Source organism: Vibrio sp. T13N (genome assembly GCF_032970445.1).
Lineage (GTDB): Bacteria > Pseudomonadota > Gammaproteobacteria > Enterobacterales > Vibrionaceae > Vibrio > Vibrio diabolicus.
In genome coordinates, this window is the sequence record NZ_JAWJYE010000002.1 from 230685 (window position 1) to 461370 (window position 230686).

A 230686-nucleotide genomic window follows, 5' to 3' on the forward strand; every position below is an offset into this window, starting at 1 on the left:
ACCACGAAGACATCATTAAGAAAATCAACTCCGCCGTATTCCCTGGCCTACAAGGCGGACCACTGATGCACGTTATCGCAGCAAAAGCGGTTGCATTTGGAGAAGCGCTTGGCCCTGAATTTAAAACTTATATTGATTCGGTGATCAATAACGCAAAAGTCCTAGCGGAAGTATTGCAAACTCGCGGTTGCGACATCGTAACTGGTGGCACAGACACGCACCTAATGCTGGTTGACCTTCGCCCTAAAGGCTTGAAAGGCAACAAAGCAGAAGAAGCTCTAGAACGTGCTGGGATCACATGTAACAAAAATGGCATCCCATTCGATACAGAGAAGCCTATGATTACATCGGGCATCCGTTTAGGAACGCCTGCGGGTACAAGCCGCGGCTTTGGCGCTGAAGAATTCAAACTCATCGGTAATTGGATAGGTGACGTGCTGGATGGTTTGGTGAACAACCCAGAAGGTGACGCAGACGTTGAAAAACGCGTTCGCAAAGAAGTAAAAGAACTTTGCAGTCGCTTCCCTCTTTACCAATAAACGATTTTTTAAAAATCACAATAATTCCTGACAAGTTATTTGGAGATTAAGCAATGGACAAAACACTGAAGTTTACAGATAGCCACGAGTGGGTACGTGACAACGGTGACGGCACAGTAACACTTGGTATTTCTGAGCATGCGCAAGAAATGTTGGGTGACGTAGTATTCGTTGACCTACCAGACGTAGAAGACGAAGTAGAAGCAGGTGAAAGCTTCTCTTTGGTTGAGTCTGTAAAAGCAGCGTCAGATATCTACTCTCCTGTTACCGGTGAAATCGTAGAAATCAACGAAGAACTAGAAGACAGCCCAGAGCTAATCAACGAAGAACCGTACGAAGGTGGTTGGATTGTGAAAGTGAAGCTTTCAAACCCATCTGAGTTGGATGACTTAAAAGACGCGGAAGAATACCTAAACTCTATCGAAGAAGAGTAATTAGGATGTGACGAAAGCTGTTCCCTAGCCTGTTTAGAGAGCAGCTTTTTTTCTAGGTTCGGACGTATAATTAAATGTGTCACTAACGACCATTTCCGTTACCCGAGCCAAGGAGTAGGTAAAGGACAATGACTGAATTACTTCAAAGCCTCAGCACACAAAATGAGTTCGTTGGACGCCACAACGGACCAAGCAAATCAGACCAACAAAAAATGTTGGATGCCATCAACGCGGTAAGCCTTGACGCCCTCATCGAAGAAACCGTGCCTGCACAAATTCGCCTAGAACAACCAATGACGTTGGCAGAAGCGAAAAGCGAAGCAGACATGCTAGTGACGATGAAGCAGTTTGCTAAACAAAACCAAATTAAACGTACATTCATTGGCCAGGGCTACTACAACACGTTTACTCCAAACGTCATTCTACGTAACGTGCTAGAAAACCCTGGCTGGTATACCGCTTACACACCTTACCAACCTGAAATTTCTCAAGGTCGCTTGGAAGCCCTTTTAAACTTCCAACAAATGATCATCGACCTAACTGGTATGGAAATCGCGAACGCCTCATTGCTAGACGAAGCAACAGCGGCAGCAGAAGCAATGACTCTGTGTAAGCGCGCAGGTAAGAGCAAGAGCAACGTATTCTTTGTGGCTGACGATGTTCACCCACAAACGCTAGAAGTAGTAAAAACTCGTGCAAAATTCATCGGCTTTGAAGTTCTGGTTGGTTCGCTAGAATCCCTACCAGAGCAAGACGTGTTCGGCGCATTAGTTCAATACCCAAGCACAACAGGTGAAGTTCGTGACCTGACGGAGATCATCTCAAAAGCGCAAGCAAACAAAACGCTTGTCACTGTTGCGACTGACCTGCTTGCTTCTACCCTATTGAAACCTGCTGGTGAAATGGGCGCAGACGTAGCAATTGGCTCTGCACAACGTTTCGGCGTTCCTATGGGTTACGGCGGTCCACACGCGGCATTCATGGCAACGCGTGACAAACACAAGCGTACCATGCCAGGTCGTGTTATCGGTGTTTCTATCGATACCAATGGTAACCAAGCACTGCGCATGGCAATGCAAACTCGTGAGCAGCATATCCGCCGCGAAAAAGCGACATCGAACATCTGTACCGCTCAAGCATTGCTAGCGAACATGGCGTCTTTCTACGCGGTTTACCACGGCGCAGAAGGTCTACGCACTATTGCTCGCCGTACACACCATATGACTGCGATTATCGCCGCTGGCCTAACCAAAGGCGGCTTTGAACTTGCTCATAACAGCTTCTTCGATACCATCACCATCAACACAGGTTCAAAAACAGAAGAGCTTTACGCAAAAGCACTTTCAGCAGACATTAACCTACGTCTACTACCTGGCAAGCTAGGTATTAGCTGTGACGAAACAACCACGGTCGCTGATGTAGAAGCACTATTTGCAGTCTTTGGTGTAAAAGAAGACGTAGCAGCACTATCGACGGAAATCGCAGGCAACGAGTTTGCGGCAATTCCAGAAGCGCTACGCCGCACAACAGAATACCTGACTCACCCTGTATTCAATACGCACCATAGCGAAACGCAAATGATGCGTTACCTGAAACAGCTAGAGAATAAAGACTTCTCGCTAACGCACGGCATGATCCCACTAGGCAGCTGTACGATGAAGCTGAACGCAGCAGCAGAGATGATCCCAATCACTTGGCCTGAGTTTGGTTCTATCCACCCATTCGCGCCAGCAGAACAAGCAGCCGGTTACGCAGCACTAGCAAAAGATCTGAAAGAGAAGCTATGTGAAATCACAGGCTACGACGCATTCTCACTGCAACCAAACTCTGGTGCATCAGGTGAGTATGCAGGTCTTATCGCGATTCAGCGCTACCACGAAAGCCGTGGCGAAGGTCACCGCAACGTATGTTTGATCCCAAGCTCTGCGCACGGTACTAACCCTGCGACAGCATCTATGGTGTCAATGAAAGTTGTCGTGGTTAAGTGTGATGAAGAAGGCAACATCGACATCGACGACCTAGCAGCGAAAATCGAGAAGCACAAAGACAACCTATCAAGCATTATGATCACTTACCCTTCTACGCACGGCGTTTACGAAGAGAAAGTGAAAGAAGTGTGTGAAATGGTTCATGCCGCTGGCGGTCAGGTTTACCTAGACGGCGCTAATATGAACGCACAGGTTGGTCTAACATCACCAGGCTTCATCGGTTCAGACGTTTCTCACCTAAACCTACACAAAACCTTCTGTATCCCACATGGTGGTGGCGGTCCGGGTATGGGTCCTATCGGTGTGAAATCTCACCTGGCGCCTTTCCTACCAGGCCATATTGAAGACGGCGTAGAAGGCGAAGATTTTGCAGTATCAGCAGCAGATATGGGTAGCGCTTCTATCCTACCGATCTCTTGGGCTTACATCGCAATGATGGGCGAAGCAGGCCTAACAGATGCAACAAAAGTAGCAATTCTGAACGCAAACTACGTGATGGAAACACTTCGCCAACACTACCCTGTTCTTTACCGTGGCAAAAATGGTCGTGTAGCGCACGAATGTATTATCGACATTCGTCCACTGAAAGAAGAAACAGGCATCAGCGAAGAAGACATTGCGAAGCGTCTAATGGACTACGGTTTCCACGCACCAACTATGTCATTCCCTGTAGCGGGCACGCTAATGGTTGAGCCAACGGAATCGGAAGATCTAGAAGAGCTGGACCGCTTCTGTGATGCGATGATCGCTATCCGCGAAGAAATGGAAAAAGTGAAAAACGGTGAATGGCCACTAGAGAACAACCCTCTCGTTAATGCGCCACACACGCAAGTTGACCTTTCTGCTGAAGAGTGGGACCGTCCTTACTCTCGCGAGCTTGGCTGCTTCCCTTCTAAAGCGACCAAATCTTGGAAGTACTGGCCAACAGTAAACCGCGTAGATAACGTATACGGCGACCGTAACCTAATCTGCTCGTGCCCAAGCATCGATAACTACGAAGATTAATTTTTGGCAGCATCTAAATAGACAAAGGCGAACCGTTTGGTTCGCCTTTTTGTTTTTGGTGTGCCGCCCTAACATTTGTTGATACATCAAGAAGGAATGATGGCTAGTTATTGTTTGCACAAAAGTGATTTAGAAATATTGTGACTTCTGAGAACCTTTGAATTAGCACTAATATCTCAGAACCTTAAAAGCTGGTTGGAAACTCCTCATGAACACTATGTTATGCAGGTGCTGTGTAGTTTCTCAGTTCAGTTGCACTAAGTCCCATTTATTACCATAGAGATCTTGGAACACCACCACTGTCCCGTATTCTTCCACACGAGGCTCTTCATTAAATACAACACCATTTTTCTTCATCAACTCATAGTCACGCCAGAAATCATTAGTTTGCAGGAACAAGAAAACACGACCACCTGTTTGATTTCCTACTGCATGCGTTTGCTCCGGGGTACTCGCTTGAGCTAAAAGTAGGTTTGTACCATTGGAGTTTGGAGGAGAAACTTGAACCCAGCGTTTACCACCTCCTAGGTTGGTATCTTCAACCAGAGTGAATTGAAGTTTTTGAGTATAAAATTCGATAGCATCGTCGTAATTTTCAACGACTAGAGCAATGTTTCCGATTTGCTGCTGAACAGTTTTGGACATGATGATTTCCGCTGTGTCAAAGCGCTAATTGTACGCTAATTTGAGACTTTTCTAGAAAGCACGTAACGCCTTGCAAAAGTGTAAGGCACACAATATGAATGTTTACGCATAGCATCAAATAGACATCCTTTTTCGCTTTCTTCGTTCACTCCTTTATCTAACTTTATTGAGTGCATGTCGAAAATCTTCAATCTTTTGCTAAGAGCGTTTCTTATTATGTGAAAAACAGAGGAGAATGACCATGAAAAAACGACTCAACTATATTGAAGTAGCGCCAAAGGCAATAGAAATCCTATACGCTCAGGAAGCTTACTTCCATGAACAATTTAGCCAATCAGAAACCATGAACATGATCATATGGGAACTGGTTAAGTTACGCATATCGCAAATCAATCAATGTGCATTTTGTATCGACATGCATAGTAAAGATGCGCTTAAGTTAGGTGAAAAGCCGGAACGCATATGGGGGCTTAGTGCGTGGAAAGATATGCCATTCTACAGCGATGCAGAACACGTTGCACTAGGCTGGGCTGAATTACTAACTGCTGGCCTACCAGTAGATGATGATACCTATCAGCTGACCTTGAATACCTTCGGAGAAGAGGCTATGGTCAATCTAACAATTGCGATCAACGCGATCAATAGTTGGAACCGAATAGTTAAGGCATTTAAGCCAAAGGTTGGAGACTATAAGCCTAGATAATTCTATCTGACAGTTTTTACTTATAAGTCACTGCTTATTCCTCAGCTTAATATGATGAAAAGTTCATGTGTATCACTTTCTCATTTAAGTTGAGGTTAAATAGGATGATTCATTTGAACTTAGAATTTGATATTTTAAAACCTCAAAGGGCTTTAGCTGGCTATGTTCAAGCCATTTGGTCAGCATCCGTCAAACCTGATACGACGCAAACCGTACGTAAACAATTACTCAGTGATGCTGGTACAGGTGTGGTATTCATTTTACAGAATGAAGTACAAATGGATGGTGAATGGCATGCGCCGGGGGTTGTCCTACTACCTGTGAGCATTCTGGCACATCAAGTCTGCCTACCGCCAGGTGCGGTGATGACTGGCGTACGCTTTCATCCTGCAGTTGGTTATCAACTATTTGGTAAACGCCTAGAACAGCTATTGCGGATTCAAGATGTTCACCCTTTGGCTTCTTCTGCGCTAGCAACATTTGAGTCTCTGCAAACAGCGCGTTCGTCATCTGCAAGGATTTCTACGTTATATCGCTGGGTTCAAACACTGATTGAGGAATATGAACCGCAGTACGTCGGCCACATTATTGACCAACCTACAGGGACCATCAGTCAGCGCCAGAGAGAGCGCAATTTTCAGAAATGGTTGGGGATTACTCCTAAACATTACCAACGCATTAAACGAGTGAAGCACACTTTAGAGCAACTCCGAGCGCAACCCGATCTTACTTTATCGGAGTTGGCGCTGGAGCAAGGTTTTTCCGATCAAGCACACATGACTAGAGAGTGTAAGCAGATTGCGCGCATGACACCGAAGCAGTATGTCCGAAAGAGAAATCTCTAAACCCTATGAGCTTTCTACATCAAACCCAGTTGATTCAGAATCAACCAAGCACTTGTTATGAAGTTCGATCATATATCACCTACTTTTCAGATCGCTCATTCCAGCTTGATGTGAATTTGTTAGCTCGCTTTTGATGCCGCGTGCTGTTCTACCATAAACGCGATCACTTCTTCGTTTAAGCAGGATTTGCTGATGTATTGGCGCTGTTTACCAAGGTGAAGGATAAAGCCCAAATCAGTTTGTTCGAGTTGGTCGATATCATTGATAGTTAGGTAGAGTCGGTAATCATGCTGTTCAACACGGCCACAGTATTCAGTGCCTCGGTCAGTCAAGATTCTCAGCACTAGCATAGGTCGAACCCCAACGTTGAAGTATTCTCTCTGAGTGCTTTTCTAAGGTTGTTAGGAATTTTCTTACTGGCTCTAGAGCGTTTGAACTTCCTGTTTCATTAAGTGTAAAATTAGTAACGCGCCAACGAGCGGCCTGAGTCGTTTTTGCTCCTCTTATCCAACGTAACTTTTCTTTTACTCGCCAAGCTTTCGCTGTCTCCAGTTCATACTGCTCTAGTTCAACTAAAGCTTGTACTTGCTTATCTGTCATCGGACTCTCAGCATTCTTTAAAACCGCCCAGCGAAGAGCTTTTGGCATGTCATTGTTTTCCGAACGTCATCAACAGCTCGTGTATATAACTGCACAACATGGAACCAGTCGACAGTAACATTCGCTTTCGGAAACTCATCTTTGACAACAATCAAAAAGGAAAGAGACATATCGCAAACCACCTCAAGGACTTGCTCACTTCCTGCACCAGGATTCTCAATATAGGTTTTAAACTCTGTGACTGTTTTCTTTCCTTTCCCTGGTGTAGCAAATACAACGGGGAAGGTTTTACGAGCCATATCGATTAAAACCGTGACGGAATTATGTCCACGCTTTGAAGCCGTTTCATCAAACCCAAAGGCTTGGAGAGATGAGAGGTCAAGGCGCTATAAAGCTTGCTTCGACCACTAGCCAAAGCCGCTTATCTATCACTTCCATAAACTTGGCGGCAGCGTGAACGGGCACTCCTCTTATGAGAGTTAAAGCCAATTCTTCAAATAACAAGGTAAAGCTACTACCAGGCCTTGCCCAGGCACATCGATGAGCCTTACAGTGAACTCGAGGTATTTTCGCTGTGATATCGCAATGGTGCTGAAAAATGAGATGGCGCCATGTTTTCTCTTTGAAATCATGGGCAGAGCAAGCTATTCCACACTCTGAACATGAATAAAAAGTACCACGTTCTGCTCCGAGTTGTAGATGAAACTCAAAAGGAGAGTGTTCTGTATTCAGGGTTTGGTCGATAAGTTTCCAAAGGGCTTGTAACCCCAAGCCGAGCAGAAGAGTTCAAAGGGGGTCGGGTATTGTAGTAATTGTTACTTTAGAGGTGAGTATTTTAACTCAAATCCACACCAAACGTCGAAGAACCACAAAACTTTAGTACTAGATTCGTATGATCCATATTCGTGAAGATCATAACACTGCGCGTTGTTTTATTGGTTATAAACAACAACCATTTGCGCGTTGGCTATTGTTAACTTGTCTTAATGATAAGAATGCAGAATGAGACAATGAGTATGCAAGCTTACGAAGTGGACGTGGATAAGTACTTTAACGAATAGTTCGCTATTTTTTACCAGAGCGAGTGTGCTTATGTTGAACCCATGAAAGTAATAGACATGTCATTTACATTATTTTTTAAAGTATGCCTAGATATAAGATTTGACATGACTTATTTTGAGAATTTCGGCGGTCCTAGGCTAGAACTTGAGAGCATTAGGACATAGTATCGTCTCACGTGTGGATATGGGTTGACCTATGTACAATATTGGCAAACAAATGACTAAAATACCGGTTTTCCTTATGAGTGCCACAATATTATTGCTCTCAACAGGTTGTAACGCAGATATGTTTAATTTCTTCAAATCAAAAAAGTTTCAATACATACTTAGCTCAGAGATCACTGGTAGCTTATACTTAGACGGGAAAGCGTTTACTAGCGAGGTGGTTTATCTACACACGGCTTTTTCTAAAAACCGTTATATCACCGAGACAATTACGTCAGAAAAGGGGGATTTTCATTTCGAACCCACATACCACTATCAGACGTTTAAAGAACCTGCCCTTCATGAATCCTCTAGCTACATTGGCATTTACATTTTTGTAGATGGCAAAAAATACTACTTACTAGAGGCTCGCTTTTCTGATGTGAAACCCTATGAATTTATTTCAGATAATCTTCTTGATTTAAGTTGTGAGATTAATTCGGACGAATATCATTACTTTTTCAAAAATAAATTTGTTGAGAATGGCCTCGATCTTGAAATTATTAGTAGGTGTGATTTGAAAGGATTTTCTGAAAAAATATTACTAAACAAGGACACGTAATGGCAAAGTTAACACCAAAAATGGCTTCAGAAATAGCGGATATTCCTTACAAAGCTTATGAAAATAATGGCCGTTTTATCATGCCGGGAGAAAACAGTTTTTCAAATCACTTTTCTTTTTCTGAAAATGATGTATTTGATGGTTTTACAGGCGGTGTAGCGGGTTTATCCAATGTACCGGTATTGCGTAAAGTTATCCCTGGCTTGATGAGAACTTCAGAGGCGTTTGCAGTGGTTGGCACTGGTAAAGGTTCAACATTTGAGAATGAAATTGTCATTTCAATTCGAGGAACACAAAATGCTAATGACTGGATCACAAATGCGAATATAGGGGTGAAAGGATCACCAAACGGTTCGCCCGCTCATGCTGGTTTCAACAATTGTTTTCAAAGTATTAGCCCCAAGTTGAAGCAGTATATTATGCAGATATATCCCAAACCAAAACGTATACATTGCGTTGGGCACAGCTTAGGTGGAGCACTCGCATCACTTTGCGCTGATTGGGTGCGTCGTGAGATGAAGATCAGAACCACTTTATACACCTTTGGCGCTCCTAGAGTTGGTCTGGAAGCATACGCACGCTCATCGGAAAAGCTAAACGATGGTGTTTATCGATGTACGCATGGTGCTGATCCTGTACCAAAAGTACCGCTTTGGCCATTTATTCATGCTCCAATCTCGACAGGCGAGTACCGCTTAGATTCTGGCACTGGGTTAAGCATATCAGCCCATTTGATGGCAAGAAACAAAAATCCGGGTTACCTAAACACTGCTTCCTCGGATTCTTGGGGAGCGTTGAAGAGGAAATCGAATGACCACTTATTTACCCCTATCCGTCTAAAGTACGAGCAACGAAATCAAGCTTCTTTTTCGGAATATTGGGCCGATAGAATACAGGGCGCACTTATCACCTATTTGAAAGATGTGGCTCTTTTGTCAACGGTAACGATTCAAGCAGGCGTGATTGCTGGCTTGACCTTTTATGATTGGCTTTCAAGAAAGCTAGAATCCGTAGCAAAATCATCTAAGCGCAATGAAGAGCAACTAAAAGGCTTATTAGGCCATATGCTTGTTTTTGCCGGTCACTATGGGACCATCGTTGAAGACCTATCCGCCCGATTCATTAGATGGGTTTTCGAAAAAACCATTGGACGACTAGTCAGAGTATCTAAACAAGCGATATCGTTGCTAAGTTAGCCTAACAATTGCAATGGCATAGTAAAGTGATTCCTTAGTGAGAGGTGAACTCATCACCTCATAAGTTAACTGGTGACATTGACATAATGCCGCTAAATGGGATTTTTATTAAGCACTTTTAGATGAGACTTTCTAACCAAATCGGGTCGCGATTTATCGATACGAATTTGAAAATGATGAATTTTTCACTATTTTCAAATTCGTGATTAGGAGCCAAAATGTAGGTTTACAGTTTCAACTGTTTTTGGATTTTCGTTGAAAAATCAAATTAAATAATTGATATTAAATAGATTTAATGAAAATCAACTTTTACAAAACCCGTACTGCGTCTCCTTCCAAACTGATGATGCAGGTTCAATTCTCGCTGTACGCTCCATTCTTATAAGCTACTTTTCCTAAAACTTCGAACGCCTCCCATGGGGCTCGAATCGAAATTCCATGTATAGCCCCCTCAAATCGAATAAGTTCCTTCCGCATAGAAATTACCTTTAGACGCATAAGCCCAACACTGGTCACATGAATTTTATTAGGGAAAATCCAGCAAACTAACGAATGTCAAATCTTTGCCGAACCTAATAATCGAGCAAAAGTGCTCTAAAAGTTGGCGTCATCACTTCAGGATCACAATACACTATCTCCTTGTCACTTTTTTGGTTCTAACTCCGCAGCATACTTAGGGAGATTCCTAGTCTCGTCTAGGCTCGCGATGTATGGACTCCCTCCCCCAGGAGGGATCTAGAATTTATGGTTTCAAAGCCTAAATTAAGAAGTCCGTACATGAGAAAGTCTACTACCATCGCCATTGATTTAGCAAATAAGACCACAAGAACGGCTTGGGCGTTGCTTCATTATGGCAGTAAATATCAAGCGCCTCTAACTCACGTGTAGTAAGTCAAATACGTTACTTACATCTTGATATAGCGAAGAGCAGGCTTGAATTCTTTGGATTATTTCCGCGCTCGCGAAATTGCATTAAAGTGCTAATACATCGAGGGTCGAGTTAGCTACTCATTAAAACCCGAATATACGCATGCATCTAATCTATTTTTGCTAAACAAGTTGTAATAACTAGGCAGTCCATATACTGGAATGACGCAGCCCAAAACACCGAGTGTAGCGGTTCATATTTTAAGTCTGAACCAGAGCTACCCCATAGGCATCAAATCCTAAGTTCAAAAAAGCAAACCCTTTGCCTCGCCTCTTCTGTTAATAGGAATTTATTAGTTCGCTTTCGATGCCGCGTGCTGCTCTACCATAAACGCGATCACTTCTTCGTTTAAGCAAGATTTGCTGATGTATTGGCGTTGTTTACCAAGGTGAAGGATAAAGCCCAAATCAGTTTGTTCGAGTTGGTCGATATCATTCCAAGCGAGGCTGCGGTCAACTTTACCACTTTTGTAGCGCACGCCATCTGCATTCACTTCAAAAGCCACTTTACTGCCGCGACTTGAGCTGATGGTTTGACGCCACAGCCACCAAGTTCTTTTGAAGTAAACGCTGCACGCTTCAATCACACTCAATACGATAAAGAACCAACCGACATAACCGTTAGGTAGCAGTTCAAACTCTAACAAGACCACACCAAAGACAAGAAATAGTATCCCTTTTAGATACGCTTGTGGGAACTTCGTTCGCTGGCTAGTTTGATCATAACACTCAGCAAAGAAAGGTTTGTCGAGTATGTATTCTGTAGTGAATTCGAAATCTTTAGACATGTATGGTTACTTCAAGGCTTCTGTAAATGAGTAATCTTGGTTGCACTCTCGCAACGCATGCATTGTAGCGCTTCTCGGGATTTATCTTTAGTCCTTTTAATTCTGTTTTGTAAATCAATGATACCGAAACGCTAGAAGACCTCGGTGCACTCGCCAAGATCAAACAAGGCGAACCATTTGGCTCGCCTTGTTAATTAATGGCCTGTGTTAAGTAATGACCTATGTGACTTCTTGAGTTTTCTACTTTAGAGGGTCGTTGTCTGGCAATGCACTGTGTATCCATACTGCTAGTCGGTGTTTGATGCTTGCGCCGTCTAGCTTACTTTCCGGTAGTGGCGTTATCTGTTTTGCATCGACCAAGAATAGGTAAATCGCTTTTACTCTCAGAGGTTGTGGTGACTGTGGAAGGTCAAAACCTTGTAGTTTCGCCATCTTCCCACCAATCTCTAGTGCCTTCTTGACCAGTTTGTCTTCATTGTGAAGCTTGGAGCTTTTTGACATTGATAAATCCTCTTCTTCGCTTCGGCTAAGAATACATGAAGTGTCACGTATGGCGTGTTAGTAAGCTCGCATATTGATAAGTTTATGCCTTACTACCGAGTGGTCGATTAAAAAACAACCTTTTCGCGGCATGTTTTCTGTGTATGCTTCCGTGCAGAACATCCGAATGGGCTTGGGCGCAGACTCCGAATGATTTATTTAGAACAAAGATCATGCTCACCGTAAACAAGCCATTTCGGTAAATATGCAGTTTCTGGAATTGTCCAGCCATACTTATCGTAGGCCAATGCAGCAAGACCAGTCAGTCTTAGAGAAACATTCCCTTTTGGCGAATAACGAACATCTTCATTCATGTAGAACTGGTAATGCGTCTCTAACGCATCTCTCAGTGCTTCTTGATAATGTGCCTCATCGCCATCGATAATGGCAACAAACACATTCACAAATGGAATAAACAAAGAGTGTACATATGGCACCCTGGTTGATTCTAAATATTGCGGGGAGGATTTCTCCATCACAGTTTGCAATAACTCAGGTAACGCTGATGAATTGCTAAATACACCGCTAACGAACTCGACCAGCGCAACATCGAAAGGATCTTTTAAACGCACTAACGACTCATCCATGATGGTCATCAGCTCTACACAGCGCCAATCTCTCGCTGCCATCGCTAAACAGATTTCATCCAACCAAGCATCCATTGTTCCTCCTGCAACAGAACGGTTACCCACTTCCGAAAAATGTCGGTGCCCAACGGAGAATTCAACAACGTGGTCTGAATGATTGGCCAGCAAGTACACGTTATTCAGTAACTCAAGCGCTCTTTTTATATAAGCTGGCGAGGCCTGATGTTGTCCATATTTTGAAGCAGTGAAGAATGAGTGAAGCGAATGCCAAGCATCGCCTTTCATTCTTTTGAGAGGTTGTTGATAAAAGGACTGCTTTTCATCAAGCATTTTTTCCCAAAAGCTGTAGAAACGTTCGTCTTCTTCACGAAAAATACGCAATTTTCTTTCTTCAGGTATCTCTAAATAGTGATTTTTCATTTGTTCCATCGTTCCCTAGCCTCGCATTATAAGTTGTTCTAATTTTTTGCCGTGATGACATTCATCTTCAAAATCAAGCCGTAAATGATGCCGAAGTGGATTTATGAAATCAATTTATAATCAGTATTTTATATCGAAGGTTAATGCTTAATTGAAATGAATCAAAAAGCCGAAAAACGTTTGAGATATAAGGCTAACGCGTAAGCCACGATGAGCCATAAACAGTGGACGACGAACACTGGCTTTGTAGGGTCACGATAAAAGATACTCACCATTGTGTTCGCCTTTCTTTTTCTGTCGCTTTCGATAATACTCTTGCGCAATATTACTCAGCTGGAAAATTTTATGCCTCAAGCAAACTCTGTGGTCGTGTTAGACTTTGAAACCACAGGTCTCTCTCCTACTTTAGGTGATCGCGCAATAGAAATTGGTGCGGTAAAGTTAGTCGATGGCGAGGTTGTTGATAGTTTTCAGCAACTCATGAATCCCGGTTTCAGAGTGAGCTCTTTCATTGAGAACTATACCGGCATTACCAACAATATGTTACGTTCGGCACCAAGCTGCGAAGAGGTAATGGCGTCATTTAGTGAGTTCATTGCTGGCGAGAACCTTATCGCTCACAACGCGTCTTTCGATAAACGATTTTTAGATGCAGAGCTTGAACGAATCAACTGTGGTTATTCGGGTGAGTTTGCTTGCTCCTTGCTGGTAGCAAGACGGCTCATTCAAGATGCCCCATCACACAAGCTAGTGAACTTGTTCGCTATAAAAATATCGACAACGACGGTGTTTTTCACCGCGCACTAGCCGATGCGCAAATGACAGCCAAGCTTTGGCTGTTAATGGTCGAAGGGATAGAAAACTCAGGCGTCGAAAAACCAAGTTTTCAGTTGATGAAAACGGTTAGTAAAACAGCCAAAGGAAAAGTCGACCTGCTACTCGCTAAAAGCCGTGCTTAACACCCTCCGAACTAAAAGCTGATTCTAGTATCTTAGAAGTTTAAGCAAGTTTCGATATACACATACGATATTGAGCATCCCTGTGAACTTCCTACTCCGAAAACGGTAGTTCACTGGTCTCCCCTACCAAACTGGCTTACTATGCCAGGTACCTAAAACGCTTTGTGAGTCACTCATGAGCAGAAAAAATAACAAAAATCTCAGCATTCTTCTTAAACTCAACACCTTTATTGCGCCTTATAAATGGCGGGTTGCAGCGGCCTTGGTTGCCCTTGTCGCAACAGCAAGTTTAACGTTATCCGTTGGTTATGGAGTACGTATTCTTATCGACCAAGGGTTTGCTCAGCAATCATTGCAAGAGCTTACCAATGCGATTCAGTTTATTGTCGGTGTCACACTGTGTATTGCCATTGGGACGTTCTTTCGCTTCTACCTTGTCTCTTCCGTAGGTGAGCGCGTCAGTGCGGATATTCGCCTTGCGGTGTTTAACCATGTGATTACGCTGCATCCGAGCTATTTTGAGACCAACAGTAGCGGCGATATTATGTCGCGCCTGACTACCGATACCACGTTGCTGCAAAGCATTATTGGTTCATCGTTCTCGATGGCGATGCGTAGCGCTTTGATGTGCTTTGGTGCCATCATTATGTTATTCGCTACCAACGTTAAGCTCACGTTGATCGTACTTGCTTCTGTGCCTTTGGTTCTGGTTCCAATTTTGTTTTATGGACGACGCGTGCGTGCGCTCTCTCGCCAAAGTCAGGACTCAATGGCCGATGTCGGCAGCTACGCAGGTGAAGCGATAGAACATATTAAAACCGTGCAAAGTTTTAGCTCAGAACCGTACGAACGAGCGGCTTTCGCTGTCGAGGTGGAAAAAGCGTATGAAGTGGGCAGACAGAGAGTAAAACAGCGCGCGATCCTAATCTCTGGCGTTATTGTGATTGTGTTCAGCGCGATTGCAGGCATGCTTTGGGTTGGCGGCAGCGATGTGATTCACGGAAAGATGTCTGCGGGAGACCTAGCAGCGTTTGTGTTTTATGCCATTATGGTTGCCTCATCAACTGCAACCATTTCTGAAGTGATGGGTGAACTGCAAAGAGCCGCAGGCGCTACCGAACGGCTGATTGAGATCCTTCAAGTAGACAGCGATATCAAAGCGCCAAGCAACCATTTGCCTATCCGTCCCGACATGCCTGCTGAGGTTAACTTTAAATCGGTGAGTTTCAATTACCCTTCTCGCCCAAATCAACCAGCTATCAAAGAGTTAAATCTAACCGCTGAACAAGGAAAAGTGTTGGCGTTGGTCGGCCCTTCTGGTGCAGGTAAAACAACACTATTCGAACTGCTGCAACGCTTTTATGATCCGCAAAAAGGGCAAGTGTTGTTTGGTGGTGAAGATATTCGACAGTTCGATCCAAACGAGCTTCGACGCCAAATGGCACTCGTACCACAACAGCCAGCGCTGTTTAGCCATGATGTTTTCCATAATATTCGCTACGGTAATCCTGAAGCAACGGATGAACAAGTCGTCGAGGCTGCGAAAAAAGCCCATGCCCATGAGTTTATTGAGAAGCTTCCCGAAGGCTATCACAGCTTTTTAGGCGAGCGCGGCGTTAGGCTATCGGGCGGACAAAAGCAGCGTATTGCGATAGCTCGCGCGATTCTAAAAGATCCAAAAATCTTACTGCTAGACGAAGCTACTAGCGCCCTTGATAGTGAAAGTGAACATCACGTCCAGCAAGCACTTGAAGCTCTAATGAAAGGACGCACAACGCTGATCATTGCTCATCGTCTTTCGACCATCCAACATGCGGATAAAATTGCGGTGCTCGACAATGGCGAGTTAGTCGATGTTGGTAACCACCAATCATTAATGCAAAGCTGTGAGTTGTATCAGCGACTTGTGGCATTGCAATTTAAGCACTTAGAGTAATGCCTAGTTAAGCCCTCAAGAATAAGCAAAAACGGACCAAGTGATTTAATGCCAACAGCTTAACGATGTTTTTGTGTCATTCCAGCGAGCCTTGGCGAGACTAGGAATCTAATAGCAACGTGCTGAGTGGTTAAAGAGACAATTTTGACCATAAAGAGCTAGGATAGAAGATCCTATATCACGCACCTTCGTCGCTGTACAAGATGACGAAATATAAAAAGATGCCACTCGTAGTTAAACGAGCGGCATTAAACCAAGTGGTTCTCCTTTTAATACAGGAACTCAGGTAAGAATCCAGTAACCAGCGTACTCTTCCTTCAACTAGAAACACTCATCCCCACGTACCATATAAAAACCAATCAACTTCATTTGTAACAAGTTAGGTTTCAAAAATAGGAAATCACCACTGTAAAAGTTCACCGCATTTTATCTTGCTGCCTATGGTTACAATGTTTTTGAAATCAAAGCCTTTAAACCAAGTTATAAGTAAGCGGCACCGAGATGAACAGTGAAGCGAAACAACTTTTTTATCATTTATGTCAGCAATACGATGCGCTTTCTCAAGAACTAGAGTCTCGCGCGTTTCCTGAGTTTTCCGAGACCATCACTCATCCGCTTGGACACTGCTTTGTCCGTTGCCCTGTTGGCAGTCAGCGCTTTTCCATTGTTGCAGTCAACTTTGCGCCCTCCGTTCGCGGGCAAGGCGTGCTTACTGCATTTATCGACTACATTAAAAGCAATCCATACCATTACCAAGGCGTTGAAGTCGCTATCATTGAAAACAAAAGCTTAGCAAAACGACTGTTGTCTCTTGGATGGAAGTATAAGTCTCTGTTTGGCAAAATTTTCTTCGCTAGCAAGCCGACCCTAGTGAAGGACTTTCAGTCTGCGTAATAGTTATTACGGCACCGCATCGGTACCCAAAGTAAAAACCATCACTCAAAATCCGTAAGCATATTGAGAAAAGTTTGGCGGTCTTCCGCTGTACTACCTCGATGAGCAGTGTATTCGACGTGCACATTCGGGCTAGCGTTGGGTGATAAATTGATGCCCCACAGCGCGTTAATTTGGTTTGGAATGATGGAGTAACGCACGTCAACAATTCGCATTTCGTTATTCGGGTCTTGCGCTACAAAACCATTTGAAAACCAACGGAAACGTTCGATGTCTTTCGCTTGCTGCGATTGCGGATCGAGCCATGGAAATTGAGTCTTCACATTGAGCTTTGGTGTGGATTCGCCTGGGTAGATTTTTATTGAACGCCCCACTCTTACCGCATCCACATAGTAGTTATCTTCCGTTTCATAAATCACTTTCCAGACCAAAAGATTGCCGAAGGTTGGTTTTGCTTTTAGCTGCACAGCGCTGTGCTGTCGCTCTTGGACGATTTTCCATCCGGCCGCTTCTGCTCTATCTCGTTGAATAACCCCAAGAGTCAGATAAGCCAGAGACCATAGAAATGCGACACGCGCGTAATTTCGATTTCGCTTCAGTGCGGCAAACAAAAGCAGGATCAAAATAGGAAATGTGAAAGCGGGATCGATAACAGAGATCGTATTCCAGGCATAGCGTGTGTTGCTTATCGGCCAAAAAAGCTGAGTCCCATAGCTGGTGCAAGCATCTAACAGCGCATGGGTGCTATAACCAAGGGCACAATAAAACCAACTCTGTCGGAAGTTTAGCCCTCGTCTTTTTGCAAACAACGGATACAACACTAAAGCACAGAGAAAGCTGCCAAAAGGGATAAACAACAATGAATGGGTAAAGTGTCGGTGATATTCCAAAAACAGCAATGGGTCAGTTGATGAACGGATAAGTACGTCCAAATCCGGCGCCATCCCTGAAACCACGCCTAACACGCCAGCAGCCACAATGTGCCGCTTGTTACTTGCAGACTGTGGCAAAGCAGCGCCAAGTAAACCTTGCGTTAACGGGTCCATTATTTACGCCCGCAACGAAAATGTAGCCGAGATAGAAGGCATATGCGCTTCAAAATAGGCTCAAATTTAAAAACCAGAACGCTCTCCGACATAAATTATCCGTATTTAAGTGGATTGGAAGACACACCTTAATGGCGTATTAAAGTGTTCGAAAACAAATACTTTGATTTTAGTGTAAGAAGAAATCGCCCTATTCGCTAGTGAGAAGCGAACCTAAAGCGAGGCTCATGGTGTACGTCAAAAGTCCAAAACTGCGGATTTTACAGATGCAAAAATAAAACAAGGCGAACCGAATGGCTCGCCTTGTTTACTGAACGATTAACGACAAAAACCTTAGTCTTGAGGGTTTTCTTTCGCGTTGATTTCAGCGTAAGTGTGCAGAAGCTCTGTCAGAGTTTTCACCCAAACAAAAACATTCGAAGGTGTATTTTCAAGTAGTTTTTCCACTAGTGCACAGTGTGTTTCTAACGTGATCGCCTCTTCCAAATGGAATGAAATCGCATAGAAATGCCAAAGAACCAGTCGCGTCATTCGCTCGCTATTTTGCTTCGCATTGTCTGAGTCATCAAACGCTTGTTGAATTTCGCTCAGTGCGATTGCTGTCATGCGTAACATGGCATCAAGACGTGCAGACAACATACGGTCTTCGCTAGCCACTTCTTCTTGATCGAAAGTAAACAGCTCATTCATCACGTCTTCTGGCACCATTTTACTGATCATGCGAGCACTAAACTCTTCCAGTTCATGACGAGGCATGGTTACAAGACAATCGAAGGTGTAATCACGAAGCATAAAATCACTCTAGGTTGGAAATCAATTTCAGCCACGCATTCTAAATACTGAAATCTCAATTGCCAGCGTTTATTTCTATTGAGCTACCGAAAAACTACAGAACACCGTTGATCGCGATACCAACACCAATACGCTGCTGATTATGATCATAGTCAATCAAGCTCTTACCATACCCCGTCGAGTACTGTGCGTATCCCTGAAGTTTGCCCCAGATCGGAAATGACACCCCTAATTCGGCAAAGCCTTTATGCGTTTGGAAGTTCTGGCGGCCTAAGAAGGTAAACTCATAACCATTCCATTTGTACGCACTCGATAGCTCAAAGTGCCCCATGTAATCTTCGATATCCGGGTTATCATCACCTTTAGGATCATTCGGAGATGTTTTTTCATCCTCAGGTATACGCCACCACGGTTGCAGAGAAACCGCAAAATTGTCTTTCGCAAAGGTTAAGTTGGCGTAAACACGATTCCAACTGCGCGATAACTCTTGTCTCTGCCCATTCGACTCATGTTCAATACCAAAACCTAACCAAGTCGAACCATCAAGTGGCTTCCAGTCTGTCGGAGTATAATAAAAAAGCTCAGGACGATAATTGGTTTCACGAAATGGACGCGATGCGGCTCCTGTATACACTTGCCAAAATGACTTGAGCGTCATACCAAAGAACAAACCATCCCCATCAAACAACAAATCGTCGTAGTTCATTGGCACTTTAAAACTAATTTGGAACTCCGCTTCTTCCTTACGCAGCTCATCCCCGTACTTAGTGTCCGCATAAGCACGCTTATTTACGCGATCACTGTAAGTGAACGGCAAGATGTAGTTAACACGATGCGCCACCAAACTAAATGGTTCAAAGGCGTTTTCTCGTTCTGACTCCAAACGCTTGTCGACCAAGCTTTCCTGAAGCTCCTCAGGTTCTTCAATTTCTGGATCAGCGGGCACTGTGCTTGTTACTGCATCAAGCTCACACTGCGCGCGAATGCTCTTTATGGTTTCCTCACCTTTGCTTTGCTTAATTTTGTCTAGCAAACATAAATCATAAGCACTGGCTGTTTCTCCCATCGCAACTGGCGCTGCCAATAAGCTCAGTATTGATATCCCTGCCACTTTTGAAGCCATCTGAAACCCTTAATATTCTTTATGTCAAACCAGATAATTTTAATTTTTCTTGGTAAACCGCTTGCCATTCTGGCGTTAAGGCAATGTTAAATGTTCGCTGACTTTACGTCTTGGATAAATACGACAGACCTCAAACATATCCGCCCACTATGAGCAACGCGCCAAAAACGACCAAGAGTTGAGCATCATAAATAAAAACAAAAAAGACTCGTTTGCATGATGCTCATATTCCCTATGCAAAATACTGGCTCGCCACTTTGATTGCAAACCCGGCTATGAATAAACCCAAACCATAAACTAAATGCGCCAATGTGCTAAGAAAACGGGCTTTCCAAGGTGTTGGGGTTTTACTGGCAGCAAAACCAAATCCTAGACAAGGTTGAATGACAAAAAATGGGAAGACCAACGTGACCACACCAGTGACTAAGCCGGGCACTAGACTAGGCTCTACCAACCAATGATGCCCAAAAGCAGCAATGTGAGCCAAAGCGAAAACAACACCAATGGCATAGTGCAAAAACCAACCGAGTGCTTTTTCTCCCGACATCGGGTCTGTTGCCATAATTGGCGCATGCATAAGCTTTCCTTTGGGCATGTACAAAACCCAGCGCGCGACCAATGCATAGTTTAGTGAGGGAATACCAAACACTCTCCTTTGTAGCCAAGCCCATAAATCCATTATCAAAGTCGCACCAATCCCTATTAGCGCCGCTTGTAATCCTATTAAAAACAGCATTTTTCGCTCCTCAAGTTTTTGATTTGTTAAGGTCTTAGTTGCATGCTACAACTTAAAGCCAACTTGAAGTCAATGAGGAATAATATGGATATTGCAGAAGTGGTTAAAAAATCAGGATTGCCGACCTCAACGCTCAGATACTACGAACAGTTGGGGTTAATTCGCTCGATAGGAAGGAGTGGATTGAGACGTCAATATTCACCAGAGGTACTCAATAAACTCAACATCATTAGTTTGGGGCGTATCGCTGGAATATCACTTAACGAAATGGCAGAAATGTTGAATCACTCAGAAGGTTCAAAACCATACATTGATCGTGACTTACTGGCGAAAAAGGCGCTTGAAATTGATGAGCAAATAACACGTTTGAAAGCGGTGCGAGACAGCCTAAACCATGTTGCCACCTGCCCTCATGAGTCACATATGGACTGTTCTTCATTTCAGAAGCTTATGAAGATCGTGAAGCGTTATGTCCCCAAAAAAACGCGATAAAGCACTCTACTTATTCTTGATGTAAAAGGAAGTAACTCGCGGTTGTGAGTTACTTCCTTTCATATTACTTAGCTTGCGCTTTTACGTACTTCTTCACTTTTTTCATCGCCATTTTTTGCTTTAGCGGTGAAAGATAATCAATGAACAAGTTACCAGATAAGTGGTCGATTTCGTGCTGCATCACAATCGCTAAGAACTCATCACTCTCGATTGTAATCGGGTTGCCATCACGGTCTAGTGCAGAAACAACAACTGATGTGTAACGCTCTACATCGGCATAGTATTCGGGAACAGATAGGCACCCTTCTTGACCAAGCGCTTTGTTTTCTCCGCTCACAACTTCTGGGTTGACTAAGATTAAAGGATCATTGCGTTCGTCAGAGATATCGATGACAACAACCGCCTCTTTTCTACCAACTTGGGTTGAAGCTAAACCGATGCCATTGCCCGTTGCATAAAGTGTTTCTAGCATATCGTCGATCAACGTTTGTATTGTCGATACGTCAGTAACTTTTTCTGCTTTTACTTTAAGTCTTGGGTCTGGAATGGAGAGAATTTCGAGGACAGCCATACTTACCTTTCGTTATCTGTAAATCGTAATTTCCGGCGAATTATACACACCTTTGGGCAGACATAAACATGTTGAGTTTTCGTGGAAAGACCGTTTCGTCTAAAACATTCGATTTTGCTTGAGACCAAAGAGGCAAAAAGAAAGAGAAAACAATAACGCCAGCACGATATGGCTGGCGTCTTTTTTACGTATCTATCTTTAAGCGTTCGTTATTTGTGAGTTACGCACTCTTTTGCGCTTTTAGCAAAACCTTAATCGCCATTTTTTCACCACTCTTGAAAATAAAGTACCCGAGACAAACGGTTATTAACGTTAATACAACGATAATAATACTGAACCAGCCTAGTTCCGCTATCAGTTCAAATATAGAGATGCCCAAAAACATTAAGATGAGAGAAAACACCACTAAGCTCGATAAATTCCAAAGCAGGACTGAATACCATCTCGTTGTCGAAGGCATTATATTCCCTGTTTTATAGCCAAAATAATATCCTACACTCATCGCTGGTATTAACGTCCCAAGAAAGCCGACACCGTTCATTTCCATGCCAGAAATGTACTCAATAATAAATAGCAGTATGGCCAAACAAACTGATGCTAAACACAAAAGCGACGTTACAAAGAGCACCGAGGGAGCGTTGTTTTCTGTTGAGTAATTATTTTTCGATTCCACTTTCATTTCCTTCCATTTATTTGAATAAAATAAGCGTGTTAGATCATGCTTCCGCTTGGACAACCTAGAGAAACAACACCGCCATAACTCGTTGTTGGTGTAGCTACCATGACTAAATCAACAGGAAGAAACACAACGTCCGTTGCTAACGACAAAGGGATGTCAATCAATGAAAGTGGGTATAACGCGATGGAAGTAATATCAGATCTTAAATAGCAAGGTTGTCGTGCGACTGATAACGCTGTGCCTGAAAACGGCTTTCCGTATCCGCCACCAGCATGCGCATCTATAGACGAACACCCCACCATTAAAGATGCTGACACCACAAGAAATACAACTTGTAGCTTTTTAAATATATTTATTTTCATTTAACCTAGATTCCAACTAACTATTATTTTTTAAAACTAAACCCTCTCTCAAATTGTATATTCAATGAATTTACTCATATGGGCCTAGTGCAACCATGTTAATACGTTCTATGTATTAGAAACAATTCATTTATTTCCAATAGCACCCGTGAGTTCATGCGACGTGACTAGAATCGCACTTAATTTTTTATGCAAGCACCAAGTTAAGCTCAACCTATTCGCTTTCCCGTTGGAGTCGCGTACCTTTCATCTGATGTAAAAAAGCCGCCAGAACCATTTGGCTCTGGCGACTTTTGTTTTTATCGAAAACTCGATTACTGCTGTAGCTTCGCTTTGGCTTCTACTACTTTGGAGAAGTCTAGGCCTAGCTCTTCCACTGCTTCTTTAATCAGTACAGGGTTTTGCATTACCTGCGCCATTAACGCTTGAAGCTGATCTTGTGGCAGACCTAGTTGGCTGATAGTTGCCATTGCAGCCAGAGGGTTTTGAGTTAACGCCTGAAATAGCTCGTTGATTTGCTCGTCGCTAATATTGTTTTCTTTCAACATCGCAAGAATCGGGTTCATCAAATTACCTTTAAATACTATGTAAAACAGACCCGCAGTTTACCATTGGGTTTTGTTAGTTTGCACGCAGACTTTAACCACCACTCCACCATCGACCAAGTTATGGTCGAATATTGGTGAAGGTTGCGGTAGTGACTCCATCACTTTGCGACGAAAGCACTTTTATATCCGCGTTAAAGTAATATGGATTAAGTGGCATTTTACTCTCAGCTGGTCGCGCGTAGTAAAGCTTGGCGGGCTGTTTTGCCATTTGTTGCGCGTACAAATACCCGACCAACGCATGTTCAAACTGGTGGTAACCATTTCCCCAATGGAACGCTTTGGTTGATTTAGGATTCAGACCAACACCTCCGTATTGATGATCCACCCACACGTCCATAAAAGTGGGTAACGTGTATTGAAGCGTTTCTTTCATCGAACCATCAACAAGAGAAACCGTCATCGCCGCTTGATCGAGTTCTGCCCATTCCCAAGACGAGCTATAGTGCTTGTGCGGTCTTGATTGCCAAGCAGGAATGCTCTCTTGCGTCCATTTACTCTGCCATTCTGGTGAGAAGAGCGCTTTGACTTGCTCAAAGTTTTGCTGGTATTGCCCTTGTTTAAGCGTGTGTTTCATGCCTTTGAAACCAAATTCTGTCCAATTGGAATTCTCCAACAACTGACCAGTGAGATACGTCATCCAATACGCTTTGATGGTGTGTCCAAAATCATTGTGTTTCGCATCTGGCATCATTACCGCTTTGTGGTGTATCGCGCCATAAAAGCGCTGCTCTTTGTCGGAGTGGTAGTTATCCAGCATCACTTGCGTCAGCCATTGCAGATCTTGTTTCCACTTGGCTTGCGCGGCCTCTGGTAAAAGTGGCGCCGTTAACAACAGGTAGCCATTAATTTGGTCAAGTTGAGCGACTAACTCTTGCTGCTTCTCACTTTCTCCATCACCATCTTTCAAAACCCACACCAGACCGCGATCATCGCTTCGTCGGTATTGTTTAAATATAAACGCTTGTTGGTCGATAAGTGCTTGTTCAACCTTTGGATCTTGCGTCAAGTAGTAGTACATCGCCAAGCCCACCAAGGCGTAAGCTTGGTCTTGAGAAGTTCGCTGTTGCCACTCCATCCCCGGTTTTCCACTACGCGTAAAGCTCACAAAGCCGCCGTTTTTCTCATCTTGTAGATGATCAATCAGGTAATAAGCCCCTTTCTTTGCCAGCTCTAATGCTTGTTTGTCACCCGTAAGATGAAAAAGCACGCCATAAGAGTAAGTTTGGCGCGATTTCATGCGTGTGTATTCGCGATCGAAGTGCGGGATAATCCACCCTTTGTTTAATTCTTCACACGGCTTTTGTGGGTCGAGGATGACACCGTTATCACAACGAAATGTCGGAAAATTCCCCGCAGGTTGCCCATGCGCACTTTCCATCATCCAATATGGGGCTAGGCCATTCGTCACATGGTTTAACCAATCATCCCCCGAAGGCAGCTCCACATCAGCAAAGCTGTTCATGCTCGTCGTTGCGAGCAATAAGGTAAGATATTTAAAAGACATAATGCTCAATTAAGTTATTGAATTTTATCCAGTATAAATAACTCCCTTTACGCATATTGTCGTCGTGGTCACAATCGCCTTACGCATTTGTTTGCATTGTTCATCTGTCTGCCTTATTCGATGACTGAGTCGAGAATAAACGCCACTCTGTCTTCGACTGACATTTTGGGCACTTCGATCAATTGATAACCGAACTTGTGGTATGCATCGACCATCTGTTTATGCGTGGCGATCGCTTCAGAAAAATCTTGCTTTCGCTCTTCATCGTTGCTGAATATCGACGACCACGGTGGAAAAATGAACACTTGAGAATGATAACGAAGCGTCTGGCAATGCGTGATGAGCTCATGCGAGATTGGCAATTGTTCCAACTTGCTGTAGCCATATACGTCCACAATACTGCGATCAAAAAACACGTCCCCCTGGCGGACATTGAAAGCTCGGTAATTGCTCACTTCTGCCTTCATCATTTCGTCTCGAAAGGCTTGTTTGTCATTCCAAGGTAATGCTGAACCGTGATTCGTAACCTGCCTTTGTATTACGTGACGACCTGTTTCTGGCGAGCAGATAAAGCCTTGTGTTTTTAGTTGTTCGATTACCGAGGTTTTTCCTGCACCGGGACCACCAGTGAATACGATGAGTTTGTTCAAAATCTTTTCCTTATTTTTTGTTTGAGTGAAGTAATGCGTGTACAGCCAAGAAAATTGGCATGATCGGGCCTTTGAAATTGTAATTTGGCACGCCAGCGTTAAGCGAGATCGGCAGTGGAAAGTTTTGGGATAGAAATGAGCAGTGAAAAATATTGATGAAATGAAAGCTTAAACGGCGTGTTCAGTGTTTATGAAAAACGGAGGAATTTTGAGAGAAACAAACTTGCCCAAAAATTGGGTTGGAAAATGGAGAGATTGGATCATCAGGTTAACGCGTCAATTGGCTTTCTATATCAAGAAGATGGCACCTAAGCCTAAGAACGCAAAGAAACCGACGACATCGGTAACGGTTGTTAATACTACCGAGCCAGCTACGGCGGGGTCAATGTTAAACTTCTTCAACGTGAATGGTATCAGCGTACCCGATGCCGCAGCCGCCAGACTATTGAGAAAAATTGCGCAGCAGATAATAAGCGCCAATGGCCAAGAGTCAAACACCATGTAGACGACACCCGCGATGACTAATCCCATGATCAAGCCATTAATGGTGGCGATTTTTAATTCCTTATTCACCAATAGCTTCAAGTTACTTTGGTGCAAATGGTTGAGTGCGATACCCCGAATGGCCACCGCTAAGGTTTGGCTACCTGCGATGCCGCCCATACTCGCCACCACGGGCATTAAGATCGCAAGCGCAACGACTTGCTCGACCACATTATCAAAAATACCAATGATTGCAGAGGCAACAAAAGCGGTCAGCAAGTTAATCACCAACCAAAGTGCTCTTAGCCTTGTCGCCACAGTTAATGGTGTGAACAAATCTTCTTCACTTCGTACGTTTTCTGCCACTACAGCTTGTAGGCTGAGTTCACGCAAGGTAATCGCGATGGTCGCCATCGACAAAACGCCCATAATTTTTCCACCAGCCATGATAGGAAACCAATGCGCTCCACCATCAATCGAGACCTGTTTACTAACGCTTTGAATCGTTTGGATATCTTCCAGAATTGGCGTGACTACGGTCAAGTCTGTGAGTTTGGTATGATTCTCATGCAGCAACAGGATTTGAGGTTCTATCGTCCCAATAACGCCTCCGACATCGCGCACAATGATCAATCGCACCGGGCTTTGTCCACGTTTTAACAACTCGGTTTTGATGCCTCCTACGCTGTTTTTAGGATTTGCGACTAAAAAATGCGGCTCGGCATATCTCCCCACTTTGTTATCTTCATACGACAGCGCTTGTTGAATGTGCGCGACCGACTCTTCACTTTGGTCGATAAGGTACTCATCCACAAACTCGGTCGGTAGAAAGTCTGCAAAGATGATCAGTTCCGAATCCGTGATGTACGCTAAGCGTTCATGTTGCAGCTCTTTGTTGAGTGATTGATGAATGTGCTTGGCGGTGTCGTATCGCAGCAAATTTAATACCGTCCAGTACTTCTCTGGCGGCACTGCTTCTATCACGCGTTTACGATAAGCAATGTTGACCGACTCCAAAATGTTCGCGATTTGCGCTTCCTGATAGTCTTTCAAAAAACTGAGGTCTTCGGTCGACTCTATCGCTTTAATGATCTCGGCAAGCAAATGAGGCACTTTGCGATTAATTTGTAATTGGCTGGAATCTATCATCATTGTCACCGATTTCCTTGGGCATCACGTTAGTGTCAACACGATGTCTATTACCTAAAGGCATGAGATCCTGATGTTAAAATTCTAGGCAATGGCGCGCACAATTGCGGAATTTATATTTTGCTCGCAGAAAGAGAACGTCTTTGCATAAGGGGATGGTATAAACTTTCAGTGTGCATTAGGCGCATTTGCCTCGTTTGATAATGGAGTAATCAATGGCACCAGTATTTTTTCTGACTCAGCAAGCTGCCTTACCAAGTCGTAAGGTGCTTCGTAAAGTGATTCAGTTTGCGACAGCGCTGGCTCAACCCATCGTGGTATTGGTGGAAGATCACCGCCGGAGTGAAGATCACGCATTCGCGCATTTCCTTAGTTTCAACTCTGACCATATAGAAAAGAGACAAGCTGAGTTTGAAGCTTGGGCATCAAAATTTAAAGACTTCGTTATCGAACTTTGTGAAGAAGAGGAAGTTGAAACGCCAGCACTCTCTTACGAGCATTTCAAAGGGAGTCATTGGATTGTTCAAGTCGCGAAACGGCTTGTCGACCACACAGATTTACTGCTCGTGGGGCATTTTAACAAGCACGACATTCAAACCTTACTCACCGAGCTAGCAAAAAACGATTGCGATTTATTGCTATTAAGTGAGCGTTCATGGCCTTCTCACGCCAACATGCTTTGCGCGATAGATCCGCTTCATCGCGGAGATGCAAAATCGGTCGTAGATAAAGCCATTGTATCGCGAGGCTCAAAACTAGAAAAAACCTTGAGCGGAAAAATGACGTTAGTTTACTGCCGCTACGTTGCGCCTTATCTATCTCGCTATCGTACAGAGATTTTGAGCAACCAAAAAGCAGGCATTACGGACTTTATTACTGCGCAAAAGCTAACTCGCGTACCACTACTGCTGCCAGAAGGAAACCCTGAAACAGCGTTACCAAAAGCAGTTAAACAATCGCAAGCTGCAATTCTGGTTATGGGCGCGTGTAAACGAAGCATGTCATCCCAATTTTGGTCTGGCAGCACTGTAGACACGTTACTTGATCAACCGCCTTGTGACCTACTGTTGGTCAATAGCACGAAGGATTGATCAGACTTCCCCATTCCGCCGCATCTTAAATAATATCACGCGCAGTTATTGGCTCTTCATGGTCTCTAACTGCGCGGCTTCATGTTCTGCGTTCAAGGCTTGTTTCTGCTGCTGTTTTATCTCATCCCAACTGCGTCCCGACTCAATCGCAGATACACGCTGATCGTATTTGTTGCAGGCTCTTTCGAGTACTTTCTCAGGATCTATACCCTTTTCTCTTTCCAACGCTTTTAATACGTTAAGATAGTTCCACAACACATCGCCTAACTCGTCTTCCAAATGACAAAGGCGATCCTCACGAATCTCTTCGCGGACTTCATCAACTTCTTTGCCAATGGCCTCCAGATAAGTCTCTACGCCTTTAAACCAAGTGTTGGTTTGGTCATATTGAGATTTTCTCGTCGCAATTGCATACAGTTCATCAAATTTCTTCATTGCCTCTCCGTAGAACACGTTTTTATTTACGCCTCTTTAGGACGAATAAACTTCCCTTTTGCCGTCACTCTAACTTCATTATTGACCAGTAATTGAGCCACCAGTTGATATATACCGCGGCGTTCACCTTCACAGTGTGCAGTAATCGTGACGTGCTCATCTAGCTCAATAGGTGCATGGTAGCGCACATCCAACTGCGCGGTAAGGGTTTGAATGTCTCTAAATAACAAACAGTGCGTCATTGCACCATCGAGCAGCGAACTCGCAATGCCACCATGCAACAGGTCGGTGTAACCTTGATGACGCGGTAAAACGTGAAACTCTCCGACAACAGAACCATCGGCTAGGCACTGGTAGTTCACAGCCAAAGAGTTCGGATTCGCATCGATTGAAGAACAAACCGCACATTGATAATGAGATTCGTGAGTGGAATGAAAGTGGCTGTTTGCGGACATGTTAAGTACTCAGCTTGTAAAAAGAGTAATTAGCATATGCCAATTATTAAAAAGAAACGGCGAGTAATCTTTGTTTGCACGTTGTAGGGCCAACAACCTCATTATCCATAAAGTTAAATAATCATTTTCATAATTAACGATAATTTCCAGTTTATTTAGAGTGGCGATAAGGTTTGCATCGTGATTACGCAACGTTATGAAAGGCGACTTATGAAGTTTCTCCACACGATGATCCGTGTTGTTGACCTAGACAAATCTATCGAATTTTATACAAAAGTTCTGGGTATGAGCGTTTTGGATCGTTTTGAAAACCAAGAATACCGTTACTCACTGGTGTTTGTTGGTAGCCCTGATCAACCAGATGGCGCGAACATCGAGCTAACTTATAACTGGGATACCGGCAGTTACGACTTAGGTAACGCATTCGGGCACATAGCGCTTGGGTGTGAAGACATTTACGCAGCTTGCGAAAAAATCAAAGCGCTTGGTGGTAACGTCACTCGCGAACCCGGACCAATGAAAGGAGGAAAAACGCACATCGCCTTCATTAAAGATCCCGATGGCTACCCAATCGAACTGATTCAAACTAAACAATAACGAGTTTTCCTATGACAGATGCATTATTTCAACCGATTCAACTTGGCTCTCTCTCATTAAAAAACCGCATCGTTATGCCTCCGATGACGCGCTCTCGAGCCTCTCAACCGGGTAATGTCGCTAACGACATGATGGCGACCTACTACGCTCAACGCGCCGAAGCGGGATTAATCGTTGCAGAAGGCACACAAATTTCACCAATGGGTCAAGGCTATGCGTGGACACCGGGCATTTATAGCCCAGAGCAAATTGCTGGCTGGAAAAAAGTAACTGATGCAGTGCACGAGAAAGGCGGCGTTATCTTCGCGCAATTATGGCACGTTGGTCGTGTGACTCATCCTGACAACATCGGCGGCAAGCAACCTATTTCTTCTTCTGCGCTCAAAGCAGAAAACGTGAAAGTATTTATCGACAATGGCACAGAGGAACCTGGCTTTGTCGACGTGGCTGAGCCACGTGAAATGACCAAACAAGACATCAAGAATGTTATTGAAGAATACCGACAAGCCGCATTAAACGCGATAGAAGCTGGGTTTGATGGTGTCGAACTTCACGCAGCAAATGGCTACTTGGTTAACCAGTTTATCGATTCTGAAGCGAACAACCGCACCGATGAATACGGCGGCTCAATTGAAAACCGTCTGCGTTTTCTTGGTGAAGTGGTCGAAGCAATGACGCAAGCCATTGGCGCAGAGCGTGTTGGTGTTCGCCTTGCACCATTCACTTCGTTAAACGGCACCGTTGATAGCACACCAGTCGACACCTACACCGCTGCTGCTGCGCTGCTTGATAAACTCAATGTGGTTTACATTCACATTGCAGAAGTGGATTGGGACGACGCGCCAGACACTCCGCACGACTTTAAAACCGCAGTTCGTGAGGCGTATAAAGGCACACTGATCTATGCCGGTCGTTACAAGGCAGAAAAGGCGCAACACGCGATTGAGAGTGGTTTAGCCGACATGATCGGTTTTGGTCGTCCGTTTGTTGCAAACCCAGACTTACCAAGCCGCATCAAGCATGGCTATCCACTGGCAGAACATGACCCTGCCACATTGTTCGGCGGCGGTGAAAAAGGCTTAGTGGACTACCCTGCTTATCACGCGGGTTAACCCATCTACGTAAAGCCGATTCGCAACTCGCGACAAACCAATAGCTAACCCAAAAGAACCTTGCTCTTCCCCCTGTAACGCCAAGATGCAGGGTTCTTTTTTAGGCTAAGCCACCAAGAGTTAACGTCTTTGACAAGATGTACAACCTCGGCACGCAGAGCGCGTCGTTTTACTTAGTAAACTGCGTTGTACTTTACAGTAGGCGTTTTTGAGTGCGCGGCGGCCTGAAAACCAATCATCCGGTTTAGTGAGGATTAAGTAGCCGTTAAACCTCTTAACCAACTCGGTTCGATTGTTTTCGATAAATCGGCTATCAAACTCGATTTCGAAGTAATCCAACGCTTCTTCGATACAAGTAAAGCTGGCAATTTTTTCCTGAATCGTATTCTCTGTCATTGTTTCTTTAGCGTTATCATTTTCAATGAAGTCTAAGAGCCTCGCGCTTTACGTTCTTTGATTTAGCGCTTCTTAACATCACTCTTTCTGGGATTTCCATATTGAAATTCAATTTGGGAATTCGTTATTTCCCCCAGCCTTTCATTTTGACAATCAATTTAAGGTACTGATTTAAAGCAATATTATTTCTGGTTCATATTTTGCTCTACTTCGTTAAACGGAATGTTGGAGGGACACAATATGACTTACAGAGCGGAAGTAGACGGATTAAGGGCGATTGCTGTCACGTTAGTGATTTTGTTTCATGCAGGAGTTGAGCAATTCGCTGGTGGCTTTATTGGCGTCGACGTATTTTTTGTTATCAGCGGCTATTTGATCACCACCATCGTGATTAACGATTTGGAAAACCAGAAGTTCAGCCTCGGTGATTTTTATGAGCGACGCATTCGCCGCATACTTCCCCTGCTACTGGTGGTGATTGCCGTCAGCTATTTGATGTCTTGGTGGCTATTTTTGCCACAAGCACACAAAGACGTTGGTCAGTTCGCAGTGTCTTCTATTCTTTCTTCATCCAACATTCTTCTGTATTTAAAAGGCCACAATTACTTCGGTTTAGAAGATCAAGCCAATCCGCTGTTTCACACTTGGAGCTTGGGCGTTGAAGAACAATACTACATTGTCATTCCTTTGCTACTCATGCTACTCGCTCGTGGCAAAAACGCGTTTTTCCTGACTTTTTTTGTCGCGGTATTTGCGCTGAGTTTGATGACTATTGTCTATGCGAGCAACGATCCTGATTTCGCCTTCTACATGATCTTCTCTCGTGCTTGGGAACTGGCAACCGGTTCATTACTCGCATTAGTGATGAGAAAAGTCCAAGTTCAATCTAACGATACTCTAGCAACCATTGGCATCGTTTTGATATTGGCTTCCGCGCTTTTGTTTGAAAAATCGCAAGATGGCGCGGGCATTACGCTGCTGGTGCCGGTCATCGGTAGCGCGTTAGTGATTTTGTTTGCCTCTAAAGACAATGTCTGCGGTAAATTGCTGAGCCTCAAATGGGTCGTGTTTGTCGGCTTAATCAGCTACAGCTTGTACTTGTGGCACATTCCATTATTTGTCTTTTACCGCTACGTGTTGGACGCAACACAAGACGTCAATATCCCACTTTACGTTGTCACTCTGTTTGTACTTTCTTACTTCACTTGGCGCTTTATTGAAAAGCCGTTCCGTAGCCGAAAAGCCATGAGCATGCGCACTGTGTCCGCGGTTATTGTGTTGTTGACGTTGCCCTTGCTAACGTTCGGCGTTATCGGTCATCAAAACGGTGGTTTTCCAGAAAGAAGCGCATTTTTCGAAGCCATGCGCGTTAATAACGGTTACGGTTTAAATTGCAACGGCAACACTGACGTTAACGATGTGTGCTCGTCTGCGCCGCAACCCACCATCGCTGTGTTAGGCAATAGTCACAGCATGGTTTACGTGAAGCGTCTGTCCGAAGTAACACCAACTGGCGTGGTGCAACTTACTCAAGATTCCTGTGCAGTAGGTTATGTCGACATCATCAAAGATGCTGGATCAATTTCTTGCCGACAGTTCTTCAAACAGGCAGTCGATACCATTTTGCGTACCCCTTCTATTCGTCGCGTCGTTATCTCTTCTAATTTCAATAAAGAGCTTTCACAAGCCGATTATGAGGCATCATTAACTGGATTGTTGAATGAACTGGAAGGGAAAGAAGTGGTCGTTTTCGGCCCAACGCCTTCTGCACCTTTTGCGGTAGGAGAATGCCTCTGGAAAGCGCGTTTGTTTGGCGAGACGGAAGAGTCCGCCTGCGATTTTTCTCCTAAACAACATCACCCTCAAAACGTGGCGAAGTTAGTGAACTACTTTGAGCAATTTGAGCATGTTGAGTTTGTCGACTTGACCGATGCCATTTGCAGAAATGGCGTATGTCGAATGAAAGTTGGTGCGAACAACGCCATGTATACCGATGACAGCCATTTATCTTACAAAGGTGCTGAGTTAGTGCTTGGGCATTACCACAACAGTACAAATGAAGCGCAACAGTTCACTTACGACCGGCAATAACCAGAGAATAAACTTTTATGCTTCAGCGCTTATCTCAGGTAAGCGCTGAATATTTTAAAGCGAGAGAAAGCCAGCGTGTTTATTTGAAAATGCGTGGGTCAAACGCGAAATCGAGCTTTTCGGCTTTCTTGATGATCTCTTTCATTTTGGGATGATTTGGGTTCACCACGTAGTTTTTATCACGAGGTGAAATCGTTGAAGGCACTTGCAGTGCGGCAAACTCGGGATGAGGGTCATTGAGAAACTGGTCACCAATGTACTGTGTAGACTCGCTCGCCGGTATTGCTCGCCACGTCACTGGGAGATCTTCTTCATCTAAGGTGGCGATGAGGTATTCTGGCATTTCAATACGATATAAATCGTACAGTTTGGTGATAGCTGGATCGTTATTTACGTGAACAAACACTTCCAACGAGCAAAGGGATTCCGATTCAGAGAAGTAGAGGGCTTCGGTTCCTTTTGAGTTCCATCGCCCTCCAAATAACTTTGCGCCAACGGGGCTAAATGGCGTGTCAGCGAATTTCTTTTGTGTGAGACGATAGAGCTTCATATTACGAGAACACCCCGTGCTCTAAACGGCCGATCAAATCTTTTACGATTTCAAAATCAACCGTAGTCGACACCATATCAAGTGGACGTTTTCCACCTAAGCCGTACACATTTTCTCTCATCCATTTTAACGCGCGTTCTTCGTCGTCAAACAACTCTGTTGCGAGTTTCAATAACATCGCTAATCGATAGATTGCATCACTCTCTTGAGTATTAAAACGCTCATCATTTTTAAGACGACGCTTAATTGTACTAACAGGAATCAGTGTCACATGTTGGAATTCACTTTGAGAAAGCTTTACTCGATCAACAATGTTCCGGTATACCTTGGGCTCAAAGCCTTTGTGAACCGCATCAATACGACCCGTTTCAGCATCTTCAATACCTAACATAAGCCAGAAATTGGCTTTATGAGATTGTTTCGGCTTAAAGCTTTTTAATGCTGCAGTTGCCATATCAAGCTCCTATGGTTCATATGGTCTAGTTATTATGGTTCAAATGAGCTCAATTTTCAATCAAAGTAACAATCAAAGTAAAAAGACAGGTAAAGAAAAAGGCGAGCTTTGCGCCCGCCTCTCTTACTTATTCATCAACTTTGTTTACGCATCTACCGATTTGCATCGTTTCACTTACTACAAGTCAAAACGGTCGGCGTTCATGACTTTCGTCCATGCAGCGATGAAGTCGTGGATGAATTTTTCCTGATTATCATCTTGCGCATACACTTCCGCGTACGAACGTAGAATCGAGTTTGAGCCAAAGACAAGATCCACTCGAGTCGCCGTCCATTTCACTTGGTCTGTTTTACGATCACGAATTTCGTACTGATTAGAACTTACCGGTTGCCACGTATATGACATGTCAGTAAGGTTCACGAAGAAATCATTCGACAAAGTGCCGACTCGGTCAGTAAATACGCCCTCTTTTCCACCGCCGTAGTTACTGCCTAAAACGCGCATACCACCGATAAGTACCGTCATTTCTGGCGCCGTTAGCCCCATAAGCTGAGCACGATCTAATAAAAGCTCTTCCGGCTTAACCGCGTAGTCTTTCTTCAACCAATTTCGGAAACCGTCAGCCACAGGCTCAAGAACTTCGAATGATTCAACATCCGTCATCTCTTGGGTGGCATCACCTCGGCCTGGCGCGAATGGCACAGATACATCATGACCTGCGGCACGCGCAGCCAGTTCAATACCTACGTTACCAGCAAGCACGATAGCATCTGCAACACTACAGCCCTCTTCTGCTGCTATTTTTTCTAGCACAGCAAGAACACGACTTAGACGCTCTGGCTCGTTTCCTTGCCAATCTTTTTGCGGAGACAAACGAATTCTCGCACCATTTGCGCCACCTCGGCGGTCAGAGCCACGGTAAGTACGCGCACTATCCCAAGCCGTGCTTACTAGCTCACTAATGGATAGGCCACTTGCTTCGATTTTTGTTTTCACTAAATCGACATCGTAGTCTGTCTTACCTGCAGGCGTTGGGTCTTGCCAAATAAGATCTTCGCTTGGCACATCAGGTCCGAAATAACATGATTTTGGTCCTAGATCGCGGTGTGTCAACTTAAACCAGGCACGAGCAAAAACATCATCAAAGTACGCTGGGTCATTTTGGAACTTTTCTGCAATCTTGCGATATTCAGGGTCCATTTTGAGCGCCATATCGGCGTCAGTCATGATTGGATTGTAGCGCTTAGAGCCGTCTTCAACATCGACAGGCTTGTCTTCTTCTTCAATGTCGATTGGCTCCCACTGCCACGCACCTGCTGGGCTTTTCTTCAGTTCCCAATCGTACTTAAATAGTAGGTGGAAGTATCCGTAGTCCCATTGTGTAGGGTGTGTCGTCCAAGCACCTTCAATACCGCTCGTTACCGCGTCACGGCCAATGCCACGTGTTTTATGGTTAATCCAGCCAAGACCTTGTTCATGCACGTCTGCGGCTTCGGGCTCTGGACCAAGGTTTGCGGCATCACCATTACCATGACACTTACCGACCGTGTGACCACCCGCTGTGAGCGCGACAGTTTCTTCATCGTTCATTGCCATTCGCGCAAAGGTCACACGCATGTCATGTGCTGTTTTGAGAGGATCTGGGTTCCCGTCCACCCCTTCTGGGTTCACGTAGATGAGCCCCATCATTACTGCGGCAAGTGGATTTTCTAAATCTCGCTCACCAGAGTAGCGGCTGTTATCAGCGTCACTTGTGGCTAACCATTCTTGCTCGGAACCCCAGTAGGTGTCTTTTTCGGGATGCCAAATGTCTTCTCGCCCAAAGCCAAAACCAAAGGTCTTAAAGCCCATGGATTCATACGCCATGTTACCGGCAAGGACAATCAGATCGGCCCAACTTAATTTGTTGCCATATTTTTTCTTGATGGGCCATAAAAGGCGGCGAGCCTTATCGAGGTTTGCGTTATCTGGCCAAGAGTTGAGAGGAGCAAAACGCTGGTTGCCTGTCGCAGCGCCGCCACGTCCATCCGCGATACGATAACTACCCGCTGCGTGCCATGCCATTCGGATCATTAAACCGCCGTAATGTCCCCAGTCGGCAGGCCACCAGTCTTGGCTGTCAGTCATTAAGTCTTTTAAGTCTTTTTTAAGTGCTTCGACATCTAGCTTTTTCAGTTCTTCTTTGTAATTAAAGTCCTGCCCAAATGGGTTGGTTTTGGAGTCGTGTTGATGCAGGATGTCTAAGTTTAAGGCATTCGGCCACCAATCCATCACCGACTTATCTGTAGATGTTTGCCCACCATGCATAACTGGACATTTACCTACCGAACCGCCGTTTGTGTTGCTCATATAATGCTCCTTCGTATCGTGGTTGTGGTAACCACTCTTTGTTATTCAATAAATCGAATATCCACCTCAAACAGCGTAGTTCATACACTGAATTTTTAGTTAACGCCAAGTCAAAATTTCCATATCTCGGCTAATAAATAATTGTTATCAAACATGTACCTATATGCAGAAAATATGGATAGAGATCAGTTTAAGTCCATACCTGAATACTTAATCCCAGACAGCCTCGCCATGTTGTGATCCCAGGTCGCTAAATCATGATGACTAAATTCATTCAGAGCGTGATGACCACACGCCCTTGCCATGACTTGCATGAGCTCGACGGAGGATTCGAAGAAATTTTTCAATTGCTGAGATGATTTTTCGATATCGAGACGCTGCCTCAAATCGGCATTTTGCGTTGCGATCCCCGCAGGGCAATTATTGGTGTTACAAATCCGGGCCGCGACGCAACCGATCGATTGCATCGCACTGTTTGCTATCGCCACGCCGTCTGCCCCAAGTGCCAACGCTTTGACAAAATCCATAGGAACTCGCAACCCACCAGTGATGATTAATGTGACGCGGTCACTTGCGCCTTTTTCATCTAAGTACTTACGCGCACGAGCTAACGCAGGAATGGTTGGCACGCTAATATGATCACGGAACATAGTTGGCGCCGCGCCCGTGCCACCACCGCGACCATCTAAGATGATGTAATCGGCACCCGCATCGAGCGCAAATTGTATGTCTTGCTCAATATGGTTTGCACTGAGTTTAAAGCCAATTGGAATGCCGCCCGTGATGCCACGGACTCTGTCAGCAAACTTTCTGAAATCGTGAGTAGTATGAAGATCTTTAAATGTTGGCGGTGAGATCGCTGGCTGCCCTTCGGGGATACCTCTCACCTGAGAGATCTTACCCACATTTTTATTTGCTGGAAGATGACCTCCCGTGCCTGTTTTGGCGCCCTGCCCACCTTTAAAATGAAAAGCCTGAACATTAAGAAGCTTAGATTCATCGTAACCAAACTTAGCACTGGCAAGCTCATAGAAATACCGCGAATTTGCAGCTTGTTCTTCAGGTAGCATCCCCCCTTCACCGGAGCAAATCCCAGTCCCTGCCAACTCAGCACCTTTTGCTAGCGCAACTTTCGCCTCTTCCGAGAGTGCGCCAAAACTCATGTCCGACACCAACAAAGGAATAGCGAGCTTGAGCGGCTTACGCGCGTTTGGCCCCACAATCAGCTCAGTTGATACGGGAACGTCTTCTAACAACGGTTGTGTCGCCATTTGCGCCACCATGATTTGTATAGCATCCCAATGTGGTAGCAAATGCCTAGGAACCCCCATTGCAGCCATCGGACCATGATGGCCGAGTTTAGAGAGCCCTTCTCTCGCTAATTGGTGGATAAACTCTAGGGTTGGTTCTTCTTGAGTAGCGGACGCAGTCGGTTTGTCACTTTTCTCTCGCGTTTTCTCAGGGCCTTCTTTGCCGACTTGCTCAGCAGAAAAACGCTTATGTGTTCCATCACAAAATGGGGCATTAGAGGTGTGCTTGCACTGGCAGAGATACGCTTCTTCATCTTTTTCCGCAGTAAAGCTCATTGGCTTTAAGCCTGTTCCCGAATGCGACCCATCGCAATAAGGTTGATTTTTAGAACGTCCACATCGGCAAAAGTAATATTCTTGCCCTTCGGTTAGATTCACTTTAATCGGCTTATTATCGGCGATGATTGGCTTGCTCATGTTGCCCCCTATTTATTATTGTTAACCACGCTTTCTCGCTGGCTTGCAATAAGCGTAGAACAGGAGCGGAAAGAGCGTCAGCGAAACCAGTGTAAAATACGCGATTGTCGCTTGCCTCACCTATACTCTTTATGGGTCTCATACACGTGGAGGCTATATGACGATTGCAACCCGATTAGATGAATATTTGACTGAGCATAACATTCACTTTCAAACCGTGAATCACAGCCACAGTCATAGCTCGCTACAAAGTGGTGTTGCCGCAGGTGTGCCTTTAATGAATATCGCAAAAGGCGTCATTCTTGAGGATCATGAAGGGCATCATATGATGGCAGTCTTACCTGCCAACAACAAAATCAGTTTGTCGAGATTAAACGATGAATTTAACGCTACTTTCCACTTGGTGAAAGAGCGTATGGTTTACCGACTCTTCACTGATTGTGAGCACGGCGCGATTCCACCGATTGGTAGTCCTTATCACATGTCGACCGTTTGTGATGAAAGATTAGCAAACTTGGAACATGTCTATCTTGAAGCCGGCGATCATGAAACTCTGATTAAGCTAGATAGAAAGGCATTTAAAGAGCTAATGAACGACTGCAAATACTTAAGATTCAGCAGTGAAGTTCTGCATTAAACTTCCAAAAATCTGTCGACATTTCGTGAAAAAGGCTCTTTCAAAAAGAGCCTTTCTTTCTCTATTGGCAGCGCGTGGTGGAAACTTCCCGACCTTAGGTAATCCGCAATTCAGAACACATAGAAACAAAAAACGCCCGTTTGAGCGGTTTTTAACAATCCAACCACTATCGAACAAAAATCTTTTGTATCGCTTTTATCGCCATAGCTCTGCGACGCATTAATGCCCCCGTCCTTGGTAGCCATTTCGGCGTGTGGAGTACGGTTTTCGCGTGGCTAAAAGTTCTGAATCCTTCCACTCCGTGATAATGACCAATGCCTGATTCACCAACGCCACCGAAAGGCGCATCCTCAGCGCCAACGTGTAATACCGTGTCGTTAATGCCGACGCCGCCACTGTGTGTGTTGCGTACAATATGCCTGATGGTCGATTTGTTGTCCGACATAACATACAGCGCAAGTGGTCGCTGGTGCTGATTAATGTAGTCAATCGCTTCATCTACCGCTTTGTAAGGCTTGATGGGTAGAAATGGCCCAAATATTTCCTCTTGCATGATGCGCATATCTGTCGACACGTCTGTGATCAAATGAGGATACAAAAGCCTTTCCTGTTGAGGTGACGCTTCAACAGTATGGATGCTTGCGCCCTGAGCTTTGGCATCCTCAAGCAGCGCAGTCAAACGATCATACTGTCGTTGATTGATAATATGGGTCAGCTTTTGATTCTTGTTGGATTTCAAATAGAGTTTTTCAAAACGTTTTAAGAACAGCGTAATGAACTCTTCGACGCGTTCTTGTGGTACAAACGCGTAATCTGGCGCCACACAAATCTGGCCAGCATTGATGCATTTACCAAACAAAATCGCATCAACGGTTTTCTTCATGTCTGCATCTTCTGCAATGATCACCGGTGATTTCCCGCCCAGCTCTAACGTCACTGGAGTCAGGTTATCTGCCGCTGCTTTTGCCACAGCGCGACCAACATTTGTCGAGCCTGTAAACAAAAGATGATCGAATGGCAGTTGACTGAAGGATTGGGCAACGTCCGCTTCTCCTTCAAATACTTCGACATATTCAGACAACTCGCGACAAATATTGACGATGACTTTATTGGTTTTGGGCGTAAATTCGCTGAGCTTCATCATCACACGGTTACCTGCGGCCAAAGCAGTAACTAAAGGCGCAAGGCTCAAAATGACAGGAAAATTCCACGGCGAAATGATCCCGACCACGCCGAGTGGCTGATACTGAACAGTCACTTTCGACGGAGCAAGCAACAGACCGGATTCACGCTTACTTGGTTTGCACCACTTTTTTAGCTGCTTGATGGTGTAATTGATGTGCGAGACCGTCGGCAAAACGTCGGTCATGGCGGTATCAAATTCGGAACGATAGCCAAAATCCTCACTCAGCGCTTCCACCAATGCTTGTTTATTCGCGATCAGAGCTTGTTTTAGCAAGACAAGGCGCTGCTTACGTTCATCCAGACTAGGATAAGGTTCGGCGGCATACGCCGCTTTTAAGCGATCAAGGCTTTGTTGTAACGAGCTGTCCACTTCAACCTCTGCGATTGCGTTCATGATGCTTCTCCTAACCTAGTTTCAACCGATGACGCTCCAAATTAACACGAGCGCAACAATGTTACTATTGTAGCGCTCGCGAAATTAGAGTTCGAACTCTGATTAAAATACCAGTGGGTTTGGAGCTAAGTCAGGCGCAACTCATAAATGCCGAGCCGTTGAGAGCGGTCAAGCGTCTCGAACTCGTGATCAACATATTCTTTTAATGTGGCACCAGCACGCTCAGCAATACTGATACTGGCGATGTTGTCTTCCATACAGTGGAATTGGATGAATTGCGCGTGCCCTTTCTGCTTCAAAAAAGGAATCAACACCGCGAGTACTTGGTCGATCACTCGGTGTCCTCGCCCATTGTTGGCAAGCCAATAGCCAATCTCAGTGACGCGTGTGTGCGAATCCACACCTTTAATGCCAATAACACCCGTAAACTGCCCATCAAAATAAATAGCGCACCAGTGGGCATCTAACGCTTTGCTGTTCACGCGCTGAGAGATGTAGTTCACCGCTTCTCTACGGTTGGTCACAAAGTCCGTCCAAGGCAAATAGCCAGAGAGGCTGTTTCGATACGTGTTCACCACTTCCAGTAAAACGGTCGCATGTTTGGTGGTGAGAGGCTCAATTGAGACCCTTTCTGAAACAGAAAAACTGGCCTGCATGCTATTTCCTTGATACGCCTTTGGGCACATGACCTCATCCATCCACTTTATCCCTTTTTTCAGTAAACACTACTCACAAATCCTACCGCCTCATTGCGCTGAGAACAAACTTCCATATTCGTTATGTCAAACGTGCTTAAAAGGATGGCTATCTCGTCTAGTCTGTTTGTTCAATTAACGTAAATGGCGTCAACGACTCCACATCCACGTAATGCCTCCACACATGTTCGTAAAGGTGGTGTTGATTTGCAAACGGAGCTAGTCGTTTTGCTTCTTCAAGCGTACACCAACAATACTCTGTGTGTTCTTCGTTAAGTACAACCGATTGGTTAGGTGGACAAAACATTACGAAGCATGGAATAACCATGATGCGGTTATTTTTTGCTTCGTAGAACTGTTCTAGAAAGTCTGCAGTATGTAACTCAACATCGTCAATTTGCGTCTCTTCTTTCAGTTCTCTGAGAATAGTTTGCCATCCGGTTTCACCGGCCTCTACACCACCAGCAACATGGCACCAATAACCACCTTTAACACGTTTGAGCAACAGCATTTTATCGACGCCATCAATTTTAGAAATGACAACGCCAGAAGTATGCGTCGCTTGTACTGGGATCATGTATACTCCTTAAATATCTAGATATTTCCTAGATGCGCTCCATGCGCGAATGAAAGATAGGGTTGCTTGAGAACCCATAGTCTACTGCTTATTCTCACTCTCGACAGATGTGTTTGAATATCACTGATCATTTTGTGAGCTGAGTATGCTAAAGTGCGATCTGTCGCAACAAATGAGCAGTAAAATGTCTAATTCATTCAACACTCTGGTTCCCATTGGTGTGCGCTTTATGGTGCTCTCCGCATTCGGTTTCGCGCTAATGTCTGCCACAGTAAAGCATGTCAGTCTTCATGGTATCCCTGTATTTGAGATTGTTGCAGCGAGGGCACTCGTCTCACTTGTTATCAGCTATTTAGATGTTAAGCGAAAACGAATTTCTGTATGGGGCAATGATAAGCCATTACTGTTTGCGCGTGGCGCAGTGGGCACAATGGCATTGATGTGCGTATATTATTCAGTGACCACCTTACCTTTGGCAGAAGCGACCATATTCCAATACATTCACCCAATATTTACTGCGCTCCTAGCCGTCTTTTTCTTGAAGGAACGCATTCAACCATCGACGTTCCTTTGTATTGCCTTATGCTTACTCGGCATCTATATAATGGTAAGTCCAGAAGCAGGACAAGAAGCAGAGCGCACTTTACCTATGTTTAGCGTAATGATTGCGATCTTGGGCGCATTTGGTAGCTCAATTGCTTATGTCATTGTTAGAAAACTTAGCCAAACTGAAGATAGTTCAGTGATCATTTTCTATTTCCCTCTGGTTGCTCTACCCGCTTCACTCTTACTGATTGGCGATGATTTTGTTATGCCCGACCTGTATCTGACTTTCATGTTGGTTTTGGTTGGTGTATTCACCCAAGTTGGGCAATTGGGATTAACCAAAGCAATGCAAACTCAGCAAGCGGGCAAAGCGTCTGCTTACTCGTATATTCAGATCGTATTTTCTGTGTTGTTAGGCATCATTTTCTTCGGCGAAATCCCGCTCATCTGGACATACATCGGTGGTGCACTAATTGTAGCGGGCGCACTCATTAACGTATTTGGCCACCATTTGCGATTGCCATTCGTTAAGCGCAGCGCTTAACCCTTCAGCCCCAAAGCGAGATAACACTAAAACGTAAAAAGCCAGAGTCGACTCTGGCTTTCTTTTTATGTTTAACCTGACGTTAAGCGGATAATTTTAATCCAGCGATACCGGCAACAATAAGCAGTAAACTCAGCAATTTTATCAGCGTCGCGGGCTCGTTAAATATGTAGATACTGACGATTGCCGTTCCAATCGCTCCTATACCTACCCAAACGCCGTAAGCGATACCGAGTGGTAGCGTCCTTAATGCAATTCCAAGTAACCAAAAGCTCAACACCATAAACGTAACGGTAAAGCCAGATGCCGCCAATTTGGTAAAACCTTGTGAGTATTTTAGTCCGACAGCCCATGCCACTTCGCATAAGCCAGCAATGAAGAGAATTCCCCAAGCCATGTCATATTTCCCAACGAGATGGGGTCGTCCCCGAGAAAAGATAGAGCGGTGAGGTCGTCCTCACTTCTTTGTGACTCGCTATTATATACAGAAAATTGAACGTAAAAAAATAAGGCCCTGATATTTCAGGGCCTCTTTACATAAAAATCGCTAGGGCTTAGCGATGATGAATACGGTACCATCCGTCAACGTAAAGCTAACCTCACTGGTTTTCTTTCCGATACCGGATAAACTGCACTCGTTATCGTTATCACACGGCGTATTTGAAATAACATTCCACACGCCATTCATCAAGCCAGAACCAGTAATAATCGCCGTCCATGTTTTACCATTGTTGATCGATTGTGTAGTAACTTCATCAGATGGTGGTGGCGCCTCTTCTCCTACATAACTTGCTTCCACATTCAAGTTACTGTAGCTGCTGTAAGCGTACACACCAATGTGCCACGTTCCTTCATTCGGAGAAGTAATACTACATGCTTCATTACTGTTGCCACTGTATGAGCGACAATCGTAGTTGGTTAAACTTGGTTCACTTCCCAGCTTAACATAAAGATCCGCATCGCCGTTTACTCCCGATGTGGTAACAATAAAGTCTGAACTGTTGGTAGGCACATCAATCGTAAAACAATGCCACTCACCAGTAGATGAAGAGTCTATGTTGCTGGAAACACCATTGTTTAGGGCGATAGCCTCACACGTGCTAGATGGTGGCTCGACGACTCCGCCATCAACTGAAACACCGACCTGAGAAAAAGCGTCGGCTACATCATTCGCCGCCACGTTTAAGCTTTGGGCGGCCGCCAATACACCCGCAGCTGCAGAGTCAAACGTTTCGCTTGGCGTCCAGTAGTTCTGGTTAGCGTACGCAAAAACCTCGAACGCCTGTCGCGTTCCCCAATTGTACTCAACCGCCAATAGATAAAACGCTTTGTTAAATACACCACTTGAATAATGCACATCCATGCCACTCACATACTGAGACGCGTGATCAATTGAACGACCATCAAGGGGCGGATTATCCATATAGCGCAACGCCGCATTGGCAGCCTTTCTAATATCGTACCCAACTTTCCAATCGTTAGAACCACGTGAATAGAATTCAGCCGCCTCACCTGCCATATCTGAGAAAGCCTCATTGATTCCGCCAGATTGCTCTGAATAAATCAGATCAGAGTTTTGTTCTGTAAATCCATGGCTAACCTCGTGCGCTGAGACATCTAAACTCACTAAAGGATAGAAATAACTCGCACCGTCGCCAAAAGTCATACTCGAGCCATTCCAAAAGGCGTTTTCATAGCGTTTGCGGTAATGCACTCGCATTTGAAGCTGAAACGTTAAGGGAGCGGTATTTAGCCAATCTTTGTACATGTCGTATACCACTTTGCCAAAGTAATGCGCATCGTTTAACGGGCTGTACGCTCCATTAATTTCTTTAACACTATTGGTTGGACAAACGAACGTATGTGTATTGCCAGACGTCCTACCATTCAAGTTGATGGTTTTGACCACGCCAGAAATGTCCATCAAACACGTATCACCGGATTGCTGGACTAATAGAGACTCAAAGTCCACACCATAATGATAACGACCAATTTTTTGGTTTCCTCCTGGACCATCCGCTTCTACGTGCGCTAACCCCTCATATTGCAGCAAAATGTTTCCTGTTTTAGCATCAACAAGAAAGGTGGGGCGTGTAGGCTTACCTCCATGTTCATTATCAGCAAAAAATTGGACAATATAAGCTAAGTGCGCCACGTCACTTTTATCGACATAAATACGTAAACCTTGGCGCTGATTCTCTATTTGGTATCCGTTTTCACGGTACGGCTTTTGCGTTGAAGACATTACTTGAGAAAGCGACAATCTAGGCACCATGTCATTGATATCTCGGGCAATATCCTTTACGAGAGTGCCGTTGATGTGCTTGATTTGGCCCTGTTTATCACGATGTACGACAATTTGCTTGCCCCAAATCGGGACGCCTTTAAACATCTGCTGATAACGACTATGCGTACCGCCGTTTTTACCTTTGTTGGTTTTCAGCTTTTGTACACGATTTCCATTTTGTAAACCTAACACACGATCTATATTTTGTGTGGCTGCAAGGTTGCGTTTTTCTAAAGCAACAACAAGACCATGGTTTTTCTCTAGCCGTTCGGACTGAGCGGCGGATAAAGATGTTGAAAAAAGAAGTGGTGAAGCAAGCATTGCCGTGACAAATAACCTGCTCTGGTAGTTTGATACTGAACCCATCGGTTAGCCCCCTATTTTGCATCAATAGCAAAGCCAAACTGACCAGTTCTTATTTGTTTGTTTCTCACCCGAAAGTGAAGTCAAACTTATCGTAATCATCCCGCTCATTGATTTTAGCACACACAATCATACAGCTTATGTTTTAGTGCCATTTCATCTATTAAAAGCGACACCGTTTTTTAACAATTTGCATATAACCTTTTGGTGTTGAAAGTGTCGCATTTATTGCACAAATCACACAAAAACTAATTGAACATGTAAAAATGAAAACGTTTGTGTGATTGATATCGCTTAAAACAATTACTGATGACTTTAATATTCAGCCGAATCAATTATAAGGTATGACGTACCCATGAAAACAATCAAAACCTCTATCGCTCTCCTGGTTGGCGCCGCTCTATTATCTGGATGTAATGACGACACTGAATACGTCAATGTTCAGCCTAAAGAAGTAAAAATAGCGACTTACAACCTCTCTTTTGACCGTGCAACTTTTGAAGCTTTAGTGAGTGAAATGCAAATTGAACCAGCGCAGCAAACTGTATTGGTTACCGCCTATTTAGACGGTTCTATCGCCGCTGAAGACAAAACCACTGCGGAAAAAGTCATTCAAATTCGAAACGTTGCTGCGATTATTCAGAAGAATCGCCCTGACGTTCTTATGATGGCGGAATACAACAACGACGGAACAGGCGAAAACAAAGCTGCCCTTGAAGGCTTCCAGAAGAACTACCTGTCTGTCGCGCAAAGCATCAATGGTGCAGGCGGTGAAGCGAACCTTGAACCTATCGAATATCCTTTCGCGGAGTCTTACTCTACCAACACAGGTTTGCTAAGCGAGTTTGACCTCGACAACAATGGAACAGCAGGTCAAATGCCGGGCGATGCATGGGGCTTTGGCATGTACCACGGTCAATATGCCTTTGCCCTAATGTCTAAATACAAGATTGATACGGCAAATACGCGTACGTTCCAAGCGTTTAAATGGAAAGATATGGAAGGTGCGAAGATTCCAACCATTACTATCTGTGACGGCTCACAAAAGATTCCAGATGGCATGAAGTGTGGTGATGAGTGGTACTCTGCAGAAGAATGGGATCAAGTACGCCTATCTTCTAAAAACCACGTAGATGCACCAATTATCATTCCGACTCGCAATGGCGAGGAAGTTGTGCATCTACTGATGTCGCACCCTACTCCACCAGTATTCGACCCAGGTAAAAACAAAGCGCAAAACGCAGCCGAAGTAGAGTTCTGGCATCACTACATTCAAGGTAAAGACTATTTCTACGACGATGCAGGTAAGCAAGGTGGCTTAGCGAGCGGGGCTAAATTCGTAATGATGGGCGATCAAAACCTTGATCCAGTAGCCGGTGACGGTATTAGCTCTGTAATGCAAGAACTGCATAATGATCCATTGGTTAACCAAACCGTGATGAATGGCGAGCTTTATCCGACAAGCTTTGGGGCAGCCGAACACGCTGTTGACCGCAGCTCCACTCACCCATATACGAATCGCATCACTTCGACGTTTGGCTTAGGTGTAGATTATGCCTTGCCTTCTGCAAACCTAAATGTGGTGGACTCTGGTGTATACTGGTCAGCTTCTTATGAAGAAGGTCGTAAGCTATTTAACGATGCGCGTATCGGCAAGTATGGTGATGGCAAAGATGTGTCTTCCGACCATCGCATGATCTGGATTAAAGCACAGTTCTAAACTGTGCCATTTAAATAAAAAAAAACCAACCACAAGGATTCGTGATTGGCTGTATATATTTGTGAACAAAGTGGTTCACTAACAACGTCAGTTGGCTAGGTGACCCTCGGCTTAGAAAGGGTCATTCATACTAAAGCATGAGACGTGCCAACTTTGTAGCGCACAAAAACAGGTTGTTATTTAACCACTTTCATTAAAACTTCACCAATAGCCACTGTTTGCTCACTCAATGAATTGCAATTTGCAAATTATAATTGGCATTTCGCAATAACCCCTACGGTTAACTTTTGTTCTATGGCTTCCTAGCCAAATCACGTGCGAGGATTAATGCGAGTCCGAATACTTGCAAGAAGAGCCCGATATTCTTGTACCAAGCGATCTTTTCATCTTGCTTTGCCATTATCTCATTGAGCTCTACATTCTCAATGTAATAGTCATCAATGCGATCTCTATACGAAGCTTGTGCTTGGTTTATCTTTGACATTAGCTGAGGGAGTTTATCTATTTGTATTTCATCCGATTCGTGATGAGTCCAAGAGGATAAGTGCCCTTCCACTATCTGCTCTATCTCCGAAGGTATCGCTGCGCTCTGACCTATGTGCAAGTGAAGCAGCAACGCCTCTCTTTTTCTTTCTAGAGTTTCAACGCTATTCCACGCGAGTTGGATGGAATACAAGTTTTCCGCCTTTTGCTCTGCGAGTTGCGAATACTGTTTGCCAAGCCTATCAAGGACCAAGCTAGTAAGAACGATCGCGCCAATATTCAGTACTAACCCAATCAGAACGAGTACCCATGGCGGCGGGATATAGCTACGAAGACTTACCATAGCTTATCGTACGGAAGATAAATCATATTCAGCACAACCAGAGAAAGTATCACTAGGAATGTCACCTGCATGCCCCTAACACGCCTTTTTAAGTCCTCTTTCAATATACCTCGAGCATGGATAATCCGACCGATCACGAAAATAATGCCTGTGAGATGTATCCAGGTTGGGTAAGCGCTATTGAATTCTAATAGTGCCATTAGAATCAGAGTAATGGGGATATATTCTGTCGCGTTACTCTGTGCACTACGAGCGATTTGGAGAGCCTCTACTCCTCCGTCAGCATAAGCAACCTGATTTAAGCGACGCTGCTTAATCACTTGAACGGCCAACCAAATAATCAGTATTGCAAGAATGCTAGCGTATAGAGCTGTGATCATATGTCGTCCTTTTTGATCCGGTTTTCATTATATAGCGTGTCACTTGGCTATAAATATAGCGGTATCCTAATGATAATGCGTCAATTAACCTCAAATTATGCTTATAAGAAAACGAGTAAGAGAATACTTTATGGAACTAAAAACGCCCTCGAATAGAGGGCGTGAGAGTGAAATCGTGAATATTCAAGAATGGTGCACTATAAAGGATGATTGGCCAGCTTTTTACGCTTATGCCCTTTGACAATACTTTCAAAGATTGTAAATAACAGCCCCACCCAAATAAAGGCAAAAGTCACTGCTTTAACTTCATCAAACAGTTCACCGAAAAACATCACAGCCAAAACAAATTGCAAGCTTGGTTCAATATATTGCATTAAACCAACTGTCGATAAGTTTGTTATACGTATCGCGATAGAATAAAAAATCAGTGGTAAAAGCGTGATCGGTGCGCTGCCAAAGTACAAAAGCAATGTTGTGATATCTACGCCTGAAGCCAACTCACCCACTGTCCATTGTTTGTAAAACAAATACGCCACGGCAACTGGAGTCAATAGCAGGGCCTCAACAAACAAGGTGGTGCTCCAGTCGTATGCTATCTTCTTCTTGTACAAGCCATACAAAGCAAAGAACAACCCCATCGTTAGTGCGATAACAGGCAACTGGCCATAATGAATCACTTGATACACCACACCAATTGTTGCTAGCACAATTGCGATGAGTTTACCTTTTGAAAGCTTATCTCCAAGAATAAACACGCCTAGCGCCACTGACACTAACGGTCCAATAAAAAAGCCTAAGCTTGCATCAATGACTCGATGGTGAGTCAAAGCCCAAGTGAACGCACTCCATGAAATACACATCAAACTGCTCGCGACAAACGTGTACCACAAAGATTTTTTGTCACACCAGATTTCTTTCCAATTCGGTCCTCGACGGGTTATACCAAGCACAATTAAAAAACCGACCGGAACTGAGCCGATGATTCGCCATGCCAGCAACTCATCCATTGAAGCATTCGGTAAATAACGATAATAAATGGGTAGCAGCCCCCAAATTACAAAGGAGAATGCTGCCATAAAAGTGCCATAACGAGTGTTATTCATAAAACTATCGCTCATCTAAACGAATAAGTCAGCGCAAACAAATCGCGCTATGCATAATAAAAGGAACGCGATATCCCTGTAAGTTTAAGATGCTGAGGGCATTATTGGTTCAACGCTTGTACTACTGCTGTAAACCCACTCACAAAACACAACATAAGTGCTCCAAACCGAATTTTTTCTTTTGGTAACGATTGGGTGGTTTTCATCGCGAGCCAATACCCAAGTGCTGCCGCAGGTAACAGCGGAATAGTAATCACCAAATGGTGTAATGTGAAGAAACCAGCGGGAATTTGAACAACGAGCGAAATGATGGAACTGAAAACAAAAAATGCCGACAGGTTACCACGTAACTGATTCGCTTCTTGATGTTGCAACAACAACGCCATCGGTGGGCCTCCAATCGCCGAACTGGTACCAAACAATCCTGAAAAGAATCCTGCTAATGTCATACGCGATGGTGTGGGTTCAACCCGAAACGGTAAAACACTCACCACAACCGCGAATAACACCAAAAAACCAATCCAAAGTGTAAGGGCTTGAGTCGAGACAAAAAACAGTAGCAAGCCGCCAGCGACCGATCCGGGCACACGCCCAATCAATGCCATTTTTAAACCGCCGATTTCAACACTACTGCGGTGCTTCATCGCATTCATCAACGAAATAAATAACGCGACTAAACAGATTGGTGCAGGCACATACTCCGGCGCCCAAAGAATCAGTAAAGGTGCGGCAACAATTGCCAAGCCAAAGCCTATTGCGGTTTGTACATAAGAGCCAAGAAATATTAGCCCTATCGCAAGCAAGTTTATCGAATCGAATTCCATTTAGATTATTCTTATATTTGACAGCCAAACACGAAACCAAAGCACATTCGCACGGCGAATGCGTCGAGTGTATTGTGATATGAATCTCGCGTAGCATTCATCAAAGTGAACAAAAAGACAATCCATTTGTGCAGTTTGCCGTCACTTCTTTTCGCCTTTCATTCAGCCGATGTACACGTATGCTTATATCTAGGCGAATTCATGCTCGACTGTTCATGCAGCATTTCTTCCACGGAATTAATGACTGCTCAAAAACGGCCGCATTAGATCTTTGCCCCCTCCTCCCGCTCTATGTAGGCGTAGCCGATTCTCACTACGTCGGTATAGCACTTTATGACTCATCGCTTTATACTATTGATCATTTTGTCATTACCGTACTTATTTACACAACAACAAGTGTACGGTCAGTGTTACTTTTTCTACCTTTAACTTGCTGTGAAAATAATATGAGAAAACAAACTGGATTTACTCTAATAGAGTTAGTCGTAGTTATTGTCGTGCTTGGCATTCTTGCTGTCACTGCCGCACCACGCTTTTTAAACCTTCAAAGTGATGCGCGTGAAGCGCGTTTAGAAGGCATGAAGGGCGCAATTGCATCAGCGCTTGGTGTCGGTTATGGGAAAATGGCGATTGCAGGGTTGGAACACTATCCATATATATCAAACAAACACACAGACGCAGGTTCAGGTAAAGGCCCTGAAAATTTGCCTTTCTCAGGCTGTGAGTTGAATGGCTCTCTTAGCTGTACATTTAGGTACGGTTACCCAGATGCAGATGAAACAAGCTTAGCTATATTAGTCTCAGAACTTGAGAATCAGTATGGAGATAGTGACTGGAAAATTGTTCAAACTAATAACATTAAAGTAGTTATTTCAGCAAGAGATGATAAAAATAGCAGTTTAACTCAATGTGGGATTTTATATGGACCACCGCAGGCTCCAAACGAAAGTTACACCTTAAAAATTCTTCCATGCCCACAATAAGATAAGGCTGCCCATCGGCAGCCTTATTTTTAATCTTATCGGGTTTGTTTACGCAAAGTTAAATACGTATTTATCCATCATATTCACCATACGGCCAATCTCTGGCTTGGTAATCGTATCATTTGCGCCAAGAGACAGTGCTTTCGCTCGGTTATCCTCACTCATCAATGATGAGAACATAATGATCGGCATTTCATGAAACGCTTCAGTATCGCGTAGTCTCTTCACTAAGTGCATACCATCCATTCGAGGCATTTCTACGTCCGTAACCACCGCATCTAACAGCTCTTTAACTGGCAAGTTTTCTTCTTTCGCGACCTCGATTAAGCTCATTAATTTCTCATGAGCCTCACCACCGTCTTTACAAGTGATCACATTGTAACCTGAAGACGCTAATGTATCTTGAATCAAAGAGCGAATAAATGCTGAGTCATCCACCACCATGATCGTTTTAGCATTACGCTTACCCACCATTCTCTGGTTTAGATCTACCGACTTATCCCCTTTCACATCGTATTTTTCCATACTCAGCTCTGGGTTAATATCCGCGATGATTTTTTCAAAATCGAGAATCATGATCAGGTTGCCTTCTTTGCGAACAACTGCCACTACACAATCTTGTTCGCCCGCTTCCAAAAACTGACTTGGTGATTCCACATCATTCCAAGAGATACGATGAATACGTGAAATACTATCAATTAGAAAGCCATTGGTCATTTTGTTGAAATCAGTAACGATAACAAACTTACGCTCTAGGTCCTGGCGTGTTGGTACACCTAACCAACCAGCTAAATCTACTAAAGGCGTCAATACATCTCTGGACGAAAACACCCCGATCATGTGAGGTTGTGCGTTTGGATAATCGGTTGTCTCTGGTACGCGAATCACTTCTCGTACTTTCGCAACGTTGATGCCGTAATAACAAGTTTTTGTGCTGCCATCCGGCAATGTTTTTTCTAAATGAAATTCGATGATTTCAAGCTCATTGGTACCACTTTCTGTCAAAATGGTGCTGGTTACGTTACTCATAAAGCCAATTATCCAACCAAAATACGCATCAGAAAAAGTTTGATGCAAACGCCATGAGAAGCCATTCTCAGGCTAAAAATCCAAGCATCCTTTTTAGTCGTTACAACAAAGTTTGTAAACCACCAAAAGGACGGCCAACGCACATTTCCATATCAAACTGTGAAAAAATGTCTCATTTTTGAACAGGATAACATGAGTTAACTTAGTGCGACCTTACCTTCCCACTTTTAGCGGCCATTTCGATGAAAAGTTTAGGGTTAATATTGATGTTTTTCGTTGGCCTACCACTATACCCACACATATGAAATCCCTCGTGTATTGGCGTATTCGACAGTATCTTATTCAATTGTGCTCAGTGAATTTCAATTATAGAAAATGTCATTTTCCTTTCCATCAGAAAGGTTTTTCCTACAATCCCTCTTAATACAATCATATTGCGTTGGGCGGTATGACAGTTCGGATAGTAGTGAGGCTCCATTTGAATAATGTTCTTATCATTGATGACCAACCACTTTACAGCGAAGCACTGACTTCTCTTGTTGAGAGCGTAATCAACACAGCCGAAGTCATTCAGTCGAAAGACAGCGCAGAAGTAATGGACTTAGTTCGAAATACAAAAATTGATTTTATTATTCTAGACGTTGTCCTTGGTGATCGAGATGGTATGCGTTTGGCGAAGAATATTTTAGCAACGGGCTATCAAGGTAAATTACTTTTCATTTCTTCACGCGACTATTCCAGCCTTTCTAAAGCGGCTTACGAGATTGGAGCTCATGGTTTCTTGAATAAAAACGAGACAAAAGAAGCGATTACTGACGCGATTGTGAGCGTCTCACGTGGGTACTCTATGTTTAAGTCTACTCACGCTCCTTCTACTGGTGATGTCACGCTATCCAATCGCGAAGCCATGGTGTTCCACTACTTAGCTCAGGGCTATTCAAATAAACGTATTTCAGAACAACTATCGCTCAGCGCTAAAACCATCAGCACTTACAAAACTCGTATTTTGAAAAAATACCATGCAGATTCATTGATTGAATTACTGCATACGATCCCAAGCGCTGAAAACATTCAATGCGATCGTTAGTTCTTCATATATTTTGCAATGGCATCGGTTAATATCTGATGCATTGCGTCGTGACGATGGCTTTGCTTCATCTGAAGTACAACCTTTGGCCAGCCGTTGGGGTAATAAGATTCAGGAATACGAATAAAACGGTATCCTTCGATTGGCGCCTGATACTCCAGAAAAACCGTCGCCGCCTTTTTTTGTTTGAGCAGCTTTAGCACACTGCTCACGTTATCTAGCGCTGCAATTCGATTGATCACCATACCGTGATTCTCCATTGCTCGTTTTGCAAGCTGCTCTTTCTCTTTCCAACCGATAATTTCAAGCATAATAAATGGTAGTTTGGCAGCCTCTTCAAGAGTGGTGATCCCAAGCTCTTCCGGAACAACAACCACAGCAGGCGCGTAGCCAATAAATTTCTGATGGATAGATTTTGGCAATTCATCATTGAAGTAATGAAGCTGGGCATCCACTTTGCCTAAAAGGATTTCGTCCACCGTATATTCCGTGATGGTTGCGACAGTAATATGAGCTTTAGGAAACAGCGTCATTAAATCCATCGCCAACAAGTGTCCAAATGAGTACTGAGCCGTTTGGGGTAAACAGACCGTTATATCCTTACTGTATTTTTCTGGTTTGAATTCTGATCGAACTAGGCATGTTTCTAAGTTATCTAATGCATCTGCAATTTTGGGTAGCTGACGCATCAGAAAGTTGGTGGGTTCTAAATGATGTGGGTGACGAATGAATAGTTCATCACCAAGTTGGATGCGTAAGCGAGCAAGATATTTACTGATCGACGCCTCACTCTTGCCCAAGGCTTTCGCTACGGGTTTAAGCTGACGATGCTTTTCTAATAGAACCAGTATTTTTAATAGGTTTAGATCAAGGTCTTTGTTCACGATAAAGTACCAGTTGGGTCTTATGATAATCAGCAATCAAAGGAGCATTATGCATTGCTCGACTAATATAAAAGACCAAGGGTACTGCTTGGTCAAATTTATCAAACAGTTATGTCATGGTTATGTATTGTTGTCCTCAAACACGCTGTTTTTTCATTTCATATAACTCTTCATCTGCTCTCACGATCACCTCTTGCAGCGTTTCATCCTCTTCGCGCACAGCAACACCAGTACTAACGCTGATCTCTATATCTAATGTATTTAAACGATTGTGTTTAACAACGCCACGGAGCTTTTTCGCTAACATGGAAGCTTTGCTCATGCTGCATCCGGGCAAAATTACAATAAACTCATCACCACCAGTCCTGACTAAGTAGTCACTGTTCCGAAAAACCTTTCTCATTGAGTCTGCAATAATAACAATGACTTCATCGCCAACATGGTGTCCGTAACGATCATTAATCTTCTTGATACGATTTCCGTCAATCGCAATGATAGAGTATGGTTCAACCTCCATTCGATGTTTAAACCGCTCTTCTTTAAATACTCGCCGATTTAATAATCCGGTCAAGTCATCTTGCGTTACATCACTCAGAGCATTTTCTAATTGAATTTTGCTCTGTTTAGATTCATTGGCTTTTCGATAATAGGCGAACGCTACGACAGAATAGATGACAAGAATAAAGCTGTAGTCCACCACTATTTTACTAAACGGATATTGGTAAATAACAAGATTATTATTGTCGGCAACATAGGATTGAGTGTAAGCAAAATGAGCTAAGGGGTAGCTCGGAAAGTAAATAATTATCTGCTTATTTCCGTTACTAACCTCTACGTCAACGGCTTTGCCTTCATTATAAAGCGATGATAAATACAGTTGTTCCGAAAATTCGCCGACAAGCTTCCCTCTATAGTAGACGGGACTCATGATACTTAATGCCATCTCATCTGAATACGTGGTTTTGAAGGGCTTAGAGATAAGAACTCGGTCGGAGAGCTGCTCTTTCCACGCGGCAAGAATACAAGCGTAATTCACTCTGCACCATTCTATATCAAACGTCTCTTTAGATCCCTCTAGAGCTGGGATTGGTCGTTCTAAGATGAGTTTGTCACTAGTGTAAGAACGAAAGTACAATATGGCGTCTTCTCTATCGTAGACATTGGACAAATGAGCTTCTGCTTGGTGTAGTGCTTTACGAGCAACAGTTTCCACATAATCTAGGTTTTTATACGGCTTTAAAGCATAAATTGCATCTTGAAAACTGAAGTCAGTCAGTACTTCTATTTGTTCGATACTGAAGTTTTCATACTGCGCCAATTGAGCTTCGGTCAACAAGCCTAGCAGAATGACCTTCTGCTTTGTTTTTGCTAAATTGTTAGCGTACGTATTAAACTGCTTCTCCTCATAAGAGATGAGTACAGCACCAATCATGGTCACCGATACAATAAATAACAACATCGCAACCGCAAAAGAAGAAACAAAACTTCTTACATTCATAACACTTTATGTTCCCACTACTTTTGCAAGTTCAATAACATCATTCACATTAAACTTGTCTAGAAATCGACGTTTCTTGGTACTCACGGTTTTATCACTGATAGCCACACAGAWAAGCATTTGATCATCAAAGATCAAACAGTTCAATTTTTTCATATTTTTACTTCAAAATAGTGATTACCTCTAACGGCATGGGCTTATCAATGTAAAAGCCTTGGCAGATGTCTATTCCACATTCGCGCATGGTTTTATAGGTTACTTCGTCTTCGACACCTTCTGCGACAATACGAATATTGAGGCTTTTCGCTAAAGCACAAATAGCGATGACAATGCTTTTCTTTTTCAGGTCTTCACTCGCTCCGTAGACAAAAACGCGGTCAAGTTTGATCTCGTTAAAAGGTAACTTTGCCAACTTTTCAAATGTAGATGAGCCCGTACCAAAATCATCAATTGATACCGTGACACCTTTCATTCTGAGTTTGATGAGGTTTTTGTAGATAGACGTGCTAGCTTGGAAAGCTTCCCGCTCTGTAATCTCAATGGTGATTTGTGACGGGTCGACACCACTCTCCGAGCATTGTTGAATAAAACGATGCGAGAAGTCAGGGTCGTTCAAGTTTTCGTGGTCGACATTAATCGAGACCTTTTGGGTTAATCCCCTATTGTTGATGTCATAGATTGTATTAATCAGCACTGATTGAAAAAGTTCAGAAGACAAATGGCATCGTTTTACGATCGGAAGAAAGTGGTTTGGTAACAACACGCCATAAATAGGATGCACCCAACGCGCTAACGCTTCATAACCTAAAAGCTCACCACTGTGTGCGTCTACCAAAGGTTGGTAATAATTCTTCACTCGCCCTTCACCCAAAGCAAATAAAAACTCTTGGTCTTGCAGTACGATAGGTTGAGCAAACGCTGTTTTTCGCGTTCTTTCATCTTTTATTTGGTTGAGGAGTTTAACCACTTGCATTTCGTCGTACGGCTTAGGCAGTTCTCCTAATATCTCAAAACTAAACCCTTCGCACATTTCTCGTACTGCCGAGATGATGCTCTGCTCCAACAAACTGACTAGCACGACTTGCCCGTGATACTGAATTTGATCGAATACTTCCAAGATGTCGATACCGCCTTTTCCCGGCATCTGGAGATCGCAAAAGATCACATCAAAATATTGCTCTTGTGCACATTGACTAGCAGTGTCCACACAATTGAATGTACTGACTGAAGCGCCACTATGACCCAATATTTGGGTAAGTATCTTGGTTTGTAGAGGATGACCATCAATCACCATCACATTAAGCTGTGTATTCATTTATCTCTATCCAATAGTCTATATTTTCGATCTCCTGCTCGATTGGTTAAATTAATCCTGCCACTCGCTGATCAAAATCGACCAGCATTACTCAGCCTCAATGTAAAACTCAGTCTGCTTGTCTGTTCTCAATAACTGTCACTATCAATGAGTTAAAAAAGAAACTACTGGCAAAAATGTGGCAACGGACAACGCTGTAATACGACTTATCGCACTGAGCATAAAGCCTTACTCGGACTGGGCAGTCAGATTAATTTGTGTCGGCTAAAAGTCAAATTTCGACCAATAGCGAAATGAAATATAAATTACTGATATAAAGATAAAAATTTGAAATAAGTCAGAAAAAACCGACAAAACAATCCACCTTTGACTACACAATATTTGCGCTTAATATCTCACCAAAGTGAATACTTGTTGTAAGTCCGTTGGCGAGCATACTCAACAAATGTTTGCTTGCTCGTTTGTAAACCGTGGCTTTTTGTCTCCATCTTGAATGCTTCGCCTTCATTCCGTGATAAACTAGCTCATTAACACGAAAGAAACGCTCAACTTTGCGGTACAGAGCCACAAAAGTAAGTACGGTTTTAACACACTCTGTCTAAAACTATACTGCTCGAAGCTCAAATTACTACTCGTACGCCCGTTGGAGCAGTAAGAAAATTAAGGTATTAAATTCAAATGGTTAATAACTCAATCCAGTGGTTTCCTGGCCACATGCACAAAGCACGCAAAGAGATCGAAGAAGCAATCCCACAAGTGGATGTGATCATCGAAGTACTGGATGCTCGTATTCCTTTCAGTAGTGAAAACCCTTTGATTTCTCAAATCCGTGGTGACAAGCCGGTCGTTAAAGTCTTGAACAAGCGTGATTTAGCCGATCCTGAGTTAACTCAATTATGGATTGAGCACTTGGAGCAAGAGCAACACGTAAAAGCAATGGCGATCACGACGTCAGAACCGCAAGAAGTGCATCGAATCATGGAGCTTTGCCGTAAACTTGCCCCACACCGTGAAGAGATCGGTAAAAACATTCGTACCATGATCATGGGCATCCCAAACGTTGGGAAATCGACAATCATCAATACTCTAGCTGGTCGAACGATCGCGGTGACAGGTAACCAGCCAGCGGTAACACGTCGTCAACAGCGCATCAACCTGCAAAATGGCATCGTTTTATCCGATACACCAGGGATTCTGTGGCCAAAAGTGGAAAACCCACACAGTGGCTTCCGTTTAGCTGCTACTGGCGCTGTAAAAGATACTGCGATGGAATACGACGAGGTTGCGTTTTACACCATTGAGTACCTAGCAGCCCACTATGCGGACAAGCTTAAAGAACGTTACCAAATCGAAGAGCTTCCTGAATCAGATATCGAGATCATGGAAGAGATTGGTCGTCGCCGTGGCGCACTACGCGCAGGTGGACGTGTGGACTTGCACAAAGTATCAGAGATTTTGTTGCACGAACTTCGCCAAGGCACACTAGGCCAAATTACACTAGAGCGCCCAGAAATGATCACTCAAGAGCTGATTGAAGTCGAGATTGAAACCGCTCGTAAAGAAGAAGAAAAAGCGAAGCGTAAAGAAGAGCGCCGCAAGCGCTACCTACGTAATAAGCGATAAACTGATATTATTTTTTCCCAATCATATTTTAAGGCGCGATTTTCGCGCCTTTTTTGTTATCTAATGCGCCCATTTTTTCACTTTTCAAACTTTATATTCCTCATACAAAACCCAGACATGAAGCACGAAAAAATACCGCAAAATCGCCGTATAAACTTTAAGCACAAACTAGTTTAGACCCCGGGCCCCTATAGAGTTATAGCCACCATCCAACCCTCAAATGTCGAGTTTGCAAGGGTCTGCAAACTTATGCAACCTGGTTAGTGACACTCTCCCCAAAATCCGCAATATGAATAAGTGTCAGCGCTGGCGTTTTTCCATATGAAGAAGAGATTTATTATGAGTGAAACTATACAAAGCAAACCACTTCCTCCCTTTATTGAGGAACGCCTAGATTTTCATATTCAAGATCTAATTGAACCGAACGAGAACAAGAAACACCTTGTTCTTGGTAAACGTCCACCGTGTAATGCCATTGTTATGCAAAGCAATGATTACCTTGCACTGTCTCATAACAAGGAGATTCAAAACGCGCATCGTGATGCGATTTCTCAACACGATGACAACGTCGTGATGTCCGCGATTTTCTTGCAAGATGATGAGTCGAAACCTGCATTTGAAACTCAACTAGCCAGTTTTGTCGGCATGCCTAGCTGTCTGCTTTCTCAATCGGGATGGGCTGCGAATGTCGGTTTATTACAAACTATTTGTGCACCGAACATACCTGTGTATATCGACTTCTTTGCGCATATGTCTTTATGGGAAGGTGCACGTATCGCAGGAGCACAAATTCATCCGTTCATGCATAACAACACCAACCACTTGCGAAAACAGATTTCACGCCATGGTTCGGGGATTATTGTTGTGGATTCGGTTTACAGCACTATCGGAACCATTGCTCCTCTACGTGATATCTACGAAATAGCACAGGAGTTTGACTGCGGCTTAGTTGTGGATGAATCGCACTCGTTAGGTACGCACGGTCCGCAAGGCGCGGGGCTACTGCAAGAGCTGGATTTGACTCATATGGTGGATTTTGTAACCGTAAGTCTTGCAAAGACATTTGCTTATCGTGCTGGCGCAATTTTAGGGGCAGAAAAGCTGGCGAAGACGCTTCCATTTGTCGCGTATCCTGCCATTTTCAGTTCTACCGTGTTACCGCAAGAGATCATTCGGTTAGAAAAAACACTGGACGTCATAAAAAAAGCCGATGACAAGCGGGAGATTTTGTTTAAAAGAGCGAAGTCTCTAGCCGTTGGTTTAAAACGTATTGGGTTTACTATTCGCAGTGAGTCGCAAATTATCGCGCTAGAATGTGGCAACGAAAGAAACACTGAGCGAGTTCGCGACTTTTTAGAAGAAAGAGATGTCTTTGGCGCAGTTTTCTGTCGCCCTGCAACAGGAAGAAACAAGAACATCATTCGTTTTTCTGTCAATGCGGACATGACTGCCGCCGAAGTCGATCACGTTCTTTCCGCCTGCCAAGAAGCGTTTGTTCATCCCGATCTAGAGTTTGTATAAGCTAGAGTGTAGGTAAAAATAAAGAGCTCAGCCGTTTGCTGAGCTCTTTATCCGTATTCGCGTTATGATCAACTCGTCTCGAGATAACACAGTTGCGAGTGATTAAATCCAGTTTGCGATTTTGTCGAATAAGCGATTTTTATCCGCTGGTTTTACGATAAAGTCAGACATGCCAGAAGAGCCTATTTTGTCCAGCGTAACAGGTGAGCTATCCCCAGTATGCGCAATAATAGGTACCGACGCATAGTTTTTATCCGAGCTTCGAATTCGCCTTGAAGCTTCTACACCATCCATGATGGGCATCTCGATATCCATAAGAATGAGGTCAACGTTCTCTTGCTCTAATGTATCCAGTGCTTGCTGCCCGTCTTCTTTCTGAATCACTTCAAAGCCCTGCTTTTCGAGTAACATCGCGGTAAATTTTCGCAAAGATTCGTTATCATCCACGACCATAATTGTCCGCTTATTTGACGTATCCAAAGCCACTGAGGCCGTTGGTGTCGACACATAGCTTGAATCATACAAGAGACGGTCAATGGTTGGCTTAGTATTCAATAACCAGGCTTGAGTCTCGACCCAAATAGGCTCATATGCCGCTTTGCATGCTCTCTGTGTCGGGTGATGCTCAAAAAGATAAACGATACGAGCTTCCGTGAAAGACAGAAGAGATTCTAATCTATCTAATTGGTTTGCTCTTGCATCCAAGCTCTCAAGATCGATAAAAATCAGGTCGAATTCGAACTCATACTCTTTCTTTTTGAGCACTTGATTAACATCTAAGATCGTTGATTCAAAACCCATAAAACGGCTAATGTCCGTCACTTTCGACACAAGAATATCTTGATTAGTCACCGTTAGGATGGTTTTGAGTTTGGTCAAATCGTTTTTAATTTCAGTCACGATATCAGATGTGATCGGCGGGAAAGTTAACGTGAACTGAGACCACTCACCTAGCTGAGACTGGCATTCAATGTTACCTCCAAAAGAACGCATCACTTTTTTACAAAATGGCAAACCCAAACCATAGCTGCCTGACTTACCAGTTGTGTAAAAGTCCTGAAATATATTACGTAGGACATCAGGAGCAATACCTGCACCATTATCGGTTACAACGATTTGGTTTGAGTGCTCCGTACTCGTCATGGAGACATGTATGTGGAAATCTTCAGATGTGCGATGATGGAAGGCGTTCTTGAAAAGGTTATACATAACGTATTTGAGTAAGGTATCGCTACCAAGAAAATCAAACTCACTTCTCGCATCTAGGGATATAGCAAAGCGATCCGTCGCACGCTTATAACTAAAGCTTTCAATCGCTTTTTCAACCACTGAGTGAGCAGAATGCTTTTGGAAACTGGATCGCGAGACACGGTTTTCGTCTATCGATGTCAAAAGTAAATCTATCGTCTCGTTGCCCGACTGGATGATGTTCATCGCATCCTCACTAACTTCGCGCAGCAGGGTGACATCCTCTCCGCTCATCAGATATTGGTCTTTCTCGGCTTCTTTTTTACTGGGTAAGACTGATTGGATAACATCGATTGACGTGCAAAGGCCACTTAAAGGGTTACGCATTTCATGCGCAATTCCGGCCCCGAATGACTTGGCCAACGACACTTTCGCTTCGTGCTCTACTTGGTTCCGAAAGTAGAATAAATTGCCAAATACATAAATAAAGAGAAAGATTGGCACATGCGTCCAGTCCATTGTTAAATCGAGATGAAACCCTTTCGCCACCCAAGCAAAGAACGTCGCTAAACCTATTCCGGCAAAAGTTTGAGCGAACATAACTCTTGTGACATGAACCAATAGAATGTGCAAGAAAATCGCGGACATAAAGGACATGACCCAAACATTGGACCAGTCATTCATCAGTAACATATAGAAAAAGAAAAACGGTAAGCAGATCGTTATCGTCACTTGGTAGTAAATATGGATATATTTTCGCCACGTTGACGACAGGCGATTTCTAAAAATGATGCCAAAGAACAATAGTGAACAAAACAATCTGAGCGGCAAGTTTTCATAAGCCTGTGGGAAAACAAAATCCCAAACAAAGTAGTACAGCGGAAAGCCAAGAAACCCCATCCAACCAACGAGAGTCAGGTTGGGTTCTGCATATTGATAAACCTTACGTATCGAGTCCATATTATCTATTTTGCCTACTCCGCCTGACGTCCCAATAGTGTGATTTGCATTCATTCTTATCGTTTTATTATTAAGTAATTATATATTACTTAACGCTTATAAGCAGCGCGAAATGGCGCAAATATTTCGCGACGCTTGTYTTTAATTTCAATCTTTTAAGATAGAGACACTTGATTTACAACCAAATAAATGAAGTTGCATATAGTTTAGTGTAATTTTGCGATAATCGCGTTGTATCCTAAGGGATGTTAATCTCATATACGTTCGAGACATTTAAACAGCGCCTTTGGATCGAACTTCCAAAGATTTAACGACAGCACTCACTGTGGATGTAACGCGGTGATGAACAATTGGCTTGGGGTGTGTTATGAAACCTTTACAAATAAAAAACGTAATTTTTGATGTGGGAAATGTATTAGTACGCTGGTCTCCGGTAGAGATTGTTCGCTTAACATTTGGTCACGCAGTAGAAGCGGAAAAAATGGCCCAGTTGCTGTTTTCATCACAAATCTGGAAAGACTTAAACAAAGGAATCATTTCCGAAGAGGAAGCCAAACTGTGCTATCAACGTGAGCACAAAGTGACAGCGGAAGAAATGGACCGCTTTTTTTACTACGTAAAACATACACAAATATTACTTTACGGCAGTGTCGAACTGCTAAAAAGAATAAAAAGTGCAGAATATAGCGTTTATGCGCTCACAGACAACGTCAACGAAATTGTTGAGCATCTTCGTGCTACCTATGAATTCTGGCCGCTGTTTGACGGTGCAATCATCTCTTCTGAAGTGCAGTTACTAAAGCCACAAGCTGAGATCTACCACGCCCTACTTTCAACGTATCAGCTTCAGGCTGAGGAAACGGTATTTCTTGATGATATGCCATACAACGTCGAAGGGGCCCGAGCGGTAGGCATGGAAGCCATTCAATTTGAAAATGCTCAGCAATGCGAGTCAGAGCTAAAAGCCATGGGGCTTTGCTTTTAAGTCGCCCACTGAAACACTAAACTTTAGGACAGGCACAAAAAAGAGCAGCGTTGATGCTGCTCTTATTGCTAAGCTAAAACGTCAGACTAGGAGTAAATAACGTTTTCTTCTATCCCACTAACTAATGACTGAGCATTCTTCCAACGGAATACCTTCTCCAATACTTCTGTACCACCTGGCGCACGCCAAGTTCGCTCTTGACATTCTTGACCTCCAATATGGCGGTAGAATTCAATTGCAGAAATGTTTTGCGATACGACTTCTAGATAAAGACCAGTGTCTTTAAAGTACTGTTGCTGCCATTCTGCGACAGCAAGTAATAGCTGTTTGCCAATACCACGACCACGGTAGCTGTCATCAACATGCAGTGCGTCAATAAAGGTTCCACGCTCGAAGTCATGGTTGCCAAACACACAAACGAAGCCGAGCAACAAACCACCCTCTTCCGCCAAGACAATGTGCTGGTTGAATGGTGGGTTGGTCAGACGGGTTTGCCAGATCAGTAGTTTGTCGTCAATCGCCTCTTTATCAAGATAGTTATCACTAAGAATGCCACGGTAATGACGCTTCCAACTATCCGCATGAAGATGCGCAATGCGCTCGTAGTCCTTATATTCCGCTAATCGTAAATCCATTACGTATTCCTATTTTCTTACATTTTTTACTTCTTTATAGAGTCTCGGCATATTCCACCTTTATAACACTTGTTTCTTGGCGGATTTTATACACCTTAAGCCAGAGCTCATTTTTTAATACTACTCATTATTCAATTAAAAGCAAAATATCCCATCAAGTTCCTTAATGTACATCCAAAGGAACAGTCACATTTGTCTAACTTTAATTTGACTTACACGTGTACGCTGATATTCTGGCGAACAGTTGTTAGCTCAAAGTTAGGAATACACCTGTGACTCAAAACAAACCACCCATTATCTGGTTGAATACATTGATATTTTCTTCCAGTTTTGTTCTGACTTTTATTGTAATGCCTTGGTATGCATATCACTTTGGACTGGGTTGGGAGCATCTAGTTTGGGGAGTGATGGCATTCAGTTTTACGAATCTTTCTATTACAGCAGGCTATCACCGACTCTGGAGCCACAAAACATACGAAGCTCATCCAATTTTACGTGCTATTTTTGCGATTGGAGGAGCATTTTCTTTGCAAAATAGTGCATTACACTGGTCTTCTGATCATCGTGTACACCACAAGCATGTCGACAATAACGACAAAGATCCTTACTCAGCGAAACGTGGCTTTTGGTATTCTCATATTGGTTGGATGTTACGCGACTACAACAAATCGCAGGAAAACGAATACACCAACTGCCGCGATTTAAAGCGTGACAAAATCGTCATGTGGCAACATAAGTACTATGTTCCACTTGCTCTACTCACCAATATTGGCTTTCCGGTCGCTCTTGGTATTATCTACGGCGATATTTGGGGTATGTTATTAGTAGTTGGTGCCGCTCGACTCTTTATGAGCCACCACACGACCTTTTTCATTAACTCACTTGCGCATGTTTGGGGAAAACAGACTTTCACGGACAAAAACACCGCTCGCGACAACGGCGTGTTAGCCTTTTTCACATTTGGTGAGGGCTACCACAATTTCCATCATATCTTCGAGAATGACTATCGTAATGGTGTGTATTGGTGGCATTACGACCCGACCAAGTGGTTGATTAAGTCTTGTTCTTGGCTTGGACTCACATCTAAGTTGCGCACAACGCCTACATTTAGAATTGAAAAAGCTCGCGCAACTCAACTCTTGAAGAAAGCAAAAGAAAAACTGGGAGCAAAACCGAATACGCAGACGATTCTCGATCAGTTACAACACGAGTTTGATGCGCTAGTTCATCACATGCAGGAATATTATGAGATGCGAAAGGAAGTACTCGGTGCAAAAACAGCCAGTGTAGTAAAAAAATACGAGTGCTCTGTGACCAAGATAAAGTATCAGCAAATCAAAGCGGAGTTCGAGCGGCAACAACGCAGTTGGAACCTCATGGTGCGCCGATACGCTTAACTTAACCCATCCTTACGATTTAGCTTCGCTTCGGCGAAGCTTTTTTGTTGCAAGGATTATTACCCTCTTCCAACTCACTGAGTTGTTTCTTTTTCTCATTTTGAATCAATTCCCTCACTATTTATTCAAATTTCTGGTCATATTTTCCTTCCTGCAAACAGCTTCAAACCAGCACATAACACTTAGAAAACCAAATTCCAACAATACAATCTAACGAAATTAATTATTAAATTATTATTTGTCTCAGATCATGCAAGCCCCATATTTGTCTCGTGCCACAGTTAAGAATTCTGTAAATTCCTTGTCATAAACTGAAACAGTTTCTTTCTTTTTTTCATAACATTCGGAGATCCCTATGTTAGAGCTCTTAATTGGCTTAGTTGTCACCATTGCTGTGGGTTACTTTATCGTCAAAGGCTATAAAGCAGCGGGCGTGTTACTGACGGCTGGTATTGCTTTACTTCTTATGACTGGCGTATTGGGGCATGACGTGCTGCCCTCAAAAATCACCTCAACCGGTAACATGGTGACAGACGCGCTAGAATACGTGAAATACATGCTACAATACCGCGGCGGCGGCCTTGGTATGCAAATCATGTTGCTATGTGGCTTCGCTTCCTATATGACTCACATCGGCGCGAATAACGTTGTAGTGAAACAGTTCTCTAAACCGCTTTCTGTTATCAAGTCTCCTTATGTCCTTTTGGTAGCGGCTTACATTGTGGCGTGTTTGATGTCTCTTGCAGTAAGTTCTGCAACCGGCCTTGGCGTACTATTAATGGCGACATTATTCCCAATGATGGTCGCGATGGGGATCTCTCGTCCAGCAGCGGTTGCAGTTTGTGCCTCTCCTGCGGCAATCATTCTTTCTCCAACCTCTGGTGATGTGGTGATCGCCGCCGAAAAATCTGGCTTGGCGCTTGATGTATTTGCGGTACAAACAGTGTTGCCTGTTTCTATTTGCGCAATCATCGTGATGGCTGCCGCGGCTTTCTTCTGGAACAAATACTTAGATAAGAAAGAAAATACGCCAATGGAAAAAATTGACGTATCAGAGATCAAAGCCGATGCACCAGCGTTTTATGCGGCACTGCCATTTCTACCTATCATCGGCGTGTTCCTATTCAACGGTCGTACCATTCCAGGACTTAGCCTAGACATTTACACTATTGTGGTCGGTTCGATTTTCCTTGGCGCTCTGATCCATTACGTTGTAAATAAGTTTGATGGTAAGAAATCACTGGAAGATTTAGATTCTTGTTACGCTGGCATGGCTGACGCGTTCAAAGGCGTTGTGATGCTTTTGGTTGCAGCGGGGGTTTTTGCGCAAGGTCTAATGTCTATCGGCGCTATCGATAACCTACTTCACCTTGCAGACAATGCAGGTGCAGGCGGTGTTGCTTTAATGCTTATCCTTACAGCATTGACAGTTGCAGCAGCTATTGCAACGGGGTCTGGTAACGCACCTTTCTATGCATTTGTGGAGTTGGCACCATCTTTGGCTGCGAAAATGGGACTAAACCCAGCGTTCCTAATTATCCCGATGCTTCAAGCATCAAACCTAGGTCGTACTATCTCACCAGTGTCTGGCGTAATCGTTGCGACATCCGGTATGGCGAACATCAGCCCGTTTGAGGTTGTAAAACGAACATCTGTTCCGGTTCTTGCCGGTCTTATCACAGTTATAATTGGTACTATGGTGCTTGTTCCAATGAGTGCCTAACGGCATCGCCAATATCGCTTATCGACAAGGCCCGGCTTCTAGCTGGGCCTTTTTCTTTCATCTCTCCAGTGCCATTATTCATTCTGTATTGCTTTGTAAATGCATTTTAATTGTTACTCAACTCGTGACATATTTCTCGGTTATTACATCGCTTCTTCAGAAGCATTTGCTTAATATCTCAACAGTTTATATAAGAACTGAATACATTAAGAAAATGGGATTTATTATGACTGCATTTATTGTCTTTATCGTTATTGTCCTGCTCGTTGTGGTGTACGCCGTCAGTATCTACAACAAGCTCGTTACTCTACAAAACCGTTTCAAAAACAGCTTCGCTCAAATAGAGGTTCAATTAAAACGTCGATACGATTTGATTCCGAACTTAGTTAATACTGCAAAAGGCTATATGGAACACGAAAAAGAAACATTTGAACGTGTCATCCAAGCTCGTAATCAAGCAATTGCTGGCCTGAAAGCAGCCAGTGACGCACCTGGTAGTGATGCGGCAATTAGCCAACTAAACCAAGCAGAAGGCATGCTGCAAAGTGCGTTGGGCAAACTTAATGTTGTAGTGGAAGCCTACCCTGAGCTTAAAGCGAATGAAACCATGAGTCAGCTTCAAGAAGAATTAACCAGCACTGAGAACAAAGTTGCGTTTGCTCGCCAAGCATTTAATGATGCGGTAACCAGCTACAACACATACAAACAAACGTTCCCGCCAGTGTTGTTTTCCAACGCATTCGGATTCCAAGATGGCAAACTGTTAGAGTTTTCTGACAGTGCTGAAATACAAGCGGCCCCGAAGGTTGAGTTCTAATGGATTTCTTTGACCATCAAGATACCGCGCGTCAACGCACTGGGCTTTTGGTGTTCCTGTTTTCCTTAGCAGTTGTCACCATCACTGGTTTGGTAAGCGTATTATCGATTGGTATCTATTACGGAGTAACAGGCGAACACTTTGATCAAGAAACCGCACTTACCTACGTCTTGTTGTGCTTTGCCGGTGTATTGCTGGTTGTTGCGATAAGTTCAACGGTTCGCTTATCCGCCCTCACCTCCAATGGAGGCCGAGGTGTTGCTGAGAGCATAGGCGGCAAGCTGATTTCCTCAAACACCTTAGATGCAAAACATAGACAACTGCTCAACGTTGTGGAAGAGATGGCAATTGCATCTGGTATTCCGGTTCCTCCCGTCTATGTGATGCAGGAAGAGCGCGGTATCAATGCTTTCGCAGCAGGCATGAGCATTGATGATGCCGTCATCGGCGTCACACAAGGCGCACTGGATAGCTTCACGCGAGATGAACTACAAGGTGTCATTGCTCATGAATTCAGCCATATCTTAAACGGAGATATGCGTTTAAATACACGTCTTATCGGCGTACTGTTTGGCATCACTTGCATTGCAAATTTTGGACACTTGGTCTTAGATAACACTCATCATACGAGCCGCGTATCAAGAAGTTCTTCCGATTCCGATAAAGGCTTTGCGGTTATCATGCTGATTGCGATTATCTGTTTGGTTCTGGGCTGGATTGGCACCTTGTTTGGCTCGATGATCAAAGCTGCAATCTCTCGTCAACGTGAATTTCTCGCTGATGCCAGTGCCGTTCAATTTACTCGAAACGATCAAGGCATTGCTGGTGCACTCAAGAAAATTGGTAGCCATATGGCGGGTTCTTCATTGAATACAAAAGCAAGCGATGAGATGAGCCATATGATGTTTGGTCAAAGCAAACTCTCCGGCTTTTCTGGCCTATTTGCTACTCACCCTCCACTAGAAGAACGGATTCGCCGAATTGAACCTGGTTGGGATGGAAGTTTTTCTCAAAGTTCGCATCGTCCAACGACAAGCTTTGAGAATGATAACGTTAGTGGATTCTCATCAGGGACGTCGACACAACCTGAGAAACCAACCACCGCAGAACTCAGCGAAGTAGGTCAACAACTACTTAACCAACTTCCTTCCGAACTTGTCGACATCGCTCGTGAACCATACAGTGCGCGCTTTATTGCTTTTGCCTTGATATTTGATGGCAGTGAACTCCAGCGAGAGATGATAAAAAGTCATATCCCAAATGTGTCTCAAGCACAATTATTACCATGGCTGGATTATGATTTGCCTCTTCATCTACGCTTTCCATTACTCGAACTCTCCATTCCTGCCTTGAAATCGCTAAGTGAGGGTCAGAAAAACAGACTGTGCCAGGTGCTACGTGAACTCTCTCAAACTGATGACCACTACTCACTCGCAGAATGGTGTGTCATCAACTTATTGGAGAAGCAACTACTCGAATCGTATGGATGTACAAAACAGTTCCAATCTTTAAAGCAATTAAAAGAGAGTGTGTTTTGGCTACTGCGCGAATTGGCTTGGGTTAGTCACTCTCAACCGGAAGACGCTCAACGTGCATTTAGCAGCGCCCTAACCTGTTTGGGCTTTAATGATGCAGAGTTACAACCCGCAAATAAGAACTGGGGCCTAAATCGCGCCGCTTTAGAGCTCCTACTGCAGCTCAAACCGAAAAGTCGTCGCTTGTTCGTAAAAGCGTGTCGATTAGCGATTGAATCGGATGGAAAGGTTACCGTTGCGGAAGGAGAACTCTATAGAGTAATCGCCTGCTTCTTAGAAGTTCCAGAGCCGCCACTAACAGTATCAGTCAATACTGGACAACCCCTACCGAGCCAAACACAACAAGCTAACTGACTTAGCTTTAAACAAAAACGCCAGCAAAAGTGCTGGCGTTTTTTCATTATGTGTTCTTATTTGACGATTTACGCTGACTTAAATCGATCAGGGATCTTAGTAATACTCTCTCGATAACTAAACCATAAGTAGGTCACGGCGAGAGAGAAGAATAAATACGAAAGTGCGAATACGATTGGAGACGTAATTAATTCAGCCGACATTCCCCACATCACACCAACAACCGTTATCGTCAACTTAGAAAGCATGCCGCAAATTAGTAAGAATAAAGCAAGCTGTGGAAAGCGCGAGCTACGGAATGCAAAGAAATAACAGCTCCCTACCGCTAGAGAAGCAATAGATAGACCCAACATAAATGAATGGATGTGGTCTGCAGATGCGACACCAGCAGATACCGAAGCCATGAGTAATAGGAACAGTTTCATAAGTCACCTCACAACAAGTCTAAAAAAGCATCCCTTCATAAATGAAATCTCATTTTTCGCTATATTCTGCTCCTATAATCTGCAATTACAAGTGATTTTTTTGTTCACTTAATGCACAAAAAACCTAATCAGCTCTAGTTATTACAAAAGGTTAACAATTTAAATTTAAGAAACCCTTTACATCCAATACTTACGGCGATAAGACGATATTTCAGTCATTTTTGTTACAGATAGTTAACACGGTAACATTTTGAAATTTTTTATATGAAATGTGAGCTGTGCACCCAACTGCGCACTGAATTCTCTGTTTTGACTAGTTCCTCGTTCCTTACAACAAAAATCATCACTTTTTGATAACACTCCAACCACATACAAAACCATGAATTCACATCCGCTTTTAATGTTTCAAATTATTTTATCAGTAACGGTAAAAAGAGATTCCAATCACATATTTATTGGTTATAATCCGCGCTCATTGCGTTAATCGTTGAAAAACGCAAACTAATTTTGAGAAAAAACATCTTTAAACCAACCCTCTTTGCGGCATTGCCAACAAGAGGAAAAACTGAGAATGAAAATGAGCAAGATTGATAAAGCTATGCGCATCCTGTTAGCAGGGTTCTGTATCAACCTTTGTCTTGGCATCCTGTATGCTTGGAGTGTATTCAACAAGGCACTGGTAACTGAATCAGGCTGGAGTGCTGCAGAAGCTTCTGCACCTTATGCAACTGCAACCATCACTTTCTCTATCTGTCTTCTTGTTGCAGGTATTCTTCAAGACCGCATGGGTCCACGTATGATCCTTATCCTAGGTACTGTTCTTACAGGTCTAGGCATGATCGCGTCTGGCTTTGTTGACACTCCACTCATGCTGAACATTACCTTCGGTGTGATCACAGGTGCAGGTATCGGTTTTGGCTACGCATGCCTATCACCTTCTGCAATGAAATGGTTCCACGCTTCGAAGAAAGGCATGGTTAACGGCATTATTGCGGCTGGTTTCGGTCTAGCGGCTATCTACCTAGCACCAGTAACATCATCATTGATCGACAGCATGGGCATTCAAACGAGCTTTATGGTTCTTGGTGTTGGTATCCTGGCAATTGCAGTTCCTCTTGCAGCAACCATCAATAACCCACCAGCAGACTACACGCCTGCAGAGCCGAAAGTAAAAGAAGGTCAAGCACCTAAAGCGGTTAAAAAGTCAGATGATCTAACTTGGAAAGCAATGCTGAAGACGCCACAGTTCTACTCTCTATGGATCATGTACGCATTCGCAGCTTCTGTTGGTCTAATGATCATCGGTAACATCACGACAATCGCAAGCGTTCAAGCAAACTTACCAAACGCGGTTTACCTAGCGTCCATTCTTGCTGTATTCAACTCTGGCGGTCGTGTTGCTGCGGGTATGCTTGCAGATAAAATCGGCGGTGTTCGTACGCTTCTACTTGCGTTCGTCCTACAAGGCGTAAACATGGTGCTGTTCGCAACGTTCAACTCTGAGTTCACTCTGATCATTGGTACTGCGATCGCAGCGGTCGGTTACGGTACACTTCTAGCGGTATTCCCTACGCTAACGGCCGAGTTCTACGGTTTGAAAAGCTACGGTACTAACTACGGTGTGCTTTACACGGCATGGGGTATCGGTGGTGCAATCGGCGCAGCAGTTGTTGGCTTCTCTATGACGAACGGCGAAGGCTACACCTTGGCTTACACTATTTCTTCAGCAATGATGGCAGTATGTATCGTACTTGCGTTCATCACTAAGCCACTGTCTGAAGCGAAAGTAGCGCAGCTAAAAAACGCATAATTGCGAATTGATTTGATAGCGAAAAGGCTTAACCTATGGGTTAAGCCTTTTTTGTTATCGGTCGTTTATGGAAAGCCCTATCGAACTTGCACCAGACTACTATCTAGAAAACTTCTTTAAGCTGACTCACCACACAGTAACCTGGTACAGCGATTTACTGACCGAGGAAGAACACGCTTGGCTTTGCTCGTTTGATTCCTTGAGCAAACACGCCCAATGCCTATTGGTGCGTTTATACAGCCGAAAAGGGTGTTGGTTTCGAAGTGATAAGCTGAGTTATCAAGAAATACCTTCTATCAATGAAGCACTGGCAGAATTGAGTCAACATGAGTTTGTGGCCCTTTCCCCCACACTCTCTCATCAAGAGTTAGCGTCTAACTTACTGACGAAACCGGAGATCTCTGCACTTTACCCAGAGCTACCGAAGTCATTAAAGAAAGATGCCCTTGTGGAGAGTTTAAGCAACACGGAATTTGATCGTTTTGAGCAGCTTGAGTTTACGATCATCAAACTCAATTCCGCCCACATGATCGACGTTTTACTCACCCTATTTTTTGCCAACACCCATCAAGACTTAAGTCAGTTTGTGCTTGATGACTTAGGTCTACATCAGTTCGAGCAATACCAATTGAGTAAAGTGCGCCGTTTCTTTGATTCACGTGAGCAAATAGACCGCTTAATTGAACTGAGCCAACTGGCCAACCTGTACTGGCAATTTGATCGAAAAGACAAAGCGAACCTCGACTTATTAATTGAGGCAATGCCTCATCCAGTTAGTCACCATTACGTAGATCGTAAACGCAAACACATGTTGAATGACATAGCACGTGATTACGAACGGATTGATGAGCTAGAGACCGCCCTATCACTATTTGGCCAAACTCAACTTGCTCCGAGCCGAGAACGACGCGCACGTATCTATGACAAACTAAACCAAGATGATTCATTTAGTGACACTGTCACAGAGATGCTACAATCGCCAATTGATGTGTCTGAACTCGAAGTCGCACAAAAACTTGAGCAACGGTTGAAGCGAAAACAAGGCGCGAAAGTACCAAGAGTAGCGAAGCCACTCTGCTCCGAATACCATATTGAACTGGATTTATCTCAACAACGAGTCGAGCTTGCCAGCAAAGCGTATTTTGAGTCCTTAGGCTGGAATGTGTTTTACGCTGAAAATGCGTTGCTCAACTCGCTACTGGGGCTTACATTCTGGGATGCGATTTTTGCTCCTATTGAAGGGGCATTCATTAACGCTTATCAACACCGTCCTTTAGATTTATATCACTCGGATTTTGTTACCAAGCGCCAAGCTTTGATAGACACCGCTTTTGCCGAACTAGAAGCGGGCAACACCCAGACGTTATTGACAAAATACGATGAGAAGTTTGGCATTAGTAATCCATTTGTACATTGGAATTTAATAAGTAAAGAGCTACTCGAAACAGCGCTCAACACTATCCCAACCAATATGCTGATGGCGCTGTTCAAAATACAATTGAGCGACCTTAAGCTTTACCGCAATGGGATGCCGGATCTCATTGCTTTTAAAGAAAATGAGTTCGAGTGGATTGAAGTGAAAGGCCCTGGCGATAAACTCCAGGATAACCAATGGCGTTGGATCAAAGAGTTTACTCGCCTTAATGTCCCGTTTGCGGTGTGTTACGTCGCAGCAACTTAACTTACTTTATATTAAGAGCTTGGTGTTTGTTCACTCAAACCGCCCCTCGGTTATCGCCCCTTGCTCTTTTTTCTAAACATTTTTTCGTTTCTTCACGATCGCTTCACGCTTCTTCACACAAAATGCGCTTCTACTCACTAAGTTGACTTGAAGAGGAAAAATAAAATGAACAAAACACTTCTTGCGTTACTTGTTACCTGCTCAGTTTCGGTATCTGCGGCTCCTTATGTAGGTCTCGAATATGGACTAGGCACCACTGACCATGATTTGGAACCTCACTTTTCAACTGACAACGTAACACTCAACCCTGGGCTTGAAGACGGTATTTTCTCAGGTTTTGTCGGTTACGCGTTCGATGACAACTGGGCGCTAGAGTTGGGCTACAGCCAATTTGACCTTGATGATAATCGTTCAAAGAACCTTGGTATCAAACAAATTGATGGCAAAGATTACCATCATGAAATGGATTGGGATGCGTCAATCAAAGCCAAGCAAGTGTCGTTGGCACCTGTGTTTAACTATGCATTAAATGACAAATGGACAACAAAATTCAAAGCGGGTCTAACGTACACGCAATACGACACCAAAGTTTCGAAACACCAAGAATATGAGCTTGTCGCGAATGACGATGTAGAAATGAACAACACGCTTTTCCATAGTGCGGAGAAAAACAACGAGCTAGGCGCAATGTTCTCAGTGGGTGCGGAATACCGAATTTTCCCGCAGTTCATCATTGGTGCAAACGCAAAATATCAACTAGACAGCTACGCAAACACGGCATCCTTTAACGTAGGCACAACTTACTACTTCTAATTTAAGGAGACGATAATGAAAAAAATGATTTTAGCATCCATGTTTGCCCTACTTTCAAGCTCAGCTTTCGCCGCATTTAATGGTCCAGAAGTAAGCGTAATTAATTCGGTGAAAGAGGCGCACAACGCAACCGACGACAGCGCCGTCATGTTAACCGGGCACATTGTTCAATCTCTTGGTAACGAGACTTACTTGTTCAAAGATGAGACTGGTGAAATCGAAGTGGAAATCGACAATGAAGATTGGATGGGGCTAGACGTTGGTCCAAACGATAAAGTGACGATTCGAGGCGAAGTTGACTCAGAGTGGACAACCACGCAGATTGACGTAGAAACCATTCAAAAGCTTTAGTTCGCCTGACACCTCAACACAAACAACACAGCCACATATTGGAGGCTGTGTTGTTTATGGGCCTTGAAACTACTCGTTTAGCTGACCAAGCAAGGACAATCTTGCGGCAAGACTAATCGTATACTCTTAGGCTGAACATCAAACCGTATTGTTCTCGAATGATATGGTTCGCCATCTAAATTGAGCGGAAGTGGATTTGGAAAGTCTATCTCCAACCAGCTTGCTCTTGTGTGTTTTACAAACTCACCTTTCTCGCTAGGATTATTGATCTCTTCGATAACTTTCGGCAGCTCATGAGGTAAGAATGGACGCACCAATGTTAGATCCATCAAGCCATCATTAATCATCGCTTTCGACGCTAACTCTTGCCCACCTCCAGCTAAGCGACCATTGCAAAAAGCGCCAAGCAACATTTCTCCCTGATAAGCCCCGCCTTCAATTGTTATTGTTCCGTCATAAGGTTTAAAGCCGAGCGCTTTTACAACACCAGTTAGTGTATAAGCGCCGCCACCAAGAAAGTTTTTAAGTTCAACAGGCGTTTCTGCCGTAACTTCTGCGCCAAACCCAGCTGTTGCCACGTTAATAAAGTAGCGATCGTTAGCCTTGACACAATCGACCAAAGCAGACTGCCCTTCTACGGCGAGAGATAAAGACGCCTTGATAGAAGCTGGCACTTGAATCGCGGTGGCAAAATCATTTGCGGTACCAAGAGGGATAATGGCTAACTCAGGGCGTTTTTCTTCTTCAATTTGGATAATCGCAGAAGCCGCCTCATTGACGGTCCCATCGCCACCAGCGACAACAATACGTTCAATCCCTTCATCAACCGCTTCTTTCACCAAGCGCGGCATGTCTTGAGATTCCCAAGTCACTCGCACTTGCACATCGACGCCCTTGTCTCTCATTTTCATGATTGCATCTCTTAACTCTGGGTTCCCAGCTTTTTTGCCGTTAAGGATGGCACGTATTGTCTTCTTCATTGCACTTCCTATTGGTTGATGGTTTTCCCTGCTTGTTTAATCTGTGATCGCAACCATTGATGGGCACTGTCGTTTGTCCGACTAGGATGCCATATTGTGCAGAGCTCATAGGTTTGTTCATCAAATGGCATAGATAAAGATTTAACATGATAGGTGTGGTTGAACAAGTTGATCATCGACTCTGGCATTAAACCAATATATTCACTACCGCATATAACAGGTAGCATTTCCAACACGCCAGAAGCTCGATACTTTATCTTTCTTTTGTCCAAGTCGACAATATCATCGGCGTTTAACAAGCTCTTACGACTCTGCCACTGCGAAACCACCACATGTTCTTCTTCAAAAAATTGTTCAGCCGTAATCTCGTTCTTTAAGCGTGGGTGCTCCTCGCTACACACCACCACCAAGCGCTCAGTAAGTACAGTTTCAACTTTTAAAACTGTTCTTGCTCTTGGCGCGATATCAATGATCAAGTCGTAACGTTGCAAACGCAGATCGCTTTCAAAATCTTCCGTAAAGAGTGGATGAACCTCTAAAGCAATATGTGGTGCTAACTCACGGATCTGTTTCATAACTTGAGGGAGCAACTCAAAACTTGCAACAGAGACACAAGCAATGGAAAACACTCGATTCGACACTTTAGGGTCAAATTCGCTAGAAGCCGCCAGAGTTGAAGTAAAGTTTTGCACCGAAGTAAGCAGCGCAGGGTAAATATCCATAGCAAAAGAGGTAGGTTCTACCCCCTTGGTACAGCGATGAAATAAAGGTTCGTCATAAATATAACGAAGGCGTGCCAACGCTTTGCTGACTGCGGGCTGCGTGATACTAAGACGTGTTGCCGCTTTAGATAAGTTCCCCTCTTCATAAATGGCAATAAAGATGGGGATAAGATTAAGATCGGTCGGTTTCATGCTATTAAATTTTTCGAAAATCACTTTTTCTATTTTAATCTAACAGCATGATTGTTAACGTAGCCAAGTACAAGAAATGGGCGGTACGACCTGTTTTAATGAGTTTTAACTCAATTTTGACGTACTCAATTCACCGCATAAGTGAGTAGCTATCGTGCAAGCCAAAGCTTACATTAAGATTTGCCTAAATATGGGGTAAGAAACTCGCTGACTTCCTCGCCGCATAAACCAATTTCTACCTCAATACCGGCTTGTTTTAGAATCTCGATACCTCGACCACTGTTGCGCGGATCTGGATCCAACACGGCTACGACGACTTTGCCAATACCGGATTTTACTAATGTCACCGCGCAAGCTGGCGTGCGACCTACAAACGAACACGGTTCGAGCGTAACGTATGCCGTCACCGATTCTAACGAGCCTTGATATGCATTCAGCGCTTCTACTTCCGCGTGGTTGCCACCAATAGCTTGAGTATGACCTTCTGAAACGATTTGATTGTCTTTAACTAACACGCAGCCAACTGGCGGGTTGGGTTGACATTCAGGAAGCGCATTTTTGGACACTTCCAATGCGCGGCGCATAAACTCTTGGCTCATTTGAACTCTATTCTCTAATAAAAACGAGGCGCTATATTAGCGCCCCGTTTTATTCATTGCCATCTCTTCCAATGACTTTGTCCAGTCCTAGTAACGCTCGCGGTATACGGAATTTAAAACGTTGTTGTTTGGTCTGGATCTTGCGCCACATCGACTTCATTAAATGAGCGCTATTTTCACCATTTTGCATTCGCGACGCACTTTTTTGCCACGATTCACTCGTATCGGCTTTGGTCATTTCCAGCTCTGCCGTATTTAAACGTAATTGTTTGTACAATACGGCCCTTGCTTCAGACCAACGTTTAGCCTTTAACAAACGGTGGAACGTCAACCATGCTGGTGTCGGTCTGTTGCGGTAGTAACGTTTAATGGCTACCAATGAAACAGTCACAAAACCCAACAATACAAGCGTGGAAACAATCCATGCAAAATACGTTTTGATGAAGGATTTCAACGTGTGCTTCGCGGCAAATGTTTTGCCCTCTAACACCACCGTTTCCACTTGCTGAGTCTTACTGTTCCACCAACGGAACTCATAATCTGGCAGGGTTAATTCACCACCTTGTTGAATCACGTACACGCTCTCTTCTGTGCGTGTTGACTGGTAATCACCACGTGTTTGCGTATCTGTAAGACGGTGCGGTTGAGGATACGCTTGGTAACTGGTTGTTGATTCTCCTTTCAACAAGTCTGGTAGCAACACAGATAGCGAATCTTGAGCTGAAATGGTGATTTTACGCGTGATTGCATCCCCAACTTTGAGTGACTCAGTGGAGGTTTCCCACTCTTGCTTTACGTCTACGCGCGTTGCAGAAAACCAAGGCGTATCACCGCTCAACAATCCCGATGGCAAGGCGGTTTTGAACTTAATTGGCTGCGTGTAAAGTGTGCCTGACACCTTCTCGCCGTCCGGCGCCGACACCTGAACGCCCACAGCGACAGGTGGAATCACAAAATCACCAGATGCTTGCGGATACAAAGTCACTTCCCAGCGTTGACGCGACCAAGTTTGTCCGCCCTTGCGCTCCATGAAGTTAGTGGCTAACTGATTACGCTGTTTGGCGATAACATTGGGCATTTCAATACTGGCAATTCGCGTCCCCCCCGTAAACCAGCGCGGCGTTGCCACTTCGATGGTTAAAATGACTTGCTCGTTGACACTAAAACTTGGCGTTTTACGCTTTTCTCCAGCCGTTGGTTGTTGACCAACCCACGCTTGCAACTCAACACCATGATTGCGTTGAAGATCGTAAATATCCTGAGCGAAAACGTGACGACTTACGAACAGACTCAAACAAACCACTAACCATGCCACTATCCGTGCAGGAAGTGTAAAAGAGGTAACGCGATGGGCATTCATCATCATTGAGCAGCCTCCTCTGTATTGTGTTCCGTTGTCGTAGTTGAGCTACCCGTTGTTGGCGAGCGTAATTGAATTTGGAATTTAGCGCGTAAGAAATACTTCGGATCCGCTTCGACTCGCTTTAGCCACTTGTCGGCTAACTCTTGGCTGCCTAAGATGTCGTCTGCGCTTAACGTCTCTTTAATCATCAACTCTGCTGACGTTTGTTCATCCGCTCCTTCTGCGGTTTGAGGGTTGTCGCCTAGCTCGGTTGACGCCTCTTGCTCTGTTCCGGCTTGACTTTCACTCATCTGATTTATCTCATCGACGATGCCAGCAATCACTTTCAAGTTGTGCTCAACATCAGGTCTTAACGACTCGTTCAACGTTGGCTTGCTGGCTAAGGATTTTAACAAGTCGCGAGCAGCCAAATATTCACGCTGACGCGCCAATGCGCTCGCCGCATTGTAAAGACCGTAATCTCGAACCTCTTCGGACGGGTCGTTTTGCATTTCCAAAAACGCACTGTGCGCGAGCTCAAACTCGCTAGCGTAGTAGTACGCCGTGCCTTTGCGTAATGGATCGACAAAGTGTTTCGCTGCTTCTAAATACGCTTGTTGGTTGAACAAGCGCTGTCCTTGTTGGTCTGGCGTCAGCCACAAATCCCACCACCATTGCGCCACTTTGTCGAAGGTCGTCACTTTTTGCACAACTTGTGGCTGTTCGGCTTTAACAGATATATTTTCTGCCATTGCACTGGTCGGCATCAACAGTGTACCGCTCACCATTGCAATCACACACCACTGCACTAACCACCCTTTTCTAAACCACAGCATCATGATCAATGCGATTGGGAACAGCAGTTGATAACCCATGTCTTTCCAAGGCATTGAAGATTCGCCATTAAGCTGCATATTGCGCTCAACGTATCGATTCAGTTGTTCGATATCACTGTTATCGACCGTCACTTCCACCAATCGACCGTTGGTCTGGCTGGCCAGTTTTTGCAGAGAATCCAAATCCATCGGGTTGTTACTCACGATGTCTGTATTCCCCGCAGCAAGAATTAACAGTTGATAAGGTTTGCCTGCAAAATACGCTTGGTATTGCTTAATCGTGGCCGGGGTCACGCCGTCGCTCACCAACAAAACGGTGGAACCTGGTTGACCTTGCAATTGTTGATCAATTAACGGCAAGGCTTTTTCAGCAAGCTTACCTTGCACGGGCATGATTTCTGGCATAATGGCCGCCAAAAATGGGTCAAATACCTTGCTGTCTTGAGTCACAGGCATCGCCACATGAGCACTGCCCGCAAACACGACTAAACCCGTTTTTCCGCCTTTTCGCGCAGCTAATAAATCGCGTATTTTCTGTTTGGAACGCTCAAGGCGGCTTGGTGGGAGATCTTTTTGCAGCATCGAGTCGCTGTTATCAAGCACCACAAGCAGAGAGGCTTTATCTTCGCCAAAGGGAGAAGATTCTCGTTGCCACGTTGGGCCTGCACAAATCACAATGGCGATGAACACAATCAGCATCAAGAGCTTAAGCGGCAGTTGCTTACGCCAACCTCGCTCACCTATCGTCAAAGCATTGCGTAAATGTTCGGGCAGAATATCCTTCCAGCTTGGCTTGCTTTCTTCTCGCCAGCGTAACCACACCAAGAAAAACATGGGGATCAAAGCCAGTAACCACAGTGGTCGAATAAAATGAAACTGCGTAAAGAATTGCGTCCAACTAAGAGAATCAAACATCGCTCTCTCCTAATGATGATCGTGTTGCAGCCCTTCTTTTGAGTGTTGCGACGCTGAACGCGAGCAAATGCATGATGACCACTAACGCCATCAAGTAATGGTGAAGGCTTTGTTTTGGGCGGTATGTGGTGCTTTCGTAAAGTTGAGGTTCCAGTTTGCCAATTTCGTCGTAGGCAGCCGATAGTTCATCACGGTTGAGTGCTTCAAACGCTTCACCGCCGGATTCTTTCGCAATGCGATGAATCGTGTCCATATCCAACGCGGTTTCACCTATCGTTTCCGGATCACCCATCGCAATCACGTGCACTCGCACGCCTTTGGCTTTCGCAACTTTCGCCGCATCAATCGGTTCGACAAAGCTGCCCGTGTCGTTACCATCAGTTAATACAATCGCGACTTTTTCACGGTTTTGCTTTTGTTCTAAAGCACCACGCGACTTATCGCTTTGCTCAAAAACTTTAATCGCTAAGCCAATTGCATCACCAAGATGGGTACTCTGCCCTGCCATCGCCACATCGGTTTGGTTAAGCAGTTCGAGCCACACTTTTTGGTCTGCGGTAAATGGCGTTTGCACAAAAGCGGCATCACCAAAAAGAACCAAGCCTAATCGGTCACCTTTACGAGACTGAACAAACTCCGTCAGCACTTCTTTCGCCGCATCAAGGCGAGAAATTTTTTCGCCCGTACGAGAGGTGAAATCAGGCTCAGCCATGGAACCCGAAAGATCCACCACGACCATCACATCGCGCCCTAAACTCTCGCGAACTTGAGGCTCGCCTAACACGGTGGGTTTTGCCATCGCACACACCACCAAAAGCCATGAGAGAATTAACGTTGCTCGTTGCCACCAGCTTGGGGTTAGCTGGCTTGCACCTTCTGATGGCGTCTCGCCAATCGCTTCCACCAACTGACTAAAAAACGGCACTTTGATCGCCATTTGCTTAGTGCGATATGCAGGCACCAAGTAGTACACCATCAATGGCAGCGGCAAAATCAGAAACCACATTGGGTGAGCAAATTCAAAACCAGACAAACCAGTTAACGATACAAGAAGATCATTCATGTTGACCTCCCTGATTTGCTTTGCGTTTCAATAATGGAGATTTCTTTGCCGCGCTTTTTTGAGCATCACAGCGGTGTTCACTCACCCAGTTTTTCGCACGAGCAATAAGCGTTACTCGCTCTTCGTTGGTTAACGTAACGCTTGGGTCAACAATACTTTGTAGCCAGCGCTTTGAAAGCTCATCGTTAAAGACCACTTGCGAGTTTGCTTGAGAATCTCCGGTTTGCGGATATAGCGCATCGAGCTTGCGCAAAAAGGCGGTATCAAACAATTTCGCGTTACGGCTATCAACATGAATCAACACAATTTTAAGCACAGAGAACAATGCTTTGGGCATGTCTTTGTCGCTCGGTTTGATTTGCGAAATCGCCAGTAGAGCTTCTTTTCGGTAACGATTATGCCACCATTGCCGACCCAAGCGATATGCAACATATACCAATGCAATGAACGCAACCGCCGCTAAAATTTTCCAGCCAATTGTTTGCGGGTACCAACTCACGCTAGATGGCACGGCCACATCATGTAGCTCTCTAAGTATGTAAGTACTCGGAGGCGTAGGAAGACCACTCATTTAACGCCCCCCTACCAGTTTTTGAAATTGTTTAATGTGCTCGCCTGTCGTATCGAGTTCGATGTGCGGAAGGTGTTTCATCGCCATAAGTTGAGAGAGTGATTGTCGCTGTAAGCTAGTTCGAGCCTCAAGCTTTGCGCTCGCGGCTTCTACCTTTGCTTGGCTGTCTAAATTGAGTTGATACTGCCCATCACCAACCACCCATTTCGATTTTGCCAAATCGTCTGGTAGCGCTTGTTCTAATGGGTCACTGACCATCACGGCGAGAACATCGTTGTGCTGTTGTAGCTGTTTAAGGTGATCAAGGTGGTGCTCCTCGCAGTCGCTCCAGTCGCTGATAAAAATCAAAGTGGATTGTTTGAGCTTCATGCGTTTAATGAGCTCAATCCATTGACTGAACGTCACTTTTTCGGAATTGCGGGAGTCCACATTGAGCGATTGATTGGCTTTAGCGAGACGCTTAAGTTGAGCCAGAAGATCGTTTTGCGAACGCTGCGCCTTGCTGTGAAACAACGCCTGTTGGGATGCGATGACAAAACCAACTCGGTCGCCATCTTTTAACACGCGCCACCCGCACATGCCCGCGATTTCTGCCGCGACAACCGATTTCATTACTTGCGTCGAAGCAAAAAACATTGCGCTACGCTGATCGACACACACGATCACGTTGCGATCTTTTTCTTCGGTGTAGCTACGCACATGCGGTTTGCCTGTGCGCATCGTAACTTTCCAATCCAGATTACGAATGTCGTCACCCAATTGGTAATGACGCAGCTCTTCGAAGTTCAATCCACGACCACGAAACAGCGAATTGTGGCGGCCTGAGAGTACGCTACCCGCTTTTAGGTGAGGAAGTAAACTGAATGATTCTGCTTGTGCTTGCAAGCGTACTAAGCGAGCGTAATCGCAGTACAAACGGGGATCCATCCCCTGTGATTTTGGCGCAAGAGTTGGCTTAGCCATAATGCCTCCCGCTTACCCAATTTCTACACAATCTAGCAGCTCTTGCACGACGCGTTGGTGATCGACTCCGTCTGCTAATGCATCGTAGGTCAAAGAAAAACGGTGGCCCAGTACAGACGGAATCATGGCTCGCACATCGTCAGGAGTGACATGGTCACGTCCTTGTATCCACGCATACGCACGAGCGCATTTGTCTAGTGCGATGGAAGCACGAGGACTAGAGCCAATCTCAATCCATTTTGCTAAGTTTGAATCGGCATAACGCTCTGGCTTACGAGTCGCCATCACTAACGCGACAATGTAGTTTTCCACTAGATCTGACACAACAATATCAGGTAGTTGACGACGTGCTTCTAGCACCACATCTGGCTCGATGTGTTTTGGCGTAATAATTTCGCTGCTGGTTTCCGCACCTAATTCTTCACTGCGTACCAAACGAATGATGTCACGTTCGGCTTCATCTTCTGGATAGTCGACAGTAACCTTCATGATAAAACGGTCCATTTGCGCTTCTGGCAGCGGGTACGTGCCCTCTTGCTCTACTGGGTTTTGCGTTGCAAGCACCATAAATAAGTCTGGCAATACGTGAGTTTTATCGCCTACGGTAATTGTGCCTTCGGCCATGGCTTCAAGCAGTGCCGCTTGTACTTTGGCTGGCGCACGGTTGACCTCATCGGCAAGCACTATGCTGTTAAAAATTGGCCCTGGTTGAAAATGAAGTTGCGGCTTGCCATCCAACTCTTGATAAACCTCGGTTCCCGTCACGTCCGATGGCAAAAGGTCCGGCGTAAACTGGATTCGACCAAAACTGGTGTTTAACAAGTTGGCCAACGATTTTACAGAACGTGTTTTTGCCGTTCCCGGCAAACCTTCTAGAAGAATGTGCCCGTTCGTTAATAACCCGATGACTAAAGCTCGAACCACGTGGCTTTGTCCAATGACGCTTTTTTCTGTTTGTTCGATGAGTTCTTTTATCGCTTGTTGTGCGTGGTTCATAGGGTACCTTTTCAGTGGTTTAAGCCGTCTTTTCAATAGTTAAGTATAAGAACAAATGAAATAACTTAAGGTTATATTCACTATGTTATCTTTGCGGTTCTTCAGATTGGAGAAGCTGTTCAAGACCAACCAACATCGGTAATGCGTAATCAAAGAACATTTTGATTCCCGAACACAGATAGTTTAGTCCAGCCTCGCCATTCGGCGTTTTGATCAAACGGTTTTTCGGACACTCGCCCCAGCAATAAGGCAAGTAGGGACACTGCTTACAATACGTCGGCAAAGATTCGCGTTTTGCCATGCCAAAGGTGTATTGTCGTGTAGAGAATGCCATGTCATTCAATGAGTGTTCATGAATGTTGGCGAGTTTGTATTCTGGGTATACATAGTGGTCGCAACTGAACACGTCGCCATTGTGCTCAATCGCCAAGCCTTTGCCACAAAACTCAGCTGTCACGCAAAGCTGAGACGGTTTTCCCATTACTTGCGCTACCGCGGTTTCAAACAGGTTAACCAGTACACGGCCAAGATCGTTATTCACCCACTCTTCAAAGGTCGCCATTAAAAAGCGTCCCCAGTCTTCAGGATCGACCGACCAATCCGTCACAACAGACATTGGATGACCCGGTTTCGCCAGATCACTGCCTTTGGTTGGGATCATCTGTTCGTTCCAAAACTGCGGTGCGGTTGTTTGGAAGTCGTTCGCTTCAACCACCGGTGCAAACTGAATGTATGTCACACCCAATTCTTGGGTTAAAAATCGATACACTTCGAGCGGGTATTTCGCATTGTGTCGATTCACCGTCACCAACGCGTTAAATTTCACGCCATGCGCTTGGAGCTTATCTACCGCTTTCATCACCAGATCAAACGTCGGCTTACCGCTGCGGGTTTTGCGATATTTGTCGTGCAGCTCTCGTGGCCCATCAATCGATAAGCCAACTAGGAAGTTGTGTTCTTTTAAAAACGCACACCACTCATCGTTTAGCAAAATGCCGTTGGTCTGAAGGTCGTTTTCAATGCGAACGCCTTTCGGCTGATGTTTCTTTTGCAGAGCTACGACATTGCGGAAATAGTCCAGCCCAAGCAGCGTTGGCTCCCCACCCTGCCATGAGAATACAATTTCTTCGCCATCCTGACTTTCGATGTAGCTTTTCACGAACGCTTCCAATGTTGCGTCGTCCATTTTTGGCTGCTTTTCTTGGTGCAGTAGATTTTCTTTATGCAGATAAAAGCAGTACTGACAATCGATATTGCATTTTGCTCCGCCTGGCTTTGCCATCACATGGAATCGACGGTTGTACGCACCCGGAACCGTTGCTTTAGACGCCGTTTTAAGAGGAACAATAGGCATAGTAGTAGAATGGCGAGGGGAAATCTTACTCATACGTTTCTCACTATTTAATATACCCAAATAACCTCGTAATCACATTTCAGCAGGAATTGAAGCTATTTGGGTATATAGCGCTCCGAAAAGCGCTATATAATATTAATTACTTAGAAGACTTAGGTACGAACGAACCTGCTTCCATACGAGGTGGGAATTCTTTGAATGTACCCATCACTTCTTTCACTGTATCCATCGCTGGCATCATTAAGAATGAACGCTCGTACATCCAACGAGAGTAACCCATACCTTGGTCACCACGTTCGAATGGGTCGATACTCAAGTCGAAGATCAATGGAACACGAAGTTTAGTGAAAGGCTTACGCCATACATCCATGCCCGTTTCATTCTCTTGAATCATAAAGTGGAACTTGTACTTTCCTTGGCGTAATGCCACAAGATCGCCGTCATCGCTCCAGTAAACGAATTCGTTACGAGCAGATTTGTCTGACTTACCCGTTAGATATGGCAGTTGGTTATAACCATCTAGGTGAACTTTATAGTCCATATCACCAACTTTCTTACCTTTTAGTAATTCATCTTTAACTTTGGTGTCACCCGCTGCAGCAACCAATGTCGGGAAGAAATCCTCTAATGACATCATGCCGTTGAACGTTTTACCTGCTTCGATGTTTCCAGGCCATTTAATCAACATCGGCACACGGAAACTGCCTTCCCAGCCAGTGTTTTTCTCAGAGCGGAATGGTGTCATCCCTGCATCAGGCCACAAATCAACCATAGGGCCGTTGTCAGTGGTGTAAACAATGATTGTATTGTCATCCACACCTAACTCTTTGATCTTGTTAAGTAGTTGACCAATTTGATCATCGTGCTGCTTAACACCATCCGCGTAGAAACCAGCGCCTGTTTTACCTTGGTATTCTTCAGGAACATGCGTGAAGTTGTGCATGCGAGTGGTGTTAAACCAAGTAAAGAACGGCTTATCCGCTTTTACTTGTTTTTCTATGAAGGTTTCCGCAGCATCAAGGAATTCACCGTCAACATTTTCCATACGCTTACGCGTAAGTGGACCGGTATCTTCAATTTTGCCGTCAGCGTAAGAGTGGATTACGCCACGAGGGCCAAATTTCTTCTTGAACTCTGGATCTTTAGGATAATCCACGTTCTCTGGCTCTTCTTCCGCGTTCAAGTGATATAGGTTGCCGAAAAACTCATCAAAACCGTGGTTGGTAGGAAGGTGTTCGTCTCGGTCGCCTAAATGGTTCTTACCAAATTGTCCGGTTGCATAACCCATTTGCTTAAGCACGGTTGCAATCGTTGGATCTTTTTCCGAGATACCTTGCGGAGCGCCTGGTAAGCCCACTTTTGATAGACCAGTACGTTTTGGCATTTGACCAGTAATGAATGCAGAACGGCCTGCTGTCGAACTTTGCTGTGCGTAGAAGTTAGTGAACTTCGCACCTTCTTTAGCAATGCTATCGATGTTCGGCGTATTGTACGCCATCATGCCTTGGTTGTAGGTACTAAGGTTCCAGTAACCAACATCATCACCAAAGATGACAAGAATGTTGGGTTTGTCCGCTGCGTGTGCAACTGCAGATGCAGCGCCTAATGCTAACGTACATGCGTTAAGTACGAGTTTTTTACTGCTCGTTTTGGTCGCATTTTTCATATTATCTCCAAGAGTTCGCTAGTGCGTAAAAATGGTATTCGCTTTTCAATACCATTGTTGATATAAGATAAAGCACTAATTTCAGGCGATAAATGCATTCAGAATTAGTTAACCTATAAATTAAATTTATGAGTAACGTTATGGACTTGAATTTGATCCAAACTTTTCTTGTTGTCGCGGAGTTCCAATCTTATACTAAAGCCGCGGAACAATTGGGGCTGACACAACCCGCTGTGAGCGCTGCAATAAAGCGTTTAGAACAAGTGGTCGATAAGCAATTATTTGTCAAAAAAGGGCGAGGTATCGCACTAACATCTACCGCCTATCAGCTGCTACCGCAATTCCAGCAAGCGGTTAATATTATTGATAATGCGATATCCGATAAGAATCATTTTGAAGTGTGTTGTTCCGAAATTTTATTGCACATTATGGACCCGATAAAGAACACTATTTTTTATGAATCGCCACCCGAAAAGTTCTTATTATTTGAGCTTCTAAGACAACAAAAAGTCGATCTTGTCATTGATACTGTTATCACAAAAGATGCCGCATTTATTATTGAAGATGCCTACGAAGAAGAGGCGGTGATTATCTGTCGTGAGAATCATCCCCGCGTGCAAGGCTCGCTCTCAAAAGAACAGTTTTATGAGGAAACTCACTGTTTGTTTTCAGGGAAATGGAACAACATGAGCGGTTTTGAACAGCTATCCCAAGAAACTATTCAAGAGAGAAAAGTTGATTTGATCACATCTTCGCTTGCTGGTATGGCGTTGTACGTCGCGCAACGCGATTGTTTAGGCTTAGTGTCTCAATCTTTTGCAAACAAATGGAGTAAAGCCCTTAAGCTTCAAGTTCTGCAATGCCCTATTTCTATATGCGCTATCCCTTACAAGTTTGTTTACCATAAGCGAGAGATGAACAACCCTGCTCATATTGCACTACGTGAAAAAATTAAAGCGAACTTAACGGCTGCCCACTACGAGCCAGTTTCCTTATAGGCCTTGTTGATTCGCATTTTCTTTGCCATTCGTTGCTTTAAAAGCTTTTATTAGACGAAAAAAAGAGGCTCATATGAGCCTCTTTTCTATATGGTTGCATCGTATTGCTTACGTAGCACTAGCCTACTTATTTGGGTTCTCTTTTAATTTCTCCATCACTTGATCGAGCGAGAAGCTTGCCGCTTTTTGCCTTGGTGGAAACTCTTTAAACGTTTCGAGGAATCTGCCTACGTAAGCTTGTGCAGGAACCAGCATGTAAGCACGGTCTAGCATCCAATCATAGTAGGTGTTGGAAGTGATATCAGCCACTTCGTAAGGGTCCATACGTAAGTTGAAGATCTTAGGAACTCGAAGTGTGGTGAATGGTTCCGCCCAAATGCGCAGCGTACCTTTTGCTCGTTGCTCCATGAAAACCAGTTTCCACTTGTTATAACGAATTGCGGTTAAGTCTCCATCATCCGAGAAGTAAAAAATCTCTTCACGCGGTGCTTTCTCTTCTTTGCCAGTTAAATATGGCAGGAAGTTGTAACCATCGAGATGCACTTTGAATTTCTTACCATTCGCACTATAGCCTTTGAGTAATTTCTCTTTGATACTGTCATCACCCGCGGCAGCAACGAAAGTTGGCATCCAGTCCATATGGTGCATGATATCATTCGAGACAGAGCCAGCTTTAATTTTACCCGGCCAACGTACCATCGCAGGGACTCGATACGCACCTTCCCAGTTAGTATTTTTCTCTCCACGGAATGGCGTTGTGCCTGCATCTGGCCACGAGTTCATGTGTGGACCATTATCGGTTGAATAAAAGACTATCGTGTTGTCTTTTATGCCCAAATCGTCCACTTTTTTCAGTAGTTTGCCGACATGATTATCATGCTCGACCATGCCATCTGCATACTCACTGATGCCTGTTTTTCCCGAATTCTCTTCTTTCACGTGGGTGCGGAAATGCATACGCGTTGCGTTCCACCAGACGAAGAAAGGTTTTTCAGCTTTGACGGCACGATCCATAAAATCGAGCGCCGCATCCAACGTCTCTTCATCCACGGTTTCCATACGCTTGCGAGTCAGAGGTCCGGTGTCCTCGATTTTGCCGTCAGCGTATGAGCGAATAACGCCTCTAGGACCAAATTTTTTACGAAATTCTGGATCTTTAGGGTAATCGACGTTTTCTGGTTCTTCCTCGGCGTTCAAGTGATAAAGGTTGCCAAAAAATTCATCGAAGCCGTGGTTAGTAGGCAAGTGTTCATCTTTGTCGCCTAAATGATTTTTACCAAATTGACCCGTCATATAGCCCATCGGCTTCAACATTTCGGCAATGGTGGCATCTTCTTCCTTCAAGCCAAGATCTGCGCCAGGAAGCCCTACTTTACTTAAACCCGTTCTAAGGACGGTCTGGCCGGTGATAAAAGTAGAACGGCCCGCAGTACAAGATTGTTCACCGTAATAATCCGTGAACATCATGCCCTCTTTCGCGATGCTGTCTATGTTTGGTGTTTTGTATCCCATCAAGCCGAAGGTGTAAGCACTGAGATTGGATTGGCCAATATCATCACCCCAAATGACGAGAATGTTAGGTTTCTCTGCCGCGATACTGCTACTTGTCGCGCCAATTAAGGCGGCGGCAAGAATCGCTAATCGACGTTTTACGCCATATTTCGCTGTCATATAAACCTCTGTGTGTATTAGAAAAGAGCTTCCTGCAACAGAATGTATAGTCTAGAAATAGTGGATAAGCGAATCTTAGAAATAAGAACTTTAGAGACATTAACAGCTGCTCTATTCCCCAAAATAGCTGATTATTTGCTTTAGAAATTGTGGTAGTACTTATTGATTTGGCGATTTAAATTGGTGCTCTTTCCGTCGTAGAGTTATTTCTTCCATATCAGAATTTTGATATGACTCCGACATATTGCATTACAAATAAAATACAGCATTGATTTCACGTCAACATTAATGATAATGGTTTTTACTATCATTAATAATTAAAATGCCAATATGTTTGAGTCTACCCTTTCGTCTGCTCCTAAGACGGCAGCTTCCGATAACGGTCTCAATAATGAATATGAGCTCGTACTGGATAAGCACAGCCATACTGTGATGATAAATCGTCCGCCAGACAAAAAGTTAGTTCAGCTTACAAGCGTTCAATTCGAGCTGCTCCGTACTCTGACTCATTATCAAGATCAAGTGCTTAGCAAACCTTTCCTTTATGAAACGGTACTGAAGCGCACGTTCTCAGAGCATGACCGCGCACTCGATATGCACATTAGTAGAATAAGAAAACGACTGGCTAGCGAAGGGATTAAAGCGGATCGAATTCAGACCGTTCATCGACAAGGTTATGTATTTAAGCATGCGAAAAAGTAAAGAAATCGCGGCGAATTGCTCCAACTTTTGGTAATTGACCGCTTATTTTGCTTTAATTAATGCAAATTCTAATCACGTAAAATAACTCAATGAATTTGCGCTTAATTTTTATACTTTGCATTGCTACATTGTTTGCTGGCTGTGCAACCTATGCGGGCCTTAACTATGACCAACTGTTTGGTCCACAGCTCGTTCGTGAACGTACGGCGGACGTGGCTACACCTCAAGCAAACTTCTTCCAAAGCGAAGTCAAACCCATTATGGATAACCGCTGTGTCGTCTGTCATGCGTGCTACGATGCACCATGTCAGCTTAAGCTTTCTTCCGTTGAGGGTATTGACCGTGGCGCGAGCAAAGCACTGGTATATGAAGGAACAAGACTTACTGCCGCCGCGCCAACACGCTTATTCGAAGATGCAGAAACAACCCAAGAGTGGCGCGATGCGGGTTTTCATCCGGTACTTAACGAACGTGATCAGAGCATGGCGGCCAACATTGATGCAGGCCTCATTGCACGTTTGCTACAACAAAAAGAACGCCACCCGCTGCCTGATCAAGTCCAGTTAGAAGGTTTTGATTTTTCGATAGACCGAGAACAAACCTGTCCAACAATTGAAGAGTACGAACAGTACGAAAAAGATAACCCAACCTGGGGAATGCCTTTTGGTATGCCAAACCTATCAAACAGTGAATACCACACACTGATGACTTGGCTGGAAAACGGCGCGATAATGAACGTTCACCAACCAATTAGTGAACAAGAGCAAGCTCAAATTGACAAGTATGAGACTTTGCTCAATCGCGCTGATCTAAAAAATCAACTGATGGCTCGCTATATTTACGAGCATTTGTTTTTGTCTCACCTCTACTTTTCAGAACTCACTGAAGATCCTCGATTCTTTACGTTAGTTCGTTCTTCTACTCCACCGGGGCAACCAGTAAAACGTATTTCAACACGTCGCCCGTACGATGATCCCGGGGTTGAGCGCGTGTTTTATCGAATTATTCCAGAACAAGGGACGATTGTAGATAAAACGCACATGCCGTTCGCGTTAAACAAGCAACGTATTGAAAACTGGAACACATGGTTTATCGATGCTGATTACACAGTTAATCAACTACCGAGTTATGAACCTGAAGTTGCTGCAAACCCGATGACATCATTTATCGATCTTCCGGTTAAATCACGCTTCAAGTTTATGTTGGACAATGCGCAAAACACGATCATGGCTTACATTAAAGGGCCTGTTTGTCGTGGCCAACTTGCACTGAATGTTATCAATGATCGCTTTTGGATATTCTTTCTAGATCCAGATAAAGCAGATATCCCTGAAGTAAATGAGTTTTACCGATCTCAGGCTGATAACCTAAGACTGCCAGCAGAGCAGGAAAGCAACACGCTGCCTGTTACCAACTGGGTTAAATACGCGCGTCAGCAAGCTCACTACCTAGAAGCCAAGTCTGAATTTACCAATAACTGGTTTAAGGAAGGCGAAAACCTATCCACCGACGTAATTTGGGACGGTAATGGCACCAACCACAATGCGGCATTAACTATTTTCCGCCACTTTGACAGCGCATCTGTCGTACAAGGGTTAGTTGGCGAGCAGCCGAAAACGGTATGGATTCTTGACTACGCGTTACTAGAACGCATCCACTATTTGCTCGTTGCTGGGTTTGATGTGTATGGCAACTTCGGCCACCAACTCATGACACGAATGTTCATGGACTTCTTGCGTCTGGAAGGCGAAAGTAACTTTATCTCGTTGCTGCCAACCGACATGCGTCATGAACTGCAATCAAGCTGGTATAAAGATCAAAGTCCACAGTTAAGTGACTTTTTACAACGCAACGTGAAGCCATTTAACCAACCAACCAGCGTCGAGTACAAAACTGACGTTCCAAAAACAGAGTTAGTCGAGTTGCTTAGAGAACGAGTCTCAGATGTTCTTCTTCCGCGCTACGAGATTAAAGATACTGAGCTTTCTGCTCAAAGTGAAAAACAGCTCCAACGTATTGGCCAAGTTCGTGGAGAAGGCCTGAAAACCGTTCCGCAAATCACCATGCTTATGGTGAGAAGCCAGTCTGGAAAAGATGAGTTATTCACCCTACTTCACAATAATGCACACACGAATATTTCTAGCTTGTTTGATGAAGAAAGCAACCGCGACTTTGCTAACGATGATATGACCATCGTACGTGGCGTTGTGGGAAGCTACCCAGCGGCATTTTTCTCGATCAACGAAAATCAAGTAAAAGAATTTGTCGATCAATTTAGTGCCATCCAAAATGAATCCGATTACGTTAAGTTGTTGGATAATTTTGCGATTCGCAGAAGCTCAGAAAAATTCTGGCCGTTTAGCGATCGTCTGCACAATTGGTACCGTACAAAACAACCGATCGAATTTGGATTACTTGACTATAATCGTTTTGAGAATCGATGATGATTTAAGGGGGTTCTCATGGGTATCCGAGATAACATTGCCGCTCTTGAACAACAGATTTACGTTGCTTGTTCTGAGGGAGACTACGAAACGGTCAACATGCTTGAGCATCAACTCGAATACTTTCGTGGCAAAGTGGAGCATCCTTTTGATGACGACCCTTATGCCCTAGACACTCGATTCGAGTGGGAAGATGACATGACCGAATAGAAAAAACCTCCGGCTTGCCGGAGGTTTTTGTTTTTGGGATGCAATTGATTTACTTCGCCATCAACTCATCAAGAGCTTGAATTGATTCAGACACTTGAGACGCCAATTGATCTTTAGTCGCCATATAGGTATCTAAAGGTTGAGGCGCAGCTTCAATTGCTTGGCAAGAGTTCATTAATGCCGTAAGCCCTAAACTCCCTGCGCTGCCTTTTAGTTTGTGAGCAAGGTTCTTCACTTCTTTACTGTCATTACCACCAGCAGACGCTTGCAGCTTGCTTAGTACATCGGCACTGGTCGTTCTAAACAGATTAATGATGTGCAACATCTTCTCTCTGCCCAAGATTTTCATATCGGACTCAATCACGCTCGGGTTAATGATGACCACATCTGATTCCTCTGTTTTAGGGACTTGAATAACCTTTGATTGTATCGCTTGTTCTTGAGGCGAAGTTTGATCAAACGGGGTACAGTCGGCATTTTGTGGCAACAATAACGGCTTTCCATCCAGCACGTCCTGAATCAATGCCGCTAGGGCTTCTTTTGCCAATGGTTTAGGTAAATACCCGTCAAAACCTGCAGCTAAATAGCGCTCAACTTCTTCGGCAAAAACGTGTGCAGACACTGCGATCATAGGCGTAGCAGCAAGGGCTTTATTGGCTGGTTTGTTACATTCAATTTGTTTCAAACGTTGGATTAACTCGGTTCCATCACAGTCTGGCAAGTTGATGTCGACTAAAGCGATATCAAAATCCTGCGTGCTGATCAGTTGCTCTGCTTGTGAGCCGTTTTCTGCCATCACGACCTGGTGGCCCATGCTTTCTAAAAAGCCTTCCGCAACCACTCGGTTTACTTCATTGTCTTCTACCAACAAGACTTTCGCTTTCACTTTGCAGCGCGCGGTTGCCACTGCACCGGTTTCAACAGGTTCACTTTCCTCTAATGGAATGGAGAACCCGAATCGACTGCCATGTCCTTCTTCAGAATCGACTTCTAAAATACCGCCCATCGCTTCAATGATTCGTTTACTGATGGCAAGGCCAAGCCCTGTTCCTCCAGTTTGACTCATCCCACCTTCGGCTTGCGTGAAGGCATCAAACAACGTTCTCTGATCTTTTTTGGCAATACCTATCCCGGTGTCTGATACTTCGAATAGGACTTGCGACTCATCCTCTGGGTTGAGGCTAACGTAGATATCAATTTCACCTTCGTCAGTAAATTTAATCGCGTTTCCGACGAGGTTGTTCAGCACCTGACTGATTCTGGTGACATCCCCTTTCCAATAGCGACTTACATCACTTTCGATATGATAGGAAAACAACAGCCTCTTCTCTTGAGCTCGGCTGTTCATTAACTGGAAAGTGTCTTCAACCATTTGGTGTAAATCGAAGCCCATGTGGCGAATCTCTAAATGCCCAGCTTCAATCTTGGAGTAGTCCAGCACATCATTCAGAATCGCGAGCAACGTTTTACCACTGCGGTTGATGATTTCCGCATAACGCTTTTGAATAGGGTTGAGGCCTGAGTCAATCAACAAACGTGCCGTTCCGAGCACTCCATTCATCGGCGTTCTGATCTCATGGCTCATGGTCGCCAAGAATGCTGATTTAGCTCGACTCGCTTGCTCTGCTTGCTTACGAGCTTTCGCGTGATTCAAAACCTCTTCATTCAAACGGCGGTTCGCTTGTTTTAACTGCGAAGTGCGTTGCTCAACGAGCTCTTCCAAATGCTCTTTGTGCTCTTCGAGCTCTCGCTTGGCTTGAGCTTCTCCCTCTGCGACCACTTTTAGCGCTTGAGCTGTATTTCGAGCCGTGATGATAGCTTGCCCCATATGCGCTAGCTCATCTTTGCCTTTTACCTCCAGCTCGACGGCTAAGTTACCCTGCGCCACAGAAAGCAGCGCGGCAGAGTACTCTGCCAATCGCTTAACCACAGAAAGGTATACAACACGCCATAAAATCAGCACCAACACAATCAAACCAACAATTGAAATCACCGTTAGAGACCACTGAGCGAATTTCAGCGTGCTCGTCAATTCATCCACAGCAACGGTTGTCGTTTTGTTTGAATCATCAACCAATTTGTTTACGGTGCCATTCAGCTCCGAAAACAATTCCAGTGTCTTTTGCATCAGTTGTTGAGATTGTTCATTATTCTCATACTGCTGCATCAAAATAGTGAACACGACTTGACGCTTACCGAGCTCCGTTAATAGTTGGCTCATTTGTTTAGAGCGAGTGGGATCTTCCACGGCAAGCACACGGCGCTTCATGATTTTGAGATTACCTTCAAAATCACTTTGCACCTGCTGGATTCGCTCAATATTGGTTAATGTGCGAGCTTCTTCAATTTGATTCAGCATTTTAAAAGCCAATAAGTGCAGCTCATGCAATCGCTCTGTCAGATCTAGATCCACTTCCACCAGCGCATCTAGTGCCTGATAAACTTGCGATTTTTTATTCGATTCTAATAAGTCATAGATGTGTGTGACGTTAGCAACGGCAATGGTGCTCGTGTTCTGAACTTGCGTGCGAGTTAGCTGTTCCAACTCTTCACTCAGTAAGCGCATCTCTTCGACACGAGTATCAATCTCTTTTGCCAGCCACAGCTTTCTTTCAACCGAAACACCAAGTTCTGCCAAGTTGTCGATAACGTTCTGGACGTTACTCTCGAGATCTTCTAGCAATTGAGAATCAAACGACTCACTCCCCAGCTCTTTGATATGAGTAAGCAATGATTCGAGCTGTTCGAAAAGCACACGCCCAGACTCTTTTCTTTCCTGCTCGTTTCTTGCGTTCGATAACAGTTGTACAGACGAAATGATGCGAGTACTCAACTCAGAGACTTGCCTCGCTTCAATCATGGCGGGAATTGCAGAATCCACGACATTTCTTTCCGTCTTGGCAACTAAAGAAAATCCAGACACACCAATAAGTGCCGATAACATAACCAGCATTGCCATCGCAATGAAAGACAACAAGAGTTTACGACCGATGCTTGCGGTTGCTAGCAACATATTTTCATGACCTTAATGTTCGTGTTCAGCGACATATTACGTTATATTTTGCAGTGTTTACTTAATCTATGCCAACGAACTTCATTTCATGGTTAAAAATCAACACGCATTTCGCACAATTTTCAAACATTCTGCAGTCACATTAGCCCTTGTCGCTTCTTTACCAGTGGTTGCAGCAGAAAAAGTATGTGCCATTTACCCTCACCTAAAGGATTCATACTGGTTATCAGTAAACTATGGAATGGTGTCCGAAGCGAAAAAAGAAGGCGTCGAGCTGAGAGTCCTTGAAGCGGGTGGCTACCCAAACAAAACGCGTCAAGAGCAACAACTCGCACTGTGCAGCCAATGGGGAGCAGATGCGATTGTCCTTGGGACCGTGGACCCACAAGCCTATGAACATTCGCTTAAGAATTGGGTCGGAAACATTCCTGTCTTTGCTACTGTGAACCAACTCGATCTGGATGAAGAGCAAAGTGAGCTGTTAAAAGGTACGGTCGGTGTTGACTGGCACTGGATGGGATACGAAGCAGGAAAATATCTCGCTGCTCGCCATCCAAAGGGATCAGGAAAAACAAACATTGCCTTGCTTTTGGGGCCGCGTACTCGTGGAGGTACGAAGCCCGTGACTGCCGGATTTTATGAAGCGATCCAAGGAAGTGATATCAACATCGTTAACTCGTTTTGGGCAGACAACGACAAAGAGTTACAGCGTAACTTGGTTCAACGTGTGATTGATATGGGAAATATAGATTATATCGTTGGCAGCGCGGTTGCGATTGAAGCCGCTATCAGTGAACTGCGTAGCGCAGGCAAAGCTGAGGAGATCGGTTTGGTTTCTGTGTACTTGAGTCATGGTGTTTACCGAGGCCTATTGCGTAACAAAGTGCTCTTCGCACCAACAGATAAAATGGTGCAGCAAGGCCGGCTTTCCGTCATGCAAGCAGCGCATTACTTAAGGGGTGAAGAGTATGACAAACATGCCTCACCAACCATCAAACCACTGACTCCCAAGACGCTTCATGACGATACGATCGAAGAATCGTTATCTCCGTCAGAATATAGGCCGACATTCCGTGTTAAGGCTGTTGATTGAAAGACAAAAAACGTGTTCTATTAAATAACAACAATTTTAAAATCATACAAACGGAAACATCTTGATGCAAAAAACCATTCGTACCATGCCAACCCACAAACATGTGGCTTTGGTTGCCCATGACAACTGCAAACCTGAGCTACTTCGCTGGGTAAAAGAAAACAAAGAAAAACTGCAGAGTCACTTTCTTTACGCGACTGGCACAACCGGACACATGTTGAGCAAAGAAACTGGACTGGCGATTAAGAGCATGATCAGTGGCCCAATGGGCGGTGACCAACAACTTGGCGCGCTCATTTCAGAAGGTAAGATCGACGTTCTCGTTTTCTTCTGGGATCCGCTCAACGCCGTACCTCACGACCCAGACGTTAAAGCGCTTCTTCGTATTGCTAGCGTTTGGAATATTCCTGTGGCAACGAACCGAGCCACCGCTAAGTTCTTGTTTAACTCCCCTCTTCTTGAGCAAGAAGTGGATATTGAAGTACCGGATTACGAAGCGTATCTTGCTGAACGCATGTAAGCTTTGATGCCAACTGAATAACGTAAAGGCGATACTGAGTATCGCCTTTATTATTTCTAAAATTCAGAACTCTGCCTTCAACGCGAAGTGATGATCGGATAATCACCATTGACGAGCTCTTGAACAAATGCGGATCCAGCGCCAGTGTGCGTAATCCAAACCTTCTCTTTCGCACGCGTAATCGCCACGTAAAACAGCCTGCGCTCTTCTGCGTGAGGGAATTTGTCTTTAGACTCGGTCAATGCACCATCAATGTGAATTTGCTTCTTCTTCGCAGGGAACTGCCCCTCATCCACAGAAAGAATAATGACAAAATCAGCCTCTCGCCCTTTACTCGCATGGCAAGTCATAAAACGAATATCGAGATTAGGAAAACGTCGCAACCAATCGTCATACAAGTCGGGCTTATGATAATGATTACGTCCTAACAATAAGACTGACTTGGTTTGCTTGGCTTGTTGATTCAATTGATCCAAGATCTTTTCAACTTGGTTGCTCGGTGCGGTATGCACACTCTTCTGCTTACGTTGCTTGTGGCTATTTAGTGTTTTCGGCAATTGCGATGGGTTTTGCTGAACAAAAGTGTTTGCCACATCACCAATCTGATTGTTGAAACGATAAGTCGTATCTAGATGATGAACGGTAGAGTGAGCAAAGCGCTCTTTAAACCCAGTGATAAGATCGACGTCCGCACCAGCAAACTGATAGATGGCCTGCCAGTCATCACCAACCGCAAACAACGTCGCACCCGCTTGTTTCTGTGTGGATTCACACAGTGCTTCAATCAGTGCTAAACGGTCTGGAGAGATATCTTGGTACTCATCGACCATAATGAAGCGCCATGGGGAGACAAATTTCCCTTTATTTACATAATCTGTTGCACGACTGATCATGGTAGGGAAATCCACTTGATTGCTTTCTTTAAGCATTTTCTGCCACGCCGTAAAACATGGCCAACACAAGGCGAGTTCGCTGTTTAAACGAGTATAGTCTTGGTGATTTACCAACTTTTCTTGCACTTGCTTTTTGGTTAGCCCTACTGCAGCTAAGTGAGACAACTGAGAGTCTAGCCACGCGATCAGTTTTGGGTTTTCTGAGTGACTTCCTAACTCATCGTCCCCTTTTAAATAGGCAATCGGCCATTTGTCTAAATGTTTTTGCCAACGTTTAAAGTTAGTAGGCGTCATCCAATGCTTTTTCAGCCAATCTACACACCATGCTGTTCGCTGGTTGTCATCTAACGCCAACGGACTGATCTCAACAGGCTGTTGCTCAACTTGATTGAGTATATATAAGCCTAGTTGATGGAACGTATTCACACGCACACCGTCTGCGGCCATGCCTACTTTATCCACTAAACGCTCTTTCATTTCAGTCGCGGCATCACGACCGAAAGCCAGCATAAGCAACTCTTCTGCTTGAGCCTGGTGGCTTTGCAACAAGTATGCAACTCGAGCCGTTAAAACACTGGTTTTGCCAGAGCCTGCGCCAGCAAGGACTAAGTTGTGATCATCGTTAAGCAACACCGCATATTGCTGGGATAAGTTTAAAGGCGAAGATTCTATGCGATTAAACAGCACTTCCCAATTCGGACGTTCTTCCTCAAGCCAATCACGATTACGCTCACCAAGCGTCGCAGACGTATCAATAAGCCAAGGTTCTATTTCCGCCATGCGATTCGGCATCCGCATTTTGGCTTCTTCTAGAGTAGTTTTCATTTCGCTTAACTCTTGGTTAAGACTTTCCACCCAGGAGACCACTTGAGAGTGCGATAGATAGGCAGGAAGATGCTTAAGTTTGTAGAGCTCTTCTTCCCACTTAGGTAGATACTCAGCCAGTTTTCGGCACTGAGTATTGTGCCATTCTTGATACTGACGAACAGCTTCAAGAGCAAACTTACGGCATTGTGGCCACGGTAGCCCTTGTACTAGCCAGCTTTGTTGTTTGCCTTCGTGCTCATGAGCAAAAAACTGCAAAGAGCTCCATAACAACCCACGCTTTACGCTAACTTTGCCATTCCAGATCGTAAAAGGAATATGTTCTTCACTGCCTATTGAGCTTAATAAAACACTGTTCTCTTTTATTTCGACGTGATGGTACTCATTTTGAATAAAAAACTGTGCTTTGCTAGTGGCAGTGAGCTGCATGAAACGTGCGCCTTTTAATTTAGAAGTTGTCGATTTATATCATTTTAAGGCGCCAAATTGTAGCAATGGCAAGCACCTAAGTAAGCATCTTCTTTTATTCTTTAATAAAATTCACATTACTGTCGATTTAGTAACCTAAAGCTCATTCTATTTGAAGCTGACTTTACAATTATCGACACATTGCGTGGCTGCTTTAGTATAAGTCAATGACATCCCTGTTGATTTTATCAGCAACAACGAATTTTTCTTAAAGTAAATCATAAACGCGCTATAGTGGGTTTGGTAGTATTCCCCCGTTCTTCATCGGAAACATAAGGCGCATTGTGCAAGCAACTTCTAAATTTCGGCTCTATTGGGCAAACAAGACCATAAATTACAGCGTTCTTATCCTAATCACCTTACTGGGTGTAGTTATCCCGACTTGGTACTTCGAGCAAAACACGCTGATCACGCCGCTAATATTGGGCGTTATTGCTGCTGCTTTGGCAGAGAGTGATGACAGCTTCACTGGGCGCATCAAAGCGCTGATTCTGACCTTTCTCTGTTTTGCGCTCGCCGCTTTCTCAATTGAAATCTTATTCGACACCCCTTGGGCATTTGCATTAGGGTTATTTATCTCAACCTTTGGTTTTATCATTCTTGGAGCGATAGGTCCTAAATATGCGAGCATTGCTTTTGGCTCTTTGCTGATCGCCATTTACACCATGCTTGGCGCACATGAGAGTACTAACATTTGGTTTCAGCCACTGCTGCTTTTAACTGGTGCTGCTTGGTATTACTTCATGTCGATGATTTGGCAGATATTTTGGCCTCTTCAGCCTGTACAACAAAGCTTAGCCAATGTGTTCTTCCAAATGGCAAATTATCTCGATGCGAAAGCCAAGCTTTTTCACCCTGTCACCAACCTAACGCCACAGCCACTTCGGATTGAAGCCGCCAAGTGCAACGCAGCGACGGTGATGGCGCTAAACGCTTGCAAAGCCACATTACTAAACCGCTCGAAACGCGGCCACATTGATGGCCCTAGTGACCGATTCTTAAATATCTACTTCATCGCTCAAGACATCCACGAACGAGTCAGCTCTAGCCATTACCGCTATCAAGATTTAGCAACTGAATTTGAACGTTCTGATGTGCTGTTTCGTTTTAAATATCTTTTGGAATCTCAAGCCCAAGCGTGTCGTGATATTGCATTAGCGATTCAGCTAGGGAATGAATACTCACATACCGATCAGTCCATCTTGGCCTTAGCTGAAGTGCAAAATTCACTTGCTTACTTAGAAGAACAAAAGCAAGGACACTGGAAACGTCTGCTAATGCAGTTAACATATTTATTCAATAACTTAGCGACGGTAGAAAAGCAACTGAATAACATTAACAACCCAGATGTTGAGGGCCTAGAGGAAGATACGCTCGCCGATACTAACCCGCACACATTAAAAGCCATGTGGCAGCGTATATCCGCGAATTTACACAAAGATTCGATGCTGTTTCGACACGCATTGCGTATGTCGATTGCCTTGACGATTGGTTATGGAATCATTCAAGTATTCAATATCGACCGAGGTTACTGGATACTCTTAACCACTCTCTTCGTGTGTCAGCCGAACTACAGTGCAACGCGTCAAAAACTGACTGCGCGAGTCATAGGCACATTAGCTGGTTTGTTAATTGGCGTACCATTACTGACTTTCTTCCCTTCTCAAGAAAGCCAGTTAGTATTCATCGTTATTTCTGGCGTGATGTTTTTCGCCTTTCGGATGAACAATTACGGATACGCAACTGGATTCATCACACTTCTGGTCCTCTTCTTATTCAACCAGTTAGGTGAAGGTTACGCGGTTGTGCTTCCTCGACTAGCTGATACCCTCATCGGGTGTGTGCTTGCTGTAGGAGCCGTGCTGGTTATTTTGCCAGATTGGCAATCGAGAAGGCTGCACAAAGTCATGTCGGATGCGATAGATGCTAACAAACAGTATCTCGATCAGATCATTGGTCAGTATCGAATTGGTAAAAAGGACAACTTGAGCTATCGCATTGCTCGTCGTCAAGCCCATAACAGTGATGCCTCACTTTCTTCTGCCATCAGTACAATGCTTGCGGAACCTGGTAAATATCGTGCTGCCGTTGATGAGAGCTTCCGCTTCTTAACGTTAAATCACGCAATGCTGAACTATATTTCTGCTCTTGGTGCGCACCGAACTCGCATTGAAGATGAGTCAATTCATAAGCTCGTTTTAGATGCACACCGCTGTATTCATCAGCATTTAGACGTCCTCCATAAACAGCTTCACCAGCATTGCGAAGAGTGCGATTTATCTAATATTGACGACGCAGGACTTGAGCAACGCTTGAATGAGTGGCGAGATGAAGATGATAGTTCCGCTCGCATGGTACTGCAGCAACTTCACCTTATCTATCGCATGCTCCCAGAGCTACATTCACTTGCCAGTAAGTTTGCAGTGAGGGTGAACTAGTAACACACGCATATAAAAGGGAAGCGAATTGTCGCTTCCTTTTTTCTTTCTACTTTTCTATCTACCCCAAAGTGGGTAATTATGTACCTTCATAGGAAAAATCTGACGTATCACTTAACACACCTTGACAATGTTCGGACAAAAAGCAATCGATCAAATTCTAATCTATCTAGGTTGAATAAATATGTTGTATCCAAAGGACGAAGAATTTCGGGAAATGAAGGATAAACCGAATTACAGCGAGGGTATTGATATGAACGCACAACAATTTAATGAACTTAAACAAAAGCTCAGTGATTTAACGGCGAGTCAGTTGAAATCATTACAGGGTGAGATAAGCGTAAAGTTAAACAAAACACAAAACCCAGTACTTTCTGTTGAAGAAAGAGAAATGCTTTCTAAACTGTTTGCTTAATCAAATCATTGATATAAAACACTTGAACGTTTTATAAACTCCACCTATGCTCTCATTAGCATAGTATTGGGAGTGGTGATATGCCTGTATCAGGAATTCAATCTGGGCACCAAATTGTTCAGATGTCACAGCAGATGGCTGAAAAAGCCGCGCATGGTATTAATGATAATTTAGGTAAAGTGAAAGAAGAGATCGCTTCTCACAACATCGATTTGGCTAAAGTGGCAGATGTCGCAATAACCGCTTCAACTCCTAGCCTCCCTTCTCAAAAAGTTGAATCACTCATCAACCTTACGCAAGCTGCAGGTTACAACCGAGTGGGTGCGTCCGTCATTGAGAAAAACAATGAAGTCATTGGCAGCTTACTCGATATTCACGTCTAAAACTTCTTAGTTCCGACCTGTCACTACAAATCCGTAACAAGCCCTCTTTTGCTACCTAATGTTGTGCTATTTCGATTCAATAAGTCTCGATAAAAACCAATAACTCCCAATAAAAACGGACGCCTTGTTAAAGCCGCCCGTTTTATGTTGAATCCAAATTTATCCGTTATCAATAACACCGTGATTCAGCAATGACTCTACAATCTCATTGGAGCTAAGACCGTTGAAGTCTATCGATGTACCTAAGTTTTCCACAACAATGGTTTGCTGGACATTTGCATCCGTCGTAATGTTCAGAGAAACATTTTCTGTTGATGCGTCGTAATCGGCTTGAATGTGCGCAAGTAAATCATCAATACCTGCCGTTGGGTCATTCAAATCAGCGATCACGTCTTTGAGGTCAATGGTGTCCTCATTGACGCTAAAGTCAGTGATGGTGTCAATCGCACCATTATCCACCGTGTCTTCTGTCCATTTAAAGATATCGCTACCCGCACCACCAGTCAGAATATCAGAGCCTAGTCCGCCGATAAGCACGTCATCTCCATCTCCTCCTAGGATATAATCATCTCCCGTACCTGCTGCTAAAGTAATGCCTGCATCACTACCAATAAGATAGCTGTCTTCACTTTCAGCAGACTGATCAATATCTTGACTATTTAGCGTAACGTTTAGATTAATATCTAATGGCGTTGAATACGCTTGGTCACCATTTGATGCAGTAGAAACCGCAGTCAATCTAATATCGTAATCTCCCGGGATCGCATTATTGATGTGTAGCGTATCAATTTCATCTTCTGGAACAGTCCATGTTGTACCATCAAAGCTAATATTCGATGTTGTAGCTTCACTCGTGATAGTGGCTCCTCTTGGCACGCCAGTGAGCTCTAAGGCCAGTACTTCATCGACATCGGTCAACGCAGCCATAATACCCACCAGCGCGATGCCTTGACGGCTTGCACTTTGACTCGCACTAATTCTTTGAATGTAACTAAAGTTCTGATCAATGGCCAAGTTTGGTACGTCAGCGACAGGCGTTACGTTGATATCAAACGTTTCTGATGTTTGTAGTGAGGTACCCGTTAAGTTGTCATAGAAGATACCGTTGTCATCAGCGGTAACGGTAAGCGCAATAGAATTGCTGTTCACGTCACTGGCATCAATAAATACACCGACATCCGGATCCGTCGAAGCGAAAAGACTATTAAGCTGAGACAAAGTCCCCATCAGTACAGTTTCACCTGCTAAACCAACGCCTTGAGTAATGCCACTCCCCGCCGGGACAACGACACTTATATCACCCTCATCGATGCTGAGTGACACCGTCATGATTTCATTCTCATGAACACCTGCAAAATCAACATCGGTAATTTCGATACCTGAGATTTTTTGATCCGATGACTCCACAATCGTATTTGTGACCATTGAGCCATCAATCTCCGGAGCATCGTTAATCGCCTGCACTGTCATCACGGCTGAGCCACTGACGGTCCTCGGATCCGAGACGCCATTGGTCATGCCATCATCCGTAATATCGTAATTAAAGCTTACATCCCCGTAAAAATCAGGAGCAGGTTCAAAGCTCCACTCCGTTGAGCTCAGTTGAGTAAGCGTCCCTGCTGCAGGGTCGACAAGCGTAACATTGCTAACGGTTAAATTGTCCGACTCAATATCAACCGCATTAACCAGCAAGTCTGCTGCGGTAACAATAACAGCGCCGCTGTCTTCATCAATACTTGTCAACGTCACTTCCGATGTTGTTGGCGCATCATTCACCTCTGTGACTGCAATTACAAATTGGCTACTATTTGAATTGAGTGTTTCATCGACACCGCTAATCACGATACCTTCGTTGCCTTGGTCATCGACAGTGATATCGACATTGACGTTACCAAAGAAGTTAAGCGCTGGATTAAACTCTACTAAACCATCAGCGATAGCGGCGTTAAGGTCAGATACGGTTCCTTTCAGTTCAATTGAACCCGTGCCGTCTCCAGAAACCGTCAATCCGTAATTGGCAATAATCGATGGATTGAGCACCAAGTAACCGCTATCGACAGCAATATTCAAGACATACTCTGCGGTAGGATCATCAAGTACCGCATCCACATCCGAAATACCAAATGTATCCAGCAGGATAGCGTTGTCTTCTGGTGTTTCAACGTCAATGACATTCGCCAACTCCGGTCGATCATTCACCGCTTCAACATCAACAGCTACGTCAAACTCCTCGGCTGAACCTAAACTTTGGCGACCATCGAGCCCGGTATCAACCGCTTGCACTTTGAAATGCAGTGACCCTCCCCATGAGTTATCGTTTCGATCACCAGAATTAAAGACCACTTGATCCAAATCTTGAGCATCGATTTCTAATACGAAGACGCCATTTCCTTGGTCAGTAAACACCGTTCCATCAGGTAATGAAACACTCGCCCCATCAGGGACATTTGAAATCTCAACTCTCAGCGTCTCTGGATCATTTTCCTGGTAGGTTGCGCCATCTCCGATGGACTCTTTGTTATCAACCACCAACGCATTGACGTTGATAACAATATCTTCTCCCTCATTCCCCGCAGCTGAAGTATCAGGATTCACATCAACATCATCGCCAATAGGATTCACAACCAGCGTAAAGTTATTAGTTCGCTCAGTTGGTACTTGTAACAATTCTTCTTGGATGAACACGGTAATGCCAATCTCTGCCTCACCACTGAAGTTTTTCGGCGGTTTGATTTGGATGTCACTCAAATCAACGGATGTCTGAGTAACGTATTTTAGCTGAATACTCCATTCTCCTCCGCCGTTGTTCTTAACAACATAATCAGAGGAATTGGATTGCACGACAAAGTCATCAGGGATCCCTGTTAACTTGAGTGAAACGAAACTTTCAGAGCCATCATTATCGTTTAAGCTGATCGAAACCCCTGAACCTGATTGATTCAACGAAATTAAGGTATCTTCGTCACCAACCACGGTAATTGGCTGCGTAGGATCGGCACCTGTAATCGTGATATCGTCCACCACTGGCGTAACTTCGAATGTCACATCATCAGTAAAAGTTCTTATGTCGATATTATCGCCAGGGTTATTTAGGATAGACTGATCAAATACAGCCTCGTCCGTGATCTCTCCTTCGATATTAATCTTGACGGTGTTTTGTCCCCCACCTACGGGATAATTTTCTTTCGGCTTAAACAGAACATTATCAAGCGCACCCGCTAAAATCTCTGCTTCATTAAACTCAATACTTGTCCCTAAGCTATTGCCATTTGCGTCAACAAACTCCCCCAGTGTTGTGTCATCGAGCTCTAACTTGATATTCGTTAGCGTTTCCTGACCACCTTGGATATTGTTATAACGGTCAGCAAAATCGACATTTAGATTAAGTTGGATTAAACCATCTTCATAACCCACACCATCCGCCGTTGGTACATCGTTATTTAGGTCATTAACTGGTTGTTTGTTAGCGTCTAAACCGAGAGTACCTGTGATATCCACTGTCACATTTGGTGTAACATCACCATCTAATGGCTGATCACCCGCCGAACTCGGAACATCTGCAATCGGTAAAACCTGAACTGGAATTCGCACGTTGTTTTCTTTTTCGTCGCCAGACTCTGTGTCTTTGGTGACAAACCTTACAGGCAATTCGAAATCACCAGCATAATCTTCTGCCAAGTGCATAGTTAAACCGTCCAAACCTGTGATATTGCCACTAGCATCAATATCTGCTTGGAAAACGTATTTACCATTGACAAAATCGATATCAGTGCCTGTTATCACCAAGCCTGGAGGAATACCGGGTGCGGATGGATCAATAACAACAGTCAAAACATCTTCCACACCATCCGCATTAATCGCATCGACTTTCGACGTCAATTGAGTGCCAAGGTCGATCGCATTATCTTCCGATGCTTCAATTTGGACGTCATCAGCCACCTGAATTTCAGCTGCAACACTTGTTTGCGGCGTGAGAACCGTCGGAAACTCAAGTGTCACGTCAGTTTCTCTTACTACTGTTGCGTCTTTTTCAACGTTATCTTCACCTAAATCGTTGACCTCGGCATAGATGGTTAACCCAATTTGAGATAGACCGCCGTTGTCACCATCATCGCTGTCGTCGTTTGGCGTTAAATCAAGACCCGAAGGCGCTTTAATCGAGAAGTTTTCTTCGTCAATGACTGTCCATCGACCGCCGCCTTCGTTCAATGCACCAACAATGACCAATTGATTGAGAATCTCAGGGTCGACATTGTGGAACTGAACAACAAGCTGAGTCACCACTTCATCTGAAGAGGCGTCAAACTCTTGGTATTTGATGATATTCGCACCAGACTCCCCACCCGTTGAAGTATTGATCGTAAAATCAATGTTCCCTTGACCGTCTGACTTCACGATGTCAGTGACAACGCCAGTGCTTTCAGTAACAAGCAAACGTGTCTGGGCGTCTAGCGATCCTGTTGTATTTTCTGGCTCAACGATTGGATTGACTTGGACATGCACCATGCCATTGATGGTTTTTTCTGCAATTCCCTGTCCTGGATTAGAAGCATCGACATATTCGTGGTCAATCTCTTTTACCGTCACCGTAGTATTTAAATCAAAGTCAGTACTGGAGTCTTGCTCTAATTGCACCTGGATATAACCGCTTTGAGAGATTCGAGCAGAGAAGTCTTGCTCCGACTCGTTCGCTAGTGGCGAAAGTGTTAATGTTCCAGAAACCAATGTTTGTGCTACACCATCGACATAAACCGTGCTGCCTGGAGGAAACCCAGAAATCGTCACATCACTAAAGAACTCGTCTGTATCAGGGCTTTGAGCCAACGTTGGCTTCCAATCAATATTAAAGCGTGTATCTTCATCACCTTCTGATTGAACCGTGTAGTTATCTTGCGCATCAATGACAGGAGCGACAATAATTCGGATCTCACCCGACGAGGTCCGACTGTGACCATCATTCTCTGTGACGATCGTCGTCGCTGTAATATGAATGTTCTCCGTCGATGACGCTTCCGGTTTAATAACAATTCCAGAATTAATATTCGCCGTGGTGATATTGGCTTCATAGATTGGCTGATTTTGCGCGTCATAACCTACAAAAGTCAGATCGACGGATGCACCATCACTATCAAATACCTCAACACCTGCCGGAATATTGGACAGCAGAACCGTAACCGACTCTGAGTGATCATTCGGGTTATCTGGTAACTCGCCAGAGATGACGCTAAAGCCCAACTCTACTTGACCATTCTCATCGATATTAGTCTCAATACCTCTTATATTGCCGTCATTAAACTCATGCCAGATCCCTGATTTATCATTCAGCTCGATAAATGGTATGTCAGCTACGCCTTTCACACCGACGATCACTGTTTTACTACCTAGCGACAAAATATCTTCGGCAACCCCATTAGATAACGATGCCGTGTCTTTTACGATACCTTCAACGTTGAAAGTAAAGTCATCATTGCTGTGCAAGGGAGGAAGCACTTCGACGTTGGCTAACTCAGATTCTGGCACTTCGTAATAGAGTACATTGCCGCTTGAATCGGTCACTTCCACGATTTGGCTTGGGTTTGCTGAATCAAGCCACACTAACGTAACGCCATCAATTGAGAAGTCAGAAATACGCACAAACAGTGCTTCAGAACCATCTAAATCCGCAGACGGCTTCATGGTAATTACTTCACTTAACTGAAGTGGATCATGATCCGTAACAGGATTGACGGTATCTTGAGTTCGAGCGTTATCCTCAAAGACATTGATTCGGTTGACCGTAAAACTACCTGGGTCCGCGATTGGGTTAACATCAATGATGATAGTTTCTGTCTCTGAACGTGCCGTTTCCTTCCCTGATAACGGATTATTGTTTTCTGTCGTAATCGCGGTTACATCAATCTTGATTTCGCCCGAGAAATTATCGATTGGATCAATTTGAACGTCACCAATTCGGCTGGCATCTACGAGATACACACCACCAGTTTTTGGAATCGCGCTACCATCCGAATAGACTAACTCCGCGTTACCTTCTCCTTGTGTAAAGATGAGCTCGTACACTATATTTTCAGGATTACTAGTATCCTGAGTTTCCGCCGTGATATTAAGTGCGACGTTGTTTCCGTCTTCATCGACAGAATAGTTAAACTCGCTGCTCGTCGTCCAAGTCGCAATATCTGCCACACTCTCAACTTGAATATTCAAATTACCATTAATAACGTGGTCAGCTGAGCCATTGTTCAGTATTTCCACACGGATACGAGGATCAATACCTGAAACGTCAGTCGAGGTATGACGATCTGGGACAAAATACAAGTTATCTAAAGAGACCAGCTCGCCACTAAATGATTGCTCGACATTCGAGGCATCGAGAACAACCGTATCACCTACTGGTGCCAATTCAATGAAGTTCCCGCTGCCATCTCGGTAATAGAACGTACCGTTGTGCGTGCTTGCATCTCGAATAGTGATATCACCTAAGCTTTCGTTACGATCGATATCATGCAAATCGATAACCAAATCGACTTTCGCCGGTGTCACATCCAGCGTCGACAAGTTGTCCTGAGTATTTGCAGAGTCAACGCCCACAACGACACCATCACGCCCTTGGTCCTCGAACGCAGTAACGGTAGACGTGTCAATTTGCGCATTACGGTCTCTTATCGAGATATCCACATCGGCATCTGCGATATCGCCATCACCATCGGTTGCAACAACGTTGATGGTGAAATCAATCGAGTCGGTTTCGGTATGGTCAAGATCGTCATTAGGACGGAATGACACACTGCCATCAGTTCGAACAACCAAACGACCGATTTCAGTATCCACTCCGTCAAGAACCTTGTGAACAAATACGACTTGGTCGCTGCCGTTCAAATCGACAGAATCGGAATCAACACCGTTTTGCTTAAAGTAAATGCCTGAATCATCAGCCGAAAATGAAGTTATTTGTGCGCCGTCAGCACCAAGATCGTCATCACCTTCTACAGGGTCTTGGAATAAGTGAACCGTGCGGCTGCCTTGCCCCTCAACACGCGAAATAGATGCATCGTACAAGGTTGGAACATCATCGGTAATCGTCACTGGTAAGTTAATACCGGCCGTATCGCCATCGACATCGGTCGCGAAGACTGGGAGATCAAGTATGAGTGTATCTTCGCCTTGGGTTGAGTGGTCTAGCGCCCCCTCAAGCGTAAACTTGTAAGAGCCGTCAGCGTTCAAAACTAGCGTGAACACTGAGTTACCATCAGGTGTTTGACCTTGATAAGTAAAGTTGTTGTTGCTTACCGCGGTTTGAACTAACGTCACCGCGAGGCCACCTGAAGTTACTCCTGGTATCGGGTTAGAAGTAAGATCCAACTGGTAAGAGACAACGGTATCTGCCCCTTCCACCGTATCGAAATTACCCGTTGCTTCAAGGCTGTCTTTGTTGGTTGCCTGAGAACCATTAGCGAGGTCATCCTCGTCAACAGCCAAAGCATCTGCTGATTTAATTTCAGGAATGTCATCAACGATGGTGATTGGAAGGTTCAGTGATGATGACGTGTCACCATCAAAATCTGTGACTGTAATTGGGATATCAATGACAAGGTTATTTTCACCTTGAACAGCGTCATGGTCGATGGGTCCCAACAGTTCAAATTGGTAACTGTCATTATTCGCATCAAGAGACAGCGTGAAGATCTTAGTCGATGTGCCAGTAATCACCGCTTCGTAACTGGTTACACCACCAACCGAGCTCACCACATTCAACTCAATGCTGCTGCCGTTCGACGTTAAGCCAGACACAACCGTGTTGAGGTCAGAAACTTGGTAGCTGACAATCTCATCCGCACCATCAACGACTTCAAATCCACCAGTTAATAACGTTGAATCGCCACTTGTCGTGTCTGAGCCACCAGCAAGATCATCTTCATCAACGGTTTGTTGGCTAGAGTCTGTCACTTTCACAATCGCTGGAACATCGTCCACCACAGTGATCGGCAAGGTGATGTTATTGGACACATCGCCGTCAAAATCGGTCGCGTTGACTGGGAAGTTGATGACTAACGAGTTTTCATCGTTACCCGCAGGATGATCAAGTGCACCCAACAGTTCAAATTCATAGCTGTCTGCTGAACCATTTAGCGTCAGTTTAAAGACGATATCCGTCGTACCTTGTACGTAAGCTCGGTACTCAATCACACCATTTGAATTTGAAAACTCAACCAATTCAAGCACTTGACTACCTGAGGTAAGGCTGGACACAGGCGACGTTAAGCTATCCAGCTGGAAGCTAACTATAGTATCGGCACCATCGGTAACGTCAAAATTGCCACCAATGATATAAGGTTCTGGCGTGTCGTCCGAACCTTGGCTTGGAATATCATCCTCATCCACAGACAAGGTACTACCAGAGCTAATAGCATCAATGGTTGGCTTGTCATCTACGATGGTCACTGGCAAGGTCGCAGTGATAGTATCGTTGTCGCCATCCGTGATCTTCACAGGTAGATTCAACAAAATCTCATCAGAGTTAACCGCGTGATCTAACTGACCAGATAACTCAAAGTCGTATTTACCATCTTGATGAAGTGTCAACGTGAACACCGTCACTCCACCCGGAGTTTGCCCTACGTAAACAAGTGCGTCAGCAGTTGAGGCACTAGCGTCTTGAGAAAGCGTTACCTCTTCTCCACCCGATTTCAGATTCGGGATAGGATTTGAGCTCAGATCCAATTCGAAAGCATCAATACCATCTGCGCTGGTTACTTCAAATTCACCCGATACCGTTAATGGCTCTTTAGTGCCATCAGAACCAAGAGGTAAGTCATCTTCGTCTACACGTAGACTTTCAATATTGGTAACAACTGGAACATCGTCCACAACGGTAATTGGCAATGTGAAGGCTGGTGAAGTATCACCATCATTATCTGTCGCCGTCACAGGGAGGTTAATAACAATCTCGTTTTGCTGATTACCATCTGGATGATCAAGCGGCTTCTGTAAATCGAACTCGTAGGTGTTGTTCGTTGCATCCAACGTCAGTTCGAAAACCACTTCAGCAGGATTGCCAGCAACACCTTGGTATACGTTCACACCGTTTGCGTTAGAAGACAGAACTAAGGTGATAGCTTCACCATCTGAAGTCAGTGACGCAACAGGCGTGGTCAGGTCACTAAGCTGAATAGAAGCAACTTGGTCAGCACCTTCGGTGATATCAAAAGTACCTGAAATAACAGTATCTTCTGCACTTGCAGCATCAGTACCTGCTGGTAGGTCATCTTCATCAACGGTTTGTTCACTGCCTGCTAGTAAACCATCAATGGTCGGAACATCATCCACAACCGTAATTGGTAAGGTGATGTTGTTCGACACGTCTCCATCAAAGTCAGTCGCGTTTATCGGCAAATTGATGACCAGTTCATTTTGGCCATCAGCATTTGGATGATCGAGAGGAGCAAGCAAATCGAACGTGTAGCTGTCATTAGAGGCATCGAGTGTCACACGGAATACTGGTGTCGTCGTGCCATCAATACGAGCTTCGTAAACTGAAACGCCACCTGCGTTTGATACTTCAACCATAACCAATGATTGACCACCAGAGGTCAGGCCTTGTACTGGCGTGGTTAGGTCAGAAACGCCGTACTCCACAATGCCATCAGAGCCATCAGTCGCGATGAAGTTACCAGCAATGCTGTTCGATTGCGTACCATCAGATCCGACTGTTGGGATATCGTCCTCGTCAACCGTTTGCACACTTGTTGCTTCGATGCCACCAAGCGTCGGTTTGTCATCAACGATCTTGACAGGGATTGTCTCAGCAGAGGTATCGCCATCAAAGTCTGTTGCGATGATTGGGAAGTTCAGTGTCAGCTCGTCACTATTAACAGCATGATCAATTGGACCTTCAAGCGTGAAGTTATAGCTTCCATCAGTATTCACTGTCAGTGTAAAGACCGCTTCACTCCCCGCCGTCGCCTCGTAAGTAAAGCTACCGTCGCCATTTGCGGTTTCAGTCAGCGTGACGGCCACACCTTGTGATGTAAGGCCAGCTACTGGTGTTGCAGAAGCGTCAAGCTGATAACTCACCACTCGGTCCGAGCCTTGTGTGGTGGTAAAGTTGCCATCGATTGAAATCGGGTCAGTTTGGTCTGAGCCAATCGTGCCTAAGTCATCTTCATCAACGGTAATCGCATCAACATCGGTAATGGTCGGTTTATCATCCACGATAGTGACTGGGATCGTTTCTGTGGTGGTATCACCATCAAAATCTGTCGCGATGATTGGGAAGTTCAACGTTAGCTCATCACTGTCTACCGCATGGTCGATTGGACCTTGAAGCGTGAAGTTGTAACTGCCGTCGCTGTTCACCGTCAAGGTAAATACGGCTTCTGATCCTGCGGTAGCGGTATAGGTGAAACTGCCATCCGCATTCGCGCTTTCCGTAATTGTCACCACTACCCCGCGTGAGGTTAAGCCATCAACAGGGTTAGAGGACGCGTCTAACTGATAACGCACAACATGATCAGAACCCATCGTGACAAAGTGACCATCAATCGACACGGACTCGTTTTGATCAGAGCCAATTGTCGCCAAGTCATCTTCATTCACGCTGATCGCATCAACATTAATGATGCTTGGCTGATCATCAACAATAGTGACAGGCAGTATTTTAGTTGAAGTGTCGCCATCAAAGTCTGTTGCGATAATCGGGAAATCGATTTGTAGGCTGTCGCTATTCATCGCATGGTCTAGTGGACCTTGCAGAGTAAAGGTGTAGCTGCCATCTGGCTTCAGCACTAACTCAAATACGGCATTGCCATCTGCTGTGGCAGTGTAAGTAAAGCTACCATCACCGTTTGCCGTCTCAGCAAGCACGACAGGTTCACCATGAGAGGTCAATCCAGCAACTGGATTTGCCGTTGCATCAAGCTGGTATTTAACAACGCTGTCCGAGCCTTCTGTCGTACTAAACGAACCAGACATAAACGCATCATCGTTTTGGTCTGAGCCTATTGTGGCGAGATCATCTTCGTCTACTGTCAGTGGAACAACGTTGTCGATGCTTGGAACGTCATCAGTAATCGTGACTGGAATGGTCGCGGTCGTCGTATCACCATCAAAATCCGTCGCAATGATTTGGAAGTTCAGTACTAACTCATCGCTGTTTAACGCATGGTCGACCGGACCTTCCAGACGGAAGTTGTATGTTCCGTCAGCATTCACATTCATGGTGAAAACAGGATTGCCATCAGCGGTAGCCACGTAAGTAAAGCTGCCATCGGCATTCGCAGTCTCTACCAAAGTAACAGACTCACCTTGAGAAGTTAAACCTGCGACAGGATCAGCCGTTGAATCAAGTTGGTAGCTCACCACACGGTCTGAACCTTGAGTAGTGGTGAACGCGCCTTCAACAAACACAGCGTCAGATTGGTCTGAGCCAATGCCTGATAAATCATCTTCGTCTACAGCCAGCGGCACGACGTTATCGATGACTGGTGCATCATCCGTGATCGTGACTGGAATAGTTGCCGTGGCCGTATCACCATCAAAATCGGTGGCAATAATCGGGAAATCAATGGTTAGGCTGTCGCTGTTGGTCGCATGGTCGATTGGTCCTTGAAGCGTAAAGTCGTACGTACCATCCGTTGCGACGTTTAGGGTAAAAATAGGATTACCATCTGCGGTCGCGACATAGGTAAAGCTGCCGTCACCATTCGCGGTTTCGACCAAGGTAATCGCCTCACCTTGAGACGTCAGGCCCGCAACAGGATCGGCTGTTGAATCCAATTGATAGCTCACCACTCGGTCAGAGCCTTGAGTAGTTGTAAACGCGCCTTCAACAAACAGATCGCCGCCTGGGTCTGAGCCCAAACCGCCAAGGTCATCTTCATCGACACTTAACGCATACACCGCTGTGATGGTCGGTACATCATCAACAATCGTGACTGGAATGGTTTCAGTGACAGTGTCGCCATCAAAGTCGGTTGCTATAATTGGGAAGTTCAGTATCAACTCGTCACTATCAACCGCGTGGTCAATTGGACCTTCAAGCGTGAAGTTGTAAGTACCATCAGTATTCACAGTCAGCGTAAAGATCGCTTCAGAACCCGCTGTCGCTTCATAAGTGAAACTACCATCACCATTTGCGGTTTCTGTTAGCGTGACAGCCACACCTTGCGATGTTAAACCGTCGACCGGTGTTGCAGAAGCATCAAGTTGGTAACTCACCACTCGGTCTGAGCCTTGCGTGGTGGTGAAACTACCATCAATAGAAATTGGATTGCTTTGATCTGAACCGATTGATGCTAGATCATCTTCATCAACCGTAATTGCATCCACGTCAGTAATAACTGGCTTATCGTCCACGATGGTGACAGGGATAGTCGCGTTTGTGGTGTCGCCATCAAAGTCTGTTGCGATGATTGGAAAGTTGAGCGTTAACTCATCGCTATCTACTGCGTGGTCGATTGGCCCTTCAAGCGTGAAGTTATAAGAGCCATCAGTGTTCACTGTCAGTGTAAAGACCGACTCAGTGCCTGCTGTCGCTTGGTAGGTAAAGCTGCCATCACCGTTTACCATTTCAGTTAGCGTGACTGCTACACCTTGTGATGTAAGGCCGTCAACTGGTGTTGCAGAAGCATCGAGCTGATAGCTCACCACTCGGTCCGAGCCTTGTGTGGTGGTGAAGTTGCCATCAATTGAAATCGGATCAGTCTGGTCTGAGCCAATTGTTGCTAAGTCATCTTCATCAACAGTAATCGCATCGACATCGGTAATGGTTGGCTTATCATCCACGATGGTAACAGGCAGTACAATTTGACTTGTGTCACCATCGAAATCAGTAGCAATAACACTAAAATCAAGAGTTAAACTGTCGCTATTTGCCGCATGGTCGATTGGACCTTGCAGCTCAAAACTGTACGAGCCGTCGGTATTCAAAATAAGTGTGAAGACTGCACTGCCATTTGCCGTTGCGCTATAAGTGTAACTGCCGTCTGCATTTTGAGTTTCGGCAATGGAGACGGTTTGACCTTGAGATTGCAGGCCATTTAAAGGATCAGCGTTTACATCCAGCTGATACTGTACAACGCCATCAGAGCCCTGAGTTGTCGTGAACTGGCCTTCAACCAGCGTTGGCTGTGATTGGTCAGAGCCTACCGAACTTAAGTCATCTTCATCGACGGTAAGAGCAACAACGTCGTTAATGGTTGGCACATCATCAGCAATGGTTACCGGTAGAACAAGTGAACTGGTGTCACCGTCAAAGTCCGTTGCGACAATAGTGAAGTCTAGAGTTAAGCTATCGCTACCCACAGCATGATCGATTGGGCCTTCAAGACTAAATGAATAAGAACCATCAGGGTTCACTTGTAAGGTGAAGATAGCGTCCCCTTCTGCCGTTGCAGAATAGGTAAAGCTGCCATCTGAGTTGACAGTTTCCGTCAGAGAGATAGATCGACCCTGTGATTCCAACCCATTGAGTGGATCAGTGCCGCTCTCTAATTGATAACTTACAACACGGTCTGAGCCCTGAGTCGTCGTGAAACTGCCTTGCGCGAGCACAGAGTCGCTTTGATCGGAGCCGATGCTTGATAAATCGTCTTCATCGACGGCTAGCGCATCAACGCCATCAATCGTAGGAACGTCATCTTGAACTTGAATGACAATTTGCGCCGCTTCTGGTGTGTTCGAACCTTGGGTAATCGAGGAGCGATCGCCATCCGCATCTACCGCGTAAACTGGCAGTGAGAAAGTGAGCGCATCATCATTAGCACCCGTATGGTCGAGTTGTTCATACAAGTTGAATTGATATTCGCCCAATGCAGGAGCATCGATCGCCACATCAAATACGGTAATACGCACGCCATCCAGCTCGATGAAACCCTCGTAAGTACGCACGCCGTTACTCTCGGACGCTAATTCTAGTTGAACAACCTGCCCTTGAGATTGGAGTTCTCCACCAACATTAAACTCTGTAGGTTCCAACTCATAATGGTCAATGATGTCACTACCGACCGCTGTCGTGATCGACCCAGAGCCACTTGTTACTACCGCGCCTTCCTGTGAACCTTGGTCAACACCCGCTTCGTCTAAAGACAATCCCGTCACGGTTTCAATCACTGGATTATCGCCATCAAGGATGTTTAACGTAAAGGTGTTGCTTGCCGTATCTTGGTCGAAATCGACGATTGTGGTTGGCAAAGAGAGCTCAATCGTATCTTCACCGTTTGTTTGTTCTAACGGCTTAAATTGCTCAAATTGGTAGGTACCATCAGTGTTAAGACTGATAGTTAAAACGGTTTCATTAGAGCCCGCAATGGACAAGGTGATAGTGCTGCCGTCTTCAGATAGTACCGCCTCTGTCGCCTGATTATCACTCAATAGGCCATCAAATTGACTAAGTCCTTCTTGATTAAATGTGACCGTTGCCAATTGATCACTACCAATATCAACAAAAGTGCCAGTAATCGGAGTAGAAGAAGATTCAACGTTTTCGAAAGTAACGTTTTGCGGCGCCGGATTATCGCCATCAATAACGGTTGTCGTGAAATCGATAGGTGCTTGAATGCTGTTACCACCAATATCTGCGCCTGTAATGTCAAAAGCGATATTGATTTGATCACTGACGATCGATACTTGGCCATCAGAAACAGACGCGACATGGTCAATGCCCTGGCTAATCGTGGTAACGACCTCTAACTCTAAATCACGGCCTAAAGATGTCGCTTCGATCTCTATACGAAGCACTTCGTTACCTTCTTGAGTGCCGATAATGGCATTTTGCGCTTCGTCATAAACGAACGCCACTGGCTGACCAGCAGAGGTAATATCACTATTTAGCTCGGTTAACAGAGACTCTAATGAGGACGTTTCAGGTACAAATGAAGCGGTATCAAGTGCGAGATCCCCTGCTTCAACCAGCACACTAGAAGAAATGGTTTGCGGATAGCTTGATAGAGAAATTGAGCCTTCTGTTACGCTAGATTGCAATGATTGTCCGCCATCGGCAAAAATAGTGACATCTAAATCATCAGCTTCATCGCGTTCTTCTACACCGCTACGAGTCGCTGACGTCTCAAAAAAGGTGGAAGCAAGTACTTCCGGATTATTATATTCAACGGTCACATAGCCAGCATTGGCTGAGCCTTCAGCGCCAGCACCAGCACCAGCAGCCGTTGCTTCCAAAATAGCAGTCGGGTCAGCACCATCTAAAATGGCCTGTTGGATAGCCGCGACATCATTAGCGTCAAAGTTAGCACCTTCGATAGATGTTGGATCGAAAGTAACCTGGCCATTAACTGGAGATTGCAGCAAGGTTTCTGGTTGTTCAAAAGAAGGTTCTGGAAGGCACGCGACACAATTAGCATCAACCAGATACAGCTCATTATGTATCTGTACATCAAGAGAAGCGTTATTTTCAGTAATGATCACTTCGCCAGATATTAACTCATCCCCTGCTTTTATAGACCTGACTTTTCCATCCAGACCTAAAACCAAGACTTCACCTTTGACAGCATTTACAATCGCGTTCTGCGGCACGGTTTGCGTACTCATCTGACCTCCGCTAATGGCCTACGTTTCCCATTAACCTTTTTAGATAGTTTTTAAATGATTTAGTGCGGCATACTGCACACCTTTAGACGATTAGACTAAGTATCAACTCATTAAACAATCGATAAATGGCGCACTAATGAGCAAAGTAAGCAAAACTTACTAGTAGTCACAGAAATGTGACACATGTCCTAACGCCGCAATATCGATTAATTATATGAAATTGATATCTTATTCCGTATAAGTGTAGTCGTTTTAAAAAAGAAGATAGATGAAAACGCTCAGCTAAACGCCAAACTACCGGTTGCAATCAATAATGGAAGAAAAGCAATAAGAATGTTGTATACACCTGAACGTGATGACAACTTAATCAATATTGGTGACGAGAAAAACGTGACGATTAAATATTGAATGACATAAATCGTTGGACAAAATATAACCATGAAAATGTGGCTCACAATATGAATTCCCGAGCACCACGAATTCGGCTTTGTCCTGATATACAGTAAAAAAAATACGAGCAAGCTAATAAGAAAATACATAAACATCACACTTGAAAATAATTATCATTTTCAATCATATGTAAATATTCCCCCACTTTCAATGATGTGAGAGCTATTAATACCATCGTTATTATCAATCAACACAATAAGTAAAATTATCAGTAATTCCCGTCCTAAACGTTTGCGTAATCGCTAACCTTCTCTTAACCTTGATTTGAGGCTTTTATCACGGTTTTTCCATTGATATAGTGCGTCCATACAACAAAAAAAGACCATTCGAGGCATGGAGCTTCCTCATTAATCTCAAGATGAGAAGAATTGGTACCGACAAAATTCGGCAGATTTTAAGAGGGTCAAAAAATGGACATGAATATGGTTGAGATTTTAGGTTATGCAGCTTCAATCATGGTCGCAATTTCGCTAACTATGAAAGATATTGTTAAGCTTCGTATCCTTAACTTTATTGGTTGTGCGCTATTTACTGCTTACGGACTAATGATTGATTCTTGGCCTGTAGTATTAACTAACGGCTTTATTGCTTGCGTTAATATCTACTTCCTAGCAAAAATGCAACAGGAAAAAAAAAGCCTAGAATCTAGAGCCTAAAAAGCAATAGCATTCGAACAATAAAAGCCCGCGAATGATAAGAGCGCGGGCTTTTTGCTTTTAATGCGCTCTCATTTTCTGCACATTCATCAATAGCTCTAGCGAACCCAGTTAAGTGCTAATGTTTCTCGACGAGAGAACATGTCTACATGCGATGAGATTATCGCCTTCACTGTGCTCAGTTTCTCTTCGGAATCCGCCTCACAAATAATGGTCAAGCTAGACTCGCAAAGAGCAAACTCCGCTTTTCCCGTCGGAAATGTCACCAAACCGCTGTTTTCATTCCAAGTAGCAGGAACCTTTCGTCCAAAATGCCGACAAAGTGTCACTAAGTATTTGTCAGCGTGTTCGCTATCTATTCGGGTGCTTTCTTTAATCATGAATTTACTCGTGTTTTGAAGCGCCCCCTCTCGGGAGCCCTATTAGAATTGATAAGCAGCAGAAAGTTTGAAGTTGCGACCCGGCTCGTAGTCATCAAGCGTGAAGCCACGTGCAGTACCCGAACGAGACGCATGAGAGCTGTACAACTCGTCAAATACATTATCAATACCAAAGGTCACCGACAGTCCATCAATATCAGACGGCACCCATTGAGCATATAGATTATGTACATCATAACTTGCTTTCTTTGGCTGACCATCAAAGACGTTGTCTTCCTCTAGAACAAACATTGAGTTCCACCCGAAGATCGTTTCTAAAGCGTCTGACTGGTAATCCAAAGTTAGAGCAATACTATCACCCATATCAATGCTACGCCCATTACCCCCAGCAACAGGGCCACCAGTATTCTTGTTTTTGGTGTCCGACTTAGAGTAAGAAAGTTTGCTGTTAAACTTGTCGTAGCCATAAGAAGCACTTGCCTCAAAGCCTTTAATCTCGACATCACCTAAGTTGTAAATCAGGTAAGTTTGAGTCGCGTTTTGGTACTGGTCTGCAATGTAATCATCAATTTCCGTTTGGAATGCCGTAATATTCGCTCCAAAGAAATGCTTATCAAAGGTTTTATCAAAACGGACACCACCCTGTGTGTTCAACCCCGTTTCTGGCTTTAGTCCATCCTCTAAAAATGCAACGTCTTGGTAAGCAATAAAGGTTTCCATCAGCTCAGGGCCTTTGAATAGAGAGCGTGCGCTCGCAAACAACGTCCAATCCTGAGTGACTGCCCATTCTGCTGCTAGGGCCCAGGTCACATCATCATAGTTACTCGTCGCCGTTTCAGCTTCACGTTTGTAATCATCAAAACGCATACCTGCGGTAACAAAGAAAGCATCAGAGAAGAAGAACTGGTCTTCTACAAACAATGCGGTTGAAATGGCCGATTCATCCATGAACTTACGACTACCGTAGTAACTTGAAGATGTCTTATCCATGTAGTCGAAACCATAGGTGATTCGATTATCAAACTCACCTAACATAACATCCGACTGGAACTTACCATTCAAACCAAAGTTTTGGTTTTTAGCGGTGTTCTTCGATAAACGGTTCGAAGGCCAGCGAGGAGCCATAACGCTCTCATCCCGTTTAATTTCCGTCTCGGTATTATAAAGCGTGACGTTTCCTTGATGTTGTTCGCCTCGCAGCTCGTAACTCAAGGTAACGGTATCTCGGTCATAATCCGTAGGAATAAGTAACGTGCTCGATAAGCCATTGTTCGCACTACCCGACATATCAGGACGCGGACTGTAATCACCACTGTCTCGGTACATGTCATAAGAGAGCTCAAAACGATGGATGTCGTTTAGTTCATACCCCAACTTAGCCAGAATGTTGTAAACATCACCCGCAGCGCCATAGGTTTTGTTGCCGTCACCATCTTCGAAGTCATCACGCGTAACGTAATGACCATAAACCATCGCATCAATGTTTTCGGACAAAAGCCCGTACAGTGTCAACGAGCCTTGTTGGTTGTCGTTGGATGCATAACCGCCATAAACACGAGCACCAAACGTTTCATCGTAACGAAGTAAATCACGAGCGTCTTTCGTTTCAAAATAAACCGAGCCGCCTAAGCCATTTTGAGTCACAGAGTTATTACCTACCTGGATATCGGCAGATTTGAGAATGTCAGGGTTTAGCGTCAAGTTACCAATGTGATGGAACATGCTCGCATGCTGAGAAGCACCATCAAGACGAATGTCCAAATCGGTTTCGCTCAAACCACGAATGGTAATACGTTGATTCACAGAGTGTGTTCCACCAACATCAACACCGGGAATATCGCGCAGTAAATCAGACATATGATCCGCTTGCTTCAGTGACATGTCGTCCGCAAACATCGACTCAGTATTGCTAGAAACTTTTGTTCCCCATACAACGACTTCTTCAAAATGTGACTCGGTATCTTGAGCTAAAACAGGGTTTGATAGCGCCATTCCCACTGCAAGGCAAAGGCTTGAAAGCTTGATAGATGAACAAGCAGGGCTTTCCATAACTTCATTCCTAAATATTAATGATAATAATTCTCAGATATAATAAGCATGAGTTTTATAAATACAAAGGCGATTTGATTATGCGAAATCGCACAAGTGTTATGAGGAAGTGTCAAATGCAGGAAGTCACACCAAAACGAACTAGAATTGCCAAGATCGCTTTAACCCAAAAACTGGAAGCCACAGAAAAGCAGTGGATCGTCACGCAAGGTCAACCTTGTCAAACTCAACTGGCAGAAGGCAAATTCCTATCATATCAGTACAATGATCAAATCTTTATTCATGGTGGACGTTGCCTAGAGCTTGTTGATTCACATATTGTTTCCACTGCACACGCCTCACTGTTGGTCACTATTCTTTTAGAAGGTAAGCTCTCGTTTGGCTATGACGATTTGCAATTTGATTTAGACGCAAGCGACGGCCCTAAAGGTGTCGTGGTGAACCTACTCAAACCTGCAAACTTTCGTCGTTCACTGCTCAAAGATAACGTCATTAATAAGATCAACATATTGGTTAAGCCCCAGTGGCTAGAGGCTCGCCTTGACCAAACCTGTCGTCATCGGTCCTTTTTTAACTCTCATCAGGCGTTTCATCCTCTAGAGCTTAACCAGGCGTTATGCGAACTGACTGAAACGCTGACAAGCCGAGAAACACCACAAGAATTCCAAGATAAGTTGGAAGTTGAAAGCTTGATCTATCAAATTTTGCATCAAGCGACTAAGCAAATCCCCAAAAACTTCAGTGCTAATAAAAATAACCATGAACGGCACACAGATGGTCGAATAGAGGATATTGTTAGCTATATAGAAACTCACCTTGAGCAAGAACTAGGCTTAGAAAAGTTGGCAAGCGTGTTTTCAATGAGCGTTTCAAACCTGCAGCGCCGATTTAAACAATCACTGAATATGACCGTAAATGGTTATATTCGCTTTCGTCGCCTTGAGATTGCGAGGCAACACTTGGAACGTGGCCTAGTGACGATCACGGAAGCGGCTTATGAAGCCGGATACCACCACCCTTCCAACTTCACCTGCGCTTTCAAAAAGGTATTTGGTGTACCACCGCATGAAGTGATAAAAGAGTAAAGAGGCCCCAGGTAACTGACTGTTATTTAGGAGTGTCTTATCCACAACATCGGTATATACTCGCCTTAAACGTTATGGAGGTTGAACATGAATATTGGTGCTGTCGCAAAGCTTACTGGGCTTTCATCTAAGTCGATTCGATTGTATGAAGACAAAGGGATCATATCTCCACCAGCGCGCAGCGACTCTGGCTATCGCGAATATTCAGATAATCATATTCAAGAGCTTAACTTAGTATCACGCGCAAAAAACGCTGGCTTTTCACTGCAAGAATGCAAAGAGTTTGTGCAGCTTGCCCATAATCCCAACCGAAAAAGCAGCGAAGTAAAAGCAAGAACCATGGATAAGCTGAGAGAGGTTGAAGAAAAAATCGCGCACCTTATGGAGATCAAAACGCAACTTGAAGGTTGGGTTTCTTCTTGTCCGGGAGACGCTGAAAGCCGATGCCCAATCATAGACGAGCTCACCAAGTAAACTCGCCTATCTATCCTCATTGAGGAATCGCTTTCATTAAGCCCTGAGGTTGGATTAATGGTAAGTACACATGCGCTTGCCGTTTAATTCGATAATATTAAACGGCGTTTCGTAGATATCCTCTAGCGTAGACGCCTGAATCACCTCCTCCACCGCACCACTTGCCACAACTTTGCCTTGCTTAAGCGCCAATATGACATCCGAGTAGCACGCTGCGAAATTAATATCATGAATTACCACCACCATGGCTTTGTTCATGTCATGAGCTAACCGCTGCACGACTTTCATGATCTGAAGAGAGTGTTTGATATCTAGATTGTTAAGTGGTTCATCAAGAAAAACGTAGTCTGTATCTTGTGCAATCACCATGGCAATAAACGCAAGCTGTCGCTGACCACCACTTAATTCATCCAAATATTTGTCTTGGATACCTTGTAAATCTAAATAGTCGATCGCTTGTTCAATCACCGCATGATCTTCTTTGGTCAGATTTCCTTTGGAGTATGGGAAACGGCCAAAAGAGACCAACTCCTTCACGGTAAATCGCATGGTAATAGAGTTGGCTTGACGAAGTACCGCCAGCTTTTTCGCTAACTCTTTAGTGTCCCATTCCGCAATTTCCTTGCAATCAATGATAACACTACCACCATCCCGCTCCGTTAAGCGCGAAGCCATAGATAACAGCGTGCTCTTTCCCGCGCCATTCGGGCCAATAATTGATGTTACCTTACCCTTTTCAAACTGAGTATTGGCCTCATCAACTACTTTGTTTGAACCGAAGGCCTTCGTTAATTTGTCTATCACTATCATATTTATACAACTTTGTTTTTCAGTAGTAGGTATAAGAAATACGCACCACCAATAAAGTTAATAACGACACTCAACGTCGTCTCAAAACTGAACACGTTCTCGATAATCCATTGCCCAGCCAGTAACGAGCTGATGGAGAGAAACGAACAACCAACCAGTAGCGTTTTGTGTTGGTAACTTCGGAACATTTCTCGGCTTAAGTTGGTCACCAGCAAACCAAAGAACATAATTGGTCCCACTAAAGCCGTAGAAATAGCAATCAGAACCGCCGAGATAATGAATACATTTCGCGTCACCTTAGGTACGTCGACGCCCAAACTTTTCGCATTGTCTTGGTCGAGCCAAAACACATCTAAAGTGCGATGCATACTAAATAGCAACCAACATGCAAACACCAAAGCTGGTGCACTAAAGTAAACCAAATTCACTTTGACATTATTAAAGCTGGCGTAAAGTTTCGATTGAACGATTGCAAACGTATTTGGGTCCATCAACAAAGAGAAAAATGACGCCGCATTGGAAAATAGCTGACCAAAGATCAAGCCGACCAATAGCAACGTAATCAAGTTCTTGCTTCCTTTAGAAAAGTAAAAACCAAACAACAATAACGAAAACGACACCATTACAATTACGGCAATCGCGAAATTGACGTACAAGTTAAGAACTAAAGTACTCAAACCACCAAAAATCAGCACGATCAAAATTTGCGTCAACACATACAACGCATCAAACCCCATGATACTAGGCGTTAAAATTCGGTTGTGAGTAATGGTTTGAAATACAAGTGAAGACTGAGCAATTGCCACACCCGCTAGCACTATCGCCAATACTTTAGGAACTCTACGAGATAAAAAATACTGGTAGTTGTCAGCCGTTAGCCCAATACCAATAAACAAACATGCAAAAAGTACCGCAATGCCACCTAGCAGTAGGATTTTCGTTGAATCACGCATGTTGCTTACCTCGCAACAACATCGCGATGAATACCACGCCACCCAATATGCTGATCACGATAGAGATTGGCATTTCATGAGGGAAGATAATCAAACGACTCACCAAGTCGCAACACAGCACTAAAGTCGCCCCATACATGGCCGTAAGCGGAATGTTCTTTTTGAGGTTATCACCATAAAAGTGACTAACGAGGTTCGGCACAATCAGGCCAAGGAATGGCAGCTGCCCCACAATCATCACGACACTTGCCGACATGATGGACACCAACAGCACGCCAATCGTGACAACCTGCTGATAATTTAACCCCAAGTTAACCGCGAAATCTTTTCCGATACCCACGGCTGAAATCCTTGCGGCAAAAAGATAGCTGAGAATAGCCATTGGTACCGCGATGTACAGTAGCTCAAAGTCACCACGTAAGATGTTGGCAAAATTCGCTACCGTCCACGCGTTTAGACTTTGTAACGCATCGTATTTGTAAGCAATAAATGTAGTCATTGATTGGATGACATTGCCGAAAATAATTCCGACAAGTGGCACAAAGACCACACTCTTAAATTGAATGCGTTGAATAAAGAAAATAAATGCTAGCGTCCCAAATACCGAGATGCCGAATACGAGCCAAAGGTGATTGTCGTTACCAAAGAAAACCACGCTCAGTACGTAGCCCAGCATGGCACATTCGATCGTACCAGTTGTAGAAGGTGCCGCGAATCGGTTCTGGCTGATTTGCTGCATGACAAGACCCGCAATACTCAAGCCAGCACCAGCGAGTAATATGGCAAATAAACGTGGTATACGGCTGGTAAAGAAAAGCTCCAACGCTTTCTCATCACCCGAAAATAACTGTTGGGGCGTCATGTTTGCCACCCCAACAAACAACGAAACCGTGCTTAAAACCACAAGGGTTAGCAATAACTTTTTCAAAGTTAACCTCTGCTATCTTGGATTACAGTTCAATGGTTTGCTTGATCTCACTTACCATTTTTTCTGTTGCAGTCACACCAGACATCGACAAGTACCACGCGTCCACATCTAAATAAGTGATTTTGTGATTCTTATATGCGGCGGTTGCTTTGACTAAGTCGTTATCCATGGACTTACGAATATCGTTATCTGGCGTGCCTTTTAGCGAATTGCGGTCAACTACGAGTATATTTTTCGGGTTAGCTTCACGAATAAATTCATAAGAAATAACATCTCCGTGAGTGCCCGTTTTCACGTGTTCAACCGTTTCCAAGAAACCGAAATCGTTATAAATCACACCAAATCGCGATTGAGATCCAAACGCACTGATGTTGTCACCCATGCTTAAAATCGTTAACGCATCATTGTTATTTGATTGGTTGTAGTCACGGATTGCTTTGAATTGAGCATCTAGCGCTTCAATTTTCTGCTCTACTTTTTCTTCGATATTGAAGATTTTACCAATATTGCGCCACTGTGCTTGCGTACCTTCCCAGTAACCTTGATTCTCTTTCGCAGCAAAAACGACCGTAGGAGCAATTTCACTCAGCTCTTCATATTTCGCAGACGCTCGCGGACCAACCAATATCAAATCTGGTTTTTGCATGTAAATGGTTTCAAAGTCAGGTTCAAACAAACTACCCGCAGAGGTGTAGTTATCTTTGCTGTATTTTGAAAGGTAGCTAGGCAGATTAGAAGAGTTAGAGACTGCAACAGGATCGATACCAAAGTTGTCCAGCGCATCTAGCGGTCCAAAGCCAATCACAACCACGCGCTCTGGTGATTGCTCTAGCTCGGTTTGCCCCATGTAATGGTCAATCACAACCTTAGCAGCGAAAGAAGGAGAAACAGTAAATAGCGACAGCATAGCCGCACCGAGGAATTTTTTCATTTTGTTAAGCCTTAATGAGATCTATTATCATGCGCGTTCGCAATATAACGTTACTCTTTACTGCATTCAACAAAATTTAAGGTACTTTACATTAGTTACGCTTATTCGAGCTCCAACTATATCAAAGACTTATAAAAACCATTCATTGCAATATCTAGGTGTATCATTCATGCGCTTCGATAAATGCTTTGAGTGCAAGCTCATCAATAATCTCCAACCCGTTTTCCGTTTTTGCAATCAATCCCTTTTCAATCAAATCTTTAACTGCACGTCGATAAACACGACCAGAAGTACCAAATCGCTCAGCTTCTTGATTCACTTTGTCAAAGCCACCGAGCAATGTGTTGGTTTGATTACGGACGAAAAGATCATACGCAATATTATAAGTAATGGGATGCAATAACCGATTGGTATAGATATCCATAGAATCTTGATAATCTTCGGCCAACGCTGAAGCAAAGAACACCATCATTTCTGGATGCTTTTGTAGCGCTTCAGTTAGTTTTTGGATGCAGATGACATCAACCTGCATGTGCTCGTCTGCAATCACGTTCCATTGGCAAGGAGTCTGAGTGAAGTACTCCATTTCACCATAGATATGGTAGTCGCAGTTTGCCTCTCCTAATTGAAAGCGTCGCCCATTCGCGGCCAATATACTCATTGAAACTCGACCTACCGGCACAACATATAAGTACTGAAGTTGCTCACCTTGACGGAGAATTTCTTCCCCAGCATCAAAGTAACGCGTACTAATTTGACACTGATAGATCATCTCACGAAAGGCAACGCTCTTTTTTTCAAGGTATGTTTTGAAGCGGCCAGTTGGATACGGGCTGATTTTCATTCTCTGTTCTCTCAGAAAAGTTACTGATAACTATCTCAGATGGATTGTACCCCGTAACACCAAATAAAAAAGCGACAGTGGCCTGTCGCTTTACATTCATTGATTTATAAGAGTTACTGAAGTTAGTACGGACTATCTCTGAGCAATCAGCGCTTCTAACGCCGTCATTGCAGCAAGCTTCTCACCTTGCATCATTACTTTCGCTTCATCAACGTACTGGCCAACCCCTTCTTTCACATTTTGTTGGTACAGAACGACGTTATTTAAGATCGAAGCCACATGAAGACCACGTAATCGGCCAACGGCAAACAAAGCTGAGGTTTCCATATCGGCACCTAAGACGCCCTTCTTGTTCCAGTATTGGCATATCGCATCTTCGTCATCGGTATAGAAACTGTCGTGAGAACGTACCACACCGAAATGATAACGCGCCTCTTGCACCGACAGGTAACGCTCAACTTCTTTTAATAAGGAAAAACTTGCGTACGCCGGATAAGCCGAATCCACATACGCTTTGGATCCGCCTTCATCTCTTACCGCACCTTCGGCAATGATTAGCTCGCCAAGCTGAATGCCTGATTGCATCGCACCTGCCGATCCAACACGTACTACATGAGTTACGCCGCACTGTTTTAGCTCTTCAACTGCGATGATCATCGATGGGGCGCCGATACCTGTGCTGCATACTGAAACAGGCTGGTCTTTGTATTTGCCAGTAAAAACACGGTACTCGCGATTTTCCGAGATCATTTCTGCATCATCCAATAATGCGGCAATACGATTAGCTCGGTCTGGCTCACCACATACAATGACGAGAGAAGCGACTTGTGTTTCATCAACACCAATATGAGGTTGTTTAGCCATTTTTCGTTCCTTATGCTGCAGCTTGAGCTAAGGTTTTATCGCCATTGCGCTTGGCGCTACGGGCCCATTCACGCGTACCATTGGCAGCAATGAACATCAAAATCGCATACTGAACAGACATCGCATAAACACCCTGTGTCGCGTAGATGCCAACACTGATGATGTTAATCACAACCCAAAGAATCCAGTTTTCCACATATTTACGTGTCATCAGAATTTGTGCAACAACAGAAAGTACTGTCATGGTTGCATCCCAAAACGGGAACGCATCAGGTTCAAGTACCGGATCAGCCAAACCTGCACCAAAGAGATTCAAGCTATCAACAGCAATGTTTGCTAATGCAAAGAAAAAAGGGTCGATGTAGATGGTTAACAACGCGATAGACACAACGCTAATAGAAGCAGTGGCGATGAGTTTCTGTTTGTTTAACCAGCGTACTTCCAGCGTTTCACCTTCCGCATTTGGACGAGTCCAAGCATACCAACCGTAAATGTTCGCACAGAAGAAAAACAGTTGAAGAAGTAATAATCCGTATAACTGAATTTGGAAAAAGATAACGGCAAAAAGAGTGACATTCAGCAAACCGAATAAGTAGTTGATGGTTTTTTCTTGGCTAGCAAACCAAATGCAAAGCAATCCAAAAACCGTACCGAAAGCTTCGATCCAACTCATTGCGTAACCGCCGCCAATTGGAATGTTAACCAGGGTGTTGTTTATATCGAGTAAGGCAAGTAGGTCCATGTCGATGTCCTTTATTATTTTGTTTGGGAATATGCCTATATTAGGGCGTGACACCTAACAAAAAGGAGGACATTTGTCCCCCTCTTGATGCACTCGATCATAATTCAGTTCAATATTTGCTTGAAAGCAATAAATGACTCAATTGAACCGCTTGGAAATTAACACGCCTAAGAATCCAAACCTAAATAGCGCTTTTTGAATGCGGAAGCTGATGCAAATAAAGCTGACGCCAAAAGTGTAATAACAAACCCAATTGCGTACTCGAATGCTTCATTCACCAAGAGCTGATAACAGCTCACAAAAAAAATCAGTATGACCGCAATAACATTAACTCGGTGAAACCAAGGATGCTTTACGGAGAACTTAGCGTAACCTTTTGATAACATTTAACTAATCCGCCAGACAACAATTAATATTTTTATTTATAATCAATGGTGATAGTAAGGCTTTATAGTATAAAGAGAAACGACTTTTTTGATTTTTTAGCTCAACATCACAGGTCATCTAGTGCTGCTTGACTTTAATATCTTGACACTTTTTCGTTCAACTAAGGTAGGTTCTAATTGCACGACTTGCGCTTCTGTTGATTTACCATCCAATTTTCGGACAAGCGTTTCCACGGCAGCTTGCCCAAGACGGTATTTAGGCTGGTGAATTGTGGTGAGTGATGGCGACATGAACTTCGCGATATGTATGTCATCGTAACCGATGATTGAAATCTGTTCCGGGACTTTAATATTGAGCTCATTTGCGGCGTTAATCACACCCATCGCCATCATATCATTGGAAACGAAAATCGAGCTGGGTAAGGTGCCTCGCTGCGCCATTTTCATAAATGCTTGATATCCGCCTTCACATTCGAAGTCCGATTCAATGATCCAGTTGGCATTAAATTCCAAGCCTGCTTCGTTCATCGCACGTTTGTAACCTTCGTATCGCATTTGCGCTTGGTGTTTAATCAAAGGGCCAGTGATACATCCTATTTCTGTGTGGCCACAATCAATCAGGTATTTCGCCGCTAGGTAACCGCCACGAAGCGAGTTATCTTGAATTTTATCGCTCGTAAACAGCATCGGCCCCCAATCCATCACCACGACAGGGATATCAGGATAACGCTCAAATACATCGATACGCTCCCCTTCTAGCGAGGAGCACATCAAGATCAAACCATCGACACGCTTTTGCAAAAGCGTATTAATGGACTGGCGCATGCGTTCGTTGTCACCTTCGGTGTTACATAGAATGAGACTATAGCCTTTGTGATAGCAACTGCGTTCGACGCCTTTTACGACTTCGCCAAAGAATGGGTTGGTTGAAGTTGTCACCAGCATACCAATGGTTTTGGTACGATTGACTTTGAGGCTACGCGCCAAAGCTGATGGCGCATAGTAGTTGAGTTCTTTTGCAGCATTATTGACGCGTTCGGAGATCTCTTCACTCACAAAACGCGTCTTGTTAATAACATGGCTCACTGTTGAAGTGGAAACCCCTGCCAGTTTTGCGATGTCTTTCATCGTCGCCATGTTATTACTCCTAATTGATGAGGCGTTTAAGCCCTATTGTGCAGCGAGAAACGCGTCCACCTCTTCGCGAGTTGGGATCGACGTCTGCGCGCCAAAGCGGGTCACAGAAATTGCAGCCGCCGCATGTGCAAACTTAATTGCTGATTCTAAAGGTAAATCCTCTAACAGGCCAGTGACGAATGCTCCATTAAACGTATCCCCTGCTGCGGTGGTATCGGTCGCGTCAACACGGAACCCCGGGATGAGCTCACCTCTACCATTTTGACTTAACCAAACACCTTTCGCACCGAGTGTGATCATGACAATTTCGATACCTTTGCTATGAAGCACATTCGCCGCTTCTTGCGCGCTGTCATTATCCGTTACCGTTACCCCCGTCAACACTTCAGCTTCGGTTTCATTTGGTGTAATGACATCAATACAAGCAAGCAGTTCGTCTGACAGTTCACGAGCAGGGGCAGGGTTTAAAATGACGTTAGTTTTTGCATTTTTCGCCACTCGCGCGGCTTTCTCAATGCCGCACATCGGCGTTTCCAATTGCATCAGCAGGTAATCCGCTTGGCGAATGCGATCTAAATCTGGCTCAATCGCTTCTGCTGTCAATTTGGCATTCGCTTCTGCTGAAATACAAATGCTGTTTTCACCACTATCCGACACTTGAATCATCGCAATGCCAGTTGGGCAGTTTGGTTGCATCTTCACACCAGTGATGTCGATGCCGTCCATATTGAAGTTTTCACGAATATTGATGCCGAACGAGTCATCGCCTACACAAGCAATAAAGCCAATATCAGCCTTGAGTCGAGCTGCAGCAACAGCTTGGTTGGCACCTTTGCCACCTGGGATAACTTGATAGTTGCGACCATGTAGCGTTTCGCCAGGGCGAGGGAAAGAAGGCACTTGAAGAACATGGTCAGCGTTTACACTACCTAACACCACTAACTTATTCATACGGTTATCCTCGGTTCTGAATGAACCCTTTTTTGAAAAACTATTTTGGAAAATACATTAGATGACTTTAACTTCTCTTCCTAACGAAAGAGTCACGATAAAAAGTCAAAGGCATCTATACCCTGCATTTTTAAGTCACTTGGGTATGTTCGCCCTCTCCTCCTAAACGACAGATATAAACGGAGGAGAGAGCAAAAATTAGGACGTTTTATTGAACGTCAAACTTATTTAGTCACTACTTTTAGTGGTACCGGAATGTATTCTTCTACTTTTTCACCTTTCAAGACTTTGTCAGCCGTTTCAACACCTAAAGCACCGATAAGATCTGGCTGCTGCGCGATGGTTGCTGCTAGTTTGCCACGGTTAACTGCCGCAATGCCGTCTTCCGTGCCATCAAAACCAACGATAACGACGTCTTTGCCAGAAGCTTGAACGGCGCGAAGTGCACCTAGCGCCATTTCATCATTCTGTGCGAACACCGCTTGCACATCAGGGTTAGCCGCGAGTAGGTTTTCCATCACGTTTAGGCCTTTAGTACGGTCAAAGTCTGCTGGCTGGCTGGCAAGAAGATCCATATCGCTGCCCTTCACGGCATTCATGAAACCTTCACCACGCTCGCGCGCCGCCGATGTGCCCGCAATACCTTCAAGCTGAATTACTTTTGCTTTTTCGCCAACTTTTTCCATGATGTAGTGGCCTGCCATTTCACCACCGATCACGTTGTCGGACGCGATGTGGCTCACGACTTCACCACGGCTTGCGCCACGGTCTAGTGTCAATACAGGGATCTTAGAACGGTTCGCCATACGAATCGCATTAGACACAGCATCAGAATCCGTTGGGTTGATAAGAATTGCTTTTACACCGCGAATACTTAAATCCTCGATGTTCGACAGTTCTTTGCTCGGGTCATTTTGCGAGTCCAGTACAATTAAGTCGTACCCCAATTCTTTCGCTTTAGCTTCCGCACCGTCTTTCATCGTTACGAAGAACGGGTTGTTTAGCGTCGAAACCACAATCGCCATCGTATCTTGGGCTTGTGCCGCTACTGATACAGTGGAAGAAAGAAGTGCAGCAGAGATAAGAGTTGCAAGTTTTTTCATCGTTCTAGTCCTTTGTGTAGGGTGAGCCAGCACACGCCCACTGGCTCGGTTTGTATTCAGGATTTAATGGTTATGGATTATTTGTTTTTGTTGTCTACCAGTACTGCGAGCAAGATAACCACTGCTTTGGCAATCATTTGGTAGTATGAGGAAACGTCTAGTAGGTTAAGAGCGTTGTTTAAGAAACCGATGATCAGCGCACCAATTAGCGTACCCATGATGCGTCCTTTACCGCCCATCAAGCTGGTACCACCAAGTACAACCGCAGCAATCGCATCTAACTCGTAACCCATACCCGCTGTTGGCTGCGCCGAAGACAGACGAGAAGTCACGATGATGCCTGCAAGCGCTGCCAGCATACCGCAGATTGCGTATACACCAATCTTCACTCGGTCTACATTGATACCAGATAGACGAGTCGCTGATTCGTTGCCACCTAGTGCGTAAACATAGCGACCAAAGCGAGTGTGGTTAAGTAAGTACCAAGCCGCAGCGAACACGACCACCATTAACCAAACAGGTACTGGAATACCTAGCGCGTAGCCGGTACCAAACCATGCAAACGCATCAGCTGTGTCAGTAAAACCTGTCGAGATTGGACGACCTTCGGTGTACACCATAGTCACACCGCGTAGTAACGTCATGGTAACCAGCGTAGCGATAAAGGCCTGTACTTTGCCCTTCGCAATGATGATGCCGCTAATTGCACCTAACGCTGCACCTGCGACTAAAGCGGTCGGAACCGCCACCAGCACCGGGACTTCAAGCGCAATCATGCTTGCCGTAAAGGCACCACATAACGCCAGTACGGAACCAACACTCAAGTCGATGCCTGCTGTTAAAATAACCAGTGTCATACCTACCGCGATAATGGCATTCACTGAGGTTTGACGAAGAATGTTGAGAATGTTGTCGACCGTAAAGAAGTTCGGGTTCAAAAATGACACAACAACAATCAAAAAAATCAGTGCTATCAGTGATTTTTGCTCAATCAACCACTCTTTTGTGAACAACTTCTTGCTGCTAGCTTCGGTTGGTTTGCTCATGGTATTAGTACTCATGCTGCTTCCTCATTGATCTTTTTGCCTACGGCACAGGCGAGTAATTTTTCTTGATCGGCGTCTTTCGCATCGAATTCGCCAGTAATACGACCTTCATGCATAACCAGAATGCGGTCACTCATACCAAGCACTTCTGGCATCTCGGAAGACACCAAGATGATGCTCATGCCTTCGGCTTTGAACTTGTTGATGAGTTGATAAATTTCTTTTTTCGCACCGACATCGACGCCACGTGTTGGCTCATCGAGAATTAAAACTTTAGGTTTGGTCATTAACCCTTTCGCGATCGCCACTTTTTGTTGGTTACCGCCGGATAAGTTACCAATGATTTGGTCGCGCGTAGGGGTTTTGATATTAAATAGCTTGATAAAATCTTCCACGGCAATCACTTCGTCGCTATGTTGGATTTGGAAGCCTTTAGTCAACTGATTGAGAGAACAAAGTGACATGTTCTCCTTAACCGAGAGACCTAACACCAAGCCATCGCCTTTGCGATCTTCAGAGATATAAGCGATGCCATTTGCTAAGCCATCTTGTGGGCTAACCGGGTTAATGGTTTTGTTATCGAGGTTGATAACACCATGCTCACTTGGTAATGCGCCGTAAATGACTTTCATGAGTTCAGTGCGGCCTGCCCCCATCAAACCAGAAATACCCAATATCTCACCGCGTTTCAGCGTGAAGCTCACATTGTGAACGCCAGATCCAGTCAGGCCAATCACTTCAAGGCAAGTTTCGCCATGTCGCACATCAATACGTGGGTATTGCTCTTCTAACTTACGACCAACCATCATTTCAATCAGGCCGTCTTCATCAGTGTCGGACATCTTGCACTCACCGATAAATTTACCGTCACGAAGCACCGTAATATCGTCACAGACTTCAAAGATTTCTTTAAGACGGTGTGAGATATAAACAATACCGCAGCCCTGCTCTCGAAGCTCGTTGATCACTTTAAATAGTGACTCCGTCTCGGTATCAGTCAGCGCGTCAGTTGGCTCATCCATAATGATGACTTTCGATTCAAACGAAAGCGCTTTCGCGATCTCCACCATTTGCTGTTCACCTAGGCTCAAATCACCAAGCAACGTTTTCGATGAGTGCTTTACGTTAAGGCGTTGAAGCAACTTGTCTGCTTCTTCATACATCTTGCCCCACTGAATACGCCCCATCGTGCCGGTAAATTCACGACCTAGATAGATGTTTTCAGCAATCGTTAGTTCAGGGATCAAGTTCAATTCTTGGTGAATGATGCTGATGCCCGCTTCCTGAGAGTCACGCGGCCCTTTAAACGCGGCAGGTTGGCCTTGATATTGGATGCTACCCGCATCCATGTGATAGATGCCAGTCAGCACCTTCATCAATGTTGACTTGCCTGCTCCATTTTCTCCCATGAGCGCCATGACACGGCCTGGGTAAACATTCAGGCTCGCTTTGTCCAGTGCTTTTACGCCCGGGAACGCTTTCTCAATGTCGCTCAGTTGTAGAATGGCTTGAGTCATAATCTGTCCTCAATATCTCTGGCTTAAAAAACCACGCCCGCTTGAAAGATAACGTTCGCGTATGGCGAGCATTCGCCAGTTCGAACGACAGCGCGGCTTTGTGCCGTGCGTGCTTTAAATGCTTCATGTGACACGTAGCTGATCTCGATAGATTTACCCGTTTCTTCGCTCTCTTTGCTCAGTTCGTTAAGCAATGCTTGATGCAAAACAGGGCTTACATCAGAAAACTCTTCCGCAATGATGACCCCTTCGATTTGCGACTCAGATAGAATCACGCGAACAGTATCAAGAAAACTTGGTACGCCATGCGTTAGCGCCAAATCAATTCGCTGTACATGCTCAGGGATTGGCAGGCCAGCGTCACATATCGTGATCTCATCGGTGTGGCCTAGCGTCGCCACCAAGTAAGAAATATCTGAGTTAATTAGGGTACTTTTTTTCATCTCATCGACCTTTCGGTTACACGTTCATACAACCATGAGCGCCTGTTTTAAAGTGTTTTCGTTATTAACAGAAAACTCATCGAAACGTTTCGATGAAATAATAATTCGTTGTGGTAATTTGACCAGAGTGAGATTGATAAGGTGTGAGAATGATCCGTAATTAACGGGTCATCGAATAGTAAAAAGGTACATGAGTCACACTTTACCATCGAAACGTTTCGATGACTGGCTTAATCTACACTTGAAGTGAGGTTTTTAAAGACAGTTGAAAAAGAGATACGTCCCATTACTGAGAAACACTCTAGTTAATGAGATGGAAACCTTACACATCATCACAGTTCTTGGATGGTTGTCTGATTTTGGAGAACGCTCACCTTACAATCTGGTTACAATTTGCAAAACACATCATCCGTTCAGTACCTTATATGGTATGCGACGTTTGTAGGGACACAAACGGAAACACAAAACCATAATGAAGTTAAGCAATCGAGTCATCTTGCTTGTCGCGCCAGTGATCTTATTAAGCGCGCTGGTATCAAGTTACATTATTTACAGCATTCAAAAAGTAACGCTCATCAAGCGAGAAGACAGCTATATCCAATTGCAAATGGAAAAGCTCGCAGGGCAGTTCCGACAAGCCAACATATTCCTCAATAGTTATGCATACACATTAAGCAAAAGTGATGTATTGCAAGACTACTTGGTGAATCATAACAATCCGTATCGTGAGCGCGTGTTATTTAACCGACTCGATGAAACCGCAGATGTGTTAAGCCATGGCTATACAGGCGATGCAAGCATGGCGATTCTCGACGGGAAACAAAACCTTCTTTATTACACAGAAAATAAATACTACGAATCATCAGGTGTAGTCGACCCTAAGGTATTGGATTACATCTCGCGAAGCTTTAGTACGAGAGAAGCGTTTAACCATACTGGCTTTATTTACAATTCCAGCGGACAAAGTATTCTTCTGCAATACGAACTCATCGACAAACGAACAGGGACACAACCTCTAAGTTTTGATCCGCAAAATGTCTTTTTCGTGGTGGTATCGGTATCGCTCGAAGCCTTCAATGAGATCAAGCACGAAATCGAGTTCGACACGCATAGCGTGATAACTTTTGCCGACAAGCCTATTTATCTCGATATTCCTCTCGCTCAGACGATTGAACTATTGCCACACTTTTATGCGGTACTCTCCCCCGCTGAATATTTGATGTGGAATAAAGTCGATAAAGTGTGGCTAGAACTGGCCCTTTCCTTTGGTGTGGCGGCGTTTTGCACCATCACCTTAATTGTTTTGGTTTTGTATCGTTATGTATTACACCCCGTTTCTCGCCTCGATAAACAGCTACAAGAGCTGGAAACAAATCAACGCGGCAACATTGAAAAGCTAGAAACAAACGATGAAATAGGACGCTTATCCTCACGCTTTTTTGATATGTATGAAGAGCTCAACGTCATATATAAGAAGACAAAACGCCTGGCTGAAACGGATCACCTAACGCAACTCGCTAATCGCCATCGTTTCCATGAACTTGCAACTCGTGAACTCGTCTCCCCTTCGCAGCATTTGTGGGTCATTTATGTCGATCTCGATAACTTTAAGTACGTTAATGACAAATACGGGCATGAACTGGGAGACAACTTATTAAAGGTGTTTTCATCACACATCAAAAATGTCTGTCAAAAATTCTCGCACGACTACGATAGTCCCTGTTTTGCAGCAAGATTGTCTGGTGACGAATTTGCTATTTTATTGAGCTCAAATCAGGATGCACAACGCCTACCTGACTTGCTGGCCTCAGAGTTGCTAAAACCGATTAGCAATCTCAGTCCATCTTGGAGTAATTCATTCCCCGTGACTGCGAGCGTAGGTATCGCTCAGTACCCTCAAGACGGTACAGACGTCGCGAAATTACTCTCCAGTGCCGATGCGGCAATGTATCAAGCCAAACGAGCCGGGAAAAACCAGTACGCTTATTACTCAGCTGCTCTCAATGTTGAGTCTCAAAGACGCAGTCAGCTTGAGCGAGCGCTCAGAAAAAGCAACGTGGAAGAAGAGTTCCATCTCGTTTTTCAACCCTATATGAATAATCGGGACAACGAGATTGAAGGACTAGAGGTATTATTGCGCTGGGAAGCGGAAGGCATTGGTCCCGTGCCTCCGAAAGAGTTTATCCCAATCGCGGAACAGGCGGGCTTATTTGATAAAATTGATCGCTGGGTTTTCGCCAATGCAACTGCAGAATATCACCAATTAAGAAATATTTTTGGCAAAGACATTGTCCTTTCGATCAACCTCTCTTCAGCAGAACTTAACTCAATCGAAATGGCGAATTATATTCATGACCAAGCAAGCAAAAACGGTGTGAAACCAGAATGTATTGAGTTAGAGATAACAGAAACCTTTGCCGCAGAACAACAAGGTACAGCATTACTTGATGAGCTGTCGAAGCGTGGCTATCGTCTCGCCATTGATGACTTTGGCTCTGGCTATACATCGCTGACTCAACTTGTTCAATATCCAGTTCAAAAGATCAAGTTTGACCGAGAGTTCCTCGTTACATTGATGAAAACCAACAACGGTCATGTGATCAAACCCATCATCGAGCTATGCCACGCTCAAAATAAAACGGTCACCGCAGAAGGTATTGAGCACAATGTGATGCATGAATGGTTATCGTCCTACCGCTGTGACTATATGCAAGGCTATTTATTTGGTAAGCCAATGAGTAAGGAACAACTGAATTTGTGGTGGCAATCCGCAAATGACGATAGCCGCTTCGATGGTTCCATAGTAGGTTCAATTACTGTTCAAGGGACATCTTATTAAAGATTAAGTACAGAAGCCATGTATGTGGCTGCTGTACTTATATAATATAGAAACAAGACTTTACCCTTAGTTTCAATAACATAAGCAACCACATAAGTTCGTACGTTAATTTTTGGTATTATTATTTTTCGATGAAATCTCTCAGTTATTTAAATATTTAATCAAAACGATAGAATTACTTTTTGGTAAGTTTAGTTCTGTTTTTACTTCTTTAATTGAAGACATAAGGAAATAAGTAAAAGCTGACAAACTTTACTTTTGTACTGCTGATCACCGACTTAAATGATTCGTGTAGAAGCTCATTTGTCGGCTCCACTTAGACTTAGCTTTATCGCTTGTGAACAGGAAATGCCCTTCTTCTCGGTATTTCTCTACCTTCTTATCCATCTTGTTGTTTACCCACTCACTTAAAATGCACTAACACACATAACGAGTTGACGTTACGATTTGTTACGAGTCAAATCACAAATCTAAACGCAGGCTGAATAGACGTACAAAAGACAAACACATTGAAATAAAAAGAGTTTCTAATCTAGAAAAAATAAAACATCGTTTTTATAAATTCGCCATCTCACAAATATCCTTAAACACAGTTTTATTAATTACGCATATCAGATATTATTTATGCCGAAGTTTATCGAAACAATCGATTAACTTCATAATTTATTTGAGTTTCAAACAGTTAGTTTTTAACTTGAAAACTTATCGTTAACCCAATATTAAGTACCTAAGCGTACAATAAGAAACATTGGGAATAGAATTATATTGATGTGCATGTTGTTTTAACGAATGCATGAAGCAATCGGTAAATTTGTAACACCATAGAGTTTTATTTAGCCAAGATGAAAAAGTTAATTTTATTATTTATATGGACATTTCTGTCTGCCTCTCCTTTTGCCTTTGCAAAACAAGCAGATAACGAAGTCAAAAGTCACATACCACAGAATCAAATTGAACAAGTGTTCAAACAAGCAAAGTTAGATGGCGTAGTAGACTTTAAATTGTTTCGTGACGCTTACATCGCGTACAAAAAAACACCCGATAGAAAGAAATCAGTACTAACCATCATCGACTATAGTAAACCATCGACTGAAAAACGCTTTTATGTGGTTGATTTAGATAAAAAGAAGCTTATCTACAATACTTATGTTTCTCACGGTGTGAACAGTGGAAAGAAAACAGCGACGCAGTTTTCAAATGTGGTGAACTCGCGTAAAACATCACTGGGTACGTTTTTGACTGACACCACCTACTACGGCTCAAATGGCTATTCACTTCGACTAGATGGTCTAAGCTCAGGGTTGAACGATAAAGCTCGCGAGCGTTATATCGTTGTGCACGGTGCCGACTATGCTAACCCTTCTTTTATCAAGAAGAATGGTTACCTTGGGCGCAGTTGGGGTTGCCCTGCACTGCCAAAGAAGTTGTCTCGTGAGATCATTGACACCATAAAAGGCGGCAGTGTTATTTATGCAAGCGCATAACACGGGTGCAACTCATGTGGGGAAGAATGCTCTATTTCTTCCCCAACAAATAATCGGATTGACTCAAGCTTCCAGGCCTCATGACTCTCTTTCTTTACCTGTTTCTCCAGTTTTCGCTTGCTTCAACGCTAAAATTATTTAGGTATTAGCTTATACCTAAATAACATCAGAAAACTCTGTTCATCCCTCTTCCATCTCGTTAGTATACGCTGAGTTGGTCAGACACCGATTTTCATTGTTATCATAGTGTCACTAAGATTCCGTAGTCATAGTGATAGTCTATGACGTTATATGTTTAGGGTTACTTCTTGCGTTATCTACACCGTATATTATTGATGCTTTCATTGTCCCTATTTTCAGGGTTCATCGCTGCCTCATATGCGCATACGTATCACCACGCTAAACATTACACCTCTGAACGCTTGCTTAAACTCGTGCAACAAGACGACTTTGAACTAGCACACAGCGAATTCCATACATTTGCCTCTCCAAGTTCTTGGGGCTCAGAAGGTTATTATCTGCACATAAAGCGCGAGTTGTTAGCGCTGGTTTCCTGCCGCCGAACATCCGCCACTGATGGTGTTTTATCATCAGATTTTACTCCTGATTATTTTTTACTTGTTGCTTTCTCTTCCCCACCACTATTGGAATTGGCAAAACAAGCATCTCGCTTACCTCTTGATGGTTATGGCGGGCTGATGAGTAAACGCTCTCTCTATCGACTCTCAGGAAGAAAAGAAGCCAATTTGATGTACGTCTTTACTCATGGTCGCAACGCCTTCCCTGTTGTTTAACTTTTTATGACATACAGAGAACACGGAAATGTAACGATGAGAACCAATACGCTCATTGTTACTAGAACCAATTTGAGGTCCATATAATGACAAAATTCGCTACGACTATCGCACTAGCATTACTATTTGCAACGAGCTCTGCCTTCGCTAACACGGAAGCAAAGCCAGAAGAAATGAGCAATGAGACTCTGCTAGAATGTGCCAATGTTTCTAATGCACGTATTGCGGTTCCTGAACACAGAGCGATGTTCAGACACTACCTAATGTCTGAAAGAAACTATAGTTTCAGCCAGTTATCTTCTGCTGAGCTTGAATTTAAAGCAGCAGATAAGAATGAATCCGAAGTAGAAAATATCTACAAGTCTCAGTGTAAAGAGGTTGGCGAGTACCTATATAGCATTGGCTATTAAACTCGAAACCCTAACGACACTCATAAAGAAAGGCGCATACATTGCGCCTTTCTTTTTACTGATAAAAACCAGCCGATTAGATGTCTAATCTGTATACAAGCTTAAAAGTGCAAATCAAAGTAAACTTACTGAGAAAACTCTGCCACATCCTTGGATTTACAGAACGCTCGACGTGCTTTAACAAACAAGAAACTAAGCACCCCAATCACAAGAGTAATTATTGGGGCCGCCATTAATAGCATTGTGATCGTTTTGCTCATATTCTCTGGTAACAAGGGAAGCAATAAACCAAAACCGCATAATATCAGCGTCCATAAAATCGCACTCAGCCATGCAAAGTAATGGAATTTACTAATACCTTTCACTCGCAACCCCATCATTAATGGCAATAGGGAACGAACAACCGGAATAAACCGCGCACAAAAAAGCGCAATCAATCCATGTTTACTGAGTAATACGTCGACCTGTTCCAAACGCTTTTGAGGAACCGCGCTTACCCAGCCTTGAACCTTAGGTAAGCGATTTAGCCACTTGCCTTGTAAGTAAGCCGACCAACTTCCCAGCCCCGCACTAACAGCTATCACCAACATAATCATAATTGGATCAAGGACGCCAACCGCCGCCAGCGTACCGGATAATACGACGACACTGTCGCATGGGAATGGCGCAGCAGGAATAAAACCACTTTCCAAAAAGATAAGCGCAGCAACAACAAAATAAACCAATCCTGCACCGCCTGGCGCCATTAACGCCGTGAAATCTTGATGCCAAAAGGCACTCAAGACCTGAATTACCGAATCAAACATAAACCGCTCCTAAGCATAACTAACCAAAAATTGTAAAAACATGGAATGTGTTAGCGAGCATGTATAAAGCGGTATATAAGATTCGATTCTTTCCTCGCACCGATTCTGTATTTAGAATGAGTAAAAATACTTTCAACACAACGACCTAAAGCTTCATTGCCGATGCGTTTTAGCAGCCCCATCGAGTGAAATGCCGAACGATATGTCCACCATACTACAGCAAGCGTTTCAAAGCATTCGAGCTCTACATCGTCGTTCGAGCTCGTTTCCTTAGAATGGCTAACCCTCAATATATTCCGGCTGTTTAAACTCGGATAGTCTTGTTGTATTGGAGAGACAGGGTATTCTGAAAAGTGCTTCGACTTAGCGTCAACAGCAATATTCTGGTTATGAAAGGAAAGAATATTTGGGTATGAGTGCGCCAGACTCATGCTCGGAGCCAACAAGCAGAAAAGTAGTCCGAGTAAAACAATCAGAGTCGTACGCACAAAGGTAACCAAAACCAAAATAATAAGTTCTTTTAACCCTGTGCGTAACGATTGGCAATTAGTATTCTTAATCGTTAAGAATACTAATTATTTTTCACCGTAAGGGTAGTTTTCAAACATTTTCGCAATTTCTTCTTCAATCAGAGATTCTCTTTTCTCAGAGCTCATAGACTCAGATAGTTTCCTACTTGAAACACCTTTCCACACAATCTGATTAGCCTTTGCATCAACAAGCTCTACCACCAGTTTGCCATACTTACGTTCTTTGTATCGTTCCGGGCTTGAAGTGATCACGCCAAAGCTATTCCAACCATAACCGAAACTCACCGAAGACCCAGAAGAGACAAGCTCGGACTCTTCGACGATATCATGATGAACGTAAAGGTCCCCACCACTATTCACTTTAATTAGGCCCTTGTCTTCAAGCTGTTCAGCCAATCCTTGTTCAATACGTCGACCATCAATACTCGTAGGGGCTTCTGCTTGGGCACCGAAATCAAACGTTCTGTAAGCTGAAAAATCGGCTTGCTTATCAACATCCGTTGTTACGGTTGTACAAGCAGACACGAGCATCATCACCGCCCCTAATATCAAACCTTTCCACATGTTAAATCTCCTTTGGTTAAGCTGACTGTTTCAGCGGAATTACGCTAGTGCTATACATACGCTTCAGCAGTAAAAAGTAATCATTTCAATATCTAGTCTTGACCATGAAACCTGACTGTTCAATAAACGCGATTAACCTTTACACTGACAATCTTGAATATCATCAATGCCTAAACGCTAGTAGACAGTGTGTTTGCCCCTAATTAGCAGCCATCGATTTTAGAAGCGGAATCTCTGACCCTCCTGAAAAACAGAGACAATGAACACTTTAACACCAAGACGCTACTTTTTTAGGCATCTGACAAACAATTGATGAGAAAAGACTTTTCTTTTTCGTTCAGTGTGGCATATTAGCTGAGTCCTATCGATGCGCGGGCATCGTATAATGGCTATTACCTCAGCCTTCCAAGCTGATGATGCGGGTTCGATTCCCGCTGCCCGCTCCAATCTCTTTTATCTCAATCTACTCAAAAGAATCCGATGGCGGAGCAAATAGACAGCGCCAACGTTGTTTCCACGTTAAATTTGGTCGTGTTACGTCATAAAACATATCTTTCCATTCTGCAAACGTCACACGAATGGGATTAAAGCTGTTTACAGGTTTAGAAATTCCATACCTAACGGTTTCCACTTCTGGTTCAAACGTTCCAAACATCCGATCCCAGATAATCAACACTCCCGCGTAATTTTTGTCGATGTACTGACGGTTTATACCATGATGAACACGATGATGAGATGGCGTGTTAAATACCCACTCTAGCGGTCCAAGCGAGCGAATTGATTGAGTATGAACAAAAAACTGTAAGCCCAGATTAAACAGCACAACGAAGACGACCCACTTAGGATCAAAGCCAATAATCACCAAAGGCAACCAGAAAATCCACATTCCCGCTAACGGATACATCAAGCTTTGACGAAACGCGGTGCTGAAATTCATTCTCTCCGAGCTGTGATGGACCACGTGCGCAGCCCACATCCAACGAATACGGTGGCTAGCTCGATGAAACCAGTAATAGAAAAAGTCTTGCAGGACGACAAGTAACAAAAACGCTGAAACGCTCATTTCGATATCAAACAATCGCCAATCAAACCACCACAAATATAACTGAGCAATCAGTAAACCTGTGAGTATGTCTGTCGCTTGGTGTAAGCCCGCAAGCACAAAATTACATACAACTTCCGGAATATAATACGTCGCGCTTTCGGGCAAACGTCCCCTTCGTTGTCCAAACCAGTACTCTGCAACCATACATAAAAAGAAAACAGGCGCCAAAATCATCAGAAGTAATTCAGGGCGTTCCATCAACTGTGTCCAATCCATTGTGTTTCTACCATTTTGCATAGTGATCTTCAGTAAGACCTATGACTTCTTCTAACTGATGTTTGATACCATTCCCATCAACGATGTAGCCAGAGAAATAGCCGATATATTGACGAAAATTGCTTTTGAGAAACCAAAAGTTTTTCTTTTCTGAACGTCGGTTTAAAGGCGTGAACACTAGGTCAATCCGTTTATCTTCCGACGTTATATACCATCTTTGTCCTTCATCATTTCGTGAAAATTGAAAATGAACAGACTGTAAAAAATGCCGTTCACCATTAATCCAGAATACATTTTCACAGCAGCCCGTTTCATTGACGCCTGCAGCTAAGTTCAGCCCCAATCGTCTGCCGCTTTCAAAGCAATTAATACTCGCCCAGCGCCAGCTTGTCTCCCGTCGCATGTACCCAGCGGAAAAGTCGTAACCAGCAGCCACTTCTGAGAGATCTTGTTCCTTTCCTAATATGAATAAGTTGCCATCTACCGTTAACGCATTATGCTTCTGCGTATAAGTCCAACCCGCATAACCGGTTGGTGTACACAACATTAATGGCAAACTCATACTTTCTGAACGTAAGTAGAGATCAGCATTGACAGATTTCGTCACAAAGTGGACGTGCCAAATACCATTCTGAATAGAAAACTGAATACTTTTGTCAGCAAGATGGGCATGACTAGACCAACTGGAAGGCTGAGTTTGATAATCAATATTAAAAGGCTTTAACCACTGCTGCTCCACTAACTCATTATTTTGAATGTCAAACAGATAGCAAAAACCAGATGCTAAATACCTAATATCCGCAATCGCAACCCCAATCACGTAGTTAGGTGTGACCAAATTAACGAACTGAAACTGCTTATAGTCACAGTAACGGCGCCACTTAGACGCTGGCTTATCCATCTCATCAAGGTAGGTAAACTTATCTAACTGTAAAGATGTGGGAATCCCATCAAGATGGCCAAACACTGGTAGACCGTTTTGCTGCATAAACGAGTCCAGAGTCTTAAGCTCATGCATATTTTTATCTTTTTCGAGTCAACACGCTCAGATGTTAACACTACGTTAACAAAAACAATTTGCGTGACAGCACAACAATATCGACTAATTTGGCTTCGGCTCGCTATATGTGAAACCGATCACTCAACTATCCACTCATGTCACTCACTTAATCTTCCTCATCAATACGACCAGAAGTTGGAAATTGAGCGTTCTCATCCGCAGGAAAGACCATTATAGCCATTGAGAATTGGTCAAAATCACTATTTAATGGGAATAAATTCATATAAACTGATTGCTTATTCATATCAAGGAAGAGATCTATGTCACACATACACGATACTATTGTTGCGTTGCAACACAGTAGCCCGGCTCAAAAAGAGTTTTACCAAGCCGTAGAAGAAGTATTAACTTCTCTCGCTCCAGTCATAGAAAGCAATAATAAATATAAAGAACAAGCGATTATCCAAAGAATCGTAGAACCAGAACGTCAAATCATGTTTCGAGTTCCTTGGGTCGATGACGCAGGGAATGTGCAAGTAAACAAAGGCTACCGCGTCGAGTTTAACTCCGCGTTAGGTCCATACAAAGGCGGACTGAGGTTCCATCATTCAGTGAACGCGAGCATCATAAAGTTCCTCGGCTTTGAACAGATTTTTAAAAACGCGCTTACTGGCCTTCCAATTGGTGGCGGAAAAGGCGGTTCAAATTTCGATCCTAAAGGAAAATCTGACGGTGAAATCATGCGATTTTGCCAATCATTTATGAACGAGTTATACCGCCACATTGGTCCTGTTACCGATGTTCCTGCTGGCGATATCGGCGTCGGTGCGCGTGAAATTGGTTATATGTTTGGTCAATATAAGCGATTGACGGGCCGCTACGAAGGGGTACTTACAGGCAAGAGCCTTCTTTGGGGGGGCTCACTTGTTAGGAAAGAAGCAACGGGATATGGAACCGTATATTTTGCGGAATGCATGCTCAATGACCGTAATGATTCACTCAAAGGCAAAACTTGCCTCGTTTCTGGCGCAGGTAACGTCGCTATCTATGCAATTGAAAAGCTATACCACATGGGAGCAACCCCAGTAACATGCAGCGATTCTAGAGGCACGATCTATCATGAGCACGGTATTGACCTGCAGCTCCTCAAGCAACTTAAAGAAGTGAAAAGAGCAAGTTTAGAAGAGTATTTAGACACTTACCCTGAAGCAGAGTATACGCCGTTGGGTGACTATCCTAATGAAGGGCATGCTGTATGGCGATATCAAGCTGACGCCGCATTCCCTTGCGCGACCCAAAATGAACTAACGTCAAACGATGCTCTTGCTCTTATCGATAATGGGTGTGTTTTGATTAGTGAAGGCGCAAACATGCCAACCACTCGTGATGCGGCCAATATCATCGTGGATTCCGAAATGGCTTATGGGCCAGCGAAAGCAGCCAATGCAGGCGGCGTTGCAACCAGTCAGCTTGAAATGGCACAAAATGCCAGCATGCAAAACTGGACCTTTGAGCAAGTCGATAGCCAGTTACAGACCATCATGAAAAACATCTTTATTAATGCAAACGAAACCAGTCGAGAGTTTGGTCAACCTGGTAATTTAGTTTTAGGCGCAAACATTGCCGGCTTTAGAAGAGTCGCTGATGCGATGATCGAGCAAGGCATCGTTTAGTTCACAATAGCCAGCAGCCTGACTGCTGGCTTAACACTATTCGGCGATACACTGCGCTTTGACAAAGAGCTTCATTTAATCTGCAATAAGCGTCGTCACTTCAGTTTTAACCGAATTGGCGATAAAACAATTCTCATGAGCCATGTGGTGCATTTTTTCTAATTGAGATCGTGTCGGTTGATTATCACCAGCAAATGTTATCTTAGGGTTTAGTGTTACCTTAGACACCCATTCTTTTCCATTTTCACCTTTTTTCAGCTCCCCTACTGCTTCATCTAGGTAGCGATCCACAACGTAACGTCGTTTCGCCGCAATAGAAAGAAAAACAAGCATGTGACAACTGGAAAGTGCCGCAACAAATGCTTCTTCCGGATCAACGTTTTCTTCTACAGATAATGGCAACGGCACTACGTGTGGAGATGGTGACGCAGGGACTTGCAACCCGCCATCAAACTTCCAAATGTGCGCCCGACTATACTGGTTATCACTGAATACTTCGTCAGCTTCGCGATGCCATTCGATTAAAGCGGAATGCTTACTCATTCTAACTCCCTGATTTTCTCATTGACGAATCAACACATCCATTCACGTCATAGTAAACCATAACGAAACGAGGTAAGGAACGCATGAACTCAGAGAGGTTACAAAATTTGTTGAGGATCGACGTTTTTTTTCTGTATGTCATCCAGAAGTCGATTAGCCTGATGGATGTTAACTTGTAATCGGTTGATTAGCATCTGTAACCGCTCAATTTCAGGAGTTTGCTTCGCTTTGAGCGTGTTTTCTAGCGCCTCCGTTTGTCCAGCTAAAATCGGCAAACCAAGGTTCAATGCCATACCTTTTGTTTTATGCAACGTGTCTTCTAGAGACGCGAAATCTTCAGCCATAAAATAATCAATAAGTTCATCAACCGATGATTCAAAATCGACAATAATACCTTTTAGTAGCTCATCTATCGCTTCCGGCGCTTCTTGCAAAGAAATGAGCATCTCTGAACTGGATAACTCTTCTTCTGTCAGCCGTAGCTTCTCTATTGGCTTGCGCTGCAACTGGAGAACGTTGTTGTCATTCGTTAATGGTAAATTCTCTTTTGGTTCGAGCCTCGCAGCAAACTGTTTAAGAGCGTCCGAAAAGCTCTCTTGTTGTAGCGGTTTTGTAAGCACATGATCCGCTCCGGCTTCAATAAAGCTATCATGCGCCTCACGAAAGACATCTGCCGTATACGCAAAGAGTAATGTTTTGATACCTAACTCTTGTCGAATCACACGCGTCACTTCAACACCATTCATCTCAGGCATGTGATTGTCCATCAGAATCAGGTCATATTCGTTATCTCTCGCCTTTTTAACCGCCACCAATCCGTTTTCAGCAACATCCACTTCATGTCCCAACTTTTCGCAAAACCCTTTCGCCACAATGGCGTTCACTCGATTATCTTCAGCAAGCAATATCTGCAAATTGTGTGTTTTCTTGCGAGTTTTTGGAGGCTCTTGTGCCTTTGGAAGTTCGCATTCAACCCAAGGAATGGGCAGTTCGACGATGAATTGACTTCCGACGCCCTCCACACTTTTCAATGTAATCTTGCCATCCATCAAGCCAGTTAATTTTTTAACTATTGCCAAACCAAGCCCTGTGCCTCCAAATTTTCGGGTAGTTGAAGAGTCGGCTTGCTCAAACGAGTTGAAAACATGTTCTTGCTTGTCTAGCGCGATACCAATACCAGTATCACTCACAATCATCACCAAGCAATGATTTACCTTATCAAGTTCCGTTCTGATTAACACATGCCCTTCACTGGTAAACTTCACCGCGTTGCCAGCAAGATTAAACAAAATCTGTCGTAAACGTGCGCAGTCTCCGGTAAATTCAACGTATTCAGGCACTTCATTTTCCACGATCAATTCGATATTTTTTTCATCGATGAGCGGTTTTATTGCGCTACACACAGGAGAAATGACTTGATCTAAATTGAACTTAGCCTGTTCAAATTCCAGTTTGTTTTCTTCAACTTTAGAGAAATCCAAAATATCGTTGAGAATCGTCATCAAGTGTTGGCCAGAATCAAGAATGACTTTCACGTACTCTTTAGTCGTCGGCTCTTTAGTTTCCTCTGCAATCATTTGAGAAAGGCCCAATACACCATTCATCGGCGTTCTTAATTCGTGACTCATTGCGGCGAGAAAACTTGATTTGGCTTTTGCTGCTCGCTCGGCTTTATTTCGCGCCTCCTCGATTTCGAGGTTTAATTGTTTCAAGTTGTACATTCGATATTGCGACTGATACAAGAATGCACTGACTAACAACATCACGGCAATAAAAACAAACAACCAAGTAAAACGCGCTTCACTTTGGGCAATATTGAGCAGCCGATGCTCCGCATCCTCGATAAAAACAAAGTATCCATGATCAAGCAGTTCATTCGTGAGTAGTTCTATCCTTTTATCGCTCGCTTGAAGCCGATCTAAGAAATTGGCTTCACTTTCACTCTCAACTACGTTTTGTGTCAAAAGCAGTTGGTTGAGAAACTCAAAATAGTGATGCCCACTCAACGTCTTTCGGGTATCGGTAGAAATATCTTGCTGATATAAGTTGAATAGCATTAATAACGCGTATTGATTCTCCACCTGAACGCCAATCAACATATCGAGCTTCAGCGTTGTATCAAGCACACGGTTTTTGAATAGATTGAGCGTATCCTCAACTTTTTTATGATTGGGCGTAACAGGGAACCAAACTGACTCCCTTGATGAATTTAGCAAGTTCTCAGCTGCGACTTCTATATCCACTAAAGATGTCGTCAGTTCATAATTCTTCCTATCTTCAACCGCATATCGATTCACGATAACATCGCGCTCTTCAATCAACTTGTGCCCAATATCCGTCAACTCCGCGTGGAATTCTTGTGCACTTTTTGAATTCACATGTGACATGTACGCCAATACACAACACGTCAGCATGGCAATAAAAAAGCAGATATTAACGAGTTTGAATTTACTCATTTTCCAACACCTCTAAAATCACGGGTCTGGGTGCTGTCAAAGACTGTAAGAACGCTTCAATATCAGCGACACTTTCATCGCTCATCGTAATTCCGAGCTGCGTTTTCGCCATAATCTGTATCGCCTCAGATAACTGGTCAACTCGTCCGTTATGAAAATAAGGGCTTGTTAGGGCGACATTACGTAAACTGGCGACTCTAAAATAGAATTGTTCTTCACTTTCCGTCGTAATCAGGTGCCGTCCCGAATCCTCTACTACTGGCTTATCTTTGAAATAGGCGAACCTTTGTATCATCGCTCCGCCAATATTTTTGCCCTGATGACACTGTACGCAACCTGAAGACTGAAATGTTTTCCACCCCCTAATTTGCTGCTCACTGAGGACATGGGTGTAACCCAGTAAGTAGGCATCGAATGGTGCACCTGGAGTTTGGAGCCCTTCGACAAACTCCACAATGGCGGACTTAATATTGTTAATATTAATCGGTAGCTCACCATCACGACTAAATAGCGCTTGATAACGTTCGCTTCCTTTCACGTACTGCTCTATTGTTTGCCAGTTTGAGTCCATTTCTATTGGATTGTGGATTGGCCCATCAATCTGAGCCATCAAGGTGTTTTCGGTACCATCCCATAAAAAACGATAATTTAACGCTGCATTAAACACTGTGATGGAATTTCGAGTTCCATCACCTTTCACCCCTGTAGAAACTGGTGTATTTTCAGCGCCATTGGTTTGCAAGTTGTGGCACGTCGCACAACTGACGCTACCGTTTGAAGATAGCTGAGGATCACGAAAGAGATGCCAGCCAATTCTCGCCAGCTTAATATCTACGACAGGGTCACCTTCTATCGGCTGAACTAACGAAATATCACCTAGCACCTTAGCATTTCTTGCGATTGTTGCTTGGCTCAAAATGAGTGTCACAACAACTAATGTGATTATGCTGAATTGCCTCATCAACTGCATACCTTACACTTGCCATTAGTATGAAGTTAGTTGCATTTTTAGGTTTTTTCCATTAATGGAAAACGGTTACCAGAGCTGCACGTGGAGGGACTTTTATTTAAAGCTCAGATAAGGAGCAAATGACGAAGGCGAGTAACGAAGAATTGACTCGCTTCGTGGAGTTATGTGTGCATATTGAATTCTAGATTTAGCTTATAGAAGCCAGCAACCTTTGAACCCAAGTAATCTCACCATAGGAGATGAGATCGAAGATAGTAAAGAAAATGGCACAGATAATGGCCAGTTTGACCAAGCGTTGAACAATAAACATCATAATTACCCATCATTTTTTCGCAGTTTACTATTACAAAAGAAGTTTAGATACAGAAGAAAAGCACTAGTTACACTAATAGACTGTTTTATAAAAAGATTTATACCTTTACTAGCTGCACGATTAAACCGTAATTTGAATGCGCGGTACGTTATTGAGCATTTTAATTGCAAACACGAAAATCTAGTAATTAGAGCAAACGTTTCACTTACCATATCAGCTCAGCAAATCCTTCATTTTATCTCTATAATTTGAATCTATATCAACAATTTCTGTTAGAACATGTCGTACACTTTCAGTGAATTAACATCTATAACTATTTTTTAATGAAAACACTTCGCTTGTTTAACTTGAATCTTCGCTATAAAACCGCCTTATACTTTTCATTAGGACTGCTGGGCATGGTCATCAGCTTCCTTTTTATTAGCCGTTATTTTTTCCTGTATAGCTTAGATGAGCTCGAAGACATGGAAATTAACCATGCGAATCAGCAAGCACTCGCTGTCATCGACATGATGGTGAGCCAGCAAGAAAGCGCCTCATACGATTGGGCGTACTGGGACGAAACATACGATCTGTTTGTTGATCGTGATATTGCGAAATATACCGAGCGAAACCTTTACACAGAGAGCATTGATGCGTTAAACCTCGATATGATGGCGTTTATCACGACTAATGGGCAAACCCTGCTCTCCTTAACTCGTGAGGATAACCCCGACACTTCTTCAGAACTCACCGCTAAAATGGCGAATCAACCTACTCTTCAAGATTACATCAAGTCCATGAATCACAAGCTTGATATCCATAGAGAGAGCATCTCAGGGTTGTTTAAAATCAACGATACTATTTGGGGTCTTAGCCTCAGCCCAGTTAGAAATAGTGAAGGCGACCGCCCTTCTAACGGATGGATGCTTTGGGGAAGAAACCTATCTTTGCGCTTTCCTGGAGACTTTAAATCCATTTTAACTGCGGAAAACTCATTAGAGACGCAGATGGTAAGTGGATCAGACAGTAGTGAGATGCGGGATATAGAGAAGACCTCGCGGTCAATAACAAAATGGGCCTCACTCTCTGATTTATCTGGTGAACCAATCGCATGGCTAAAAACGAAAACACAGCGAGAGCATTATGCGAAAGGTAATACGCTATTCATGTACCTGTTTGCAACGGTTGGCGTTGTGGCATCAATCATCGCTGCGGGTACCTACATCACGTTTAAAAATAAGGTCGCCACTCGCTTTAATCATTTTGCTGAAGGAATAAGCGAAATCGCCTCTCAATACCAGCTTGAAGGCTTGCATTCTGTAAAAGTAGACGAATTAGAGTTAGCGACAAAACTGGTACAAAAGCTCTCTGAAAATACATCGTTAACCCAACTGCAATTGAAAGACTCGATGGAAAAGTTTGGTGCTCTGTACCATAGCTCCTCACTAGGCATGCTAATTGTTATCGATCGTAAAATAGTCGATGTCAACCAACGAGCGTTAGATCTGTTGAGCTACAGCAAATCGCAATTGATAGATCGTCCTCTAGACACCTTGTGCCCATCGGAGGACGATGAATGTCGAGTTGACGCCATGTTCAGAGAGCTGAAAAACGGTAAAACACAATTCGAAGCGCAGGTGCTCGATAGCAATACAGAAGAAATCGACTGTTTGATAGAAGCCACGCTCATTCAACATCATGGTCAAAGTGCGCTGATGTTGTTGCTTCAGGATATGAGAGAGACAAAACAGCAAGCAGAAATGATCCAAAAGCTCACCGACTTTGATCCGGTATCCGGTTTCTGTAATCGTCCTGTCATTCTCAATGCACTGCACGAGCTCGTAGAGACACGGCCAAACCATTTTTCGTTTGTGTACATTAACAGTAAGACTCTCAAGCAAATTGCAGGGGTATACGGTCACCTCATTTTTGATGAAGTGATTCAATACATCGCATCCGCAATACGCGAGCAATTAGGTGCATTCCAAATAGGCCGAATTAGTGAGCATGAATTTATAATTTTGATTCCAGATATCGAGCACCACCAAAAAGCGATAGATGCTACCAATCGATTACTGAATCATTTGTCACATAAGGTCCAGCTCTCCGGGATCATGATGTCATTAGACAGCAAAGCGGTGATGATGGATCTAAACATTACTCACCAGTCTGTCGAGCATTTGCTGCTTGCAGCACGTTTCTCATCGCAATCCGCTAAGGGTCGTCACTCTCACGAAGTATTAGTCATTGATGAAGAACTATCAGAGCAAGCGGAAACCTCTATGGTGATCAATCGCGATTTAGAAAATGCCATTAGACAAGATGCGATTAAACCTTTTTTCCAGCCTATCGTGGAAGCTAAAACCACTGAAGTCATTAGCTTCGAAGCACTTGCTCGTTGGCAACATCCAACATTAGGGATGATTTCACCAGAAGTATTTATTCCGATGGCAGAACAAGGAAAACTTATCGTCGAATTGGGAGAGTCCATTCTCAAACAATCGTGCGAATTTATCAGTCGGCTCAACGGAGTTCGTCATGCGCAAGGTCTGTCGATGTTAAGCGTGCATGTGAACTTAAGCGCGCAGCACTTTTATCATGCAGGACTGATGCCCTACCTAAAAAAAGTGATGGCTCAATACAACCTCTCTGCGGGCCAGCTTGTGCTTGAAATTACTGAAAGTATGTTGATGGGCGGAGAAGTAGAATCTATCCAAAGCATTCAAGACATCAAGCGACTTGGTGTTGGACTCGCTTTGGATGATTTTGGTACTGGATACGCATCATTCAGTAGCGTATGTAATTTTCCATTGGATATTGTGAAGCTGGATAAATCTTATATCGACGAGATTGAAACCAATGACAGAGCGAAAACACTGGTAAGAAACATTGCCAACATGTCTCAAGAATTAGGGTTAACTATTGTCGCCGAAGGTGTTGAAACCGCGAGCCAAGTACGCAAGCTTAAAGTTTGGAATATTGATGAGTTGCAAGGGTTTTACTTCCACAAACCGATGCCTGCCGAGCAAGCGCTCGTTCAATTTTCTCGCCACGTAAACAGTTAGTCTCTCTCCTCTAAGACACATTAGGAAGGCAAAGTGATTACCGTCACTTTGCCTTTTTGTTGAACCTTTTCACACCAGACGCCCCACGATTAGTGACTACCGATATTCATATGAAGGCCCGTAGCCTCAGATGTGCCATGATAAATGCTGATATGACTAATTCGAGTGATCAATTACTTATTTGCACTAGTATTACTGCGTATATACTTGAATTAGGTTTTCAAAAAGTCCCTGTGACCGCACAAGGAGGACTGCATGAAACGACTATGGATATGGGTCTTACCTTTACTATTGTTTGCTAGTCAAGCACTGGCCAATACTGTCTGGATTGTTCCCGTCAAAGGCGCTATCGGTCCTGCTACCAGCGACTATTTGTCTCGTGAGATAGAAGAAGCGCAACTCAACGGTGTCAGTTTAGTGATCTTAGAGATGGACACTCCTGGCGGCTTAGACAGCGCAATGAGAGATATTATTCACGCGATTACCACCTCCTCCACTCCAGTTGCGACTTGGGTTGGCCCGTCAGGATCTAGAGCGGCTAGCGCAGGGACATACATTTTACTCGCCAGCCACGTTGCCGCAATGGCTGAAGCCACCAACCTTGGCGCTGCAACGCCCGTCGCGTTAGGTGGTGCCCCTCAGCCCCCTTCATCGGATGATGGCAAAGATCAAAACGCGGAAGAAACGTCAGAAGGAACTAACGAAGGTTCAGAGAAAGTTCCCGCGAAAACCGCAATGGAGAAAAAGGTGATTAATGATGCTAGAGCCTATATTAAAGGCTTAGCAAAGCTTCATGGCCGAAATGCAGAGTGGGCAGAGAAAGCAGTGAGCGAAGCTGCGAGTTTGGACGCCACAGAGGCATTGGAATTAAACGTTATTGATTATATCGCCAACTCACCAGAGGATTTAGTCAAAGCCATTGATGGACAAACTGTTAAAGTTAACAATCGTGATGTGACATTGTCACTGGAAAATCCCGTATGGATTGAAAGAACACCCGATTGGCGAGCAGAAATGCTAGCCGTTATCACAAACCCAAACGTCGCCTACATCCTGATGCTCATTGGCATCTACGGTTTGCTTCTTGAGTTTTACAACCCGGGCATTGGCTTACCCGGCGTGTTGGGTGGTATTTGTTTGCTCCTCGCCATGTACGCCTTACAAATGATGCCTGTGAACTACGCTGGGCTTGGTCTGCTGTTACTCGGAATTGCACTGATGATCGCGGAAGCATTCAGTCCGAGCTTTGGAATTTTGGGCTTAGGTGGTGTTGTCGCCTTTGTGCTCGGTTCCATCTTCCTCATGGACAGTGAGTTGCCAGGATTTCAGATCGCCCTTCCTTTAATTTTCGGTATTTCCATCTTTTCTGTCGCGCTGATCGTGTTGACTGTCGGCCTGCTGCTCAAAATACGCCGACGACGTGTGACAACAGGTTTAGAAACTTACCCTGGGAAAATCGCTGTCGTGAGCGATGACTTTATCGATGGCGAAGGGCGCGTTCAACTCGATGGTGCGCTATGGCGAGCCAAAACCAAAGACCATCAACAACTCAAACAAGGTGATCATGTCACCATTGTGAATGTGAAAGGGCTGACCTTAACCGTGATGCCTGATGACCGCCAAAATAAATAGGAGGCGCTTTATGATGCTCTATACCGTTGCGGTGATCGTGGTGCTATTGTTCGCACTTGCGACCCAAATGTTTAAGGTTTTGAGAGAGTATGAACGTGGGGTTGTATTCTTTCTTGGTCGCTTTCAAGAAGTAAAAGGCCCTGGCTTAATCATTCTTATCCCATTTATCCAACAAATGGTACGGGTGGATTTACGTACTGTCGTTTTGGATGTGCCGACACAAGACTTGATAACCAAAGATAACGTGTCTGTGCGCGTCAATGCGGTTGTTTATTTTCGCGTAGTCGATCCTCAAATGGCAATTAACAACATTGAAAGTTACAGCGATGCCACCAGCCAGTTAGCGCAAACCACGCTGCGATCAGTATTAGGCCAGCATGAACTGGATGAATTACTTTCAGAGCGCGAGCGTCTCAATAAGGATTTACAATCCATCCTCGATCAACAGACTGATGACTGGGGCATCAAGATTGCCACGGTTGAAGTCAAACATGTTGATTTAAATGACAGCATGGTCAGAGCGCTAGCGCGTCAGGCTGAGGCAGAACGTAACCGTCGTGCGAAAATCATTCACGCTACCGGTGAGTTAGAAGCTTCTAATAAATTAAAAGAGGCAGCTCAAATGCTCAACGAAGCGCCGAATGCGCTGCAATTGCGTTACATGCAGACACTCACGGAAATCACGACAGACAAAACATCGACTATTATCTTCCCTATGCCGATCAACCTTGTCGAAGCCGTCAGTGATATCGCCGAAGCGGTAAAAAAGAATAACGAGACACAAGACAAATAAAAGCCATACTCAAGGAAGTAAGCTGTTTACACGTTACTTCCTTGCTTTAACTTGCTTGTTTTCGAAGAGCATTTAGTTTCTCTTTTAGTGTTTGGAGCACTCCCGCTTCATTACCGACAAACCTGTGTTAAAACAAGCTCTCCACGCTGTTTCGACATCATCGTCGTATTCAAAATCACACTCTTGAACCGTTTCGATAAGGCTTTCAAACCAAACATCAATATCCTGTGGTTCAATGCCAATATCGGAACTCGCATGCTTCTTACCATATTTTTCCACCATCTTGTGCGCCTCGTTAGAGGTATCGGCCATCATAAAAAACACGATAGATCCTCTAAGCATTCGCACCTGTTGGTGCATGTCGACACCATCAAACTTTTGTCTGAAGCTTGTACTTTTTGACCATAAATTCCTGTAAAACAAGTCGAAAAAGCCTTGGTTCGCGATACAACGTTCATAACTATCGTTGAAAACTTGAATCACGTTCATGTTGCTCTCCATTACTCTCTTAATATGAGTGTAATTTAATAATCATCAAAAGCATCTAAATGATGATGCCTAACCCTATGAAGCACGCCAATTTTCAATAAAAAGTAAAAAGTGATTCAAATAAACGCCCTCTTATCAATGAAAAAATATCCCGTATTATGAATCTATATTCGAGGTACGCATGGTTGTCGATGCTAAGCGCATCCTCATTTGTCACAAAAATAAAAAGGATACAAACGTGTCTCATCAAATCATTACTGATCTAAACAGCCGCTACACTGCTAAAAAATACGACGAAACCAAACGCGTTTCTCAAGAAGATATGGCAATCATCAAAGAAGCACTCCGTCTTTCAGCGTCTTCGATTAACTCGCAACCGTGGAAATTCATCGTGATTGAAAGTGATGAGGCCAAGCAACGTTTCCACGATACGTTTGCAAATATGCACCAGTTTAACCAGCCACACGCTAAAGCCGCGTCACATACGATTCTTTTTGCGTACGATCCAAACTTCACCAAAGAGAAGTTCGCGAAACGTGTGGATGCCGAAGTAACGTCTGGCCACCTACCGGCGGAAATGTACAACAACTTTATGGGCGCCTACGCTTTTGCCGATGCAAATACGGATGAAAATGGCTTTAACGGGAACTGGACAAAAGCACAAGTCTATTTAGCGCTCGGCAATCTACTACACACCTTGGCTCGTCTGGGTATTGACTCAACGCCGATGGAAGGCGTAGATCCAACACTGATTGGAGAAGTATTCAAAGAAGAATTAGAAGGCCATGTCTGTGAAGTTGCACTGGCGATTGGCTACCACAAAGACGGGGAAGATTATAATCATGGTCTACCAAAAGCTCGCCTTGCGATGGATGATGTAATTACGACTCTATAATCGACCGTTTCCTTAGCTTAACTATTTATATCATTGTTTAAAACAAAAAGAGCCGCACTAATATGCGGCTCTTTTTTAGCTTGGCTTCAACTCTACTCTAACTTTATGCCACTTGCTCAGACTTAAAGTTACCAAGCAATGCATCGTAAAGCTCGTTGTCGCTTAACACACCAACTAACTGGTTGTCCTCCACCATAAGCAGAGGCTGATTGCTGCGCTGCTTAAGCTCAATCGCTTCTCGCATACTGATTTCCGGGCTAACCTGAACCAGAGAATTTTCGTTTACCTCATCAAGGTTCGAAGAATCGCTCTTCCATTGAACCAACAACTTATCTGTATCCGCTAAGCTTAAGCCTTTGCTCTCTTGGGTCACCCAAATATCTTTGTCAGGGCAAATCAGTACACGCTCATCTTCACGAACTAAGTCGTCACGCATCAAAGAGCGTCCCTTAAGTACGTTCAATGGATTAGTGTGGGCTACAAAGTCAGCCACATAATCGTTTTCTGGAGCAAGAATGATCTGCTCGGGCTTGCCGTGTTGAATCAGTTTTCCTGATTCCATAATGGCGATGTTATTACCGATTTTTAGCGCTTCATCCAAGTCGTGGCTCACAAAAAGAATGGTTTTGTTTAACTTTTCCTGAAGCAAAATCAATTCATCTTGAAGCTGAGCACGAATCAACGGGTCAAGTGCTGAAAACGGCTCATCCATTAACAAGATATCTGTGTCCATCGCGAACGCTCGCGCTAGGCCAACACGCTGCTGCATACCGCCAGAGAGCTCGTGCGGGAATTTCGTTTCCCACTCAGACAAACCGACCATTTCGAGCTGTTCACGCGCTTTTTTACGGCGCTCTGCTTTGCCAATGCCTTGCATTTCTAGACCAAACGCAACGTTATCTAATACCGTTAACCATGGCATCAATGCAAACTTCTGAAACACCATGGATACGCGGTGAGTACGAAGGTGGCGCAACTTCTGTTCGTCACAGTTAGAGAGCTCAACCATGTCGTCGCCGTCTTTAATTTTCAGAGAGCCACGAGAAATTTCGTTCAACCCGTTAACTGTTCGCAGCAAACTTGATTTACCCGAGCCTGAAAGCCCCATCAAAACACAGATCTCACCCTGTTTCACACTCAGCGAAACATTATCAACCCCAACCACTTGGCCAGTTTCGTCGATGATTTCTTGTCGAGACTTGCCTTGGTCTAGTAGTGCTAACGCTTGTGACTGCTGCTGACCAAAAACCACATCAAGATTTTGAATAGTAATTGCGTCCATGATTAAGCCTCCTTCTGGTTTGGTGCTTTACACAAGCGGTCAAGAATGATGGCGACGAGTACAATCGCTAAACCCGCTTCAAAACCTTGCGAGATGTTTACGGTATTCAGTGCACGTACGACTGGCTTACCAAGTCCATCAGCACCAACAAGAGCCGCAATAACTACCATAGAAAGAGACAACATAATACATTGCGTAACGCCGGCCATTATACTTGGTAATGCCGCAGGTAATTCCACCTTAAACAATAACTTCATGCGGCTTGCACCAAATGCTTTGCCCGCTTCAAGTAACTCCTCCGGCACTTTAATAATACCGAGGTACGTCAATCGAATTGGCGCAGCGATAGCGAAAATGATGGTCGAGATTAGGCCAGGGACAATACCTAAGCCAAACAGAACCAAGGTTGGAATTAGGTAAACGAATGTCGGTACGGTCTGCATCAAATCGAGGATTGGTCGCAACAAAGTGTATAACCAAGGACGGTGTGCCGCCATAATGCCCAACGGCACGCCAATTAATACGGAAATCGTTGTCGCTGCAAACACAAGGACAAAGGTTTCCAGCATTTCTTGCCAGTAACCAAGGTTGAGAATTGCGAGCAAGGCCAACACGATGAATACAACAAGCGGAATGCTGCGGTGTAAGAACCAAGCAATTGCCGCCGTCATAATGATTGGCGCTGCAGGTGGCATCCATTTAAAAATGTCCACCACGAAAAGAATGATCGTTTCAAGTGTAATAGAGATTGCATCGAAGAAACCCGATGCATTGATGGTTAACCAATCGACGCCAGTTTCCATCCATTGGCCCAACGGTAGTTTGTTGTCCGTAATAAAATTCAAAATAAAACCTTTGTGTTAATGAAGCGGGCATGACTGCCCACTTTCTTTTTCAAAAAAACGCGCTTAAAAACTGCTTAATTAAGCGTTAGTTTTTAAATAGTTTGTAATTGCTGTTACTGCGTCTTGACCATCCACCGTCTTAACGCCCTCTAGCCACGCTTCAATTTGTTCTTGGTTTGCGTTCAACCATGCTTGCGCTGCTTTCGACGGTTTCTGCTTCTGGTTGAGAATCGCTTCCATCAATTCGTTTTCCATTTCTAGGTTGAATTCTAGGTTTTTCACTAGCTGACCTACATTTGGACACTCAGCAAGGTAGTTTTTACGTACGTTTGTGTACACATTCGCGCCGCCGTAGTTAGGGCCGAAGAAGTCGTCACCACCCGCTAGGTATTCCATTTCAACGTTGCTGTTCATTGGGTGCGGGGCCCAACCTAGGTACACAATCCATTGGTTGCGGCGCGCAGCACGTGATACTTGAGACACCATGCCAGCTTCACTGGATTCGACTAGGCTGAAGTCTTTTAGGCCGAATGCGTTGCTATCAATCATTGACTGAATTAAGCGGTTACCATCGTTACCTGGTTCAATGCCGTAAATGCGGTCTTTAAATTTGTCGGCATGTTTTACTAGATCAGCGAAGTTGGTCACGCCTGCGTCATAAACGTATTTTGGAACCGCGAGTGTGTATTTTGCGCCGACGAGGTTCGCTCGTACGGTTTCAACGGTACCTGCATCACGGTATTTCGCGATGTCACCTTCCATTGTTGGCATCCAGTTACCTAGGAAAATGTCGATATCGCCATTGGCCATAGAAGAGTAAGTAACAGGTACCGATAGTAGATCGGTCTTCGTTTTGTACCCCAACCCTTTTAGCAGCTCAGATGTCACAGCGGTGGTCGCCGTAATGTCGGTCCAACCTACATCTGCAAAACGTACCGTTTCACATTGGTTGGCATAAGCGCCTGTTGCTAAAGTACTTAGTGCGATTGTTGAGAAGATTTTTGTCATCTTAGACATATTGAATTCCTTGTAATGATTACTGACTTTTTTCGTTTTTATGAGATCGAATCGAGATCTCTTTTTGGCGGATGCATTCGTTGCATCTCTTGCCAGTTCGGTGCAATCCAAACTGGTGCGTTGTTCGACGTTTCCAGGGCGTTATCCAAAATCATGTCCGCGGCACGTTCTGCCACCATAATAGTTGGCGCATTTAAATTACCGTTCGGAATGGTTGGGAAAATAGAAGAGTCCACCACACGCAAGCCTTGAATACCGCGTACTTGGCATCGCTCATTCAAAACCGCTAATGGGTCATTGTCTGCGCCCATTTTGCAGGTACAAGATGGATGGTAAGCACTCTCGACATTCTGCTTCACCCATTCATCAATTTGTTCATCCGTTGTGATACTCAGACCCGGCTGGATCTCATCACCACGAAACTCATCCATGGCTGGCTGATTGAGGATCTCGCGAGTAAGGCGAATACAATCACGCCAATCCTGCTTATCTTGTTCAGTGGAAATGTAGTTAAACTCAATCTTCGGCTTATCATTCGGATTCGCAGATACAACTTCTACCGAGCCGCGACTTTCGGGCTTGTTAGGTCCAACGTGCACTTGGAAACCATGACCGTCAAAAGCAGCTTGTCCGTCATAACGCATTGCCGCTGGCAAAAAGTGATATTGAAGATTTGGCCACTTTAGTCCCTCACGAGAACGAATAAACGCACATGATTCAAAGTGGTTAGTAGCCCCAAGGCCTTTGCGAGTTAATATCCACTCAGTGCCAATCAAGCCCTTGCTCACCAAACCTAATTTGCTGTTGAGCGTGATAGGTTGCTTACAGTGATATTGGAAGTACACTTCTAAGTGATCTTGCAGGTTTTTACCTACCCCTTCCAACGGATGTTTCACCTCAATGCCTGCTTTTTCTAATACTTCTTTAGGGCCAATGCCTGAAAGCTGCAACAGCTGAACTGAGCCAACCGAACCCGCACTCGAAATCACTTCATGATTCGCAAAACATTGCTGAACTGAACCTGACTTTTCGAATTCAACACCAACCGCTTTCTTGCCTTCTGCGCCTGTTTCTTCTAGTAATACGCGATGAACTGTCACTCGCTTCATTAGGGTGAAGTTTTTGCGTTTTTTAGCACGGCTTAAGTATGCATTAGAGGTTGAAGCGCGTACGCCTTTGTCAACGGTCATGTGCATTGGGCCAAAGCCTTCTTGCTGATAACCATTGTAATCTTTTGTTTCTGGGTAGCCCGCTTCTTTGCCTGCATCAATAAAAGCTTGATACAGCGGATTGAGCTTCATATCGTTGCCGTTACATGTGCCGACTGGACCGTTATCGCCTCGGTATTCATCAGCACCACCAATCCAAGACTCTGCCTTACGGAAATAAGGCAAACACGATTGATAATTCCAGCCTTTCGCGCCTTCCTCTTCCCACTGGTCAAAGTCACAAGCGTGTCCACGAACGTAAACCATGCCGTTGATCGACGAACTACCGCCCAGAACTTTCCCGCGAGGACAATGAAGTTGACGGCCATCCAACCCTTGCTCTTCAACTGTCTCAAACTGCCACGCGTATTTTTCAGTGTTCATAGGGTAAGAAAGCGCCGTTGGCATTTGGATAAAAATACTTTTATCCGACCCACCCGCTTCGAGTAATAGGACCGAATATTGACCACTTTCACTTAAGCGATCCGCTAACACACAGCCGGCCGAACCCGCACCGACGATGATATAATCGTAGTGTTGTTGCATTTTGATTCTCCTAGGAGTTAATACCAATCTCAGTAGATAAGTGAACGAAATTAGCGTAGGAAAAATGCTTGAGAACAAGGCGGAAATTTTCGATAAGTAGTTAGCCTACAATCAAAATTGACAACGCAGTTATCGAGCATTTTAACAAGCTAAAGTGGTCAGTTATCTACTACGATTGGTATCATTTGTAAGGGCTTTCGAAGTCGCTTAGCTGAACCAGAACACTCTTCGTTTGCGTGTAATGTTTAAGGGTTTCGACACCGTTTTCACGGCCAACACCTGATTGTTTGTAGCCACCAACTGGCATTTCCGCAGGTGAGTCGCCCCATGTATTCACCCAACAAATACCAGCTTGAATTTGATGAATCACGCGGTGGGCACGAGATAGGTTTTGAGTAAATACGCCTGCAGCCAAGCCATAATCGGTGCCATTTGCACGCGCAATCACTTCCGACTCATCACGGAATTTCAGCACTGACATTACCGGACCAAAGATTTCTTGCTGAACGTGGCTCATGTCATCATCGCAATCGACAAATACGGTTGGAGCAACAAAGTTACCATTGGCTAAGCCATTCTCTGTTACTTTGTAGCCACCAGTCAGTAACGTCGCGCCACTCGCTTTCGCGGCTTCAATCGCTCCTAGTACTTTCGACTCATGATCTTTAGAGATCAGCGCGCCAATTTGCGTGTTCTCATCAAGCGGATCGCCGACAACTAACAATTCAGTTCGAACTTTAAGTTGTGCGATAAAGTCATCATAAATACCTTCATGAACAAACACGCGTGTACCGTGCGTACAAACTTCACCTTGCGTGTAGAAGTTCGCCACCATGGCCGCAGAAACGGCATCGTTTAACTTTGCATCATCAAAAATAATCAGTGGAGACTTACCACCCAGCTCCATCGTTACTTGTTTTAGTGTCTTAGCGCTGTCACTCATGACGACTTTACCGGTGCCTGATTCGCCCGTGAACGATACTTTTGCGATGTCAGGATGCGCCGTTAGCATCTGCCCTACTCGGTAATCCCCTTGTACGACATTAAATACGCCATCTGGCATGCCCGCTTCTGAATAAATTTCTGCTAGCTTAAGCGCTGTTAATGGTGTTTCTTCTGATGGTTTGAAGATCATAGCGTTGCCCGCAGCCAGTGCTGGCGCCGATTTCCACATCGCAATTTGGATTGGATAATTCCAAGCGCCAATACCTGCGCAAATGCCCAAGGGCTCGCGACGTGTGTAGAAAAACTGGTCTTCGCTGAGTGGCTGCTGCTCACCTTGCAAGCTTGGAGCAAGACCCGCATAGTACTCAAGAACATCGGCACCTGTTGTTATATCAACCGCGATAGCTTCTTGAATTGGCTTACCAGTATCTGCCACTTCTAATGCAGCCAGCTCGTCATTACGCTCACGTAAAATGGCAACGGCTTTGTGTAAAATACGGCTGCGCTCGATCGCAGTCATTGCTGACCATGCAGCAAAACCTTTCTTTGCCGACTCAATCGCCGCTTCGAGATCGTCTTGGTTCGCTTGTTTAATGTTGGCCAATGGCTCACCATTCGCCGGATTGTAAGTGGTGAAGTGCTCATCTGAACACCCGTTGTACATCGCACCATTGATATAGTGTGCTTTCATTTCCATTTTGAAGACCTGTGACTTTTATATTTTTTCAGAATAAAACGTAAGTTGTTTGTCGAGATAGTCGTTGATGATGATTCTCGCTCTTTCTGCATCAATGCCTTGCGGGTTGAGCGTTCCGCGCAGCCAAATACCATCGATAAGTGACGCAATACCATGAGCAACCAGTTCGGCCTGCTCTGCATTTAATAATGCTTTGAGTTCTTTTCTTAGGTGGGACAATAAACGTCGTTCATTGACACGCTGCAAACGCTTAAGCTGTTCGTCATGCATTGAGTACGACCAAAACGCCAGCCAAGTCTTCGCAACTTGGTTTTCTGCCTGATAGCCGACAAAGTTACCGTCAATGATGGCATTAATTCTCTGATGATGAGCATCGCTTGGCAGCTCACGCAACTTCTGCGTGATGGTGGACGAAAGCTGACGCAAGATCTCTCGCATCGTTTCCTCCAACAACCCATGCTTACCACCAAAATAATGATTGATAATTCCCGTTGATACTCCGGCTTCTTTGCTGATCAACGAAATACTCGCAGCATGTAAACCGACTCTATCAATCACTGACATTGTCGCTTTCACCAGCTGTGGTTTTCTGATTTCAGGCATCCCCACCTTTGGCATTTTGCGTCCTTGTTATTTTTAATTGAACGGTTAGTTAAATATAAAATGCCTGAAAATTAGTTCGAACTCAAATCATTTTTTTAAGAAAAAGTTATTAACAAAGGAAGGAAAGTTGATGGTGTACGCAAAATTTCCATGCGATAACTTGTCGTAAAAGTCAAAGATGCGTTTAAAAATCCAAATAAAAACACAAATAAACCAATAACTTATTGAATTGTCAATTTTTAACACACCTTTCAGAGAATTGTTTTTCGTGCCACAAAAATCCACACCAGAAAAATTTTACATCGACCACTAATCATTTCACCTGTATCGGCTTTGTTTGTATAAAAAACAGACATACTCGTTTGTTATAGCTTCGTATACACAAGTGACATTAGTACTTTGAAAATGTGGGAGATAAAACGAGTAGATAATACTGAACGCTATGAGTATGTAATTCGATACTCTTAAGCGATTTTGAAGTAATCAGTAGGAAGGATGAGTTCAGGCTCACCCTTTGATGAGCCTGCATTCTTGATTTTATTAGGTCAGCTTGCGCCCTTTCACGCAGTTACGTCCATCCGCTTTAGCTTGATAAAGTAATTTATCTGCCTGATCACAGAGTGATTTAAAATTCATCTCACTATCTTCAGTCGTCACAACACCAAAACTACAGGTCACTCTCACTTCTTCATTCTGTTCCGTGACGAACCCATGTAAGGATAAAGCGCTACGTAATCGTTCAGCGGTAATGAGAGAGTCTTCATGATCGGTATTGGGCATCACAACAACAAACTCCTCACCACCAAAGCGTGCAACAATGTCATTTTCACGCACCGTCTCTTCTAGCACTTTGGCAACGCCTGTTAGTACGGCATCACCGAACACATGTCCATAGGTATCATTTACCTGTTTAAAATAATCTACATCGATTAGCGCTAAACTTACCGGCCCCGACTGCGGCTTCTTTGGCACCATTTTCTGTTTATCGAGCTTGCTATCCACCCATTTGTTTAAAGCTAGGTAGCCGTACTTAACTTGCTCGACTTGCTCAGACACAAAATGCTGCACCTTTTCTTGCTTAGATTGAGGCGTCGGCTTTTCTTTGCGTTCACGTTTCGTCTCTACGGGTTTAGTGAACCAATCTTCTAAAAAACGGCGATTGAATAACCCTGTCAACGTATCTGTCTTTGCTAGGCGGCGCATTCTTAAACGTGATCGATTCACAACAAGGAATACCACTGCCATCAAAAAGAGAACACCAATGAGTGCTAGTAGCGCTTCACCCAATAGATAAAAGGTACGACGGTTATTTTCCAGTTCCATACGCTGCAACACGTTGTTCCAGTTGAGATCTTCGTTCTCATATTCAAGTCTTTCTAGCTCAAATAGCGTCTGCTGACGCTCAAGATTTTCAACTTCTCTTTGGTTGCTAAATTGGATGAATTTATCGTGATAGTTGCCGTAAGTTTTATACGCTAATTTAAAGTCATTGCTTCCCGCGTAGGCCATGGCAGCCACTTTTAGTAGTTCCATTTGCTGTTGCTTAACATATCGGCTCTCGATAATTTCCGGCAACATAGGCGCGATCATCGCTAGAAGTGTCTCAAACTGCTTCTGTTCTAGCATATATTCGGCTTGCAACAGCTTAAATGTAGCTAAGTAGGCGCTAGAGGTTTCTCTATACTGTAAGTTCTCCGCCAACTTTAAGTGGCGAACCATCTTATTTTCTTGGTTCGTCTCACGGTATAACGCAGCAAGCTCGAGGTTAACTCGAAACCTAAAGCGCCCGTCACCAATGATTTGCGCGAGCTTTAGCGCTCTCTGATACGATACAATCGCCTCTTCGTATTGGAACTGTGCCTTATGAAGCTTTGCTATCGTTAAGACGCTCAGCAGCTCATTGAACGACATGCGTCTATCCCTAAAATAACGGTACGCTTGTTCCAACAATGCTTCTGAACGGTCATAGCCCTGAATTTTGACCAGTACGTCACCAAGCTCTAGCGCCGCCCGTTCGACCAATCCTTGAACGCCAGAGGACTCAGCCGCATCCATTGACGACATAATTGCGGCATAGGATTTTTTAAACTCGCCCTGCTCATCGTAGTAACGTCCTTTTAGCAACAGGATCTCAGACTCGAGCTGCTTATCGCCATTTTCACGCGATGTTTCCAACAAACTATCCAACGAAGAAAGCGCGGTATCGATATCGCTCTTTCCGACCATAGTTCGCATCTGAATCAACTTAAATAAGAGATATTCATGGCTTTGTGGACGCACAAGTTCCAGCCCTTTTTGTGCAACGTTTTGGCTCTCTTCCGCGCGTCCAAGTAGCTCTAGAACCGTGGACTTTGCAAGCCAATAACGTACCAGTAGCTCTGTTGGTTGATTTTGTAGTAGAGAGTCTTCTTCTAACGCCTCAATCAAAGCCAAAGAGCTCTGAGGTAATGCGTAAATTTGATTCTCAATACCTTCTAGCGACTGTAAAAACTTACCTTCTTGTTCAACCTTTTCTGCGGATGCCTGAATAGAAAGACACAGACACCCCAATAGTAGTGGCATCGTCCTAAGCGAATGAAATAGTGACATTATTGCTCTTCCCTAATGGGTAGTTACTTCAGTGTAATAGAGAATTCTGGTTATTTTATTATTAAGGTAGCTGAAGGTTATTCAGCCAGCCTCATATTCCCATGTATTTTGCGCTGAATAATAAATCACCATCTTTAGATGTCGAAATGGTTTTCGGTCACAATATAATCAATGAGAGTGTTTTTCATACCCCAAGAAGAAAAATCTCATCAATGAGACAAAAAATTGTCTTGATTGTGAATTAATACATTTACATAAAAATTAACACGAGAGCACTTATTCATGCCAGAAATACAAAAGAGTTGTAAATGTAATCGGTACAGCAGCCGTTACTAAAACATCCATTAATAATTATCGATAGAAACAATATAAGAAAGGAGGAAGGAAGCGGACAATCAAGCTCGCTCCCCTTTTTAATATGAGGAGGGGCTACATTCGCATTCCGCCATCGACTTCGAATACTCTTCCAGTCACGAACTCATTGGTTAACACGTATTTGATGGTCGAAGAAATTTCATCAGCAAGACCTAAGCGTCCGACAGGAATCATTTTGACTAAACGCTCCATCGCTTCAGGTTTTATTTGGTCCGTCATGGCAGTCTTGATGACACCCGGAGCAATCGCTACTGAGCGAATTCCGAAACGCCCTAACTCTTTCGCCCACACCGTCGCCATGGTGGCTACCGCCGCTTTGGATGCAGAATAGTTAGTTTGACCAATATTCCCCGCACGCGCGACGCTAGATATGTTGATCAACACGCCTTTACTGTCGGTGTTCAGCATTACCTTGCTTGCTTCGCGGCCACACAGAAAAGTGCCTGTCACATTCACATCCATAACAGACCGAAATTGTTCCAGCGACATCGCGTTAACCTGACCATCTTTAACTTTGATGAACATGCCATCGCGCATAATGCCTGCGTTATTGATCACGCCATTGAGCTGTTTGAAATCCGCTTCAATTTGCTCAAAAGCAGCGCACACTTCTTGTTCTTCCGTCACGTTCGCTACATAAAAACGAGTGGTGACGCCGAAAGATTCACACTCCGCTTTCGTTTCAGCCAGTTGCTCTGAATTGAGGTCGATAAGCGCAAGGTGAACACCGCTTTCCGCTAGCGACAGCGCCATTTGTTTACCAAGCCCCTGCCCGGCCCCCGTGATCGCAATAACCTTATTTGCTAGATCCATAAGCACTCCTTAGGCCTGATTTTGCTTTTGGTAGAACTCAAACAAGCTTGAAAAATCTTTTTGTCCGTTGCCCTGACCGTTGTGAAAATTAAACAGGTTACGAGCCAAGCTGCCCATTGGTGTTGATGTTTGACTGGCAACCGCCGCTTCCATCGCAAGACCGAGATCTTTCGCCATTAACTGACTCATAAAGCCGCCCTGATAACCATTGCTTGCAGGCGTGTTTTCCATCACACCTGGGCACGGGTTGTAAAGCTCTAGCGCCCAGTTACGGCCTGAACTTTGCAGCATGATGTCAGACAGCACTTTGGGATCGAGTCCGTTTTCCATGCCTAAATTGAGTGCTTCACAAGTACCGCTCATCAAAATGCCCAACATCATGTTATTGCAGATCTTCGCCACCTGACCGGCTCCGGCATCACCTGCATGGAAAATGTTTTTGCCCATGTGGCTAAGCACCACCTTGGCTTGAACAAAGTTCTCTTGTGAGCCGCCAACAATGAAAGTCAACGTACCTGCCGCTGCGCCCGCAACGCCACCAGATACCGGTGCATCAACAAAGCTGATGCCAAGATGCAGCGCCTTTTCGCCAACCAAACGAGCGGTCGCTGGATCGATGGTCGAAGAGTCGATTAGCAGCGTTCCAGAATCTACGCTATCTAAGATCCCGTCTTGACCAAGATAAACACTTTGAACGTGTTGGCTAGCAGGTAGCATGGTGACCACCACGCTCGCACCTTGAACGGCTTGTTTTACCGAATCTGCACTCGACGCACCAAGTGCGGTAAGTTCTGCCACAGCGTTTGGATTCAAATCAAACACTTCGACGTTCAAGCCCGCTGTGAGTAGGTTCTTAGCCATAGGCGCGCCCATGTTGCCAAGGCCAATAAATGCAATTTTATCCATGTCGTATTTCTTCCTTGTCTAAAGTGCCACAGTGGCAACCGAGGATGCGGTCAGTGGGTATTCTGCTGAATCAATTGGCGCGAAGAAGCGTTCCAAAACTTGTGGCGTTACGTCAGAAACCGTGCGATGTTGCCAAGTCGGTTGATTGGTTTTATCGATAATCAGCGCACGAACCCCTTCTCTAAAATCACCTTCTAAGCCGCAACGTAACGTCAGATTAAATTCCATATCAAAACACGCTTTCAAAGAGAGGTTTTGATACTGCGTTAGCTGCTGATAAGTGATATTGAGCGACAACGGACTGCCATAATTCAATGCTTTTTGCGCATTGATGAACCACTTATCATCAACGTCGGCACTGCTGATTGTGCGAACAATCGAATCTAAATCACCCGAACAAAGCTGCTCTATCAATTCCGCATATGGCATCAACATCCCTTCGCTTGGCTCGTCCACTTGTACCGAACGTAGCGTAGTAGCGATTTTTTCGTTGATGTTCGCTTCACCTTTCCAACTTACCGATGCGAGTAGATCCAACAGTGCTTGTTTGCTTTCTGGCTGTGCAATCCATTGGCTTAATCCCAACGCTTTCATGTCTGTCGCGTTGATTTGGCAAGCCGTCAAACTTAAGAAAAGTGCCAAATGTTTTGGCAACTGATTTAGGAAGTAGGTCGCGCCTACGTCTGGGTAAAGGCCGATTTTAATCTCTGGCATCGCAAAGCGTGTGGTGGTTTCTGCTACGCGATGACTTGCGCCCATAAATAAGCCCACACCGCCGCCCATCAGATAACCATGCCCCCACGCGATGATCGGTTTTGGATAAGTGTGAATAAGATGATCACAGCGATATTCGAGGTCAAAGAAGGTTTCCATCGCTGAAAACGCAGAATCAAAGTCTTGCTCTTTGTTTTCAAGTGCACGGTAAATCGCTTGAATGTCACCACCAGCACAAAACGCTTTTTCACCTTGAGCATGCAAGAATACCGCGACGATGCTGTCATCCGTTTGCCATTCATTAAGCTGTTTGTACAACTTCTCAATCATCACGTAACTCAACGCGTTGAGAGCAGCTGGATTATCAAGTTCCAGCACACCAATAACAGAACCATCAGCGCACTCAAGTTTTGAAACATTTACTGTACCTGTCATTTGGCCTCCGCTAGCTGTTTGTCCATTGTGGCTTGCGCTTTTGCAAGAAGGCGTTTACACCCTCAGTCTGATCTTGTGTATTGAACAACTGCAAGAACAGTTCACGTTCCGAGACCAATCCGGCCGCGTGAGTTTGGCTGCGTCGACCTTGAATGAGAGTTTTGCACGCAGACACGGATTTCGGCGATTGGCCAGCAACACGCTGTGCAAGTACTATCGCCGCTTCTAGTGCTTGGCCTTTCGCCACCACTTCTTCGACTAAACCAATTTTTTCCGCTCGCTCGGCCGTCACTCGTTCGCCACATAGAATCATACGCTTCGCCCAACCTTCACCTACCAACGCGGTCAGGTTTTGCGTTCCGCCCGCGCAAGGCAACAAGCCGACCGATGCTTCAGGAAGTGCCATTTGTACTTGTTCTTCTGCGATGCGAATGTCACACGCCATCGCCACTTCCAGACCACCACCCATCGCATAGCCATTAACCGCTGCGATAGAAACCCCATCGAACGCTGACAGCGCTTCAAACGCTTCACCAAATGCGAACGCCATATCTGCTGCTTGCGATTTATCACCCGATGCAAAGTTGTTGAGATCCGCTCCAGCAGAAAAGAATTTCTCGCCTTCGCCCGTCAGTACCAACGCATAAATAGAGCGATCATTACTGAGTTCAATCGCCAACTCTTTGAGCTGATTTAGGGATTCAAGCGTCCAAGTGTTCGCTGGCGGATTACTAATCGTGAGTTTGGCGATATGCGCTTCGCGCTCTAGTTTGATTTGTGCCGTCATAATCTTTCAGTCCTTTCTTATTCCTTTAGGTAAGGCTATGTCTCGCTGACTAAAGCAGTTCAACGCCTTCCGTTAGTAATCGTCTTGCGACGATCAGACGCATGATTTCGTTGGTACCTTCAAGGATTTGGTGAACACGAACGTCTCTAAAATGGCGCTCAACAGGATATTCTTTGATGTAGCCATACCCACCATGAATTTGTAGCGCCTGATCGCAGACTTTAAAGCCAACATCAGTAGCAAAGCGTTTTGCCATGGCACAGTACGCGCTTTTTTCTGTATGTTGCGCATCGAGTTTAGCTGCAGCAAGTCGCACCATTTGACGTGCAGCAACCAGCTCAGTCGCCATATCGGCCAACTTGAATTGCAGGGCTTGGAATTGCGCCAGTGAACGTCCGAACTGTTTGCGTTCAGTCATGTATTGTTTGGCTTCATTCAGCGCTTGTTGCGCAGTGCCAACTGAACAAGTAGCGATGTTGATTCGGCCGCCATCCAGACCAAGCATGGCGAACTTAAAGCCTTCGCCCTCTTCACCCAACAGATAGTCAGCCGGAATGCGGACATTTTCGAAGGTGATCATGCGCGTTGGTTGGCAGTTCCACCCCATTTTGGCTTCTTTCTTACCGTAGCTAATGCCTTCGCAATCAGCAGGAACGACGAACGCAGAAACGCCTCCCGCTCCTTCGCCGCACGAACGCGCCATCACGACGAGAACATCTGTATCACCCGCGCCAGAGATAAACACTTTTGCGCCATTCAGGACAAACTCATCGCCGTCACGCACTGCACTGGTCGTCAGTGAAGCGGCATCAGATCCGGCATTAGGTTCGGTTAAACAGTAGGAAGCGAGCTTTTCACCCGAAATTAAATCCGCGCTAAATTGCTGCGCCACTTCCGCTTTGGCAAAGCTGGTGATCATCCACGTCGCCATGTTGTGAATGGTCATAAACGCAGTAGTCGCGGTACAACCCATAGCCAACTGCTCGAAAATGATCGCCGCATCCAAACGAGACAATCCCAAACCACCATGCTCTGGCGGCGTATAGATGCTGAGAAAACCCAGCTCACCCGCCTGACGCAGTACATCTTTCGGGAAATGATGGTTTTCATCCCACTCGGCCGCGTGCGGCGCTAACATTTGGTCTGCAAACTGCTTTGCTACTTCGGCAAACGCGAGTTGATCTTCGTTTAATTCAAAATCCATCTTGAAGTCCTAAGGTCTAATTCGTTGCACTTGAAGCCAAGCCATCTAAAGGTTTGAAAGGCTTGGCTAGAGGTATCGCTACTTCTGTGACTAGCTCAATTGAATGGTCATGTTTGGACCGCTTGGAATGTCATCTTCAAACCAACGCGCAGTGACAGTTTTCGTCTCGGTGTAGAAGCGAACCGCTTGTTTACCGTAAGCATGCAGGTCGCCGTAGAAGCTGCCTTTCCACCCCGTAAATGAGAAGAACGGCAATGGCACCGGAATCGGCACGTTGATGCCTACGTTACCTACTTCGATATTGTGTTGATACTTTCTCGCGGCAGCGCCGTTCGCCGTGAAAATAGACGTACCATTACCAAAGCGGTTTGCATTGATCAGTTCAATCGCTTCATCTAGGTCATCCACTTCCATAGTTAACAGTACAGGCCCGAAAATTTCTTCCTGATAAATCGACATGTCTGTGGTCACGTTGGTAAACAGTGTTGGCCCCACCCAGTTACCGTTCGGGAAGCCAGGTACTTGGCAATCTGTCCCATCCAGAACACAGTTCGCGCCAGACGCTTTACCTTCATTAATCAGATTCACCACGCGCTGCTTCGCTTGCGGGCTAATCAGTGGGCCATAACCTGCGGTTTCATCGTCCCACGCCCCTGGCTGAACTTGAGCTAACGCCTCTTTAAGCTCTGGAATCCACTCTTTGGTTTCGCCGACAAATACTGCCACCGAAATCGCCATACAGCGTTGGCCTGCGGCACCGACTGACGCGCCAACTAGGTTATTGATGACTTGCTGCTTGTTTGCATCTGGCATGATGACCATGTGGTTCTTCGCACCCGCAAATGACTGCACGCGCTTTAGGTTGTCCGTACCCGTTTTGTAGATGTACTCACCAACTGGCACTGAGCCAACAAAAGAGATCGCACGAACGACTGGATCAGTCAGAATGCGGTCGACTTGCTCTTTGGTGCCGTGAACAATTTGCAAAACACCTTTCGGGGCGCCTGCTTGTTCAAATAGCTCTGCCAATTTCATTGCAGTCAGCGGAACTTGTTCCGAAGGTTTTAGAATAAAGGTGTTGCCACAAGCGATCGCCATTGGGAACATCCACAATGGAATCATCGCAGGAAAGTTAAACGGTGTGATGCCAGCACAAACACCGAGCGGTTGAATGTAAGAGTAACCATCAATATTGGTTGCGACGTTTTCCACCGTTTCACCCATCATTGAGCTACAAATGTTCGCCGCTTGTTCTACGACTTCAATCCCACGCCAAATGTCACCCTTTGCATCCGCAAGAGTTTTGCCTGTCTCACTTGAAAGCAGTATCGCCAACTCATCGTGTTGCTCTTTTAGCAAGTGTTGGTAGCGCAGCATCAATCTTGCACGCTCCGGCGCAGCGACTTCTTTCCAACGCTTGAACGTTTCCGTTGCGCTAGCAATCGCCGCATTCATTTCTGATTCCGTGGCACAAGGCACTTGCGCAATCACTTCGTTGGTTGCCGGGTTAGTTACATCTAGCCATTGTTTTGAGTCGGAGATGGCAAATTCACCACCGATATACTGCTTTACTTGTTCTGTCATGATGACATCCTTGTATTTTTCAGCTTGTTACTGACTACTGTTATGTAAGTGAAACTTTGTTGAGAATGAATTAGCAGATTTCAATCGCGATGGCGGTAGCCTCGCCGCCACCAATACAAAGCGATGCAACGCCACGTTTACCACCTGTTTGTTTAAGAGCGTGAATCAAAGTGACGAGGATTCGGTTACCACTCGCGCCAATTGGATGCCCCAACGCACAAGCGCCGCCGCGAGGGTTCACTTTGCTCGCGTCCAGTTCGAGTGCCTTCACCGCGTATTGAGTCACAACGGCAAAGGCTTCATTGATTTCCCAAAGGTCCACGTCTGTTTTGTCCCAGCCCGTTTTTTCCAGCAGCGTTTCAATTGCGAAGACGGGGGCGATGGTGAACTCATCCGGCTGTCTTGCATGCGTGCTGTACGCGACAATTTTGGCTAGAGGTTGAAGGTTTTCCTGACGGCCAAATTCACTATCGACCAATACCATTGCCGATGCACCATCAGAAATAGAACTTGAGTTGGCTGCCGTTACGCCACCATCTTTAGCAAACGCAGGACGTAAGGTAGGAATTTTAGTGGCGTCGAGTTTACTCGGTTGCTCATCGTCTACCACCAAGGTTTCGCCGCGTCGACTTTTTACGTTGACAGGCACGATCTCTTCTTTGAACAAACCTTGTTCGATTGCTTGCTGCGCACGAGTCACCGACTGCTGCGCCCAGATATCCATACTTTCACGGCTGAACTGATACTTTTGCGCGGTTTGTTCGGCAAAGACACCCATCAATTCGCCTTGGTAGGCATCCTGCAAACCGTCATAAAACATATGATCAAGCACTTGCTCATGGCCTAAGCGGAAACCATCACGCGCTTTCTTAAGTAGATAAGGAGAAGAGGACATGTTTTCCATACCGCCAGCGATAACCGCGTGCGCGTTACCAGATTGAATAAGATCATGTGCCAGCATGACGGTTTTCATACCCGAACCACAGACTTTATTCAGTGTCGTACAACCGATCGATTGTGGCATTTCTGCTTTAAGACTTGCTTGTCTTGCTGGCGCTTGCCCCACGCCAGCAGGTAAAACGCATCCCATTAATACTTCGTCTATTTTTTGCACATCGAGTTGGCTTTCGGCTAGTGCCCCTTGGATGGCCTTCGCACCGAGTTCCGTGACATCTGTTGAAGCTAATGCACCTTGAAAAGAGCCGATAGGCGTTCGCTTGGCGGCAACAATCCATGTTTCATTTTTCATTCCATTAACCTTTTGTTGACGTTTACGTCATAACTATACTAACATTTACGTTAACGTCAAGTTTGCGGTTGTTGTTTGTTCGAGTGATTCTTTTATTTCGAGTAAATGCGAGTGATATCAAGGCTCAAGAGTGGATGTTGTTTATTTACTTTAACGTTAACGAATTGTATATTCGTATGAATGTTATACGAAAGTCGTAAGGTTAAGGAATGAACACATTTAAGATCAGCGAGCTCGCGAAAGAGTTCGACATTACTACCCGAAGTATCCGCTTCTACGAAGATTTAGGTCTCCTAACTCCGGAACGTAAAGGCAACACACGAATCTACAATGGTCGCGATCGAATTCGACTAAAACTGATTTTGCGAGGTAAGCGATTGGGCTTTTCTCTTGCAGATATCAAAGAGTTATTTGAACTCTACGATACCGATCAAAGTACTGAGCAGTTGAACTATATGATTCGGTTGATCGAAGAGAAGAAGGCAGCATTGCAACAGCAAGCAAACGACATTCAAGCGGTAATGATGGAGTTAAATGCTGCGCAGTTGCGATGCCAAAACACACTGAGATCCATGAAAGGCGAAAAAGTCACCTAACACCTCAACTCTGGGATGTAGGTGACGTAAAGGCAAGGACACGCAATGAAATCTACCTACTCTTCCCTGAACTTTGTTTATGACGAAAATACCGATTTGCTTCGCGAGCAAATCAATAGTTTTGCTGCAAGAGAAATTGCGCCGCTAGCGCAATCTATCGACCAATCTAACGACTTTCCAAACCATCTTTGGTCCAAACTGGGTGACATGGGTCTTTTAGGTGTGACCACCAGCGAAGAGTTTGGTGGTGCGAACATGGGTTATCTCGCCCACGTTATCGCTATGGAAGAAATCAGTCGAGCATCCGCTTCGGTTGCGTTAAGTTACGGCGCTCACTCCAATCTTTGTGTCAACCAAATCCACCGCAACGGCACACAAGCACAAAAAGAAAAATACCTACCAAAACTCATCTCCGGTGAACATATCGGTGCCCTTGCCATGAGTGAACCCGGTGCAGGCTCAGATGTGGTCTCTATGCAGCTTAAAGCGGAACGTAAAGGCGATATATTCCTGCTAAACGGCAACAAAATGTGGATCACTAACGGCCCAGATGCGCACACCTATGTTGTCTACGCCAAAACCGACCCAAGCCAGCACTCCAAAGGCATCACGGCCTTTATCGTAGAACGCGGATTCCCTGGATTTACTCAAGCACAAAAACTCGACAAGTTGGGCATGCGCGGCTCGAATACGTGTGAGCTGGTCTTCCAAAACTGCGAAGTCCCTGCGGACAATATTCTCGGCGAAGAAAACCAAGGCGTGAAAGTATTGATGAGCGGCCTCGACTACGAACGTGTGGTACTTGCCGGTGGTCCACTTGGCATCATGCAGGCGTGTATGGATATCGTTGTGCCTTACATTCACGACCGTAAACAGTTCGGTAAATCCATCGGTGAATTCCAGCTAGTTCAAGCAAAAATCGCCGATATGTACACACAAATGAATGCCGCTAAAGCGTATGTTTACGCCGTCGCTGCCGCTTGTGATCGCGGTGAAACCACCCGTAAAGATTCTGCTGGCGCGATCCTCTACAGCGCAGAGCTGGCAACCAAGATGGCACTGGATGCGATTCAATTACTTGGCGGTAACGGCTACATCAACGAGTTTGATACGGGCCGTTTGTTGCGAGATGCCAAGCTGTATGAAATCGGGGCGGGCACTTCAGAAATTCGCCGCATGCTTATTGGTCGCGAATTGTTTAACGAAAGCGCCTAATAATCAGCCTAGGCGTTCTGACTAAAAAACATTTTCTTAATCAACCCAAATCTTATTCAACCTAAATAAAGACGGGTGGTACCACCCTTCTACCGAATGGAGATCGGCTATTTATGGCTTGTTTGACGACCAATATTAATACCCATTCCGAGCAGTATCAGGAAAACTACCGCTCTATGGCGTCTCTTGTGGATCAACTCTATACCGTGACCGCGCAAATCGAAGATGGTGGCGGTGAAAAAGCACGCGAGCATCAGCATAAGAAAGGCAAACTTCCGGTACGTGAGCGCATTCTTGCCCTACTCGACTCCGGCTCATCTTTTTTAGAAATCGGTCAGTTTGCTGGCTGGGATGTGTATCCAGATTACGTTCCATGCGCGGGCGTAGTAGCGGGTGTTGGTGTGATTGACGGCACCGAGTGCATGATCGTCGCCAACGACGTGACGGTAAAAGGCGGCAGTTACTACCCACTTACGGTGAAAAAGCACTTACGCGCACAGGAAATCGCAGAGAAGTGTCAGTTGCCGTGTGTTTACTTAGTCGACTCTGGCGGTGCTAACCTACCCCGCCAAGATGAAGTATTTCCAGACAAAGACCATTTTGGCCGTATTTTCTACAACCAAGCCCGTATGTCGGCCAAAGGCATTCCGCAAATTGCGGTAGTCATGGGGCTATGTACCGCTGGCGGCGCTTATGTTCCTGCGATGTGTGACGTTTCCATCATCGTCAAAGAACAAGGTACGATCTTCTTAGCAGGTCCACCGCTCGTTAAAGCGGCGACAGGCGAAGAAGTCAGCGCGGAAGATCTTGGTGGTGCCGATGTTCACTGCCGCATCTCTGGCGTGGCCGATTACTATGCTGAAAACGACCACCATGCATTAGAGCTAGCAAGACAAGCGGTCACACAAATCAACCACTTAAAGCCAATTCAACTTAAGCAAAAAACGCCACAAGAACCACGATTTCCTGCGCAAGAGCTTTACGGCATTGTCGGTACCGATCTTAAAAAGCCATTTGATGTTAAAGAGGTCATTGCCCGAATTGTTGATGATTCACAATTTGATGAATTTAAAGCCTTGTTCGGTGAAACCTTGGTCTGTGGCTTTGCCCATATCCACGGCATGCCGATTGGCATTGTCGCTAACAACGGCATTCTGTTCTCAGAGTCGGCGCAGAAAGGTGCGCATTTTATTGAGCTGTGCGCACAACGCAAAATTCCTCTGCTTTTCTTGCAGAACATCACTGGCTTTATGGTCGGTCAGAAGTATGAAGCAGAAGGCATCGCCAAACATGGCGCGAAAATGGTAACCGCTGTTGCGTGTGCAGACGTGCCAAAGTTTACCGTGGTTATTGGTGGCTCGTATGGCGCAGGTAACTACGGCATGTGTGGCCGCGCTTATGATCCAACCATGATGTGGATGTGGCCGAACGCGCGCATCTCCGTTATGGGTGGCGAGCAAGCAGCAGGCGTAATGGCGCAAGTGACCCGCGATATCAAAACGCGCAAAGGTGAAAGCTGGAGCGCAGAGGAAGAAGAAGCGTTTAAGCGTCCTATCGCGCAGCAGTACCAGACTCAAAGCCATGCGTATTACGCCAGTGCCCGCCTGTGGGACGATGGGATTATTGATCCTGCAAAAACACGTGATGTTGTGGGCATTGCTCTGTCTGCTGCGCTTAATGCGCCAATACCAGACAGCAAATTTGGCATCTTCCGCATGTAGTCGGATGCAAGGCAAACCTTAACTCCTCGCAAATACCGATGTTTATAAAGCACTGGTTAGCGAGCAATGGAATATCAGACTGAAATGTCAGACAAAGGAAGTCACATGACCGGACTACTGCTTGAAAAAGACAGCAATGGTGTTGCTTGGTTGAGCCTGAATCGACCAGAGAAACACAACGCGTTTAATGACGAGTTAATTGCTTCACTTATCGAAACTTTGGAACAGCTTGAGAGAGACGATTCTTTACGTGCGCTGGTTCTAACGGCGCAAGGGAAACACTTTTCTGCGGGTGCAGACCTTGGCTGGATGCAGTCAATGGCCACCAAAACCGAGAGTGAAAACCTGCAAGACGCACAGCAATTGGCGATGCTCCTGCATAAACTGGATACCTTTAGCAAACCAACCATTGCTATGGTGCACGGCGCAGCATTTGGTGGTGCACTCGGGCTTATCTGCTGCTGCGATATCGCCATCGGCACACCTGAGAGCCGCTTCTGTTTGAGTGAAGTGAAACTCGGCTTATTGCCCGCGACCATCGGTCCCTACGTAATCCGAGCAATTGGACAACGACAAAGCCGACGCTACTTTTTAACCGCGGAATTGATCGATGCCGAAACCGCACTATCGATGAGTATTCTTCATCAGATAGACGCTCAACCACGTGAAGCCGTCAATCGCACCATTGATCACCTGCTTAACAACGGTCCACAAGCCATGCAAGCAGCAAAAGCACTCTGCTTACGTTGTGATAACCAACCTATCGATCACTCATTAATTGAATACACTAGCCAAGCCATAGCAACCGCCCGCGTGTCCAGCGAAGGACAAGAAGGGCTGACTGCGTTTTTTGAAAAGCGCGCCGCCAGTTGGAGGAATCATGTTTAAAAGAATACTGATCGCAAACCGCGGTGAAATTGCATGCCGAATTATTAAAACCGCAAAAAGCATAGCTATAGAGACGGTTGCCGTCTATTCCGAAGCGGATCGCAGCAGCTTACATGTTAAACAAGCAGATTTCGCTGAATTTATCGGCCCTGCTCCGGCGAGTGAGTCGTACCTCGATATCGATGCGATTATCAATGCTGCAAAAAAATGGCAAGCTGATGCTATCCACCCTGGGTATGGTTTTCTTTCCGAGAACCCGAAACTAGCCAAAGCGTGCAGCGAAAATGGCATCGTCTTTATTGGTCCTTCCACCAGCGCAATTGAGGCAATGGGTTCTAAATCTCAAGCCAAAGCAATCATGTCAGAGGCGAACGTGCCCTTGGTTCCGGGCTACCACGGCACAGACAATAGCGTTGAGCATTTATTAGCGGAAGCGGAAAAAATCGGTTACCCAGTGATGCTTAAAGCAACACAAGGTGGCGGCGGTAAAGGCATGCGAGTGGTCAATAGCGCAGCCGAAATGCCCTTGGCCATCGACGGTGCGCAGCGTGAAGCACTTTCAAGCTTTGGCGATAAGCAGCTTCTAATCGAAAAATGCATATTGCAGCCTCGCCACGTGGAAGTTCAGGTATTTGCTGACCAGCATGGCAACTGTGTCTATCTTTCTGATCGTGATTGTTCCATTCAGCGTCGTCATCAAAAAGTAGTCGAAGAAGCGCCAGCTCCCGGTCTTAGTGATGAACTGCGTAAACAAATGGGTAAAGCCGCGGTTCAGGCCGCTCAGGCGATCGACTACGTTGGCGCTGGTACGGTTGAATTCTTACTTGATAGCCGTGGTCAGTTCTACTTTATGGAGATGAATACCCGCCTGCAAGTTGAACACCCAGTCACTGAATTGATAACAGGTGTAGATCTCGTTGAATGGCAGTTCAAAGTTGCTGCTGGCGAGCGTTTACCTATCTCACAAAACGAAATCACGCATAACGGTCACTCAATCGAGCTACGAATTTACGCCGAAGACGCCGAGAACGACTTTATGCCGTCGACTGGATGCATCGATTATTTAAAGGAACCCGTCTCAGACAGTAATGTTCGCTTGGCGTGTGTGCGCGTCGATAGCGGTGTCACACAGGGCGATACCATCAGCGAATACTACGATCCGATGATCAGCAAACTGATTGTTTGGGGGCAAACTCGTGATATCGCCCTAAAGCAGCTTAAAGAGGCTTTAACTCAATATCATGTACGTGGAGTCACGACAAACATTGGTTATCTGCACAGCATTATTTCGCAGCCAGCCTTTGCCAATATCGCACTTGATACCGACTTCTTGGTTAAACACCAGCAAGGTATCAGCACACAGCAAAATGTGTTGGATTCTATCTGGTTAACGTTGGCTGCCGTTGCTCGCTGGAATGCTCTCACTGCTAAATCAGACAGCTCAACGTTACCCGCGCCAACCTCACAAGGTTTTAGGCTGTCAGTTGACAACGTTTATCGATTTAACTTCACGGATGCCAATGTCAACCATCAAGTACGTTTGCATCATTCGTCTCAGCAATCATGCACTCAACATCCTGAGCCCTTCACTATCGAATGTGGCGAAGAACGACATCAGGTCATCCTGCTTGAAAGTGGCAACCAGTTTATCGTCGATATTGATAATGTGCGTTACACCTTTAATGCGCTCAACGACGAGCAAAAGACGACGCTGTTTTATCTTGGTCAGCAACGCACATTCGAACACCAACCAAGCTTTGAATCAGCAAAAGGCGCGGATGATGAGCTAAGCCCAACCGCGCCACTTAACGGCATAATCTCTGCTGTCATGGTGAATAAAGGCGACGAAGTGGCGGCTGGTGATCCATTGTTAGTTCTCGAAGCGATGAAGATGGAGTACACCATCACAGCTCCGGTAGCTGCAACTGTTGATGAGATTTTTTATCAGCATGGAGACCAAGTACAGCACGGTTCCATCCTGCTGCATTTAATTTCTACACCCGATAATGTCTGTGAAGATAAGGAGCACGAATATGCTACCAGCGAAGGTTAATATCGTCGAAGTTGGTGCGCGTGATGGCCTACAAAATGAAACTGCTGTGACGCTGGTCGATAAAATCCGGTTGATCAATCTGCTAAGCAACAGTGGCTTAAAGCACATTGAAGCAGGCTCTTTCGTCTCGCCGAAATGGGTGCCTCAAATGGCCGATTCCGATCAGGTGTTTGCGGAGATCACGCAAAAGCCTGACGTGGTTTACAGCGCGCTCACACCAAATCTCGCAGGGTTAGAGCGTGCGCTGGAAAGTGGCGTAAAGCAAATTGCGGTATTTGGCTCCGCTTCAGAAGCGTTCAGCCAGAAGAACATCAACTGCAGCATTGCCGAAAGCCTCTCTCGCTTTGAGCCCGTTATCGAGCTCGCAAAGCAACACAACATTCCTGTGCGTGGGTATTTATCCTGCACCATGGTTTGCCCCTACGAGGGAGAAATAAAACCAGAGCAAACCACCGCGGTAGCGAATACGCTGTTTGATATGGGATGTTATGAAATTTCGCTCGGTGACACGGTCGGCAAAGCAACGCCTAATCGCGTTATCGCCATGCTGGACTCTCAGCTAACACAGCTACCCAAAGATGCGTTAGCCGTGCACTTCCACGACACGTACGGACAAGCGTTAGCCAATATCTACCAAGCCTTGCTGATGGGGATCAATACCATTGATAGTGCCGTTGCAGGACTGGGCGGCTGCCCTTACGCGAAAGGTGCCAGTGGCAATGTTGCAACGGAAGATGTGCTTTATCTGTGTGAGCAACTTGGGATTGAAACGGGGATTGATCTCAACATCATCAATGAAGCGGGTTGGCAAATTTGCCATGCATTAGGTAAACGTCCGTCTTCCAAAGTAGCACTCGCTTTGGGTGACCCAAACAGCTTGTAAATTGCTCAACCCACGATACACAACTACAAACGAGCATGTTTAATAACATGCTCGTTTTTTTGAGCCGATTTAATCTAACCGAAACACTAAACAGAAGCGTGCTTTTCCTCTGCAAGGGTGTGGCATCCCCACTTCGCGATCATATTAAGCAAATCACTTTTCTGAACTGGTTTTGTCAGGTAATCATCCATACCTAATGCGATACTTTTTTGTTGCTGCTCTTGCATCGCATGTGCAGAAAACGCGACGATTGGACACCAAGGAAACGCACCACTTTCCTGTAACTCACGAATGTCTTTTGTCACGCCAAAACCATCTTTGTTTGGCATAGAAATATCGGTAATCACCAAGTCCGGAGAAATCTGTTTATAAAGTTCAACGGCTTCAACACCATCTTCCGCCAACGTCAGTTTAACACCTGTGTCTTGCAACATTTTTTCAATCAATATTCGATTGATATGGCTGTCTTCTGCGACTAATAGGTGCAGGCTAGAAAAGTCAGGATTCTCATCTGAGGAAAGTTCTCGACGCTTTTGTGTCTTAGTAGAAAACAGAGCTTGCAGTTTATGCTGCGTGACCGGTTGCGGCAATAAACGATCCCGCTCGCACGACCATGCCTGCCCTTCCTCCATCACGCAAGGTGCAAGGAACAGTACCCGTTTGGCAGCGGATCCTGTCGCATCAAGCTCATAGAGCGCATCTCTATCTTGAGCATTGTTTACACTCGCGAGGATACGATCAAAACCATCCAATTTTTTACCCAAAGACTGCGCAGTTGACCAATCGTTGGCATGAGTAACTTCAATGCCAATCTCTTGAGCTAAATGTATCAAGTGTTGCACGCGCGGTTGATAATCATCAATCAACAATAGTCGATTTGCACTCAGCTCTATCGGTTCGGAAAGAAGCTGACTTTGCTTAGGCAACTGCAAACTAAAGCTAAAACACGACCCTTTGCCAAAATCCGAATGCACACAAAGCTCGCCGTTGTACATGCTGATCAAACGTTTTGAGATTGCCAACCCCAAGCCTGTACCTTCATGGCGTCTTGTCGCGGAGGTATCGACCTGCTCAAACTTATCCATAATATGAGCCAATCGATCTTCGGGAATACCAATGCCCGTATCACTCACGGAAAAATCAAAACCTTGCTCACTTTCTCTGACTTTGAGTAGCACATGGCCTTCATCTGTGAATTTCACCGCATTACCGATCAAGTTAAGCAAGATTTGATTAATCCGACCTTTATCACCGACCACGACCGTATTCATGGCCAATGGCATATCAACCAACAACTTGAGGTTCTTTTTATCCGCCTGATAGGCACACAAAGCGGTGCAGCTCTCGACGAGTGAACGCAAGTCAAACTCCTCTTCAACTAACGTCAACTTGCCCGCTTCTACTTTGCTGTAGTCGAGGATGTCGTTAATGATGGTCACAAGGTTGTTGGCAGATTTGTGCAGCAAGAGTAATAACTCCCTTGGCTCTCGACGGTTTTCGTTCTCAAGCAATATCTCGCTGATCCCCATGATCGCGTTCATTGGGGTACGAATCTCATGGCTCATGTTCGCCAAAAATTCCGATTTGGCTTGCATCGCCTTTTTCGATTTATCTAAAGCAGACGACAGACGCCTCTCCATCCTGCGCCTGTCGGTGATGTCACGCTCTACCGCAATAAAACGTAACAGCCCGCCATCTTCATCAAACACAGGAGAGAGCTCCAACTCGACCCAATACGCGTGCTTCGACTTGGTATAGTTGAGTATTTCAACCCTAATAGGAGAATGCTTACGGACACTGTTTGAGAGCAATGCCACCGTATTTGGGTCTGTGTCTGGCCCTTGGAGTAACTCGCCCGGCGATTTGCCAATAACTTCTTCCAACGTATATTCGGTTAGCTGTTCAAACGCAGGGTTTACCCATGCAATAGTGCCGTCAGGGTGAGTAATGATAATGGTATCACGCGCATGTTCGGCAACCTCAGCAAGCTGCGATATTTTGGCCGATAACTGTTGCTGGGTTTGATGCTCTTGCTGAAGTTTAGTTTGCGCTTGCGCTAAAGAGCGTGACATTTGGTTAAACGCTTCGCCAACACGTGTAACTTCGTCATTGCCTGAAATCGAAATTTGCGAACCCGGACCTTGCTGTGAAACCTTGATTACCCCAGTACGAAGAAGATCGAGCCGCTTCATCAAATAGCTACCGAGAGCATACGAAAACATGGCCACCAGCGACATTTCAATAAAGGCGATAACCAAACTTGCTTGAGTCGCAAATGAAAGAACTTGATGTACATGTTCAACATTCACACCCATTTCAACCTTACCGAAAGTCTGCTCTCCAAGAGTAATCTCTTGCGCAACATCGTAAACTCCATCGGTCACATCAAACGGTCTCACACCAGTATCAACACCGCTGTAATCCCCCTGTAGCGTCAGCTCGACGCCATCTTGGTTAACAATACGAATATAAGCCAGCTCGCGCTCACTCACGACAGAGCGAGCAAAACTGTCTAGATAGGCTAAGTCCGTCGCAATCACCGCATCTCTCGACGCCTGAGCAAATACACTCACCAAGTGTTGGCTCCCAACCTCGAGGCTAGTCTCGTTGGAACTTTCCAACCAATTAAGCCCACTAATGATGAGTACACCGAGTGCAAGGGCCTCAATAAGAGCAATGCCAAGTATCGTTTTCGAACGCAGCGTCATAGGGCAACCATTTATCTTGAGATTCCCAATTGAACAACATCTTGCCAATCTTGGTCTTGTGCAAGCTGTAACCCGTCAATGTTGAGTAAAGTAAAACTCTCCTGTGCTTTTGGATCATCATTAAGTTGCGAAATTGCCTTTCGTAAGGCAAGAGTAATCTCTTCATCGACATTATTTGAAACCGCAATAGCATGAGGCGTATAACCAGCAGTTGTATAAATGATGCTAAGTTGGTCTTTTATTTCACTCGGTAAGCTCTCAAAGGTACGCTTCACGCCACCACCAGCAATGTACAAACCTTTAAGTACCCCCAAATAGACTGAGTCGTGCGAACCGACGTATTTAGGCGTAAACTTGATGCCTTTCTGCGCCAACTCTGATTGTGTGATGATAGAAGCAGCAAATGCTCGTGGAGCAGGAAAAGCGATGGTCTTTTCTTGCAGCTCATCAAGGGAAACCGACTTCCCTCGCCTTGCTACAATAATGCCTGTGATCCGCTTATTTTTCGCTCTTGCTAACGCCGTATAACCTGGGTTTTGATTCACCAACGTAAAGTGATATGGGTTCATGTATGCAATGTCGTAGGCTCCAGCCATCAAGCGAGCTTCGAATGTGGGAATATCACGTGCCGTGGCAAACTTAATCTCAACGCCAGCAAGATCTCCCCAGCGTTGCAGTAATGGCTGCCATTGTTGCACTAGTTTGGTCGCCGACTGTTGCGGTACGACACCAAAAACAATGGAAGGTTGAGCAACGACAGAAGGTGACCATATGCATAACACCATAAGCAACGTAAATATTCGCTTGTGAAGCCGCCAAATCAACGTCTTTAATTGGGTGTTCAACAAAATCATCTCCTTATGTTTGTCTTTCGTTAAAGATAGATAGCTATCTGAAAGATTGCGAATTATCGGATTAAATTGCCTCGTGTCTCAGATACCATTTATACTCAAATGAACACCTACAACAGGAGCAGGTAAATGCTTATTACATTTCGTTGCCATAGCCACTCAAACGTCACTATGTTTGGCGATATTGCGATAAAGATGATCAAAATGATGGGGCATAGTGGCTCAGTACCAGGGTCAATTTCCGCTCAAGACACCCCTGATGCTCTATCTAGATTGACCTCCGCTCTCGCAGCACAAGAAGCGATAGAGAAGAACAACAGTCAAGCAACGGAAGAATATGAAGAGCAAGAGGAACCAACGGTCAGTTTAGGACGCAGAGCATTTCCACTTATTGAGCTTTTAAAATCGGCAATTAAAGAAGAGTGCGAAGTGATGTGGGACAGCCAATAAATGCTCCAAATCAAGCTGTGGAGAGGAAAGCAACATCCAATCTATACTTTCCTCCCCTGCTAAAAGGAACTTACCCAATTCACTTCTCTATTTGAATGACTCTTAACGAGTGCTTACTCAAAACTAACCTATTGAATATAAATCAGTGATAAACATCTGATTTCATAATAAAAACCTCCTATTGACTGAAACACTCACTTATCATTGTGGCCTCAACTGCAAACCATTAATGGAATGATTGTTATGTCAGAACTGACTCGGATGCGCTCTGGAGAAACCTATAATTGCCTGGATGAAGAACTAAAGCTAATGCGCGCCAAAACTGCGCAGCTTGTCTTCCAATTTAACCACGAGCCAAACCCAGATATCCGTAGACAACTATTGGCGGAAATGGGCGTCCAATTAAAAAACAGCGCCTGTATAGAGCCACCGCTTCAACTTACCTACGGTTGTCACTTGTCCATCGGAGAAAACACCTACATCAACTGGGATGCCATTATTCTGGACAATGGACAGGTTGAGGTTGGCGCGAACGTCATGATTGGGCCTAGAGTGCAAATTTACACAGCCGCTCATTCACTCGATACGCAAAGACGCTTAGCCGGAGATGAGATCGCCAAACCGGTAAAAATCGGCAATAACGTTTGGATTGGTGGGGGCGCTATCATACTGCCAGGCGTGACCATTGGCGATGAGGCCGTCGTCGGCGCTGGCTCTGTGATAACCAAAGACGTTGCGCCGGGCGATCGAGTTGCTGGAAATCCGGCGCGCTCCATTAAACCAAAAAACTGAAGAAAGTCGCTATTTTGCCAAATGATCGCGAATAATGTTGGCAAGCAGATTGAGAGCATGGACGTATTTGTCATTAAGCTCAAAAGAAGCGTTAAGACGAATACAGTGATCGTATTGTTCTGTCAGGCTGAACATCTTTCCCGGTGCGATGCTGATATTATCTTTTAGCGCTTCTCGATATATCTGCAAGGCGTCGATATGCTTGGGAAGCTCTAACCAAATAAAGTACCCGCCGCTTTGGCTTAACACTTTGACTTCTTCAGGTAACAGCTCATTAAGCAGATTCGTCATCTTACTTTTACGTTCAAACAGCTTTTTCCGTAACTGCTTCAAATGCGATTCATAATTGCGGCTTGTTAAATAGTGCACCAATGTCATTTGCACTGGTGCACTCGTCGCTAATGTACTCATTAGCTGTAACTTTTGTACCTCTAGCGCCCGCTTTCCCGCCGCAACCCAACCAATACGTAGCCCTGCGATTAGTGATTTTGAAAACGAGGAGCACAACATGGTATTGCCCGTGTCATCAAACATTCTTAGTGGGTAAACCGAGTCATTCTCGGCATGCAGTTCGCTGTACACATCATCTTCAATCACTGGCACGTTATATCGCTGTGTCAGCTCAATCAGCTTTTGTTTTTTCTCGTTGGAGAGCGTAAAACCCAGAGGATTTTGGAAGTTCGACATCAGCCAACATGCTTTCACATCGTGTGTTTGCAGCGCTCGTTCCAATGAGTCTAGGTCAATGCCCGTGACAGGGTCTGTTCTTACTGAGAGCGCTTTCAAACCTAACCGCTCCAAGGATTGCAATGCGCCATAGAATGCAGGCGACTCCACAACCACCCAATCTCCCGGTCTTGTGCAGGCTTGCAAACTGAGCGTTAACGCCTCCAGCGCGCCTGCCGTAATGACAATTTCATCGGGTGAAATTTCAATGCCTTTCGCAGCATAACGCTTCGCGATGATGGTGCGTAATTGTTCGTTTCCCGGCGGTAAGTTATCAAAGGTGGTGGAAATCGGCATATTGCGAGCGGCTGCGCTCATCGCCCGATTCACGTGATAGCGTGGATACAAGCTTGGATCTGGATAGGCAAAGCCAAAATTGATCATGGATGGATTTTTACTCGCCTGCAGCACATCAAAGATAAACTCATTGATGTCTACCTGCTCTGTCCACGAAACCGCTGCTGGCGCTTGGGGTTCATTTGAACTCTTAATATTGGGAGCAACGCGATAACCAGATCGCGGCTGTGACGTTACCCAGCCTTGAGATTCCAGAATTTGATAGGCATGCAACACCGTCATCAAGCTTAAGCCCGAGTGTTCAGATTGGCGACGCAGAGAAGGCAGCTTATCACCCGGATGCCATATCCCCGATTTTATCTGCCTTTTAAGCTGTTCCACTAACTCTTGATACTTCGCCACACGCGAATCCCCTTCCATAAAGCCGAATGCAAAATAATAACACTTCAATATTTAATCTGTTATAGGTTTATAGTCACTGTCTGTACCTACTTCCCTCATTCCGCTCCTTTTAAAATAGCTCTCTCATAAAACTTAAAAGATCAAAGGAAGTTTAATGTTTGGCCTCGACGCATTTATGCTTGCACGGATACAGTTCGCCTTTACGGTATCCTTTCATATTATTTTCCCCGCTATCACCATAGGTTTGGCCACCTACCTCGCAGTGTTGGAAGGTTTATGGCTAAAAACACGTAATCCCGATTACCAAAAGCTCTATCACTTCTGGTCGAAAATTTTTGCGGTTAACTTTGGAATGGGCGTTGTATCTGGTCTTGTCATGGCCTATCAATTCGGCACCAACTGGAGTGGTTTCTCCGACTTTGCTGGCTCTATCACGGGCCCATTACTGACTTATGAAGTGTTAACGGCTTTCTTTCTCGAAGCCGGATTTCTTGGCGTAATGCTGTTTGGGTGGCGTCGCGTCGGCGAAAAGCTGCACTTTTTTGCAACCTCGATGGTGGCGTTAGGAACGATCATTTCGACCTTCTGGATTCTCGCCTCCAACAGTTGGATGCAAACGCCACAAGGCTATGAAATTGTCGACGGACGCGTGGTACCAACCGACTGGTTTGCTATCGTTTTCAATCCTTCATTTCCTTATCGTTTGGCGCACATGAGCGTCGCGGCGTTCGTCAGTTCGGCACTCTTCGTTGGCGCGTCAGCCGCTTGGCATTTATTGAGAGGCAATCAAACGACTGCGGTAAAAACGATGTTTTCGATGTCGCTCGGGATCTTAGTGTTCCTTGCGCCACTCCAAGCCGTGATTGGCGATGTACACGGGTTAAACACTCTCGAACACCAGCCCGCCAAAATCGCTGCCATCGAAGGACATTGGGATAACAGCGATGGCAAACCAACCCCATTGATATTGTTCGGCATGCCAAACATGGAACAAGAACGCACAGACTATGCCTTAGAAATTCCTGTTCTAGGAAGTTTGATCCTACGCCACAGTTTAACTGAGCCAATCCCGGCGCTGAAAGACTTCCCGAAAGAGGAACGACCGAACTCACCTATCGTCTTTTGGTCATTTCGAATCATGGTCGGGTTAGGACTTCTGATGATTTTTCAAAGCTTCTACAGCATATGGTTACGAAAAAAGAACACGCTTTATACCTCGCGTTGGTTCCTCAAGTTTTCATTATTTATGGGGCCATCTGGTCTTATCGCAATACTCGCTGGCTGGTTTACGACAGAGGTTGGTCGGCAACCTTGGGTCGTGTATGGCGTACAAAAAACGCGTGATGCGGTGTCTGCACACGGAGACCTACAAATGAGCATCAGCCTGCTGTGTTTCCTTGTTGTGTACAGCTTGGTGTTTGGTTTTGGGTATTACTACATGATCCACCAAATCAAGAAAGGCCCCGATGCAATCGAACACGATGAGCACGACATGACGACCGTTTCAGGCCGCATCTAGAATTTGTCACAAAGTGAAGGTAGAAGATATGCATTTTGATTTATCCGTGATTTGGTTCGCGATCATCGTTTTTGCCACTTTGATGTACATCATCATGGACGGCTTCGATTTGGGTATTGGAATACTGATGCCCTTCATCAAGGATGAAAAACAAAAAGACGTCATGGTCAACAGTGTCGCGCCAGTTTGGGACGGCAACGAAACTTGGATTGTACTTGGAGGCGCATCTCTATTTGGCGCTTTTCCGATGGCTTACGCGGTGATTATTCAAGCGCTAACCATCCCTTTAACGTTGATGTTGATTGCTTTGATCTTTCGTGGCGTCGCGTTTGAGTTTCGCTTTAAAGCATTGGAAAGCCACTTAAAATTCTGGGACCGCTCTTTTATGGTCGGCTCGATTTTAACCACGTTTTTCCAAGGCATCGTTGTCGGCGCGGTAATTCAGGGCTTTGCGGTGGAAAACCGCGTTTTCGTAGGTAGCCAACTCGACTGGCTCAGCCCTTTTCCCATCTTTTGTGGCTTCGGTTTAGTCGCAACCTACGCGCTGCTTGGTAGCACATGGCTCATCATGAAGACGGAAGGTGCACTGCAAAACACGATGTACCGCTTCACTAACAAAACACTACTGGCGATGATCTCCGCATTAGTCATTGTGAGCGCTTGGACTCCACTTGCTTACCCTGCCATTGCGGAAAGATGGTTTTCTCTGCCGAATTTGTTCTACTTACTGCCCGTACCAGTCATTACTGGACTGGTATGTTTGAAGATTGCTGACTCCGTTAAAAAGCGTAAAGAGCGCAGCCCTTTCGTGATGGCATTGGTGATCGTAATTCTCGGGTTCGCTGGGCTTGGCATCAGTATCTGGCCAAATATCATTCCTCCTAGCATATCAATATGGGAAGCAGCGGCGCCTGCAAGCAGTCAGCGCTTTATGCTCGTTGGAGCGGTGATCATCATCCCGATAATTCTGGCTTACACCTTTTGGAGTTACTACGTCTTCTCCGGAAAAGTAAAAGAAGGCGAAGCGTACCATTAACGAGTTAATGAGGAGTGAGTATGAAAATCAAAAATTGGTGCCGCCAGTGGGCTTGGATGGTTGGGATCTGGGCGGCCAGTGTACTCGCTCTGGGGTTCGTATCAATGCTGTTTCGCGTCATGATGACCGCTGCAGGGTTAAAATCTTAGCTCGGCACTTTTTAGTCAATAAAAAATGGATGCCTCTAGATCTTGTGTAAGAGCTAGAGGCGTTGAACCTAATACTCAATCTTAATGAAAAAGCCAAGCGTTAAGAATCTACTCAAAACACTCTTTCATAAGTCTACATTGCCTGAAGTCGTTCATGCATGCTTACGAGATCAAAAGGTTCAAGCTTTTTCGCAATGCTCAGTAATGCTTCCTTTTTATCTTGCGGTAAACTTTGAAACTTCGACTCTAAACGTAAATCCACTTTGCTAAAAAGTAGCTTTCTAATTTGACTAGCTTTTGCCTTTGATAATTGCAATCCATCATTATCGGAGGTTTCAATTATCATGATAATTCTTGCTAACTCACTGAATTCATTATCAGAGCATAAATAAAGTGATTGTTTGTATAAATAGCCAACCGAAATTTCAAAATCAATATTAAGCGCTTGAATCTGACCGACAATGTTTTCACTCATATCATTTTGAGAAGCAGAGTTGATACAATCATCAAATCGCCTTTCAAATGTAACAAATCGATTATTGAGCTCGTCCAACATAGTCGTATCTTTTGCGAATGATTCTATAGGTAAAACCAATAAGAACATTGGCAGTAGGTATTTTTTCAGCGACCGACTATTCACAATCAAGTCCTTCTTCTAAAAAACTTTCATGCGGTGTTGGTGCAATTGTTGCTTTCAAATTCAAGTCCATTAAACTCGCCAAATGGCTTTCATTAAACTCTGATAGCTTTCGCAGCTTTAGACTGGCTTCATTAAACTCTTGGTAGAACTTATCAGGTTGAGGTATCACGACTGTTTTTATGTTTGCTCGTGTTGCCGCAAGCATACCCGAATAAGAGTCTTCAAAGGCAATACAGTTACTTGAATCTACACCTAGTTTATTGATTGTTGAAAGGTAGACATCTGGCTCTGGCTTGCCCTGTTCTACATCGTCTGACGATGATATCGCGTCAAAGTAACTGGCAATACCGAGTTTGTTCAAAATGGTGGGAATGAGTTGATAAGGTGAATTAGTAGACAGCCCTATCTTAAACCCTTTTTCCTTAAGCAATTTGAGTGTTTCTGTAACACCCTCTAATTCGCATCCTTTTTCAATTATTAATGCCTCCACTTTATCCACAACAGCATTCTCTACTTCCTCTAGGCTCTTTTCTTGCCAAGGATTACGTTCATACCAAAACCTTGTTACTTCATCTGTCGTCATCGTTGCAGTCTGCTTTGACAGTACTTCGGTCACCTGGACGCCAACTGATGAAAACACCTGCTTTTCCGCTTCCTTCCACAAAGGTTCTGAATCAATCAGCAACCCGTCCATATCAAAGACCGCAGCGTATATCATTGGTACATCCTCAGTAAGTTCTATTCGTTGAGTAAGATTTGTCTATTCAACCAAAGCATAGCTTTGCATATAACGAGGGAGAGTATCACATTTGCCTGTGGCTATCAGAGCCAGTTCGATGACTCATCTTTAGACCTCAACATGACCGATGTTCATGGCTACTTTCAACGCTTGTTTATTGAGATTAGATGCCTCCCAAGCAACAACAACACGACTAGTGAGAGGGATATCATCAATCTCGGCGACTGTCGCAGAATCATCGAGATGTTCAGCCAGTGAACGCGGAACGAGAGCAATACCTAACCCAGCCTGCGCCATGGCAATCGTCGTACGAAGTTGCGGTGCTGCGAACTGTGGTTCGAGTCTTACTCCTGCGTCGGCAAAAAGTGTGCTCATGCCATCAAACAATGCAGGTCCAGTCTCTCGTGGAAACAGTAAAATTTTATGGTCTCTCAACTGTTTCATCTGGATACAGGGATACTTTGCCAGCTCGTGCCCCGCCGGAATCACCGCGACAAACGGGTCGTTAAACAACACCTTGTGCTCAAAAGGCTCACTGGCGTAGCAGGGTAGCCGCATGATTGCGAGATCAAGTTGTTTGCTTTTTAACTGAGCGGCAAGCTCTGGCATTGACAGTTCCGCCGCCTGTAAATGAACCCCATTCTCTTGAATACGCCCCACCCTCTCTAATACCTTAATGCAGGTTGATGTTGACGTTGCGAACCCGATTTTAACCTGCATATTTTCACCACGGGCAATCTGTCGGGCTTTTGCTTTAGCGCGTTCCACATCAGCAAGAATATTTACCGCATCCGTATAAAAGACTTGCCCAGCATGGGTCAGTTCTACCCCTCTAGACAAGCGCTTAAATAGGTCCACACCAAGCTCGTGCTCTAACTTTTTGATTTGTTGACTTAAAGGAGGTTGCGCAATCCCTAACTGTTCAGCAGCTCGGGTAAAGTGACGAGTCTCGGCGACCGCGACAAAATACTTCAGGTAGCGAAATTCCATATATTTTCCATATCAAAATAAATCTTTTTTATATTGGATTTAGCACCGTGTAGAAGTCAATCTAAATATACTCTTCATTGCATAACTGGTCTTACTCATGCGTGGATTTTATAACCCTCTATGTGCTTGTTCGCTTGAAGTAGCGAAAGAATTTTCTGAATACCATCACGTTACCGGAGATGGTGAGATTTATCAGACTTCGTTAATGAGTGCTTTGATCGCTGGTGTTTACGAAGGCTCAACAACCATAGAAGAACTGCTGAAACATGGGGATTTTGGTTTAGGTACGTTCAATGAATTGGATGGTGAGTTGATTGCTTTTGATAAGGAAGTTTTTCAACTCAAGTCGGATGGCTCCGCAAACCCGGCAGACCTGGCGCAAAAAACGCCCTTTGCTGTCATGACTTTTTTTAAGCCTGATATCGAGCTGCCACTGACATCGCGCATGTCACGTCATGAAGTCCATAGCCTCATAGACGACATGGTTCCAAGTGACAACCTATTTTGCGCAGTGCGCATTGATGGCGTTTTCGATTCAGTTCGTACTCGTACCGTACCCAAACAAACACGCCCTTATCGGCCAATGCTTGAAGTGGTCAAAGAACAACCAACATTCCGCTTCACGCATAAGCAAGGCGTGGTCGCCGGCTTTCGCAGTCCTAAATATACGACTGGCATCAATGTACCCGGCTATCACGAACATTTTATTACCGATGACCGCCAAGGAGGTGGTCATATCCAGGATTACAGCATTTCGTCAGGATTTCTCCAGATTGGCAAAGTCTCACGGCTAGTGATTGATACCCCAGTATCGACAGACTTCCTCAACGCCAATTTGGCTCCGGAAGATATAAATACCGCCATAGAAAAGGCGGAAAAGTAACAAAGTCAGGCAAATAATAAGGACAACAAATGCAATCCAAACCTCCAAATAAAAATGGAGCTCAGTTGATCGCTCAACAGCTAGAGTCTCTCGGCATTAAGTACATTTTCGGTATTCCCGGTGCAAAAATCGATCGACTGTTCGATGCGATTGAAGACACTAACATCCAAATGATTCCGGTACGCCACGAGGCTAACGGCGCATTTATGGCGGGCGTTATGGGAAGACTAACCGGCAAAGCAGGCGTCACAATGGTTACGTCAGGTCCAGGCTGTGGCAATCTAGTTACGGGGGTGGCAACAGCAAACTCCGAAGGCGATCCGCTGATTGCTATCGGTGGTGCGGTGAAACGAACTGACCAGCAAAAACAAACACACCAGAGCATGGATACCGTCAGTATTTTTCGCTCTATAACCAAGTTCAGTGCTGAAGTGCAGCATGTGGACGCCGCAAGCGAGATCATGGCGAACGCATTTCGTATCGCAGAGTCAGGTCGTCCTGGGGCTTGCTTTTTGAGTCTCCCTCAAGATGTTTTATCCGAGCAAACCCAAACGGACATTATTGTCCCCTCGCCTTACACACAGCCTGGTTGCGCAGACATCGCAGCAATCGAAGAAGCGGTCAGTCGAATCAGTAAAGCAAAGCGTTGTGTGGTTTTACTTGGCCTTCACGCGAGCCGCAGCCAAAACGCTGCTGCTATCGCCCGATTTCTTCAAAATACGCAGCTACCCGTTGTCGGCACTTACCAAGCCGCCGGAACAGTAGACATCAACTACTATCACCACTTTGCTGGTCGTGTTGGTTTATTTAACAACCAACCCGGCGATGTTTTACTGCGGGACGCCGATTTAATTCTCACCATCGGCTTTAGCCCAATAGAGTATGACCCTGAGCTTTGGAACAGCCACCGCAACCCAGTGATTCACCTCGATATTGAACCGGCAGAATACCAACTTAATTATCAGCCTTGTGTTGAAATCGTCGGAAACATTGCGCAGTCATTAGACAAAATGGGCAGCTATATCTCTGAATATGCTCGCCTTTCCCCAACGGCACTTTCAGTACTGGAAGAGGTAGCACTGCAACGGCAAGTGATCAAAACCTATCCCAATGTCTATAACAAGCAAGGATTTCATCCACTGGCACTGATTAAAGCCATGCAATCTATCATCACACCAGATACCACGTTATGTCTTGATATGGGGAGCTTCCACATCTGGATCGCTCGTTACTTAAGTTGTTTTCGAGCTCGCCAAATGCTGGTGTCTAACGGCCAACAAACGATGGGCGTTGCACTGCCATGGGCCATTGGTGCCAGCCTACTAAAACCTGGTAGTAAAGTGGTATCGATATCGGGAGACGGCGGTTTTATGCAATCGAGCATGGAGTTAGAAACCGCGGTTAGACTGAACTGCAATATCGTCCATATTGTGTGGGTTGATAACGCCTACAACATGGTAGAAATGCAAGAGTTCAACAAATATCAGCGCTGCTCTGGTGTGAAATTTGGACCAATTGATTTCAAGGCGTATGCCGAATCATTTGGCGCGAAAGGCTTCGCAGTGACTAGTCAACACGAATTGCTACCGACATTGAATAAAGCCATGGACGTTGAAGGACCAGCAGTGGTGGCTATCCCCGTAGATTACAGCGACAACGACAAACTGATGTTGCCGCGCACAGAGAAAAATCAAGATCCCGTTTTTGTAAGTTTCGAAGGAGATATCGCATGAGAGGATTAAAAAATAAAGTCGCACTCGTGACTGGTTCTGCCAATGGTATTGGTTTGGCCATCGCAAAACGTTTGTATGAAGAAGGCGCAAACGTCGCTCTTGCCGATTGGAATGAAGAGCAGTTGGCAAACGCCGTTGAGAGCTTTGATAAACAGCGCGTGTCTGCGCATTCCATTGATGTTTCTGATCCAGATAAAGTCGCAGCACTGATTTCTGATGTTGTTACCCGTTTCGGTAAACTGGATATTTTAGTAAACAATGCTGGCGTACATGTCCCTGGTTCAGTGATTGAAGGTAGTGTGGAAGACTGGAAGAAGATCTCTGGTGTAAACATTGACGGCGTCGTTTATTGCGCGAAGTTTGCGTTACCTGAACTCTTAAAAACGAAAGGTTGTATGGTGAATACCGCGTCCGTTTCTGGTTTGGGTGGTGACTGGGGTGCCGCATTCTATTGCGCGAGTAAAGGCGCTGTGGTCAACCTTACTAGAGCGATGGCATTGGACCATGGTGCGGAGGGCGTAAGAATTAACGCCGTATGCCCAAGCATAGTAAAAACTAACATGACGAACGGCTGGCCGCAGGAAATCCGCGATAAATTCAATGAGCGCATTGCGCTTGGCCGAGCAGCAGAACCTGAAGAAATTGCGTCCGTCGTGACTTTCTTGGCAAGTGATGACGCATCTTTCATTAATGGCGTAAACCTACCTGTAGACGGCGGTGCCACCGCATCAGATGGTCAACCTAAAATAGTATAAGCATTAACACTGACTGAGCAGGATTTTTAACTGTAAGGTATCCACGCCAAAAAAAGAGCCGAGTTTGTACTCGGCTCTTGTGTGTCTGTTCTTAAGCCTGCGACGTTGCTAAACCTGCCGACGCGCCGCCTAATAACACATGATTAAATTCCATTCGAGATTCTTGGGCTTGTTCAGACAGTTCTTGTTTCTTCTGTTGAGCCAACTCAAGCGCTTCGGTTAGTTGCTGTAGCTCTGTTTGCATCTCTTCTGGTAAATGATGGTCCGAAAACCCAGATTCACAACTATGTTCTAAGGCAAATGCGCGAATTCTCTTACGCATGCTCATCAGGGCCGCCATTGCTTCGCGCTCTTCTTCAGCCGCCTGTTGAGCTAAGTCTTTAAAGCGCTCAAATTTCGCCAAAGCCATTCCCTCTGTTGACCAAGGGTCAATTTCCGGCAGTTCTTCAATGTTAATGGTTGGCTCTTCGTATTCTGCTTGATGTTTAATATCTAGGCTCGCCGCGCGAACAAAGGACACCATCAACATCACCGAGATAACTAGCAACGGTAAACCTCCCACGATCGCAGCGGTTTGTAATGTCGATAAACCTCCCATGAACATTAGGACGGTTGGCAGAAAAGACAAAGTAAACGCCCAGAACAAACGGTTCCAGCGCATCGGTTCTTCCGTCACATCATTTTGAACCACAGACGCAAGAATGTACGAGATAGAGTCAAACGACGTCGCCGTAAAAATGATACACAATAGTGTAAAAACACCAATAACGATTGGCCCTAACGGTAATGTGTCTAACGTTGCAAAAATAGCCGCTGGTGCGCCTGATTCGTTGAGGATTGCGATGACATCAAGCTCACCCGTCAATTGCAACGATAAACCGTAGTTACCTAAAACAATGAAGAATAAGAAACAACCTAAAGAACCGTAAAATATCGAACCTACGACCATCTGTTTGATCGTTCTTCCACGCGAGATACGCGCAACAAACAATCCCATACAAGGAGCAAAGACCAACCACCATGCCCAGTAGAAAATAGTCCAGTCTTGCGGGAAGTGTGTATCTGTAAACTCACCATAACCACCAAACGGCTCCGCCCAGGTGGCCATAACAAAGAAGTTAGACAACATACGACCAATAGAATCTAAGCCCGTTTCTAACATGAACACGGTTGGCCCAACGGCAAGTACAAAGAGTAACAAGCCCATCGCACCCCAGAAGTTAATGTTACTAAGGAATTTGATCCCCTTCTCAAGCCCTGCATACGCGGAGTAACCAAAAATCGCAGTGCAGAGAAGTAATACAGCCACTTGGCTGAAGGTATTGTTTGGAAGACCGAAGATATGATGTAGACCACCGTTGATAAGAGGCGCTGCTAAGCCAAGCGTAGTCGCCGCGCCACCCAACATACCAAAAATAAACAACACATCAATAAACTTGCCAATACCACCGTTTGCACGCTTTTCTCCTAATACAGGCATTAACGCACTAGAGATTTTCAAAACAGGTTGTTTGCGTACATAAAAGAAGTAAGCGATAGGCAGAGCAGGAATAAGGTAAATTGACCAAGCGATCGGTCCCCAGTGAAACAGACCATAAGTCGCGGCCCAGCGAATGGCTTCTTCACTCCCTGCTTCCAACTGAAATGGTGGTGATTGATAGTAGTATGCCCACTCGATACACCCCCAATACAGAATACTTGCGCCAATACCTCCACAAAATAGCATTGCAGCCCATGAGGCGTTACCAAATTCTGGTTGCTCGTCGGCTTCACCAAGTTTGATTTGGCCAAGATCGCTGAACACGGTGTAAATCATAAAACACATTGCTGCGATACCCAGTGCGAGGTATAACACACCAAGCTTATCGGTCATGAAAAATTTGGCCGAAGCTATCCAATCCGCACCTTGTGTGGGAAATAAAATTAAAGGTATAACGACGCTGAGTAAAAGAAAGAGTGAGCCTAAGAAGGTAGGCTTATCGATGAGAGAAAATGATTTGTCCATATTATATATCCTTATGTTTTCAAAGGACATGATCTACATTTCTCACAACTTCGCCAATTCACAACACTTATCGTTACCACAAGAATAATTGTCTTTAAAATATGCATTATGTGACGCTGATTTTGTATTCATTATTTGATGCCATAGCGTTTAAATACGGCAGCTTTTCTGCCACACCATCCAGCGCTCTCTACCTTTAAAAACCTCAACACTGTTTGCCACCACTGAGGATTCCACAAGCTTAAACGCCGGTTCTAGATAACCCTCCAACTCCCCACTTCGCAAACAAAATGGAGGGAAGCGAGAGTGGTAATCATCATCTATAACGAAATAACCGATTAACAAACCGTCTCTTGGCAGCAATTTATCCACCATAGCAAAGTAATCTGGCCACTGGTCTCTCGGTAGTGCAGCGAGAAAGGCACGCTCGTAAATCACATCAAATGAGTGCGTAGAGTCAGCGTTAAATACATCCCCCAGCACGACTTTATCTTTGTGCTTGCCTAACATCGATTGCGCCATTTTTACTGCTTGTTGGCTGTAATCCATCGCGATCACATCATGCCCATATTGAATAAAAGAGCTGAGTTCATAAGCAGCACCACAGCCAGGGATAAATACAGACTGACCGCTATGAAGCGCGTTTTCTAGGTAAGCTTTTAGCTCTTGAGGTGTGGTTTTGGCATCCCACGGCATGGTGCCTTGGGTAAACAAATTATCCCAAAACTGTTGATTGATGGTCGGTGCCTGCTTCATTTATCGCCCTCTTGATTGTACTGGCACAAAAAGAAAGGGATACGCAGCACAATGTGGTATCCCCTCTCCTAGCCTTTGATTTTTACGTTGTTAGCTTTTTATAACTGCGGTTTACAATGACGGGTTAACTGCGCAGGTCATTGATTAACGGCTGCTCCGCTTGGTTCGGTACAAACTGGACATTGCCTTTCAGTTTAGTGACAGACTGGAGTGTTGCTTGAATGTCCTCTGCTGATACATGCACATCATGACAACAGAAAGTAATGGCATCGTTGAAGCCATCGCGCTCAATTTTCAAGGAGCCTTTAATATCGTGGCGACGACAGACTTCTTGGATCTGATGCGGATAAACAAACAGGCCTTTCACTTTCACCGCTGAGTCCGCACGCCCCATCCAGCCTTTAATTCGCGCATTCGTGCGTGGCGAATCCGAGCCCGTTTCTAGGTATGCCGATAAATCTCCCGTTGCGTAGCGAATCAGCGGAAACTTCTCATCGAGCGATGTCACGACCACTTCGCCTACTTCTCCCGGTTGTACAGGAATGCCATCAGGATTAACGATTTCCACGATGATATCTTCGGCAATCACCAAGCCTTGCTCGCCAGACACTTGATAAGCAATCAAACCAAGCTCTGCACTTGCGTAGGCTTGAGAGACTGCAATGCCTTTGTCCTCAAACATCTGTTGCATGTCTGCGGTGACCGCTTCACCAGAGACCAGCGCTTTGGTAAAACTCGGCGACTCATCGTATTGTTCTTGGTACTTTTGTAGCAACGTCAGCAAGTAAGAAGGCGTGCCCGTATAACCCGTTGGCTGCAGCTGTTTAATCGCTTCAATTTGTGCTTCGGTATTCCCGACACCCGCCGGAAATACCGCGCAGCCACAAGCTCTTGCGCCACCATCCATAATAAATCCACCAGGCGAGAAATGATAAGAGAGCGTGTTATGCACTAAATCGCCCGCACTAAATCCAGCCGCGTGAAACGCGCGCCCCATACGCCAGAAATCCATCTCATCCGTTTGTGCCTCATACAACGGCCCCGGTGATTGGAATACGCGCGCCATCTGACCAATCGCAACACTATTTAAACCACCAAACGGCGGTTTAAATTGCTGTTGGTTTGGCATATTGAATTTGCGCGTAATCGGAAACTGGGTAAGCCCTTCACGATTATTTGCCAACGTAGGTTCTAACTCAGCAAAATGCGCCGCATAATGTTCGCTGTTGGCTTTTGCATTTTCAATCAGTGTCGGCAGACGTTGAAACAGCGATTCTTCTCGTGCCTGCGGAGACAAAGACTCTTTCGCATCAAATAGTTCGTTCATCCTTGCTCCTTACAACCAACGCTTACGACGTTTGTAAGATTTCAGATTCTTAAAGCTCTTACGATCTTCATCGCCGCCGCCAAGGTAGAATTCTTTCACATCTTCATTGTTTAGCAGTTCGTGCTTGCTGCCATCCAGAACGATTTTGCCTGATTCCATGATGTAACCGTAATCGGCCGCTTGAAGGGCAAAGTTGGCATTCTGTTCAACCAAAAGCATGGTAATGCCTTGATCTTTATTAATCTTGTTAATAATGCTGAACACCTCCTTCACCAACAGCGGCGAAAGCCCCATCGAAGGTTCATCCAACAAGATCATTTTTGGACGAGCCATCAGTGCACGACCAATCGCTAGCATTTGCTGCTCACCACCTGACAAATAACCCGCTAGACCAGTACGCTCTTTAAGGCGAGGGAAATAATCAAACACCATTTCGATGTCTTGCTCGACTTCGTTGTCCGTGCGCGTGTAAGCGCCTAAGCGAAGATTTTCTATTACCGTCATATCTTCAACAATTCGGCGCCCTTCCATCACTTGGAAGATGCCCGAACGGACGATCTCTTCCGGGCTTTTGTTGTCTATGCGCTCGCCCATGAAGTTGATTTCGCCGCGCGTCACTTCACCATCTTCGGTTTTCAATAGACCAGAAATGGCTTTCAACGTTGTGGATTTACCCGCACCGTTGGCACCAAGTAAGGTCACAATCTGCCCTTTTGGAACTTCTAAACTCACACCGCGAAGCACTAGTATTACTTCGTCGTAGACGACTTCAATGTTGTTCACTGAAAGCAGTATTTCTGCCGGTTCGATATTCGTTGCTAATTCAGCCATCAAACTACTCCTTGCTAGGGTGAGAGCGTTCTCTCACCCATCCTTATTTTCAGTAAGCTTTGTTATTAATAAGTCGTAGATTAGTAACCTAGCCAATCGTCACGACGTGACAATGTCACCTGAGATACTTTCTTAATATCGACTGCGCCGCCGTTGTTGTTACCCATAAACACGTTCACGGTTGTTGTGCCACGGTGATCTTCCGGCTTCCAGTTCGCAGGTACACAAACACCTTCTAAGCCTTGTGGGACCCAGTTGTCATGGACATACATGCCCTTCTTGATGTTTTCACCCGTGATGCCACCGTTGTCTTTCGCCCACTCCATCGCTTCTTTCATGTAGAACGCAGAACAAATGCCGCGAATGTAGTGGTGAGTTCTAAACTCGCCAGGCTCTGATTCAGACTGCTTAGAAATCTCACGAACCAGTTTCATGCCTTCGTTATCGTCTCCCCAAAACGCGGTCATGCCAGGAAAAACATAATCTTTAAGGCCATCGCCCGCCGCTTCAAGTACTGGTTTGTCACCGCCCCAAATGTTCGCCATGTACTGGAACTCTGTACCAACCGTATTACAAGACTTCACGAGTGAGATTACCGAGCTACCGATATTGGCAATGTAACCGTAGTTGGTGCCAGACTCTTTCAGCGACAGACATTGTGCTTTGAAATCACCCGGTTTGAGTGACACAACGACTGGGTTTTGTACCTCAAAACCAAGCTCTTCAGCATATTCTGCACACGCTTCTTTTGGCGCATTCGGGAATGGGTGGTTATCCCCAATATGGGTAAATTTCGGCGCACCTTGGTTGCCCTTTGATTCCCAATCTTCTTTCGCCCACTTCACTAGTGCACGACACGCATCTGAGTACGACGCACCATAGAAGAAGTTATAAGGCGCTGGTTTCGCGGTTTTTGGGTTCTTGCCGGTTGGGTCCGTTAAGTGACCTGAATAAGAGGCAGAGAACACTGGCACTTTGTCTTTGGTCACAAACGAGATGAGTGCTTCGGTATCTGCCGTGCCCCAACCTTGTAGCGCAACCATGTCTTTACGCGCCACCCAACGTTTGTAGTTGGAAATGGCTACTGGCACTTTATACGCCATGTCTACCGTTTCAAATTCGAGCTCAGTACCGTTAATGCCACCGTTTTGGTTGATCCAGCGTAATGCGTCTCGCACACCAGAACCATAAGGCTTACTCACGTAGGCTGTTGGTCCAGAAAAGTCGACCAATTGCCCGACAAATACAGAGTCTTTTGCCCAAGTGGCGGTAGTAAACAGTGCCGAAGATAGCACCAACGTTGTCGCTAAATGTCCTTTGTTCATAACTCGTTGTCCTTGTTATTGAGGTATATTCCACTTAATTCCACGTTAATATGAGAACGGATAGTGTTTCCAATATGCTCGAATCTGTTGCCAGCGATGCGATAACCCTTGAGGTTCGAAAATAAGGAACAGCATGATGACCAAGCCGATCGCCATTTCTTTGAAGTAAGCAAGCCCATCAACGAACGAAGTGTTATTGCTAAACGCAGCCAACCCCGTCACGCCAAACTCCAACACTTCTGGCAGTAATACGATAAATATCGTGCCCATCAATGTGCCTTTGACGGAACCCAAGCCACCAATGATGATCATTGCCAAGAACTGGATAGACATCATGATGGTGAAACCTTCTGCTGATACGAACCCTAAATAATGCCCGTAGAGTGCACCCCCGATGCCTGCATAGAACGCACACACACCAAATGAGAGCAGACGATACTTGGTTAGGTTGATACCCATGATTTCTGCCGACAGGTAGTGATCTCGTACCGAGACAAACGCGCGACCATCACGAGAACGGATCAAGTTCGATGCCCACATGTACATAAAGATCAGCGCAAACAGAGCAATGTAGAAGAAGCTTTCATCGGTCGTAAACTCAAAGCCAAACAGATTGATAGGATTTGCACCAGCACCATATGAGCCGCCACTGAACCAGTCTGCACGAGCAAAGAAGTCCTCTAAAATAAACTGCGCAGCCAAAGTCGCAATCGCGAGATATAAGCCTTTAATTCGCGCAGCTGGCAGACCAAACAGCATCCCGACAATCATGGTTAAGTAACCCGCAAGCGGAATCGCAAACACGACTGGAATGTTGAACTGGTTATTTAGCCAAGCCGATGCAAAGGCGCCAAAGCCAAAGAACGCACCGTGACCTAGCGAGATTTGTCCTGTAAAACCAACCAGAATGTTTAAGCCCAATGCCGCGATACCGAGGTATGCAATCTGAATAAACAGGTTTAGGAAGTAAATATCCAAGACCAGCGGTGCTGCCAGCATGGCGATGACACCTGCAATCGCAAGGCTTCTGATGGTTTTGGTTTCAAAAATTGGCGTATCACTTTTGTATGTGGTTCGAAAATCCCCACATGGGCGCATGCTAAGTTGAGCCATGTTATTTCTCCTTAAATACGCTCGATATCTTTGGTACCAAACAGGCCATATGGCTTGAAGGCAAGAATGATTAACAGCACATAGAACGGTGCGATGTTATAAAGGTTACCCACTTGCAGGTATTGGCTATCAAAAAACTCAGCTAAGTTCTCTAGCACTCCGATGGTGATGCCACCGACAATCGCGCCGACCACCGAGTCCAAACCACCCAAAATAACGGCTGGGAAGACTTTGATACCAATAATGGATAGCGCGTCAGATACGCCGTTAACGATACCGATAACAATCCCTGCTGTTGCAGATACCATTGCCGAAATAGCCCAACTAATGGCGAACACTTTCTTGATGGAAATGCCAAGACTCTGCGCGACTTGCTGGTTAAATGCCGTTGCGCGCATTGCCAGACCCATTTTGCTGAATTTGAAGAACCAGTAGAACGCGCCCATGATGAGCATCGAGAAGATCAAACTCAGAATGTAAGCGAACTCAACGTTCAAACCACCGATATTCACCACATTTGTTTCGAACACTTGCGGATACGACACAGCTGAGACACCAAATATCCATTTCATCAATGCTTGGAAGAACATAGACAGACCGATGGTCACCATGATCACAGAGATAATCGGTTCACCAATCAACGGTCTGAGCACAATGGTTTGCACGGCGATACCGAACACCATCATGAACGCGAGCGTGAGTAAAAAGCCGATAAAAAATGGCAGTTGCAGATGAACAAGCGCCGCCCAACATACCCACGCGCCAATCAGCAAGAACTCACCCTGAGCGAAGTTGACCACCTGGGTCGATTTGTATATCAGTACAAAGCACATGGCGACCACGCCATACAACATGCCAACGATCACGCCATTAATGACGAGTTGCAGTAATAAATCCGTATTCACTATGCGATCCTCCGTTGTTCGCTATCCACCAGTGTTGGCTCATGTTCAATAAGCGTTTCAATCACTAGCGACGTTTGAATGCGTGTTTTGGTGCCATCCTGATAAGTGATCACCGTATCCACATCGACTTTTGGATCGTCGCTGTAGATGGTTTCGATGATGTCTCCGTATTTCTCCGCAACCACACCACGACGCACTTTACGCGTACGAGTTAGCTCGCCATCGTCGGCATCCAGCTCTTTGTAAAGTAGAATGAATTTGCTGATCTTCTGTGCATCTGGCAGTGATTCGTTCACTTTCAGCACTTCTTCACGAATCGCTTGATACACTTCTGGCTGAGCGGATAAGTTGGTGTAGTTAGTAAATGCCAAACCACGCTGCTCTGCCCACTTCGCAACAATCGCGTAGCGAATACAGATGATGGCGGATAGCCAAGGTCGACCTTTGCCCACCACTACGGCTTCTGCAATAAACGGCGAGAACTTGAGTTTGTTTTCAATGAACTGCGGAGAGTAGCGGTCGCCATGGCTGGTTTCCGACATGTCTTTCAGACGATCAATCACCACCAAGTGACCAGAATCTTTAAAGTAACCCGCATCACCCGTATGCATCCATCCGTCTTGTACGTCTTCGTCATACGCTTCCTGGTTGTTCAGGTAGCCAGTAAACATGCCGGTACTTTTCGCGATGATCTCACCCACGCCATTGCTGTCTGGGTTGATGACTTTCACTTCTGCATTGTCAAACGCGACACCGACCGAATCGTAATCCACGTCATCGGCTTGGTGGACGGTGTACGCACCACACATTTCGGTTTGACCGTAAAGCTGCTTGAGTGGTACACCGATCGCTTGCAGATAGCGGAAAGTATCCGGTCCCATCGCCGCACCACCCGTCGCAGCAGATGCTAGATTCGAGAAACCTAAGCGGTCACGCAAAGCACGTAGCAAAATCCATTCAGCGAGTTTTGAACGTTTGCCCTGCTCCAGTGCTTTGTTGGCTAAGCTTATGCCCAGTTTGTACATCTTCTGTTTAAACGGTGTAGAATCCATCATTCGTGCAGACACGTCTGCCACAATGTTTTCCCATACACGCGGTGCAAGTAGGACGAAGTTCGGGCCAATTTCGCGCAAGTCAGACATCATGGTTTCTTGTTCTTCCACGAAGTTAACGATTTGACGAGAAATCAACGCCTGACCAACCACATACACCTGCTCCATAATCCAAGGCAAAGGCAGAACAGAAACGTAGTTGTCGCCTGGGGAGCGCGGGTCGGCACGCAAATAAGCCGCACAGTGATCCAAGAAAGTTCCGCTGTGGAGCTGAGCCAATTTTGGTTTGGAAGTCGTACCCGACGTGGTACAAAGAATCGAAAGATCGCTGCCTTTGGTTGCCGCAACCATATTGAGGTATTTATCGGGATCCGCTTTGTCGATCAGTTGACCTTTTTTATAGACCTGCTCAACATCAATCAGTCGTGGGTCGTCGTACTTGCGCATTCCACGCGGGTCACAATAGATAATGAATTCTACGCTTGGGATCTCATCACCGAGCTCAAGTAGCTTATCGCATTGCTCCTCATCTTCCGCAACCACGACTTTTGCTTTGGCATAGTTTATGAGGTACGCCACCTCTTCGTGCATGGAATCTTGATAGATGCCCAGCGAGAAACCTTTGATCGCATGTGCGGCCAACTCGCCCCATACCCATTCCGGGCGGTTATCACCCAGCAAACCAACAACGTCTTGCTCACCAACACCTAAATCTTGCAATGCCAGAGCCATCCACTTCACTCGATTTTCATAATCTTGCCAAGTGAACTCTCGCCAAATACCAAACTCCTTTTCACGCATTGCGACTTGCTCGGGCCAGTGCTTGGCATTGTGCTGCAACACTTTTGGAAAGGTATCTAAGCGGGTTATATCTGCCCAATCATTATGTTGCTGTGCCATTATGCACTCTCCTCTAATGTCGGTAGCTCTTCGCCTAAGTACGCTTGTTTCACATGTGGGTTGGCCATCACTTCTTCTGGCTCGCCCATCGCAATGTGTTTACCAAAATCCAACACCAATACGCGGTTAGAGATATCCATCACCACGCCCATATCGTGCTCGATCATGATGATGGTGATGTCTAACTCTTCGTTTAAATCCATGATGTAACGCGCCATGTCTTCCTTTTCTTCCAAGTTCATGCCTGCCATCGGTTCATCAAGCAGCAACAACTTAGGTTTTAAGGCAATGGCACGAGCAAGTTCTACACGTTTACGTAAACCGTAAGAAAGTGTGCCAGCGGTGGCTTTGCGAATGTGCTGGATTTCTAGAAAATCGATCACGTCTTCCACGTACTTGCGGTGCGCCATCTCTTCTTTCTGTGCGTTAGAGAACCAATACAGTGGCCCCGTGACGAAGTTGTTTTTTAGTAGGTGATGTCGGCCAACCATAATGTTGTCGAGTACTGACATATGAGAAAAGAGCGCTAAGTTTTGGAAGGTTCTTCCCAACCCTAACTCAGCTCGTTGGCTAGGTGTTCGTTTGGTTACATCATCTCCAGCGAAGATTACAGAGCCTTTGTTTGGTGTGTATCGACCAGAGATGCAATTGAGCATTGAGGTTTTACCTGCACCGTTTGGACCAATGATTGAAAAGATTTCCTTTTCATTCACATGGAAGCTCACGTCAGTTAAAGCTTTCACCCCACCAAAAGCCAATGAAATATCGTTTACCTGCAACAGAGGCGATTCCGATACCATAGTTGATCTCCCTTTCGTTATTTAAGTGCGTTCCATTGAGCACTATTTGATCAAACCTAACTTTGATACTGGTAACCGCTTTTACACCTATGCATCAACTTTGTATTCAGTTTACGTAAACGTCAATTTAAAATCAGAATAGTGCTTGAAAGATTAAGTTGCAATCGAGTTCATCGAGAAAGATTTGAACTAACGCAAACTTTAAGTAAATAAATTGTTAATAAAAATTATTCTCAGACGACTACATATTCGGATAGTTAGGGCCACCACCACCTTCCGGCGGTGTCCAAGTAATATTTTGACTTGGATCTTTGATGTCGCAGGTCTTACAGTGGATACAGTTCGCCGCATTTATTTGTAGCTCTGGCTGCTGATCCCCCTGTACGATTTCATAAACGCCAGCTGGGCAATAGCGCTGTGCTGGCTCTGCATATAATTCAAGGTTCTGCTCAATAGGAATCCGTTGGTTCGCCAGTCGTAAGTGGCATGGTTGATCTTCCTCATGGAAGATATTGGATAGATAAACAGAAGAGAGGCGATCGAAACTTAACACACCATCAGGCTTCGGATAGACAATTTTATTGCTGTTTTCCGCCAATAACAGAGACTGATGATCAGGCTTATCACAGCGGATATGCCACTTAGCTTTACCTTTTAACACGTTATGTTCCAGCAGCGCTAAGCCACCGCCCAGCCACGATCCAAAGCGGTGAATGCCACTTGAAAAGTTACGTGCTTGATAAAGCTCTTCATACAGCCAAGACTGTTTGAAATGCTTTTGATAATCAGCAGTAACTGACTGACTCTCAAGGGCTTCACATACTGCTTCGGCGGCAAGCATGCCAGATTTCATTGCGGTGTGCGTGCCTTTGATTTTAGCGCCGTTAAGCGTTCCTGCATCACAGCCAATCAACAAGCCACCAGCAAACTGTTGCGTTGGAAGCGAATGGAAACCGCCCTTGGTGATCGCTCTTGCGCCATAACTAATTCGTTTACCATTTTTGAGGTATTGCTCAATCATCGGGTGATGTTTAAAACGCTGAAATTCATCGAATGGACTCAAGTGCGGATTCTTATAGTTCAAGTCAACAATCAACCCGACGGCAACTTGGTTTCCCTCTAAATGGTAGAGGTAGCTGCCACCTGTAGCTTCGTTCGCTAACGGCCAGCCTAAGCCGTGAACCACTAACCCTTGTTGATGCTGCTCTGGTGGTATTTCCCACAGCTCTTTAAAGCCGATAGCGTAATGTTGAGGCGTTTTATCTTCAGCGAGATTAAATCGATTAATCAACTGCTTACCAATATGACCCCGCGCGCCTTCAGCAAATAAAGTAAACTTCGCTCGCAGTTCAATACCAGGTTCGAAATTTCCTTTTTGTTCACCATTTTTGTCTAATCCCATATCGCCCGTGATCACGCCACAAACGCGGTTGTCTTCATCGATGATGGCTTGACTGGCGGTAAAACCTGGGTAGATCTCCACCCCTAAGTTCTCAGCCTGCAACGCCATCCATCGGCATAGACTGCCCAAACTTATTATGTAATTACCTTTGTTATGTAACGTATTAGGCACCGCCCAAGAAGGCAGTTCATGACCATTGATTTCATTGCCTAGATAGTAGGTTTTATCTTGGTTTACTTTGGTATTGAGCGGTGCGCCTTTTTCCTGCCAATCTGGAAACAGTTCATCCAAACTGCGCGTTTCAAACACCGCACCCGATAAAATATGCGCTCCAACTTCAGAGCCTTTTTCTACCACGCAAACAGAGAGGTCTTGTTCTTTCTCTGCGGCTAACTGTTTGATTCGGCATGCCGCAGACAAACCTGCGGGACCAGCGCCTACAATCAGAACATCAAATTCCATGCAGTCTCTTTCCATGATTGCATTCCTTTTTCTTTGCATGTTGCCAACTTGTTAAGCAACAATATATTTAAAGTTGACGCAAACGTAAAGGTAAATTAACATCATTTTAAAGACGTCATCACATCGTCTTCACTGTAAACACATAGTCTTCACTGTAAAAAGGAATCTAACGTGAAAATACTAGTGCCAATCAAAAGGGTCATTGATCCCTACGTTAAAGTTCGTGTGAAAGCGGACCATAGCGATGTTGAAACCAATAACGTCAAGATGACGATTAATCCATTTTGCGAAATAGCCGTTGAAGAAGCCGTACGACTAAAAGAGCAAGGTATTGCAGATGAAGTCATCGTTGTCAGTGCTGGCGGTAGCCAATGTCAGGAGCAACTACGCACTGCGCTTGCGTTAGGTGCCGATCGCGCTATTCATGTCGATACTGAAGAAAAAATAGAGCCATTAGTCGTCGCTAAGCTGCTCAAAGCTCTGGTCGAGCAAGAACAAGCACAGCTTGTGATTACGGGTAAACAGTCGATTGATACCGACAACAACCAAGTGGCTCAGATGTTGGCAGCCCTACTTGACTGGCCTCAAGCAACTTTCGCTTCAGACATGAAGATAGAAGATCAAAAAGTTCAGGTCGTGAGAGAAGTGGATGGCGGCTTGATGACGGTCGCGATGAACCTACCTGCTGTGGTCAGTACTGACTTACGCCTGAATGAACCGCGTTTTGCCTCTTTGCCTAATATAATGAAAGCCAAGCGCAAGCCGTTAGATACAATCACACCTGACACTCTGGGTGTTGAAGTGGTATTTAGCCAAACCATTCAAGAAGTCACACCACCAGCGCAGAGAACAGGTGGCATCAAGGTTGAATCTGTCTCAGAGCTTCTCGATAAGCTGCGTAACGAAGCGAAGGTGATTTCATGAAGAACTTAATCATAGCAGAACATGACAATAACCAATTGCATGCGGACACACTCAAAGTAGTTAATGCAGCAAAACAAGTCAGCCAAGACAATGTTTTGATCGTAGTGGGCCACCAGTGTGAAGAAGTCGCTCAACAAGCTTGTCGCGTTGATGGTATATCAAATGTAATTTGTGTCGATGATGAGCAACTTAAGCATCAATTTGCCGAGAGTATCGCACCTATTGTGGTGAGTATTGCTGAAGGTTTTGACGCAATCTGGGCTAGCTCATCATCAAAAGGGAAAGATCTTGCACCGCGAATAGCCGCGAAGTTCGGCGTTGGGCAAGTTTCCGATATTGTCCAAGTTATCGATGAAAACACTTTTATCCGCCCTATTTACGCAGGAAACGCATTTGCCAAAGTGACCACCAGCGACAAGGTTCGCGTCGTCACCGTGCGCGCGTCTGCGTTTGAGCCGGTTACTTGTCACAATCAAGCTGACATCGAGCATCAGCAAGTCACCATCTCAACTCCATTGGTTGAATTGGTTTCTGTCGATAAAACCGTGTCAGAGCGACCAGAGTTGAGTGCAGCAGAGGTGGTTGTGTCAGGTGGACGCGGGGTCGGTAGCAAAGAGAACTTCGCGTTGATCGAACAAGTCGCCGATAAACTGGGGGCCGCCATTGGCGCTTCTCGTGCGGCGGTTGATGCTGGGTTTGTAGCCAACGACTTACAAGTGGGTCAAACCGGTAAAATCGTTGCGCCTAAACTTTATATTGCGGTCGGGATATCCGGTGCCATCCAGCACCTTGCCGGGATGAAGGAATCCAAAGTGATTGTCGCGATCAACAAAGATCCTGAATCTCCTATCTTCGAAGTTGCCGACTATGGATTGGTTGGTGATTTGTTTGAGGTATTACCTCAGCTTGCCGAGCAACTTTAAGCAATCGAGACGAGGGGCGAGCATTACGATGTTCGCCCTTTTATTTTGTTTTTAGCCATATTCAAACGGATTGAAATTAGAGGGACCTATGCCAAATTCTGCACCTATTTGGTCACCATCTGCTGAGCGCGTCAGCAATAGCAACTTGCTACAATTTATCGAGACGGTTAGTGCGCACCAAACCGAAGATATCTCAATCAATGATTACGCGTCTTTGCACCAGTGGTCCATTGATCACAATGACGACTTTTGGCGACATACATGGCAGTTTTGCAACGTAATCGGAGATATGGGTTCGCAAGTAAAAAGCCTTGGTGCTCCCAAGTGGACACAGCCAGATACTGCTTATAACCATGTAAATAGAGACACAGTATGGTTTGCTGACGCCACGCTTAACTATGCAGAGAATCTCCTCTCTCAGGCCGAAAAAACACCTGAGCGTAAGTTTATCGTTTTTACTAATGAAAACGGTAAACACAGGCAGCTCACTGGTAAACAGTTACTGGAACAAGTGTCTGTCGTTCAGCAATGGCTACTCACTTGTGATGTTGGCAAAGGCGATGTCGTTGCAGGCTACTTGCCCTATCTCCCAGAGACCGTTATAGCCATGTTGGCAACTACAAGCCTTGGTGCCATTTGGACTTCAACCTCGCCTGATTTTGGTATCGATAGCGTCGTAGAGCGTTTTGGTCAGGTCAAACCGAAAGTACTTTTTTGCTGTGACGGCTACCAGTTCGGAGGCAAAGCTTTCGATATGGCAGAGAAAAACATCAGTCTTAACAGCAAGTTAAGTAACGTACCAGAAAGCCCTTCAATTAGCGTATGCCAAATCGAATATTTAAAAAACTCTAAGAGTGCTAACACTTCTGACTTTGTACTTTGGTCTGATATAGCTCACCACTTTTCTCCACAACCAATTCAATATCAACCAGTACTGTTTAATGACCCGTTATTCATTTTGTATTCTTCTGGTACAACAGGGCAACCAAAGTGTATTGTCCATTCCGTGGGCGGCACCTTGCTCAATCACCTCAAAGAACATCAACTACATTGCGATATCAAACCGCAAGACAAGGTTTTCTATTACACAACATGTGGCTGGATGATGTGGAACTGGCATGTTTCAGCACTTGCGAGTGGTGCTACCTTAGTGATTTACGATGGTAGCCCTGTGTACCCTGCTCACTCCGTCTTATGGCGATTAGCGGAAGAACATAGCGTGTCGCTGTTTGGTACGTCAGCGAAATATTTAGAGGCGCTAGAGCAAACGTATTACTCTCCAAAGTCAGAACATGACCTGAAATCACTCAAAACTCTGTGCTCAACTGGTTCGGTGCTTTACCCAGAACAATTTAATTATGTATACCAGCACATCAAGCAGGATTTACATTTGGCTTCTATCGCTGGCGGCACGGATATTTGTGGGTGTTTTGTACTTGGAAACCCAATATCTCCGGTATACAAAGGTGAATGCCAAGGCGCAGGGCTGGGAATCGACGTGCGTGTTTTGGACGACGAGGGAAAAATCATTACAGAGCAACGCGGCGAACTGACTTGCAATAACTCGCTACCTAACTTCCCTATCGGCTTTTGGCACGACAACGGCGAACGCTATCACAACGCTTATTGGAGCAAGTTTACTGATATCTGGCACCACGGCGACGATGTGATGCAAACCGAACATGGCGGCTTTATTTTTTATGGCCGTAGCGATGCGACATTGAATCCAGGCGGCGTACGAATCGGCACCGCTGAGATCTATCAGCAAGTGAACACGTTACCCGAGGTCGAGGACTCCATCGCCGTCGGCAAGTTAAACCAGCAGTCAGAAGAAATCTGGTTACTAGTAAAACTCGCTCACGAGGTCGAGTTAACCCAACAACTCACCGATTCAATTCGCCAAACATTAAAAACAAAATGTTCACCGCGCCATGTACCACGCCAAATTTTTGCTATCAGTGATATTCCTAAAACGCGCTCAGGCAAACTGGTTGAACTAGCAGTGAAACAATTGGTCAACGGGCAAGCTGTAAAAAACATTGGTGCCATTGCTAACCCAGAAGTGCTGGAAGAAATTAGCCAGCTTAATCAATAGTGACAATTGGTTAAACAAGAAAAAACTTAATCATTGCGCCAAATCTTATATCCGACCTCTCGCATTGCTCTGCCGAGCAAGTGGGAGGCGACTGGCGCCGTGAGAACGATAAACAACATCGTACCGATAACTCGGGAGATCACGGTGACTTCAGGAATTGAGAGGGCAACCGCTAGTAGTAAGCAACTAACTCCGACGGTACCGGCTTTGGTTGCGGCATGCATTCGGGTATATAGATCTGGCAACCGCAACACACCTAAACTAGCGCTTAGGATCAATAACGTCCCTAAACATAAAAACAGCCCAATCAACACATCCATTATTCTTTCTCCTTCCTTTTAACGATCAAACGCGCAAATGCGATTGTGCCAAGAAATGCGACCAAACCTAATGTAATGGCGATATCTAACAAGGCATCCTCACCACTGTCTAAGGTGTAAACCGTAATAAAACCGATGGTGATAAATGAAATCAAATCTAACGCCACAACTCGGTCAGCCAGCGTTGGTCCTAAAATTAAACGGAAGAAAGCCATAACAAAACTGAGTAATAGCCCTGCATAGGCAAAAGTGACACTTATTTGCAGCCAACTATCCACGCGTCACCTCCAAAATTCGATGCTCTAATCCGTTTTTAATTCCACGAATAACTTCTTCATGCTCAGGAGCAAACATGGCATGAACGATAAGATGCTTTTTATCAGGCGTAACGTCCAAACTGAGTGTGCCCGGTGTTAACGAAACCATATTCGCAAGTAAGGTGATTTCAAGGTCGGAATCGACGTCCAAAGGGACATAGACGATATCTGGCTGGCTCAAATGCGTTGGCGTCACAACATCCCACACGACTCTTGCAACCGATATGATCATTTCATAAGCGAAGTACACCAGTAACTTTAATGCCGACGCAAAACGTCGAAAGTAGCTGGTTTTTAATCCAAATGGTTGGCTCAACCGTAAGGCAAAAAAACCGACCGTAAATCCGACAATAAAATTCAAACTCGAATAACTGCCGTTTAACATCATCCATGCTAATGCTAAGAAAAGATTGAGGAATAGATAGATCATAAATTTCCTCCCAATACCGCTCGAATGTATTCATTCGGATTTAACAGTTGTTCAGCGGCTTGAACAGAAAACTGATAAAAAGGCTCCGCCACCAAGCCTATGATCAACGTGAACATGGTCAATACGGCAATTGGAACGCAATACAACCAATGTACTTTGACTTGCAGAGTCTGTTCTGTTTTCTCCCTAACCGGCTTTTTCCAGAATGCCTCACTCCAAATTTTCGTCATCGAGTAGACGGTAAGCAGCCCCACCAATAGAGCGGTACCGGCTAACCAGTAATATTCAACCTGTATGCTCGATTTGATGACCAAGAATTTGCCCCAGAAACCAGAGAGCGGCGGAAATCCTGCCAGAGAAAACGCAGGGACAAGAAACAAGAACGCTAACCAAGGCATTGCTTTATATACCCCGCCCAAATGTTCAAGTTGACTAGACCCATATTTGCGCTCAATAAAGCCACCGATTAAGAACAAATTCGCTTTTACAATGATGTGATGAACAATGTAGAAAATAGCGCCAGCCAAAGCTAAAGGAGTGTAAATCGCTAATCCCATTATCATGTAACCTATTTGGCTAATGATGTGAAAAGAAAGAATTTTCTTAATGTCGAATTGACTTGCCGCCCCCAAAACGCCCGTTAACATGGTGAGGCCAGCAATCCAAATCAACGTCGGCTGCCAACCACTCTCGGCGAGCGGAAATACTAATGTGAAGACTCGTATTAACGCGTATACGCCGACTTTAGTAAGCAACGCAGCAAACAGCGCAACCACACCACTTGGTAAGGTGTGATAAGAAGCTGGCAACCAAGCAAATAAAGGAAATAGTGCCGCTTTGATAGAAAAGGCAAACAAAAACAAGGCGGACAACATCATGTTGATGCTCAGTTCGCTCTCTCCCGCTTTGGTATAGAGATCGGCCAAGTTCAAGGTGCCAGTTGCACCATACAACAAACCGATGGCAAGTAAGAACACTAGCGTCGAAATCAGGTTCAACATCACATACTTCACTGCCCCATCAATTTGAGTTTTCGTTGCATCTAATACCATTAAACCAAATGACGCGATGAGCATGACCTCGAACCAAACATACAGATTAAAAATATCTCCGGTGAGGAACGCGCCATAAACACCAGCAAGCAACACGTGCGTCAACGCATGGTAATTGCTATAGGAAGGTTTTCGGTGAAGGTCCGCCATGGCATAGAAAACACATATCGCACCAATCACTGCCGTAATCATCACCATGGCAACGCTGAAGTAATCTGCGACAAAAACGATACCAAATGGTGCTTGCCACTGGCCAAAAGCAACGGCTTGAATACCATTACTTATGATGTTTTCTGTGAGAAGGCCTGCGACGACAAGGTTCAAAATCACACTCGCGCCACTTAACCACTCAGCACTTTTTGTTGAGCGACGTACAAAGAAAATGGTCAGCGCCGTACTCAATGAAAGAACAACAGGTAACGTCAGCAAAATCGAACTCATTGACCCTCCTCAGAACGTTGCATTTCATCGACGTCTGCGGTTCCAGAATCTTTATAAGCTCGATAGAACAACATTAAAGCAAAAATAAGTAGCCCAAAACCGATGACTATCGCGGTTAAAATCAGCGCTTGAGGTAATGGGTTTGCCGCGCCATCTGGTGGAAAAAGTGCATTATCGCCAATCAATGGCGGCTCTCCAGGAGTCAGCCTTCCCGCGGTAAAAATAGCAAGGTTAACCGCACTGCTGAGTAACATGATACCGAACAAAAGACGCAAGATATGTTTTTCTAGCATTAAGTAAACGCCTGCGGCGACAAATACTCCAACGACAACACTCCAGACTATTTCCATCACTCTAGCTCCTCATTAACACGAAGCAGCATCCCCATCACGCCACCTATAACAGCAAGGTAAACACCAACATCAAAAACCAATGGCGTCCCTAGTGGTATCACATCTTTCCACCACAGTCCGGTCAAAAACGGTTTATCAAACGCAAAGCTCAAAGCTCCTGATATCAAGCTCAATGCGATGCCAAATAACGCAATGAAAAACGGCTTGAAATACAATCTAGAACGAACATATTTCGGTGATTCCGCGAACATGAGAAGCGATAAGCCAATAACGGCAATCAATGCACCAATGAAGCCACCACCCGGTTCGTTATGACCACGTAATAACAGATACACTGAGAACACGAGCATGAGCGCCGCGACGATATGTGCCGTGGTTGCAAAAATTAATGATTGAATACGGTTTTGCTTTTTCGCTCTTGTCTTAAGCAAGCTCACTGCTGCAATCCCAGCAATGACAACGACGACAACCTCTCCCAATGTATCGAACGCACGAAAGTCGACGAGAATGACGTTGACAATATTGCGCCCATGCCCGCCTGGGACACTATTTTCCGCAAAGAATTCCGACACCGATGAATCCATCGGCTGGGACGTGATTCCTAACAAGAGGAAAGTAATCGAAACACCTATCGCGCCCGCTATACAAACATTCGCCAATTTACGTTTTATCGAATGCTTGGGCACGGTGGTTAAACGCGGCATATGACGCATTAACAATGCTAAAAAGACCACCATTAATGTTTCCACTAACAGTAGAGTCTTCGCGACGTCCGGAGCACTGTAGATCATAAAAACAAGCGTGGTCATAAAACCAATCATACCTAGCGCAGAAATCGCAAGAAGCCTTGAGTGAGACAACGTACATACGATCGCTGCACCAATCAGCAATAAGGCAATGCCAATCTCATAGAAAGCCACGTTTGAAAGCTGCTCTAACAAAGGCTGAGGAATAAATGCTACCTGACCAAGTAAAGCGACGGCGAGTACCGCGAAAAATAGCAGGACATAACGACTCAACTTCTTTTGCTGCAACAGCGCCGTTTGCCACTTCGCCAGTGTCATCATGCCATCTAATAGTCGTTCAAAAACATTCTCCGCTTTGGGGACGAATAGATGTAACCGCTGAAAAAATGCAGACACAGTAGGATAAACACGGTACACCACATACCCCAATACTAGCGTGATAACGCTTAGGACCAGCGGTACATTCACTCCATGCCATAATGATGTCGCTTTAATATCGGCTGCAGGCAGAATGTCAGCAGAGCCAGGAAAGATGATATTGTGATCTAACCAATTTAAACCGACTAGCGGAACGATGAGACTGCCAAGTGCCAAGAGCAAAGGCGAGAACCACATGGCTTTTTTTGTCTCAACTGGCTTCATTTCAATCGGCATGAGATCACGGCGAGCAAAGAATGGTCTCGCTATAAGCATAATGGTTAGCGCAACCATCAGTATATTCACGATTAAAAGTACAAAGGCGATCCAGTTATTGAGCTCTACGGCGGATTTGTACATGTATTCTTTGCTCAAAAAGCCTAACAACGGCGGGAATCCCGCTTTAGACAATGCAGCCAAACTCCCCGCAACCATGCTGATGACGAGCACTGACTTCAAGCCGTACAGTTGATCGATATCTCGTGTTCCTGTCGCTTTGTCGATATTGCCCACCACCATAAACAGCGCTGCTTTATAGAAAGAGTGAGCGAGAATAAACATCAATACTGCGCTCACGGCCAAATCTGTGCCCATACCTAACAATAATGTTAGTTTCCCCAAAGCCACGTTCGTGCTGTAGGCTAGCATCAGCTTCAAGTCAGTTTGTTTTAATGCGACAAACGTGCACCAAACGGCGGTGATACTCCCTGTGATCACTAAGGCATAAAACCAAACCTCGCTATGAGCATAAACTGGCGATAAACGCGCTAACAAGTAAATGCCTGCCTTTACCATTGTTGCCGAGTGTAAATACGCACTGACCGGAGTGGGCGCTGCCATCGCGTTAGGTAGCCAAAAATGAAACGGGAACTGCGCAGATTTAGTAAATGAACCAAGTAGTATGAGCACTAGAGATGGCATAAACCATTCGTGCTGCGCAATCGTGTCCGCCTGAGCGATGATCGTATGTAACTCATAACTCCCTGCCATCGCTCCCAACAAGATAAGGCCAGCTAACAACGCTAATCCACCAGCACCTGTAACGATCAACGACTGCAGTGCATTTTTTCGTGACGTTTTGTTTTCGTGATTAAAACCAATCAGTAAGTAAGAAGTGATGGTGGTGAGTTCCCAGAAAACGAACAACAATAGGATGTTATCGCTCATCACAATCCCTAGCATGGCAAGCATGAATAGGATTAGGTATAAATGAAAGGAAAATCGGCTATCACTCTCTCGTAAGTAAGCCAAAGCGTATATTTGGATCAGTGCGCCAATCCCGCTGATCAGCCCGGCAAAAAGGAATGACAGACCATCTAACCTAAAGCTGAAGTTAATATCGAGGCTAGGTATCCATTCCGCATTCCAGCTTACGCCTGCGGGTGTGTAGATGTAAAAAAGAAAAGAGAAGATTAAAATTGGCAGCACAGGGAAAATCAGTAAGACCAACTGATTATCGGGATTTTTCGGCAGGTTTTCTTTACCCGTTATGCTATTCAACATCGCAGCCCATTCATTTTTATAAGAAAGTTCGCCCTATTTGGCGCAAAGATAAAAAGCTCCACTTGATTGTTTTAGCCCAAGTATTTCAAAAAAGATCATAAAACCAAGGGATAAGTAGCAAACAGCAATCACCGAATGCTACTTAAAGGAACGTTAATACAAACAGCTACTTGCTGTCCGCTACGGTGTAAGAACGTAGATCACTACTTACGTGTTCTCGACTGAATGTGTATGGATTATCGTCATCAGTTAACTCGAACGCATCGTAGGTGCAGTCACCGATATCATTTCTCGGACAAACATAAACGTTCGAACGTTCTATCATTTCTGTGTGGCATTTCGGGCATAGGTTTTTCATGTCACTCTCCTCTGATAACTTATTGATACACTGATAATTCCATGTTCTAGAACTCCGTCTCCCTCCTTTACCTAAAACAACCACTTAAACCCAGGTTTGTTACACACCAATTACTGAATCGGCGATACAAAACCATCGGGCTTAAGAGCGACCAAACTACAGTTTATAGATTGCAAAATGTTTTCAGCCGTATTACCAATGACGTAGCCAGATATCCCAGTTCTCGCTAAGGTACCCATGACTAGAACGTCCACTTCTATGCTTTCTACGTAATCCGGGATTTTTTCATCAGGCTTTCCGTGTAAATGATGAATCACAATTTCACCCGTAATCCCCGACTCTTCCAGCAGTTGTTGTAGAGCTTGTTTATGATCGGCTTTTGCTTTGTCGAGTTCATGTTTCAACTCAGCATCGTCGACTTGAATCCAAGCATTGTCATGTAGGTAGTTCTCTAAGTAATATTCCCAGCAAGAAATCACATGTAAACGACTGTCACAGGTGTCGGCTATTGAACGAGATAATTCAAGTAAACGCACCGCTAATGAGTGCTGTTCATCGCTCGCCGTTAACGGATCTATAGCAACAGCCACACGGCGTTTGTCTCTCGGCTTATCAATCGGTCGGTGTAACCATAATGGACAAGGACATTTGCGTAACAGTGTCATATCAATGGCTTTGAAGCCTTCAGCACCTTCACCGAGTGGTTCAGCTTCTTTGATGATAAGATCTTTGTTGTCAGCTAATGCTTCTTTAATGATACAGACAGCGGGTTTTTCACTGCTTTTCACAGTAAGAGGAAATGCCAGATCATCTTCAGAAAGATCGAGCTTCTGTCTGTATTCCTGAATGCTTTGTTTGAGGGAGTCTTGTAGCGATTGCTCATAACTTTGCTGATACTGGAGCATATCCGCGGGGAAATCGGGGCACGCAATTAGCCCTGAAACAGGTACTTTGTTGCTGGATGCGATCCTCATCGCTTGTTCGAGCGCCTCACTATGACCAGGCAATCCTTGTGTTGCAAAAAGTATGTTCGCGAATCGTTTCATACACACCTCCTTGTTTGGTTAAATATTAACCACCCACAAAGTATAATACCTAACGGATAATTGTAACGGCTTGTGACGTTGATGAAATCAATTCTCATTAAGCTATGGATATTGCTTCATTTTGCTTTACGTCACCTTCTCCTTTTCTTTACGACTGTGGCCCGCTGGCCCCAATAGAGCGACATACTAAAAATTGAGACCAAATAAAAACCCAAATTACTCAAAGTTTTTTCTCACCTTGAGTAACTTGGGTATAAGCAATAACACACTTAGGCTACGGACTTAAATGGGTAACCTAAATTTTCATACGACTTAGTTGAAAGATGCCATATCAATCACGAATCAGTGTGCAAACATTCACAGCCCTAATGATCCAGAAGTCGCTGTGAATTAATGTTAAGGTTGCTGTTTTGTTGGTGCCAAAGCAATTTCGCGAACACATACACCTTGCGGTTGCTGATAAGCAAACAGCACTGCTCGTGCAATATCGTCGGCTGCCAACACGCCCCCCATATCCTCTTTCCAAGCATCATAGCCATCTTTAATATCTTGAGACGTAGTATGTGAAAGTAATTCAGTTTCCACTGCGCCAGGTGCAATAGTCGTAACACGAACATTCGATGATGCGACTTCTTCACGTACGTTTTCAGAAATCGCATGAACCGCAAATTTGGTACCACAGTAAGCGGCATGATCAGGAAATGTTTTCTTGCCCGCAATAGAGCTGATATTGATGATCGTACCACTGTTGCGTGCTTTCATCGGTGCTAAAACGGACTGCATGCCATTTAGCAAGCCAAGTACGTTCACATCAAACATGCGCTTCCACTCCGATGCGTCCTGAGTATCTATCTGGCCTAGAAGCATAACGCCTGCGTTATTTACAAGTGCATCTACCGGACCATACAACGCTTCTGCTTTCTCAATTGCCGCTTCAAAAGAAGCTTTATCGGTCACATCTACCTTTTCACAAAGCGTATTTGGTAAGTTTAATGCTTCTAAACGTTCTACACGTCTTGCTAACAAAAGAAGAGCATGGCCCTGTTCGCTGAAATGACGTGCAATCGCTTCACCAATGCCTGAACTAGCGCCTGTAATAACAATTAACTTTTTCATTTTGAATCCTTAATAGAACGGTTTACCTCAATGGCGATAAGTTTAAGAAAACTTTGTTTGTTGATATATACCGACCTAGTTGAAACACTGTTGTTATACTGCAACAATACTTTTTTGAATTACGCAGAAGTCATCATGCAAACACACATCAACCTTGCGGATATCCGCTCTTTCGTCCTAATCGCTCAACTAGGAAACTTCACGAAAGCAGCAGAGCAACTTGGCGTTTCTCGCTCACACGTTTCACGTCAAATAACAAATCTGGAACAACAGATTGGTGCCACTTTGCTACAAAGAACCACTCGAACACTGAAGCTCACCGAAGCAGGCAAGGTTCTGTATAAACAGTGTGAAACCGCCCTTCACAATATTGATCAAGCTGTTATGGCAGTGGTTGATGATGTAGAAGAATTAAGAGGCGAAATTCGTATCAACTGCGTGGGGGGTTATTTAGGGGAAGACGTTGTCGCAGATATCGTTGCTCAGTTTCTAATCCAACACCCACAAGTGAACATTAACTTAGATTTTAGCAGCCATCGTGTCGATTTAATCGCGGATGAATTCGACATCGCTTTTCGAATGGGAAAGTTAGACGACTCCAACTTTATCGCTCGCAAACTGATTGATGTGGAAATGGGGACGTACGCAAGCCCAAGTTATTTAGAAACACATGGCTATCCTTCGCATCCAAAAGACTTAGAAAAACACATTTGTTTGACAGGTAGTGTGACACGCTGGGCATTCGAGAACACAAATACAAAGCAGTCAACGGAACACCAGATACGTGGACAGTTACGATGTAAGAGTGGCAGAGTAATGATAAAAGCAGCGTTGGCGGGAAATGGTATCATCCGTGTACCAGCACTTTATTGCCGACAAGAACTCCAGACAGGCAAGCTAAAAGAAGTGTTTACCGACTGGAGCATTCCGAGTGTGGAGTTTTCACTCCTTTACCATCACGACCGACATCAACCAAAACGCATCCGAGCCTTTATTGACTTTGCTACTCAATATTTTCGTCAGCTGCCGAGTAAACACAAGTAACGTGCTCGATAGCATTTCACTATGTGAACCAATATATACGGAATCTATAAAGCCCAAATTTGTACTAAAGAAATACGTAAGCATCGTGATGTTTTAAGGTCTAGTTTTCATAAACATTAGCGGTGTTTGCCCAGTTTGCTTTTTGAAAAATGCAATAAAAGCACTGTCTGAAGAAAACTCCAGCCAATCAGCAACGGCGCTGACTTGCATTCCCGTTGATAACAATTCAACTGCTTTTAAGAGCCTCCACTGTTGACGCCAATCTTGATAATTCATACCCGTTTCCGACTTAAATAATCGTGTTACCGTCTTGGTACTTGCCCCCACTTTGCTTGCAAGAGTAGTAAGCGAAGGAGCGAGAAATGAAGGTTCAACCAACTCCCGGCGAAATGTTGTTAAGCGCCGATGTGATGGCAAAGGCAACTGAAACGAATAACGTTTCGCAGCATAAAACTCCTCCCAGAAGAGTGCTGTCGTATTTAGCATCTCGCTGTTAGGCTTATCCCAGTCCCAAAATGACATTTTATCAATGAGGGCTTGGAGTAAATTATTCACTTCTATCATCGTGATCTTACTCGGACACGCAAACACCTCACAATCAAAATACAAAGATCGATACGCAACCACATTCGTCATCAGTGCTCGATGCGGCGTATTAGCTGGGATCCAAACCGCCTTTGTCGGGGGCAGAATACAAATCGAATCTTTCAGAGCAAAACTCATACAACCTTGAGATGCGTACAACAATTGCCCTTTCTTGTGCTGATGCATACCTGAGTCGTGCTTGCCAATATCCGCAGCAATTCCCACTACACAATTAGAAATTTTGTCTGCGTCAAATTGTGTTTCTTCGTCAATAAGTGCCATTTTGTCCGAATGTTGATGTATTTGGTTTTTATGTTGTTATTAGATCAATCATAGCCTCATTTATACTGCCCGCCAACTTCATTAACAATGGGTAACAATATGAATACTAAGCCCTCTTTATGGCTCATGCTGGTTATGTTGATGTTTCCGCAAATTGTAGAAACCATCTATAGCCCAGCGTTGAGCTCAATCGCTCTATCATTTGATGTAAACCACGCACAAGCAGCACAAACACTGTCGATTTACTTCCTAGCGTTTGCCATTGGCGTCGTTGTTTGGGGAGTGCTCGCAGATAAACTGGGAAGAAGGCCTACCATGTTAATTGGGCTCTTTATCTATGGTTTTGCGTCTTTACTCGCAACTCAAACCGAGAGTTTTGCTGTTGTCATGGCTGCGCGAGCCCTGAGCGCATTTGGTATCGCGGTAGGTTCCGTTGTCACACAGACCATGCTTCGTGACGCGTTTGACGGTCAAGAACTGAGTAAAGTCTTCTGCTTAATGGGGATGGGTATATCAATCAGCCCGGTAGTAGGCATGCTATTAGGCGGACAGCTTACAGGGCTTGGTGGATATCGTTACGTGTTTTTTGCCTTATTTTTAATCGCGCTAGTATTGCTCGCTTATAACGTTATTAAGCTTCCTGAAACACAGAAGGAACACACACCAGTGCGGTTGCATCAACTTAGCTTGAAAATGCTAAGAGACGCGCGAATTTGGCGCTCAGCATTATTAGTCGCTTTGTATAACATTGCTCTGTTTGCTTATTACCAACTTGGCGCATTTACTTTCTCAGCACTTGGGTATAACTCCGAACAATTTGGATACAGTGGCATGGTACTGGGGTTAGGCACTCTGCTTGGAAGTTATTTAAATAAATCCCTAGTGTCTAAAAATGTTCGAAAAAGCCAACTACTTTGGCTCTCAGCAGTATTGCTTAGTTTGGGATCAGTCGGTGTGTTGATTCTGAGCCAATCAATCTGGTTTGTTGCTCCAATGATGTTAGTCGCCATGTCGTATGGGATTGCGATACCCAATATACTCAGTGACGCACTCGTTGATTATAAACAACAGGTAGGTAGCGCAGGCGCTTTATTTGGGCTCATGTACTACATCATGATCGGGACGGGATTAGCGATGGCTGGAACAGCACAAAACTTAGGTGTCGTTCTACTAGCATGTAGCTGTTTAGCAATTTTATTGGCGTTTTCTACAAAACAAGTTCATACCGACTTGTGACAATAATGAAATACTCTCCGTAATGGTTCACCGAGAATCTAGAGAATTTTTCAATCAATAGGAACTGAGGAGCACAAGAGTAACCGCTCCTCAGTTGTCTTCTAGAGGGCGATCTAAACTAAATTAACCTTAAAGAAGCTCTCTAATTTATCAAATGGGATCACATCCAATTGATCGTAGAGATCCGTATGATTCGCATTTGGAATGATCATCAATTCTTTAGGCTCTGCCGCCGCTTCATACGCCGTTTCACTGAAATAGCGAGAGTGCGCCTTTTCGCCATGAATGAACAACACTGGGCGTGGAGATATCTCTTCAATGTAGGTCAGAATTGGCATATTCATAAACGACAGCGGCGTTGTGAGTGTCCATGCAGCATTTGAATTAATGGCTCGTGGATGAAAGCCACGTTCAGGAGACTTGTAATAGGCTGCATACTCAATAACAAATTGGGGCTCACCTCCAACTAACTCAAGCGATACTGGCCCGTAAGTAGGTGTTCCATTTTCGGCATCTTCCCATCGTTGCAGGCTTAGCTGCTCTAACGTTTGCGTGCGCTGTTCAAACGTCGTACTGTCGTTATAGCCTTTAGACATTACACGGGTCATATCATACATCGTACTGGTTGCGACTGCTTTGACGCGTTTATCTGCAGCAACTGCGTTTAACGCCATGCCGCCCCAACCACATATGCCTATCACACCAATTTTCTGACGATCAACGTCTTTCTGTAGGCCAATAAAGTCCACAGCTGCGCTAAAGTCCTCTGTATTGATATCAGGTGATGCAACGTTTCTTGGTTCACCACCACTCTCTCCGGTATACGACGGATCAAACGCTAAAGTAATGAAGCCTCGCTCGGCTAATGTTTGAGCATATAACCCTGAAGACTGCTCTTTCACAGCGCCAAATGGACCACTAATGACGATAGCCGCAAGCTTGCCACTTTTATTTTTAGGTTGATAAAGATCCGCTGCCAACGTGATGCCATAACGGTTTTTAAAACTCACTTTGCGATGTTGAACTTGGTTACTTTTCGTAAATGTTTTATCCCAGGTGTCACCAAGATTTATTTGCGTCTCAGCTTGAACGGAACTCGTTGAGAGCGATCCGACTCCCATAGCAACCACGCTGGCACCCGTCATTTTCATCATATTGCGACGACCTTCATCAGGTTCATCTTGGTAACTTGCTTGATTGTCGTTCTGGCTTTTCATGGTAGACACTCCTAATTAACGTAACACACGATGAGTACAGTACGCGGAGGCTTTATCGCTCCTACTTTACTGACACGTACATTGTTGCAACTTTCGTATTTTTTCGTTAACCAGATACTACGCATTGCTTGCCTAATCTTCCGAAGATTGGTCTAAACCTCTTCTAACGTTAATTAAGGCGTAAATAAAAAGCGCCTGTCGGCGCTTTAATTATCTATAGCTCTTATTGCCATGTTGGCTCACCAAACTCTTCACAACGTTGCTTGTCGTAATTTTCAATGCGCCCGCGTTTACCTACAAACTGAACCTGAACAACCATTCCAGCTTCAACATATTCACTGAAATAATCGCAAGAAACACGAAAACTAGTATCGCGTATCACAATTGGTACCCATTCATAGCCGCCGCTGCGTGGTAAGTAAGACTTGAAGGTAATGACCCCGTCATCTGAAACGTTGATTTCTTCATCATATTCATTCAACTTATAAAAGCGTTGTCCATCAAACTCTGCCTTTGCTTTTTCAATTATTTCCTTCGTTGCTGTCGATTGCATCGGCGTATTTGACACCAGTTGACACCCAACAACAGATGTCAATACGGACAAAGCCAAAGCGAGTTTAGTTATTTTATTCATTTACCTAACCACTGTAGAATTATTCAACACTTACCATTTTAAAAGGAGGGAGACCATACTTTATTTTTAATAAAAGAAAAAGCGCCTTTCGGCGCTATTAATTATACATCTCTTATCCAAACGTCTTTGACGTCTTTTTTAAGAAGGTCAATCACACTTTGGTGAATGAAAACGAAGCCAAAATCTTCTTCTAGTTTAAATATTAATCGTTCTTCTAAAGGAATATTTTCTAATTTAGAGAAATCAAACTCTGTTGATTCAATGTCTAGCCAGTTTAACTTGCCGTATTGTTTTTCTTTGTCCGTCAATTTATAAGTTTGATGGATATAAGGCATTCGATAATCTTCATAAACTTTAATTTGATCATCTGTTGGTTGGCTTGGAGAACAATCGACACGAGCGTCTAACCACTCTACTCCGTGTACGACCAGTTTCTCCACTTTTGACGCAATATCACTGATGATAAATAGCTTTGGAGAAAAGGTCATTTCCAAAAGCAAATCTGGCTCTACGGGCACTATTGGTTTAGGGGTTTGCTGGAATGGGAAGTTAGTTAAGTTTTGCTTTGTTAAAATAATATAGTCTTCTTTCATTATTTTCCCCTAAAATTTAGGTGCACGCAYAGATGTATTCTTCTTCATTTTCCTAACTAGAGAAAATCTTGAATCATTACTAATCAAATCATAGATTTCTGGAGCGAAAAATACTGCAGTATCAGCTCCTTTAGCCCGATAAACCACCCGTTTATGGAAGGGGATCTTTAAAATTTTCTCTGGGCTTAGAAACAATCGGTGGACGATTAGGTCCCCATTGTTTGGTGATACTTCTACAACACTTCGTTCAAAGTCGACAACGTCTTGAATGTTATTCAGAGCTAGTATGTATCGATCGGTGATAACTCCATCTTTAGTCGATAGTGATGCTGGATAAAACTCTACACCATAAGGATCAAAGCTCATTACAAGATCTGCAAATTCTTTAGTAACACATATGTCACCATTATCCGAAATGGGGTGAACCATGGAAGAAGTTACATTTTTATCCTCCCATCTTATTGGACTCTCCGAACTCGTTGGGTGAAAATTATTTGTACTATAGAGAAATTCACGATCATCCACACATTGGAATGCCGTTGAACTTCTCATATAGTCCTCAGAGATTACCGAAAACTCCATCTTATACCTCTTTATTGTTTGGTAATTATCTTGCTTTGCTCTCTTACACTCATAAGGCGAATTTTTTCCGGTATATAGCTAAATGCATCTACCGTTACTTGTTCAGGAACTCGCTTTTTGAGCTTAAAGAGTGATCTAAAACGCTTTGTGTAATGCGTATGCCGGACAGATTTTTTAATACAACGCGCACATCCTTTATCACCTTCTTCCATTAGTTTCCCTCTGCTTATTAACAAAAGGTCAAAACTCGCTATATCACCGAGGATTTCAATAGAAACATTATCTATTGTATCAATATAGCTTTTCGGAAGTGTGTCGCAATTGATTGATTTGAGCCTAAGAGCCAGTTTTCTAGCAACAACTTTATGGTATCCGAGAGCACTGTTAAGTGATTGAACATCTTCTTTAACGGACTCTTCAGTAACTGGGTTTGTTGCTATGCTTGCCAGCTCGGCCTCAACTTCTTCGCCAGTTCTATCCTCATAATGTGCAATTAAGTCACTGTCAGTATGCCCAGATTTGTGTAGCGGTACACTATACTGACAAGATATTTCATCTACTGTTGGTAAAATTACCAAGTTTTTCTGATGATTCACATCATATCCTTTCCTCACGATTTGTTGCTGTCTAGCTTCGGACAGCCGAGATAGCGTGTCACAAGATACAACGTGA

General features: G+C 44.6%; 191 protein-coding genes, 1 tRNA gene and 3 pseudogenes (1 of these 195 running past the window's edge). 72 read left to right on the forward strand and 123 right to left on the reverse strand.

Translation table 11 applies throughout. From position 1 onward, the window contains the following. The 3 genes from R2S67_RS04110 to gcvP form a co-directional block, all read left to right on the forward strand. A protein-coding gene (locus R2S67_RS04110; protein WP_005395177.1) for a serine hydroxymethyltransferase crosses the window boundary here: on the forward strand, nucleotides 1-539 show its 3' portion. The gene continues 757 nt to the left of window position 1, outside the view; only the last 539 of its 1296 coding nucleotides appear in the window; the start codon falls outside the window, past its left edge; the stop codon is at nucleotides 537-539. 53 nt (nucleotides 540-592) lie between these two features. Next, on the forward strand, nucleotides 593-973 hold the full coding sequence (gene gcvH / locus R2S67_RS04115; protein WP_046876056.1) for a glycine cleavage system protein GcvH: 381 nt from the start codon (nucleotides 593-595) through the stop codon (nucleotides 971-973). 128 nt (nucleotides 974-1101) lie between these two features. Continuing rightward, nucleotides 1102-3966 (forward strand): aminomethyl-transferring glycine dehydrogenase, encoded by a 2865-nt coding sequence (gene gcvP / locus R2S67_RS04120; RefSeq protein WP_317342397.1) that lies wholly within the window; start codon nucleotides 1102-1104, stop codon nucleotides 3964-3966. A gap of 243 nt (nucleotides 3967-4209) precedes the next feature. Here the strand turns inward: gcvP and R2S67_RS04125 are convergent, their stop codons facing one another. Further along, nucleotides 4210-4611: a VOC family protein gene (locus R2S67_RS04125; protein ID WP_317342398.1), complete on the reverse strand. Its 402-nt coding sequence runs from the start codon at nucleotides 4609-4611 to the stop codon at nucleotides 4210-4212. Between the two features lie 241 nt (nucleotides 4612-4852). Between R2S67_RS04125 and R2S67_RS04130 the strand changes: the two genes are divergently transcribed. Together R2S67_RS04130 and R2S67_RS04135 are read left to right on the forward strand one after the other, a co-directional pair. After that, on the forward strand, nucleotides 4853-5314 hold the full coding sequence (locus R2S67_RS04130; RefSeq protein WP_046876053.1) for a carboxymuconolactone decarboxylase family protein: 462 nt from the start codon (nucleotides 4853-4855) through the stop codon (nucleotides 5312-5314). Between the two features lie 104 nt (nucleotides 5315-5418). After that, nucleotides 5419-6159 carry a helix-turn-helix domain-containing protein gene (locus R2S67_RS04135; protein ID WP_317342400.1) on the forward strand — a complete coding sequence of 247 codons (741 nt, stop codon included), beginning with the start codon at nucleotides 5419-5421 and terminating at the stop codon, nucleotides 6157-6159. A 119-nt stretch (nucleotides 6160-6278) separates the two neighbouring features. On the opposite strand, the pseudogene R2S67_RS04140 reads toward R2S67_RS04135, so the two are convergent. Beyond that, a pseudogene (locus R2S67_RS04140) lies at nucleotides 6279-6431 on the reverse strand (YcxB family protein); the annotation flags it as partial. A gap of 52 nt (nucleotides 6432-6483) precedes the next feature. After that, nucleotides 6484-7058 (reverse strand): annotated as a pseudogene (locus R2S67_RS04145) (transposase). A gap of 958 nt (nucleotides 7059-8016) precedes the next feature. Between R2S67_RS04145 and R2S67_RS04150 the strand changes: the two are divergent. Both R2S67_RS04150 and R2S67_RS04155 read left to right on the forward strand, forming a co-directional pair. Next, entirely contained in the window at nucleotides 8017-8586 is a 570-nt protein-coding gene (locus tag R2S67_RS04150; protein ID WP_258664948.1) for a DUF6795 domain-containing protein, read from the forward strand. Next, nucleotides 8586-9782, forward strand: coding sequence for a lipase family protein (locus R2S67_RS04155; RefSeq protein WP_258664950.1), 1197 nt, complete (start codon nucleotides 8586-8588; stop codon nucleotides 9780-9782). Before R2S67_RS04150 ends, R2S67_RS04155 begins: the two co-directional genes overlap by 1 nt. A 1220-nt stretch (nucleotides 9783-11002) precedes the next feature. Here the strand turns inward: R2S67_RS04155 and R2S67_RS04160 are convergent. The 3 genes from R2S67_RS04160 to R2S67_RS04170 all read right to left on the reverse strand — a co-directional run bounded on the left by R2S67_RS04160 (nucleotide 11003) and on the right by R2S67_RS04170 (nucleotide 13053). Continuing rightward, the gene (locus R2S67_RS04160; protein WP_317342403.1) at nucleotides 11003-11497 is read right to left on the reverse strand and encodes a YcxB family protein; all 495 of its coding nucleotides are present in this window, start codon (nucleotides 11495-11497) and stop codon (nucleotides 11003-11005) included. A 240-nt stretch (nucleotides 11498-11737) separates the two neighbouring features. Continuing rightward, nucleotides 11738-11998 carry a DUF5062 family protein gene (locus tag R2S67_RS04165; RefSeq protein ID WP_005376453.1) on the reverse strand — a complete coding sequence of 87 codons (261 nt, stop codon included), beginning with the start codon at nucleotides 11996-11998 and terminating at the stop codon, nucleotides 11738-11740. A gap of 194 nt (nucleotides 11999-12192) precedes the next feature. Further along, nucleotides 12193-13053, reverse strand: coding sequence for an immunity 49 family protein (locus R2S67_RS04170; protein WP_317342432.1), 861 nt, complete (start codon nucleotides 13051-13053; stop codon nucleotides 12193-12195). Between the two features lie 336 nt (nucleotides 13054-13389). Between R2S67_RS04170 and R2S67_RS04175 the strand changes: the two are divergent. From R2S67_RS04175 to R2S67_RS04185, 3 genes and pseudogenes are all read left to right on the forward strand, one after another. Continuing rightward, nucleotides 13390-14003: pseudogene (locus tag R2S67_RS04175) on the forward strand (PolC-type DNA polymerase III). Between the two features lie 175 nt (nucleotides 14004-14178). Continuing rightward, nucleotides 14179-15939 carry an ABC transporter ATP-binding protein/permease gene (locus R2S67_RS04180; RefSeq protein WP_258635097.1) on the forward strand — a complete coding sequence of 587 codons (1761 nt, stop codon included), beginning with the start codon at nucleotides 14179-14181 and terminating at the stop codon, nucleotides 15937-15939. A 501-nt stretch (nucleotides 15940-16440) separates the two neighbouring features. Next, nucleotides 16441-16833, forward strand: a complete 393-nt coding sequence (locus R2S67_RS04185) for a hypothetical protein (RefSeq protein ID WP_104970657.1) — start codon at nucleotides 16441-16443, stop codon at nucleotides 16831-16833. Nucleotides 16834-16874: 41 nt separating this feature from the next. Here R2S67_RS04185 and R2S67_RS04190 read toward each other — a convergent pair whose 3' ends face one another. The 4 genes from R2S67_RS04190 to R2S67_RS04205 all read right to left on the reverse strand — a co-directional run bounded on the left by R2S67_RS04190 (nucleotide 16875) and on the right by R2S67_RS04205 (nucleotide 20530). Beyond that, nucleotides 16875-17879, reverse strand: a complete 1005-nt coding sequence (locus tag R2S67_RS04190; RefSeq protein ID WP_317342437.1) for a metal-dependent hydrolase — start codon at nucleotides 17877-17879, stop codon at nucleotides 16875-16877. A gap of 333 nt (nucleotides 17880-18212) precedes the next feature. Then, a complete protein-coding gene (locus R2S67_RS04195; RefSeq protein WP_317342438.1) occupies nucleotides 18213-18671 on the reverse strand; it encodes an exoribonuclease R in 459 nt (152 codons plus the stop codon). Nucleotides 18672-18765: 94 nt separating this feature from the next. Further along, nucleotides 18766-19794 carry a phospholipase A gene (locus R2S67_RS04200; RefSeq protein WP_006742284.1) on the reverse strand — a complete coding sequence of 343 codons (1029 nt, stop codon included), beginning with the start codon at nucleotides 19792-19794 and terminating at the stop codon, nucleotides 18766-18768. Nucleotides 19795-20026: 232 nt separating this feature from the next. Continuing rightward, nucleotides 20027-20530, reverse strand: coding sequence for a DUF2938 domain-containing protein (locus tag R2S67_RS04205; RefSeq protein ID WP_257888075.1), 504 nt, complete (start codon nucleotides 20528-20530; stop codon nucleotides 20027-20029). An 84-nt stretch (nucleotides 20531-20614) separates the two neighbouring features. Between R2S67_RS04205 and R2S67_RS04210 the strand changes: the two genes are divergently transcribed. Beyond that, nucleotides 20615-21022, forward strand: a complete 408-nt coding sequence (locus R2S67_RS04210) for a helix-turn-helix domain-containing protein (protein WP_317342439.1) — start codon at nucleotides 20615-20617, stop codon at nucleotides 21020-21022. 64 nt (nucleotides 21023-21086) lie between these two features. On the opposite strand, the gene def is transcribed toward R2S67_RS04210, so the two are convergent. The 7 genes from def to R2S67_RS04245 form a co-directional block, all read right to left on the reverse strand. Beyond that, a complete protein-coding gene (gene def, locus R2S67_RS04215; RefSeq protein ID WP_005395192.1) occupies nucleotides 21087-21593 on the reverse strand; it encodes a peptide deformylase in 507 nt (168 codons plus the stop codon). Between the two features lie 220 nt (nucleotides 21594-21813). Continuing rightward, the gene (locus R2S67_RS04220; protein ID WP_029817912.1) at nucleotides 21814-22272 is read right to left on the reverse strand and encodes an ABZJ_00895 family protein; all 459 of its coding nucleotides are present in this window, start codon (nucleotides 22270-22272) and stop codon (nucleotides 21814-21816) included. A gap of 32 nt (nucleotides 22273-22304) precedes the next feature. Beyond that, a complete protein-coding gene (locus R2S67_RS04225; RefSeq protein ID WP_080253353.1) occupies nucleotides 22305-22634 on the reverse strand; it encodes a YceK/YidQ family lipoprotein in 330 nt (109 codons plus the stop codon). A 314-nt stretch (nucleotides 22635-22948) separates the two neighbouring features. Then, nucleotides 22949-23200, reverse strand: a complete 252-nt coding sequence (locus tag R2S67_RS04230; RefSeq protein ID WP_005395194.1) for a DUF2999 family protein — start codon at nucleotides 23198-23200, stop codon at nucleotides 22949-22951. 100 nt (nucleotides 23201-23300) lie between these two features. Continuing rightward, nucleotides 23301-24746: an AGE family epimerase/isomerase gene (locus R2S67_RS04235; protein ID WP_317342457.1), complete on the reverse strand. Its 1446-nt coding sequence runs from the start codon at nucleotides 24744-24746 to the stop codon at nucleotides 23301-23303. 113 nt (nucleotides 24747-24859) lie between these two features. Next, on the reverse strand, nucleotides 24860-25396 hold the full coding sequence (locus R2S67_RS04240; RefSeq protein ID WP_317342458.1) for an AAA family ATPase: 537 nt from the start codon (nucleotides 25394-25396) through the stop codon (nucleotides 24860-24862). Between the two features lie 288 nt (nucleotides 25397-25684). Further along, a complete protein-coding gene (locus tag R2S67_RS04245) occupies nucleotides 25685-27031 on the reverse strand; it encodes a magnesium transporter (protein ID WP_005454041.1) in 1347 nt (448 codons plus the stop codon). Between the two features lie 212 nt (nucleotides 27032-27243). Between R2S67_RS04245 and R2S67_RS04250 the strand changes: the two genes are divergently transcribed. Beyond that, on the forward strand, nucleotides 27244-28119 hold the full coding sequence (locus tag R2S67_RS04250; RefSeq protein WP_047008305.1) for a universal stress protein: 876 nt from the start codon (nucleotides 27244-27246) through the stop codon (nucleotides 28117-28119). A 45-nt stretch (nucleotides 28120-28164) separates the two neighbouring features. Here R2S67_RS04250 and R2S67_RS04255 read toward each other — a convergent pair whose 3' ends face one another. Continuing rightward, nucleotides 28165-28554 carry a MazG nucleotide pyrophosphohydrolase domain-containing protein gene (locus tag R2S67_RS04255; RefSeq protein WP_046876041.1) on the reverse strand — a complete coding sequence of 130 codons (390 nt, stop codon included), beginning with the start codon at nucleotides 28552-28554 and terminating at the stop codon, nucleotides 28165-28167. Between the two features lie 26 nt (nucleotides 28555-28580). After that, nucleotides 28581-29009 (reverse strand): PaaI family thioesterase, encoded by a 429-nt coding sequence (locus R2S67_RS04260; protein ID WP_317342459.1) that lies wholly within the window; start codon nucleotides 29007-29009, stop codon nucleotides 28581-28583. Nucleotides 29010-29219: 210 nt separating this feature from the next. On the opposite strand from R2S67_RS04260, the gene gloA reads away from it, so the two are divergent. Together gloA and R2S67_RS04270 are read left to right on the forward strand one after the other, a co-directional pair. Then, nucleotides 29220-29606, forward strand: coding sequence for a lactoylglutathione lyase (gene gloA, locus R2S67_RS04265; protein ID WP_104973639.1), 387 nt, complete (start codon nucleotides 29220-29222; stop codon nucleotides 29604-29606). An 11-nt stretch (nucleotides 29607-29617) separates the two neighbouring features. Next, on the forward strand, nucleotides 29618-30718 hold the full coding sequence (locus R2S67_RS04270) for an alkene reductase (RefSeq protein ID WP_317342461.1): 1101 nt from the start codon (nucleotides 29618-29620) through the stop codon (nucleotides 30716-30718). A 120-nt stretch (nucleotides 30719-30838) separates the two neighbouring features. On the opposite strand, the gene R2S67_RS04275 is transcribed toward R2S67_RS04270, so the two are convergent. Continuing rightward, nucleotides 30839-31114: a nitrogenase-stabilizing/protective protein NifW gene (locus R2S67_RS04275; RefSeq protein ID WP_005498697.1), complete on the reverse strand. Its 276-nt coding sequence runs from the start codon at nucleotides 31112-31114 to the stop codon at nucleotides 30839-30841. A 240-nt stretch (nucleotides 31115-31354) separates the two neighbouring features. On the opposite strand from R2S67_RS04275, the gene R2S67_RS04280 reads away from it, so the two are divergent. After that, nucleotides 31355-33205, forward strand: coding sequence for an acyltransferase family protein (locus R2S67_RS04280; RefSeq protein WP_258614575.1), 1851 nt, complete (start codon nucleotides 31355-31357; stop codon nucleotides 33203-33205). A 79-nt stretch (nucleotides 33206-33284) separates the two neighbouring features. On the opposite strand, the gene R2S67_RS04285 is transcribed toward R2S67_RS04280, so the two are convergent. The 4 genes from R2S67_RS04285 to R2S67_RS04300 form a co-directional block, all read right to left on the reverse strand. Beyond that, complete coding sequence (locus tag R2S67_RS04285) at nucleotides 33285-33755, reverse strand: RES family NAD+ phosphorylase (protein ID WP_005376497.1); 471 nt, start codon at nucleotides 33753-33755, stop codon at nucleotides 33285-33287. Nucleotide 33756: 1 nt separating this feature from the next. Further along, nucleotides 33757-34209 (reverse strand): antitoxin Xre/MbcA/ParS toxin-binding domain-containing protein, encoded by a 453-nt coding sequence (locus tag R2S67_RS04290; protein ID WP_006742299.1) that lies wholly within the window; start codon nucleotides 34207-34209, stop codon nucleotides 33757-33759. A gap of 177 nt (nucleotides 34210-34386) precedes the next feature. Then, nucleotides 34387-36558, reverse strand: coding sequence for a catalase/peroxidase HPI (gene katG, locus R2S67_RS04295; protein ID WP_317342467.1), 2172 nt, complete (start codon nucleotides 36556-36558; stop codon nucleotides 34387-34389). A gap of 185 nt (nucleotides 36559-36743) precedes the next feature. Beyond that, the gene (locus tag R2S67_RS04300) at nucleotides 36744-38285 is read right to left on the reverse strand and encodes a glutamate synthase-related protein (RefSeq protein WP_317342469.1); all 1542 of its coding nucleotides are present in this window, start codon (nucleotides 38283-38285) and stop codon (nucleotides 36744-36746) included. A 157-nt stretch (nucleotides 38286-38442) separates the two neighbouring features. Between R2S67_RS04300 and R2S67_RS04305 the strand changes: the two genes are divergently transcribed. Further along, nucleotides 38443-38922 carry an aminoacyl-tRNA deacylase gene (locus R2S67_RS04305; RefSeq protein WP_006742302.1) on the forward strand — a complete coding sequence of 160 codons (480 nt, stop codon included), beginning with the start codon at nucleotides 38443-38445 and terminating at the stop codon, nucleotides 38920-38922. A 166-nt stretch (nucleotides 38923-39088) separates the two neighbouring features. On the opposite strand, the gene R2S67_RS04310 is transcribed toward R2S67_RS04305, so the two are convergent. From R2S67_RS04310 to R2S67_RS04320, 3 genes are all read right to left on the reverse strand, one after another. After that, nucleotides 39089-40501 carry a coniferyl aldehyde dehydrogenase gene (locus R2S67_RS04310; protein ID WP_317342470.1) on the reverse strand — a complete coding sequence of 471 codons (1413 nt, stop codon included), beginning with the start codon at nucleotides 40499-40501 and terminating at the stop codon, nucleotides 39089-39091. A 125-nt stretch (nucleotides 40502-40626) separates the two neighbouring features. Further along, entirely contained in the window at nucleotides 40627-41199 is a 573-nt protein-coding gene (locus tag R2S67_RS04315) for a GNAT family N-acetyltransferase (protein ID WP_253658102.1), read from the reverse strand. Between the two features lie 115 nt (nucleotides 41200-41314). Then, entirely contained in the window at nucleotides 41315-41773 is a 459-nt protein-coding gene (locus R2S67_RS04320) for an NUDIX hydrolase (RefSeq protein ID WP_164665573.1), read from the reverse strand. Nucleotides 41774-41957: 184 nt separating this feature from the next. On the opposite strand from R2S67_RS04320, the gene R2S67_RS04325 reads away from it, so the two are divergent. Further along, nucleotides 41958-42863: a DMT family transporter gene (locus R2S67_RS04325; RefSeq protein ID WP_317342473.1), complete on the forward strand. Its 906-nt coding sequence runs from the start codon at nucleotides 41958-41960 to the stop codon at nucleotides 42861-42863. A gap of 82 nt (nucleotides 42864-42945) precedes the next feature. Here R2S67_RS04325 and R2S67_RS04330 read toward each other — a convergent pair whose 3' ends face one another. After that, nucleotides 42946-43260, reverse strand: a complete 315-nt coding sequence (locus R2S67_RS04330; protein WP_005395239.1) for a DMT family transporter — start codon at nucleotides 43258-43260, stop codon at nucleotides 42946-42948. Nucleotides 43261-43410: 150 nt separating this feature from the next. Then, nucleotides 43411-45516, reverse strand: coding sequence for a M4 family metallopeptidase (locus R2S67_RS04335; protein WP_301605592.1), 2106 nt, complete (start codon nucleotides 45514-45516; stop codon nucleotides 43411-43413). Nucleotides 45517-45868: 352 nt separating this feature from the next. On the opposite strand from R2S67_RS04335, the gene R2S67_RS04340 reads away from it, so the two are divergent. Continuing rightward, nucleotides 45869-47233, forward strand: a complete 1365-nt coding sequence (locus tag R2S67_RS04340; RefSeq protein WP_046876031.1) for an endonuclease/exonuclease/phosphatase family protein — start codon at nucleotides 45869-45871, stop codon at nucleotides 47231-47233. 292 nt (nucleotides 47234-47525) lie between these two features. Here the strand turns inward: R2S67_RS04340 and R2S67_RS04345 are convergent, their stop codons facing one another. From R2S67_RS04345 to R2S67_RS04360, 4 genes are all read right to left on the reverse strand, one after another. Then, nucleotides 47526-48059, reverse strand: coding sequence for a hypothetical protein (locus R2S67_RS04345; RefSeq protein WP_046876030.1), 534 nt, complete (start codon nucleotides 48057-48059; stop codon nucleotides 47526-47528). Beyond that, nucleotides 48053-48439: an MAPEG family protein gene (locus tag R2S67_RS04350; RefSeq protein WP_012842326.1), complete on the reverse strand. Its 387-nt coding sequence runs from the start codon at nucleotides 48437-48439 to the stop codon at nucleotides 48053-48055. Before R2S67_RS04350 ends, R2S67_RS04345 begins: the two co-directional genes overlap by 7 nt. Before the next feature lie 197 nt (nucleotides 48440-48636). Then, a complete protein-coding gene (rarD, locus tag R2S67_RS04355; protein WP_317342478.1) occupies nucleotides 48637-49542 on the reverse strand; it encodes an EamA family transporter RarD in 906 nt (301 codons plus the stop codon). A 101-nt stretch (nucleotides 49543-49643) separates the two neighbouring features. Next, nucleotides 49644-50366, reverse strand: coding sequence for a sulfite exporter TauE/SafE family protein (locus tag R2S67_RS04360; protein WP_054867404.1), 723 nt, complete (start codon nucleotides 50364-50366; stop codon nucleotides 49644-49646). Between the two features lie 446 nt (nucleotides 50367-50812). Between R2S67_RS04360 and R2S67_RS04365 the strand changes: the two genes are divergently transcribed. Further along, nucleotides 50813-51349 carry a prepilin-type N-terminal cleavage/methylation domain-containing protein gene (locus tag R2S67_RS04365; protein ID WP_161442907.1) on the forward strand — a complete coding sequence of 179 codons (537 nt, stop codon included), beginning with the start codon at nucleotides 50813-50815 and terminating at the stop codon, nucleotides 51347-51349. A gap of 48 nt (nucleotides 51350-51397) precedes the next feature. Here the strand turns inward: R2S67_RS04365 and R2S67_RS04370 are convergent, their stop codons facing one another. Continuing rightward, complete coding sequence (locus R2S67_RS04370) at nucleotides 51398-52378, reverse strand: chemotaxis protein (RefSeq protein WP_025998672.1); 981 nt, start codon at nucleotides 52376-52378, stop codon at nucleotides 51398-51400. A gap of 478 nt (nucleotides 52379-52856) precedes the next feature. Here R2S67_RS04370 and R2S67_RS04375 point away from each other — a divergent pair, with 478 nt between their 5' ends. Next, the gene (locus tag R2S67_RS04375; RefSeq protein ID WP_258431194.1) at nucleotides 52857-53465 is read left to right on the forward strand and encodes a response regulator transcription factor; all 609 of its coding nucleotides are present in this window, start codon (nucleotides 52857-52859) and stop codon (nucleotides 53463-53465) included. Here the strand turns inward: R2S67_RS04375 and R2S67_RS04380 are convergent. The 3 genes from R2S67_RS04380 to R2S67_RS04390 all read right to left on the reverse strand — a co-directional run bounded on the left by R2S67_RS04380 (nucleotide 53462) and on the right by R2S67_RS04390 (nucleotide 57162). Continuing rightward, nucleotides 53462-54349: a LysR family transcriptional regulator gene (locus R2S67_RS04380; RefSeq protein ID WP_046876026.1), complete on the reverse strand. Its 888-nt coding sequence runs from the start codon at nucleotides 54347-54349 to the stop codon at nucleotides 53462-53464. The two genes, R2S67_RS04375 and R2S67_RS04380, sit on opposite strands and share 4 nt — an antisense overlap. Nucleotides 54350-54485: 136 nt before the next feature. Then, nucleotides 54486-55847, reverse strand: coding sequence for a GGDEF domain-containing protein (locus R2S67_RS04385; protein ID WP_006742317.1), 1362 nt, complete (start codon nucleotides 55845-55847; stop codon nucleotides 54486-54488). Between the two features lie 160 nt (nucleotides 55848-56007). Further along, nucleotides 56008-57162: an EAL domain-containing protein gene (locus tag R2S67_RS04390; protein ID WP_134645615.1), complete on the reverse strand. Its 1155-nt coding sequence runs from the start codon at nucleotides 57160-57162 to the stop codon at nucleotides 56008-56010. Between the two features lie 678 nt (nucleotides 57163-57840). On the opposite strand from R2S67_RS04390, the gene ylqF reads away from it, so the two are divergent. Together ylqF and cqsA are read left to right on the forward strand one after the other, a co-directional pair. Continuing rightward, nucleotides 57841-58785 carry a ribosome biogenesis GTPase YlqF gene (gene ylqF, locus R2S67_RS04395; protein ID WP_005376521.1) on the forward strand — a complete coding sequence of 315 codons (945 nt, stop codon included), beginning with the start codon at nucleotides 57841-57843 and terminating at the stop codon, nucleotides 58783-58785. Between the two features lie 339 nt (nucleotides 58786-59124). Beyond that, nucleotides 59125-60306 (forward strand): alpha-hydroxyketone-type quorum-sensing autoinducer synthase, encoded by a 1182-nt coding sequence (cqsA, locus tag R2S67_RS04400; protein ID WP_134645614.1) that lies wholly within the window; start codon nucleotides 59125-59127, stop codon nucleotides 60304-60306. 102 nt (nucleotides 60307-60408) lie between these two features. Here the strand turns inward: cqsA and R2S67_RS04405 are convergent, their stop codons facing one another. Then, the gene (locus R2S67_RS04405) at nucleotides 60409-62454 is read right to left on the reverse strand and encodes a response regulator (RefSeq protein ID WP_006742321.1); all 2046 of its coding nucleotides are present in this window, start codon (nucleotides 62452-62454) and stop codon (nucleotides 60409-60411) included. A gap of 367 nt (nucleotides 62455-62821) precedes the next feature. On the opposite strand from R2S67_RS04405, the gene R2S67_RS04410 reads away from it, so the two are divergent. Then, nucleotides 62822-63439: an HAD family phosphatase gene (locus tag R2S67_RS04410; protein WP_317342486.1), complete on the forward strand. Its 618-nt coding sequence runs from the start codon at nucleotides 62822-62824 to the stop codon at nucleotides 63437-63439. An 86-nt stretch (nucleotides 63440-63525) separates the two neighbouring features. Here R2S67_RS04410 and R2S67_RS04415 read toward each other — a convergent pair whose 3' ends face one another. Beyond that, nucleotides 63526-64074, reverse strand: coding sequence for a GNAT family N-acetyltransferase (locus R2S67_RS04415; protein WP_005398196.1), 549 nt, complete (start codon nucleotides 64072-64074; stop codon nucleotides 63526-63528). A 272-nt stretch (nucleotides 64075-64346) separates the two neighbouring features. Between R2S67_RS04415 and R2S67_RS04420 the strand changes: the two genes are divergently transcribed. From R2S67_RS04420 to R2S67_RS04435, 4 genes are all read left to right on the forward strand, one after another. Then, entirely contained in the window at nucleotides 64347-65471 is a 1125-nt protein-coding gene (locus R2S67_RS04420; protein WP_005398197.1) for an acyl-CoA desaturase, read from the forward strand. A gap of 355 nt (nucleotides 65472-65826) precedes the next feature. Continuing rightward, nucleotides 65827-67194, forward strand: coding sequence for an anaerobic C4-dicarboxylate transporter DcuC (dcuC, locus tag R2S67_RS04425; RefSeq protein WP_005398199.1), 1368 nt, complete (start codon nucleotides 65827-65829; stop codon nucleotides 67192-67194). A 226-nt stretch (nucleotides 67195-67420) separates the two neighbouring features. Then, a complete protein-coding gene (locus R2S67_RS04430; RefSeq protein WP_006742324.1) occupies nucleotides 67421-68011 on the forward strand; it encodes a LemA family protein in 591 nt (196 codons plus the stop codon). Next, the gene (locus R2S67_RS04435; RefSeq protein WP_317342491.1) at nucleotides 68011-69900 is read left to right on the forward strand and encodes a M48 family metallopeptidase; all 1890 of its coding nucleotides are present in this window, start codon (nucleotides 68011-68013) and stop codon (nucleotides 69898-69900) included. The genes R2S67_RS04430 and R2S67_RS04435 overlap by 1 nt, the downstream gene beginning before the upstream one ends. A 68-nt stretch (nucleotides 69901-69968) precedes the next feature. Here R2S67_RS04435 and R2S67_RS04440 read toward each other — a convergent pair whose 3' ends face one another. Next, nucleotides 69969-70325 carry a hypothetical protein gene (locus R2S67_RS04440; RefSeq protein WP_005398137.1) on the reverse strand — a complete coding sequence of 119 codons (357 nt, stop codon included), beginning with the start codon at nucleotides 70323-70325 and terminating at the stop codon, nucleotides 69969-69971. A gap of 577 nt (nucleotides 70326-70902) precedes the next feature. Here R2S67_RS04440 and R2S67_RS04445 point away from each other — a divergent pair. From R2S67_RS04445 to R2S67_RS04460, 4 genes are all read left to right on the forward strand, one after another. Continuing rightward, entirely contained in the window at nucleotides 70903-72135 is a 1233-nt protein-coding gene (locus R2S67_RS04445) for an OFA family MFS transporter (protein WP_317342737.1), read from the forward strand. 67 nt (nucleotides 72136-72202) lie between these two features. Beyond that, entirely contained in the window at nucleotides 72203-73816 is a 1614-nt protein-coding gene (locus R2S67_RS04450; protein WP_317342492.1) for a VRR-NUC domain-containing protein, read from the forward strand. 165 nt (nucleotides 73817-73981) lie between these two features. Then, entirely contained in the window at nucleotides 73982-74629 is a 648-nt protein-coding gene (locus R2S67_RS04455; protein WP_317342493.1) for an AcfA family outer membrane beta-barrel protein, read from the forward strand. Nucleotides 74630-74644: 15 nt separating this feature from the next. Beyond that, nucleotides 74645-74980, forward strand: coding sequence for a NirD/YgiW/YdeI family stress tolerance protein (locus tag R2S67_RS04460; protein WP_005398145.1), 336 nt, complete (start codon nucleotides 74645-74647; stop codon nucleotides 74978-74980). A 77-nt stretch (nucleotides 74981-75057) separates the two neighbouring features. Here the strand turns inward: R2S67_RS04460 and yegS are convergent, their stop codons facing one another. The 11 genes from yegS to R2S67_RS04515 all read right to left on the reverse strand — a co-directional run bounded on the left by yegS (nucleotide 75058) and on the right by R2S67_RS04515 (nucleotide 87179). After that, nucleotides 75058-75960 carry a lipid kinase YegS gene (yegS, locus tag R2S67_RS04465; protein WP_006742800.1) on the reverse strand — a complete coding sequence of 301 codons (903 nt, stop codon included), beginning with the start codon at nucleotides 75958-75960 and terminating at the stop codon, nucleotides 75058-75060. Between the two features lie 8 nt (nucleotides 75961-75968). Next, complete coding sequence (locus R2S67_RS04470; protein ID WP_317342496.1) at nucleotides 75969-76874, reverse strand: LysR family transcriptional regulator; 906 nt, start codon at nucleotides 76872-76874, stop codon at nucleotides 75969-75971. A gap of 173 nt (nucleotides 76875-77047) precedes the next feature. Continuing rightward, the gene (locus R2S67_RS04475; protein WP_317342498.1) at nucleotides 77048-77473 is read right to left on the reverse strand and encodes a bifunctional diaminohydroxyphosphoribosylaminopyrimidine deaminase/5-amino-6-(5-phosphoribosylamino)uracil reductase RibD; all 426 of its coding nucleotides are present in this window, start codon (nucleotides 77471-77473) and stop codon (nucleotides 77048-77050) included. Between the two features lie 49 nt (nucleotides 77474-77522). Then, on the reverse strand, nucleotides 77523-78839 hold the full coding sequence (locus R2S67_RS04480; protein WP_317342500.1) for a BatD family protein: 1317 nt from the start codon (nucleotides 78837-78839) through the stop codon (nucleotides 77523-77525). Further along, on the reverse strand, nucleotides 78836-80566 hold the full coding sequence (locus R2S67_RS04485) for a vWA domain-containing protein (RefSeq protein WP_317342501.1): 1731 nt from the start codon (nucleotides 80564-80566) through the stop codon (nucleotides 78836-78838). Before R2S67_RS04485 ends, R2S67_RS04480 begins: the two co-directional genes overlap by 4 nt. After that, nucleotides 80559-81629, reverse strand: coding sequence for a vWA domain-containing protein (locus tag R2S67_RS04490; protein WP_065779054.1), 1071 nt, complete (start codon nucleotides 81627-81629; stop codon nucleotides 80559-80561). Before R2S67_RS04490 ends, R2S67_RS04485 begins: the two co-directional genes overlap by 8 nt. Continuing rightward, the gene (locus R2S67_RS04495) at nucleotides 81622-82200 is read right to left on the reverse strand and encodes a DUF4381 domain-containing protein (RefSeq protein ID WP_317342504.1); all 579 of its coding nucleotides are present in this window, start codon (nucleotides 82198-82200) and stop codon (nucleotides 81622-81624) included. The genes R2S67_RS04490 and R2S67_RS04495 overlap by 8 nt, the downstream gene beginning before the upstream one ends. Beyond that, on the reverse strand, nucleotides 82201-83163 hold the full coding sequence (locus R2S67_RS04500; protein ID WP_256950873.1) for a DUF58 domain-containing protein: 963 nt from the start codon (nucleotides 83161-83163) through the stop codon (nucleotides 82201-82203). It lies immediately after the preceding gene. A 12-nt stretch (nucleotides 83164-83175) separates the two neighbouring features. Continuing rightward, nucleotides 83176-84159: a MoxR family ATPase gene (locus R2S67_RS04505; RefSeq protein ID WP_317342507.1), complete on the reverse strand. Its 984-nt coding sequence runs from the start codon at nucleotides 84157-84159 to the stop codon at nucleotides 83176-83178. Nucleotides 84160-84244: 85 nt separating this feature from the next. Further along, nucleotides 84245-85546 carry an anaerobic sulfatase maturase gene (locus R2S67_RS04510; protein ID WP_317342508.1) on the reverse strand — a complete coding sequence of 434 codons (1302 nt, stop codon included), beginning with the start codon at nucleotides 85544-85546 and terminating at the stop codon, nucleotides 84245-84247. A gap of 106 nt (nucleotides 85547-85652) precedes the next feature. Beyond that, nucleotides 85653-87179 carry an arylsulfatase gene (locus tag R2S67_RS04515; RefSeq protein ID WP_005396660.1) on the reverse strand — a complete coding sequence of 509 codons (1527 nt, stop codon included), beginning with the start codon at nucleotides 87177-87179 and terminating at the stop codon, nucleotides 85653-85655. A gap of 140 nt (nucleotides 87180-87319) precedes the next feature. Here R2S67_RS04515 and R2S67_RS04520 point away from each other — a divergent pair, with 140 nt between their 5' ends. Further along, entirely contained in the window at nucleotides 87320-88177 is an 858-nt protein-coding gene (locus R2S67_RS04520; RefSeq protein WP_005396661.1) for a LysR family transcriptional regulator, read from the forward strand. 123 nt (nucleotides 88178-88300) lie between these two features. Here R2S67_RS04520 and R2S67_RS04525 read toward each other — a convergent pair whose 3' ends face one another. Continuing rightward, nucleotides 88301-89848 (reverse strand): arylsulfatase, encoded by a 1548-nt coding sequence (locus R2S67_RS04525; RefSeq protein WP_317342511.1) that lies wholly within the window; start codon nucleotides 89846-89848, stop codon nucleotides 88301-88303. A 330-nt stretch (nucleotides 89849-90178) separates the two neighbouring features. Between R2S67_RS04525 and R2S67_RS04530 the strand changes: the two genes are divergently transcribed. The 3 genes from R2S67_RS04530 (at nucleotide 90179) to R2S67_RS04540 (ending at nucleotide 93204) form a co-directional block, all read left to right on the forward strand. Next, a complete protein-coding gene (locus tag R2S67_RS04530; protein WP_043884638.1) occupies nucleotides 90179-90550 on the forward strand; it encodes a winged helix-turn-helix domain-containing protein in 372 nt (123 codons plus the stop codon). An 89-nt stretch (nucleotides 90551-90639) separates the two neighbouring features. Next, nucleotides 90640-92994, forward strand: a complete 2355-nt coding sequence (locus tag R2S67_RS04535; RefSeq protein WP_317342513.1) for a fatty acid cis/trans isomerase — start codon at nucleotides 90640-90642, stop codon at nucleotides 92992-92994. Nucleotides 92995-93012: 18 nt separating this feature from the next. After that, nucleotides 93013-93204, forward strand: coding sequence for a hypothetical protein (locus tag R2S67_RS04540; RefSeq protein ID WP_317342514.1), 192 nt, complete (start codon nucleotides 93013-93015; stop codon nucleotides 93202-93204). Between the two features lie 49 nt (nucleotides 93205-93253). On the opposite strand, the gene torS is transcribed toward R2S67_RS04540, so the two are convergent. Further along, nucleotides 93254-96217, reverse strand: a complete 2964-nt coding sequence (torS, locus tag R2S67_RS04545; protein WP_317342516.1) for a TMAO reductase system sensor histidine kinase/response regulator TorS — start codon at nucleotides 96215-96217, stop codon at nucleotides 93254-93256. A gap of 43 nt (nucleotides 96218-96260) precedes the next feature. On the opposite strand from torS, the gene torT reads away from it, so the two are divergent. Then, on the forward strand, nucleotides 96261-97310 hold the full coding sequence (gene torT / locus R2S67_RS04550) for a TMAO reductase system periplasmic protein TorT (RefSeq protein ID WP_258689897.1): 1050 nt from the start codon (nucleotides 96261-96263) through the stop codon (nucleotides 97308-97310). 64 nt (nucleotides 97311-97374) lie between these two features. Beyond that, nucleotides 97375-97830 (forward strand): methylglyoxal synthase, encoded by a 456-nt coding sequence (locus R2S67_RS04555; protein WP_005376571.1) that lies wholly within the window; start codon nucleotides 97375-97377, stop codon nucleotides 97828-97830. A 77-nt stretch (nucleotides 97831-97907) separates the two neighbouring features. Here R2S67_RS04555 and helD read toward each other — a convergent pair whose 3' ends face one another. After that, nucleotides 97908-99977 (reverse strand): DNA helicase IV, encoded by a 2070-nt coding sequence (helD, locus tag R2S67_RS04560; protein WP_006742784.1) that lies wholly within the window; start codon nucleotides 99975-99977, stop codon nucleotides 97908-97910. A 323-nt stretch (nucleotides 99978-100300) separates the two neighbouring features. On the opposite strand from helD, the gene yccS reads away from it, so the two are divergent. The 3 genes from yccS to R2S67_RS04575 all read left to right on the forward strand — a co-directional run bounded on the left by yccS (nucleotide 100301) and on the right by R2S67_RS04575 (nucleotide 103252). Then, nucleotides 100301-102454: a YccS family putative transporter gene (gene yccS / locus R2S67_RS04565; RefSeq protein WP_005396670.1), complete on the forward strand. Its 2154-nt coding sequence runs from the start codon at nucleotides 100301-100303 to the stop codon at nucleotides 102452-102454. A 184-nt stretch (nucleotides 102455-102638) separates the two neighbouring features. Continuing rightward, the gene (locus R2S67_RS04570; protein ID WP_317342738.1) at nucleotides 102639-102869 is read left to right on the forward strand and encodes a hypothetical protein; all 231 of its coding nucleotides are present in this window, start codon (nucleotides 102639-102641) and stop codon (nucleotides 102867-102869) included. Nucleotides 102870-102949: 80 nt separating this feature from the next. Beyond that, nucleotides 102950-103252: a hypothetical protein gene (locus R2S67_RS04575; protein WP_005396673.1), complete on the forward strand. Its 303-nt coding sequence runs from the start codon at nucleotides 102950-102952 to the stop codon at nucleotides 103250-103252. 159 nt (nucleotides 103253-103411) lie between these two features. On the opposite strand, the gene R2S67_RS04580 is transcribed toward R2S67_RS04575, so the two are convergent. Continuing rightward, the gene (locus tag R2S67_RS04580; RefSeq protein WP_317342522.1) at nucleotides 103412-118789 is read right to left on the reverse strand and encodes a retention module-containing protein; all 15378 of its coding nucleotides are present in this window, start codon (nucleotides 118787-118789) and stop codon (nucleotides 103412-103414) included. Nucleotides 118790-119649: 860 nt separating this feature from the next. On the opposite strand from R2S67_RS04580, the gene R2S67_RS04585 reads away from it, so the two are divergent. Then, entirely contained in the window at nucleotides 119650-119895 is a 246-nt protein-coding gene (locus R2S67_RS04585; protein WP_005397186.1) for a YgjV family protein, read from the forward strand. A gap of 98 nt (nucleotides 119896-119993) precedes the next feature. On the opposite strand, the gene R2S67_RS04590 is transcribed toward R2S67_RS04585, so the two are convergent. Together R2S67_RS04590 and R2S67_RS04595 are read right to left on the reverse strand one after the other, a co-directional pair. Then, a complete protein-coding gene (locus R2S67_RS04590) occupies nucleotides 119994-120275 on the reverse strand; it encodes a DUF2218 domain-containing protein (RefSeq protein ID WP_046875989.1) in 282 nt (93 codons plus the stop codon). Between the two features lie 42 nt (nucleotides 120276-120317). Then, nucleotides 120318-122324 (reverse strand): TonB-dependent siderophore receptor, encoded by a 2007-nt coding sequence (locus tag R2S67_RS04595; RefSeq protein ID WP_317342524.1) that lies wholly within the window; start codon nucleotides 122322-122324, stop codon nucleotides 120318-120320. A gap of 116 nt (nucleotides 122325-122440) precedes the next feature. Here R2S67_RS04595 and R2S67_RS04600 point away from each other — a divergent pair, with 116 nt between their 5' ends. Continuing rightward, nucleotides 122441-123409: an AraC family transcriptional regulator gene (locus tag R2S67_RS04600; protein WP_317342527.1), complete on the forward strand. Its 969-nt coding sequence runs from the start codon at nucleotides 122441-122443 to the stop codon at nucleotides 123407-123409. Between the two features lie 87 nt (nucleotides 123410-123496). Beyond that, the gene (cueR, locus tag R2S67_RS04605) at nucleotides 123497-123883 is read left to right on the forward strand and encodes a Cu(I)-responsive transcriptional regulator (protein ID WP_012842332.1); all 387 of its coding nucleotides are present in this window, start codon (nucleotides 123497-123499) and stop codon (nucleotides 123881-123883) included. Nucleotides 123884-123937: 54 nt separating this feature from the next. Here the strand turns inward: cueR and vctC are convergent, their stop codons facing one another. The 13 genes from vctC to rbsD form a co-directional block, all read right to left on the reverse strand. Further along, nucleotides 123938-124693 (reverse strand): iron chelate ABC transporter ATP-binding protein VctC, encoded by a 756-nt coding sequence (gene vctC / locus R2S67_RS04610; protein ID WP_005397181.1) that lies wholly within the window; start codon nucleotides 124691-124693, stop codon nucleotides 123938-123940. A gap of 2 nt (nucleotides 124694-124695) precedes the next feature. Continuing rightward, complete coding sequence (vctG, locus tag R2S67_RS04615; RefSeq protein ID WP_317342531.1) at nucleotides 124696-125646, reverse strand: iron chelate uptake ABC transporter permease subunit VctG; 951 nt, start codon at nucleotides 125644-125646, stop codon at nucleotides 124696-124698. After that, nucleotides 125639-126574: an iron chelate uptake ABC transporter permease subunit VctD gene (vctD, locus tag R2S67_RS04620; protein ID WP_104972467.1), complete on the reverse strand. Its 936-nt coding sequence runs from the start codon at nucleotides 126572-126574 to the stop codon at nucleotides 125639-125641. Before vctD ends, vctG begins: the two co-directional genes overlap by 8 nt. Before the next feature lie 22 nt (nucleotides 126575-126596). Further along, entirely contained in the window at nucleotides 126597-127505 is a 909-nt protein-coding gene (locus R2S67_RS04625) for a siderophore ABC transporter substrate-binding protein (protein ID WP_317342533.1), read from the reverse strand. A gap of 163 nt (nucleotides 127506-127668) precedes the next feature. Further along, a complete protein-coding gene (locus R2S67_RS04630) occupies nucleotides 127669-128349 on the reverse strand; it encodes a Crp/Fnr family transcriptional regulator (protein ID WP_006741007.1) in 681 nt (226 codons plus the stop codon). Nucleotides 128350-128481: 132 nt separating this feature from the next. Then, nucleotides 128482-129213, reverse strand: coding sequence for a nucleoside phosphorylase (locus tag R2S67_RS04635; protein ID WP_256950508.1), 732 nt, complete (start codon nucleotides 129211-129213; stop codon nucleotides 128482-128484). 10 nt (nucleotides 129214-129223) lie between these two features. Then, entirely contained in the window at nucleotides 129224-129955 is a 732-nt protein-coding gene (pnuC, locus tag R2S67_RS04640; RefSeq protein WP_005397168.1) for a nicotinamide riboside transporter PnuC, read from the reverse strand. Between the two features lie 500 nt (nucleotides 129956-130455). Further along, the gene (locus R2S67_RS04645) at nucleotides 130456-131478 is read right to left on the reverse strand and encodes a substrate-binding domain-containing protein (protein WP_317342536.1); all 1023 of its coding nucleotides are present in this window, start codon (nucleotides 131476-131478) and stop codon (nucleotides 130456-130458) included. 33 nt (nucleotides 131479-131511) lie between these two features. Then, nucleotides 131512-132429 (reverse strand): ribokinase, encoded by a 918-nt coding sequence (rbsK, locus tag R2S67_RS04650; protein ID WP_182032853.1) that lies wholly within the window; start codon nucleotides 132427-132429, stop codon nucleotides 131512-131514. 224 nt (nucleotides 132430-132653) lie between these two features. Then, on the reverse strand, nucleotides 132654-133532 hold the full coding sequence (gene rbsB / locus R2S67_RS04655) for a ribose ABC transporter substrate-binding protein RbsB (protein WP_005397160.1): 879 nt from the start codon (nucleotides 133530-133532) through the stop codon (nucleotides 132654-132656). A 77-nt stretch (nucleotides 133533-133609) separates the two neighbouring features. Beyond that, nucleotides 133610-134593 (reverse strand): ribose ABC transporter permease, encoded by a 984-nt coding sequence (rbsC, locus tag R2S67_RS04660; protein ID WP_317342539.1) that lies wholly within the window; start codon nucleotides 134591-134593, stop codon nucleotides 133610-133612. Then, the gene (gene rbsA / locus R2S67_RS04665) at nucleotides 134590-136095 is read right to left on the reverse strand and encodes a ribose ABC transporter ATP-binding protein RbsA (protein ID WP_317342540.1); all 1506 of its coding nucleotides are present in this window, start codon (nucleotides 136093-136095) and stop codon (nucleotides 134590-134592) included. Before rbsA ends, rbsC begins: the two co-directional genes overlap by 4 nt. A 23-nt stretch (nucleotides 136096-136118) precedes the next feature. Then, nucleotides 136119-136538, reverse strand: a complete 420-nt coding sequence (gene rbsD, locus R2S67_RS04670) for a D-ribose pyranase (protein WP_005397153.1) — start codon at nucleotides 136536-136538, stop codon at nucleotides 136119-136121. 472 nt (nucleotides 136539-137010) lie between these two features. On the opposite strand from rbsD, the gene R2S67_RS04675 reads away from it, so the two are divergent. The 4 genes from R2S67_RS04675 to R2S67_RS04690 all read left to right on the forward strand — a co-directional run bounded on the left by R2S67_RS04675 (nucleotide 137011) and on the right by R2S67_RS04690 (nucleotide 142065). Beyond that, nucleotides 137011-139377, forward strand: a complete 2367-nt coding sequence (locus R2S67_RS04675) for an EAL domain-containing protein (protein WP_317342542.1) — start codon at nucleotides 137011-137013, stop codon at nucleotides 139375-139377. Between the two features lie 842 nt (nucleotides 139378-140219). Then, on the forward strand, nucleotides 140220-140861 hold the full coding sequence (locus R2S67_RS04680; RefSeq protein ID WP_005397144.1) for a murein L,D-transpeptidase catalytic domain family protein: 642 nt from the start codon (nucleotides 140220-140222) through the stop codon (nucleotides 140859-140861). 335 nt (nucleotides 140862-141196) lie between these two features. Next, on the forward strand, nucleotides 141197-141655 hold the full coding sequence (locus R2S67_RS04685) for a hypothetical protein (RefSeq protein WP_150918112.1): 459 nt from the start codon (nucleotides 141197-141199) through the stop codon (nucleotides 141653-141655). An 86-nt stretch (nucleotides 141656-141741) separates the two neighbouring features. Further along, nucleotides 141742-142065: a hypothetical protein gene (locus R2S67_RS04690; protein WP_006741016.1), complete on the forward strand. Its 324-nt coding sequence runs from the start codon at nucleotides 141742-141744 to the stop codon at nucleotides 142063-142065. Nucleotides 142066-142190: 125 nt separating this feature from the next. On the opposite strand, the gene R2S67_RS04695 is transcribed toward R2S67_RS04690, so the two are convergent. Both R2S67_RS04695 and R2S67_RS04700 read right to left on the reverse strand, forming a co-directional pair. After that, the gene (locus tag R2S67_RS04695) at nucleotides 142191-142871 is read right to left on the reverse strand and encodes a DedA family protein (protein ID WP_317342544.1); all 681 of its coding nucleotides are present in this window, start codon (nucleotides 142869-142871) and stop codon (nucleotides 142191-142193) included. Nucleotides 142872-143446: 575 nt separating this feature from the next. Beyond that, nucleotides 143447-143965 carry a DUF4136 domain-containing protein gene (locus R2S67_RS04700; protein WP_150916790.1) on the reverse strand — a complete coding sequence of 173 codons (519 nt, stop codon included), beginning with the start codon at nucleotides 143963-143965 and terminating at the stop codon, nucleotides 143447-143449. A gap of 371 nt (nucleotides 143966-144336) precedes the next feature. Between R2S67_RS04700 and R2S67_RS04705 the strand changes: the two genes are divergently transcribed. Beyond that, nucleotides 144337-144411, forward strand: a tRNA-Gly gene (locus R2S67_RS04705). Nucleotides 144412-144428: 17 nt separating this feature from the next. On the opposite strand, the gene R2S67_RS04710 is transcribed toward R2S67_RS04705, so the two are convergent. Together R2S67_RS04710 and R2S67_RS04715 are read right to left on the reverse strand one after the other, a co-directional pair. Further along, nucleotides 144429-145286 carry a sterol desaturase family protein gene (locus R2S67_RS04710; RefSeq protein ID WP_005397136.1) on the reverse strand — a complete coding sequence of 286 codons (858 nt, stop codon included), beginning with the start codon at nucleotides 145284-145286 and terminating at the stop codon, nucleotides 144429-144431. Nucleotides 145287-145293: 7 nt separating this feature from the next. Next, a complete protein-coding gene (locus R2S67_RS04715; RefSeq protein ID WP_317342545.1) occupies nucleotides 145294-146304 on the reverse strand; it encodes a DUF2804 domain-containing protein in 1011 nt (336 codons plus the stop codon). A gap of 302 nt (nucleotides 146305-146606) precedes the next feature. On the opposite strand from R2S67_RS04715, the gene gdhA reads away from it, so the two are divergent. Then, entirely contained in the window at nucleotides 146607-147959 is a 1353-nt protein-coding gene (gdhA, locus tag R2S67_RS04720) for an NADP-specific glutamate dehydrogenase (protein WP_039437518.1), read from the forward strand. Between the two features lie 75 nt (nucleotides 147960-148034). Here gdhA and R2S67_RS04725 read toward each other — a convergent pair whose 3' ends face one another. The 3 genes from R2S67_RS04725 to R2S67_RS04735 form a co-directional block, all read right to left on the reverse strand. Next, nucleotides 148035-148502, reverse strand: a complete 468-nt coding sequence (locus tag R2S67_RS04725) for an OsmC family protein (protein ID WP_005392541.1) — start codon at nucleotides 148500-148502, stop codon at nucleotides 148035-148037. Between the two features lie 98 nt (nucleotides 148503-148600). After that, nucleotides 148601-150958, reverse strand: coding sequence for an ATP-binding protein (locus R2S67_RS04730; RefSeq protein ID WP_317342546.1), 2358 nt, complete (start codon nucleotides 150956-150958; stop codon nucleotides 148601-148603). Then, a complete protein-coding gene (locus R2S67_RS04735; protein WP_053084246.1) occupies nucleotides 150951-151919 on the reverse strand; it encodes a cytochrome-c peroxidase in 969 nt (322 codons plus the stop codon). Before R2S67_RS04735 ends, R2S67_RS04730 begins: the two co-directional genes overlap by 8 nt. 720 nt (nucleotides 151920-152639) lie before the next feature. Between R2S67_RS04735 and R2S67_RS04740 the strand changes: the two genes are divergently transcribed. The 3 genes from R2S67_RS04740 (at nucleotide 152640) to R2S67_RS04750 (ending at nucleotide 157713) form a co-directional block, all read left to right on the forward strand. Beyond that, nucleotides 152640-155288: an EAL domain-containing protein gene (locus R2S67_RS04740; protein WP_317342547.1), complete on the forward strand. Its 2649-nt coding sequence runs from the start codon at nucleotides 152640-152642 to the stop codon at nucleotides 155286-155288. Nucleotides 155289-155543: 255 nt separating this feature from the next. Then, nucleotides 155544-156920, forward strand: coding sequence for an NfeD family protein (locus tag R2S67_RS04745; protein ID WP_047008242.1), 1377 nt, complete (start codon nucleotides 155544-155546; stop codon nucleotides 156918-156920). A 10-nt stretch (nucleotides 156921-156930) separates the two neighbouring features. After that, nucleotides 156931-157713, forward strand: a complete 783-nt coding sequence (locus tag R2S67_RS04750) for a slipin family protein (protein ID WP_109169864.1) — start codon at nucleotides 156931-156933, stop codon at nucleotides 157711-157713. Between the two features lie 84 nt (nucleotides 157714-157797). On the opposite strand, the gene R2S67_RS04755 is transcribed toward R2S67_RS04750, so the two are convergent. Continuing rightward, a complete protein-coding gene (locus R2S67_RS04755) occupies nucleotides 157798-158202 on the reverse strand; it encodes a globin (protein ID WP_046875967.1) in 405 nt (134 codons plus the stop codon). Nucleotides 158203-158440: 238 nt separating this feature from the next. On the opposite strand from R2S67_RS04755, the gene R2S67_RS04760 reads away from it, so the two are divergent. Beyond that, on the forward strand, nucleotides 158441-159097 hold the full coding sequence (locus tag R2S67_RS04760) for an NAD(P)H-dependent oxidoreductase (protein ID WP_031780265.1): 657 nt from the start codon (nucleotides 158441-158443) through the stop codon (nucleotides 159095-159097). A gap of 103 nt (nucleotides 159098-159200) precedes the next feature. On the opposite strand, the gene choV is transcribed toward R2S67_RS04760, so the two are convergent. The 14 genes from choV to R2S67_RS04830 form a co-directional block, all read right to left on the reverse strand. Further along, on the reverse strand, nucleotides 159201-160379 hold the full coding sequence (gene choV / locus R2S67_RS04765; protein WP_150916798.1) for a choline ABC transporter ATP-binding protein: 1179 nt from the start codon (nucleotides 160377-160379) through the stop codon (nucleotides 159201-159203). 2 nt (nucleotides 160380-160381) lie between these two features. Beyond that, the gene (gene choW, locus R2S67_RS04770; RefSeq protein ID WP_005392552.1) at nucleotides 160382-161224 is read right to left on the reverse strand and encodes a choline ABC transporter permease subunit; all 843 of its coding nucleotides are present in this window, start codon (nucleotides 161222-161224) and stop codon (nucleotides 160382-160384) included. A gap of 78 nt (nucleotides 161225-161302) precedes the next feature. Then, complete coding sequence (locus R2S67_RS04775) at nucleotides 161303-162241, reverse strand: choline ABC transporter substrate-binding protein (RefSeq protein ID WP_005392553.1); 939 nt, start codon at nucleotides 162239-162241, stop codon at nucleotides 161303-161305. 38 nt (nucleotides 162242-162279) lie between these two features. Next, on the reverse strand, nucleotides 162280-163995 hold the full coding sequence (gene betA / locus R2S67_RS04780) for a choline dehydrogenase (protein ID WP_257890119.1): 1716 nt from the start codon (nucleotides 163993-163995) through the stop codon (nucleotides 162280-162282). 181 nt (nucleotides 163996-164176) lie between these two features. Next, complete coding sequence (gene betB / locus R2S67_RS04785; protein ID WP_317342552.1) at nucleotides 164177-165637, reverse strand: betaine-aldehyde dehydrogenase; 1461 nt, start codon at nucleotides 165635-165637, stop codon at nucleotides 164177-164179. An 18-nt stretch (nucleotides 165638-165655) separates the two neighbouring features. Further along, entirely contained in the window at nucleotides 165656-166255 is a 600-nt protein-coding gene (gene betI, locus R2S67_RS04790) for a transcriptional regulator BetI (protein WP_005392557.1), read from the reverse strand. 525 nt (nucleotides 166256-166780) lie between these two features. Beyond that, complete coding sequence (locus tag R2S67_RS04795; RefSeq protein ID WP_012842340.1) at nucleotides 166781-168802, reverse strand: tetratricopeptide repeat-containing diguanylate cyclase; 2022 nt, start codon at nucleotides 168800-168802, stop codon at nucleotides 166781-166783. A gap of 456 nt (nucleotides 168803-169258) precedes the next feature. Beyond that, complete coding sequence (locus R2S67_RS04800) at nucleotides 169259-170017, reverse strand: SDR family oxidoreductase (RefSeq protein WP_317342554.1); 759 nt, start codon at nucleotides 170015-170017, stop codon at nucleotides 169259-169261. Nucleotides 170018-170026: 9 nt separating this feature from the next. Continuing rightward, nucleotides 170027-170923 carry a 3-hydroxyisobutyrate dehydrogenase gene (mmsB, locus tag R2S67_RS04805; RefSeq protein WP_258652179.1) on the reverse strand — a complete coding sequence of 299 codons (897 nt, stop codon included), beginning with the start codon at nucleotides 170921-170923 and terminating at the stop codon, nucleotides 170027-170029. A gap of 18 nt (nucleotides 170924-170941) precedes the next feature. Next, nucleotides 170942-172072, reverse strand: coding sequence for an enoyl-CoA hydratase/isomerase family protein (locus tag R2S67_RS04810; protein WP_256936487.1), 1131 nt, complete (start codon nucleotides 172070-172072; stop codon nucleotides 170942-170944). A 10-nt stretch (nucleotides 172073-172082) separates the two neighbouring features. After that, entirely contained in the window at nucleotides 172083-172859 is a 777-nt protein-coding gene (locus tag R2S67_RS04815; protein ID WP_301606104.1) for an enoyl-CoA hydratase, read from the reverse strand. Between the two features lie 49 nt (nucleotides 172860-172908). Then, entirely contained in the window at nucleotides 172909-174063 is a 1155-nt protein-coding gene (locus tag R2S67_RS04820) for an acyl-CoA dehydrogenase family protein (protein ID WP_226420528.1), read from the reverse strand. A 90-nt stretch (nucleotides 174064-174153) separates the two neighbouring features. Beyond that, on the reverse strand, nucleotides 174154-175647 hold the full coding sequence (locus tag R2S67_RS04825) for a CoA-acylating methylmalonate-semialdehyde dehydrogenase (protein ID WP_029798081.1): 1494 nt from the start codon (nucleotides 175645-175647) through the stop codon (nucleotides 174154-174156). A gap of 70 nt (nucleotides 175648-175717) precedes the next feature. Next, a complete protein-coding gene (locus R2S67_RS04830; protein ID WP_317342560.1) occupies nucleotides 175718-176896 on the reverse strand; it encodes a thiolase family protein in 1179 nt (392 codons plus the stop codon). Nucleotides 176897-177105: 209 nt separating this feature from the next. Here R2S67_RS04830 and R2S67_RS04835 point away from each other — a divergent pair, with 209 nt between their 5' ends. The 6 genes from R2S67_RS04835 (at nucleotide 177106) to R2S67_RS04860 (ending at nucleotide 184252) form a co-directional block, all read left to right on the forward strand. After that, nucleotides 177106-177492, forward strand: a complete 387-nt coding sequence (locus R2S67_RS04835; RefSeq protein ID WP_005373242.1) for a MerR family transcriptional regulator — start codon at nucleotides 177106-177108, stop codon at nucleotides 177490-177492. A gap of 45 nt (nucleotides 177493-177537) precedes the next feature. Further along, entirely contained in the window at nucleotides 177538-178707 is a 1170-nt protein-coding gene (locus R2S67_RS04840) for an isovaleryl-CoA dehydrogenase (protein WP_069495921.1), read from the forward strand. A 113-nt stretch (nucleotides 178708-178820) separates the two neighbouring features. Beyond that, nucleotides 178821-180428: a carboxyl transferase domain-containing protein gene (locus R2S67_RS04845; protein ID WP_317342612.1), complete on the forward strand. Its 1608-nt coding sequence runs from the start codon at nucleotides 178821-178823 to the stop codon at nucleotides 180426-180428. Nucleotides 180429-180533: 105 nt separating this feature from the next. Beyond that, a complete protein-coding gene (locus R2S67_RS04850) occupies nucleotides 180534-181316 on the forward strand; it encodes an enoyl-CoA hydratase-related protein (RefSeq protein WP_317342613.1) in 783 nt (260 codons plus the stop codon). Then, nucleotides 181309-183369: an acetyl/propionyl/methylcrotonyl-CoA carboxylase subunit alpha gene (locus tag R2S67_RS04855; protein WP_317342615.1), complete on the forward strand. Its 2061-nt coding sequence runs from the start codon at nucleotides 181309-181311 to the stop codon at nucleotides 183367-183369. Before R2S67_RS04850 ends, R2S67_RS04855 begins: the two co-directional genes overlap by 8 nt. Further along, a complete protein-coding gene (locus tag R2S67_RS04860) occupies nucleotides 183350-184252 on the forward strand; it encodes a hydroxymethylglutaryl-CoA lyase (protein WP_301578261.1) in 903 nt (300 codons plus the stop codon). Before R2S67_RS04855 ends, R2S67_RS04860 begins: the two co-directional genes overlap by 20 nt. Nucleotides 184253-184338: 86 nt before the next feature. Here the strand turns inward: R2S67_RS04860 and R2S67_RS04865 are convergent, their stop codons facing one another. Next, nucleotides 184339-186960 carry an ATP-binding protein gene (locus tag R2S67_RS04865; protein ID WP_317342618.1) on the reverse strand — a complete coding sequence of 874 codons (2622 nt, stop codon included), beginning with the start codon at nucleotides 186958-186960 and terminating at the stop codon, nucleotides 184339-184341. Nucleotides 186961-186971: 11 nt separating this feature from the next. Next, nucleotides 186972-187808: a phosphate/phosphite/phosphonate ABC transporter substrate-binding protein gene (locus R2S67_RS04870; protein WP_164665524.1), complete on the reverse strand. Its 837-nt coding sequence runs from the start codon at nucleotides 187806-187808 to the stop codon at nucleotides 186972-186974. A 132-nt stretch (nucleotides 187809-187940) separates the two neighbouring features. Between R2S67_RS04870 and R2S67_RS04875 the strand changes: the two genes are divergently transcribed. Further along, nucleotides 187941-188261 (forward strand): DUF1840 domain-containing protein, encoded by a 321-nt coding sequence (locus tag R2S67_RS04875; protein WP_317342621.1) that lies wholly within the window; start codon nucleotides 187941-187943, stop codon nucleotides 188259-188261. A gap of 243 nt (nucleotides 188262-188504) precedes the next feature. Beyond that, the gene (locus tag R2S67_RS04880; protein ID WP_167427392.1) at nucleotides 188505-189053 is read left to right on the forward strand and encodes a sugar O-acetyltransferase; all 549 of its coding nucleotides are present in this window, start codon (nucleotides 188505-188507) and stop codon (nucleotides 189051-189053) included. A gap of 9 nt (nucleotides 189054-189062) precedes the next feature. On the opposite strand, the gene R2S67_RS04885 is transcribed toward R2S67_RS04880, so the two are convergent. Continuing rightward, a complete protein-coding gene (locus R2S67_RS04885; RefSeq protein ID WP_274612104.1) occupies nucleotides 189063-190496 on the reverse strand; it encodes a PLP-dependent aminotransferase family protein in 1434 nt (477 codons plus the stop codon). A 136-nt stretch (nucleotides 190497-190632) separates the two neighbouring features. Here R2S67_RS04885 and R2S67_RS04890 point away from each other — a divergent pair, with 136 nt between their 5' ends. The 3 genes from R2S67_RS04890 to R2S67_RS04900 are packed head-to-tail and all read left to right on the forward strand — an operon-like array spanning nucleotide 190633 to nucleotide 193182. Beyond that, nucleotides 190633-191997, forward strand: a complete 1365-nt coding sequence (locus R2S67_RS04890) for a cytochrome ubiquinol oxidase subunit I (RefSeq protein ID WP_317342622.1) — start codon at nucleotides 190633-190635, stop codon at nucleotides 191995-191997. Nucleotides 191998-192025: 28 nt separating this feature from the next. After that, nucleotides 192026-193033, forward strand: coding sequence for a cytochrome d ubiquinol oxidase subunit II (gene cydB / locus R2S67_RS04895; protein ID WP_317342623.1), 1008 nt, complete (start codon nucleotides 192026-192028; stop codon nucleotides 193031-193033). Between the two features lie 20 nt (nucleotides 193034-193053). After that, nucleotides 193054-193182 (forward strand): DUF2474 domain-containing protein, encoded by a 129-nt coding sequence (locus R2S67_RS04900; protein WP_015313385.1) that lies wholly within the window; start codon nucleotides 193054-193056, stop codon nucleotides 193180-193182. A gap of 133 nt (nucleotides 193183-193315) precedes the next feature. On the opposite strand, the gene R2S67_RS04905 is transcribed toward R2S67_RS04900, so the two are convergent. From R2S67_RS04905 to R2S67_RS04915, 3 genes are all read right to left on the reverse strand, one after another. Continuing rightward, nucleotides 193316-193822, reverse strand: coding sequence for a hypothetical protein (locus R2S67_RS04905; RefSeq protein WP_167416110.1), 507 nt, complete (start codon nucleotides 193820-193822; stop codon nucleotides 193316-193318). Then, entirely contained in the window at nucleotides 193815-194540 is a 726-nt protein-coding gene (gene hxpB / locus R2S67_RS04910) for a hexitol phosphatase HxpB (protein ID WP_046875947.1), read from the reverse strand. Before hxpB ends, R2S67_RS04905 begins: the two co-directional genes overlap by 8 nt. A 129-nt stretch (nucleotides 194541-194669) precedes the next feature. Further along, entirely contained in the window at nucleotides 194670-195551 is an 882-nt protein-coding gene (locus tag R2S67_RS04915; RefSeq protein ID WP_317342629.1) for a LysR family transcriptional regulator, read from the reverse strand. Between the two features lie 97 nt (nucleotides 195552-195648). Between R2S67_RS04915 and budA the strand changes: the two genes are divergently transcribed. Genes budA through R2S67_RS04930 form a run of 3 tightly spaced genes read left to right on the forward strand, consistent with a single transcriptional unit; the run spans nucleotide 195649 to nucleotide 198922 of the window. Continuing rightward, on the forward strand, nucleotides 195649-196434 hold the full coding sequence (gene budA / locus R2S67_RS04920; protein ID WP_005373273.1) for an acetolactate decarboxylase: 786 nt from the start codon (nucleotides 195649-195651) through the stop codon (nucleotides 196432-196434). Nucleotides 196435-196463: 29 nt separating this feature from the next. Further along, a complete protein-coding gene (alsS, locus tag R2S67_RS04925) occupies nucleotides 196464-198167 on the forward strand; it encodes an acetolactate synthase AlsS (RefSeq protein WP_317342632.1) in 1704 nt (567 codons plus the stop codon). Continuing rightward, complete coding sequence (locus R2S67_RS04930) at nucleotides 198164-198922, forward strand: SDR family oxidoreductase (RefSeq protein ID WP_317342634.1); 759 nt, start codon at nucleotides 198164-198166, stop codon at nucleotides 198920-198922. The genes alsS and R2S67_RS04930 overlap by 4 nt, the downstream gene beginning before the upstream one ends. A 91-nt stretch (nucleotides 198923-199013) precedes the next feature. Here the strand turns inward: R2S67_RS04930 and R2S67_RS04935 are convergent, their stop codons facing one another. The 10 genes from R2S67_RS04935 to R2S67_RS04980 form a co-directional block, all read right to left on the reverse strand. Further along, nucleotides 199014-200927: a BCCT family transporter gene (locus R2S67_RS04935; protein WP_048624916.1), complete on the reverse strand. Its 1914-nt coding sequence runs from the start codon at nucleotides 200925-200927 to the stop codon at nucleotides 199014-199016. Nucleotides 200928-201077: 150 nt separating this feature from the next. Further along, a complete protein-coding gene (locus tag R2S67_RS04940; protein WP_047008212.1) occupies nucleotides 201078-201683 on the reverse strand; it encodes a methyltransferase domain-containing protein in 606 nt (201 codons plus the stop codon). Nucleotides 201684-201807: 124 nt separating this feature from the next. Next, complete coding sequence (locus R2S67_RS04945) at nucleotides 201808-203010, reverse strand: phenylacetate--CoA ligase family protein (protein WP_317342637.1); 1203 nt, start codon at nucleotides 203008-203010, stop codon at nucleotides 201808-201810. 9 nt (nucleotides 203011-203019) lie between these two features. Further along, nucleotides 203020-203841, reverse strand: coding sequence for an ABC transporter ATP-binding protein (locus R2S67_RS04950; protein WP_005392594.1), 822 nt, complete (start codon nucleotides 203839-203841; stop codon nucleotides 203020-203022). A gap of 80 nt (nucleotides 203842-203921) precedes the next feature. Next, nucleotides 203922-205166, reverse strand: a complete 1245-nt coding sequence (locus R2S67_RS04955) for an ABC transporter substrate-binding protein (protein ID WP_006741059.1) — start codon at nucleotides 205164-205166, stop codon at nucleotides 203922-203924. A gap of 45 nt (nucleotides 205167-205211) precedes the next feature. Next, on the reverse strand, nucleotides 205212-206279 hold the full coding sequence (locus R2S67_RS04960; RefSeq protein ID WP_006741060.1) for a branched-chain amino acid ABC transporter permease: 1068 nt from the start codon (nucleotides 206277-206279) through the stop codon (nucleotides 205212-205214). An 11-nt stretch (nucleotides 206280-206290) separates the two neighbouring features. Continuing rightward, on the reverse strand, nucleotides 206291-207184 hold the full coding sequence (locus tag R2S67_RS04965) for a branched-chain amino acid ABC transporter permease (protein WP_005392598.1): 894 nt from the start codon (nucleotides 207182-207184) through the stop codon (nucleotides 206291-206293). Continuing rightward, nucleotides 207184-209136, reverse strand: a complete 1953-nt coding sequence (locus R2S67_RS04970; RefSeq protein WP_317342640.1) for a long-chain fatty acid--CoA ligase — start codon at nucleotides 209134-209136, stop codon at nucleotides 207184-207186. The genes R2S67_RS04965 and R2S67_RS04970 overlap by 1 nt, the downstream gene beginning before the upstream one ends. Beyond that, nucleotides 209136-209936, reverse strand: coding sequence for an ABC transporter ATP-binding protein (locus R2S67_RS04975; RefSeq protein ID WP_005392600.1), 801 nt, complete (start codon nucleotides 209934-209936; stop codon nucleotides 209136-209138). The genes R2S67_RS04970 and R2S67_RS04975 overlap by 1 nt, the downstream gene beginning before the upstream one ends. 241 nt (nucleotides 209937-210177) lie before the next feature. Then, nucleotides 210178-211815, reverse strand: coding sequence for an electron transfer flavoprotein-ubiquinone oxidoreductase (locus tag R2S67_RS04980; protein WP_317342642.1), 1638 nt, complete (start codon nucleotides 211813-211815; stop codon nucleotides 210178-210180). A gap of 156 nt (nucleotides 211816-211971) precedes the next feature. Between R2S67_RS04980 and R2S67_RS04985 the strand changes: the two genes are divergently transcribed. The 3 genes from R2S67_RS04985 to R2S67_RS04995 all read left to right on the forward strand — a co-directional run bounded on the left by R2S67_RS04985 (nucleotide 211972) and on the right by R2S67_RS04995 (nucleotide 215742). After that, entirely contained in the window at nucleotides 211972-212724 is a 753-nt protein-coding gene (locus tag R2S67_RS04985) for an electron transfer flavoprotein subunit beta/FixA family protein (RefSeq protein ID WP_317342643.1), read from the forward strand. Beyond that, nucleotides 212721-213647, forward strand: a complete 927-nt coding sequence (locus tag R2S67_RS04990; RefSeq protein ID WP_317342645.1) for an electron transfer flavoprotein subunit alpha/FixB family protein — start codon at nucleotides 212721-212723, stop codon at nucleotides 213645-213647. Before R2S67_RS04985 ends, R2S67_RS04990 begins: the two co-directional genes overlap by 4 nt. Nucleotides 213648-213735: 88 nt before the next feature. Then, nucleotides 213736-215742 (forward strand): acetoacetate--CoA ligase, encoded by a 2007-nt coding sequence (locus tag R2S67_RS04995; protein WP_317342647.1) that lies wholly within the window; start codon nucleotides 213736-213738, stop codon nucleotides 215740-215742. A 26-nt stretch (nucleotides 215743-215768) separates the two neighbouring features. Here the strand turns inward: R2S67_RS04995 and mnhG are convergent, their stop codons facing one another. The 9 genes from mnhG to R2S67_RS05040 form a co-directional block, all read right to left on the reverse strand. Next, nucleotides 215769-216062 (reverse strand): monovalent cation/H(+) antiporter subunit G, encoded by a 294-nt coding sequence (gene mnhG / locus R2S67_RS05000; RefSeq protein ID WP_054867462.1) that lies wholly within the window; start codon nucleotides 216060-216062, stop codon nucleotides 215769-215771. Next, nucleotides 216062-216340 carry a cation:proton antiporter gene (locus R2S67_RS05005; protein ID WP_005392606.1) on the reverse strand — a complete coding sequence of 93 codons (279 nt, stop codon included), beginning with the start codon at nucleotides 216338-216340 and terminating at the stop codon, nucleotides 216062-216064. Before R2S67_RS05005 ends, mnhG begins: the two co-directional genes overlap by 1 nt. Continuing rightward, nucleotides 216333-216809, reverse strand: a complete 477-nt coding sequence (locus R2S67_RS05010) for a Na+/H+ antiporter subunit E (protein ID WP_005392607.1) — start codon at nucleotides 216807-216809, stop codon at nucleotides 216333-216335. Before R2S67_RS05010 ends, R2S67_RS05005 begins: the two co-directional genes overlap by 8 nt. Further along, on the reverse strand, nucleotides 216806-218302 hold the full coding sequence (locus R2S67_RS05015) for a Na+/H+ antiporter subunit D (RefSeq protein ID WP_317342651.1): 1497 nt from the start codon (nucleotides 218300-218302) through the stop codon (nucleotides 216806-216808). Before R2S67_RS05015 ends, R2S67_RS05010 begins: the two co-directional genes overlap by 4 nt. Next, nucleotides 218299-218652 carry a Na+/H+ antiporter subunit C gene (locus R2S67_RS05020; protein ID WP_182032890.1) on the reverse strand — a complete coding sequence of 118 codons (354 nt, stop codon included), beginning with the start codon at nucleotides 218650-218652 and terminating at the stop codon, nucleotides 218299-218301. Before R2S67_RS05020 ends, R2S67_RS05015 begins: the two co-directional genes overlap by 4 nt. Then, entirely contained in the window at nucleotides 218652-221321 is a 2670-nt protein-coding gene (gene mbhE, locus R2S67_RS05025) for a hydrogen gas-evolving membrane-bound hydrogenase subunit E (RefSeq protein ID WP_317342652.1), read from the reverse strand. The genes R2S67_RS05020 and mbhE overlap by 1 nt, the downstream gene beginning before the upstream one ends. Before the next feature lie 166 nt (nucleotides 221322-221487). Continuing rightward, a complete protein-coding gene (locus R2S67_RS05030; protein ID WP_005392611.1) occupies nucleotides 221488-221679 on the reverse strand; it encodes a hypothetical protein in 192 nt (63 codons plus the stop codon). 110 nt (nucleotides 221680-221789) lie between these two features. After that, nucleotides 221790-222725: a universal stress protein gene (locus R2S67_RS05035; RefSeq protein WP_046875927.1), complete on the reverse strand. Its 936-nt coding sequence runs from the start codon at nucleotides 222723-222725 to the stop codon at nucleotides 221790-221792. 396 nt (nucleotides 222726-223121) lie between these two features. Beyond that, on the reverse strand, nucleotides 223122-223841 hold the full coding sequence (locus tag R2S67_RS05040) for an SDR family oxidoreductase (protein ID WP_046875926.1): 720 nt from the start codon (nucleotides 223839-223841) through the stop codon (nucleotides 223122-223124). Nucleotides 223842-223976: 135 nt separating this feature from the next. Between R2S67_RS05040 and R2S67_RS05045 the strand changes: the two genes are divergently transcribed. Then, nucleotides 223977-224885 carry a LysR family transcriptional regulator gene (locus tag R2S67_RS05045; RefSeq protein WP_046876154.1) on the forward strand — a complete coding sequence of 303 codons (909 nt, stop codon included), beginning with the start codon at nucleotides 223977-223979 and terminating at the stop codon, nucleotides 224883-224885. Nucleotides 224886-224978: 93 nt separating this feature from the next. Here the strand turns inward: R2S67_RS05045 and R2S67_RS05050 are convergent, their stop codons facing one another. Then, nucleotides 224979-225752, reverse strand: coding sequence for an AraC family transcriptional regulator (locus R2S67_RS05050; RefSeq protein WP_046875925.1), 774 nt, complete (start codon nucleotides 225750-225752; stop codon nucleotides 224979-224981). A gap of 99 nt (nucleotides 225753-225851) precedes the next feature. Between R2S67_RS05050 and R2S67_RS05055 the strand changes: the two genes are divergently transcribed. Next, complete coding sequence (locus R2S67_RS05055; protein ID WP_317342656.1) at nucleotides 225852-226988, forward strand: multidrug effflux MFS transporter; 1137 nt, start codon at nucleotides 225852-225854, stop codon at nucleotides 226986-226988. Between the two features lie 113 nt (nucleotides 226989-227101). Here the strand turns inward: R2S67_RS05055 and R2S67_RS05060 are convergent, their stop codons facing one another. The 5 genes from R2S67_RS05060 to R2S67_RS05080 all read right to left on the reverse strand — a co-directional run bounded on the left by R2S67_RS05060 (nucleotide 227102) and on the right by R2S67_RS05080 (nucleotide 230610). Next, nucleotides 227102-228205 (reverse strand): alpha/beta hydrolase, encoded by a 1104-nt coding sequence (locus R2S67_RS05060; RefSeq protein WP_176319289.1) that lies wholly within the window; start codon nucleotides 228203-228205, stop codon nucleotides 227102-227104. Between the two features lie 223 nt (nucleotides 228206-228428). Further along, nucleotides 228429-228839, reverse strand: coding sequence for a hypothetical protein (locus R2S67_RS05065; protein ID WP_006741077.1), 411 nt, complete (start codon nucleotides 228837-228839; stop codon nucleotides 228429-228431). 101 nt (nucleotides 228840-228940) lie between these two features. Further along, nucleotides 228941-229432: a hypothetical protein gene (locus tag R2S67_RS05070; RefSeq protein ID WP_317342658.1), complete on the reverse strand. Its 492-nt coding sequence runs from the start codon at nucleotides 229430-229432 to the stop codon at nucleotides 228941-228943. Between the two features lie 9 nt (nucleotides 229433-229441). Further along, entirely contained in the window at nucleotides 229442-230014 is a 573-nt protein-coding gene (locus R2S67_RS05075; RefSeq protein WP_317342661.1) for a hypothetical protein, read from the reverse strand. An 11-nt stretch (nucleotides 230015-230025) separates the two neighbouring features. After that, complete coding sequence (locus R2S67_RS05080) at nucleotides 230026-230610, reverse strand: hypothetical protein (RefSeq protein ID WP_373417748.1); 585 nt, start codon at nucleotides 230608-230610, stop codon at nucleotides 230026-230028. Nucleotides 230611-230686 lie beyond the last annotated feature (76 nt).

Bases quoted from the DNA above. Each gene is read 5' to 3' on its own strand.
- R2S67_RS04885 (WP_274612104.1), bottom strand. From the start codon at position 190,496: ATGGAAGGGGATTCGCGTGTGGCGAAGTATCAAGAGTTAGTGGAACAG.
- R2S67_RS04325 (WP_317342473.1), top strand. From the start codon at position 41,958: ATGTCTAATTCATTCAACACTCTGGTTCCCATTGGTGTGCGCTTTATG.
- R2S67_RS05040 (WP_046875926.1), bottom strand. From the start codon at position 223,841: ATGAAAAAGTTAATTGTTATTACAGGCGCTAGTTCAGGCATTGGTGAA.
- R2S67_RS04855 (WP_317342615.1), top strand. From the start codon at position 181,309: ATGTTTAAAAGAATACTGATCGCAAACCGCGGTGAAATTGCATGCCGA.
- R2S67_RS04690 (WP_006741016.1), top strand. From the start codon at position 141,742: ATGACAAAATTCGCTACGACTATCGCACTAGCATTACTATTTGCAACG.
- R2S67_RS04580 (WP_317342522.1), bottom strand. From the start codon at position 118,789: ATGAGTACGCAAACCGTGCCGCAGAACGCGATTGTAAATGCTGTCAAA.
- choV (WP_150916798.1), bottom strand. From the start codon at position 160,379: ATGGACGCAATTACTATTCAAAATCTTGATGTGGTTTTTGGTCAGCAG.
- R2S67_RS05065 (WP_006741077.1), bottom strand. From the start codon at position 228,839: ATGAATAAAATAACTAAACTCGCTTTGGCTTTGTCCGTATTGACATCT.
- betI (WP_005392557.1), bottom strand. From the start codon at position 166,255: ATGCCAAAGGTGGGGATGCCTGAAATCAGAAAACCACAGCTGGTGAAA.
- R2S67_RS04200 (WP_006742284.1), bottom strand. From the start codon at position 19,794: ATGGCTTCAAAAGTGGCAGGGATATCAATACTGAGCTTATTGGCAGCG.
- katG (WP_317342467.1), bottom strand. From the start codon at position 36,558: ATGAGCAACACAAACGGCGGTTCGGTAGGTAAATGTCCAGTTATGCAT.
- R2S67_RS04680 (WP_005397144.1), top strand. From the start codon at position 140,220: ATGAAAAAGTTAATTTTATTATTTATATGGACATTTCTGTCTGCCTCT.
- R2S67_RS04585 (WP_005397186.1), top strand. From the start codon at position 119,650: ATGGACATGAATATGGTTGAGATTTTAGGTTATGCAGCTTCAATCATG.
- R2S67_RS04245 (WP_005454041.1), bottom strand. From the start codon at position 27,031: ATGATGATAGATTCCAGCCAATTACAAATTAATCGCAAAGTGCCTCAT.
- R2S67_RS04470 (WP_317342496.1), bottom strand. From the start codon at position 76,874: ATGAAACCGACCGATCTTAATCTTATCCCCATCTTTATTGCCATTTAT.
- R2S67_RS04825 (WP_029798081.1), bottom strand. From the start codon at position 175,647: ATGACAGAACAAGTAAAGCAGTATATCGGTGGTGAATTTGCCATCTCC.
- R2S67_RS04500 (WP_256950873.1), bottom strand. From the start codon at position 83,163: ATGGCTAAGCCAACTCTTGCGCCAAAATCACAGGGGATGGATCCCCGT.
- R2S67_RS05030 (WP_005392611.1), bottom strand. From the start codon at position 221,679: ATGAAAAACCTATGCCCGAAATGCCACACAGAAATGATAGAACGTTCG.
- R2S67_RS04135 (WP_317342400.1), top strand. From the start codon at position 5,419: ATGATTCATTTGAACTTAGAATTTGATATTTTAAAACCTCAAAGGGCT.
- vctG (WP_317342531.1), bottom strand. From the start codon at position 125,646: ATGCGTGATTCAACGAAAATCCTACTGCTAGGTGGCATTGCGGTACTT.
- R2S67_RS04710 (WP_005397136.1), bottom strand. From the start codon at position 145,286: ATGGATTGGACACAGTTGATGGAACGCCCTGAATTACTTCTGATGATT.
- R2S67_RS04795 (WP_012842340.1), bottom strand. From the start codon at position 168,802: ATGCCACTACTATTGGGGTGTCTGTGTCTTTCTATTCAGGCATCCGCA.
- cydB (WP_317342623.1), top strand. From the start codon at position 192,026: ATGCATTTTGATTTATCCGTGATTTGGTTCGCGATCATCGTTTTTGCC.
- R2S67_RS04590 (WP_046875989.1), bottom strand. From the start codon at position 120,275: ATGATTAAAGAAAGCACCCGAATAGATAGCGAACACGCTGACAAATAC.
- mbhE (WP_317342652.1), bottom strand. From the start codon at position 221,321: ATGTTGAATAGCATAACGGGTAAAGAAAACCTGCCGAAAAATCCCGAT.
- R2S67_RS04930 (WP_317342634.1), top strand. From the start codon at position 198,164: ATGAGAGGATTAAAAAATAAAGTCGCACTCGTGACTGGTTCTGCCAAT.
- R2S67_RS04125 (WP_317342398.1), bottom strand. From the start codon at position 4,611: ATGTCCAAAACTGTTCAGCAGCAAATCGGAAACATTGCTCTAGTCGTT.
- R2S67_RS05010 (WP_005392607.1), bottom strand. From the start codon at position 216,809: ATGATCTATCTATTCCTCAATCTTTTCTTAGCATTAGCATGGATGATG.
- betA (WP_257890119.1), bottom strand. From the start codon at position 163,995: ATGCAACAACACTACGATTATATCATCGTCGGTGCGGGTTCGGCCGGC.
- R2S67_RS04970 (WP_317342640.1), bottom strand. From the start codon at position 209,136: ATGGCACAGCAACATAATGATTGGGCAGATATAACCCGCTTAGATACC.
- rbsC (WP_317342539.1), bottom strand. From the start codon at position 134,593: ATGAGTACTAATACCATGAGCAAACCAACCGAAGCTAGCAGCAAGAAG.
- R2S67_RS04260 (WP_317342459.1), bottom strand. From the start codon at position 29,009: ATGTCCGCAAACAGCCACTTTCATTCCACTCACGAATCTCATTATCAA.
- R2S67_RS04440 (WP_005398137.1), bottom strand. From the start codon at position 70,325: ATGAAACTGTTCCTATTACTCATGGCTTCGGTATCTGCTGGTGTCGCA.
- R2S67_RS04940 (WP_047008212.1), bottom strand. From the start codon at position 201,683: ATGAAGCAGGCACCGACCATCAATCAACAGTTTTGGGATAATTTGTTT.
- R2S67_RS04370 (WP_025998672.1), bottom strand. From the start codon at position 52,378: ATGAGTAACGTAACCAGCACCATTTTGACAGAAAGTGGTACCAATGAG.
- R2S67_RS04320 (WP_164665573.1), bottom strand. From the start codon at position 41,773: ATGATCCCAGTACAAGCGACGCATACTTCTGGCGTTGTCATTTCTAAA.
- R2S67_RS04955 (WP_006741059.1), bottom strand. From the start codon at position 205,166: ATGAACAAAGGACATTTAGCGACAACGTTGGTGCTATCTTCGGCACTG.
- R2S67_RS04130 (WP_046876053.1), top strand. From the start codon at position 4,853: ATGAAAAAACGACTCAACTATATTGAAGTAGCGCCAAAGGCAATAGAA.
- R2S67_RS04645 (WP_317342536.1), bottom strand. From the start codon at position 131,478: ATGGCGACGATGAAAGACATCGCAAAACTGGCAGGGGTTTCCACTTCA.
- R2S67_RS04740 (WP_317342547.1), top strand. From the start codon at position 152,640: ATGGTCATCAGCTTCCTTTTTATTAGCCGTTATTTTTTCCTGTATAGC.
- R2S67_RS05070 (WP_317342658.1), bottom strand. From the start codon at position 229,432: ATGAAAGAAGACTATATTATTTTAACAAAGCAAAACTTAACTAACTTC.
- R2S67_RS04510 (WP_317342508.1), bottom strand. From the start codon at position 85,546: ATGAGTAAGATTTCCCCTCGCCATTCTACTACTATGCCTATTGTTCCT.
- yegS (WP_006742800.1), bottom strand. From the start codon at position 75,960: ATGAAGAAGACAATACGTGCCATCCTTAACGGCAAAAAAGCTGGGAAC.
- R2S67_RS04625 (WP_317342533.1), bottom strand. From the start codon at position 127,505: ATGAAAAAATTCCTCGGTGCGGCTATGCTGTCGCTATTTACTGTTTCT.
- R2S67_RS04860 (WP_301578261.1), top strand. From the start codon at position 183,350: ATGCTACCAGCGAAGGTTAATATCGTCGAAGTTGGTGCGCGTGATGGC.
- gcvP (WP_317342397.1), top strand. From the start codon at position 1,102: ATGACTGAATTACTTCAAAGCCTCAGCACACAAAATGAGTTCGTTGGA.
- R2S67_RS04480 (WP_317342500.1), bottom strand. From the start codon at position 78,839: ATGATGATGAATGCCCATCGCGTTACCTCTTTTACACTTCCTGCACGG.
- rbsA (WP_317342540.1), bottom strand. From the start codon at position 136,095: ATGACTCAAGCCATTCTACAACTGAGCGACATTGAGAAAGCGTTCCCG.
- R2S67_RS04990 (WP_317342645.1), top strand. From the start codon at position 212,721: ATGAAGAACTTAATCATAGCAGAACATGACAATAACCAATTGCATGCG.
- R2S67_RS04485 (WP_317342501.1), bottom strand. From the start codon at position 80,566: ATGTTTGATTCTCTTAGTTGGACGCAATTCTTTACGCAGTTTCATTTT.
- R2S67_RS04345 (WP_046876030.1), bottom strand. From the start codon at position 48,059: ATGGTAAGTCTTCGTAGCTATATCCCGCCGCCATGGGTACTCGTTCTG.
- alsS (WP_317342632.1), top strand. From the start codon at position 196,464: ATGCAATCCAAACCTCCAAATAAAAATGGAGCTCAGTTGATCGCTCAA.
- R2S67_RS04950 (WP_005392594.1), bottom strand. From the start codon at position 203,841: ATGGCTGAATTAGCAACGAATATCGAACCGGCAGAAATACTGCTTTCA.
- R2S67_RS04800 (WP_317342554.1), bottom strand. From the start codon at position 170,017: ATGGATCTAGCAAATAAGGTTATTGCGATCACGGGGGCCGGGCAGGGG.
- R2S67_RS04570 (WP_317342738.1), top strand. From the start codon at position 102,639: ATGTTGTATCCAAAGGACGAAGAATTTCGGGAAATGAAGGATAAACCG.
- R2S67_RS04475 (WP_317342498.1), bottom strand. From the start codon at position 77,473: ATGAGCCAAGAGTTTATGCGCCGCGCATTGGAAGTGTCCAAAAATGCG.
- budA (WP_005373273.1), top strand. From the start codon at position 195,649: ATGCGTGGATTTTATAACCCTCTATGTGCTTGTTCGCTTGAAGTAGCG.
- R2S67_RS04515 (WP_005396660.1), bottom strand. From the start codon at position 87,179: ATGAAAAATGCGACCAAAACGAGCAGTAAAAAACTCGTACTTAACGCA.
- R2S67_RS04185 (WP_104970657.1), top strand. From the start codon at position 16,441: ATGAACAGTGAAGCGAAACAACTTTTTTATCATTTATGTCAGCAATAC.
- R2S67_RS04735 (WP_053084246.1), bottom strand. From the start codon at position 151,919: ATGAGGCAATTCAGCATAATCACATTAGTTGTTGTGACACTCATTTTG.
- R2S67_RS04700 (WP_150916790.1), bottom strand. From the start codon at position 143,965: ATGTGGAAAGGTTTGATATTAGGGGCGGTGATGATGCTCGTGTCTGCT.
- R2S67_RS04945 (WP_317342637.1), bottom strand. From the start codon at position 203,010: ATGAACGAACTATTTGATGCGAAAGAGTCTTTGTCTCCGCAGGCACGA.
- R2S67_RS04960 (WP_006741060.1), bottom strand. From the start codon at position 206,279: ATGGCTCAACTTAGCATGCGCCCATGTGGGGATTTTCGAACCACATAC.
- R2S67_RS04360 (WP_054867404.1), bottom strand. From the start codon at position 50,366: ATGGAATTCGATTCGATAAACTTGCTTGCGATAGGGCTAATATTTCTT.
- R2S67_RS04595 (WP_317342524.1), bottom strand. From the start codon at position 122,324: ATGGAAAGCCCTGCTTGTTCATCTATCAAGCTTTCAAGCCTTTGCCTT.
- R2S67_RS04685 (WP_150918112.1), top strand. From the start codon at position 141,197: ATGCTTTCATTGTCCCTATTTTCAGGGTTCATCGCTGCCTCATATGCG.
- rarD (WP_317342478.1), bottom strand. From the start codon at position 49,542: ATGAATAACACTCGTTATGGCACTTTTATGGCAGCATTCTCCTTTGTA.
- R2S67_RS04235 (WP_317342457.1), bottom strand. From the start codon at position 24,746: ATGTCTTTTAAATATCTTACCTTATTGCTCGCAACGACGAGCATGAAC.
- R2S67_RS04160 (WP_317342403.1), bottom strand. From the start codon at position 11,497: ATGTCTAAAGATTTCGAATTCACTACAGAATACATACTCGACAAACCT.
- R2S67_RS04300 (WP_317342469.1), bottom strand. From the start codon at position 38,285: ATGAGCAAGCCAATCATCGCCGATAATAAGCCGATTAAAGTGAATCTA.
- R2S67_RS04840 (WP_069495921.1), top strand. From the start codon at position 177,538: ATGAAATCTACCTACTCTTCCCTGAACTTTGTTTATGACGAAAATACC.
- R2S67_RS04995 (WP_317342647.1), top strand. From the start codon at position 213,736: ATGCCAAATTCTGCACCTATTTGGTCACCATCTGCTGAGCGCGTCAGC.
- R2S67_RS04575 (WP_005396673.1), top strand. From the start codon at position 102,950: ATGCCTGTATCAGGAATTCAATCTGGGCACCAAATTGTTCAGATGTCA.
- R2S67_RS04315 (WP_253658102.1), bottom strand. From the start codon at position 41,199: ATGGATGAGGTCATGTGCCCAAAGGCGTATCAAGGAAATAGCATGCAG.
- torS (WP_317342516.1), bottom strand. From the start codon at position 96,217: ATGTTGCTAGCAACCGCAAGCATCGGTCGTAAACTCTTGTTGTCTTTC.
- rbsB (WP_005397160.1), bottom strand. From the start codon at position 133,532: ATGAAAAAACTTGCAACTCTTATCTCTGCTGCACTTCTTTCTTCCACT.
- R2S67_RS04835 (WP_005373242.1), top strand. From the start codon at position 177,106: ATGAACACATTTAAGATCAGCGAGCTCGCGAAAGAGTTCGACATTACT.
- R2S67_RS04865 (WP_317342618.1), bottom strand. From the start codon at position 186,960: ATGACGCTGCGTTCGAAAACGATACTTGGCATTGCTCTTATTGAGGCC.
- R2S67_RS04890 (WP_317342622.1), top strand. From the start codon at position 190,633: ATGTTTGGCCTCGACGCATTTATGCTTGCACGGATACAGTTCGCCTTT.
- gloA (WP_104973639.1), top strand. From the start codon at position 29,220: ATGAAGTTTCTCCACACGATGATCCGTGTTGTTGACCTAGACAAATCT.
- R2S67_RS05055 (WP_317342656.1), top strand. From the start codon at position 225,852: ATGAATACTAAGCCCTCTTTATGGCTCATGCTGGTTATGTTGATGTTT.
- R2S67_RS04210 (WP_317342439.1), top strand. From the start codon at position 20,615: ATGGATATTGCAGAAGTGGTTAAAAAATCAGGATTGCCGACCTCAACG.
- R2S67_RS04695 (WP_317342544.1), bottom strand. From the start codon at position 142,871: ATGTTTGATTCGGTAATTCAGGTCTTGAGTGCCTTTTGGCATCAAGAT.
- dcuC (WP_005398199.1), top strand. From the start codon at position 65,827: ATGTTAGAGCTCTTAATTGGCTTAGTTGTCACCATTGCTGTGGGTTAC.
- R2S67_RS04220 (WP_029817912.1), bottom strand. From the start codon at position 22,272: ATGAAAGTGGAATCGAAAAATAATTACTCAACAGAAAACAACGCTCCC.
- R2S67_RS04495 (WP_317342504.1), bottom strand. From the start codon at position 82,200: ATGAGTGGTCTTCCTACGCCTCCGAGTACTTACATACTTAGAGAGCTA.
- mnhG (WP_054867462.1), bottom strand. From the start codon at position 216,062: ATGGATGTGTTGATTGGGCTGTTTTTATGTTTAGGGACGTTATTGATC.
- R2S67_RS04715 (WP_317342545.1), bottom strand. From the start codon at position 146,304: ATGCATGAGCTTAAGACTCTGGACTCGTTTATGCAGCAAAACGGTCTA.
- rbsK (WP_182032853.1), bottom strand. From the start codon at position 132,429: ATGAATAAGTTAGTGGTGTTAGGTAGTGTAAACGCTGACCATGTTCTT.
- R2S67_RS04935 (WP_048624916.1), bottom strand. From the start codon at position 200,927: ATGGACAAATCATTTTCTCTCATCGATAAGCCTACCTTCTTAGGCTCA.
- R2S67_RS04275 (WP_005498697.1), bottom strand. From the start codon at position 31,114: ATGACAGAGAATACGATTCAGGAAAAAATTGCCAGCTTTACTTGTATC.
- R2S67_RS04750 (WP_109169864.1), top strand. From the start codon at position 156,931: ATGATGCTCTATACCGTTGCGGTGATCGTGGTGCTATTGTTCGCACTT.
- R2S67_RS05015 (WP_317342651.1), bottom strand. From the start codon at position 218,302: ATGAGTTCGATTTTGCTGACGTTACCTGTTGTTCTTTCATTGAGTACG.
- R2S67_RS04725 (WP_005392541.1), bottom strand. From the start codon at position 148,502: ATGAGTAAGCATTCCGCTTTAATCGAATGGCATCGCGAAGCTGACGAA.
- R2S67_RS04980 (WP_317342642.1), bottom strand. From the start codon at position 211,815: ATGGAAAGAGACTGCATGGAATTTGATGTTCTGATTGTAGGCGCTGGT.
- cueR (WP_012842332.1), top strand. From the start codon at position 123,497: ATGAATATTGGTGCTGTCGCAAAGCTTACTGGGCTTTCATCTAAGTCG.
- R2S67_RS04975 (WP_005392600.1), bottom strand. From the start codon at position 209,936: ATGGTATCGGAATCGCCTCTGTTGCAGGTAAACGATATTTCATTGGCT.
- R2S67_RS04205 (WP_257888075.1), bottom strand. From the start codon at position 20,530: ATGCTGTTTTTAATAGGATTACAAGCGGCGCTAATAGGGATTGGTGCG.
- R2S67_RS04280 (WP_258614575.1), top strand. From the start codon at position 31,355: ATGACTTACAGAGCGGAAGTAGACGGATTAAGGGCGATTGCTGTCACG.
- helD (WP_006742784.1), bottom strand. From the start codon at position 99,977: ATGCAGCTCACTGCCACTAGCAAAGCACAGTTTTTTATTCAAAATGAG.
- R2S67_RS04730 (WP_317342546.1), bottom strand. From the start codon at position 150,958: ATGAGTAAATTCAAACTCGTTAATATCTGCTTTTTTATTGCCATGCTG.
- R2S67_RS04250 (WP_047008305.1), top strand. From the start codon at position 27,244: ATGGCACCAGTATTTTTTCTGACTCAGCAAGCTGCCTTACCAAGTCGT.
- R2S67_RS04340 (WP_046876031.1), top strand. From the start codon at position 45,869: ATGAAAACAATCAAAACCTCTATCGCTCTCCTGGTTGGCGCCGCTCTA.
- R2S67_RS04190 (WP_317342437.1), bottom strand. From the start codon at position 17,879: ATGGACCCGTTAACGCAAGGTTTACTTGGCGCTGCTTTGCCACAGTCT.
- R2S67_RS04450 (WP_317342492.1), top strand. From the start codon at position 72,203: ATGGAAAGCCCTATCGAACTTGCACCAGACTACTATCTAGAAAACTTC.
- R2S67_RS04445 (WP_317342737.1), top strand. From the start codon at position 70,903: ATGAGCAAGATTGATAAAGCTATGCGCATCCTGTTAGCAGGGTTCTGT.
- R2S67_RS04555 (WP_005376571.1), top strand. From the start codon at position 97,375: ATGCAAAAAACCATTCGTACCATGCCAACCCACAAACATGTGGCTTTG.
- R2S67_RS04305 (WP_006742302.1), top strand. From the start codon at position 38,443: ATGACGATTGCAACCCGATTAGATGAATATTTGACTGAGCATAACATT.
- R2S67_RS04405 (WP_006742321.1), bottom strand. From the start codon at position 62,454: ATGGACTCGATACGTAAGGTTTATCAATATGCAGAACCCAACCTGACT.
- R2S67_RS04525 (WP_317342511.1), bottom strand. From the start codon at position 89,848: ATGACAGCGAAATATGGCGTAAAACGTCGATTAGCGATTCTTGCCGCC.
- pnuC (WP_005397168.1), bottom strand. From the start codon at position 129,955: ATGGACCTACTTGCCTTACTCGATATAAACAACACCCTGGTTAACATT.
- mmsB (WP_258652179.1), bottom strand. From the start codon at position 170,923: ATGGATAAAATTGCATTTATTGGCCTTGGCAACATGGGCGCGCCTATG.
- R2S67_RS04270 (WP_317342461.1), top strand. From the start codon at position 29,618: ATGACAGATGCATTATTTCAACCGATTCAACTTGGCTCTCTCTCATTA.
- R2S67_RS04170 (WP_317342432.1), bottom strand. From the start codon at position 13,053: ATGGAACAAATGAAAAATCACTATTTAGAGATACCTGAAGAAAGAAAA.
- R2S67_RS04540 (WP_317342514.1), top strand. From the start codon at position 93,013: ATGGGTATCCGAGATAACATTGCCGCTCTTGAACAACAGATTTACGTT.
- R2S67_RS04310 (WP_317342470.1), bottom strand. From the start codon at position 40,501: ATGAACGCAATCGCAGAGGTTGAAGTGGACAGCTCGTTACAACAAAGC.
- gcvH (WP_046876056.1), top strand. From the start codon at position 593: ATGGACAAAACACTGAAGTTTACAGATAGCCACGAGTGGGTACGTGAC.
- def (WP_005395192.1), bottom strand. From the start codon at position 21,593: ATGGCTGTCCTCGAAATTCTCTCCATTCCAGACCCAAGACTTAAAGTA.
- ylqF (WP_005376521.1), top strand. From the start codon at position 57,841: ATGGTTAATAACTCAATCCAGTGGTTTCCTGGCCACATGCACAAAGCA.
- R2S67_RS04530 (WP_043884638.1), top strand. From the start codon at position 90,179: ATGTTTGAGTCTACCCTTTCGTCTGCTCCTAAGACGGCAGCTTCCGAT.
- R2S67_RS05020 (WP_182032890.1), bottom strand. From the start codon at position 218,652: ATGGAAATAGTCTGGAGTGTTGTCGTTGGAGTATTTGTCGCCGCAGGC.
- R2S67_RS05060 (WP_176319289.1), bottom strand. From the start codon at position 228,205: ATGAAAAGCCAGAACGACAATCAAGCAAGTTACCAAGATGAACCTGAT.
- R2S67_RS04285 (WP_005376497.1), bottom strand. From the start codon at position 33,755: ATGAAGCTCTATCGTCTCACACAAAAGAAATTCGCTGACACGCCATTT.
- R2S67_RS04415 (WP_005398196.1), bottom strand. From the start codon at position 64,074: ATGGATTTACGATTAGCGGAATATAAGGACTACGAGCGCATTGCGCAT.
- R2S67_RS04460 (WP_005398145.1), top strand. From the start codon at position 74,645: ATGAAAAAAATGATTTTAGCATCCATGTTTGCCCTACTTTCAAGCTCA.
- R2S67_RS04635 (WP_256950508.1), bottom strand. From the start codon at position 129,213: ATGGCTAAACAACCTCATATTGGTGTTGATGAAACACAAGTCGCTTCT.
- R2S67_RS04255 (WP_046876041.1), bottom strand. From the start codon at position 28,554: ATGAAGAAATTTGATGAACTGTATGCAATTGCGACGAGAAAATCTCAA.
- R2S67_RS04195 (WP_317342438.1), bottom strand. From the start codon at position 18,671: ATGCTTCGTGATTACACCTTCGATTGTCTTGTAACCATGCCTCGTCAT.
- R2S67_RS04330 (WP_005395239.1), bottom strand. From the start codon at position 43,260: ATGGCTTGGGGAATTCTCTTCATTGCTGGCTTATGCGAAGTGGCATGG.
- rbsD (WP_005397153.1), bottom strand. From the start codon at position 136,538: ATGAAAAAAAGTACCCTAATTAACTCAGATATTTCTTACTTGGTGGCG.
- R2S67_RS04915 (WP_317342629.1), bottom strand. From the start codon at position 195,551: ATGGAATTTCGCTACCTGAAGTATTTTGTCGCGGTCGCCGAGACTCGT.
- R2S67_RS04385 (WP_006742317.1), bottom strand. From the start codon at position 55,847: ATGAATGTAAGAAGTTTTGTTTCTTCTTTTGCGGTTGCGATGTTGTTA.
- R2S67_RS05050 (WP_046875925.1), bottom strand. From the start codon at position 225,752: ATGGCACTTATTGACGAAGAAACACAATTTGACGCAGACAAAATTTCT.
- betB (WP_317342552.1), bottom strand. From the start codon at position 165,637: ATGGAAATGAAAGCACACTATATCAATGGTGCGATGTACAACGGGTGT.
- R2S67_RS04810 (WP_256936487.1), bottom strand. From the start codon at position 172,072: ATGACAGGTACAGTAAATGTTTCAAAACTTGAGTGCGCTGATGGTTCT.
- R2S67_RS04505 (WP_317342507.1), bottom strand. From the start codon at position 84,159: ATGAACCACGCACAACAAGCGATAAAAGAACTCATCGAACAAACAGAA.
- R2S67_RS04365 (WP_161442907.1), top strand. From the start codon at position 50,813: ATGAGAAAACAAACTGGATTTACTCTAATAGAGTTAGTCGTAGTTATT.
- R2S67_RS04490 (WP_065779054.1), bottom strand. From the start codon at position 81,629: ATGAATGATCTTCTTGTATCGTTAACTGGTTTGTCTGGTTTTGAATTT.
- hxpB (WP_046875947.1), bottom strand. From the start codon at position 194,540: ATGATATACGCTGCGGTCTTTGATATGGACGGGTTGCTGATTGATTCA.
- R2S67_RS04815 (WP_301606104.1), bottom strand. From the start codon at position 172,859: ATGACGGCACAAATCAAACTAGAGCGCGAAGCGCATATCGCCAAACTC.
- R2S67_RS04435 (WP_317342491.1), top strand. From the start codon at position 68,011: ATGGATTTCTTTGACCATCAAGATACCGCGCGTCAACGCACTGGGCTT.
- R2S67_RS04290 (WP_006742299.1), bottom strand. From the start codon at position 34,209: ATGGCAACTGCAGCATTAAAAAGCTTTAAGCCGAAACAATCTCATAAA.
- R2S67_RS04830 (WP_317342560.1), bottom strand. From the start codon at position 176,896: ATGAAAAATGAAACATGGATTGTTGCCGCCAAGCGAACGCCTATCGGC.
- R2S67_RS04755 (WP_046875967.1), bottom strand. From the start codon at position 158,202: ATGAACGTGATTCAAGTTTTCAACGATAGTTATGAACGTTGTATCGCG.
- R2S67_RS04430 (WP_006742324.1), top strand. From the start codon at position 67,421: ATGACTGCATTTATTGTCTTTATCGTTATTGTCCTGCTCGTTGTGGTG.
- R2S67_RS04820 (WP_226420528.1), bottom strand. From the start codon at position 174,063: ATGGATTTTGAATTAAACGAAGATCAACTCGCGTTTGCCGAAGTAGCA.
- gdhA (WP_039437518.1), top strand. From the start codon at position 146,607: ATGTCACACATACACGATACTATTGTTGCGTTGCAACACAGTAGCCCG.
- R2S67_RS04850 (WP_317342613.1), top strand. From the start codon at position 180,534: ATGACCGGACTACTGCTTGAAAAAGACAGCAATGGTGTTGCTTGGTTG.
- cqsA (WP_134645614.1), top strand. From the start codon at position 59,125: ATGAGTGAAACTATACAAAGCAAACCACTTCCTCCCTTTATTGAGGAA.
- R2S67_RS04410 (WP_317342486.1), top strand. From the start codon at position 62,822: ATGAAACCTTTACAAATAAAAAACGTAATTTTTGATGTGGGAAATGTA.
- R2S67_RS04150 (WP_258664948.1), top strand. From the start codon at position 8,017: ATGTACAATATTGGCAAACAAATGACTAAAATACCGGTTTTCCTTATG.
- R2S67_RS04845 (WP_317342612.1), top strand. From the start codon at position 178,821: ATGGCTTGTTTGACGACCAATATTAATACCCATTCCGAGCAGTATCAG.
- R2S67_RS05045 (WP_046876154.1), top strand. From the start codon at position 223,977: ATGCAAACACACATCAACCTTGCGGATATCCGCTCTTTCGTCCTAATC.
- R2S67_RS05035 (WP_046875927.1), bottom strand. From the start codon at position 222,725: ATGAAACGATTCGCGAACATACTTTTTGCAACACAAGGATTGCCTGGT.
- R2S67_RS04745 (WP_047008242.1), top strand. From the start codon at position 155,544: ATGAAACGACTATGGATATGGGTCTTACCTTTACTATTGTTTGCTAGT.
- R2S67_RS04775 (WP_005392553.1), bottom strand. From the start codon at position 162,241: ATGTCTAAGATGACAAAAATCTTCTCAACAATCGCACTAAGTACTTTA.
- R2S67_RS04520 (WP_005396661.1), top strand. From the start codon at position 87,320: ATGGACTTGAATTTGATCCAAACTTTTCTTGTTGTCGCGGAGTTCCAA.
- R2S67_RS04165 (WP_005376453.1), bottom strand. From the start codon at position 11,998: ATGTCAAAAAGCTCCAAGCTTCACAATGAAGACAAACTGGTCAAGAAG.
- R2S67_RS04350 (WP_012842326.1), bottom strand. From the start codon at position 48,439: ATGATCACAGCTCTATACGCTAGCATTCTTGCAATACTGATTATTTGG.
- R2S67_RS04600 (WP_317342527.1), top strand. From the start codon at position 122,441: ATGCAGGAAGTCACACCAAAACGAACTAGAATTGCCAAGATCGCTTTA.
- R2S67_RS04535 (WP_317342513.1), top strand. From the start codon at position 90,640: ATGAATTTGCGCTTAATTTTTATACTTTGCATTGCTACATTGTTTGCT.
- R2S67_RS04335 (WP_301605592.1), bottom strand. From the start codon at position 45,516: ATGGGTTCAGTATCAAACTACCAGAGCAGGTTATTTGTCACGGCAATG.
- R2S67_RS04180 (WP_258635097.1), top strand. From the start codon at position 14,179: ATGAGCAGAAAAAATAACAAAAATCTCAGCATTCTTCTTAAACTCAAC.
- R2S67_RS04900 (WP_015313385.1), top strand. From the start codon at position 193,054: ATGAAAATCAAAAATTGGTGCCGCCAGTGGGCTTGGATGGTTGGGATC.
- R2S67_RS04225 (WP_080253353.1), bottom strand. From the start codon at position 22,634: ATGAAAATAAATATATTTAAAAAGCTACAAGTTGTATTTCTTGTGGTG.
- R2S67_RS04230 (WP_005395194.1), bottom strand. From the start codon at position 23,200: ATGAACCCGATTCTTGCGATGTTGAAAGAAAACAATATTAGCGACGAG.
- R2S67_RS04875 (WP_317342621.1), top strand. From the start codon at position 187,941: ATGCTTATTACATTTCGTTGCCATAGCCACTCAAACGTCACTATGTTT.
- vctC (WP_005397181.1), bottom strand. From the start codon at position 124,693: ATGATAGTGATAGACAAATTAACGAAGGCCTTCGGTTCAAACAAAGTA.
- R2S67_RS04675 (WP_317342542.1), top strand. From the start codon at position 137,011: ATGAAGTTAAGCAATCGAGTCATCTTGCTTGTCGCGCCAGTGATCTTA.
- R2S67_RS04880 (WP_167427392.1), top strand. From the start codon at position 188,505: ATGTCAGAACTGACTCGGATGCGCTCTGGAGAAACCTATAATTGCCTG.
- R2S67_RS04390 (WP_134645615.1), bottom strand. From the start codon at position 57,162: ATGAATACACAGCTTAATGTGATGGTGATTGATGGTCATCCTCTACAA.
- R2S67_RS04630 (WP_006741007.1), bottom strand. From the start codon at position 128,349: ATGAAAATCAGCCCGTATCCAACTGGCCGCTTCAAAACATACCTTGAA.
- R2S67_RS04455 (WP_317342493.1), top strand. From the start codon at position 73,982: ATGAACAAAACACTTCTTGCGTTACTTGTTACCTGCTCAGTTTCGGTA.
- R2S67_RS04155 (WP_258664950.1), top strand. From the start codon at position 8,586: ATGGCAAAGTTAACACCAAAAATGGCTTCAGAAATAGCGGATATTCCT.